The organism is Priestia endophytica DSM 13796 (genome assembly GCF_900115845.1).
In the GTDB taxonomy this organism is placed as follows: domain Bacteria; phylum Bacillota; class Bacilli; order Bacillales; family Bacillaceae_H; genus Bacillus_I; species Bacillus_I endophytica.
This window is the reverse complement of record NZ_FOXX01000009.1, coordinates 1-191,634: the sequence shown is the minus strand read 5'-3', so window position 1 is coordinate 191,634 and position 191,634 is coordinate 1. Positions and strand designations below refer to the sequence as shown.

Below are 191,634 nucleotides of genomic sequence, written 5' to 3'. Positions count from 1 at the left end.
CCGGTAGCACCCGTAGGTCCAGTCGGTCCAAGGTCGCCAGTAGCACCCGTAGGTCCAGTCGGTCCGGCATCGCCGGTAGCACCCGTAGGTCCAGTTGGTCCAAGGTCGCCGGTAGTACCTGTAGGTCCAGTTGGTCCAGTTGGTCCAGTCGGTCCAATCAGTCCGCCTGATGTAGCTAATAAAGCAACATCATCGACTAAAATATCGGCTGTTCCTAATTGAGGTCCAGTAATAATTAAAACAAAGGCTTGTGTGGCACCTGGGGGGGCTGGGGTTGTAGTTTGATAGATTTCAAGCCATGTATTAAGATTAACTAGAGGGATTCGGTTTACCGGAATATTTATGAAGAGGCCGTTTCCAAGCGAATTAAAAAAATTATCTAAATAAATAACTTGTATCTGTAGAGGAGCACTCGTGGTCCCTCCTGCTCTGGCCAAGGAAACGAGTAATTCAAAGGTTTCTCCTGGATTCACGGGAACAAGTTGCCCAATATAGGAATCAGTGAGTCCACTCTGTAATCTTGCTGAATGAAAATTGGAATGTGAAAATTGATTGGTCACCGTTGCATTGGAAAAAAACCATGGAGAAAGTGTTCCTGTTTCGAAACCTCCATTAACAATTAAATTCTGAATACTCATGTTGTCTATTATTCCTCCATTCTATTAAAAAGTAGCATTACTATTAAAGTAACACCGTTTATCCTATGTCTCTTCCTTAGAAATAGTGCGGGCACTTATCCTTTTTGATGTTTTTTTTACACATGAAGGGGAATGAGTAAAGTTCAATGACGGAGAGAAATTTTGAAAGACGCGATTTTCTCTTCATTTTTCTCATGTCTGAGTAGGGGAAAAGTTTGTTAAATCAGTCATGGACAAAATGGAAATTGACCTAGAGGACAAAAAACAGAAGACGCAGGTTCCTTGTTATTTAAGGGTTCCGCGCCTTCGTTATTTCTTTGAACATGTTTTATATCAGCTAGAATTGTATAAAAATTATTAATTAGATATAGAGTTATAGGAATATGCAAAATCTGATTTAATTAAAAGATTTAGTAGTCTAAAAACAATTAATTCGTTAGTGTTACTCCATTTAGAACATGATCCCATGTTGAATCGCTGTTAGGATCATTAGGAACGTTAACTACACATGTTCTGTCTAATCCCCAGTCCACTTCGGTAATTTCCTCTAAGTCCTCTGCTGGATTAAGGATAAGAACATTAAAACGCCCTTTTACCATGTGAGATAAAATAGATTGTAATTCGACTGCTTCATCATAGTTAGCTACCCATCTAACAAATAGAACAGATTCACTATTTATTACTTTCTTTAGAAATCTATATATTCGATAGTTTAGTGTTTTTTTAAAAGAAGGGTATGTTACAAGCCAACTCTGATCACCAATAATAGGGAAATCGTGAGCTGAAAAAATATTATAAACAGTATCTTGTATTACATAGGATTTTGTTGGTATTTGAATTTCTTTATCTGGAACAACAGGGGCTCCATCATGAGCATATACATAATCTCCTTTATCATTTACTACACGCATATTTTTAAGTTCCATAAATCCCTTAAAATTATTTTTGAACAATCTATTTACATCTGAAAGGAATGGAGAGTAACTCCAATCTAGTGGGCTTGATGTAAACCTTTTTAAATTAAGGCGTTGGAATTGAAGAGCTGGATTACAAGCACTTCCTAAACTAAATACAGCATCATAAGAGCCTTTAATATCCTGTAAGTTCAAGTTAATCATCCTCCTATTATTTTTTAAAAGGTCTTTTAATATAAAATGCTTAGTTGGTTGGAATTGTTTGGACAATTTATTTTAAAGTCTATATGAGGATTAGTACCCTATAGAAGCCATATCTTTATAAAAAAACTACAAAATATAAAAAGGATAAACAATGAAGTTTATCCTTAATGTGATGTTAGGATTCTTTTTAGAGAAAAGCCGATTATTAAACCAGGGATAACCCCCAACATTGGAAGCCATACGGGTCCTAATAAGAAACCAAACACTTTTAGTTTTGTTGAATACATAATCCCAACTGTAACGAAAAATCCCGAGAAAACAAACGGAAGATAGGAGAAGTGGCTCTTTCCACCACCTAAACTTTTAAAGGCATCCCACATTGAAAAAAAGTATAAACAAGGATAAAACATAAGCCATTGAAAATTTGTTTGAACAATTGCTGCATCTATTTGTCCCATAAAACTTAATCGAATGATTTCATTGAAATTTGCATTAACGTTTATTACCATCTCAAGGACAAGAAATAAAATTCCTTTAAAGAGCCTTCCATTTCATATTTGAGAAAAATCAGGTAAAGCTATACTCCACAATATACTCTCAACTATCTGTTCCTTTTTTTCATTCTTACTAAAATCCTTTATTTTTTGCCAAATCGTCATGATCTGTCGCTAGGGGAGGTTGCTCCATCCATTCATTTTCTATCAGTAAATTTACGCCGTCTTCTGCTAACACTGCAATATCGGTAATCATTTTCGCATAATTAGTTGCCAAATCCCTCCGTTGACATAATGACATAGCTTCACCATAATATCCAATAGCTGAAGAGAGCAGGCTAGATATTAAAAACATCATGAGTTTATCAGAAAAGGGAGGAACGGTTGAATCTGTTACCTCGGAATCAAACGTTCTAGGAATGTGCAAATCATCATCTGTTAACATTGAAGCTAGGATTTTGAAGTGTTCTTGGCAAACTGATCTAGCTCTTTTCATATATTTCCGAACATCTTTTGACTGAGCAACCTGGCTAAACCCCAACTCTAGAACTAGTTTTGTCAGTGTCTTTTGCATATTAAGGTAAGTACCACTAACTTCAACCGCACTGATCGGTCTACGTTTTCCAAGCCACCCTGTTAGATAACTTTGTTTTTTTACAAACTCAACTTTCTGATGATTGTTAAAAATAGGGGGTTTACTAATAATTCCTTTACTTACAAGCACACCAGTAGCTAAATCATACAATTCCACTGACTCAGAAATAACTTGTTTAAAGTATTTTCTTTGGTCCTCTCTAATTGCACAGCCAATAGCTCCTGTATATCTAGTCATACCATGGACAGACATGATTTGCATAAAAACAATAATATATGTATCTGTAAATAGAGCTGGTGCCTCTAGTGTGACATCCTCATCAGTAAATCCCTTTGGAATTGGGTAGTTTTCCTTTGTTAAAAATTCTTTTATCTTTTGAAGGTGGGTTTCCGATAACTTGAGGGCAAATTGAAGGACGTCACCTATTTCTTTATCCTCTACAGTATTAATGAAATAACGAATAATGCAATGTGATAAGCTATCATTGAGGTATTGTGACCAAAGGTTTGCAAGTTCCGAGGAACTCATCTTACCACTATGAGTAATGTTCTCCATTTTATTAACCTCCTGCAAATTTGTCTACGCTAGTATATCCCAATGGAGTTATATTATAATTTAGAACAAACTTCAGGAGTGGGCTCTACGTTTCATCATAATCTCATACGTAAGCATTTTTAGTTATTCATAATATTATGGATGTAGTAATAGCCTTTGTTGCTTATTGGTTTACTAAGTTCTTTTTGAAAGTAAGCAATAGAAGGTGAAGATTGCCTTATCTATAAAGAACAATGAAAGATTATTCGATATAACGAGTAATATGATGAGATTGGATTGTAAATTAATAAAGAAATATTACTTATTTTAGAATTTCGGTTTCTCCACAGTGACCACAGAAACTTCTCAAGTATCTATAATGAGAAAGAGACATAAATACTACAAAAAGCGATTGTAATATATAATATAGCTAGGTATGAATTTATCTGTAAGTGGAGGAGAGCTTTATGGAATGGCATCATTTTGAGTATTTTCAAATGCTTGCACGCACAGAACATATGACACAATCAGCGAAGCTATTATCAATATCACAGCCTGCGTTAAGTCGCTCCATTTCTCGGTTAGAGGAGGAAGTTGGTGTTCCGCTATTTGATAGGCAAGGTCGCTCTATTTCGTTAAATAAATACGGTCATCTGTTCTTAAAACGAGTCGAACGGATTATGAAAGAGTTCGAAGAAGGAAAGCGAGAGATACAAGCCCTTTTGGATCCTGAAGAAGGAGAGATTTCCCTCGGGTTTCTACATACACTAGGACCAAGTTATATCCCACGCCTTATTAGCTCTTTTAGAGAAGTGTATCCAAAAACAAAGTTTCGTCTTTATCAAAATAATTCTTACACTCTTCTTCGCCAGCTAGAAGAAGGGGAAATTGATATTTGTCTGCTTTCAAATATGGAAATTAAGCATCCCATTCACTGGCGAATTTTAAGGAAAGAAGAGCTCTTTCTCAGTGTTCCAACTTGTCACCGTTTTTCCCATTACGAAAGCATTTTATTAGAGGAAGTACGAGAGGAGAAATTTGTTCTTTTAAAAAAAGGATATTCGCTGCGCTCCATTACAGATCAGCTATTTGAGAAAGTTGGAATTATCCCAAACATTACCTTTGAGGGAGAAGAAGTTCCAACAATTGCGGGGCTGATTTCAGCTGGATTTGGAATTTCATTATTGCCTCGTTTACATAAACCGGAGGAAAGCAACGTTATCCAAATTCCTGTTCGTTCTCCAAAGTGTGAACGATTAATAGGGCTTGCCTGGAACGAAAAAACATACATGTCTGCTCCCACATTGAACTTAAAGAATTTTGTTTTAGAGTGTAAAAATGAGCTTTAAAATATAAAGCATTAACACTTTGTAATGAGTAAACTACATAAAGTATGAAAAGAGGTAGGCATGAGACAAAAAGGAGTTGTCCCGTCGGTGTTTTCAGGACGGCTAACATGCAAAAAGACCTTATCTACATAGATAAGGTCTTTTTGCATGTTCTTTTTTTATTTTTTATAAGCACAATATGGACGGAGTTTCACACCGATAATGCTTCCGATAAAGGCAGCAACAAACCAAAGCCAGCCATGCATGCTAAAGGAAGCAATTCCATCGAAATAGGCTCCAATGTTACATCCGAATGAAATACGAGCTCCATATCCCATCATTAATCCACCAACTAATGAACCAATTGTCATGCGAGTCGGCAGTTTAAATTGGACAGGCTTGCTGAAACGACCCGCAAAAGCAGCAGCAAGAAGTGCTCCAGCCATAAGGCTAATATCCATAACGGTTGTGACGTCCATATATAATGGACTTTCTAGTGAAGCAGCCTTTGCAGGATCCTGCCAGTATGACCATGTCTCAGGATTTGCCCCAAAAGCTTGGGTGATTTTTGAACCCCAAAGAGCAAAAGCAGATGTAATTCCCCAAGGCTTTCCTTGAATCATTAAGATAAGAGCGTTTAGAACGGCTAGCGCAACTCCACCTAAAATAAGTGGCCAAGGACCTTTAAAAATGACTTTCCATCCGTTCGTGTTTTCTCGTTTTTGAGGAATAAGTTTGCCGTGTTTACGTTTTTCAATCAAGATTGTCGCAAAGTAAACAATAGCAAGCATAATAAACTGCACCAGAAAACCTGTTATAACATTAAAATGTTCAATAAGAGAAATTGGCTGAAACTGCGGTGTATTCATCCACCAATTAAAATGAGTAGCAGCAATAACAGAGCCTGCAATAAATCCGATTAATGTTACAACCCCGTTCATATCACCGCCACCAATATGATACAGCGTACCTGATGCGCATCCATCCCCCATTTGCATTCCAATTCCGAAAATAAAGGCTCCAACTAATACAGACATTCCTACTGGAGACACATATCCGGAAATAGAATGACCAAACATGCTTCCTTTCAAAAGAAGCGGTAAAAATAACGCGTTTGCTACAAGCATCATAATCATTTGAGCACGAATACCTTCACCACGGCGGTGTAAAATAAATTGACGCCATGCAGATGTAAAACCAAAGCGGGCTTGATATAAGATAAAGCCTCCGACTCCGCCTAATACATATAAAAGCGATTGATTAAAAGATACTTTTGTATATAAGAAAATAGTACCGCCAATCAGGATGAGAAGTGATAAAACACTTAACCATGTATTCCGATTATTTGGGGTTTTCATTATTGTCTGAGTTGACGATACAGATTGATTATTAGCCATTGTTGCCAATGTAACCCCTCCTTTTTGTATTATAGTACAATAATTCCTATCGGGTTTCTAGTATTTAGAGTTAATTTATAGAATGTTAGTTAGTGGAAAAAGGATAGAATGATCAGGGAGATTTTATAACCTAATGTATACTTCAAATAGGAAAGCGTTATCAATATTTTGTACATTATTTGATAGGGGAGGTATAATAGCTTAAGAGCATGTGAAAGGGGAAAAGCGATGAAAACAAAGATTGGAGATGTAGCAAAGCTAGCTGGAGTTTCTCCCACAACGGTTTCTCGTGTACTGAATAACCGTGGATACATCAGTAAAGAAACAAGAGAAAATGTACATAAAGCCATGAGGGAATTGAACTACTTTCCAAATGATTTAGCACGATCATTATTTAATAAACGAACCAACTTAATTGGCGTTATCTTCCCAACAACAAGCAATCCTTTTTACGGAGAGCTTATTTTTCATCTAGAAAATATTTGTGCTGAACAAGGCTATAAAGTATTGCTGTGCAATAGCTTAAATAGTATAGAAAAAGAAGAAAAGTATGTGGAAATGCTTCTGCGCAATCAAGTGGACGGTATAATTGTTGGCACCCATAATCATGGAATTATTGATTATCATAAGCAAAATCTAGCTGTTGTTGCTGTTGACAGATATTTATCCGAGACGATTCCAATTGTAAGCTGTGATAATTATGACGGAGGAAGAAAAGCAACAGAACTACTCGTATCAAAACAGTGCGAATACATTATACATATTAACGGTCCGTCTGATATAGAAACTCCAGCGCAACAGCTTAGAAGAAAGGCATATGAGGACGTATTACACGAATGCGATAAAAAGCCCATTACATATGAAGTCCCTCAAACATTTGATCCAAAAAGTCAGGATGAGATCATTCAGCGAATTTTAGATGAACACCCACATGTAGACGGAGTTTTTGCAAGTAATGATTTGTTTGCGGCTTCTTTTATTCGTGAAGCAAAACGAAGAGGAAAGAAAATCCCGGGGGATGTTAAAGTTGTCGGATATGATGGAACCGAAACAGCGCGAACTTTATTACCTGAATTAACAACCATTCAACAGCCAATCTACTCTATTGCTCAAACAACTGTTGACATGTTGTTAAAAGGGATCAGCGGAGAGTTTCACAATATCAAAAGTGAAACAAAGCTACCTGTGACGCTTATCGAAGGTGAAACAACATAGGACATTGCCTAGAGGCAGTGTCCTATGTTGTTTTTTGAATAGTTAAATTAAAAATTTATGAAACCGGTTGACATATGAAACCGGTTGACATAGAATTATCTATGAAAGTGCTTTCAATAACAAACCATTCGTTTTTCATTCCTAATCAAAGGGGTTATCCAAATGAAAAGTTCAAAAATGTTGTATTGGAAGTTAAGTGCGTATTTCTTTTTCTTTTTCTTTACATGGTCTGCTAGCTATTCTCTCTTTTCCATTTGGCTTGGTCAAGAGATTAAATTGAGTGGGTCAGCAACTGGTTTAATTTTTTCTGTAAACGCTATCTTTGCTTTATGTATGCAGCCGATATATGGATATATATCAGACAAAATTGGCTTGAAGAAAAATATTTTGTTCTTTATTAGCCTTTTACTCGTATTTGTCGGACCATTCTATATTTTCATTTATGGGCCATTGCTTCAGTATAATGTTTTGCTTGGTGCAATTGTAGGAGGGATGTACTTAGGTGTTTCATTTTTAGCTGGAATAGGAGCCATCGAATCGTATATTGAAAAGATCAGCCGAAAATATGAGTTTGAATATGGCAAATCAAGAATGTGGGGATCATTAGGATGGGCTTCAGCTACATTTTTTGCAGGTCAGTTATTTAACATTAATCCTAATATTAATTTCTGGATTGCTTCTGGGTCGGCAATTATTCTTGTCTTCATTATTTTGTCTATAAGAATAGAAATGACAACGTCCGAAGTCGAGAAAGCCCAATCTGTTTCTCTGAAAGACGCAGGTCAACTCTTTCTTTTAAAAGATTTTTGGTTTTTAATGCTTTATGTAGTAGGTGTAACTTGTGTATATAGCGTATATGATCAACAATTTCCAATCTACTATGCGTCTGTTTTTCCAAGTGAGGCATTAGGGAACCAAGTATTTGGATATCTTAATTCTGTTCAGGTATTTTTAGAAGCGGGAATGCTGTTTTTAGCTCCGTTTATGGTAAATAAACTTGGCGCAAAAAACAGCTTACTATTAGCAGGATTTCTAATGGCCTTTCGAATTATTGGCTCAGGGCTTGTGATGGGGCCAATCGGGATTTCTTCGATGAAGCTTATTCACGCTTTAGAGCTACCAATTATGTTGATTGCCATTTTTAAATATTTAGCAATTAATTTTGATACTCGTTTATCATCCATTTTATACCTTGTTGGCTTTCAATTTGCGTCACAAGTAGGGGCGGCTATTTTATCGCCTATTTCAGGGATATTGTATGATTCCATTGGTTTCCGATACTCTTATCTTGTAATGGGAACAATGGTGTTAGGTTTTACGATTATATCCATCTTCACATTGCTAGGTTCTAAGCATACTAGAGGAATACCTCAAGGTAGGAAAAATATAAAAAGAGTAGTATAGGAGGAAGCAATATGGTAATAGATCACAAACTTCAAAAAGCTGAAGAAGCCATCAAAAAAACAACACAAAACATAAATCCTCGGTACCGGTTAGGTTATCATATTATGGGGGAAGGGAACTGGATCAACGACCCAAACGGTTTGGTTCAATACAAAGGAGAGTATCACGTTTTTTATCAGCATCATCCATATGATGAAAACTGGGGTCCTATGCACTGGGGACATGTAAAAAGTAAAGATTTAGTGAACTGGGAATATGATCCGATTGCGTTAGCACCTGGTGATGAATATGATAGGGACGGCTGCTTTTCAGGAAGTGCTGTTAACAATGAAGGAGAGCTAACCCTTATTTATACAGGTCACAATTATATTAATCAAGAGGAAGACACTTTTTATCAAACTCAAAATATTGCGGTCAGTACAGATGGAGTAGTGTTTGAGAAAGTAGGTCAAAATCCTGTTATTGCTCATCCTCCTGAAGACAGCGCTCATCATTTCCGCGACCCGAAAGTATGGAAGCATAATAATCAATGGTATATGATTGTTGGAAACTCAACAAAGGATCAAACAGGAAGAGTTATTTTATATAGATCTCAAGATTTAAGAAAATGGGAGTATGTTGGGGTTCTTGCTCAAAGTGATGGCACACTAGGATATATGTGGGAGTGTCCAGACTTTTTCGAGCTACAGGGAAAGCATATCCTGTTAATTTCTCCACAAGGAATAGAATCTAAAGGAGACGATTATAACAATCTCTTTCAAACAGGTTATTTTGTTGGCGAATATAACTACGAAAAAAATAAGTACGTAAAAGGTGAGTTTCTAGAATTAGATCACGGCCACGATTTTTATGCCGCTCAAACGCTAGTAGATGAGAAAGGCCGTCGCATTGTGATTGGTTGGATGGATATGTGGGAAAGCGAGATGCCCACAAAACAAGACGGATGGTGTGGAGCATTAACCATTCCTCGAGAGCTAACCATTGGAGAAAACGATACTGTTTTTATGAATCCGGTAGAAGAGATGATAGAATTGCGTCAAACGAAAAGAGTAGAACTTGAAAACGCAAGCCTTTCAGATTATCATTTAGCAAAGGAAAACAGTAGTTTGCTAGAGATAAAAGCAGAGTTCGATTTAACAGATTGTAAGGCAGAATCAGTTGGGTTAACTGTTAAAGGTGTTGAAGAAGAGGAAGTTGTCATTACCTATCATATTCGAGACGAAAAGCTTTCTCTAGACTGCTCTAAAATGGGCAAGAAGGAAGATGGAGTGAGAACAACAGAGCTTGTGAATGATGGGAAGCTTACCCTACGTATTTTCCTTGATCGATCCTCAATCGAACTGTTTGCAAACGATGGGGTGAAAACAATGACGAGTCGTATATACCCAAAGGAAGAAAGATTAGGCGTGATGTGCTTTGCAAACAAAGGTGAGGTAAAAGTTAAAGAATTTATGTATTGGAAATTGAAAGATATTTGGAAGTAGAATAAGCGTGAGCAAGCGCAAGCTTGCTCACAAAATTGAGGTGTACATAATGAGCAAAATTTTCTGTATTGGTGAAACATTAATTGATTTTATTCCGGTTCAAAAAGAAAAGAGTTTAAAAGAAGTAGTTGGTTTTGAACGCGTAGCAGGCGGAGCACCAATGAATGTCGCGATTGCAGCGGCAAAGTACGGCTGTGAAGCTGTTATGCTAACAAAAATGGCAAATGATCATTTTGGGGATCATATTATGGATGTTTTACAAAAAGCAAATGTTGATACGTCTTATGTTGTTCGGTCGGATGAAGGGGAGACAGGTCTTGCTTTTGTTTCGGTAGACGGATTTGGCGAGAGAACGTTCAACTTTTATCGGCAAAACGCAGCTGACCTTCTTTTCTCAGAAGAGGAGATCGATGGCGAATGGTTTAGTGGAGAAGACTTTCTTCATTTTTGCTCTGTGGACTTAGTTGACAGTCCAATGAAAATCGCGCACAAAAAAGCCATTAAGGAAATGAAAGAAAAGGGCGGAATTATTAGCTTCGATCCAAACGTGCGCCTTCCATTATGGCCTAATGCAGAAAGCTGCCGTAAAGCAATTTTAGAATTTTTACCGCTCTCTCATATTGTTAAAATATCGGATGAAGAGCTTTCGTTTATTACGGGCATAGAAGATGAAGAAGCGGGCATTAAGGCGCTTTTCACAGGCGATGTAAAAGTTGTTGTCTATACAAAAGGTAGACACGGTGCTTCCATTCATTTTGAAAATGGTGAAACGTATGAAGGACAAGGATTTAAAGTAACGGTTGCTGATACAACAGGTGCTGGAGATGCTTTTATTGGCGGCTTTTTATCAGAGCTTTCACAGCATGGAATTACAAGTGAGAACTTGGTTGAACAAGTAAGAGCACATCATGAAGAGCTTCTTACTTTTGCAAATGCAAGTGGGGCGCTAACGGCATCTGTCAAAGGAGCGATTCAATCTGCTCCAGGAAAAGAGCATGTATTAAGATTTATTGAAACACGAAAAACAGAAGTATAGGAAAATAATATCCCCGTCTCTTTGTAGAAAGAGGCGGGGGTTATTATGTAAAGTCTACTCTACGTCTGGTGCATCCTTAAAGACAGTACCATTTGTATCCTCAATCACAACGTCGGATTGAACTCTATCTAAGCCAATAGCGATAAAAGAATTCTTTTCGTCTGAGCGATTGTAGAACGTTTTGACCTTAATTACGGTAGTATTTCCTTCTTCTTCTACGTCTGGAACCTCTATATTATCTCCCGCTATTTCTTCCCCTAAAGACAAGACAACGACTTGTTTAAATGCTTTATAGCCTTGGATTGTTGGATCATTTTGGAGAAGTTGCAGATATGACTCTTCTTCGGTTTTCTATTTTCTTTACAAAAACGTAAGTTAATAAATATAGTGCTAATCCCACTACTAATCCAAACAAAAACATAATAAAAAACAAGTGTTTTCTCCTCCCTCACTTTTCGACAAAAGTCGAATGCACCTTTAAATGGACCATAACTTCGTCAAAATTGGCAAACTCAAACGGGAACAACACGCCTTTAAGATGCTGATCTAGGAGTATTTTAGCTAAAGAAGCTGTTACAATAGCTGTTGTTTTATAATCTGACGAAGCAGAAAGGGAGAAAGTTTGGGTAGAGGGTTTCCCATTATATTTTTCATAGTATTCCTCTAAGTAAGTTATTAGAGTAATAGAGATGTGAAAAGGAATACAGCAATGAAAGACGAACCCGTTTTAATTAGTATCAATCCTGTAGTAAAGAAATAATATCGCTATCACCCGATCGTCACTAAGATAAACTTCTAATCAACAAACCTAATTTCTTAATCCCAACCTCTAAGTCTTGCATTGAAGCATAGGCATAAGAGAGTCGTATATAACGACTGGATTGTTCATGATAAATATGACCAGGATTTAGTAATATCCCTTGTGTACGAGCGCGTGCATAAAGGCTTTTCATAGAAATTGGGGCAAGAATATGAATCCAAACAAAAAAGCCTCCTTGAGGTTTTTCCCATATTGCAAGTCCTTCTAAATGCTGTTTAATAAGCTTTAAAGCTACATTTTTTCTCTCTAAAAGATTCTCCCTTACTTTTTTAACATGTTCCTCATATAACCCACTTTGCAGCCATTCGGCCGCAACTCGTTGAGAAAGAGAGCTAGAACCATAGTCAATTTGCATCTTAATATCTGCAAGTCGGTTAATAACAGGTTCTGGTGCTGCTATCCAACCAATTCGTAAACCAGGTGTTAATGTTTTCGATAAACTGCCAACATATAAAACATGCCCTGTTTGATCTAAAGATTTTAATGGTAAAGGAGGGGCTTCTTCAAACCATAGTTCTCTATAAATATCATCTTCAATAATAGGAATTTGATGTTTTGTACACGTTTCAATAATATTTTTGCGTCGTTTCTCAGACATTAATGTTCCAGTTGGATTATGAAAACAAGGATTTGTATATAGAACAGCTTCTTTCCTTTTCTTTTTAACATGCTCTAGATGCTGGACGAGAAGTCCTTCTTGATCTAAAGGAATTCCAGTCAGATTTATCCCAGCTGACTGAAAAATGCGAAGAGAGTAAAGGTAAGAAGGTTTTTCTAGTAAAACTGTCGATCCTTTGTGTAAAAGTCCAATGGAGACAAGTTGAAGAGCTTGAAGGGCTCCTGAGACAATTAAGATGGAAGAGGGAGAGACATTAACATTCATTTTATGTAAATAAGCGCTCACTGCTTTTCGTAATGGTAAATATCCTTTTGGTTCTTCATAGCCAAAAGGAGTTATATGATTAGAAACTTTATTTATAATCTCTTTCATTTTCTGAAGGGGAAACATGTCACTTGAAAGCTCACCCTTACTCAGTTGGATAAACTGCTGTTGTGACTCTGAGTTGTTGATTTCTTGGACCGTTGATCTGCTTTGTTTCAGCATTCCCGCTTCTACATGTGTATTCCAATTAAGAGAGGAGGATAAAAGGTTCCATGTATTGTTTGTTACAATGGTTCCTACGCCCATTTGTGCTTCGAGTAGACCATCCGCGATTAACTCTTCTAATGCTGTAATAACTGTACTCCTATTCACATTAAATTCTTTCGCTAACTGACGTTGACTAGGGATTTTACTTCCAATAGGCCATTCACCATTTGAAATTTTTTCTTTCATATACCTCATGATTTTTTCATATTTAGGAATGCTTGATTTACTTAACATAAGAAGTTTCTCCTTTGAAGTGGTTGGTTTTCAAAAAATTAACTGGTTGGAGACATTTTACCAAATATTATCTAGGATAGGAACTACCTGTTAGATTTCTAGACTAACTGGTTGGATTTTATTTGATAAGGAGAGAGTAAATTGAGGAATTGGACAGTATTTTTACTTGTTTCATATGTATCTATCATCTTTTTTTGGGGGTCTTCTTTTCCAGCTATTCGTTTTGCCCTACATTCTTATACGCCTGAAAGTCTAGCTCTTTTTCGATTACTTATTGCTTCAAGCTCTCTACTACTTATAGCCATTATACTGCGCATAGGTCTACCAAATATGAGAGATGTCCCTATATTAGTTCTTTTAGGATGCTTAGGATTTTCAGCTTATCATCTTTTTTTAAATAAGGGAGAAATAACCGTAGGTGGAGGGATTGCTAGTTTACTTGTAACTACTACACCAATATTTTCACTTATGCTTGAACAATTATTTTTGAGAAGAAAAGGGACGGTTAGAAAATGGTTAGGAGCTCTTATTAGTTTCTTCGGAATTGCTTTTATCTCATTTAGCTATGATTCACTTTCCTATTCTATCACTGGAATCATATTTATCCTTCTCGCTGCCTTTTCAGAAAGCTTATATTTTGTTTTCCAAACTCGTTACTTACAAAAGTATAGAATGTTAGCTTTTATGACTTATTCGATATGGGGAGGAACAGCTGGGATGCTTTGTTTTCTTCCACGGCTGTTAACAGAGATAGAAGAAGCTTCTTTTTCATCTACTTTAGCTGTGACGTATTTAGGAATTTTTCCTTCTGTTCTACCTTATTTCGCTTTAGCTTATATAACCTTAAAAGTAGGGGCGTCAGAAGCTACAGCTTCTCTTTATCTTGTACCAATTGTAGCTGTCATTTTATCAGGAATATGGCTTGACGAAAAGATTAATTTACTTGGTGTAGGAGGTGGAGTGATTACATTTTTAGGACTTTTTCTGATCCATGAAAAGCAACAGAGGTCACGAGCGAAAGGTGATATGAATTTTTAATAATAAAATATCCAAGGATACGATTCAGAAAGATAATTACATTGGTAATAACGTTTGACTAGAACAATGAGTATTCTTTTTTTCTCCTAGTAATAACTAAGAGTCAGTAAGAAAATATAAAAAAATCTGAAAAAAAATATTGAAAGAAATAATAATTTCTTATAATATGTAATTAAGTTAGTTTGTAAGGATAACAAACTAACTTAAATCTTATTAGTTTGGTCAATAAAATATAACTTATCTTTAATGATGAATCATTTTAATTTGAATGTTTAAAGTTTATCGTATCTAAACTAAGGGGGAAATAATATGGCTCAATCTTATACTAATGTAGGGAATTATTTTGAAAGCGCAAACAAAGTGTTTTATGAAGGGAAAGATTCTAACAATCCTCTAGCATTCAAGTACTACAATCCAGAGGAAATGATAGGGAATAAAACCATGAAAGAACACTTAAGATTTTCGGTAGCTTACTGGCATACATTTACGGCTGATGGAACAGATCCTTTTGGTGCTGCAACAATGCAACGACCATGGGACAAGTATCAAGGAATGGACTTAGCTAAGGCAAGGGTAGAAGCCGCATTTGAACTTTTTGAAAAATTAGGGGTGCCTTTCTTTGCTTTCCATGATCGGGATATTGCCCCAGAAGGAAATACGTTAAAAGAGACAAATAAAAATTTAAATATAATCATTACTCTGATAAAAGAGTATATGAAAACAAGTAATGTGAAATTATTATGGAATACAGCTAATATGTTTACTCATCCTCGTTTTGTTCATGGAGCAGCTACTTCGTGTAATGCAGATGTATTTGCATATGCAGCAGCTCAAGTGAAGAAAGGATTAGAAACAGCGAAAGAGCTTGGAGCTGAAAACTATGTATTTTGGGGAGGGCGTGAAGGCTACGAAACATTATTAAACACAGATTTAAAATTAGAGTTGGATAATCTAGCTCGATTCATGCATATGGCGGTTGACTATGCAAAAGAAATTGGATTTACAGGACAATTTTTGATTGAACCAAAACCAAAGGAACCAACTACACATCAATACGATACAGATGCAGCTACAACAATTGCTTTTCTAAAACAGTATAATCTAGACAAATATTTTAAGTTGAATCTTGAAGCTAATCATGCGACTTTAGCTGGCCATACGTTTGATCATGAGTTAAGAGTAGCTCGAGTCCACGGTCTGTTAGGTTCTGTTGATGCTAATCAGGGAGATCCTCTTTTGGGGTGGGATACAGACGAGTTTCCAACCGATTTATATTCTACAACATTATCCATGTATGAAATTTTGCAAAATGGAGGATTAGGTTGTGGAGGCTTGAACTTTGATGCCAAAGTACGAAGAGGATCTTTTGAATTAGAGGACTTAGTATACTCCCATATTGCTGGAATGGACGCATTTGCAAGAGGATTAAAAGTAGCTCATAAATTAATTGAAGACCGTGTATTTGATAATGTTATTGCAGAACGTTATCGTAGCTTCACGGAAGGGATTGGACTAGATATTGTGGAAGGAAGAGCAAACTTCCATACCCTTGAGCAATACGCTCTAAATAATAACTCAATTCACAACAAATCTGGAAGACAAGAACGATTAAAAGCTATCTTAAATCAATATATTTTAGAAGTTTAAATTGAAAAGGGAGTAACAAGAAATCTATCGACTATATTGTTTCTCGAAAAGACCCGTCAATGAATCTTTTATATTTCTAAGTTTTCATGACGGGTTCTTTCTCTAAAAACATACAAACAGTGTGAATTAGTACCTTTGGGCAAATAGAGGAGAAAAAGTGTAAGAAATGCTTTAAGTTTTGGTGATTATTTCTGTAAGCAAAAAGTTTTTAAGAGAATTTACTACTTTAAAATAGGAGGGAGTTTAGGGGAGAATTTTAAAAATCAATCTATAAATAACTAAGTGATGGGAAACAGTTCCTTAACTATATTATTTTGTAAGCGCTTTAAAAGAAGGGCTTAATAGTAGGAGAGGATTGTTAATCATTCAGTTACATATCGTAGATTAATTTCTTTGAGTTATTAGAATTTATCCCTGAAAAACTATGAAACAAAAGCGAAACTCACTTTATATTTTTTCAATTACGATTGTAGCTGCTATCGGTGGTTTGCTTTTCGGTTATGATACTGCTGTAATATCTGGAACAGAAAAGTCAATAGAAGCCTATTTAATAGAACCTCTAGGTTTAGGATCGTTAGCACATGGCGCAACAATTTCTAGTGCATTAATTGGTTGTATCATTGGCGGGATAATATCCGGTTATTTTGCATCAAACTTTGGCCGTAAATATTCACTGATTTTTGCTGCTGTCCTTTTTCTTCTCTCAGCTTTAGGGTCTGCATATCCTGAGTTCTTATTTTTTACAATGGGAGAACCATCCATTTCTTTATTACTTATGTTCAATTTATATCGAATTATAGGAGGAGTCGGTGTCGGCTTAGCTTCAGCAATTGTTCCTATGTACATAGGAGAGATTGCACCTGCAGATATTCGTGGCCGATTAGTATCATTCAACCAATTTATGATTATTTTTGGGATGCTAGTCGTTTATTTTGTTAACTGGGGGATTGCTAATGGAAAACCGTTAGAATGGATAAATGACATAGGCTGGAGATATATGTTTGCTTCAGGAGTAATTCCAGCTTTATTATTTGGTATATGTTTATTCTTTGTACCAGAAACACCTCGATACCTAGCCATCAAAAATCAAGACGATAAAGCATTAAATATTCTTACTAAAATTAACGGCTCTTTAGAAGCGGAAGTGATTTTAAGGGAAATTAAACAAACCGTAAAGGTAAACGTTACTTCTGAAAAGCTATTTGCTTACGGGAAATTAGTGATTGTGGTAGGAATCATGCTCTCGGTATTTCAGCAGTTTGTCGGTATAAACGTTGCTTTGTATTACGCTCCGCGCATTTTTGAAAGCATGGGAGCTGCAAAAGATGCTTCGATGTTACAGACCATCGTTATGGGATTAGTCAATGTTATCTTTACAATCGTTGCTATTTTAACAGTTGATAAGTGGGGACGTAAACCATTACTAACAATAGGATCCATTGGTATGGCGATTGGAATGTTTGGTGTGGCAGGAATGGCTTTTCTAAATATTATTGGAGTTAGTACTTTAATCTTCATTATTATATACACAGCCGCTTTTATGTTGTCGTGGGGGCCAATATGTTGGGTGTTAATTTCTGAGATTTTCCCTAATAGAATTCGTGGTCAGGCTGTTGCCATTGCCGTAGCTGCTCAATGGGCTGCTAACTATCTAATCTCATCTACTTATCCAATGATGATGGAATATAGCAGCGGCTTAACCTATGGTTTCTACGGGTTAATGAGCATATTTTCCGCTCTATTTGTTTGGAAGTTTGTCCCTGAAACAAAAGGAAAGACACTTGAACAAATGGAGAATGAATGGAAAAAAAATAAAGTTGATCATCATGAAGTAGTATGAAGTTATTCTTGATGTTTTAACATTATATAGACACGGGTATCCCTCTTTGAAATTGAAAAAGTAACTTTTATGGAAAATTTAAAGGTATATAGTTTTTATTTAATGGGGTTACGAAGGAGGAAAGAAGATGTCTAGTGAAAATCTATCGAGAATTCCTATATTTGAAAAAGTCGGCTATGCTTCTGGAGATTTCGCTTGTAATTTGATTTACAATACAGTTTCTACGTACCTTTTATTTTTCTATACCGATGTATTTGGGTTATCAGCAGCAGCTGCCGGTACAATGTTTTTAGTTGTTAGAATAATTGATGCCCTTGCTGACCCTTTTATTGGAACAATAGTAGATAGAACAAATAGTCGATTTGGACGTTTTAGACCGTACCTGTTATTTGGAGCATTTCCATTTTCAATACTCGCAATACTGTGTTTTACAACCCCTGATTTTTCAGATATGGGTAAATTAATATATGCCTATATTACGTATGTAGGTTTATCACTTACATACACAACTATAAATGTTCCATACGGTGCATTAACTTCTGCGATGACAAGAAACAATCAAGAAGTTGTTAGTATCACATCTGTGCGTATGTTCTTTGCTAACCTTGGTGGATTGATAGTAGCATTTTTTGTTCCTCTATTATCCAATAACTTACGTGATACTACAGATAGTTCAGTTCTTGCTTGGCAGCTAACTATGAGTATTTTGGGGATTATTGGAGCATGTCTATTAATATTCTGTTTTAAGAGTACGAAAGAACGTGTAAGTCTTCAAAAATCTAAGGAGAAAATTAGATTATCAGATATATTTGAACAGTTTCAGGTTAACCGACCATTAGTCGTTTTAAGTATCTTCTTTATTATTATTTTTGGCGTTAACTCAATAAGCAATTCTGTTGGAATCTATTATATTACCTACAATGTCGGTAGGGAAGATTTGGTGAAATGGTATGGTTTATTGGGGAGCTTACCAGCTTTAATTATCCTCCCATTTATACCTAAGATTAATAGATGGATAGGAAAGAAGAAACTATTAACTTTTGCATTATTATTAAATATTGTTGGTCTTTTAGGTCTGCTTATTGTCCCACCTAGTCATATTTTACTTGTACTTCTCTTTCGCCTGATTGCTGCTGCAGGAAGTGTTACAGCTGGAGGCTATATGTGGGCTCTTATTCCAGAAACAATTGAATATGGAGAATACAAGACCGGAAAACGGATGGGGGGATTAATTTACTCTGTTATTGGCTTCTTTTTTAAGTTTGGCATGGCCATTGGCGGCATCATACCAGGGTTTGTTTTAGATAAATTCGGTTATATTGCGAACCAGGTACAAACCCCTGAAGCATTGACAGGAATTTTAATTACAACAACAATCATCCCTGTTGTGTTCTTGATATTAGCTATAATTAACATTTATTTCTATAACTTAGATGAAGAAGAATATGCAAAGATTGTACGTGAACTAGAGAATAGAGATAAAGTATATTTGGATCATATTGATGAATTTAAAAAATAAATAGAAATGAAACTTTATGTTAGAAATTTATTAAGTAAGAATATATGAGGAGGAGTTAAAATGAAGATTATTAATCCAGTCCTTAAAGGTTTTAATCCTGATCCAAGTATATGCAGAGTAGGAGAAGACTATTATATTGCTGTATCTACATTTGAATGGTTTCCAGGTGTGCAGATCCATCATTCAAAAGATTTAGTAAATTGGCGCTTGGTTACACATCCATTACAGAGAGTTTCACAGTTAGATATGAAAGGAAATCCTAATTCGGGAGGAGTATGGGCACCTTGTTTAAGTTATAATGACGGGAAATTTTGGCTTATATACACAGATGTAAAGGTTGTGGATGGTGCTTGGAAAGATTGTCATAACTATTTAGTGACTTCAGACACAATTGATGGAGATTGGGGAGAACCTATTAAATTAAATAGTTCAGGATTTGACGCTTCTCTATTTCACGATTTTGATGGCAGGAAATACTTATTAAATATGTTATGGGATTATCGAATCAATCATCATTCATTCGGTGGTATTGTAATGCAGGAATATTCACCTAAGGAACAGAAATTAATAAATAAGCCAAAGGTCATTTTTAAAGGAACGGACATAAAACTAACAGAAGCACCTCATCTTTATCATATTGGGGATTATTACTATTTACTCACAGCAGAAGGGGGAACGCGGTTTGAACATGCTTCTACAATTGCTCGCTCAACAGATATTGAAGGTCCATATGAACTTCATCCAGATAATCCAATTTTAACGTCTTGGCATGAACCTCGAAATCCATTACAAAAATGTGGACATGCCTCAATTGTTCAAACTCATACAAATGAGTGGTATCTAGCTCATTTGACAGGCCGTCCAATTCATCCTTCCGATGATTCAGTTGTTCAGCAAAGGGGCTATTGTCCACTAGGTCGAGAAACAGCTATTCAAAAATTAGAGTGGAAAGATGGGTGGCCTTATGTAGTTGGTGGAAAAGAAGGTAGCTTAGAGGTGGAGGCACCGAGTATTGCCGAAACTAGGTTTGAAGCAACATATCCAGATATCGATCAATTTGAAAGTGAAAAGTTAAATATTAACTTTCAGACATTACGAATCCCTTTTACAGATGAATTGGGATCATTAACTGAAAGACCTAACCATTTACGTCTATTTGGACATGAATCATTAACATCTTTATTCACTCAAGCATTTGTAGCAAGACGTTGGCAAAGCCTTCACTTTAAGGTAGAAACAGCGGTTGAATTCTATCCGGAGAACTTTCAACAAGCGGCAGGACTAGTTAATTATTATAATACGGAAAATTGGACAGCTCTTCAAGTAACGTACGATGAAGCCCTTGGACGTATTTTAGATCTAACAATATGTGATAACTTCTCTTTTTCGCAACCGTTAAAAGATAAAATTATTATCCCTCATGAAATAAAATATGTTCATCTAAAAGTAGAGGTTGAACATGACAAATATTATTACTCTTATTCTTTCGACAAAGAAGAATGGACTAAAATTGAAGTTATGTTAGAGTCTAAAAAAGTATCAGATGATTATGTTCAAGGAGGAGGATTCTTTACAGGCGCTTTTGTAGGAATGCAATGTCAAGATACGAGCGGTCAAAATATTCAGGCTGACTTTAAATACTTTAGTTATAAGGAAAAATAATATAAATCAAAAGGAGACTTTTATTTTTGACAAAGTCTCCTTTTGATTTATCCGTTTCTATAATAATATAGCGTTTTTCTTAAATTTAAAATTTAGAGTTTTAATTATTATAAATCTGTTCTTTAGAGAAATATAAACTTTTAATGCCAAGGAAATGTTGAATATTTAAATAAGTTGCTCCAATTAAAATTGCTCGATTTCCTAGGGAAGAAGAGGCTACTTCTATATCGTTAATCATAAAGCATGTTAATTCTTCTTTTATTGTTTCTAACAATGAAGGTATTGTGCGGATCAATTCACTATTAAGGAAAATAACATCAGGATTATATGTATTATTAACATTATTAATAGCAATTGAAATATATTTAGCTGTCTCTTTTAACAACTTAATTGTTTCTTCATTATTTTGTTCAACAGCTTGAGCTATTTGATGAAAGGAGGATTGTTGTTCTTTCCGGTTTAGTAAGCTGAAACGTTCTAAGATAGCTTTTTCGGAATAATATTGCTCAAGGCACCCTCTGTTTCCGCATGGACATGCTTTTCCACCTGGAAAGAGAATAGTATGGCCAATTTCTCCAGCATAACCATTTTTCCCATAGTGTAATTCTTTATCTAGTATGATACCTGCGCCAATTCCGGAATGGATACTAATGCTAACTAAATTTATGAAATTTGAATGGTAGGCTAATTCAGCAATTGCTGAGAGGTTTGCTTCATTCTCAATAAGGACTGGGATATCTGCTTCTTTTTCAATGATCTCTACTAGATTAAGTTTATTCAAATCATAGTAAGGAGTGAAAATAATTTCATTGTTCAAGGTTACACCATGGATTGCGATTGCTATTCCAATTATACCGTATTCAGTAGGGGGAGCTTGTTCTTTGCAAAGGTGATATATATCTAGGATAGATTTACAAACGTTATGTCTATCTATTTTAATATTTTCTTGATAATGCTCTTTTATAATAGAACCATCAAGGTAAGTAAGCATGAAAGCAATATAATTATAGCTAACGTCAATACTAATGGATAGTCCAGCCTTCGCAATAAATTGAAGAATAATGGGTCTTCTTCCTCCAGCTTGTGTACTTGTTCCAATCCCTGTTTCCGTAACAAGTTTCCGATCAATTAAGGTTTTTACAATCTCCGAAACAGTCGCCTTATTTAAACCACATATTTTTGCTAATTCTGCACGTGAGAGGGGGCCACTTTTAATGATTTCTTCGAGAATAACTAGTTCATTTTGTTTTCGTATCATATATTTATCTGTTGTTTCCATACATGTACCTCATTTCCTCATCTCTAGATTAATGATATTAGTTTATCGTTTAAAAATTTATTTGTCTAACCGATGTAAGCGGTTGACAATAGAGTTATATATAATTATTATAATGTTATTAGTTAGTTTAACGTACTAACATACTGGAGGTCAAATAGGTTAGTTATAGAACTAGGATTTCATAGCGTTTTTTGCATAGAAATGCAGTTTGCGAATTGATTAGAGATTTACAGAATAGTCTTTTTTGTATAGATAAAGGAGTGAAAATAATGAAATATGTAATTGGAATCGATTTGGGAACGAGCGCTGTCAAAGCGATTTTGGTTAATGAAAATGGAGAAGTTTGTGGAGAAGTTTCTAAAAGTTATCCACTTATTCAAGAGAAGGCAGGATATAATGAGCAAAATCCGGAAGACTGGGTGCGACAAACGATTCAGGCCTTGGCTGAGCTTGTTTCTACATGTCAAGTTCAAGTTAATGATATTGAAGGGATTAGTTATTCCGGACAAATGCATGGATTAGTGTTGCTTGATCAAAATCAGTGTGTGTTACGTAATGCTATATTATGGAATGATACAAGAACAACTTCTCAATGCATGAAGATAGAAGAGGAGTTTGGCGAACAGATGCTTGAGATTACAAAGAACCGTGTTCTAGAAGGTTTTACATTGCCTAAAATCTTATGGGTGAAGGAACATGAACCGGAAACGTTTGAAAAAGCAGCTCTTTTTCTACTTCCTAAAGACTATGTAAGATTTAGGATGACAGGCACCATTAATAGTGAGTTTTCAGATGCAGCGGGAACTTTACTTTTACATGTAACACGTAAGAAATGGAATTATGATATCTGTAAACGATTTGATATTCCTACAGAGATCTGTCCACCGCTTGTTGAATCACATGATTGTGTAGGAGCGCTGCTTCCTAATATTGCAGAGGAGACAGGATTGTCTAAAAAAACGAAAGTATTTGCAGGTGGATCTGACAATGCATGTGGAGCTATTGGCGCTGGTATTCTCTCTTCAGGCAAAACATTATGTAGCATCGGTACATCTGGGGTCATCCTTTCATATGAGGAAGATAAAGAACGAGATTTTAAAGGAAAAGTTCACTTTTTCAATCATGGGAGGAAGGATGCGTTTTATACAATGGGGGTTACGCTTGCTGCAGGTTACAGTTTGAACTGGTTTAAAGAAACGTTCTCTCCAAATGAAACATTTGAGCAGGTGTTGCATGGGGTAGAATCTGTTCCAATTGGATCCAATGGACTGTTATTTACCCCGTATCTAGTGGGGGAAAGGACGCCACATGCTGATTCTCTTATTCGGGGAAGCTTTATTGGAATGGATGGATCTCATAAAAAAGAAAATTTTGTGAGAGCAGTTATGGAAGGGGTTACATTCTCTCTTCATGAGTCTATCAAGCTGTTCCGGAAAGAAGGAAAATCAGTTGATACGATTATCTCGATTGGTGGGGGAGCTAAGAACAACACATGGCTTCAAATGCAAGCTGATATTTTTAAGGCCAAAGTAATTAAGCTAGAAAGCGAACAAGGTCCGGCAATGGGAGCAGCCATGCTAGCTGCTTTTGGCAGTAGATGGTTTGATTCACTTGAACAATGTGCAGAAGAATTTATTCGAGAGGCATCAACATTTTATCCTAAAGAATCGAATGTAGAGAGATATGAAGCTCTATTTAATATTTATGAAGAGGTTTATTTTAAAACAAAAGATTTGAATGCTGCATTAACTACATTTAGAGACCGATAACAAGTTTTACAAGACATGAAAAATGATGATTAAATAGAATATTAAATTCAAAGAGTTAGAGAACAATTCATCAAGAACACAGTAAAAATATACGAAGGAAACCCTAACTTTTCTCCAAAGCCAAAATTATAATGGAGAAGTTTGTATTAAAATTAGAAACAATTTGTAGGAGAAATGAGGTTCCTACTATTTATGTAACTGTCTACCTACCTCTTCCTTATCTAGCACTAGTTTATGGAACTTTAAAAATAGTGATCTTAGGAGACCCTTTTTCTTTATTCTGTTGAATTTTCAGCTTTTATAAGAGAAATGACTACTTTATAGGGGGAATTTCTTATTTGAGGAAAAAGGATACCGAGTTTCCCTGTAAAAAGAAGAGGGACTTTTCCCTAATCAAATCCGTTTTATAACTTTCGAAAAATAGGATAAAATAACTAAAAAAGTGTAAAGTCCCGCTTCCACGTGTTTATGAACAATGCTAAAAAGGGAATGAAAAAGTTACATATTAAGATAAGGTGGAATAGACAGTGAAAAAAGACTATACAATTTGGTGACTACTTACTAGACCGACTAGCTGAAATTGGAGTTCACCACGTTTTTGGCGTTCCTGGTGATTATAATTTAATGTTTTTAGATGAAGTTCTAAAACATAAAGAGTTAGAATGGATTGGCAACTGCAATGAGCTTAATGCTGCATATGCTGCTGATGGATACGCAAGGTTAAACGGCATTGGAGCTGTTATGACTACATTTGGGGTTGGCGAGTTAAGTGCTGTAAACGGAATTGCTGGTTCATATGCTGAACATGTTCCAATTGTCAAAGTCACAGGGGCTCCAACAACAAAAGTGATGAAAGAAGGCTCTTACGTTCATCATACATTAGGAGATGGAAACTTCCATCGTTTTTCAACAATGTTCAGAGAAGTGACGTGTGCTCAAACCATATTAACGGTTGAAAATGCGAGCCAAGAGATTGATCGGGTGCTTCTTGCTTGTTTAACAGAAAAAAAGCCTGTTCATATTGTGCTTCCTATTGATATATATAATAAACCTGCTAATAAGCCTAATAAAAAACTTTTAGATGAAGAAGTGAAGAGCAATGAAAAAGCAATGGACGAGATGCTGACCAATTTATTAATGAAAATAAACAAAGCGAAAAAGCCTGTAATTTTAGCAGACTATGAAGTGTATCGCTACAAAGTGGAAAAAGAGTTAATGCACTTTGCTGAAAAGAGCGGCTTTCCCATTGCAACGCTAAGTATGGGAAAAGGAGTTTTTGATGAAACACATCCTCAATTTATTGGTGTTTATAATGGAGACTTAAGTGATTCTTATATTAAACAAAGAATAGATGAGTCTGATTGTATTATAAGCGTAGGAGTGAAGCTAACAGATTCTATCACAGGCGGGTTTTCACAAGGATTTTCTGAAGAAAAGGTGATTCATCTTCACCCTTTATCTGTTGAGGGGGAAGGAGAAAAATATGCACCTCTGACAATGAAAGATACGTTGAATACATTAGCTCATCACATCAAGAAACGAGATAGAGAAGAAATGAACATTATTTCAATTGCTTCTCGGGAACAACAACCATTTGAAGCAACAGACGAAAAACTTACGCAAACGCGGTTCTTTGAGCGTCTTTCTCATTTTATAAAAGAAGATGATGTACTCCTTGCTGATCAAGGAACTTCCTTTTTTGGTACAGCAACAATGCCTTTAAAAAAAGGAGGGACATTTATTGGTCAGCCATTATGGGGATCTATTGGCTATACGCTTCCTGCGATACTTGGAAGTCAGCTTGCGGACAAAGAACGTCGCAACATTCTTTTAATTGGAGATGGTTCTTTTCAGCTTACAGCTCAAGAACTTTCAACAATCATTTATCAAAAAATTAAGCCTATCATTTTCTTAATCAACAATGATGGCTATACAGTAGAACGTGCTATTCACGGTGAAAACAAGTCTTACAATGATATTGTTATGTGGGATTATGAAAAACTTCCAAGCATTTTTGGCCCAAAAGAAGCAAGCGAAACGTTTAAAGTACAAACAGAGCAGGAGCTTGATGATATGTTAAACAAGATAGAACATCATGATAAGCTTATTTTTGCTGAAATCAAAATGAATAGAGAGGATAAACCGGAATTATTAACAGAGCTCTCTAAACGATTTTCGAGTCAAAATTCATAGGTGAATCCTCCACTCTACATAGGGTGGAGGTTTTTTATTTGATAAATTATGAAAAGTAGGTCTATTTTCCTTTTTTAAGTTACTAACATAAAAAATAAACTAAATATTTAAAAAATTATTGCAAATCTCAACTCATTCTATATAATAAATTTTAGACTCACAGAAAGAGAGGCGAAGTGATTGAAATTTAGTGAAAAAAAAAGAAAAGTAATCATTTATTCTGCCACAGTGTTGACGATGATGGGAGGGGTATTGCCTAATACGATTTGTGCACACGATAACATTAATAAAACCTTAAAGAATGTGAGCTTAAATGAAAACGCACATGTAAAAGATGTTGTGAGCAGCGGAGATCTTGCAAAACTGTATATGCTCGGCATTTTATCAAGTGAAGGTGTTTCAGAAAGGAAAATGCCAAGCAGTGAGATGAAGATAGATAAGGCGGAACTTGTAAGAAACGATCTTATTGCGGTTACATTTAGTACAGTTCTAAAAAGGATAGATAAAAATGACATCGCTTTCAAAGGAGGGGAGAACGTTATTTCAATCCAAAACATGACTCAAAGTGTAAACAAAAAAGGGCAAACCGTTGTTCTTTTCCAAATCTCTACAAAAATTAGAGGTAACGTATATGCTGAAGTAGTGAGAAAAGAAGCCACTCATTCTTTAACACAGGATAAACGCCAAAAACTTCAGGATATAAGGGAAAGATTCGATAAAATCGGGAAAGTAGTAACAGTCTCAAAAGATGACAAGGGAGACTATCGTACAGTTCAAGAAGCTATTAATGCAATCCCTTCTGGAAACAAAGAGAAAGTTACCGTCTTTATTTTTAACGGGGTATATAAAGAAGTTGTCACAGTAGCTGAAGATAAAGATTTTGTTTCGCTTATCGGTGAAAACGTTAACAAAACAAAACTTACGTATGACAACTATTCAGGGAAGGAGAAACGTGGAGGAGGAACGTACGGGACATCAGGAAGCGCAAGTGTTTATATATATGGCGATGATTTTACGGCTGAAAATCTCACATTTGAAAATTCTTTTGATGAAAAAAGTGTTGATGTAAAAGATGAGCAAGCTGTTGCCGTATATACGAAAGGTGAACGACAAGTTTTTAAGAATACGAGGTTTATTGGGAACCAAGATACATTGTACACGAAAGAAGGAACGCAATATTTTTACAAATGCTACATTGAAGGAGATGTTGATTTTATCTTTGGGGGTTCTCAAGCCGTATTTGAAAAGTGCGATATTATGTCTCTAACGAGAGGTTCTTCAACTGTAAATGGGTATGTCACAGCGCCAAGCACTCAAATAACAGAGGAATACGGCTATTTATTTATTAAAAGCAGGCTTTTAAGTAATGCAGAGGATGGAACGGTCTATCTTGGCAGACCGTGGCACCCAGGTGGCGACCCTAATGCAATTGGAAGCGTTGTGTTTAGAGAAAGTTATCTCGGGTCGCATATTAATAAACAAGGATGGACAGACATGTCAGGCTTTTCTTATCGTCATGCACGGTTTTATGAATATAAAAACCATGGTCCAGGAGTTGCTTTTAATGACTCACGAGAACAATTAACAAGAGAAGAAGCAAATCAGTATACCATTCAAAATGTGTTAAATGGCTGGAATCCAAAAGAAAAAGCAGAATCTAAAAGATAGGTGAAGAAGATGAAAAAGAAAATTCATTTTATATGTTTTCTACTTCTCCTATTGAGTTTAAGTGTTGGGGGAATAAGAGTGCAAGCGACAAGTTTTGTTTCACAGTCACATAAAAGTAAAATAACGGTCTACCTTGTGGGGGATTCAACTGTTTCAACTTATGATTCTTCCGTTGCGCCGAGGGCGGGATGGGGGCAAGTTTTTGAGGAAGAGTTTCGTCATAAAGTGACGGTCAGAAATGAAGCGCAATCTGGTCGAAGCTCAAAAAGTTTTATTGACGAAGGAAGACTAGACGCCGTCCTAAGCGAAATTCAAAAAGGAGACTATCTTTTTATTCAATTTGGACATAATGACGAAAAAATAGAAGATCCGAGTCGCTATACAGAGCCTTCTACTACGTATAAAAGCTACTTGAAACAATATATTGATGGAGCTCGTGCTAAAAAAGCAACACCTGTTTTAATTACACCTGTTGAACGTAGGCGTTTTACAGAAGAAGGTATTGCTTATGATTCTCACGGGACATATCCCCAAGCAGTGAAAGAGTTAGGAAAAGAAAAGAATGTTCCTGTTCTTGATTTAACAGAGAAAAGTAAAGCATTGTACCAAGAACTTGGCATTGAAAAAACAAAAGACGTCTTTCTTTGGCTTGAAAAAGGAGAACATCCTAACTATCCAGAGGGAGTAATTGATAATACGCATTTTCAAGAAAATGGGGCAAGAGAAATTTCACATCTTGTAGCAGAGGGTGTAAAAGAATTAAAGATTGTACCGTTAAAGAACTATCTTAACAAAGAATAAGATTGTTTTCATTCATCAAAATGTTAACGTTAACATTTTGATTTAAAGGAGGGATTTAGGATGAAAAAAGTAGTGAAGGGGCTTGTGTTAGCATCCTTTCTCATTGCAGGTAGTACTTCAACAGCATCAGCAGCTTCTAGCAATCTCGGAAAAGAGAGTCTTGCTTCAAATGACGGTTGGGCTTCTTATGGAAAAGGAACAACAGGTGGCTCAGGAGCAGACAGTCGTCATACGTTTACAGTGAAAAATAGAAGTGAGTTTGTTCGTGCTCTTTCAGAGAGCGGAAATACGCCGAAAATCGTTTATGTTGAAGGATCAATTGATTTTAATGTTGATGAAAACAATCAGCCTGCAACAGCTGAGCACTATGCAAAAAAGTGTGGCTATGATTTTAATGCTTACCTTAAAGCTTACAGCCCAGAGAAGTGGGGTTATGATAAGGAAGTGAGCGGACCGCTTGAAGATGCACGAGTATGTGCTCAAAAGGAACAGAAAAAGCAGGTTGTTGTGAATGTTCCTTCTAATACGTCTATTATCGGAGTAGGTAAAGATGCTAAAATTTGGGGAGGAAGTCTTAATATTAGTGGAGTAGAAAATGTTATCGTTCGAAATCTTGCATTTGAGGCGCCAAGAGATTTCTTTCCACAATGGGATCCAACTGATGGAGATCAAGGAGAGTGGAACTCTGAATATGACAATATTGTAGTCACAAATGGGGCAGAACATGTCTGGGTAGATCACAATACATTTAGCGATGGTCGCTATCATGACAAAGGGTTTGGTGAGTATTTTGGGCGCAAATTTCAACAGCATGATGGACTATTAGATGTAACAAACACAGCAAGCTACGTTACCGCCTCTTACAACGTTTTTCAAGACCATGATAAAGTCTCTATTATCGGATCAAGTGATAGTAAGACAAGTGATCGAGGGCGTTTAAAAGTAACCCTTCATCACAACTACTATAAAAATTTAACGCAGCGCTTACCTCGTGTTCGCTATGGTGAAGTTCATGTGTACAACAACTACTATGAATTCGCAAAAAGTACAGATTACTCATTTCAATATGCATTAGGAGTTGGAATAGAATCTAAGATTTATGCACAAAACAACTACTTCTCGTTTGATTATAATGTACCTCTAGGGAATATTATTAAAGATTGGAAAGGAACATCTATTTATGAAGAAGGTTCGTATGTAAAGAGCTCAGCAGGAGAGCGTCAAGTTCATTTACTTCAAGAAACAAATAAAGAAAATGGCACAAAATTAGATGAAAAGGTAGGCTGGAAACCTTCTTTATATAAAAAAATGAATCCAACCCAATCTGTTCCAGGAACTGTAAAAGCACAAGCAGGCGCAGGGAAACTGTAAAAAGAAAAATCCTTTGTAGATATCTACAAAGGATTTTCCTATTTTACTCCTATACTTCCTTTAATAAGATTAGGAGGGGTTTCTCCTTTTAATCCAGCTACTAGATTTTCGGCTCCAAGCATTGCCATTTTAAGGCGTGTTTCAGCTGTAGCAGAGCCGATATGTGGCAACGTCACAACGTTTTTCATAGAAAGAAGGGGATTGGCTGGGCTCACTGGTTCTTGTGCAAATACATCAAGTCCAGCCCCTAAAATTTCTTCTGCTCTTAAAGCATTTATAAGGGCTTCTTCATCAACGGTTTTTCCTCTCGAGCCGTTAATAAAGATAGCGCTCTGTTTCATAAGCTCAAACTCACGTTTTCCCATTAGTCCTTCTGTTTGAGGAGTAAGAGGTGTCATTAAGCAAACAAAATCAGACTTTTGTAGCAGCTCTTCTAAAGAACAATATGTTGCATTGTATGTTTGTTCTTCTTCTTCTTTTCGAGAGCGTCCATGATACAAGATATCCATATCAAAACCAAAACGCGCTCTCTTGGCGATAGCAGAGCCAACCCCTCCCATACCAATGATTCCTAATGTTTTATGATGAACATCAACACCAAAATGCTCTTCTTTCAACGTTTCTTTCCATTCGCCATTTTTGACAAACTGATCTAATTCAGGCATTCTGCGTGCTGTTGCAAGCAAAAGACCAAAAATCGTATCTGCAACCGTATCATTTAACACATCAGGCGTATTTGTAGCGATAATATTTCGTTTTGATAACTCACTCATATCGAGATTGTCATAGCCAACAGATGTGTTACACACTATTTTTAGATGTGGAGCACGATCTAGTAAGTCTCCATCTACTTTCAAACCAGATCCTAGCAGAGCATCCGCATCTTTTAATTCTTCTAAAAATATTGGATAAACATCTGAATGTAGCTTCTCAAAGTAAATGACCTCACACGTTTCTCTTATAAATTCCAAAACCTTTTCATCCATTTTTTTATATACGATAACTTTTGATTTCATGAAGTTTCCTCTTTTCTTTTAATTGTCACTTCTAAAACTTCCACTTTATATCCTTAAACTCCTTTTTTAAAAGAATCCTATTGCGAGTTGGACAGAAGACCAAAGAGCTAAGGCTGTTGCAAGAAATAGGCATAAGTTTTCAAACCAGTTGTTGCGATATTTTCCCATAAGACTTTTGTTATTAGATAAGACAAGCATACCAATTGCAATAACAGGGAAGCCAACGACGTTTAAAGCATTCACTAAAATTGTAAGCGTAATAAAACCAGGCATACCAGGGATAGACCAAATGATTGGCGTAACGAGCACAAAAAGCATAATCCATTTGAATAAAGGGTCGTTATTATATTTTCCGTTATATTTTTCTTTTCGTTTCTTATTAATTACATAGTAGGCATCTGTAATAAGTCTTGGATATCCTGTCGATTTTCCAACAATGCTTGCAAATAAAACGCCAAAAACCCCAAGGTAAAAAATAAGCCAACCTGTTTGTCCTAGCTGCATTTGCAAGGCTGTTCCAAGATCATCAATCGTTTCAACTTCAATGCCCTTTGGTTTTAAAATTTCGGCTCCAATAATCCAAATGGCCAAATTAATCACAATACAAACCCCAATCGCAAAAAGTAAATCATTACGCTGAATTTTCAAGTGTTTCGGCTTTGTCCAGCCTTTTTCTTTTAAAAAGTACGGATGCACAAAGTTAGAAATAGATCCAGCTACAGCTCCAACTATTGAAACCGCTAACAAAAAAGCGCCATGTAAGCCTGTATCACTTGGAATGCTAAAACCCACTGTACCTTTTACGATTTCTCCAAAGTCAGGAGATGACTGAACTGCCAAAATAAGAAAGGCTACTGTCATCAGCCCTAAAATAATCTTCATCACATTCTCAATCGTATTATAAATGTTTCGACCGATTAACAGTAAGATAAGTACAACAACAATAACAGATCCTAAAAATGGCTGGTTAATATGAAGGAGCGTTGATAGCACTTCACCTGCTCCTTTGATCATATATGAATTAAAAAGATGACCCATGATGAGGGCATATATTAAAAGAAAATAAGCAAAAAAAGGATGAATTCGTCCGTAACCTTCTAAGAGAGATAAATTCTCGTTATTGCAAAGCTGAAAACGTGCAATAACATTTACAATGAGAAATCTGAGAAGAAGAGAGATAGCTAAGATCCACATTAAGCTGTATCCATAGGAAGCTCCGGCAACAGAAGAAGTCACTAAATCTCCTGCACCAAGCCATGTTAAAACTGCTAAAATACCTGGACCAAACGTTTTAGCAAACTTTGTTAGAAAAGACTGTCTTTTTTCAACTACAGTTCCTGCGTTTTGTAAGTTAGACTCGTTTTTCATTTAAATCCCCCTTATACACTTTTTGGATGCGCTTTCATTTCAGAAATTAAGTGGTTTTGACAAGATGAAAAAATACAGAGGATGTCAACGCAAAGTAGAGCAATCAAGAGAAGAGTCGTTAGTGTGACTTAAAGTAGATATTGTAGAAATAACGATAATAGAGAAACAATAAGTTAGGAATTATTAGATTTAAAAAAAGAGCAAAATAAACCTTAAAGTAGATCCCTCCCTAAAAAATTCTGAATAATCAAATTTATTGTAAGACAAATAAAAATGTAAGTCAATAAAATATTAGAATAGTAAACTCGAAAAAAGATAAGAAGAACGATAAAGGAGCTTAACTATGGATAAAAACGGGAATGAAATCTTTGATTGAAGCGTTGAACCAGGGGGATATTTATCAACCCTTGAAAAAAAGCGGCTTCTTCTTTTAGCCGTTTATGAGAAAAAGAGAGGGGGATTTATATTTTTTACAGCCAAGTAATAAGGAACTGGGTAAGAAAATAAAATGATTAAGAAGAGCTAAAAAAGGATTAAATCCTAGCAATCATGAATGAAAATTAAAAGCTGATTACCTTAATTTTAACTTAATTTATGCTGAACCTCTTTCGCTCTTTAATAAAAACTATTAAAATGTAATTAAGGAATAAATTGGTTTTTGTGGGAGCTTTATTTCTTTAATATATGAGAAATATGAATTTATCATCTAAAAAGACTAAGGAGGAAGAACATGAGTAGAGTTGTAGAAATTGTGTTTTCGGTAATTGGAATTGTGCTTTTTTTAGTTGTTTCGTTAGGAAGCGGTTTTGTGCTTGCTCTTCCACAAGACAATCAAGACGTAATAAATGGTTTTCAACAAGCTCTAGATGAAAGCAATATTACAAACATTAGTGCAAGTGAGATGGCGTCTACTATTAATGATGGAGCTCTTTATATTCTTATTGTGACGCTTATTTGCGCTATATTAGGAATTGTTTCTATCATTTATCTAAAAGGAAACAAGAAACCTAAGTTAGCAGGAGGAATTTTAATTGTTACAGCTATTCTTGGAACAGTTGCAACATTTATTTTAGGTATATTTGGTGGGATTGCTTATTTAATCGCTGGAATTATTGCACTTGTTCGTAAATCAAAAAAAGTAGAAACTAGTAGAACATATTAGAGGAGCTTAAGATTTTGTTGGCTATTAGATTAAGGGGAAAATAAGAGTCAGTTAAGAAAGCAACATCACTATAAGTGAAAATATTATACATAATGAAACCTTTACAGAACTCACTTTGAGAGAAAAAATGATTATTCCAAAAATAAACAGAGTTTTCTTAGAGTATAATATTGATGTTTTTCGAATTGAAGTTGATCAAGCTGCTCTTAAAGAAATCTTTGTAAATATGAAATAGCATCAAAAAAGCGGCTTCACTATTGGGTGAAGCCGCTTTTTTAGTTTGTCATTGACCAAATGAGCAGATATGAGCTATTTTGTTGTGATTTAAAACCATTCATAACATACTTAGTGTAGAAGATAAGGAGGAAATGTTATGAAGAAGATAAATACATTATTACGAGAGCGGATTGGCATGTCACAAGGAGAAGAAATAGAATTTGATAATTTACATGTAATCCTTCCTCAATTAGCAAAAGAACTTCCTTTTGAAAATTTATGTATTATTGAAAATAGAACAAGTGAACTTACAGAAGAAAATTTAGCACATAAATTTTTTACGCGAAATGAAGGAGGAGTATGCTATGAGCTGAATTCTCTCCTCTATTTATTTCTTGTTGAAAACAACTTCGATGTAAAGCTTGTACGAGGCGTTATTTATGAAAACGAAAATAACAAATGGAACGACATTGGGAAAACGCACGTCGCTATCCTTGTTAACTATAAAGAGAAAACATATTTAATTGATACAGGGTTTGGTGGGAATTTACCATTAAAACCTGTTCCATTAACAGGGGAAGAAGTTCAGTCTAGTAACGGAGATTTTAGAGTAAGCAAGATAAAAACAGAGCATGGTAACTATATCTTTGAAATGAAAGTAAGAAATAAAGATAGGGACTGGAAATGGGGCTATGCTTTTGATGCATGGGAGTCTATTCGAGAAATTGGAAAACTAAACGAAGTTCAAGACATTATTGTGAATCACCCACAGTCTCCTTTTAATAAAAAACCGCTTATAACGCGCTTAACTGATGAAGGAAATGTAACAGCAACTGAACAATCTTTTACAGAGTGGAAAGATGGAAAGATGACGAAAAAAGAAATGAATAGGAAAGAATTCGAGAAGTTGATTCAAAACTATTTTGGATTGAAAAAAGTGTAAATTTAGCATGAAAGCTTGAAACTATAGGAAAGTGGAGCTCGTCTAAAGGGAGTATCAAAAAGTAAAGAACGGATTTTTGTATAAAAAAGGAGCTTAAACACATGTCGAAAACGTTTACTGTCTTATCATATGTTCTATTTTTTACTCCCTTTATTCTTATTTGTAACTTCTTATTTAACATTGTTCCACTTGAAAGAATTCAAGGAATGCCTGTTTTTCTTCCCCTCCTATTTTGTCCAATAGGAATTTTCTTTGCTTTACGAGCTTATAAAACGAGGAAAAGAGCAATTTCCTTTATTGGAGCTATAGTAAATGTCCTTTTATTTCTCTTTCCTATTATGTATATGATCATTGGAACAGCCTTGTTTGGAGTTTAAAATAGAATGTAAGTTAGAAAGGACCCAAAGCTTAATTCATAGCTTAGGGCCTTTTTTTTGTGTGTGAAAAAATAAATAATCAGAAAATAGAGAATATATTATTGACATAAACAAAACAAAGTAAATATAATAATAAATAATAACAGAAATAAACAAAAGTATATAAAGGTTTATTTGTTGTTTTTGTGTTGAAAGGTAATATTTTTTAAAAACGTTTGCTTTATAGGGAGGGGAGAAGAATGGATAGAAAAGAACTTGAACAAACCATTAGCTTGTTGATCGACAACTTAGTGAATTTAGATGATCCAGAAGGAAAATATGCAATTCTGCTTAAAGACGGACGAAAGATTGATAACAAAAATTTTAATTATTGGTAATGGATCGCTGGAATTGGGCTATATGGAATGATGAAATATTATCAATTAACAAAAACTGAGAACGTATTAAATATGATTATAAAGTGGTTTGATCAGCAGTTTGAACAACCGCCAGTCGAAAAAAATGTAAATACAATGGTTCAAATGTTAACGCTCACATATCTCTACGAAGAAACAAAAAACCCAACCTATTTGCCTTATTTAGAAACATGGGGAGATTGGTTGTATCACGATATGCCTTGTACAAAAGATGGAGGATTTCAGCATATTGTATTTGGATCCCAAAACAACCAGCAGCTTTAGGATGACACATTAATAATGAGTATGTTGCCACTTGCTAAAATCGGTTTGCTGTTTAATAAACGAGAATACATTGAAGAAGCTAAAAAGCAGTTTCTTATTCATATCAAATACCTATGTGACAATAAAACAGGTTTATGGTTTCACGGATGGACTTTTGAAGGAAATCATAACTTTGCTGAAGCAATATGAGGAAGAGGAAATGCTTGGATTACGATTGCCATTCCAGAGTTTCTTGATTTAGTAGAGATGCCAGCAAATGATCCTGTTCGTCAAATGTTGATCAATACGTTGAATCGTCAGTTAGAAGCATTGGAAGAATGTCAGCATGAAAATGGATTATGGCCCACATTGTTACTAGATTCCTCTTCATATGTTGAAGCATCTTGTACAGCAGGCTTTGCTTTTGGAATATTGAAAGCTGTTCGTCATCGCTATGTTGATAAAAAATATTTACAGATGGGCTTAAAGGCTGTTGAAGCTGTAATACACAATATTGATGAAAAAGGAGAGCTGCAAAACGTCTCTGCTGGAACAGCAATGGGAATGACAAAAGATTTTTATAAAAAGATTCCTATAACAGGCATGCCTTATGGACAATCTATGGCCATTCTTTGTTTAGTAGAATACTTATATTTTAACATTTAGAACATAGTCGATAGAAAATAGCATGAATTCCTACTAAAAAATAAGCTTATTTCATTCTCTTTTTAATCTACTTTCTCAAGCACTAATGATGTTTCACATTGCTATTTGTCTATAAGCTTCTTTTTAAAAGCTGGAGAAAACGGAGGAAATAGGATGAGTAAACCTCAACGACAAATTAAATTTGTAAACTATCTTTCTTATGGATTAGGAGATTTTGTAGGAGCGGGAGCATTTGCCCTCACTGCTGCATGGTTAATGTACTTTTATACGACATTTTGTGGATTAACAGCAACGCAAGCTGGCTCCATCTTTGCAGTTGCAAGGGTTGTGGATGCTGTTGCAGCTCCTGCAATGGGCTATATTACCGACAATTTTCATAAAACAAAGCTTGGTCGAAGATTTGGCAGAAGAAAATTTTTCATTTTAGCAGCTATTCCACTTATGCTTATATATGCGCTAATATGGGTAGATGGATTTAACTATTGGTACTATATGTTAACCTACATCATTTTTGAAATCGCTTACTCAATGATTTTAATTCCCTATGACACCCTAGCAGCAGAAATGACAGATGACTATAAAAAGCGCTCAAAGCTTACTGGCGCAAGAATGTTTGTAGCGCAAATTTCAGCTGTTTTCGCTTCCTTTATTCCTGGTCGACTTATTGAATCGCTAGGGAAAGATGATCCGCTAAGCTTTCTTTATTCAGGATTAATTTTTACAGCCATTTTTGTTGTTGTGTTAGTTGTTCTCTATAAAAATACGTGGGAGCGTCCACTATCGGAAATTCCGCTTGAAAAAGAGATTGATAAGAAAACGCTGCTTCAAAAAATTGAAAAAGTGTACGTTGATTTATTTTCAACTCTTCGTGTTAAAACATTTAGACATCATTTAGGAATGTATTTAGGAGGCTATTTAAGTCAAGACGTATTTAATGCTGTATTTACGTACTTTATTGTTTTTGCTCTCATGCATGATGCTATTATTGCTTCTAACCTCTTAACCGTTATGTACATTCTCCAGATTGTAGGAGTATGGATTGCGATGACGTTGACGATTAAATTGAATCCAGCGCCTGCTTATCGGACAGCAATTGCCTTTTTTATGGTTGGCATTTTAGGATTTGCCGCATTGAGAATCACAAACGTTGAAAACAGTTTACTTCTTATGTTTATTATGATTGGCATTGCTGGATTAGGGCGCGGAGGCCTTAACTATATTCCATGGAACAACTATGCCTTTATTCCTGATATTGATGAAGCTCTAACAGGACAGCGCCGCGAAGGAGTCTTTGCTGGTGTGATGAGTTTAATTAGAAAAGCTTCTCAAGCTCTGGCCGTTTTCTTAGTTGGTGTTGGACTAGACTTATCAGGCTTTGTTTCTGGGCAAGATGTTCAATCTTCGTCCGTTATTCAGACAATTACAAGTATCTTGCTTTTCGGAACGCTTCTCTTTCTTATTGGCGGTTTACTTATTTCTTATCGTTATAAATTAACAAAAGAAAATCATGTTGTATTGTTAGCTGAAATTCAGCGGCTGAAAAAGGGCGGTCTTAAAAAAGAAGCGTCTTCTGAAGCTCGTGAAGTAGTTGAAAAATTAACAGGATGGGACTATGAAAAAACATGGGGAAACAATCCTGTTGGATATGAAAACTATGTGGCTTATAAAAAGAATCGAAAAGAAGGACCTGACATCAAAACAACGCTATAGCTTCTTTTATATTCGTTCTATAAGGAAAATTTACTTGTTCATTATCTAAAGCTTCAATTCTATTCTGATCGAACGTTACGATTAAAAGGGAGTTGAAGTTCTTTTTTTGTAAGCGTTTTAAGGAGGAGAAAAGATGAAGAGAAAGAAACCATCACTTTTAAATCGAATGATCATAATACTGTTTATACCCCTATTATGTATGACAACGCCTGTTTGGGCAGAGGCGAAAGGGAACACAATGAATGGAGGAGAAAAGCTTGATCGTGGATTAGTAGCCGTCTCCACCTCAGAAGGAGTTTATCTTAGCTGGCGTTTTTTGTCTCAGGAAGCAACAGGCTATTCAAAAACAGGGTTAACAGGTGCGAACTTTAACGTATATCGAAACGGAAAGAAAATTGCGGTTGTAAAAGACAGTACAAATTTTTTAGACAGAGAGGGGAATTCAGAGTCTACCTATTATGTTTCCTCTTCTAAAAATGAAAAAGGGACAGGGAAAAGTGCTGTTATTACGCCAATGAACGAAGCATATTACGATTTAAAGCTAAAGAAACCAAAGGATGGAAGAACACCTGATGGGCAATCTTATATGTATGAAGCGAATGACACGAGCGTTGGGGATGTGGACGGCGATGGACAGTACGAGTTTTTTGTAAAGTGGGATCCATCAAATTCAAAAGATGTTTCACAAGTAGGGTATACAGGCAATGTGTATATAGATTGCTACAAACTTGATGGGACTCTTTTGTACCGAATTGATTTAGGTGTAAATATTAGAGCTGGTGCTCACTATACACAATTTTTAGTATACGATTTTGATCAAGATGGAAAAGCAGAGATGATGCTCAAAACAGCTCCAGGGACAAAAACAATTCAGCTTGATAAGCGTGAAAATGTAGAACGGGAGAAGTTTATCACAATGCCTAAAGGAGATATAAAAGCAGGCTATCGTCATAGCGATGATTACCGAATGAGCAGTGAAGATTACTATAATCATGTTGTGAAGATGTTTATGAATTGGCACAATCATGAAGAAGTTCAAAAAGGAAATTGGCCAAAAACACTTGAAGAATGTTTTGGAATCGCTAAAAAGTATCGCTATCCCTTATCACGGGAGGATGCAAAAAGTTTAGCTGACTACTTTATGGATGAATATGCACCAAAGAGAAGTGAACGAAATAAACTGCGTGACTTCCAAGGGTTTATTTTAGAAGGACCCGAATATTTAACCGTATTTGAAGGTGCAACAGGTAAAGAGCTCGAAACGATAAACTATGAACCTCAGCGCTATGATGATGGATTGATGTGGGGCGACTATGCAACGCCAAGAATTGAACCAGGTAACAGAGTTGATCGGTTTCTCTCAGGTGTTGCTTACCTTGAAAGGGATCAACCATACGCTATTTTTGCAAGAGGATATTATACAAGAGCAAATCTTGTTTCATATCGTTGGGATGGAAAAGAACTTAAAAAATATTGGGCTGTTGATAGTGGATGGACATCGATGAGTAACCCGTTTAACAGCAATCCACATGAAAAAGATGGAAAGAATAAAAAATATAGTACTCTTACAAACCAAGGCGCTCATTATCTTACAACAAGTGATGTTGACAATGATGGAAAACAAGAAATAGTGTATGGAGGCGCAACAATTGATCATAATGGTAAGTTGCTATATAGCTCATACGGTAAGATGCCGACTGAAAGTGAAAAGAGTGGTGAAGGGGTAAAGCTTGGTCACGGGGATACACTGCATGTTGCGGACATTAATCCGAAAAGAAGCGGACTAGAAATTTTTATGGTGCATGAAAATGGTACAAAAGCACCTTATGGCTATAGTTTACGCGATGCGAAAACAGGAGAAGTGATTGTTGGAGAATATACAGGTAAAGATACAGGTCGCGGGATTGTAGGAGATATTGATCCTGCTCATGAAGGATTAGAAATGTGGGCTACAAGTCTATTAAGCGCTGATAGCCAAAAAATAGACCAGAAGTTTCCAGGAACAAATATGAGCATTAGATGGGGAACTGATATGACCACCCAACTCATTAATGGAACCTTTGCGGAGTCGCCAACAATTGATGATTGGAAAAGGGGACGATTACTAACAGCTACAAATACGAGTACAAACAACGGTACAAAAGGGAACCCAAGCTTAGTTGCTGACGTATTTGGAGACTGGAGAGAAGAACTTATTGTGAAGAAAGCGGACAGTTCAGCGCTTCGCATATATATGAGCACAGAAAAGACAAATCATAAGTTATATACCTTGATGCACGATAAGCAGTACAGAACAGGAATTGCCAACCAAAATACGGGTTATAATCAACCTGCATATCCGAGCTTCTATTTTGCTTCTGATATGAATTGGCGTGACGTTCCTCTTTTGAAAAAACATCACTAAGTTAAGGAAAAAGTCAGAGCTTTAAAGAGCTCCGGCTTTTTCTATTTATATTCTTTTGAAAACAGAACTAAAACAATATATAAAATTTGTCTTAGTTCCCGTGAAATGCAAAAAAACAAACTTATCGTAAAATAAGTTTGTTTAAGAAGCAGGTTTATCAACAAAGTCAACGGGTGTAACAATGATGTTTTTTTCTTTTAATTTCTCTTGAGAATGGGGAGGGAGTTTTATATCCACGATCATTTCATCAACATGATCTAGAGTAGAGATATGTGAAAACTCTCGGTAACCAAACTTGCTAGAGTCGACCATCAAGAACGTTTTATTGGATCTTTCAATCATTTTTCTTTTTAAGAGAGCTTGCCATTCGTTTGAGTCACTTAATCCACTATTTAAATCAATACCTTTACAGGAAAGAAAGGCTTTATCAACATGATAATTCTCAAGAGATCGTTCCGCTAACGGTCCTACATAAGACAATGATTTTGGAAGCAGGATCCCACCAGTTGAAATTACTTCAATTCGGTCTTTTTTGCTAAGTTCAATCGCAACCTTAATGGAGTTTGTAATGACAGTGAGCGGAATGTTAGGGAGTATTTTGGCCATATACCATGCTGTTGTACTTGCATCAAGAATAATCCGGTCACCGTTTTCTACTCTTTTTACAGCTTCATGAGCGATCACTTTCTTTTCCAATACATTTGTAATTTCTCGTTCTGAGAAATCTATTTCGCTTTCTTTTTCTTGAACACTCACTGCGCCACCGTGACTTCTTCGTAATTTGTTTTCTTTTTCAAGTTTTTCAAGATCACGTCTAATGGTTTCTTCTGTAACAGAAAAAATCTCACTAAGCTCAGAAACTCGAATGCTTGATCGTAAATTAACTAGATCCACAATTTTTTGTTGTCTTTCGGCTACTAGCATTCATAACGTCCTTTCCTATATTATCTGTAAAATAAATTACAGATAAATATGTTGTTTTCTTTTTATTTTGTCTCATCATATCACACTTTTTAATATAAATTCACTCTGTATTTAACGCTTTCTTAGAAGAACGCGTTCTTTTAAAAACGTTCAAAGGTTAAGAGAGGAGAAAAAACATAAATAATAAGAGTGGAACGAATATAAATAAAAGTAAAAAAACATTAAAAGTTTGTTTTCGTTGAATTGTTTTTTGAATCCAAGTACGATAATAATATAATTGTTTTATTATAGAGGTTTTTTATGTAAGTATTTATTGCAAAACATGTCACTTTTAAAACTGAAAATTTCTTATCCTTTTTAAATGCTACTTTATAGAAGGAGTGGAATCTGGTAAGATTTATCATGTAAAGGTCAACATGACCATATTAAAAAACAATTTACAATACATATTATAGGTTACTATCATTTTTAAAAAAAGGGAGGAGAAGAGGGCATAATATAGTATAAGATAGAACCCTAGCTTGCTTAAGTTTGTTTCTAACTGTAATACATAACATATGTAGTAGAGACAACAGATAAAAGCAACTCACATCATTCACTAACAACGGATTACTACAAATGTGGAGGAAAAATATTGAGAGTTCCAGTTGTAAAGGAAGAGAAAACAAAAAACATGGTTGATGAGGCAGCATTCATAGAATGTTTAGATTACCCAAATCCAAAAGTGCAAGTGACGGTTCTTATCCAAATTGTAAAGGGTAACATATCCAATGCAGAAGTCGTTTTTAAACTTATTGAGCTAAGCAAGTGTAGAAATGAAGAGATTCATAAAGTATTTGGAAAAGATACAATTGGTCACTATAGTATTGCGGCACTTCAAGTATTAAATACATATGAATCAACTAGAGCTTTTGAAGACATAATGAGTGAACTAGAAGAGGGAGAACAAAACATCATTAAAAGAATTGTTCGAAACTTCAACATGTAAGACCGTTTATATCAATGTATGAGATGAAGTAAAAAAAGCAGTGAGAAGCTTTGTGTTTCTCACTGCTTTTTTAGGTCGGTTTTAGCTAATCCCTTGCCATAAATAGAGAATAATAGAGCTTGAGAGAAGAAGAAAGCCAGATAGTGGCATACCCTGTGCTTCTTGTTTAAGTGCCTTTTTTAGATGATGTGCCTGTTCTGCTTGGTGCTCTTTGTAGGAAAGAATAAGAGTGTTTAACGGTTTAGTGATAACCGTAATATTAGGATTTTTTCTTTCTATAATTTCTTGTGATTTAGAGAAATTAACATTAAACATAATATAGCAGTTTTGAACAAATAAGCTTGTTTTTAAAGGAGTATAAATGAGGTAAGCGAGAGCTAATATGGCACAGATGATAATAAGTCCTTCAATGATTGAAAGCTGCTTTTGAATCATAGCCAGAGCAGTAAATAAACTGCAAAATGTCCCGACGGCATTGCACGCAATATAAGGAGAGCTAAAGGTCTTACAGCAAATAATGAGAAGTCCTGCTAAAGCAAGTAAAATGATGACAAGATTCATATTCATAAATGACTGCCTCCTATTCATTTTCCTTTATGTGTATCATTACCCTAAATGAGGGCTTTCTCTACATTATATGAAGGGAAATTTTCTATTTTTAAAAAGAGAAAATACGACAGAAGAGAAGAACTGCTTGTGATAGAAGGAAGAATAAAATGAGAGAATTTCTATCAAACCTTCTTCTTATTACAGGCTGGCTTGTTTAAGGTAGAGAAAAAGAGAGCAGCGGATGTGTTGCTCTCTCGGATAAACTCACAGTTGTTACACGGATTGAACACTGTTGTTTGCTTTTTTAGCTTTGAGCCGGACAAAAATAAACATTGAAAGAAGAAATAGAAAGAGTACAACGCCAACAATCTCAAAGTCTATTTCCGCCCATGGATTAAAGAATGTAAAAGCAAGATAGAAAGAGACGCTGTAGGCTAGTACAACGATGACCCAGCCCATAAGGCGTGAAGCAGCTTGACCAAATTTGCTTGAGTCCTTGACCATTTTGTGCACAACAAAAGAATCAATTGTATCCGTAATCATCATGCCAACCATAAATACAAGACCTAATAATAAGGGAGTGTATGAGCTTGAATTGCCAGCAGCTAACGTCCATACAGCTGTTTGACTCACTGTTTCGGCTGCTAGGGCAAAGAGAGCACCAACAAGAATAATAAGAAGCGGATTTGTTGTTCCTTTTGCAATTTTCGGAATGAATTTCCCTTTTAAACCACTAAGCTGAAACTCTTCCTTACTACTTCTTGTTCGAATTAAATTGTACGTATTTAATGTACCAATCAAAAATAAAGATAAAATAGATACCCAAGAAGCAAAAGTGTCAAAGTATGATGGGAACGTAAAGTTACTCATCACCATTCCTAAAACTCCAGCAGTTAATGCGACAACACCCCCATGTCCGAACGAAAATAAGGTACCAACCCATCTTGAGAAAGGACTTCCCATACGCCAGTTGTACCTTGTTTGACCATCAATAAAAGCTAAATGATCTGCATCAAGGCCGTGTCTTAATCCTAAAACAAATACAAATGCAAAAAGTGATAAACCTTCCAATTTTATAACCTCCCTTAATAAAAATAAAAAATCCCCAACCATTTCTAGAGTTGAGGGAAATATGTATAACAAATAAGCAGCACAAATAAACAATGCTGAATATGTATACACTACTCTCTTTCCTAGAAGATCCTAGCGTACAGATTAGGTAGGTATCCTGGCTCTGAAATCATCACTTTTCACCGCCTTCCCTAATAGTTGTTAAGTGGCATCTGGCGAAAAACTCCTTCATCACAGTGGCTGGACCGCCCAAGTTTTTCACTTGGTTCCCTGTTACCTCCTACTTTAAAAAAGGAAGAGACCCTAAACTGCGAATTAATTATTATGTTCATATGCTTTTTTGGGTAGTATACCATATTTTTGAAAAAGTTAAATCCTACAAATGAATCTTTTTCTTTTTAAAGGTCTAGCCTACTTATAAACTACCAATATGATGTATAAAAAGGAAGAAAGGATGATAATTGATAAAAAACATCCTCATTATTCAAGGGAATTCAGATCCAAATTCTTAGTGTAGAGCTCTTGCCAAACAGTATCAAGAAGGAACATTGAAAAGGGGAATACGAGTAGGATTAAGAGCGGGACATGTTTTAATGAAAAAGATCATTCTTGAATTTTGCTGACTAAAACCTGTTTATATTACAACCATTAGTACTCTTAAGCCATTACATAGTTAGAAAACGTCATCACCTTGGTTAATAAGGAATATGAACAGAATGGAAATCTAATTTACAACCCTCTTCCTTTTTTACATCATTCCTTTTAATATGAATATAGCAGGATGAGAAAAGGGATGGGATGAGAGTGTCGATTGAATTAGAAAATAAAGTAGAAGTTCAAAAAGCATTGAGTTCAGACTGTACAAGCTGTTTTGGTTTATGCTGTGTTGCATTGCCATACGCAAAGTCAGCTGATTTTGCTTTTGATAAAGATGGCGGAACACCTTGCCAGAATTTACAAGATCATTACTTGTGCGGCATTCATGATAACTTAATTCAGGAAGGGTTTCGCGGTTGTGTCGCTTATGAATGTTTTGGAGCAGGTCAAAAAGTATCTAGAATCATATACAAAGGGAAAGAGTGGAAAGGAAATAAACAATATGCTGAACAAATGTTTAGCGTCTATCCGATTGTTCAGCAGCTTCATGAAATGCTTTCCTACTTATATGAAGCAATGAGCTACGAGGAAACAAAATCTATTCATACTGAGCTAAGGGAGATGTTCAGAGAAACAGAAAAGATGACAGAACAATCTCCAGAAGAAATTTTACATATAGATATTGCTGGGCATAGAGCAAAAGTAAATACGCTGCTTTTACAAACAAGTGAATTAGCTCGTCCGCAAATCACTCATAAGAAAAAACGAAAGTATAGTAGTGACTATATAGGGGCTAAGCTTAGGAAAGCAAAACTTAAAGGAGAGAATCTAAGAGGAGCTCTTCTTATTGCGGCAGACCTTAGAGAAGCAGACCTTCGTTTTACAGATTTAATTGGAGCAGACTTTAGGGATGCAGATCTTAGCGGGGCAGATTTGACGGGAAGTCTTTTTCTTACTCAAGCACAAGTAAACGCAGCAAAGGGAAATAGTCATACAAAGTTGCCACCATCATTAAAAGTGCCAGATCATTGGAAAAAAGCGTAATAACTTTTAAAAGTTATTACGCTTTTTTATTTTAATGGCTTGTAGAGAAAGGAAGGGCTTGTTATCTTCAGGCTTATTCAAAATCTCTTTTTCATCTATATAAAAAGTGTGACAAGTATTAAGAAAAATTCATAGAGTATAGAAGCTAGAATAGAAAAGAGGCATGCTATGGAAAGACGAAATGTTTTTATTGAAATGTTTTTAATCGTTATTACAGCGTGGTGGTCTATGGTTCTAGTAGTAAATGATGAGCTGTTTCATAATCGTCCTGAATTTTTTTATACGTTTCAGGAAATTGGCAATGAAGCAGAGTGGGCAAGTATTTTTATTTTAAGTTTGATTTCCCTTATTCTTGGACTTGTATGGGGGAAAGCGTGGATGCGTAAGATGTCACTGCTTTCATCAACGTTTTTGTATGGAATGATGGCAGCAGGATTTATTCTAGCAAAGCAACCCTTGAACACGGGAGTAGGCGTTTATTTTGCGATAGCTCTCCTTGCTTTATGGGGAACAAGAGATGTGAAAGAGGATGAATAAGATTGAGTCATTAACAGAAAGTGTTGCAAAACTCGAAAATCGAATGAGTGAAAAAGATAAAGAGATTACGGCGCTTACGATTCAGAAAGAGACCATTTTATACAAGCTTGAGATCATTCAAAAGCAGCTTGATACAATTGAAAGCTCTGTGAAAAAAGGAGTTGGCTGGCACAGCTTTTTTGTGGATTTTCTAAAAGTGGCCGCCCAAGTTGCTGCTCTTGTTGCAGCAGGAAAATTTTTTCTTTAGTTCTAAAACTTTATAAAATGTTTATAATTCCCTCCTATACTGACGTTAGGAGGGATTTTCTTATGAAAAATACAATTTTAAATGTCCAAAACGTATCTAAAAAAATGAAAAAACGCTCGTTATTAAAGGGAGTGTCGTTCAGTGTTAAAGGTGGAGGCATCTGCGGGTTATTAGGGCCAAATGGATCTGGGAAGACAACGCTCATCCGTATGCTAACAGGCTTAATTAAACCAACAGGGGGTCGAATTTTATTAAATGGAAAAAACATTATGACAGATCGTAAAGAAGCGTTAAAGGAAGTAGGAGCAATTGTTGAGTCGCCCATTTTCTTTCCGTATATGACAGGAGGAGAAAATCTTCATAATCTAGCGCGTCTTCACATTAGTTCTAAAAGTGAACGTGAAAAAAGAGTATGTGAAGTGCTCGAAATTGTTGGATTAACAGGGCGGGAAGATGATAAAGTTCGCACTTACTCGCTTGGAATGAAGCAGCGACTAGGGATTGCGCAAGCTCTTTTAGGAAATCCTGAACTTCTGATATTAGACGAACCAGCAAATGGACTTGATCCCATTGGAGTAAGAGAACTACGCGAGCTTTTATTCAAGCTAAAAGAGGAGTATGGAAAAACAATTTTAATTTCGAGTCACTTGCTTGATGAATTACAGCGCGTTTGCGACCAGATTGTTGTGATTAGAGAAGGAGAACTGATGTGGAACGGAGATTTAAATGAATTTGCATCTGAAAATCAAAATTTAGAAGATGCGTTTGTGGAGTTGGTGTCACGATGAAGGCCTTAATTTTAGCGGAATGGGAGCGACTTTTTAAACGGAAATTAACGTGGATTGTGTTGGCGATGGCGCCTGCTGGACTACTTGTTGCTGCTTCGTATTTGCAAAAGCAAAACGGGCAGCTAAGTCCAGACTTACCGGAATATACGTTCACAGGGAACTTTGCTGTACTTGGGTTATCTGAGATGTTATTTACCGTCTTTAATGCGCTTTTACTTGTTTTTATTACGTTGATGATTACAGAAGAATACCGAACAGGACAGTTGCGCATGGTGATGATTCGAGCTCGTTCGCTTGGTGAGCTTGTCACAGCTAAAGTGCTTGTTATACTGGGCTTCTTGTTTCTCTTTTTTATCATCTATTTTTTGAGTAGTTATTTAATAGGATTCTTTTTCTTTGATAATCAGGCAAACTATGCTGTTTTCTATCATAACGAGTTGTTTAGCTTTAAAGAAGGCTTAATTTATAATCTTGAGTTCTATGGATTGTCATATATAACGACCGTTGCAATTGGGGCTGTACTCGTATTTATTGCCGTTGTGAGTAAAACAACGACAGCAGCCATTGGAGGAGGAGTGGGTTTCTTACTTTTTTCATTCTCTTATCCTTATATGTTAAAAGTATTTAGTGGATTTATTGATCAAGTAACGTTTGCAAAATTCTTTTTTACTTCAATTCCAATGATTCAACATGAAGGTATTACAACGATGATTGCTGAAAAACCACAGTTTGTTTTATGGAATCTAGGAGTGATGGGGTTTTATATTTTGTTTTTTAGCATGCTTACATTTTTAACACTTCGAAAAAAAGAAACATTTTTATAAAAGGAGAGAGCAGAAATGAAACAATTAATTTGGAGTGAACTAGAAAGAACTTTCAAACGAAAAAAGACTATTATTATGCTTATTGTTTATCTGTTATTGCTTGGATTTGAATGTTTGTTTTTATTTGCAATGGGAGGAACCACTTTCTTTGATCCGGAACATGATGTAAAGATGGATTCGCTAAATTCTTCTACCCTTTATTTACGAGATTTAGCCTTCTTTCTTACATTTATTCTCATTCCAATGCTTGTTGTAGATAGTTTTAACGGAGAATATGCGTCAGGGGCACTGCGCCTTGTATTAATTCGTCCTCAGTCACGTTTACAGCTGTTTTTAGCGAAGTGGTTTATTCAATGTTTTCTGTTTTTCGGTGTGTTAGTTATTACAGGTGTAACCGGGTTTTTGTTTGGGAAAATTGTGATGCCGAATGTAGAATATACGGTATTTTTAGGTGGGCATGATGTAGATGCGATGGGAGCATTTCTCTATACGCTTAAATTTTACGGCATTGCGTTTGCTATTTTTCTCACAATTATTACACTTGCTAGCTTAGTGAGCGTTCTTATGCCAAATGCCATTCTTTCATATGTTGGATTAATCGCTATATTAATTGGGAGTGTCTATGCGTCAGATCAGCTTCTTTTCTTCTTTTCAATGACCGATTCGATTTTTTATCAACTAAGCGGTAAAAGCTCTGAAAATTTCTTATTCCTTCTATTTCCAATATTGGGACTTAGCATTATAATAAATATAACCGTATGGAAGAAAAAAGAATGGATAGGATGAAGATAAAATGCAAGAAAAAATTCTGCTTGTGGATGATGAGAAAGAAATTATCTCGTTTATGAGAGATGCTTTAGAAGATGAAGGATATGATGTGCTATGTGCCTATGATGGAAAAGAGGCGCTCACTAAACTAAAAGAACGACCAGATCTTATTCTTTTAGATGTGATGATGCCTGAAATGGACGGATTTGAGCTTTGTGAACTTATCCGTAAAAATGTCTCTTGTCCGATTTTGTTTTTAAGTGCAAAACAAACCGAGCAAGATCGGATCAAAGGTCTTTTAGTTGGAGGAGATGACTATTTAATAAAGCCATTTAGCATGAAGGAGCTAAAAATGAGAATTTATGCTCATTTGAGGCGAGAGAAGCGGACGGAAAGCACAGCATATAATCGACTTCATTTTGGCTATTTAACAATTGACTTAGACGGCTATCAAATTTTATATAACAATGAAAAACTTCCATTTACATCAAGAGAGTTTGAGCTTCTGCACTTTCTAGCGCTTCATCCAGGACAAGTGTTCACACGAGAGCAGCTGTATGAAAAAATTTGGGGATATGATGCGGAAGGAGACTCTTCAACAGTGACAGAACATATTAAAAAAATTCGCGCTAAACTTTCTAAATACAAAGGATGCAGAGACTACATTTCAACAGTGTGGGGCATTGGATACAAATGGGTAAGTTGAAGAAATGGAAAAAGAGCGCAAGTCTAAGAACCCAGCTTGTTACGTCTTTTCATCTTGTCCTCTTATTTAGTATACTTGCGACCATTATTACTGCAGGAGCTATTGTGCTATGCGCCATTATATTCCTTATTCCGAACGGGCTGAATCCTGCTAACTACTATGAGAAAAAAATCCCTGATGTGCTCGCATTTGTTCAAAAACATGAAAGCGATGTTACATCCCGAAGTTTTCAAAGCAGACTTGAAAAAGAGATTCCAACAGAAGGAATTGGCTATCAAATTCTGAATAAAGAAGGGGATGTTGTATACGGTTCGATTGAAAAAACGTATATCAGAAGTAAACGAGACCTTTATTCTAAGCTGAACAGTGATATCCATGATGGTACATATTTTGTTAAACTCTATCCACTGTTTAATAGAGAAAAAGAAGTAAATGGCGCTGTTTTGTTGCGCTACAAATTAACGCTTGCTTCTTCTAATCCAAAGGACCGTTTGTTTATTGTGGGAGCGACGTTTTTATTGTTTAGTAGTCCGTTTCTTTATTTCTATCTTTTCTCTTATCTGTTTGGACGTCGCTTTAGCCGGAAAATTGAGAAACCGTTCAACGAGCTTATTGATGCATCTCATAAAATTCAGCGTAACGACTTGGAGTTTTCGCTACCGAAAGTTCAAGAATCGAGAGAATTAGATCAGCTTGTTCATGCATTTGAAGACATGAGAGTTGCTCTTAAAGAGTCACTAACACGTCAATGGAAGCTTGAAGAAGACCGAAAAGAAATGACAGCAGCGATTGCTCATGATTTAAGAACCCCGCTTACAATCATTCATGGTCATACAGAAGGACTTCTTGAAGGAAGTAAAAACAATCTGAAGCGACTTGATGATTATTTACAAACCATTTTTAGAAATACGGTTCGTTCCATTCGCTTACTTGATCAACTTCGTGATGTTTCCGTCTTAGAGAATGTTACGTTTTCTGTAAAAAAAGAACCGATTAATATTAGAGAATTTGTTGAATCAAAAGGGAGCGAATTTGAGCTTTTAAGCCAAAAAAAAGACGTTTATTTCTCTTATATGGTCCATGGTGAACAGGAATTCTTCCATATTGATCCACATCTTATTGCCCAAGCTTTTGATAATGTGATCACAAACTGTATTCGCTACACTCCTCGGGGTGGAAAGATTACGTGGAATATTACAACCCAGAATGAGACCGTTTTATTTGAAGTGAAAGATAGCGGACCTGGGTTTGCGCAAAATCATAACAAAAAGCTGTTTGAGAAGTTTTACCGAGAAGATCAATCAAGAGGAAGTACAGAAGGAAACGCAGGGCTTGGCCTCTATATTGCGCACTCTATTGTCCAAAATCACGGTGGAGAAATTGAGGCTTATAATCAAAAAGAAGGGGGAGCATATATTAAAATAGAGCTTCCGCTTACATAACCGTTTTTCTAACTGCGTTTGAATTTCTCTCACTAAGGTTAAAGAAGAAGTATAACTATCTACGAAAATGCGAAAGAAAATATAATAGAATACTTCAAAAAGGGAGGAAGAAAAAATGGCGAAAACGAGACATAATGATTATAAAGAAGAAGAACGTATAAAGAATGAACCTTCAAAAGAATCCGAAGTAAAAGACCGAACAGAGTTAGACAAATTTGAAAGTCAACAAAACGTCGATCATATTCCACTGGAAGAGGTTGAACTGGATCAGAAAGACGAAAAAAGAAAGCATCGTACAAAGGATTCTTCTTCGACAGAAAAAAAGCATAAATAAAAGAAGCGGTTGCTACATTAGCAACCGCTTCTTTATTGTATTAACGTTTGGTTTTTCCATCAATATCACATATGATAAAAACAACAGGACGTCAAGAGGTGATGGGATGAATGCAAAAGAAAAAGCGCTAGCATTTGCAACTAAAATGCATGGAGAACAAAAAAGAAAAGGAAGTTCCCTTCCGTATATTGTTCACCCTATCGAGGTGAGTGAAATATTAGAAGAAGCAAACTTGCCAGAAAGTGTTGTAATCTCAGGTCTTCTTCACGATACGGTTGAAGATACAGAGGTTACCCTAGAAGACATTAAGGCTCTTTTTGGAGAAGAAGTCGCATCTCTTGTTGGAGCTCATACGGAAGATAAATCTAAAAGCTGGGAAGAGCGGAAAGTTCATGCAATTGCTGTTGCAAAAAGCGGGTCATTACTTGTAAAAGCTCTTATTGCAGCTGATAAATTATCAAATTTACATTCTCTACAAAAAGACTACAAAGAGCAAGGAGAGGAAGTGTGGAAACATTTTAAACGGGGATATGAAAAGCAAAAGTGGTACTATTTGAACGTTGTCCATAACCTTTTTATTGGTTTAGAGGAAGAGGAAGTACCTCTATTTTTTTATAAGTTTAAAGAAAAAGCAGAGAGTTTTTTTAAGAAATAAAAGGCAATAAGAAAAGTACGAAAATGCACCTTAGAGGAGTTAAATTATATTTTTGAATACCCACTACTTCAAACAACTCATAAGAGAGTGAAGTAGTGGGTATTTCAATTCGCAAAATATAAACGAAATGCAAATAAATGACTAAAAAAGCACGGGATATGATACGATAAAAAAACATCCAGAAAATCTAAAATGAAAGCGTTTTATATAAAAGGAAAAGGAGAGGTTGCAGTGAAGTCACATCCAATATTTAAAGGGATTATCCCCCCAATTCCAACTATTTTATATGAAGATGGACGCATCGATGAAAAAGGAATGAAAAACCTAATTGATTTCTTAATTGAATCAAATGTTGATGGACTTTTCTTTTTAGGTTCTGGAGGGGAATTTAGCCAAATGTCAGCAGGGCTAAGAAGAGAAGTAGCGGAGTTTGTTATTCCTTATGTAAACGGTCGTGTTCCCGTTCTCATTGGTACAGGCACGTCAAGCACAATGGAGACAATTTCCTTGAGCGTTCATGCGCAAGAAAAGGGAGCTGACGGTATCGTTGTCATTAATCCTTATTATTGGCCCTTAACCGAAGAAGGTCTTTTTCAGCATTATACTGAAATTGCGCAAAATGTAGATCTCCCCATCATGCTATATAACTTTCCCTCATTAACAGGAACAGATCTATCTCCTGATTTAGTGTTGAAGCTAGCTAAAGAACATCCAAATATCGTCGGAATTAAAGATACAGTTGACGCTGTAGGTCATACAAGAGAACTCATTTTAAAAGTGAAAAAAGAGAAACCTCATTTTGTCGTTTTTTCAGGGTATGATGATCACCTATTTAATACGCTAGCTTTAGGAGGAGATGGTTCAATTCCGCTCTCAGCAAGTTTTGCTCCAGAACTATCTGTTGGAATTTATAGAGCCTTTCAAAAAGGGGACTACGAAAAAGCGATCGAGCTTCATCGTCAACTTGCTCCCCTACCGCTTTTATATAAACTAGACTCGCCCTTTATGAATGTTGCCAAAGAAGCCATTCGTTTAAGAGGGATAGAAGTGTCAACAGATGTATTAGCTCCAACCCGCAAGCTTAGTGAAGAGAAGAAAAAAGAGTTGAAATCATTCTTAACAACGTTTCTCGGTGATTCTATTGCGTTATCTTAAGTTTTTTAAATAGAGTAACAACAAAGACTCAGAGCTTTTAGCTTTGAGTCTTTGTTGTTTAGGGTTTTAATTTTAGAATTCGATATTTAAAGAGAATAGTTATGACAAAATTAAGGAAAAAATGGGCGATGATTGGTGCTAAAATATTACTTGTTTTCACATATACCCAGCCAAATGCAAGACTTGGTAATAGAATATTAAAAAGCATGAGCGGCTTTTTAAAATATTGAACATGAAGAGCTAAAAATAGAAGAGAAGTAATGAAAATTCCTGTCCAGCTTTCTTCTATATAAAGAAGAAGTAAATTTTGAACAATTCCTCTAAATAAAAGCTCTTCAAACAATGATCCAAAAAGAAAAAGAGAAAATAGTGCTGATATAGAAGATGTTTGGTATTGCTTATTCTGATTATCAATATAATTAGAAGGAATCAAAATCGTTAAAAGAATACCAAATAAGATAAGTCCTATCGTTGTTGTAACCGTCATGGTCATAAGTGTAGCGGGGTTATGAAATGATAAAAATTGATCTAGCGTCAAAACATCAAAAATAATTAACAATGTGATCGCTGCTATGCCCATTAAAGTAAAAGAGGCAAAAACAAAAACAGCGTCTTTTAAATTTAGCTCTTCCTTTTCAATCTTTGAATGATTTTGTGCTGTGCTCATATATGACCTGCTTTCTTGATGAATTTTATATATAGTAAAACCTATATCTTCATATTCTAACAGAAAAAGGATGATAAGAGGGTCAAAAGTTTAAGATAGTAAGGATAGATTACAAGATTTTTGTTCAGTCTATTTTAGAGGGGACTAGTCTGCAAAGCATAGGTTTCTATACCTTTTCTTAGGCATCTATACATTTCCCTCCGTAAATTACTTCTTCCAAAAGAGAAACTTCTTCGCCTTCTTCTTCGACTCTTATTAGGAGGCCATACCTTAGATAAGCTTAAGAGCATGATAAGGAATTAATTAACAAAAGTTAAGTTAACTTAACTATAAGAGAGATATTCTTTACTGTCAACTCATTTTTTTAATATCATTTGAAGTTGGAGAACAATAAGTGAAAAGGAAAAACTGTATAAAAAATGTATATAAATTTCCATAAACTAAGCACAAGGTCTTTTTATATGGTATGCTGATATGCGGACCTGAAAAATTTGACATTACAATCGAACTACTTTTATAATTGATTAAGTTAACTTAACTAATTACAGGAGAGATTGCTTCTCTAGCATTTTTCTAAAAGATAATGAAAATAGTGTTATAAAAGGAGCGTAAAAAAGTGTTGTCGGAGTATCAAAAGATTATTAAACAAATGAACGATGCCTTTGAAGAGTTTGGCATATTAATTGCTAATGAGACGAAAAAAATTGATCAGTTTGACTTAACAATGCAGCAGGACCTCATCTTAGCTTATATAGCTAAGCATCTAAACGTAACAGCAAATGAAATTGCTCATTCGTTCGGTATTACAAAAAGTGCTGTAAGTCAAGTTCTCTCAAAACTTGAACAAAATAAAATGATCGCCCGAGCGGTCAACCCACAAAATAAGCGGGAATCTTTTATATCATTAGGAGAAAATGGAGAAAAGTATGTCTCTTTGCTCCAAGATTTGGACATAAAGCTTATTAAGAACTATTATTCAAAAGTAGACTTAGAAGATTTAACACATATGACACGAACAATGGAAAAAATTAATGAAGTTATTAAAGCAAAAAATAAAACAACTTAAAAAGGTACATTACATAGAGAATAGTACTGGAGGTTTAACTACACTTTGATTTATATACCCAACATGATTACAATCGGAAACTTTATTTGTGGGATTTTGGCTATTCACTCTTTATTATTTCACCACGTTCATTCAGCTGTTATGCTGATTTTTACAGGAATGTTTTTTGATCTTTTTGATGGTTTCGCTGCCCGCAAGCTTAATGTTGTTTCAGAAATCGGCAAAGAGCTGGATTCTTTAGCTGATCTTGTTACATTTAGCGTTGCGCCATCAATGCTTGCCTACAGTGTATCATTATATGAACTGCCGCTTATCGGTCTTTTATGTGCACTTGCTTTCAGTGTTTGTGGAATGCTTCGTCTTGCCCGTTTTAATGCTGAGCAAAGCAAACTATCAACATTTATTGGAATGCCTGCTCCATTCGCTGCGATTTGTCTTGTTGTGCTGAGTTTTGTACATAACCCAGTGATTCTAGCCATTGGGACGTGTATTCTTGCTTATCTCATGGTAAGCCGAGTTAAATTCCCACATTTCAAGAGCCAAGCCCCTGAAAACGTGGAGACGCAGGGATGGAACTAGTCGAGCATCTTATTACCCACTATGGCTATATTGCTGTTTTTTTAATGCTTACGCTCGGAATTGTTGGTTTACCCATTCCTGATGAAGTATTAATGACGCTTATTGGGTACTTTACACATGTTGGTACGCTCAACTATGAGCTTGCTATTGTCATTAGTTTTACAGGTGCTCTATTAGGAATGATGATTAGCTACCTTATTGGAAGGAAAGCAGGTCGTCCTTTTATTGATAAGTATGGAAAGTGGGTTGGTTTGAAAGAAAAACGAATGCGTAAAGTAGAAACATGGATGAAGAAATATGGGCCATATTCGCTTATCCTTGGCTACTTCATTCCAGGTGTGCGCCATGTAACATGCTACTTTTCAGGCATTACTCGGATGAACTTAAAAACATATCTCTTATTTGTGGCCATTGGTGCTTTCTTATGGTGCTTTGTTTTTATTACAATTGGAAGAATTGCCGGTGTTATTCGATTTTAAGATGGTTACGGAGTGAAGCGTTCTAAGTTAAAAAACTTAGGACGCTTTTTTTGTAGATTGTTTGAAGATGTTAACAATATTTTTCTATCAATAGCATGGAGTCTTTAATAATATTAAATTTTTAGTAGGGGATATTACCCTTTTTTTGAAAAAATATATTAACAAAATTAAGGGTATTGTATATAATTATCTTTGTTACATAATTTTAGGAGGTTAGTATATGAAAAAGGTCATTATGGCAGCAGTCCTATCTTTTGCACTCTTTCTATCTTTTATTGGTGTTCAACCATCAAGTGCTAAAGCTGAGTCTGCTCACAATCCAGTTGTATTTGTACACGGTATTGGAGGAGCTTCTTATAATTTCTTCAGTATTGAAAACTATTTAAGATCGCAAGGATGGGATAGAAGTCAGTTCTATGCAATTGATTTCTATAACAAAGCAGGCTCTAACTCAACAAACGGACCACAGCTTGCAACGTACATTGATCGAGTCCTAAGCGAAACAGGCGCAGACAAAGTTGATATTGTGGCTCATAGCATGGGAGGAGCAAATACGCTTTATTACATCAAGTATCTTGGTGGCGGAGACAAAATTGAAAATGTTGTTACTCTAGGTGGAGCTAACGGTCTATCTTCTTCAGTAGCCTTACCAGGTACAGATCCTAACCAAAAAATCTTATATACTTCAATCTACAGCATAAACGATGGAATTGTTCTTCCTAGTCTTTCTCGATTACAAGGAGCAAGAAACATCCAACTTTACGGCATCACTCATATCGGTTTATTGGCAAATAGCCAAGTAAACGGATATATTAAAGAAGGGTTAAATGGCGGAGGCTTGAACACAAATTAAGCTAATGTAACTATAAAAAACCGCTTCTACTAGATTAGTAGAGCGGTTTTTTGTTGTAGAAAAGTGTTATTTTGTAATTTTCCGATACTGAACATATGAATAGAGAGTTGGAATAAGAACAACAGCAAGAATAATAGAGATGATAAGAGGAAATAACAGTTGTTCCGGAACAAACGGAGTTACGAAGAATAAGATACCTCCTAGGATAAACAGTTTTGAACCAAGTCTGTGTGTTTTTCGCCACACTTGCTCATTGCTGAGCGTCCAAGCAGTTCTAATCCCAATAAAAAAGTTAGGTTTTACAGTTTGCATATAGTTTCCTAGAATAATAAATAAAATACCAACAAGGATAGGAGTAATGGTTGTGACATTTAAGTTGTATCCAAGACTTGCAAGAAGAACGGAAATGTTAAGAAGAAACAAAACCAACATAATAGCAAGAGTGATGATTCGATACGATCGTGAAAATTTCGGGTAGTTTTGTTTCCGAGGATCCATTTTAGGGGAAAGCACTAAAACCGCATACAAGAACAGCAAGATTCCATTGTGAGTAAACGCTGCTTGTAGTTTAGGGGCATAAGAGTTCACAGTCCCATCAACTCCCCACTGCATCGGGATTTGAGAAGGTAGCTTATTATAGAGTATCACCCAACATAAGATAGAAAGTGACATAATGATAAGAGGGAAGACGTGTTTTTTCATTTCTTTTCATCTCCTTTTTCCACAAAATCAAGGGCCCAGCTCACAAGTTCTTGGAAAACAGTCGCATTTAAAGAATACACAACATACTGACCTTTCTTTTCATCTGAAACAAGGTCGGCATTTTTCAAGATTTTTAAGTGCTGAGAAATGCTAGGCTTTGACATATTAAACTGTTCTGCAATTTCCCCAGCTGTCATATCTCTTTCTTTTAAGAGAGACAAAATTTTGCGACGAGTGATATCAGCGAGAGCTTTAAATGCGTTATTCATAAGGTGAGTCCTTTCTTTAGTATTTAGTTAATTAAGTATTTACTTAAATAATAAAGTAAAAGGAATTCTTTGTCAATAGGCGAAAACCGGTGTTCTTCTATCAAGAATACCGGTTTTAGTGAAACATTATTCTTCTTTTAATAGCGTGCTGCTTGATACTCGTTCATCAACGTTTTTCGAAACGTTTGTTTTATATTCTAAATTGCGATCATAGTCCATTTTAAAAAGGCACGAATATAAAATATCTAAGATAAGATGAATCGAGTTATTTGTAGAATATGTAGCGATTTTTGAATAAAGCTTTTCACGCGTTGAAATGGACAGAGCGCAATCTGAGAGCTTTCTTAAGCTGTTTTCTCCAATACTTGTTAGAGAAATAATAGGAGTGCGGTTTCTTTTTAAAATGTTCGCGATTTTTAAGACGCCTTCTGTTTCACCAGAATATGAAATTAAAATGGCCACATGCTGAGGTGTGGAGTTTGATGCTACAAATGGCTGCTCTTCAGGGACGTTCATAATGTCAACATACTTGTTAATGCGAAGCATTTTATGTTTGAAATCATACGCCATAATAAGTGAGTTGCTAATCCCGTAGATGCTAATATGCTGTGATTTGTGAAGAAGTTCAACAGCTTTTTGAAGCTCTGTATGTTTTAAAAGTGAAAGCGTATCTTCGATTGATTCTGAGGCAAGGTGTCCAATTTTTGCAGCCACATTTATAAACGTATCGTTTGTGTTAAATGGATAGTTTGGATCAATGTTAGAAAAGTGCTGATTTAAATAGTGAAGCTCTTCAAGATACTTTTCTTTTAATTCATTCCAGCCGCTAAAGCCTAATTTTTTAGACAAGCGCACAGCTGTTGAAGGGGAGGTATAGGTAGCTTTTGCTAAGTCTTTTGTTGAGAGACTTTCGATATTTTCTTTCTCCCGGAGAATAAATTTCGCTAATATTTCTTCTGATTTTGATAAAGAGTCCATTGATTCAAGTTTATTCGAAATAATCATTGTGCAACATTCCTTCTATCATATGAAAGTTAATCGTTTTCAAAACGGCATTTCAAAAATATATGCTTATTGTTCATTAAAATTAAAACGGCATTTCAAAGTCATTGTAAGCCATTTCATTAAAAGTGACGTTGTTCTATTATTAAAGTATAACATTTCACTATTAAAAAAACGGAATCACTTAGAAAAGGATTCGTTTTGTTTTTATAAAGGGAGGAAAACAACATGGCATTTAAAGAAAACTTCTTATGGGGTGGAGCTGTTGCTGCTCACCAAATTGAAGGCGGTTGGAATAAAGGCGGAAAAGGGCCAAGCGTTGCTGATGTAATGACGGCAGGTGCGCACGGTGTCCCACGTGAAATTACGGACGGTATTGTAGAAGGAAAATATTATCCAAACCATGAAGGCATCAACTTTTACGAGAATTATAAAGAAGATATTGCCCTATTTGCGGAGATGGGTTTTAAATGTTTCCGTACAAGTATTGCATGGTCACGTATTTTCCCTAAAGGTGACGAGCTGGAGCCAAATGAAGACGGGTTAAAGTTTTATGACGATTTATTTGACGAACTATTAAAGCACGGAATCGAACCTGTTGTCACATTAAGCCACTTTGAAATGCCGTATCATCTTGCAAAAGAATATGGCGGCTGGCGCAGCCGTGACGTAATCGGTTTCTTCGTACATTATGCAACAACAGTAATGGAGCGTTACAAAGATAAAGTAAAGTATTGGATGACGTTCAATGAAATCAATAACCAAAAGAACACAACAAACCCAATTTTCTTATGGACGTGCTCTGGGGTTAAATGTGAAGAAGGCGAAAATCCTGAAGAAGTGATGTACCAAGCTGTTCACCATGAGCTTGTGGCAAGCGCGCTTGCTGTGAAAGCAGCTCGCAACATTAGCCCTGATCTTCAAGTAGGATGCATGGTAGCAATGGTGCCAATTTATCCGTACTCTTGTAATCCAGATGATATGATGCTGCAAGTTGAATCTATGCATGACCGCTGGCTCTTTGCTGATGTGCATTGTCGGGGCCATTACGGGGCTTATGCGCTAAAAGAGTGGGAGAGAAAAGGCTACAATATTAAAATGGAGCCTGGTGACGCGGAAATTCTTGCAGAAGGAACAGTAGACTATATCGGTTTTAGCTACTATATGTCAGACGCTGTGAAAACCGGGGTAAATGAAATTGATCCAACAAACATAGCAGGATCAAGCGCTAGCGTAAAGAACCCTCATGTAAAAGCATCTGACTGGGGCTGGCAGATTGACCCTGTTGGTTTACGCTATTCATTGAATATGCTATATGAAAGATATGAGCTTCCATTATTCATCGTTGAAAACGGATTTGGTGCCATTGATGTGAAGAACGAAGATGGCACTTGCGATGATGACTATCGCATTGATTATTTAGGCGCACACATTAAAGAAATGAAAAAAGCAGTTGAGCTTGATGGCGTTGACTTAATGGGCTATACTCCATGGGGATGTATTGACTTAGTTTCTTTCACAACAGGAGAAATGAAAAAACGCTACGGCTTCATCTACGTTGATCGTGATAACGAAGGAAACGGCACGTTAGAACGTTCAAAGAAAAAGTCGTTTGATTGGTACAAACAGGTGATTGCGACAAATGGAGAAGAAGTATAAGAATGAAGTAGAAAAAAATATAGAAGTGGATGAAGGACTAGGCTTCATCCACTTTTTTTGTAGGTTGCTTCAAATCTTCTGTCTTTGTATAATAACCGCATGAGATACTTTCTACAAAAGATCTCATGAACGTTCCTAAAGTAAATGATGGAGTGAAAAATATGAAGAAATCAGAGAAATTAGCCTCCTAAAATTAAAGATTATATTTTAGGAGGAAGAGTCATGAACTTTCATCAAATTGATATTGAACATTGGAATAGAAAAGAACATTTCCATCACTATATGAGTGGAGCAAAATGTTCTTTCAATATGACAGCGAATGTAGACGTAACAGAGTTACTAGTAGCATTAAAAGATAAGGATATTAAATTTTATCCTGCGTTTATTTATATGGTGACGCGAATTGTTAACAAGCATAGAGAATTTAGAACCACCTTTAATGAAAAAGGAATTCTTGGATATTGGAATGAAGTTGTCCCGAATTATACGGTTTTTCATAGAGATGCTCGGACTTTTTCGGCGCTCTGGACCGATTATTCTTCGGACTTCTCCACTTTTTATAAAGATTATGAGTCTGATTTGAACGTATTCGGTCATCAAAAAGGACTATGGGTAAAAGAAAATGTCCCACCCCATACGTTCTCAATCTCTTCAATCCCATGGGTGAACTTTTCATCTTTTGAATTAAACTTATTTAACGGGGAAGATTATCTTCTTCCTATTATTACATGTGGAAAATATGCTTCTAACGGTGAGCAAACATTATTGCCTATCTCAATACGAGTTCATCATGCTGTATGTGATGGTTACCATGTAGGCCTTTTTCTACATGATTTACAGCAACTTATTGATAATTACCCCCATTGGTTAACCTAGAAAAGGCAAGGTAAAAAAGCATCCATTACATAATGGATGCTTTTTTAAGAACGCCACACTTCCTGCAGCGTATTTTTAAACACAACATTCAGTTTAGGTGTAGGATCCTCAACTTTCAAATCTAAGCTTTTCGCATATGTTTCTAAACGCTCTAATTCATGAGCTAGAAAATCATTAATAACATGAATTTTAGGCTCTAAATCAAGCTCATCTCCAGCCATCTTCCGCTGAAGAAGAACGGTAATTTCATCTTTAATTTCACCATCTGGCACTACTCCCTGTAACAACTCTTGAAATTCTAACGGAGGAAACTCGTTAAATTGTTCAATCCAGCGTGATGCAAGAATGGGGCGAAGGACGTAAAAGTATTTTTTGATTTTTACTGTATCTCCTTGTAGAAACTCTCTAAAATTCTTTCTTGCCATATTTAAATAATGATAGATCGCTGACGTTGGAAGAAAAATCTCGTCTACTAGATCACGAATTTGATTCATTGTGGAGAACTTCTCATAATAGACAATTCCTGAGTTTATCCATTCTAAAAGAGGTGGATTTCCTTTTCGGAATAGCTTGAGCGCTTTTGTAAGCTCCCAGCCGACAACGTCTAATTTATCATTAATAGGAAGCTCAATAACATCTCGTCTCTTGCCAACGCCCATTGGATCAATCACTAAATAATCATGGGGCGTATGAACATAAATAAACCTGACGTCAAAGTCGCTATCTTTAGAAGGAAAGCCCCATGCTCTGCTGCCAGATTCACAAGCATAGAGCACTTGTACATTGTAATCTTTTTCAATTTCTTTAAGTGTTTCAATAATTGTTGCTTCAACGGTCATTTTTGTAAGCTCCATTCTATCCTTAAACTACCTCCATTATATACCAAGTAACGGAGTTTTCGCTAAGGGGAATTGCTTATTTCTGCTATACTAGGGTATGATTAAATATCACATGACATTTTGCAGTAGGAGTGGTTTTTATCGATATTTTAGGCTGGATTGTTGTTAGTCTTGTATTTATAGTCGCATATGTAGGGTTAATTTATCCGATTATCCCAAGCGTCTTGTTTATTATAGCTGGGTATCTTTTATATGGACTGTTTTTTAGTTTTGAACAGTTTTCAATTCTATTTTGGGTTATTCAAGCGATGTTCGTTATCTTGCTTTTTGTTGCCGACTACTTTTCCAACTTAGTTGGAGTTAAGCGGTATGGCGGTTCAAAAGCAGGGATATGGGGAAGTACGATTGGTCTTCTTGTTGGACCATTTGTTATTCCTGTTGTCGGCATTGTTGTTGGACCATTTTTAGGAGCGGTCATTGCAGAACTTTTAGTCCATAGAAAAAGCATAGGAGATGCAATGAAAGTAGGATATGGCTCACTTATCGGATTTTTAAGTAGCATTGTTGTGAAAGGTGCTCTCCAGACGATTATGATTGTGTATTTTATCTTTCAAGTACAGTAAAGACAACTCGAAAAAGAGTTGTCTTTTTATTTGTGCTAGAAAAGGGAAGAAGGATTGTATTACAATAGAGATAGAGAACCTTGCATCTTAGATTGTAAAAACTTCCTTACTACAATAAAGCGAACATGCAAGGAGGATAAAAATGAAAACGTATTCAAAGTTTAGCATGCCAGAGTCCGTTTTTTATGGAAGAGACGCTTTAAAGCAGCTTGGAGATGAAGTTGCTACATATGGGAAGAAGGCGCTTTTAATTAGTGATCGGATTATGGAGAAAATCGGTCATGTCAGAAAATGCACGGATTTATTAGAAAGAGCAAACGTTACGTATTCTTCTTACTTAGACGTAAATTCAGAGCCAACAGACTCTCATGTGAAAGAAGCCCTTGATATTTGTGTGAAAGAAAAATGCGGTGTTGTAATCGCCATTGGCGGAGGAAGCTGCATTGACGCTGCTAAAGCCGTTGCTGTTCTTGCCACAAACGGGGGAGGAATTAACGACTATCTTCACAGCACCTCTGCTCTTACAAAAGAACCACTCCCACTTATCACCATTCCAACAACAGCTGGCACAGGTTCAGAAGTTACAAACGTAACGGTTATTACGAATACAAAAGAAGATATTAAAATGATGATTAAACATCCTGCCTTTCTTCCAAAAGTCGCAATTGTCGATCCAGTCTTAACATTATCTACGCCGTCTTCTGTTACGGCTGCAACAGGCATTGACGCCCTTTGTCATGCAATAGAAGCGTATCTCTCTAAGCAATCACAGCCACTGACCGACAACTTAGCTCTTTCAGCCATCGAAGATATTTTAACGTATATTAAAAGAGCCTATGACAATGGAGAAGACATGGAAGCGCGCGAGAAAATGGCAACAGCGTCAATGAAAGCAGGGCTTGCTTTTACAAATGCCTCTGTAACGCTTGTTCACGGCATGTCTCGTCCTATTGGTGCCTTGTTTCATGTTCCACATGGGATTTCAAATGCGATGCTGCTTCCCGCTGTATTAGAATTTACAAAAGAAGAGGCAACAGAGAAACTAGCGGTGATTGGACGTCTTCTTTATCCAGAATCAAAAGCATTTAACGATGAGAGACTGGCAGATTTAGTGATTCATAAAATCAAATTACTTTGCTCTGAGCTCAACATTCAGAATATGGAGAAATGGGGCATTGATAAAGACAAGTTCCAACAAGTTGTAGCTAAAATGGCGACGGATGCATTAGCGAGTGGAAGTCCAGGGAATAATCCGAAAGTGCCGTCACATGAGGAGATTGTGGAGCTTTATTATACGTGCTATGAGTATGATTTTTCAGTGAGTGAAGAGATGTTGAAGTCTTGAGTATAAAAAAGCAAGGGGGGATATCCTTCCTTGCTTTTTATTTTGCCCGTTACGGAACTATACACCGCGTTAACCGTATGATTATATAAAGGCTTTGCTGGAGGATGATATATTGGCTGGCGTTATTCTGAGCTTTATCCTGTTTATCCCTGTGTATGCTGTTCTTATTTGGAGCTACTTCAATCCAGAAGAAAGCTTATTATTCGGGAAGAGGTGGATGTATCAAGAAGATCCTGAGCCATCACCTGCTGCTATTCGCTATATTAAAGTAATGTCGTTAATAGGCATAGTAGGCTTGACATTCGTATTTATTATCCTATTTATCAAATTTATCTAAAAAGATAACCATATTTTTAGTAAACTAGAAAGATGGACTGATTTACATGAAAGGAGTCAAACTCAATGCCTCATAAAAAAGAAGATGAAATAAATTTACTCAACCTAATCCGTATTGCAACAAACGCTGGAACTGAAATTTTAGGTGTATACGATTCAGAAGATATTGCACTAGAAACAAAAGCTGACGACTCACCGCTTACCCTAGCCGACAAAAAATCACACGAAGTGATCGCAGCTTCTCTTCAAAAAGAGTATCCAACTATTCCATTATTAAGTGAAGAAGGTACACATCTTCCTTATCATGAGCGAAAAGAGTGGGACTATTTTTGGGTAGTGGACCCACTAGACGGAACGAAAGAATTTGTTAAACGAAACGGAGAGTTTACCGTTAATATTGCGCTTGTACATAAAAATGTTCCGCTCATTGGGGTCATTTACGTGCCGGTTTGGGATACGGTTTATTTTGTGAAGAAAGGGCTTGGAGCTTATAAGTTAGAAAACTGTAAAGAAGTGCTCGCAAAAGAAGCAGGATCATTCCAAGAAAAAGCGGAGAAGTTACCGTTAGCACAAGAGCGAAAAGGCTTAAATGTAGTTGCTAGCCGCTCACATATGTCAGAAGATACAAAACAGTTTGTGAAAGAATTAGAAAAAGAAGCGGAAGAAGTGAACATTGTTTCTGCCGGAAGTTCCTTAAAATTCTGCTTAGTTGCCGAAGGAAAAGCAGATGTTTATCCACGCTTTGCTCCAACTATGGAATGGGATACAGCTGCAGGCCATGCAATTGTCGAAGAAGCAGGAGGAAAGGTTACAAAACAAGATGGAACGCCGCTCTTGTACAATAAAGAGGAGTTAGTTAATCCTTGGTTTGTTGTGGAGAGAACAAAGGAGAAGGTTGTTGTTAAATAGGTAGATATAAGAGGAGAAACCAGATGAAAACTTGTGGTTTCTCCTTGTTTTTTTATATTAGTACGTACACTAGAAGACTTCTTTAGAAACGTCACCAATTTTGCCGATCTTTACAAAGCGGAACAACAAATCTGTTTCAGTTTGCCCCTATGTAATATTGATGAACTTCAAGTTTATAATCATCAGTTAAGCGTAGTGTTGCTAAAGAAAGTTGCTTGAATTATGATAGAGTTACAAAAAAGCAGTGATTCCGGTCCTGCTTCTTTCTTCTCCGTTGAAGGACTTACTTGGCGAATAAGATAAATAAGAAACGAAGAGAAGGAAACTTTAAAAGGAACTAAAGGTGATAAAATGTTAGATTTACAAAATTATTTTAGTGTATTTGATAAATATGCTCACGACTTTTTAGGAATGGATGAAGAGAATCAACTTCAATTTGAATTGATTTTATCTAGTGAATATATGACAAATCAGTCTGCTGAATTTAATCCTAAGTTAAAACCAGTAGAAGTTGTTATTCTATACATAGTAGATAGCGGGTATAGATATATTCTGCAGGAATCCTATAGCCTGATGTATATTGATGATGAAGAAAAGGAGAAGCCTACTTCCTGTCCAATTTGTTCATGTGAAGCTCATCTGATGACAAAAGTAGAAGAAGAGGATGAGGAAGCGGTCATCTATGCTCATCGCTGTGATTTTTCTCCTGAATCTATCATGAATGTAATCCAAGAAGTGAAAGAAGATGAAGTCTTACAAGAAAGTGAAGACGATCTTCAAGGCTTGCAATTAGAATATAACGAACAAGGACAAGTTGGATTCAGTTTCAAAGGTACTCAGTATGTAGCCGTCGAAGAAGGGGTATTTCATTACCACTTTTCTGCTGAGGAAATCTATTGTTATTTCTGCAGTAAAGGGGAACCTGTTGAAGAGATTGAAGGAGGGCAAGGGGTTATACAACTCTGTCCTCTTTTAACTAAACATCGAGATAAAATTCTTAATATGTTGAATGTCTAAATCATAAAATTAGAAAAAAGAGTACTTTAGGTGAAGTACCAAAAGCTAAAGAGATTTGAGCTTTATTTGAAAAGCATCTCCAAATAATCCAATTTAAAGATGATAAACAAGAGAGCCAGAGACTAGAACACTATTTCATCTCTGGTTCTTTTATTTTGAAGTAGGGTGTTAACAATACAGGAACAAAATCAAGTGCATTTTTAGAGTGTTGTTTCGATTGTTGAAAACTTTATAGTATTCATTGCAATTTTTAAAGTTACAGGAGAGTTACTATGTCAAGATATACATATACCTTTAAAGAGAAATTTGAACGCATCATTATCGACTTATCTCAAAGTCATTTAGAAAACAGCTTCCTTATTGAAAATTCATTAGGGTCAGATATTTTAGCAGAATTTGATGAAATCCAGGAAGAATTCAACCGTTATTTAACGGTCTTAACGGGAGAAGAAGAGATGTACAAAGGAGGAGGTAATACAAGTATAATTCGAGCATATGAGAATTTTACTTTATTCGAGAGCCTATTTCCTGATGGGGCAGAGGAAGTTATCTGTGCAATAGAAACGATAGAGTTTATGAAGATACTATTAGATTGGGCTCAGGAAGTTTTTAAGTGTGATAGAAAGTATGAAAGGATAAGTGAGGAACAGTTAAAAGAGCAGATGCTATGGTTAAGAGAAGCATGGACAGAGATTAACAAATATGGAGAAAACGCGGAGGGAATTAAGTATTAATTATGAAGCTTTATTATATCGACGAATACATAGGAAAAATCACAAACATAGAAGGTGAAGGATTTTGGATGAGTGGAAGAATTCATCCTACCAAAAACATAGTGAAGTTTACAGATTTGTTTGTAGCCTTAACTGATGAAGATAATGAATTCCGTCCAGAACAATATGAAGAAGCATGGCTGGATGATACTAATTGGTTTGTTGTTGATGAAAAAGAGAATAAGCGTGGGATTGATTTACCCGCTGTTTATTTTTTAAGAGATATTTGGTGGAAGTGGAGATAAGTATGTATTAATTGATATTAAAGCATACACAGCTCTAATAGATGATAAAAAAGCGAGGTTCCTATCCTAAACTCGCTCTTCCTATAAATAGAGAGGAGAAGCAGAAATAACAAAGTGAAAGAAGTTTAGAAAGGGAATGGAAATGTTTATTCAATATGATGAGTATGAATTACTTGAACTTTTTCAAGGTGAACCAGTAAGTGTAGGGGATGATGTACGTGCTGGCATTCTTATGTATGTATATGAAGACAACAATAATTTTAAATTGATGTTCACGCTAGATGTTTATCGAAAGGTGTGTACTATTAGTATTACATATAAAGATTATTCGGTTTTTGACGGAGAGTTCCTCAATATTACAGAAATACGCAAAAGAGAGCGAGATTTGATTATTCGTATAAAAGGAATGGAGAAAGTAAAGATAAAGTTTTTTAAGCAACTGGGAGTCGAGTTGTTATAAACGGGAAGAGATGTTCAAAATGAATTTAAAATTAATAGAATGTGAGCAACAACCAGAAATAACTTAGGTGAAAATTAACGAAGTAACACGTTAACAAACTCTTTAGAACAGGAGTGTATTTTCATGGAGAAACAAGGAAGCGTTTCAATATGGCTAGGAAATCTTAAGGGAGAAGAAGACTTAGATGAATATGTTGCTTTAAAGTATGATGAGGATGGAGATTCCCTGCCTTCCCTATTTTTTAGAGATTTTCATATTAATCATTATGAAACAGACGAAGATTTTTTTGAGGTAGAATGGTTAGAAGAGAGCAACAAAAATATTTCTAAGTTGTTAGAAGGCATATCATACGAAGAAATCATTATCCCTAAAGTTAAGCAATATAGCGAACTTAATAAAACATATAACTCTATTATTCTCATTTATAACTTTGCCTATAGCGGTGAAGTACATAGTTCAGGGAAGTTTGATTTTATTGGATGTACTAACTACAACTAAACGATGGAGGAAGGTTTATGGAAAATTGGGAGTACGATGAATTATTCCATACGATCAAAGAATTCTATGAAGAATTTTTAGAAGAAAATAGAGGATATCGTTATGCTGCGGCAAGATTAGCATATGAATTTCACAATTTAGGTAAAGTAGAAGATGTTATTGTTGATACAGCTATTGGCGAGATTGTTATCAAACATGAAAAAGTGTTTGTTAGAACCGTTGGAGGAATTACAAAGCGGCTAAGCTCGTTTCCGTTAGAAGAAGCCATTGGAGAGTTATCGTTAGGTGAAGTTAATGATTTATCTTAAAGAATTGAGCGTGTCTTAAAAGGATTAAGGGAAGTAACGGTGGATTATAATCTGCGTGCTGAGTAATACATAAGTGATAAGGGTTTTGGATCATGCAACGTGAAAATCATAAGGTAGTTAAGGCGGAAGTTGCTTATATAGAAAGGAATGTATATTAAATTGAGTAAAGCAAGCGAGATTAGTAGATTCCAAAGTAGATTCTCAGAAGAAGTCATTGAAATAGTTGCTGTGACAGGAGCATTAGGAACTAGTGCGGGAAGAGCAGGAAATGATGAGTTGTGGACAGCATCCATTGAGTTAATTGCGTGGAAAACCTTACATAATAATGAACCCGTTAAAAAAGAAGAGGTACGGCTTCAATGGTTAGTAGATGATAAGGAATGGCAAGAAACAAGAAACATGATAGACGCTTATACAATTGTAAAATTGCAAGTGCGCAGAGGGGAAAGTGCAATGATGCTTGTCGACCTCTTAGACCCAGCATATAAGGATAATGAGTTAGAACGTATATTGGACGAAGCAAAAAAGCCTGTTTATTATCATGATGAAATATTAGGAGAGTTTACCCTTGAGAAAGGTGTTAAACTTTTTGAAAAGCGCACCTCTTGGAATGGCGAAGAGTGCTATCTTTGTTTTGATTGGAATGAAGATTCGCCTATAATGAAGTCTGCTTTGGAAACAGCTCATACCCTTTTCAACGAACAGAATGAATGGGATCGAAAGGTTAGAACATATGCTGCCGAAGAGTTGGTTGAACTCGCAAATGACTGGCTGCAAGAAGACGATGAAGCAGAGGTAGATGAAATTACAAAAGAAATGTTTATAAATTCTATAAAAGTCACAAGCATATCTGTTGATCCTGACGGTGAGTTTACGATCTATTTTTCTGATGGAGATATGTTTGGCGGTCATTGTATTATTGTGGATGGGAATATTAGTGGAGTTTTTAACGGGGCTGAAATTGCAGGGTAAATACAGTAAATAAATAGGGATTGATGTTTAAGAATAGCTAAACAAAAGAGGAGTTTAAATAATGGGAAGATATCCTGAAATTGAAATTATTAAAGAGAAAGAGAACAATCAAGAAGCCATTTATAACTTTGGAATTAACCAAACTACCATTGACAATTATCCTCAGCTTTATGAAGGAGCACGGTGGCATTTAAAAGTGTTGAAAGAAGGGATAGACCCTAACTGTCCAGATGATGCTTTTATTATCTTAGAAAATATTCCAAAGAAATATTCTGCCATTCGCCCCCTTGCTATAGCACTAATCTATAGAGAGATTCATAAGCAAGGGGGTTTTACAAAAATCAAAGATATACAACTTCCTTCGTGCTTATATTATTGCTCTTAAAGAAGTTTAATTGTTAAAAAATAATGATGACGAGCAGGGAGGAATCACACTCATTAGATATGATTATGCTTTAGAAAAGTCAAATAATGATCGTATTTAATATAATGATCTAACTTTTTTGTGAAGTAAAGTTATTCATTATAATACGGTGGTTCCTCCCCTGAAATAGAATAAAGCGTTAACGAATTTCTTGTAATCTCATAAGAAATTCTATGTTCTCCTTTTTCGCCATCTTTATGCCACTTTTCTATAAATTTAACCGAGTATGTATTTCTTTTAATTTTCTTAGCTCTTGTTTCTCTTGTAATATGGTAGCCTTTCTCTTCGGAGTCCACTGTGCCAATTTTATGAGGGAATTTGCTTGTAATAGAATGATCATCTATTGCTGATGCTATCGCATCCTTTTCTGTAAATGGAGGTAGGGGTTCTGAAATGCTTGCAAAGTAAATAGCAGAACAGAGAATAGGCAATATAGAAACGAGCAAAATGTATTTTATAGAACGGCTCTCATCCTCTTGAGTCATTTGCCAATAGTCAATAAACGCATACAGTATGGCTATGCCAGCAATACATAGAGCAACAAGTGCACTTTTTGAAACCACGCCACCTGTTAAAGCTCCTACTAATCCATGCAGTATAATGTAAGTGAATGAGTTCAGGTTAAATTTATTTCGTAGAAGTTCAATAAGAAGGGAAACAAGATTAGCATAAATTAAAATAACGGTACCTGCATAAAGAGCATAAACGAGTACCCATAATATAAACCCTTGTGCTAGTTTGTAGTCATTAACACTCGTTTCAACTGAGCGAATCATATATAGAAAAGATAATAAGCATGACACTAATAATGTTACAGCAACGGTGTTAAATAATTTTCTTGTTAGTGTTGATTTGTTCAAGAAATTTCACCTCCTTGCAAGCTGAGTTTAACATAGGTATCTTTTCCTTTGTATAGGTAAAGAGGTAGAAGTTGTTTTAAAAGTAATACTTTGTAAATAAATGAAACCTCTATTTTTTAGGTTAGGAAGTTAGCCTCTAAAACATAGGGAACCCCAATTTTAAATAATTTATAGAAAATAGCACAAAATCAACCACTACTTTCCTATCAAAAGGGTTAGTTTATGCTAAAATAAGGCATAGGAACAATATTTAAAGGAGATTTGGCATTGAAGGACAATAATACAATTAGCGGTTTTCATATTAAACATAAGACAGAAAATACAATAAAGGTACATCCTAAAAAATATAATTGGCACATTCCGAAAGCATTGCGCCATTTAGATATTCAACCAGGAGATATTGTACGAGCATGTGCAGGACCTGAGAACAGGGTATGTACAATTCTTGTTATGGAATCTTTTCGAGAAGATATCGAAGTGGCGGGGAAAACATATAAGCCTGTTGTAAGATTGGTTGAGAAAGCTCCACAGTAAGATGGTGGAGTAGAAAGAAGAGATATGTGAATCCTTGATCACATGTCGAGTGATATATGTTTTTTTAAAGAAGCTATAGATGTTTAACTTTCAAAATATCAAAATATAAGAATTAGTTTTTATACATAATTTCTTCCCTTGTAGTTCTAAAGGTATGTTATTTTTTTTATGATGTCGACGTAATAGAAACTTTTGAACTAGTAAACTTTATTCTTTTTTTATGAAATTCCTGTTTTGGTCCCTATTTCCATTTATGTTTATGTAAAATGTTATAGTATGGTAAAAATGGAAAAAGGAGTTCTGTTATGGGTGCAATTCAAGCAGCCTTAAATGAGCTTAAAAATTTTGAACAAAAAACCAAAAATGCGAAAGCAAAAATAGATGCAATTCCAGGGCAACTTAGTTTTTCTTTGTCAGGAGCCCTTTCTGAACTAAGTGGAGTATGGAATGGGGAACTGGAGGGCTTGCAACAGGAATTGGAGAAGAGCATTCGGGAGTATAGTGAAGAGTTAGGTAGAGCGGAGCAAGTTGTTTCAAAGACGTATCAGGAATTAAAAGCAGCGGATGAAGCTCTTCTTCAGGCACTAGGGTTAGATAGTGAGATTGCTCCTCAAAAAACCTCCAAAGGAAAGGCAGAAGGAGCAAATAAGAAGAAAAAGAGAAAGAAGAAGGAAATGCTTTTACACAATCGTTAAAAGGAATAGGTGATGGAGCAGGAGATGCCCTTTCAGATACATGGGATGGGATTGTTTCTTTTGCGAAACATCCTGTAGACAGCACCGTTGACACAGCCAAAGGAGTCTATGAAGCAGGAAAGCATCCCATTCGTACTTATAACACAGTGAAGGATGGGGTAGTTACTGCGGTAGATGAGAAACTTATTCACGGTGACGCCTATAGCCGCAGTCACTTTTTCTCTTATGCGGGGACAGAGATCGGACTTGCGGCTATTGGAGATAAAGGGGAAGGTTTAGCTGTTAAAGGTGCAGGAGCCGTATCCAAAACAGCTAAGGGAATGAAAGAAGTTCACAAAGCAACTGTAAATCAAAAGGTGCCTGCCTTACAACCTGCGTTTGCAGGAGGAAGACCACCTGTAAATACTTTAGCGACGGGATATCTAGGACGCTATTTACAGAATGCTAAGGATATGTATTGGAGTTTTTCTAAAAAAGGCGTAGGAGAAAATAAATATAATTTGAAAACTATAAAACATATTTACCATGGGGAAATTAATTGGCGAGGCGAGGCGGTTGGTTATCATCATGAAAGTATGATGGGAGGAAAAATAATTCCTGGTACAGAAAAGAAACCGGATAGCAATGGAGTATATGAAGCTAAAGTAGAGGTTGAGGGGAAGGAAAAAACTTTTAAATCTTCTTTCTTTCCTAAAGAATGGGATAGAGTTCAAGTACTACAAGCGATAAATGAAGCCTTTGAAAATAAAAAATATATTAAAGGCAATAGGTACTCTGGGGTAAGTGCATCTGGAATTCCAATTATAATTTGTTTAAATAAAAAAGGTACAATTATTACTGCTTTTCCAGTTTATAAGGGAGGTTAAGAATGAACTATTCTTATAGTTTTTATAGAGATCACCTTAACATGTTAAGGATAAAGTTACCGAAAAATATAGAGTTATTTTCTGACTTTGTGGAAGATATTTCTACTGAAGAGGATATAGACGAATATATTACATATGTTGATAATGTAATGAATGAAGTATATGAAAACTATGAGATACAATTAAATATTACAAGTGTATCTATAAATAAAGAAAGTACAATTGTAAAGGATTTGTTTCCAATTGAAGAAAATCATACAAATACAATAGAAACAGAGCAGTTTAGACAGCTTTTGTTAATATGGAAAAATAAAATTCCAGAAAGATTTAAGGAATAGATTTAGATAACATATGAAGTCAATAAAAGAGAAAACAGAATAGATAAGAGAATGTAGACTAGGACAGTACAAAGCCCACTTTGATAGAAATCAAGGTGGGCTTTATATTGTCCTTCGTTCATCATAAACAATTATTAGAAGGGAGTGTTATATTGAAGTATAGGGTAGCGAGAGATTCAGAAGTACGAGACATTGCTTAAATCTACTAAATAAGTATTCCAAGAATATATGAATGAATCTATGTAACCTCTACAATAAATTTTCCATATATTAAAACATTTGTAGTCTTCTTCACACCTAAAAATGAGTGAAGAAGGCTATTTCAGATCACTCCTAGTCCCTAAATCTTCAGTCCCTTTTCTTTATTGCTTTACCCTCATCTATAAAGTAGGAATTATATTATTATAATGAAAAGAGCTTATCTAATTTAGATGGCTTTTTCTAAAAAACAGCTTAATTAATGGGGTTTAACTGTAAAAAAATGAATCTTAAGGAAAAAGTAAGAATTGTTTAAGAGAAAAGAGAGCTTTGTTTTATATAATAAGAATATAAGTTGAAAGGAGAGAGTAAATGACATACATCTTAAAAACGAACCAACTTACAAAATCATTTAAAGGAAAAGAAGTTGTTTCTGGAGTTAATATGCATGTGAAAAAAGGGGAGATTTACGGATTTTTAGGCCCCAATGGCGCTGGTAAAACAACCATTATGAAAATGATTACTAATTTAATTAAACCAACAAGTGGGGAAATTGAGATTTTCGGTGAGAAACTAACAGAAACGTCATTTGTAGTTCTCAAGCGAATGGGAACCATTATTGAATATCCAATTTTCTATGACAACCTTACTGCTAAAGAAAATCTGTACTTCCATTGTGAATATATGGGATATTACGATAAGAAATCTATTGACCACGCTATCGAGCTTGTGAAACTCCATAATATCGAAAATAAAAAAGTTAAAGAGTTTTCATTAGGGATGAAACAAAGGTTAGGAATCGCTCGAGCTATTTCAACGAAACCAGAACTTCTAGTTTTAGATGAGCCAATCAACGGACTAGATCCTATAGGTATAAAAGAACTAAGAGACCTTTTTAAATTACTTTGTAGAGAGTATGGAATCACACTATTAGTTTCTAGCCATATTCTAGCCGAGATGGAACAGATGTCAGATACGGTTGGTATTATACAAAACGGCAAGTTAATCAAAGAAGTCTCTATGAAGAGTATTAACGGAAAGCAAACAGAGTATATAGAAGTGAAAGTTCAAAATATAAAGAAAGCCGTGTATATTTTAGAGCAAAAGTTAGGAATAAGAAACTTTAAAATTATTGGTGAACAGATCATCCGTATTTATGAAACCGTTTTGCCTCAGCAAGAAATCTCTAAAGTATTTGTTATGAATGATATTGGTATAGAAAGTATTAATAAAAAACATAGTTCATTAGAAGAGTATTTTTTAAGTTCAATGAATGGGGAAGGAATAAGCGTTTAATTCAATCAGGTTACCTTATACTAATTTTTTTGAAAAGTACAAATAATTAAATTTTATATAAGTGTTTTTACTAGGGGTCATCTTTTTAAACTTAAGAAGCCTTAGATAGAGCATCTTAAATTCCACTACTGGAGGCTATTTAAAATGTTGAAACTTATGAAATTAGAGTATCAGAAACATCACTTGTCACAGTATTTTAAAATAGTAGCAATTTGGATTTTAGTTATCTTTGGATTGGTTGCTCTTATGGGCTGGGGATCTAGAAAGGAAATAGAGCCTATGTTTCCTACTTACACAGATTTTATGACTTTAACTAATATCTTTATTAGAATTGTATTTATCACTTTCTCTGCTGTACTTCTATCTCGTTTAGTCATTGATGAATATAAAAATAAAACCATTCATTTGCTATTTACTTATCCTTTACAAAGAAAAAAGTTAATGCAAGCTAAATTACTTATTGTATTAATATTCTGTTTTGTAAGTATTGTTATGGCTACTTTTATTATTAGTTTGCTAATTTTCTTCGTCAGTCCACATTTATATTTAGTTGAGAATCCTGTTAAGATGAATGAAATTATTTCTACCATACCCTCAACTCTTATTAACGCTGTTATGATGGCTGGTATAAGTCTAATTCCTTTATTTTTTGGGATGAGAAAGAAATCAACTGCTGCTACAATTACGTGGGCTGTCATAATTGGTCTCTTGATTAACTCGACGGTTTCCACTGGGGGAGAGGAATTCAGTTTAAGTCAGTTCATCGTCATTCCTACTACACTATGTTTATTTGGACTTTTAACTGGCTACCTCTCTTATTGCAAAGTGGATAAAATTGATGTGCTATAAATAAGAACATAATGATTTTTACCATGTAGTCAGGGGGAAGAGAATTGAAAAAAGTTATAGGAACTGTTGCAGCACTCGCTGTTGTTGGAGTGGTTGCTTTTGGTGTCTATACATATAGTGCAGAGGCGAAAAGTTTTAAAAAAAGTAAATCTTATAATGCAGAGAAGATTGAAACACTAGAAGTATATAGTGATTCATGGGATGTAAGGTTTCAAGAGAGTAGTTCAAACAAAGTAACGGTTTCTGCTAAAGGTAAACAAAAAGAGGTTAATCCTGTTACATTCAAAAAAGATGGAGCAGCGCTAGTCATTAAACAAAAAGATCAAGGAAACGCTGGCTTTTTGGGAGGTTTTACTTTTGGTAAGAAAGGCACCGTTTATATTAATCTCCCCAAAGTAGGCGTAAACAATATTGAATTAACTAATAAAGATGGCAATATAGAAATGAGGGGAATTTCAACTAATAATATTGTAGTTAAAAACAATGCAGGGGATGGGAAAATTAAAGGTGTTTCGGCCACTACAGGGAAGTTTGTATCTGAGGATGGAGCATTAAGGGTTGAAGATAGTTCTGTTGAAAAGTTAAACATAACTTCTACAAGCGGTGATAACTATCTGAAAGATGTAAGTAGTTCTATGCTAAAGGTTACCTCAAAAGATGGCGTAGTTTCAATTAAGGATATAAATGAAGGGAAATCCTTAGGGGTAGATACTGAAGCAGGTGATATTGAAGTTTCTTATAAAAAGGCTCCAACTTCCCTAACAGTTGCTGCTAAGAGTAAATCTGATATAACGATTAATCTAGATGGACTTAAGAAAAGTCAGAATACCAAGGAACTGAAAAAAGGTGAAATTGGAGAGGGAACTAATAAGTTGAGTCTATCAAGTGAGGATGGAGCGATAAATGTAGCAAACTAACTATTAAGAAGCTTATGAAGAAATTGACGAATTAAATATTGACATGAAAGAGTTTGTTAATCCTTTTTTGAGATAAAGAGAACAACACTAGGCAACCAATTTTCGCTATTGCAGTGAAAATTGGTTGCTTTGTTTATTTGGATTTTAAATAACATATTATGAAAAATATAATAATTTTGGATAAAAAAGGTTTATAATGGGAGTGAAATACTTGTTAAAAAATTGGTGTTTATGGTGAAACAAGAATATTAATCTATATAAAAGATTTGAGGAGTGGAAAACTTTGAGTCACAGAATATTAATTGTAGAAGACGATCAGTTTATAAGCGATATGGTTAATGAAAGTTTAACAAAGGAAGGGTTTGAAGTTACAGCGGCTTTTGATGGGGAAGAAGCTTTAGAGTTATTGAACACCCAAACATTTGACGTTATATTACTTGATCTTATGCTGCCGAAAATAGATGGTATGGAATGTCTAAGAATGATTCGTTCTAAAAGTATGGTTCCCGTTCTTATTATGTCTGCAAAAGATGAAGATGTAGATAAAGCACTTGGCCTTGGCCTTGGAGCTGATGATTATATTTCCAAACCTTTTTCTATGCTCGAAGTATTAGCTAGAATTAAGGCAACGATTAGAAGGGAGAGATACTATAAGAGTTCCCAAGCACCAAAGGCAGAAAAGGAAGAAAGAAAAAACAAGACTGTGAGAATAGGAGATTTGAGTATTGATATAGAGGGGTTTTCTGTGAAAAAACTCGATAAAAAGATTAATCTTACGGCAAAAGAATTTAATATCTTAAAACTACTTGTTTCCAATCCTTCGCAGGTATATACCAAGTCTCAACTTTATAAAACTGTATGGGAAGATGATTATCACGGAGATGAGAATGTAATTAATGTTCATATTAGACGACTTAGGGAGAAAATTGAGGACAATCCATCTCATCCAAATTACATAACGACGTTGTGGGGGATTGGTTATAAGTTAGGGGATTTATAAAATGTTTTATCTAGTGATCATCTTATTAATATGCTCTGTAGGTATAAATATAATTCTTTTCCGAAGTCGAGTAAATCAAAGGGCTGAAGTTAAATACATAAGAAATAAACTTGAAAAAATTGTTAGTGAAGAAACAGGCGAGAGGTTATTGCTTTACACGAACGATAAATATATAAAATCCTTGTTAATACAAATAAATCGTCTTTTAGACCACAATCAAAAGGTCATAGGGAATTATAACAGTATAGAGCTTTCAATGAGGAAAATGCTATCAAATATTTCCCACGATTTAAAGACGCCTCTAACCGTTATTCTAGGTTATATTGAAATTATAAATAATGATAAAAACTTAACTCAAGAAAAGATTATGAATTTATTAAAAACCGTTAATTTAAAAACTGTAGAAGTCTTAGATTTAATAAACCGCTTTTTTGAACTTGTAAAACTAGAGTCCGGAGATAAAAAATTAAGCTCTTCAAGAATTGATATATGCGAGATTAGCCGAAAAATCATATTGGACTATTACGAAATTCTAATAAATAAGGAATTCGAGGTCGTTATTGATATACCAGAAGAACCTGTCTTTGTTAGCGGAGATGAAGGTGCTATTGAGAGGGTTCTAAATAATTTAATTTCTAATGCTGTTCAATATGGAGCCCATGGTAAAATGATTGGTTTAAAGATTAGCATAATGGAAAAGGATGTTTGTGTAGGAGTGTCAGACAAAGGAAAAGGGATAAATGAATCACATAAAGATCGAGTCTTTGAACGAATGTATACTTTGGAGGACTCAAGGAATACCCATTACCAAGGAAGTGGATTAGGACTAACCATTACTAAAAGGTTAGTAGAGCAAATGGGAGGAAGTATATTTTTAAATAGTATACCCTTTGAAAAGACAACTTTTACGGTATGTCTAAAACGCCTTAAGTTTTAGTAATAGAAAATTATGAGGAGCCTTTATCAAATACAACTTATTTTTTAGTATTAATTACACTCTATATGAGGAAAGAGCTTCTCGTTAATATGGATAAAGGATAAAATAGCGAACAAGTAAAAAAGACAAGTTATTAGACTTGTCCTTTTATGTTTATGAAGCAACAGAATATCGGTTTTTAGAAGTTCCTCTTCCTCTTAATCCATCATCATTTGTTAATCGATAAGTATATTTAGAGGCTCCAACATATTTGGAAAAGTATTGCTACTATTAGTATATGATACTTAACAGGTTTTTCATGAATTTTAGATACTGTTTCATAAGGAAAGAGGCTAGTTTGAAAGATAAGGTAATAGGAAACGAGAGAAAGTAAATAAGTATCTCTGTATCTAAAAGGGGGTAATAGGGTTTGAATCCAAAAGCTATAGAAAAGCTTATATTTGCTCTAGTAGGGATTCTTCTTGCCTTATTTCTTTTTGTTTGGGGTCCTATGGAACTATCCCGTTCAACTAGTAGATGGATTATAGCGGGTTATATAGTTTTGTATGTTATTTATCGCTTTATAGTAGATATTAATAAATTAAAAAAGGGAGGAACAGATTAAATTGTTCCTCCTTTTATGTTATTATATGTTTGTGGTATATTTTAACATTGATTATAATACTTTCCTTAGTGTTAGTTAGTACATATACCAAGTATCATCAAATTATATTTAGGATGGTGATGAAATTGGGTATTAGCTCGATTTTTTTACTAGGCATGATTGGAATTATGCTTTTATTAGTCTTTAGACGAAAAGTTCTTTCTTTGGTAAAACAAGAAAGTAAATTGGTAAAGAGTCTACAACAAAAATCTTGGTTTCATAATCCATATTCAAGCGGCATTGTATTGTTTCTATGGAATACTCTGATGACAGCTATTGTGGCTCTTTTGATCTTTACACTTATGATTACAGAAATCTATATTCCTTATCTTCATATTGTGATTTTTGGATTAGGGACACTATCATGCATCTTGGCATGGGCAACATTTAGTGCAGCTTGGGTTGGTTCTAAGAAAAGTCGACTCACAATGGCTAGTATCGGAAGTAGCTTCTATGTCCTATTAGGTATGTATGGGTTATATGAATACATCACTTTAAAACCTTCTTATCCTGGAGAAGATGTATTTATGGCTGCTTTAGGCTTTATGGGTGTTATGATTGTTGCTGCGGTAGCATTGATGACTTGCTTCTTATTTATTGGATTTCAAAAGAAGGAAGCAACACATTAATAAAATAAAGAGAAAAAGGGACTCTAATTTTAGAGTCCCTTTTCTCTTTAAGACTCAAAACATTTCTACATAAGTCAACGAGAATAAAGCTAAATGAAATCCCTCACTAGTCAAAAGACAACCAGTGAGGGATTTCATTTAGTTTTTTAAGCTATCTTACAGCTTAGCCGCCATCTCTTCCAACTTCCGATAATCCGCCTTCCCGCTCCCAAGCAGCGGTACTGAATCAATCGTATGAATTTGACTCGGTATATATAGAGAAGAGACTTTCTTACTTTTAATAAACTTTCGCAGCTCCTTACTGTCAACATCCTGAACTGTAGTATAGAGAATAATTTTTTCTCCTTTTCGCTTATCCTGAACGCTGACCGCATAGAAATTAGAGTCGCCAAAACATTGGAAGGCTAGATCCTCAACTCCGTTGAGCGATACCATTTCACCAGCGATTTTGGAGAAACGTTTTAAGCGAGAGAGGATATGAAGATAACCTTCCTCATCAATTTTCGCAATATCGCCTGTATTGTACCATTCGCTGCTCGGAATAAAGCCTTCATTATGAATCATATAGCCTTTCATAACGTTAGGCCCTTTCACAAGCAAGTTTCCGCCTTCTGTAATGCCTTCAACTTTCTCAATTTTGGCATCCATTAACGGAAGAATCTTTCCAACACTGCCGAATTTATTATATGTTGGCGTGTTTAGCGCAATAATTGGAGACGTTTCGGTTGCTCCATAGCCTTGCAGAATTTCAATTGAGAACTTCTTTTTATACGTTTCAAACACGTCTTCTTTGAGCTTTTCACCACCAGCGACCACATACTTCAATGAGGCAAAATCGTCCGGCTCCGCATATTTCGCATACTGATCAAAAAACGTATTGGTCGCAATCGTAATCGTGCTCTTATGTTTCTTAATCATTTTCGGAATTTCTTTATAATGAAGCGGTGACGGATAAAGAAACGCTTTTACATTGAAAATAAGCGGTAAAATAATGCACACCGTCATCCCGAAAGAATGAAAGAGTGGAAGGGGATTGAAAATCTTATCGTCTTCCGTAATGTCAATCACTTCGAGCGCTTGCTTGATGTTCGCGTATACATTTCGATGTGACAAAACAACACCTTTTGGCTTGTTTTCAGTCCCTGATGTAAACAGAATCACTTCTTCTTTGGAAGCTTTTACAGGGCAAGATATTTTCGTTTCGAGAAACCCTTTGATTTTATGTGAAAGCGCAAGATTGTCTTTTAAATCTTCCACGTAAATAATATGTACTTTCTTTTCCATTTCTTCAATAACCATACTAAGTCCAGCCACTTTGATAAATGTTTTTGAGGTAATTACCGTTTTCAAAGAAGTTGTCTCAATACAATCCAACAAGCTTTGCGCACCCATTGAAAAATTCAAGATACACGGAACTTGCCCGTTTTTAAACAGGGAAAAGAGCGCAATGGCTTGCCCTGTAACGTTCGGTAGGAAAAGACCAACCCTTTCTTCTCCATTTGTTGCTTGTAAAATCTTCTGGCTTAAAACATTTACGCTTAATAAAACTTTCTTATATGTTAAAGCACCGTTTAAATCCTCTAAAATGACTTTCTTCGGATTTTTCTTTGCCTGTGTCCTCAGCTCTTTGTACAAATTAATTCTCTCTGGTATCTCTAAAACCACAATAAACCCCTCCACAATAACTGCTTTTCTTATATCATATGTATTTACTCCAGGCTCTATCATACCTGTTTCTTACGTTCTCAACAAGGTTTGGATTGTGAAGCGAGAGAAAGGTCATAGGAATGCGGGGGAAAATGCGAAAAAAGTATCTTGGTTACAAGTTTTATAATAAAGAAAGTTAGTTTTACCTCCTCGGAGAAAGAAGAGAAATGAAAACCCAAGCAAAACTTTATGAAATTAAAGAGAGGCTGTAAATAGCCCTTTTCCTTTTAAATGGGAAATATTAGAATGTAGAAGAGATACGATATACATATATTTTGATAAGGGGGAATGATGAGTGAATATAAATAAAAACTTTGATTTTGATCGGGCAATGGGGAACGTAAAAGCAAATTTTGCAGTGGAAGGCTTGGAGTTTACAGATGAAAAAGTTGAACTCATTCATCGGAGATTTACGGGGGAAATTACAGAGGAAGAATTTAAAAAAATGGTGATGGAGATGCACGGGGAAAATCTTGATATAGGATAGAGAGGAGAGCAGGGCATAATAATTACTCCTATAAAAGAACATAAAAAACAAGGGAGCGGCGCTTCCTTGTTTTTTATAGTTTTTTAATGACTATAGGAGCTAAAAAAAGATTAATGAATAGGACGATAAAAGCAAAAAAAGTAATATAATCTATTGGAATAGCGCTTTGGCCTGTGAATTTTATGAGCATTGAACCAATTAACAGGATACCATTAGAAATAATAAAAAGAAAACCTGTAAACTTAAAGTGCATCTTTTCCGTTCTCTCATCACTATCAGGTTCTTTTGATTTGGAGCTTGGTTTTTTAATGCTTAGAAATAAAAAAACAAGAGCACTATAAGCAATCATAACGCCAAAAGACCAAAGAAGTAGATCTATAAAATCACTCTTGTTCCACGTATATCCGTTCATTTCGAAGTAAGTAAATATTTGAGTACAAATAAATATTGCTGCAAAAGTTCCGATTAAGTTGAATGCTTTCTTCATTATTTATCCTCCTCCACATCAACTAACTCAAAAAGATCTTCTACTTTACAATCAAAGAATTTACAAAGCCTTAAAGCAAGTTCCAAACTCGGATTAAATTTCTGTTTCTCAATCGCAATTAGAGATTGACGAGTGATTAAAACAGCTGCAGCTAACTCTCTTTGTGTAATATCGCGTACTACTCGATATTCTCTCACTCTATTTATTAACACAGGCAGGCCTCCTGCTTTTTTCTTATAAATGAATTATACCATTTTGTTACAATTAGTAAACATATATTTACATAAAGTAAAGTTAACTTTACCTATGGAAGATAAAAAAGAGACCGAAGTCTCTTTTGTGAAGAAGTTATGTAGTTTGCTCAGACTCTTTCTGTTTCTGTTGTTTTACAGCTAATACAAGAGCAGTAGCATTCAATGTCGCTCCAATAAAAACAGTAGCTGCTTCAACAACATCATTTCTAGCAAAACGTAAAGTTCCTAATAAAGTCATTTTCTCAATTACAAGGCAAGGCATTACGCCAACTCCTTTTTTATGCTTAAAAAAGGGAGGAATTGTTTGTAATAAAAAGTGCAGGAGGTTAATTGTAAAGACTATAACTATATTACTGAAGGGTAAAATTTACTTTTATGGTATTATATATACAAAAGTTTGTTTAGCTAGGGAAAATGAGTATTGAATAAGGTAATATAACGAAAGGAAGTTTTTATGGCAAGAAGATACAATTTATGGTCTTTTTATTTATGTTTAATATGTTTAATATTTTCATTGAGCTTAGTTTTTTCAGATTGGTCAGTAGCTCCGCCTGTTTATATTCTTTGGATATTTACCTTGGTAGCCTTAATTTTAGGGCTGTTCGGATTTGAAGATGAAACGAATAAACGATCAAGATTAAGAAGTTTATTTACTTTTATTTTCTCATCATTACTTCTTCTCATTCTTTTTCTTGTGGCACTTCGTGTGTTTTTTGTCTCAGAGGACTTGTTTAAAACAACCCATTCCCCTAATAACAACTACAAAATAGAATTTTATCTTACCAATGGCGGAGCCACAACATCGTTTGGTGTCCTAGGTAAATTAGATGGTCCACTATGGTTTGAGAAAACAGTTTACGACGATTATAGAATGGATCATGCTGATGTGAAGTGGATAAATAATCATACGTTCTCGATAAACAATCATATTTTGGACTTAAAAAAAGGAGAAACATATTCTGAGTGATTAGAAGTTTTGAAGTGAATGGGCTAATATATGCTTTCACCTTCGTTAATTATTGGGGAGAATGGAATAACAAAAACAGCCTTTTCTCGATAGAGTGGCTGTTTTTATATTTTTTATAAGAACGTTACCTTAATTAGAAGATTTGCTGGCAAGAAATATAGAAGGGGAAACTTGGATAGCAAGTTAATGTATAAAATTCTAGATAAGTTTGAAGGGAGAGTACGACTTGAAAAAGAAACGATGGATTTTTGCATTGGTTATAGTAATAGCTGCTGTTGGTTTCTATAGCTTTATAAAGTTTAATCCGCCTATAGAAATAAATACACTTGGTATGAGTCAAAGTCAAAAATCTGTTGTTGTCGGAATTGGCAACACAGGGTTTAGCAAAATGAAGATATTAAATGTCTCGGTCAACAATAATGAAAAACCTGTAGAAGCTAAGGTGCAGGTTAGTAACGATTTCAAAGGATTGGTCATAACTGAAGATTTCCATAGTAAAGAAGCAAGAGAGTTTGGATTCACAAATATAAAGAATGTAACTATTCCAACTAAAACATCTTTCTCTGAGCGAGAGAAGGATGTGGATAACAAAAATTATGAGATTTATGGAATTAGTGCCCTGCATAATAAAGCAATCCATACAGTTTATATAAAGTACCGTTATCTTGGGATATCGTTTGAAGAAAAGGTTTCCATTGGTTCTTAATAAGATTATAGTGGTATTCTAAAATAGCGAATACATAGTAAAGAATATGCAAACCATTTTCTTAAAAAGTGGGAGTGATAATATGGAGTTTTATGGAATGGTTTCCGTGTGGTTTGGAGTTTCTGAATCATTTCAAAATCTTGAGGAATATGTTGATATAGGATATACAAAAGATGGAGATGCAATAGACTCGAAGTTTGGTACGAACTTTGAATTTGGCTATTATGATGAAGATAACATTGAAATTTGTTTTAACGAAGATCCTCAAAATAATATAGAAGATATTTTAAGTGATTTTTCTTATAGTGAACAATTTATCCCTAGAATAAAAGAATTAATAAATAGCGAGAGTTTATCACACGATATTAATTCTGTTATTGTGCTTTATAATTTTAAATATAGTGAAGTAAAAAGTGAAGACAAATCTAAAAATATAGAGATGAAATTTATTGGTACTGTACCGTATGAATAACTCTTACAATTTGTAACTTCCAGAATGAGGTGGCTAGTCTATGAATAATAAAATTTTACAAATGATAAGTGGATACGAGGAAGATAAAGATTTTTTTGGAGAAGCTTCTGAAGAGGCCCTAATAGAGGAAGAAATTGGGTTAGAAGTGAATTTTCCACCACAATATAGAGAATACGTTAAAAAATATGGTTCTGGAGGCATTTGTGGAGTTGATATACTTGGTGTTGAGGGAGAAGCAGATGGCTCATCTGTTATTGAACAAACAGAGCGGCGTAGAAAACAGAGTTTACCTAAAAAATATATTGTAATAGAAAATGTTGATGAGTTTGTCTACTGCCTAAGCACAGTAGAGGAATATAAAGTTATTCGATGGAGTGGTATAACCAAAGAGGAAATAGAAAGATATACAACTTTTAATGAATATTTACAAGACAGCTTCCAAGAAGTAATTAACAACTGGGAAAAAATGATAAATTATAAGAAATTAATTAAGTTATTCACTAATAATGAAAAAAGAGATCTAGAATCATAAAATTACTTCTAAATCCCTTTATAGATCCAATTGTCCCCAATGTGTCCCCAGAAAATCTGTACCACTAAAAAACAAATAGCATATTATATAGAAAAAAGCTTGATTTATCAAGGTTTTAGCTGCTACTGTTTATAGAAATATAAGGGGATTAACCCCCTGACTTCTACGCTGCCAGCGTAGAGATTAAAATTTTCTATAGTTTTATGCTATAAATACATTTTTTAAAAATATTGAATTATAAAGAGTACAAAAATTTTATTTTGTAAGATATGATAAATGAGGATAATAAATAGATTATTAAAAATTAAAACGATAAAATAGCTTTAGTTTGCGAGTTTCTGACCGGGGGATTACACATGAGTTACACATTCGAATCAATTGCACAACTTGAACACTCAACGGAATTTGCAAATTTACATAAGAAGTTTCATCAATTTAACCCTCTAAAGGTACTAAGGGTGAGCCAGTTTGAAATTCGCCACTCAAATGTTTTAGGGTGGTTAATAGATCCAGATGAAAATCATCAGTTTGGGAGTTTTTTTATAAAAAAACTATTATCGCGTTTAATTACAAGAAGTGAGAATGAAGAAAAGTTAGAAACTATAGATTACTTACCATTTCTCTATTCTTCTTTAACAGATGCAGTAGTTTATCGTGAAGTAAAAACATCTACAGGGCGCTTTATTGATCTGTTAGTAGAACTTCCTGCACTCAAAGTAGTTCTTATTATAGAAAATAAGTTCCACGCTTCAGAGTCAGAGAATCAGCTAAAGGATTACTTGGACTACGTAAAAACTCAGTATAGTGATTACACGATAGTACCTGTATACCTTACAATAGCAAGTGATGCACCTTCACATCCTGATTATTGGTCTTTAGATTACTATGATGTAATGGATATTATCACTCAGCATTTAGAGTTAAATCATGAAGTAATAGCGGATAATATCTATGATTTCCTTAGCTACTATACAGCTATCTTACGTGAAGAACTAGTTGAAGATAATGAATCAATAGAAATGGCACTTAAAGTGTATCAAATGAATCAAAAAGCTATTGATCTTTTATTTGTAAGCCAACATCAGGAGCTTCGTAAACAACCACGGTTTAAAGAATTATACAATGGGATTAATGATTTATCAGTGAATGAACAATCTGCTTTAAAACGCATTTATGAAAAAAAGAAAAAGACAATAGATTATATTTTCACTATTGGAAGTAATGTTTTACGTCAAGCATTTCTAAAATTTGCTCATATAGAAGAACTCCCTGAAGAAGTTTATAATGCCCATATAAGAGTTCCTAACTTCATTCTTCCAGAGTGGCTAGATTTTGAGGATATAGTAGGGAAACCGGAAGCAGAGTATTGGCTAGGATCTGGTTTAATCATTTGGTTTGAGCGAACTTGGAATGATTACTTAAAGATTAATGTAGAGGTAGGTCCAGTTCCTTATGAAAATCGTCTGCAGTTGTTAAATGTTCTTGAAGATCAAGGCGTGTTTTTCCGTACTTCTGCAAAATTAGAAGGGAAAAAGTATACTAAAATTTACACTGAATTAACATCTATAGATGATTGGGCTAATAAACAAAAGATTGTAGAGGGAATGGAAAAGTTATATAACAATGACAGTTTTAATGAGTTATTAGCACAAATTGCAGCTACTATAGAAAACTTAAAGGAGAAAGAGCAAGATTGTTACGAAGTTGACTTTATAGAAGAAAGCATTCTAGATACTAGGTCAAAACAACGAATGATCCCAAGGGATGCTTTTATTAAATTTGTGCTGAATCGAGGGATTTCTGAAGAATATTATAAAATACAGAATTATAACTCTTCATTTCTTGTTCCAGTCTTTAGAGACCTTGAGAAAGTATATGGTCCAACACGCATGAAATGGTGGTGGCATGACAGTACTTTCACTTACTGGTTTGAACGATTAAAGGATGGCCGCCTAAAATTAATTTTAGAATTAGGACCTTTAGTTGTAGAGAAACGGTTGTTAATTGTGAAGCAGCTCGAGGAAATGGGAGTAAGTTTTTCTGTGAAATCAAAACAGCCTACAGCTAGATATACGCGTGTTTTTTCAGACAGCACAGTCATAAATAATTGGGAAGATGTAGAGGAAGTGTATCAAGCAATGGAGGGGTTATTTGGACAGGTTGAGAACCGAAATCTTTTAACGATAATTAAAAGTTTGGGGTAGACGATGTTGAAATCGTGACGGATTTGTAATTGCAGCTGCCTAATTAAAAAATGCTCTTGCTAGTTAAAATAAACATTTGCCATTTTGATCCTGATTTCGTTAAAAAGTACTTTTGCGATTTCGGGTTCTTTTTATTGTTTAACCCTTGTCAATCCAGTGTTCTTCCAATTTTCTTTTCCGTATTTTTAGCAAAACTTTATTTTAACTCGAACAGTGAAATGCTAGTTGATGGGGTGAATTTTAGCAGGAGATATTTTAGTTTTACAAAGATTGCGAAGTTAAAATAAACATTTCCTATCCAAACCCCGACTTTGTTAAGATAAACAGTTCAATCAGATTGATAAAAAGTGATTAAATATGGTATAAGTGTAAAAGAAGCAAGGACATCTTGCTTTTTAATTTTAGGATAGCGGGTTGGCCCCGTATCCCGTAGTGAGAGGATTGGAATTGAAATATGAAAGACAATTTTTGGCGTGATTTGCCACGACCTTTCTTTATACTAGCACCAATGGAAGAGGTGACGGATGTTGTTTTTCGTCATGTAGTGAGTGAGGCAGCTAGACCTGATGTGTTTTTTACAGAGTTTACAAACACGGAGAGTTATTGTCACCCAGATGGGATGCAAAGTGTGCGTGGACGTTTGACTTTTACAGAAGATGAACAACCAATTGTAGCCCATATATGGGGGGACAAGCCTGAATATTTTCGCCAAATGAGTATTGGTATGGCGGAGCTAGGCTATAAGGGTATAGATATCAATATGGGCTGTCCTGTACCTAACGTAACAAAGAACGGGAAGGGAAGTGGCCTTATCCTTCGTCCGGAAGTTGCGGCAGATTTAATACAAGCAGCAAAAGCAGGAGGATTGCCCGTAAGTGTCAAAACAAGGCTTGGGTACACAGATGTAGACGAATGGCGCGACTGGCTAACACACATCTTGAAACAAGACATTGTCAATCTTTCCATTCATCTGCGTACAAGACAGGAAATGAGCAAAGTAGATGCTCATTGGGAGCTAATCCCAGAGATTAAGAAACTTCGTGACGAGGTGGCACCAGATACACTGTTGACAATCAATGGGGATATCCCTGACCGTCAAACTGGCTTAAAGCTCGCTCAACAATATGGTATTGATGGAGTGATGATTGGGCGTGGTATTTTCAGCAATCCATTTGCCTTTGAAAAGGAGCCGAAAGATCATAGTAGTAAGGAATTGCTTGATCTCTTAAGGTTGCATCTGGATCTCCATGATAAATATTCAAGCTTAGGGCTACGTCCGTTTAAGGCGCTTCATCGCTTTTTTAAGATATATGTTCGTGGATTCAGAGGGGCAAGTGAATTAAGAAATCAATTAATGAGCACAGAGTCAACAGATGAAGTGCGTGCATTGCTTGATCACTTTGAGTCAAAGAATCTTGATGTAATAGGAGAACAGTAGAAGTGTCCCCATTCAAAGTAAAAGCGAAGTAGGACGTTCACCTCCTTGCTAAAGAACAAGTTTGCAAAAAATGATTTGTAAAAGTAATAAAAATAAAAGCGGGAAACCTTGAATGATCAATGGTTTCCCGCTTTTTCTCATTTTATATTTGAGTTACATATAATCATAAACAGAATCATCAAAATAGAGCCAGTGATAATATTCAATTTGTGGATCTGTCATATTAGAAATTTCTCTCTCATTAAATTTTTGTTGCTCAATTAATTTCTGTGCTTTTGAATTTCTTTCAGCTTGGCTCATTTTAAATCCTCCTTATAGTATGAAAAGTAACAAAGTGTTTAAGTTTTGAAAGCGTTTTCTTTTTCTTGTTTTTATTATACATCTCAAATTGAGATTAAACCAATATCAATTTGAGATGATTCTTCAGAAAATGATATAGAAATTAGAAGTGTTACTGATCTACGCCCTTTGAAGAGGTTAAAGAGGCAAGATCGAATGGCAAAAGCCTATGTTTTGTTAAGGGTTATGGATTCGATTCAATAAGTTGGATACAAAAAAGTGAGGATTATGCTGCTTTTCGAGGTTGACCAGCGAAAGTTTAGGGAGTCAGCGCAAGTAGGGGGAGGGAAATTCTAGCTGAGAGAGGGGACTAAAAGGAGTTTTTCAGGAAGTAGTCTGTGACAATTTAGTCTCTATTTGGAAAATTTCTCATTATTTTGTAGTGGACAATTGCGGAAACCAATCGTCCATAGGGAAAGTTCTTGAGCCGTACAGGCTTTTCTTATAGCAAAAACGTAGATTTTCCAGGTTGTTTTTTACCTAAGAGTTAGCTAGCTTTATTTAAAGCGAACAGTTATAAAATAAACTATTTAAACTAACCATGCAGCTGAAATTCAGGGATCACAAATTCATTTACACTAAATTCTTATATTAACTATTATAAAGGTACATAAATGATTTTTACTTTGCTTATAATATTATCCTTTTAGAAAACTCTACACAAAAAGTAGAATTTCAAGGGTTGGAGGCTATTAAAGGAGAAGGTTGATGTTTCATTTAATAAATAATACATAAAATATCCTCTTGCTATTATAAAGAGAAGCTCAAGAAAGAATGATTTTATTGAATTGCCTATAGAAAAACACTAAATAGTAAAAAAATTAGGTATTACAAGGATACTATGCTATACTGAGTTTACCATTTGCTTTACCAATTACTATTCTTGTTTCGATATTCCCTATTCATTCGTGAATAGGGTTTTTATTATGTTTTTAAATTTTGAGGAAAATAAAAAACAGACTCTACGAGTAGAATCTGTTTGTATGTTTGGGTTAATTACGCTTTTTGAACGTTAGTAGCTTGAGGTCCGCGTTGACCTTGTTCTACTTCAAAAGTTACAGCTTGACCTTCGTCTAAAGATTTGAAGCCTTCGCCTTGGATTGCTGAGAAATGTACGAATACATCGTCTCCATTTTCACGTTCGATAAATCCAAAACCTTTGTCTGCGTTAAACCACTTTACTTTACCTTGTTCCATTATTGTTGCCTCCTCGTGTGCTATGCACACATTGTGTTACTATTCCTGCTCAAATCTTCAGACGAAAGTTGTTAACTTATCAATCTTCGCCGAACAAAAATAATTCTTCTTAAATGTAACAGAAACAATCAGGGATTGCAAGTAAAGATGAAAATTAAGTAATAAGCGCTAAATATTTTCAAAAATAAAAGAAGATTTTTATCAAGTGGATCTTGAACAGTTTACTATTTAATATGCGTAAGGGCCTCGAAAAACATATCTGCAAAGATGTGAGTTGTGGGGGGATTTGAATCTTCTCAATTGCGGTTATCAAAATGTTCAAAAACCACATAAACACAGTGTTGTTAACTTGCTTTACAATTTATAAACCTTAATCTTCCCATCGCTTATTGTTGATTTTCTCAATAATCCCATGCAAATCATCCGGCTTATGAAACTCAATTGGAGAAGCGCCTTTTTCAAACAAAATGGATTCGGCTTCCACAATCGCTACATAACGGCCATTCACTTTCGCTAAATGAATATTCTCCCCGAAATCAGCCAGCAATCCCTTAATCTCTGTCTCTCCAAGCTTCATTTTTAACTCCGCTTCAGGCGTATGCTCCACAATATGAGCGGCCGCTTCCATGACCTGATGGGTATCTAATCGTTCTTGCAGCTCCCGCTTTTCACTAGTTGCCCACAGCTCCATATCTGATTCAAACTGCTGATGTTCTTCACTTTCAGCTTCAAACGTCTCACTGACGTGTTCACGCACCATATCCATTACTTGCGTTTTCATCACTTCAGGCATTGGCTCGTTGTAGTCGATGAACTTTAAGAAGTCTTCAAAATAGCGGGCATGTGAAGCTTGGTGGATAACAAGCTCACCTTCTTCGACCATACCTTCTTCAGGCATATATGGATATTGAATCGACTTCATATTTTTTGTCGTAATCGCCATTTCAACATGACGAATAAGAGTAGATTCATCTGAAATGGAAGCTACTTTCGGCTCGAAGTCACACTTTAAAATAAAAACAAAAGCATGATCAAAATATTTTCTTGGAACAGCAGATACAACTAGAAATGCTCCTCCGCGAACGGCAGCTGTATCAAGATATGCATTAATAAACTGTTCGGTGTTTTCTTCAAATTCCTCTTTCGTAGTAGCAAAACGAGTGCGGTGAAATAAATTATAATTTGGATTTGAATCAAGATCATGTCCTGGCTCAACAATAAAATAGCCGAGCTTTGTTGGGACTTGTTCAGCTTTTGGGTGTCGATCTACTTTGCGTTTTACAATTTTCTTGAACTCGCCGTCTAAAAAATCTTTAATTGGGCTTTCCTCATATTCTTCCGTATCAAGTGTTTGAAAATGCTTGTACTGTTTAGATGCTTGTTCTTCTTTTTCTTCTACTTGTATTACGTAAAATGATAAAAAGTTAATTTTAAAATCCATCTGGGTCACCTTGTTTCTTTTTAATCGGTTACTTCAGTATAAAGAAAGAGGGGAGCGGGCGTCAACGCTTGAAAAATGACGAGATCGCTTTCTGTCACCATTTCTTCTTCAGGCATATAAGAGTTAATAAAACTATTCTATAATCACCTCTTTTTGAACAAAGGGATAGTACATAAGAGGTGTAGAACATTTGATTTAACAAATTAAAACTATACCTAGAATACTTGAAAGAGCTGGTTCAATTAATCCTGTGCTTAAGAAAAGGAATGAGTGGGCCAAGGCCTTAATTACCTTATATATATCAGTTATCTTCATAATTTTTAGAACTTCTCCGCTTTTTTTCCTTTAAGTCTTCTTGCTGTACTTATAATGTGGCTCCATAAGGAAACTCTATAGAAAAAGTGGAATTTCACCCTTTGGAGGCTATTAAATGAAAGTTTTATCAATGATTCAACCTTGGGCAAATCTTTTTGTCCTAAGAGAAGCTACATATGAGACAAGATCATGGAAAACAAATTACCGTGGACCCCTAGCCATTCACACAAGTAAGAAAATAAATAAGGAAGCCTGTAACCGTATAGCCATCAGTTCACTTCTGGATACACAAGGCTACACAACAAAAAATCTTCCGACTGGAATGATTATTGCGGTATGCGAGCTTAAAAACTGTTTGAAGGTTGTTGAAGATAACGAAACGTGGGCCATTTTAGAAGACGGAAGAATTGTATCAGAAGACGACTATTTCTTAGGCGATTTTGAAGTTGGATATTATGCTTGGGAAGTGGAAGGGATGAAAATGTTGGACAACTTTATTCCAGCGAAAGGTCGGCTTGGGTTATGGGAATATGATTTATAAATAATATTCATAGTACTTATAAGATAATCATGGACTTTATAAAAAACACATCTAAAACCTTAATAATAAGGGGAATAAAGGTTGTTAGATAAGTAATAGGGATAAAGATTTAGAGAGTTGCATCAAATAATAGTTATAGTGAATACATTTTCACCCTTTTTTTAAACCTTTAAATAGTTTATAATTATCAGATAACGGTGGATATTTTAACCTGTTAATTACTATAATAAAATATGGGGAAGTTTTCATCGAGACAAGAAAGATGTATTCCGAGGTCGCGCTTGGGTTTTGTGATTCCTGGGTGGGAGTCACTGCATCTTTTTTGCAAATACAAGGGGATAAGGAAGGGTATTATGAATAACAGACAGGAACAAACAGACGTTATTTTAATCGGTGCTGGTATCATGAGTGCAACATTGGGGTCAATACTAAAAGAGTTAGCGCCAGGTTGGAATATTAAAGTATTTGAAAAGCTCGCAAAAACAGGGGAAGAAAGTTCTAATGAATGGAATAATGCTGGAACAGGACATGCGGCACTTTGTGAGCTTAATTACACATCCGAAAAACCGGATGGTTCAATAGATATTAGTAAAGCAATTCGTATTAATGAACAATTTCAAATTTCAAGACAGTTTTGGTCTTATCTTGTGAAAAAAAGTTTAATTAAAAATCCACAGGAATTTATCATGCCATTACCTCATATGAGCCTTGTGCAAGGAGGAAGAAACGTGGAATTCTTAAAGAAACGTTTCGACGCTATGACGAAAAATCCTCTATTTGAAGGGATGGAATTTTCTGATAATCCTGAAGAGCTCGAAAAGTGGATTCCGTTAATTATGGAAGGCCGCACATCAACAGAACCAATTGCAGCGACAAAGATTGATTCTGGAACAGATGTAAACTTTGGAGCATTAACACGCATTCTATTCGACCATTTAAAAAATCAAAACGTTCATGTGAAGTATAAACATGGTGTAGAAGATATTAATCGTAAAAAAGATGGTTCATGGGAAGTAAAAGTTCAAAATATGGAAAGCGGTAAAACAGAACGCCATAACGCTAAATTTGTCTTTATCGGCGGTGGTGGAGGAAGTCTTCACTTACTCCAAAAATCAGGTATCCCTGAAGGGAAAGGCATCGGGGGATTCCCTGTAAGCGGACTATTTATGGTCTGTAACAATCCGGAAGTTGTGGAAAAGCATCATGCGAAAGTGTACGGAAAAGCTCCAGTTGGCGCGCCTCCAATGTCTGTTCCACATCTTGATACACGTTATATCAACAACAAAAAGTCATTGCTGTTTGGACCATTTGCTGGGTTCTCACCAAAGTTCTTAAAAAATGGCTCAATGTTTGATTTGATTACTTCTGTGAAACCAAATAATGTGTTAACAATGTTAGCAGCAGGTGTAAAAGAAATGTCGCTCACAAAATATTTAATTGGGCAAGTTATGTTATCAAAAGAAAAACGCATGGAATCACTACGCGAGTTTATTCCAGAGGCGAAAAGCGAAGACTGGGAACTAGTTGTAGCAGGTCAGCGCGTTCAAGTGATTAAAGACACTGAAGCAGGTGGCAAAGGAACTCTTCAGTTTGGTACGGAAGTTGTTAGTGCTGCGGACGGCTCAATTGCGGCATTGCTTGGTGCTTCACCAGGAGCCTCTACCGCTGTTCATGTTATGCTTGAGGTTATTAAAAGATGCTTCCCAGATGAAATAAATGCTTGGGAACCAAAGATTAAGGAAATGGTTCCGTCATATGGCTTATCATTAGCAGAGAATCCAAAGCTTTTCAAAGAGATTCATACTTCAACGGCGAAGGCGCTTGGATTGAGTGAAAGAGGACCTGTTTATAGTTGATAGGAGTTTTCTCTAGTATGTTAGAGAATAATTGTCTTTATGGTATAGGAATTCATAGTTACATAGATAATAGAGTACGGAGAGAATGAGAACCTTTGGTTTTTAATCAAAGGTTCTTCTTTTTATCTTCAATAACCGATAAAATAGGAGCTTCTGTTCCGTAAGCTCCTCTAATCGTTTTTCTAGCTTCTATTGGCGTTCTAGCCGTTACTGACTTCGTTTGTTTTTCTCCTCCGACTTCTATTTCAACAATGAAACATTTTGATCCGCATCTCATGCCCTTTCCTCATTTCTTGAGTTTCTTTTTTTATTGTAAAGGAAGAGTGCTTTGAGAGGAATTAAATTGATTTAGGAATAAAAACATAGTTAACAGAGATCTAAAGGGTTTTCGTAACCACTAATTATATTGTTATATTCTAAGCGATTTGTTAACAATTCAATTATGGAGAAAGGCTTCTTTTTGTATGCATAATCTAGTGGAAATAGGTATTGATTAAATGGAAAATATATCATATATTAATATTGAAAAAGGCAAAAGAACTAGATCAACTGAAAAGGTGACACCATTGACAAAATACGATTTCCTAAAAATAGCCATCACACTAACCATCATTGCTTACCTTGCTATATTCCAACTCCCTGATTTTGTACACGGGTTTATTGATGGAATGCATAGCGGTAGTTGGCACAGTCGAGGGTTTTAATACATAATTTTGTATATAAAGGGTAAAAGTCGAGGTCTATAGATATCTCGACTTTTATTATGATAATATGGATCACAGGAGAGAAATTAATGGTGTATAACTAAAATAACATTTTTCATTAGCATTCCCGTTCAAAACGCGACCTTCTTAACACACCTAAGAAAAGTCAAAAATACTTATTTTTCAACAAATAAATTGAAACTAATAGGAGCGTTCATTCGTAATATGTCTAGGAATTAATTTCGCTATCCAAGGGAGAAGGTTTCCCTTGGTGAATTGGTGAAGGGAGAGAAAAATAAAATGTTTGTAAGTTGGATGAGACCACTGGACAAAGTGTTACTGTGGCTTGGGTTACCGTATGTTCTTACGCTAGCTGCAGCCTTCTTTATGAATAGAGATAATCCAATCAATGAAACAGCTTGGTTTTTTGTCGGATATATGGTGTTAATGGTTATGATATCAGGAGAAAAAAAGAAACGGAGAGTAAAAAGAGAGTACCTTAGCCGTAATAGTGCAATTTGGCTATTGCTTGGCTTTGGGATAGGATACTTTCTTTTAGGCATCTTATTAGGTGTAATTGTAGGTTTAGCGTTTGGTTTTGTAGCTCATAAGTATAAATTAAATTCTACTTATCCAACAGCCATTTTGACTATTGGATGGTGTTTAAATATTAAAGAAAGTTTCCAAACAAAGCCTTCATTGGTAGATAAATTGTTTTCAATTTATTCAACAACTATATGGAGAGAAACTTCCCTTTTACTTCTCCTTGTTGCTTTGTTTCTGTTAATTGTGGGGGGGCTAATGAGCTTATTCTTGAAAAAAGGGGAAAAGGACTCTCAAAGCCATTCTTCTTACGATCGTCCTCGAGAAAGTTATGGAGCAAAAGGTCAAGGATGGGGAGAGAAACTGAAACTATTCAAGAATCCTTTGAGAAGTTTGAGAAGAGAAGCTGCTGTTTCAAAGGAACCATACCCTGCTTATGATAAGGGAAGAAGAGCAGAGGAATCATACCTTGCTTATGGTGAGAGAAGAAGAACAGACGAACGATACATGGATTATGATGAGAGAAGAAGAACAGACGAACAATACGTGGATTATGATGAGAGAAGAAGAGCAGAGGAACGATATATGGATTATGATGAGAGAAGAAGAGCAGAGGAACGATATATGGATTATGATGAAGAAAGAAGAGCGAATAAATATGACAGAGAAGAAGAAGCGCCCGGAGAACGAAGCCGCCGGAAAAATATAGAAGGTGGTCGATATCAGCGTCGCCACGGTGGATAACAAGGAAAGATGGACACTGTAGCTGAGACTGAAACAATCTCTATAGGTATGATAAAGAATATTTTAAGAGTCATGTTGTTTTCAACATGGCTCTTTTTTGCTGTTTCATTTTTTCAACAACTACCTTGCAAATGTTTGGTACATGCAACAGGCTTCAACAGTGCTATTATAAGAATAACCAATCCGGATTGGGGTTGATCAAAGTGAGTGAGTTAGTTTCTCGTCAAAAAATGCTGTTGAAGAAATTGATTGTAAGCAAGAAGTATCGATCTGTTGGATCGTTTGCTAAGGAGCTCGAAGTTTCGAGCCGTACGCTTCATAATGATTTGAAAGCTATTGATCGATTTCTAGAAGCTTTTTCTTCAAAAGTGACGAAAAAATCAGGCGTTGGGATTAAACTTGTTGGAGAAGATAATGAAAAATTGCTTTATGACTTAGAGAATGAAGAGACTAGAAAAGAATCTATTGAAGGAAGACGACAAGAAATCCTTCTTTCTCTACTTTATAATGAAACCGCTACCAGCTATAGAAAGCTAGCAGAGAAATATTTTGTAAGTATAAGCTCAATTACCAATGATCTTGTATGTATTAAAGAGTGGTTAGCACCATTTAATTTATCTCTTGTCAAATCGAATGTTGGGACAGAAATTAAAGGGAATGAAGAAGATATTCGCACAGCTCTTTGTTCCTTATTTAAAGACGGCATAATGGAACATAATGATGAAACAGCCGTAGAGGTTCTAGATATGAAAGAATCACAGTGTATCATTCAGTACATTGAAGAAGAACTTGGCTACAAATTTAACGAAGAATATTATGAGCATTTAACAAGGATTGTTGCAGTTATGCTAAGCCGCATCTCAAATGGTTTTACAGTCGCATCTTCAGAAGACTTGAGGTTAGAAGAATTTCATGCTCTGCGTACGTATGGAGTTGTGCAGAAAGCTCTTCATCTTTTTAGTTCATTATCCATCACAGAAATTCCTCAGTCAGAAATTCAATATTTAAATACCAGTATTTTAGGAGCTCGCTTAAGTCATGTTGGAATAAATGTTGAACTTTACTATCAAGATATTTTAAAGAAGCTTGTAGCAGAATTGTGCACGATGGCAAATGAAGCATTTGAAACTAACATTCATGATGAAACATTATACAATGGGCTTCTTATTCACCTGAAACCGATGTTATACAGATTAAAACACGGGTTAATTGTACAAAATCCACTTTTGGATGATATTAAAGAAAACTATTCAGCGATGTTTGGATTTACATGGTTTTTAGGATCCTTTATTGAAAAAGAAACGGGGTTAAAGCTGAATGATCACGAAGTCAGTTTTCTCATGATTCACTTTCAAGCTGCCCTTGAACGAAACGTTAGCATTAAAAAGGTGATTGTCGTATGTCCTGGTGGAGTTGGGACGTCACAGCTGATTGCTAACCGGATTAAACGAATGGTTCCCCAAATTTATGTAACCGCTATCTATTCCTATAGAGAGCTTTTAGATGTAAATGTAGAAGCATTGGATATTGATTTCATCATCTCCACAATACCTCTTCAAGATATAAATAAGAAAGTTGTGTTAGTTTCTCCGATGATGGATGTTAACGATGCTAAAAAGCTTAATAGTTTTTATCTTGATTATATTTTTCAAAACGAAAACCAAATTAGACATCAACATGAAAAGCTCCTTCACGCTATTGACCGCAACTTGATTTTTACCAACCTAGACATGACAAGTAAAGATGAAGTAATTGAATTTGTCTCAGCAAGTCTACAAAAAAGAGGCTACGTGACAGATCAATTCTATGAATCTGTGAAAAATCGGGAGCAGAAGGCTTCAACAGATTTAGGAAACAAAGTGGCCATTCCTCACGGAGAAAATCAGTTTGTACAAAAGTCTTGTATTTCCGTTGTCATCCTCAAAGAGCCAATTAGGTGGGGGAGAAGTGAAGTTTCCATTGTGTTTTTTATCGTCTTGAAAGTAGAAAACAAGCAAAGTATGAGACCAATCCTACGAGAGCTTTATCAAGTGTTGGATTCTAAAAGAATATTACAAATGATGGAACGTGCGAGCTGTGAAGACGATATTTTGCACATTTTAGGAGGAAAAGAGGATGATTGAAAAAGAGCTGCTTGTTGTAGATGAAGCATTTAAAAATAAAGAAGAGCTAATTTATTCTCTGTCTCAAAAAGCTAATGAATTAGGGAAAGTAAGCCAGGTTTCTCACTATATGCAGTCTGTTTTAAAAAGGGAGGAAGAATGTTCAACAGCGATTGGCTTTTCGGTCGCTATCCCTCATGGCAAATCAGAAAGTGTGAAAATACCTTTTGTTGCTTTTGCTCGTCCACAGCCGTTCATTCAGTGGGATAACAATGAAGAGGAAATAAAGTTAGTCTTCCTTATAGGTGTTCCAAAAGAGCAGGAAGGAACCGTTCATTTAAAAATCTTAGCAAACATTAGCCGAAAGTTAATTGATGAAGAATTCCGTTTAAGCTTGCTGAAAGCCTCTTCTAAAGAAGAGCTATACGGCTTACTAACGGAAGCTGTTCAAAGCTAAAGAGATACTAAGAGCAATGGGGGCAGATGATTATGGTGGAGTTAATGAAAAATATGAAAAAACACCTTTTGACAGGTGTTTCTTATATGATTCCGTTTACGGTTGCAGGAGGTGTACTGTTAGCCATTTCTGTAATGCTTTCAGGGCAAGCCTCTGTACCTGAGAAAGGGTTTTTAGGAGCACTCGCCCAAGTTGGTACAGCAGGTTTGTCCCTTTATGTGGCCATATTAGGTGGGTTCATTGCGTACTCAATGGTAGACAGAGCAGGGTTAGGCCCTGGGATTATTTCTGCGTATCTTGCGTATGAGCTAGGAGGCGGCTTTCTCGGTGGAATGGTCGCGGGGATTGTGGCAGGAATTGTTGTTTACTATTTAAAGAAAATTAAAGGACCCAAAACAGTTGCAACTGTTATACCGATCTTTATTATTCCTCTCTTAGGAACGTTTATCTCAGGGATGATTGTAGTCCTGTTTATTGGTCAACCTGTTGCAAACTTGATGGAAGCTTTGAGCGAATGGCTACTCGGCATGCAAGACAGCTCCAAAATTATGCTAGGGATTATTTTAGGAGCAATGATGGCATTTGATATGGGAGGTCCTTTTAATAAAACGGCTTTCTTTTTCGCCGTAGCCGTAATGGATACGTATCCACAGCTCCTAGCAGCTGTAGCCGTTGCCGGGTGTACGCCACCGCTTGGATTAGCTCTTGCTTCTACTTTATTTAAAAACAAATTTAACGTCGAAGAACGTGAAGCAGGAAAAGCAGCTTATATTATGGGCGCCATTGGTATTACAGAAGGAGCCATTCCATTTGCCGCAGCTGATCCTTTAAGAGTGATTTCCTCCATTATGGTAGGAGGAGCAGCAGGAGCTGTCACTTCTTTGCTTCTTGGGGCATCTAATTTCGCTCCATGGGGTGGACTTATTGTCTTACCTGTAGTTGAAGGACGATTAAGCTATATTATCGCCATTATTGTAGGAACAGCTGTTACAACTTGTATGGTTGGGCTCTTGAAACAAAGCGTCGAAAGTACAACAAAGCAATCTGTATATAAAGAAGATGATGATTTTGAATTAGAGTTTGATTAATAAAAAGGAGTGATTAAGAAATGAAAATTGTTGCTGTTACATCTTGTCCAACGGGAGTTGCTCACACGTATCTTGCTGCTGAAGCGTTAGAAAAAGCATTTAAAGAAGGGGGGCACACCATTTCTGTTGAAACACAAGGTTCTGTAGGAATCGAAGGTGAAATCGCACAAACAGATATTGAAGGAGCAGACTTTGTGATTCTTACCAAAGATGTTTCGATTAAAGGAGAAGAACGATTTAGCGGAAAACAAATTGTGCGCGTTACAGCAGGAAATGCGATTAGAAAAGCAGACCTTATCGTTAAAAAGTTAGAACAAAAGCTTCAGGAACAATAATAAATAGGGGAGTGTAAAAGATGACTAAATTACCAATTAAAAAAGCGGTAGATATTTTGCTAGACTTACAAGAAGAAGGAAAAGGGTCTACATTGTTAGGTATTGGGCCAATGTCAGGTCGTTTGCTTCGCGCAAGTTTTGAACTTGCTAAAGAAAAAGATTTTCCCCTTTTATTTATTGCAAGCCGAAACCAAGTAGACGCCGAGGAGCTTGGAGGAGGATATGTGAACGGATGGAATCAACAAACGTTTATGAAAGCTATCCGTTCAACAGCTGAACAAGTTGGCTTTAACGGTCTGTATTATGTATGCCGAGATCATGGTGGTCCATGGCAGCGAGATAAAGAAAGAAACGATCATTTAGATGAAGAAACAGCAATGGAACTTGGGAAGAAATCGTATGTAGCAGATATTGAAGCTGGTTTTGATTTACTTCACATTGATCCTACGAAAGATCCTTTTGAAATGGGAAAAGTTATTCCACTCGAGACGGTTTTGAAACGAACGGTTGAGCTTATTGAATATTGTGAGCAAGAAAGGAAAAAAAGGAACCTCCCTGAAATTGGCTACGAAGTTGGAACAGAAGAAACAAACGGCGGGTTAACATCTACTGAAACATATGAATCTTTTATCATGGAACTTACAAATGAATTAGAGCGAAAAGGATTGCCAAAGCCAACGTTTATTGTGGGGCAGACAGGTACGCTTGTAAAGAAAACGGAAAACGTTGGAACGTTTAACTTTTCAAATGCAAAAGATTTAGCTGGAGTGGCTAAAAAGTACGGAGTTGGTTTGAAGGAACATAATGGAGACTACATTGAGGATGATGTTCTCCTAGCACACCTACCAGCTCAAATCACAGCAACAAACGTTGCTCCTCAATATGGAACAGAAGAAACGAGAGCTTACTTGTCGTTAAGTAAAGTGGAGGAAAAGTTAAAAGAAGAAGGACTTATTAAAGAAACATCTAATATCCGAAACATCCTGTTAGAACATGCGATTAAAAGTGAACGATGGAGAAAATGGATGGTTGGTGAACAAAAGGATGCAACAGTAGACGAGATTTTTAAAGATGAAAACCTTGCTGAGGAAATTTTAGATATTGCAGGGCACTATACATTTAATAATGAAGAAGTGAAAGAAGGAATACAACAACTCTTTTATAACTTGAAGGAAAACAATATTGATGGTGATCGATTTGTAGTAGATCGAATTAAGCGGTCTTTAAATACGTATATTGAATGCTATAACCTTGAAGGGTCGACAACGCGTATTAAAGAGATGGAAGCTGTGAAGCAATAGAGGGAAAATAAGGTTTAAAGAAACGGAGACTTAAAAATTAGTCTCTGTTTCTTTTCTATAGATAGAAGAAGCATGCGTATTTTAAAATTCATGGTTTTAGGAAATCCTTTTGTGAGATGTGAAATGGGTTTACTTTTTTTATTCGTATAATATTAATTTCTTATAGAAAATCCATAATAGATCCTGTCAGTATGTACCTCTATTCCTACAGCATATATATTGAAATCAGGAATTGTCTTATACCATTTGCTCATTACTATGTACACTTGAACTGATGCTCCTTGGTAAAGTTAATCCTCTTAAAAGATAGTATTCCTCAAAAAGCCTTATTGAAAAATATGTTATAATTGGAAGGGGAAATAGCTAAGAAGATGACATATATGACAAAATATAATACGCTTAAAACTACAATTGTAATCACTCTACTTGCGTATCTTGCTATCTTTGAAGTCCCTAACTTTATCAGCGGATTTATCCAAGGATTAAAAGCTGATTGGGGATGGTAAAAACCTGTACTCTTAATACATAACACCAGTGAAGTCGAGATGATAAAAGAAATCTCGGCTTCTATATTTTACAAGGAGGAACCACTACATGCTAAAAATCAGAAACGCTGCTCTATCAGATCTCCCAAGACTCATTGAAATTGAAAATTTCTGTTTCTCCAAAGAAGAAGCCGCAACTCCAGATGCAACAAAACAGCGTTTGCAACATATCCGTGATAGTTTCTTTGTTGCTGAAGAAGCCGGAACAATTGCAGGATTAGTGAATGGACCTGTAACACGACAAGAGTTCATTACGGACGATTTATTTGAAAACATTATTGCAAACCTTCCATTTGGTGGTCATCAAACAATTCTAGGATTAGCCGTCCATCCAGACTTCCAAAGTAGAGGAATCTCGGCAAAGCTGTTAGTTCATTTGGAAAAGGAAGCACGTAAACGGAACCGTGAAACCGTTACGCTTACGTGTAAGGAAGATTTAATTCCTTTCTATGAAAAACACGGCTACATCAACATGGGTGTATCAGATTCTGCTCACGGTGGAGCGATTTGGTACAACATGAGTAAAAGATTGAAATAGCAGGGGGAGTGTAATGTATCCAATAAGAGTGAGAGGAAGCGCATTGATTATTGAAAATGAAGCCGTTCTCCTAGTGGAGTTTCATGACGAACATGGTCTTCATTACAATTTACCTGGCGGAGGCGTAGAACAGGGTGAGTCGCTCTTACAAACAGTGAAACGAGAAGCGAGGGAAGAAGCTTCTGTAGATATTGAAGTTGGGGAAGTCGCTTTTCTTTACGAGTATGCTCCACATTTAAATTATGATAAATACGGTTCTGTTCATTCGTTAACAACCATTTTTGACTGCTCATTACGAGAGGGAGAAAATCCTAAAGTACCGGAGGAGCGGGATCAAAATCAAACAGGCGTGAAATGGGTTCTACTGGATGAGCTTCATACGATTGTTTTATACCCAAACCTTAGAGAAGAAATTTCAGCTTACTATAAGAAAAAGCATAGCATTCCATTGTTAGAAGAACAATTTCTAAAATCATACTAAAAAGGAACGAACGCTTCTATACGCATTCGTTCCTTTTTCTTTAAGCTCTTTCTTCTTTCACACGCTTATTGCTTTTATATACAAAGTATAAAGCAAGCAGCATAAACGCTAAAGCAGCCAAACGTTTGCCATCAATATGAATTTCAAGACCACCGAACCATCCAAAGTGGTCAATAATCATACCTGTGATAAGCTGACCAATAATGGTTCCAATATTTGTTGCGATAACGCCAATTCGAGGTACTGCAATGACAGTTAATAAAAGATAAGCAACACCTAAAAAGACGGCACTTAACTGCCATTTTGGCGCTTCCATAATCGCTAAAATGTTTCCTTGACCAAAGAATAAAATAATAAGAGCAAGAAAGAGAGTACCTGTAATAAACGTAAATAGAGTTGTTTCAATTGTTCCAGCTTTTCGACTAAGTGTTCCGTTCACAGAGGATTGAGCACTTAGAACGATTCCGCCGATTAACGTAAAAATAACCATTGCAATTGCCATAGCTTAAACCTCCTAGTAAATTAAAATAAGGGCAATAACCATCGAAATAAGAGCGAAAACTTTTTCTTTGTTGACCGCTATTTTTTGGCTTCCAAGCCATCCAAAGTGTTCAATAAACATACTCATGACCATTTGACCAATAACAATCGATACCATTGTAATGCCAACTCCAACAAATGGAACGCTAATCACAATCGAAGTTAAATATATAATGCCAAAAAGCCCGCCAACGAGTGTCCATTTCGGCGCCTCTCTTGTATATGAAAGTTTTCCTTTTCCAAAGAAAATCCATAATAGTCCCATAATAATAGAACCACCAGCAAAGTTATAAAAGCTGCTTTCTAGCTCTCCAATCACTTTGCCAAGCTCTCCATAAATGGCTCCTTCAAGACTTAGTGAAGCGCCAGCTAGTAAAGCAATGATGTAGATGACATAGCGCATAATAATACTCCTTTCCAATAACTAAATAATTATATATCTAGAATTATCGAAATTAAAGACGGAGAAAAAAACTTTTATAGTTTCTCTCTCACATATTTCTCTAATTCTTTGATTGTTTCTTCATTACGACGATAATACGTCCATTTTCCATGACGCTCTGATTGTAATAATTTTGCCTTCTGCATCATCGATAAATAATGAGATATTGTCGATTGAGATAAATTAGCTTTTTCTTGAATATCTCCAACACATACGCCTCCTTTTTCTTCGACGTACGCAGAAGACGTATTAAAGTGTTTCTCAGGATCCTTTAACCACGTCAAGATGTCTAGACGTATCTCATTTGAAAGTGCTTTGAAAATATCGATTGAATTCATGTCTTTTATACTAATCGTTGTATACCGATATGTCAATGTTTAAAAACTAGAGTGTCTCCTTGTCGCCGTTCTTAAATGTTTTTCGGTAAACCATTCATATACATTTCTCTACCATCGCTGTGTTCTTTTAAAACGTTCATCGTCTTCTCATGAGGATTCACATAAATTGTTGTATAATCCTGTTCATCTAAATGGGGACGAACAGGGAAGGCGAGCTTTTCTTCATCAAGGGAAAATTGCGCGTTCACTCCAGTCTTGTTTCCACGTGAATCAAGGCGGATCCATTTGTTTTCAGAATCAATATATACGGCATTTAAAGCATGAATACAATAGCTATCTTCAGGGGTATTAAATAATGTAAGTCTTTGATAGCAAAAGCCTGTTGGAATCCCTTTTATACGAAGAAGAGCAGCGAGTAAGTTAGACTTTGCATAGCAAATTCCTTCTTCATACTCCAATACTTCAGAAGCGGTTCTTGTCACACGGTGACTTCCAATATCCCATGAGTGAGCGATGTGATCTCTTACAAATTCATAAGCTTCTTTAGCATATTGGAGCTTATTCATGGAATTTGCATAAATTTCATCTGCTTTTTTGATAAGAGAAGGATGAGTAAAATTCACTTCAAAGGTAGAAATTAAGTAATCATGCGGATTAGTAGATTGAAGAACTAAACGCATATAAACAGCTCCTTTATGAATTATTATACATTTGATTATATATTAATTCATAAGGGGTGAATAGATATTTCTTGATTTAATTGTATTTTTTTACAATTTAAGCAGACATAAAGAGGAAAATAATTCTATAATAGGGGTATATCGTTTTTGGGGAAGAAAGCTGTCGTTAGGTCACTTTGTTATGAATAAGGATTTCAGAATATGGGTTGAGAAAAGTTAGAACATCTTTCATTTGTTCATCTTATAGAAATTTTGCTCCTCATTAAGCTAATGATAATGGTTATGAGGAGGATGTTATCATCGGCAAAAAATCCCCTATTCAGGGGGAATAGAGGATTTTTTCTCTTCTTTACTGGTTAAGAAAGAAGGGAAATGTCGAACCTTGGAGGGAGATTGGAAGCGTAAAGAATGTATTATTGGTTTTGTTGATTCGTTTGTTGACCCGTTTGTTGTCCCATCATTTGATTGCTTCCTTGAGAGTTCATGTTTAACATGTGTGGCATCACATTTTGAAGTTGTCCAGCGCGTCCTGTCATCATACTGTAAGCAGCTGCTCCAATACCAACAGAAGCAATGATAGGTAACATTTGAATGTTGTTTTTCATTATTTCGCATCTCCTTTCTTATCATGTATTAAAAAGTCTCCCTTATTCTCTGTTTCTTTCTCCTTTTTATTCGAGTAAATCATATTTGAAATAACAAATAATTACATGAAAGTGAAGAGAAATATGGAAGTTTAAGCTTAAATAGGATATACAAAGATGAGAGTCTGCCTGATAATATTCTGTTATAAATACTAAAGAGGAGGTCCATGCTTTGAAAGGAACAATTATCGCATACATACAAATTTCTTTAGCGATGATGATTGTCGGAAGCTCTGTTGTGGCAGGAAAACTGATTATCTCAAGCTTTCCTGTTTTTCTAGCATCAGAGCTTCGCTTTATCGTTGCGTCGCTTATTTTAGTTCCTTTACTACTATGGAAAGAGAAGCGTTTTCCAAGGATAGAGCGTTCTGTTTTTGGTATTCTCTTTTTACAAGCGTTAACAGGCGTATTTTTGTTTAATATTTTTATGCTTTACGGATTAAAGTTCACAACGGCTGTTGAAGCAGGGATTATTACAAGCACGCTTCCTGCTGTTATTGGGGTTATTGCCGTTTTATTTTTAAAAGAAAAATTATCAAGAACAAAAGTGATAGGAATCGTTCTGGCGGTTATCGGAGTGTCGCTCATGAACATCATGAGCGGGGGAGGAGGTAATGTTTCTTCTCTATTTGGCAACTCTTTGATCGTTGGTTCTGTTCTAACAGAAGCTTTATTTATTACCTTAGGAAAGGCGATATCTCATAAAGTGACACCACTTACAATTTCAACAATAATGAGCGTTTTTGGGTTAATTTTATTTTTGCCGTTTTCCATTTATGAGGGAATGAGCTTCTCGTTTTCGACCGTAGATATGATGGATTGGATGAACATTCTTTATTTTGGAGTTGTAGTTACAGTACTTGCATTTTTGTTAATGTATCAAGGATTAATAAAAGTGTCAGCAAGTTCAGCAGGAGTTCTAACAAGTGTATTGCCGTTAAGTACAGTTGTGCTTTCGTTTCTTATCCTAAAAGAAGAGATTTTGATTTCTCATCTTCTCGGAATGCTGTTTGTAATTGCCGCTATCTTCATTCTTTCAAAAGATATGTCAGGAGAAGCGAAACCGGAGAAGGCGATTACATATTAAAAAAAGTCCTCTTATACGAGAGAGGACTTTTCTTTTTAAGCGAATAAAAACAAATACAGCCCATAATCTGTAGGCACTGAAGCGTGCCCCATTTGATGTAGCATCGCTGAAATATTTCCTCTGTGATATGTACCATGATTCACAACGTGAGGTACGAGATCACCTACCGTTGTTTCCATTACTCCACCGGCAGGGTGTTGGATTGTAAGTTGTTTTGGTAAGTTTTCTTCTTTGCTTAGGAAAGTTTTGTAGCGCTCTGATAAATCCGCAAAAAGCTGTTCCATCTCTACTAAGCTTTTTGCTTCAATTTCTTCTTTACGCTCCCTGGCTAAGCTCATTGCATGCTGCAAATCTTTCCCTGAAACCACATCAAACCATCCAAGATCAGAGAGATAAACATGTGCTAGTACGTGAGAAAGAGACGGGAAGATGCTTTGAACTTCTTGTCGGTAAGTCTCTTCTGGAAGCTCTTTTAAACGCTTAAAAATTTGCTCGTTCGCCCAAGTATTGAACTGATAAAACTGCAGTGAGAAGTTTGTCATTGGATTCTCCTTTTCTAATTCCATTGTTAAGCCGTAAAAATATAATATTAGACTGTTTCTCCCAAAAAACCTTTAAATTACTTATAATTTGTTAGGGATACATAAAACTTACCTTATATGAGTTAAGATATGTTGATAAAGATAATAAGCATCTTTTCCGACTCCTTCAAGCAATGAAGAGCCTCTTCGATATTGCCAAGGTAAGCCGAGGAAAAATACCCCCTTTTGCTGAGTAATGCCTCGTTTATGAATAATGTTTCCTTGTTTATCAACTAAGTTGGGAAGATTCAGCCAATCGTAATTAGGCCTAAAACCTGTTGCCCAAATAATATTATCCACTTTTAATGTAGAAGCATCAGCAAAAATCACTTCATTTTCACTAGCGGTTTTAGTACGTTCTCTTAAGTGAACAAGACCAGCTTTCATTTTCGTTTTTAATTGTGTTCCAAAGATAGGGTCACCATATAGCTGAAGCTTTCGGCCGATGAAAGAGTCCCTTGTGGCTTTTAAGATTCCGATTTTGTCAAACCACCAAAAAATATTTTTATTCATGATGAAAAGCGGGAGAAATCGAAGCTTTCCGCTAGTAGAAAGATACGTTTTGTGAGTGTTCGCTAATTCTACTGCAATTTGAGCTCCGGAGTTTCCAGCTCCAACAACTAAAACATTTCCATCTTTCAGTTGTGAAGGATTTTTGTAAGAAGAAGAATGAAGTTGAACAATATCTTTTGAAAGCTTTTTAGAGAATGAAGGAATTCTAGGTGTATGAAAAGGACCTGTCGCAACAACAAGATTTCGAGCTTCAACTACCCCTTTATTTGTTTCAAGCGAAAAGAAATCATCAATTTTTGAGACATTTTTTACATGAATGCCAAGTTGAACAGGCAAAGAAAATGTTTTAGCATAGTTCTCAAGATAGTCGGCAATGTCGTCTTTCGTTGGCATACAGTTCCGCTCTTTTTTTAGCCTTAATCCAGGTAAAGAGCTATAGAGAGGAGGAGTAAACAAAGTGAGTGAATCATACCGATTTCTCCATGTATCGCCAATGCGGGTGTTTTGATCAATAATGACCAAGGAGAGAGCGGTTTTCTTTAAATAATAGCCCATTGATAATCCAGCTTGACCTGAACCAATAATAATAACATCATACATAAGCATCACCTCTTTATTCAATACATGATTATATATTCATACTAACATATAAGTTCTTTGTTTGATTACCCAATTATAATTTCTTTATAGAATATGTTTTAGATAAGGAAATTGCTAAATAGGGAAGGGAATGGGAGAGAAGTACATAGTACATAATAGAACCTTTTCAAAGTTCTACTATGTACATTCACGACCGAATTCTGCTCATTGCAATGCTGTTATAATAACGACCATTTATTACTTTGTCATTTCGTAAAATCCCTTCAATTTCAAAGCCTAACTTTTTGTAAGGGTGGAGTGCTCTATTGTTTTTTCTAAAACGTGGAGCGTTATTTTTTTAATGTCCTTTTGATCAGCCCAAGTGATACATTCGTTTAAAAGGTTCTTACCAATTCCTTGTCCCTAATCGTTTTTTTACACACAAACATCAAACTCTCCTTTATGTAAAAACGTTTTAGGGGACTTCCTTCACATTTTGAAAACCCAACAATTTGATCACTTGTTCAAAGTCTTTTTCGTCAAGGAAGTCTTCGCCTTTTTCTTGGTCTAAAAACTCTGTTTCTCCGTCAATTTGCACTCATAAGGTCCTCTATCTTCAATAATGGCAGAACGGAACGTATTTGGTGAGTAAAAAAGTCTTTTTGTTCACTCTTCATGGACACTTCCTATACCTAACACATCCCAAGTGTTTCCCCATTCTTTCATTGCTTCAAAAATAGGGCGCAAGGTTTCTCCTTTGTATGTAAGGGAGTATTCTACATGTGGAGGAATCTCTGCGTATATTTTTCGTGAAATAATTCCTTCGTGCTCCAATTCTTTTAATCTTAGTGAGAGAGTGCGTGGACTCACATTTTTTAACGTTTTTTGGAGTTCGCCAAAACGCTTCGGTTCAGTGAAAAGTTCTCTTAAAATTAAAAAGGTCCACTTTCCGCCAATAACGCTCATGGTCTTCTCAATTGGACATGATGAATTTGTAGCTATATTCATTGATATCCTCCATTTCTATACTTTAAGATACTTGCTATAAAAAATATCAGTACTATGAAAAAGAAAGTACTTTCATTAGTATAATAAGTGAATTTTAACCAGTAAATGGTTTTTTGTGAAAAATATATAAAGGAATGATAAAAATGAAAGCTATTGTGTTTGGAAGTACAGGATTTATTGGAAGTCATACTGTTGAGCAATTAATATTAAAAGGTCATAAAGTGACAGCTGTTGTGCGTTCACATAGTAACGTTGCTTTTTTACAGTCTTTAGATGTTAGGATTGTTGAAATAGACTACTCGGATACTGCCTCCATCAAAGAAGAAATCGAAGGGCATGAAGTTGTTTACAACTGTATAGGGAGTGTTGGTTTACGTTCAAAAATTGATTTAGAGAATGCAGTAGAAATTGACCTTACAAAAAAGTTAGTGAGAGCAGCTTCTTTAAGTGGGGCGAACCGATTCATTCAGCTAAGTTCTATCGTTGTATACGATTTTCATAGCAGTGAGCCGTTAGATGAGTCATATTGCATAAAACCACAATATCTCATTCAACAATTGCTCTTGAAACGAGAAGAAGTAGTAAGGAAAATAGGGGAAGAAACAGGCATAACAACAATTATACTACGTCCAGCAAGTGCGATTGGTCGTCGGGATTATATGTCCTTCTTCTCACGCTTATTTCAACAGCATATGAATGATCAGTTTCCACTCCTTAAAAATGGTGAAACGAAAGTATCTCTTGTTGATACAAGAGATGTCGGTCGAGCAATGGAGTGGCTCGGGAACTATCCATTTCCTAAAGGGAGCATGAACTTATTTTTATTAAAAGGATTTGATACAACATGGAAAAGTTTAAAAGAAGAGATAGATTATGAAAGAGGAATAGAAGTGACTATTTGTGATTTATCCAACATTGTCGAAGATCCGGTGTCTTATACTTTAAATACGTTTCGTACACATCGCGTATGGAACGATGAAAAAATAAGAAAGCTTGGATTTACAACGAAATATTCTCAAAGAGAAAGCGTAAAAGATGCAGTTCAAGATTTTCGAGATAGAGAAAGGATTTGAAAATATAAAAGGGCCCCGTGAATTTATTGATGTACTGTCGTGAGAAAAACGAATGGGGGCAATGGCTATCCAAACGGTTGGAAGTAAGAATATGATGGTTTAGTTTTCTGTATTGTGGGGTGAAGATAGCATCCATTCTCTATACAAAGAATGGATGCTTTTTGAGGTAGGGATTAGGTTAAAGGGAAGATTTTTTAGTGTGATTGTGATGAGATTGCACAAAGTAATCATCAAATGTTTCGATTTTTTCAACTTCAAGCGATTGTCCGGCGCTTTTTAAGCAGAAGTAAGCAGAAAGATAGATAACAAAACAGAGAATAACAATAGAAAGCATATTAAATCTCTCCTCACTCTCGATATTTGCTTCAAGTGTAGAGTATGAAACGCTTTGCAGGTCAAATAGAAAATGAGTGAAGGATGAGAATATAAAAAATAACGGAGGAAACTCGCTAAAAAGTAACGAGCTTCCTCCGTTATTCATGTGTGCTATAACGTGGATGATTAGCTAACGATAAAATAAATGGCTACAGCGACCAAGTTTGGCACAGCGACTGAAAGCAATCGCTTTGATTTTTTCCAACTCTTCATGTTACGGTCTTTCTTTTCGAAAGAAAATTTATTTTTATCTTTTAATGTGATACTGTGAACGAAGTAATCGGCTGAAAATAGGAAAGAAACCCAGCCTACGCCACCTGAAATAAAGTAAAGATATGACCCGTTCCCTGTAAAATAAAAGGCGGCCAATGACACCAACAATATAATAATGCCAATCATAAATCCTTTTTTAATCAAATTGATTCCTCGATTCCTTGATGGATTATTAATTCTATTTTAACATATTTCTGCAAGGAAGTGTTAGATAACGCTAAATACGATCATTAATGTTGTTTGTAAAAGCAATAATCCTATCATATATAAGCCGAAATTTCTAGTGTCCGCTTGCCCTTTTTTTCGATTGAAAGTAAAGAAATAGAGCGCGATTAAAGCAATTGTAAGTACAATATTGATGATGAGTAGTGGTGACATAGCAGAGCTCCTTTATATCCTTTATTTACCTATTATTTATTTTACAATAGGAAGATAAAAATTGGAAATAAGAAGATTGATGTCCAGAGTATTGAAAAAAATGCATAATAACAAAATAGAGGTGATCCATTGAAAATTAGAAAAGCAAGTGAAAGAGATATAAAAGAGATTGCCAGAATCTATGTTGATAGCTGGCGAACAACATATGATGGTTTAGTACCTAGGGCATTTCTAAAACAGTTATCATACAAGACGTCACAGCATAAATGGCAGTCATTTTACGATGATCAAGTAAATGAAACGTTTGTGTATGTAGCGGTGGATGATATGGAGAAAGTTGTAGGGTTTGCAGCAGCTCGGTGTATGCTCCATAACAAGCGTGAAGGTGAACTGTATGCTCTATACCTTTTAGATCAGTGTCAAGGGCAAGGTGTAGGACGGTCTCTCGTTAAAGCGATCGCAGATCATTTTATACAAAATGACGTTTCTTCCATGTTTGTATGGGTGATGAAAAACAATCGTGCTGGTCGGGGATTTTATCAATCTTTAAAAGGTACATATACAAAAGGGCGTCAAAGCGAATTTGGGGGATATGTTGTTGAAGATGAGGCCTATAAATGGAGTGATCTTTCCCTTTTAACATAAGATTTTAAAAAGAGACCTTGTAGTAGGTCTCTTTTTTTGATTATATTACATATTTTTATAATATTGTAATATAATCCTTATTTTCATTAAATGTATAGTGAAATACTTTATAATATAAATGTAGTGAAATAAAAAGCTTATATTTAAACATTTTATTGTGTATTTAATTATTTTTTGATTTTTTTATATAATTTTATTGACGTATATAATACTTTTTTAATAAAATAATAAAAGATTATATTCATTACAGTATGTATATTCTGATTTTTTTGTTGATTCACACAAATGAAAGATGGTATCAGGCTGTGAGATTTTTTAGGGGGATTCATCATGGAAGCAGCTGTAAAGAAAGAAACACAGCAGCCGGCGGAATTAAAAAAGAAACATCCGCCTGGACTCTACTTATTATTTGCCACAGAGGCATGGGAACGATTTAGTTATTACGGAATGAGAGCTATTCTTGTTTTGTATTTAACAGCTACTGTCGCAAGCGGCGGGCTTGGTGTTGATAAAGCAACAGCATTAAGCTTATACGGCACATTTACAAGTGCGGTTTATATTACGCCAATGATTGGTGGCTATTTAACAGACCGCTTTCTTGGTCGAAGATTAGCGATTACGCTTGGCGGTATCATAATGGCGGTCGGGAACTTCTCTATTTTCCTTCATCAAAGTACAACCGCTTTATACATTGGACTTGCCTTACTTATTATCGGGAATGGATTTTTCAAACCGAACATTTCAACGCTTGTTGGAGACTTATACGAAGAAAACGATCCTCGACGTGACGGAGCGTTTACAATCTTCTACATGGGAATTAACGTTGGAGCATTCTTCGCACCGCTTGTTGTTGGATTAATGAGTTATAAATATGGTTTCCTAACAGCCGCAATCGGAATGATTGTTGGTCAAATTTTGTTTAATACACTAGCAAAACGCTACTTAGGTGATCTTGGTCTTAAACCAACAAGACAAATTCAGCAAGAAAAAACAAATACAACAAAAGCACCACTAACAAAACGAGAAAAAATGAGAACACTTGCGATTGTTATTTTAGCTTTCGTAACGATTGCTTTCTGGACAGCATTCGAACAAGCAGGAAGCTCGCTAACTCTATACACGCAAGAACACATTGATCGTCATATTGGAAGCTTCACGGTTCCAACAGCGTGGTTCCAATCATTAAATGCAATGTTTATCGTTCTGTTAGCGCCAATTATGTCTATTGTTTGGTACAAGCTTGGGAAATCAAAACGCGGTGACTTTAAAACACCAACAAAAATGGGGATGGGATTAATCACCGTTGGTTTAGGGTTCTTAGTATTGGTATCTGCAGTAGTACAAACAGGAAACAGCTCAGAACTAAAAGTAAACTTATTGTTTATGGTTTTCACTTATTTCCTACACACGCTAGCTGAACTGATGATTTCACCAGTTGGATTATCAATGGTAAGTAGACTTGCTCCACTGAAACTTGCTTCTCTTCTAATGGGAGTATGGATGGCAAGTTCTGCGGTAGCAAACAAGCTAGCAGGGGTATTAGCAACATATACGCAATCATTTGGATATTTGGAAATCTTCGGTGTAATTAGTGCCGTAACAATTGTTCTTGGAATTATCGTCTTATTCCTTTCAAAACCAATTTCAAAATTAATGGATTAATGAAAAGCTGCCTTTTTAGAAGGCGGCTTTTTTTAGTATAGTCACTTTAAAAAAGGAAAACGTTTTCCTTATCTTTGTTATAAAGCTTTTTCAAAAGTGTTAAGAAACAGGGTAGTAGTGGTAGAGTAGCGATTAATAAGACTCTATATAGTAATTATGTCTTGTTTTTATATGTAAATAAAGTTGTTGACTTCAAGCTGAAGACGAGTATATAATCAGAAACATAAAGAAAACGTTTTCTTAATTTTGTCAGTAAAAGACTGAATATTCGATATTGTATTTGTTGTCTTTTTTACTCATTTGCGATAAAACAGTAAGCGCTTACTTAAAAGAGTGAGGAGCACCATACTAAGGGAAGAGGTAGGAATCCATCATGAAAAAAGTGAAAGTTGGAATCGTTGGACTTGGTCGTTTAGGAAGACAGCATGCAGAGAACTTAGCGTTTCGTATCCCAAACTGTGAACTTACTGCTGTATGCAGCATTATTGAAGAAGAAGCGAAAAAAGCACAAGAAGAGTGGGATGTAAAATACGCTTATACAAACTATGATGAAATGATGAAAAATGAAGAATTAGATGCTGTTTTAATTGCGTCTCCATCTGGTTTTCATTGTGAGCAAATTGAAAAAGCGCTGGGGGCAAATCTTCACGTTTTTAGCGAAAAACCGCTTGGCCTTTATTTAGAAGAAGCAGTGCGCGTTGAGGAAGCAGTTAAGAAGCATGAGGACAAAGTATTTATGCTTGGTTTTATGAGAAGATATGATAAATCATACGCATATGCCAAGAAAAAAGTAGAAAAAGGAGCGATCGGAGAACCTGTATTGATTCGCTGCTACGGACTTGACCCAAGTAAAGCAATAGGTGGCTTTATGAATTTTGCGAAAAACAACTATAGCGGTGGTTTATTTTTAGATATGGCCATTCATGATCTAGATCTAGCACGTTGGTATCTTAATTCAGAAGCAAAACAAGTATGGGCAATTGGCGGTGCTTACGGATATCCAGAAATCGGACAACTAAATGATGCTGAAACAGGGGCTGCCTTAGTAAAATTTGAAAACGGAACAATGGGTGTTTTTGTAGCAGGTCGGAATTGTTCACATGGCTATCATATTGAAACTGAAATCATCGGAACAGAAGGAACGCTAAGAATTGGTACAACACCAGAGCGAAATATGGTCACAGTGTTCAATGAAACAGGAGCTGTAAAAGAGTGTTCAGAAGGATTTTTAGAAAGATTTGAACAAGCATACTTAAGTGAAGTAGAAGAGTTTATTAATTGTATAAGAGAAGAAAGAAAACCAGCCGTAACAGTAGAAGATGGCGTTCTATCAACTGCTTTAGGATATGCGTGCAAAGAATCATTTGAAACGGGAGAGCTTGTTACCGTTCAATCTCCACATAACGTGACTCGTTCTACAACATAACAGTTGTTCCATCGTGACATTGTTTGCTTGCTATGAAAGAGAGAAAATAAGTTATATTTAAAAGCGTTATCAATTGGGAGTTTCATAGTTTATGAGAACGGGAGGAACACGAGGTGGGAGAGAATACAGCAAAACAAAGGGAGCCAGCAAAGAAAATAAAAGTAATTGCGTTTATTTCAACGTTTGGCGGTTTGCTTTTTGGTTATGATACAGGGGTAATTAACGGAGCGTTGCCTTATATGTCAAGGCCTGATCAGCTCAACCTTACTCCATTTACAGAAGGACTTGTTGCAAGCTCCCTTTTGTTAGGGGCTGCGTTTGGGGCCTTGTTTGGAGGACAACTTTCAGATCGTCATGGCCGCCGCAGAAATATTATGTTTCTAGCTCTATTATTCTTTGGCGCAACGCTTGGATGTACACTAGCGTCAGACACAACGCTAATGGTTGTTTTTAGATTTTTACTCGGTCTAGCTGTTGGAGGAGCTTCTGTTACGGTACCTACATTTTTAGCTGAAATGGCACCAGCTGAAAAAAGAGGGCAGATTGTGACTCAAAACGAATTCATGATTGTGACAGGTCAGTTTTTAGCTTTTACATTCAACGCTATTTTGGGCAATACATTAGGAGAAGTTGGCCATGTTTGGCGCTATATGTTAGTGATTGCTTCTCTTCCTGCTGTAATTCTATGGTTTGGAATGCTTATTGTGCCAGAAAGTCCGCGCTGGCTTGCTTCAAAGGGCAGAATAGGTGAGGCATTAAAAGTTCTAAAGCAAATTCGAAAAGAAAAGCAAGCAAATGAAGAGTTAACGGAAATTAAAATGTCGATAGCTAAAGAATCTAAAATGAAAAAAGCTACAATAAAAGATTTATCAACGCCATGGATACGACGTATATTGTTCTTAGGAATCGGGATTGCTGTTGTGAACCAAATTAATGGTGTAAATGCCATTATGTATTACGGAACAGAAATTTTAAAAGATGCTGGGTTAGGAATTAAAGCTGCCCTAATCGGAAACGTAGCAAATGGAATCATTTCGATGGGCGCCATGCTCGTTGGGATTTGGCTGCTTGGAAAAGTAAACCGTCGTCCAATGCTTATTATTGGGCTTTGTGGAACAACGACTTCTCTTTTCCTAATCGGACTTTTCTCAATGCTTTTAGAAGGATCTCCCGCTCTTCCTTATGTTGTTCTGTCGCTCACTGTTCTCTTCCTTGCTTTTATGCAAGGGACAATTGGTCCTGTAACATGGCTTACGCTTGCTGAAATATTCCCTCTAGGAATGAGAGGATTAGGGATGGGCTTTAGCGTATTTTGGATGTGGATCGTTAACTTTTCAATCAGCTTAACGTTCCCCATGTTACTTGCTTCAATTGGGTTAGCTATGACGTTCTTTATTTTCGCCATTCTTGGTGTATTTGCCATTGCTTTTGTTTACAAATATTTGCCTGAAACAAGAGGATATTCACTTGAAGAAATTGAACAGCATTTTCGTTCTTATGATGATAACGGAGTCCAATCAGAACTGCAAAGTCAAGTGAAACAGTAATAAGAAAAAGACAGCTTAAATGAAGCTGTCTTTTTCTTTTAGGTGTAGTGTTGATAGAAGAGGAGGATTTTTTAATAAGAAGATTCATCAATTTACCATAATGTGTTAAAAATTTATTGTAAACGATGAAGACAAGTTTTATGGAAAGAGGATGAAAGAATATAGGTCAGAATGATAGAAAATGGGGGTGTAATAATGAGTAAAAGCAAAGAAACACCTGAAAGAAGAAGAGAAAGACTAAGAGGAGAAGAATTAAAAAGAAACCCTACTGGAAATATGAACGATGCGTTTCATAGGGCTGAAACGGGAAACCTTGCTGATTTAGTAGGTAGCTTAGGTTGGAAAGGTATTGGGATACTCCTTCTTGTCATCATAATAGGTTTTATAGTCGCCTCACTATTTTGAAGTGAGGCGACTATAAAACCTATTTAAATCGCATTATATCAACCTCTACATTGTATAATTAAAATTTATACAAAAACAGCCGTTAATAAAGTTAGAAGGACTCGTTTAAATTTTTATCTACCTTAATGTCTGGATTGGCTTCTTTTAATAAAGAGATAAATTTCCGTTTGTTTTTAGGAGACACGAGCAGGATTCCGTTATGAGAATGAGACGTGATTTCGATTCTGTCTAGTAAAAGAGCAGGGGATGCTAATGGATTTTTCGTTCGTTTTATCTTTTCAATATCTTTGATTGAAACTTTCTTTGTTAGTAGACCATTGTGGATGATGAGCGTTTTTTCGTCTACCTTATATCCTGTTTTAAAAAAGCCTAGAAGGAGAAAGATGGCTAATGGAAGAGTGAAAAAAAGGGTTTCATAGTCTCTTTTCATAATAAGAGGTGTGAAACAAGCGAAAATAACAATCCAATTTACAATAATAACCCATATATCTTTTTTTGATGGAAAATATATAACTCTTTATTTCCTTTCTTTTTAAGAATAAGGTTTAAAGTCTAGGAGTAGAGTGACTGTACTGTAGAAAAAAGTTCTAGCTTCCATTATGCTATAATAAATAAGTTCATTTACGTTCATTATTACATAAATACATACTCATTACCGGAGAGAAAGGAGGAAAAAATGAAAATCACGATTCGTAGCGTTGCCGAAGAGGCCGGCGTTTCTATTGGAACGGTTTCAAAAGTAATCAATGATAGCGGGAAAATTAGTGAGAAAACGCGAAAAAAAGTGTTTCAAGCCATGCAAAAATTAAACTACAAGCCTGATGCAGCAGCAGCTTCTTTAAGAGGAAAACGAACAAAATTAATCGGACTTCTTGTGCCTGATATATCGAACCCTTTTTATGCAGGAATTGCAAGAAGCATTGAAGATCGCAGTCATGAAGTAGGATTAAATGTAATGCTGTGCAGTACAGATAATAATACAGAAAAAGAAAAAAATTACTTAGCTCTTTTAACGAGTCAACGAGTAGACGGACTTGTTGTTGCTTCTGCATTTAGAAGCACGGTTTTGCTGCAAGAAACAATTGAACAAGGAATTCCAAGTGTTTTAATTGCTTCCGAAATTCCTCAGCTTTCGATTAACACAGTCACGGTTGATGATTATAAAGGGGGCTATTTAGCAACATCACACTTGCTAGATTTAGGACATAAAGACATTGCGATTATTTATGAAAACGTTCGCAGTAATGAACCTCGTTTAGCAGCATACAGAGACTCTTTGAGAGAAGCGGGCATAGATGTGAATCCAGAATATATCATGAAAACAGAAGCGACAATTCTAAAAGGATATGAATGTGCTAAAAAGCTTCTCTTGTTGGAGGAGAAACCAACCGCTATTTTTGCATGTAACGATTTGCTAGCAGCAGGCGTAATTCAAGCAGCTAAAGAGCTTGAACTTGACTTACCACGTGAGCTTTCTGTTGTTGGGTTTGACAATACAGTTTTATCAACAACAACAGCTCCCATGCTGACAACCGTTTCTCAGCCGATAAAACAAATGGGCGCAAAAGTTGTTAATTTATTACTGCAAGAAATGGAAGAGTCAAAAGGATATAAGGAGCGTTTGCTTATGGCTCCTGAACTTATTGTACGACAGTCTACAGCAAGTGTCTAAAGTATTGAGGAGGGGTGTTGTGAGAAAAACGGAACTATGTTCTTGGACAGAACAGTGGGAGGCTCTATATGAAGAGGAGGAAGAGCTGCTTCATAAGATATTAAAAGATAATGTCATCCATATGTTTCATATTGGCAGCACCTCTGTTCACACTATCCAATATGCAAAGCCCATTATCGATATTTTAGTTGTAGTGTCTAATATTGAGAGAATCGCTTCTTATGAAAAAGAAATGATTCAAGCGGGCTACAGTGCTAAAGGAGAGAATGGTATTGCGGGGAGGCGCTACTTTGTAAAAGGAAAGAGAAGAGAACACATCATGTTCATATTTTCCAAAGCGGCCATGCGCATATCGAACAACTTTTAGACTTTAAAGAGTATTTGCTCCACCATCCTCTAGAAGCAAAAGCTTATGGAGAACTAAAGAGAAAGCTAGCGCGAGAATTTCCAGATTTTCATTATAAGTATCAAGAAGGAAAGAGGGAGTTTGTAACAGCACTAGCTCATAAAGCATCTTTTTGGGGAGAAGAACGACGAAGGAGAGAGGGAAAGTGAATCTCATTATGGTTGTGGGTATTTCTCCAGGAGTTGGAAAGTCGACGTTTGCACGGAGACTCGGAGAAGCATTGCATATTGAGGTTCATCATTTAGATGCATTGTTTTGGACACCAAATTGGGTAGAAGCATCGTTAGAAGAGTTTTCAAAATCTCAGCAAGACATGATTCCTCGTGATCAGTGGATTATAGAAGGAAACTACAAAAACACTTTTCAAATTCGCTTACAAAGAGCAGATACGATTATTTACTTGTTGGACTAGTTGGCGTAACAATTGACGCTCATCAAAAGTTCGCGTTGAAATATGCCATTATTGCCGTTATCGTTATGACAGCCGTTGCGGTGGCGGTTGGAGCGATTTCGTTATTTTAATAACCATTTTAGACTTCAAAGTAAAAAAGCGATTCACCTTCAACTCTTTAGTTGAAGGTGAATCGCTTTTTTACGTTTTCTAATCATTATAAAAACGTGTATAAGACTTTGAGTTACGTAGAGCAGAAATAGCATTTTTTCTTGGAGAAATTAGCTAAAATCACTGTAAAATATAAATTAATATTTAAATAAATCATGTTCTAAAAGACAAGTTGGTTCTTTTATTAGAAAATCAATATTTTTGCTTTTCAAATCCCAAAAAGAGTATTCTGTTTCTAGAGGTGATAGAATGGGAAACCGTAAAAAAGTTGTTGCTATTTCAGGAAGTATAAGAGAGTGTTCAACAAATACGAATATATTAGAAAATCTAGCTTCTTTTTTTAAGGATGATATCGACTATTCTATTTACGATAAGATTGGAGAGTTTCCACATTTTAATCCGGATTTAGATGATGAAGAAGGACCAAAAGTTATAGAGGAGTTCAGACAGGAATTAAACGAAGCTGATGCCCTTATTTTGTGTACGCCAGAGTATGCTCGTGGCATACCAGGAGTACTGAAAAATGCAATTGACTGGCTTGTTTCATCAGGTCAGCTTTTAAATAAGACTGTAGCTGTTATTACCGCTTCTCCTATGGTCGCGGGAGGAGAAAAAGCACAGGCGTCTTTTCTACAAACATTAGAAATGCTGAATGCTAACGTTGTAAAAAATGGAACACTTGTCATTTCATCTGTTGGAACAAAATTGAATTCAAAAGGTGAAGCAACAGATAAAGATACGAGACTTGCTTTAGAGTTATTAGTAGAAAGCATTATTACTGAGATAAAAAAGAAGAAAGCACCTCTTACGTAACTAAAAAGGAACTTCTACAGGAGAAGTTCCTTTTTAGTTCATTTGTAGATGACGCTCAAAAAGGAGATTAGTCATTATATAAATGACCACCGAGCAATATCAACGTTCAAAAAACAACTAAAGAAGAAGAGAATCCAGCGAAAAACGAACTAGAATGGTTAACGAAATAAAATGTATGCAAGATGTAATACTAAAAAACGTAAAATAACCCAGAAAACAGGAACGAAATAAGGCTCCAATTTTCTGGATTGGGAGAAAAAATATTGAGTTACACTTTCTCAAACTGATTTCGTAAAGAAACGTAATGAGCGGCAAGGTAAATAATAACGAGAATCGGAAAAGAGTAGATATACTCCCATTTTATTGGTTTATAAATATCAAGCCATGTTAGGAGAGGGAGACCAATAAAGGAAGAGAAGCCTGCATAAATAATACCTTTTATAAAGGGATTCATGTTGGGCTTAATTTGTAAGATAATCATAATTGAAATAGGCACGAGAAAAAGATCCCAAGGAAAATAATTGTGTGTTAAAGGAAAAACTTCATATCGATACTCCCACAATCCGAGAAAAACGCCAATCATATCAAGAAAAGAGGCTAAAATAGCGATGAAAAGCCCTGTATACAATAATCTATCTGTGCTTTCTTTTTTTCTGAATTTCAGCCATATTACGGTTAAACAAACCATTATAAGGATGCCTAACCACCATCTCCAGCTAAAAACGGTATAATCAAACCAAATATGTAGCTTTTCATGATTCAAATCATTTTGTTTTTCGAAATAGTTGTTATAGATGGAGGTTTTGTTAGCCATATTTTTTCCTTTCTAATAATGTTCTTTCATGATCTAATCTTCATAATAGAAAAAGCTTAACAAAGAAGAGATTTTGGAAGGGGAGATTTAATATGAAAAATATCTTTTATAGTGTGCACGAGCGATGAAGAGTTATTCTTTTTAACCGAAAGAACAAAATATTATTTAAATAAACTATGTTCTAAAAGAAAATATAAAATAAAAAACGGTATTTTAAAACACAACAGGAATGAAAAATACAGATTATAATCACCCCCTTTTCCTTATACTTTAAATAAAGCAGAAACATAAAAAAGCTGTTTTTTTACGTTTTTTGCTTTTAAAAAGAAGGGGGATATCACAATGACAAGAGGACAGTCAAGAAACAATAAACATAAAAACAAAGCAAAATTATCTCAAACACCTAGCAGTGAAAAACTTGTAAACGGGGAATTTGCAGACGAGATTACAGAACGCACAAAAATGCGTTTTAAGCGTAAATAAAGAATTTATAAAAGCCCTCAATCACTTTATTGATTGAGGGCTTTTGTCGTTACATAGCAACAGTCACATTCATAGACAAGAAAGGGGTATAAAAAATCAAATTCAGGAAAAATTATCAATTAATGATAGAAGAAAACATCGAGCTCTTCATTCGGTGACACTTGGAGGGGCATAAGATATGAACAGTGCATGGAAACGGCTAACAAAAAAACAAAAAAAGTCAAAAAAAGAGGCTCCTTACTATGAAGAAACAGAGGTTGCTTCAAATGAGGAGGCGCTTAAGTCTTCTTTAGAAGAGAATCTAAAAAAGATAAAGGAAGCTTTGGGAAACAGTGAGGATGTAGTGGTTAGGAACTTTACGATGGGAAAGCCTTTTGTTCGTAAAGTGGCTTCTATTTATATAAACGGCTTAACAGATAAGGAAATCTTGGGAAGAGGTATTATTAAACAGCTCATGAGTAACGCAAACCTAGCTGAAGAAGAAGATTTCTCTTCACCAAACCAAGTAGGAGCATACATAAAAGAACACATGCTAACCATCACAAATGTAAAAGATGTAGTGGACTGGAATAAACTATTTTTTTCTTTATTATCAGGAGAAACGATTGTTTTAATTGATGGGTGGAATCAGGGGTTTACTTGCGCTGCACAAGGAGGCGATCTCCGCGCTATTTCAGAACCTGTTGCTGAATCTTCAGTAAGAGGACCTAGAGACAGCTTTACGGAGTCACTCATTAGTAATACAGCAATGGTCCGTCGTCGAATTAAGAGTCCTAATCTATGGTTAGAGACAATGGAATTAGGGGAGATTACCCAAACAACAATTGGAATTATGTATGTAAAAGGAATTGTGAATGATAAATTGCTTACGGAAGTCAAAGAAAGACTCCACAAAATTAAAGTTGATGAAGTACAAAGTTCCAATACGATTGAAGAATGGATTTCAGATGAAACATGGACACCATGGCCAACCATTTTTGTTACAGAACGGCCAGATGTAGTCGCAGGTAATTTACTAGAAGGACGAATTGTCATCTTTGTTAATGAAACACCAATTCCTCTTATCGTACCTGCGACTTGGAATCAATTCTTTCAAACAGCAGAAGACTATTATTTACGATGGACAATGGCTAGTTTTTTACGATTGCTGAGAATCACTTCTTTTTTAATTACTCTTTTAGGTCCATCTTTGTTTGTTGCATTCCTTTCCTTTCATCCTGAATTGATTCCAACTCCTTTGTTAGTTAATTTAGCTGCACAGCGCCAAAACATTCCTTTTCCGATCATTATAGAAGCACTATTAATGGAATTTACTTTTGAAGTATTACGGGAAGCAGGAATTCGGATGCCTCGTCCTGTAGGTCAGGCTGTTTCTATCGTAGGAGCGCTTGTATTAGGGGAGGCAGCGGTTTCAGCTGGTATTGTTTCAAGTGCAATGGTTATCGTTGTAGCTGCAACGGCTATCGCCAGTTTTACAATTCCTCATTATGGGATGACAGATGCGACAAGGATGCTTCGCTTTGGGATGATGATTATGGCAAGTTTTTTTGGACTATATGGCATTGGATTAGGGGTCATTGTGTTAGTTGCTCACACGTGCAGTTTGCGTTCATTTGGTATTCCTTACTTAACTCCTTTTGCTCCTATTGTGCTAGCGGATCAAAAAGATTCCATTATCCGATGGCCTTTACCGTTTTTATCTAAACGTCCCCGTCTAATTAGTCAAGTCAAAACCAAAAGAGTAGATCATAATCAAGATCGGGGCCCTTCAAAGAGAGAAGGAAATATGAAAAATCAAGAATCAAAGAGGGATTCTAATGAGACATAAGCTAGTAAGGTTTCTTCTACTTTTCGTTTGTTTATCCTTATTATCGGGCTGCTGGGATCGTGAAGAACTACAGAAATTGAGTATTGTATCAGGAATGGCAATTGATAAAGGTAGTGACAAAACAAAGAACAGATACCAAGTTACTGTCCAAATAACCAATCCTTCTCAAGTTGCAGGTGGACAACAAGGAGGAAAAGTACAAGCTTCTCCTGTCACTACATTTACCGAAAAAGGGAGTACTCTTTCAGAAACGCTTCGGAAAATTTCCATAAAAGCGCCTGGAGAGCTCTTTTTTCCTCATCTTCAAGTTATGGTTATTAATGAAAAAGTAGCGAAAGATGGGATTAAAGAGTTATTTGATGTAATCGAACGAGATGCCCAGTTTCGCGTTCTTTTTCCTGTCCTAATTACACGAGGGAATGTGACAGCCAAAAGAACGTTAGAAATAGCAACGCCATTAGAAAATATCCCTTCTACTAAGATTGCAGATACCTTGAAATACTCCGAAAAAGAGTGGGGTGTCTATAAAAGTACACGTGCTGACCAAGTCATTCAAGGCTTAGAACAAGGGAGTTTAAGTGTTACAGGAATACAAGTTGAAGGAAAAGCTAGCAAGGGAAATGAGATGACAAATATGCAACAGATTGACCCAAGCGCAAGAATTGAAATAAAAGGTCTTGCTCTTTTTAAAGATGGGAAATTAAAAAAATGGCTTGAGGGTGACGATGCCCGTGGAGTGACATGGGTGATGAATGAAATGAAGACTACCGTTTTAAACCTTGACTGTGGAAAAGAGAAAGATGCGATTGCCATTGAAATCTCCCGGGCGAAGTCAAATGTTCATGTGAAATTTAAACATCAAAAACCCATTATCTATGTTGATGTTCATGCAGAAGGAATAGTGCTAGAAAATAATTGTGCTAAAGATCTTGGTAATTCAAAAGTACTAGCAAAGCTAGATGAAGAAGTAGAGGAAGAAATAAAGAAAGAAATTCTTTTAACAGTCGAAAAAGCTCAAAAACAAAAAAGTGATATTTTTAATTTTGGTGAACAAATTAATATTGCAAATAAACACGTATGGAAAAATATAGAGTCCTCATGGCAAAAGGAGATTTTCCCGCACACAGAAGTTCATGTGAATGTGCAGGCTATTATTCGTCGAACAGGTCTGATTACTAGATCCTAATATAAGTAAGTGCGAAATCGGGCAAAGAAGGGAGTGATAGAAATGGAGAGGGCAAAAATAAGTGTTATTCAGCTCTTTTCTCTCATGCTTATCTTTAATATGGGAACAGCGGTAGTAATCAGTTATGGTGCTAAGGCTGGGAAAGATGCATGGGTGGCTATTCTTCTAGCCATGTGTGGAGGAGTAGCTTTATTCTTCATTCACTATTACTCCTTTCGGCAATATCCTCATTTGTTGTTTATTGAATATATTAGGAAGATATTTGGTAAATATTTAGGCTGGGTGCTTGGCCTGATATACTGTCTCTTTTTTCTATATATTTGTGGAAGAAATGTACGTGAATTTGGGGATTTAATTATTTCATCCACTTTGACAGAAACGCCGTTATTAGTCATTAATCTCACGTTTATCCTTGTTATTTGTTATGTCATTCATTTAGGAATAGAAGTATTAGGAAGATCAGCAGAAGTATTTATTGTCATACTGGTCGTGCTCGGAGCATCAGGGAACTTCTTAGTGCTTGTATCAGGAGATGTAGATTTCGAGCGAATACGGCCTGTGCTTGAACATGGATGGAAGCCGATTTTGAGTACAACTTTTCCAACTCTTATTTCTTTTCCATTTGGCGAGATGCTCGCTTTTACGATGCTTCTGCCGTATTTAAATCGCCCACAATTAGTGAAAAGAGTATGGATATCAGCAGTTATTTTAAGTGGTTTGATTTTAAGTTGGACTGTCATACTAAATATATCTGTTCTTGGTTTAGGGCCCATGAAAAGATCAAATTTTCCATTATTAATGGCGGTAGGAAAGGTCCATTTGCTTGAGTTTATTGAAAGGATGGACGTAATTGTCGTTTTTACTTTATTAATTACCGTGTTTTTTAAAGCCTCTGTTTATTTATATGGAGGGGTTATTGGAATAGCAAATTTATTCAAAGTAGATAATTATAATCACATTCTTTTACCAATTGGAACGATTGTCATCTTCTTATCTCTGGCAATGTCTTCGAGCTTTTCAGAACAGACAGAAGAAGTTTTGGTTACTATGTATGGTATAGTTGTATTGTTTATCGCTATTCCCTTGATTATGCTGTTTGTTTTAATTATTCGTGAATATGTAAAAAAGAAAATACAATAAGACAGGCGCTGACTAATAATTACGAGTGAGATCATTAAGAATTAAAAAAATGCATAACTAGCACTGTAGGGAAAGGAAGGTCCTGAAAAATGGAGAAAGCAAAAATAAGCGTTATTCAACTCTTTGCTTTAATGTTTATTTTTAACTTAGGTACTGCTTTAATTGTTAGTTATGGAATTACAGCAAAGAAAGACGCTTGGCTCTCTATTCTTTTAGGAATGGGTGGAGGAATCCTCGTATTCTTCATTTATTATCTATTATTTCGTCAATATCCTAACCTTCCCTTTACGGCATGTATCAGAAAAATCGTAGGAAAATACATTGGTTGGGGATTAGGTCTGATATATTGCTTATTTTTCTTGTACATAGCGGCTAGAAACATACGTGATTTCGGTGATTTACTTCTTTCCTCAACTTTGCCAAACACACCGCTACTAGCAATCAACCTCACCCTTGTTTTAGTGATCTGTTATATCATTCATTTAGGGATTGAAGTTATAGGGAGAACAGGAGAAGTATTTATTGTTATTTTACTTTTATTTGGAATTGCAGCAAACTTCTTTGTACTTGTATCAGGGGATATTGATTTTCAACAAGTACGGCCTTTTTTAGAACATGGTTGGAAGCCTGTTTTAACGACAACTGTCTCTTTCACAATGATTTTTCCATTTGGCGAAATGTTGGTGTTTACGATGTTATTACCATATTTAAATCGACCCGACTTAGTAAAAAGAGTATGGGTGTTTTCTATCATCTCAAGTGGTCTTGTTTTAAGTTGGACAGCTGTTTTGAATATGTCTGTACTTGGTATAAGTGCAATGGAAAGATCGACGTTTCCTACACTAAATACGATCGGAAAGGTCAATCTGCTGGAGTTTATTGAAAGACTAGATGCTCTTGTGGTCTTTACTTTGCTAATGACCGTTTTCTTTAAAGCCTCGGTTCTTGTGTACGGTACAATGATAGGACTTGTTGACTTATTTAAATTAGAGAGTCACAAACCCATTATTCTTCCTATAGGGATTGTGGTCATTTTTTTATCAATGACAATAGCTTCTAGTTTTTCTGAGCACATAGAAGAAGGCCTGGATATAGTGCTTAAATATCTCTCCATACCGCTTTTAATTATCCTCCCTTTAGTGTTATTTCTTATTTCTATGATACGAAATATTTTAAAAAGAAAAGCTAATTAGATTCATCTTGTTTATTCGCTCTTTTTTTCACGATTGTATAGATTTGCTGTCCAATAACAAGTAAAAAAAGTCCTGCTAGCATAACGTACTCTGCGCTGCTTATGACCCAAAATGGATTGAGAAGATGTAATACAGACTCGGAAAAATCAAAACCTAATAGAAAATCCATAAATAAAAGGTTTAAAATAGATAATAGAAAAACGATCAGTGTGATTGCCAATACTTTCATCATTGTTCCCTCATTTGCGATTAAATGGTTATAGGATATTTCACGAAGATAGTTCCTCCCGAAATGCGATCAAGAGAAGGGGTATTGCTTACATCAGTTCTTTATAGTATGAGTATGTAGTGTTCTGATATACTTCCTGAAATCATAAAGAATAAAAATTTTAATGGGAGAAAAGGCAATTTTATTTAGTATTAAGAATAAAGGTTAGGGAAGAGAAATAAAGAAAATATGTTGAGGTTTTTGTGTATCACCTTTAATAAATTTTCATCTTGAAAAACGTTTAGAGAATACATATATTTAAAAAGGAATCTTTTTCAACCATGTATAGAAAGGAGGTAAATAAGACTGTTTGAAAATTTATTAAAGGGATGTAAGTATTTACTGCGCGTTGTTATCTTCATTTTTTATTTTCCTTTTTATGTACTCTTTCAAGTAGGGAAATATATAATCATTTACCCTTGCCTTTGGCTTTGGCAAACGATTATCGGACCTTTAGGACAGTTTATTTGGATACATATTTTAAAACCGGTTTTCCTGTGGGTTATTTTATATCCATTAGAAAAACTTTGGCAATTTCTTATCTTGCCCATATTACACTTCTTATGGAAAAGGGTGATAGTCAGTCTGTGGCAATACATGCTATATCCTTTTTTTTATTACATTTTATATCTTCCTTTTTATCTATTTTCCGTTCATATTTTACGCCCATTTTATCATGAAATAATTGTTCCAGTATTACGTTTTTCAAAGGTAGTTTTAAGGTGGATATGGAAAAGAATTTGTTGGATTTGGTTACACTTAGTGTGGTTCCCTGTTCAGTGGATATGGCAGATGCTCATTTGGATACCGTGTAGATGGGTTTATTATGAACTTATTAGGCCTTGTATCAAAACAATACGCCGATTCCTTTCGTGATGAGAAAAGTTATTTAAGAAGTAACAGGTTAATAAAAATACGTTTTGCTTTCATCATTAAGATTTACTTATTTTACAATGCTGCCCTCTATTAATCTATGAGTCTCACATGTTCCTTTCATAGAAAAGCGGATAGAGATAGAATCAATTCATGCAAAAAGGATTTATGGCTAAAATAAGCTTATCAATATCCGCTCATTACATAAAAATAAAAGTTCTTGTGAAAAACAAATAAGAGTATGAATCGTCTATGTAAGCAAAATAATAGTAATGAATTCAGGCTAATTATATAATTTTCTTATATTCTTAGAAATAGGAAGGTTGTTTATAAATGCAATTACAATTAAAAGACAAACTTGTATTAGTCACAGGATCAACAGCAGGAATTGGAAAAGCAACAGCAAAAGCTTTTTTAGAAGAAGGAGCTCATGTGATTGTTAACGGAAGATCTCAAGAGAAAGTAGAAGCCGTTGTGGAAGAATTATCTTCCCTTGGAACTGTTCACGGCCTTCACGCTGATTTATCAAAAGCGGAAGAAAGTAAAGAACTTATCGAAAAAGTAAACAAAATGGGTGCGCTTGACGTACTTGTTAACAATTTAGGATTCTTTGAAGTAAAAGAGTTTGAAGATGTGACAGATGAAGAATGGACAGAGTACTTTGATGTAAACGTAATGAGCGCTATTCGTCTTTGTCGTGCTTTTTTACCTGGGATGTTAGAGCGAAACGGCGGACGTATTTTGAATCTTTCAAGTGAAGCAGGAATCAAACCTCTTCCACAAATGATTCCATATTCTTTAACAAAAACAGCATTAATTAGCTTATCAAGAGGGTTAGCTGAACGAACAAAAGGAACGAACGTTACCGTTAACTCTGTGCTCCCTGGTCCAACATGGACAGAAGGTGTTGCAAACTATATGAAGGGAGCAGCAGAAGCTGCAGGACAAGACCTTGATACGTTTGTAAAAGACTATTTTAAAGTCAATGAGCCAACATCCCTTACACAGCGTTATGCAACACCAGAAGAAGTAGCAAGTGTTATTGTGTTTCTCTCTTCAGAAAAAGCGGCAGCTATTAATGGAGCAGCACAGCGAGTTGAAGGCGGAATTATTCGTTCATTATAAGGGGAGAGACAGTGAGGTACTATGTGATGGAAGAAGATGAATTTGATTCTCTTTCATCCGAAGAAATGATTTATGTATTTGAGCACGAAAGAAAAAACACAGGGGGAGAAATTCGGTCTCTAGAAGACTTTACGGGAAAGTGTTTGTTTATTGAATTAAGAAATCATTATATGTATCAAAAAGATGCTGTAGAAGATATAGATGTATTTGAACTAGAAGAAAAGCTGAAAGAAGAGTTATTACCATTACAGGAAGTCACCGATGATGAATTGTTACAATTAAAAGAGGAGTTTTCAGAACAAATTAAACCATTTATTTTCCCGAATAATATCATAAGACGTGCTTATGCATATGAACCAGATTGGAATGATCGTTTCTTTGTAGCGGAGACAGAGGAAAAGTACTTTGGGCTATATTGGTGTACAACGGCTTGAACCATAAAAGTGATACCTTATATAAAGACTGTTCGTAAAGTTTGCACGAAAACTTACGAGCAGTCTTTTCTTTGTTTTTTCAGAAAATAATAAAAATAGATTGTTTTCTTTTTTTAGCTATGCTAGTATTTAAATTGTAAAAATCATATATAAAATTAGGAATCACATATGTGATTTAAAGGAGCGTTTTATGTCAGTTAAGTCAGCAGAACGTGTATTAAGGGTTTTTGAACTATTAGCTCGTCATCCAGAAGGGCTAACAGTAAAAGAAATTAGTAGCTCACTAGCTTTTCCGCAGAGTAGTACATTTAACCTCGTTACAACGCTGCATGAGGAAGGCTATGTAAATCAAGATCAGCTAAAAAGATATAAGCTTGGGCCAAAGCTAATTCAAATTGGGACTGCGGCCATGGATTCTTTAGATATTTCCGCTGAAGGAAAACCATATTTAAAGAAGCTTATGGAAGATGTACAGGAAACGGTGTTTATGGCTTTATTGTCGGATGGAGAGCTCATCTATGTAGTGAAAATCGATAACAATCGCTCTATTCGTACAACTGCTCAGCTTGGAAAGAGAAAACCACTATACTGTACAGGGTTAGGAAAAGCATTTCTAGCATTTTTACCGTTAGAACGAAGAAAAGAGCTGCTTCAAGGAATGGAGCTTGTTCCGATTACGGAATCTACGATTACAACCAAAGAAATGTTAGAGCAAAACTTAGATTCTTTTATAGAAAGCGGTTACTCCATTGATGATGAAGAAAATGAAGAAGGTCTATTTTGTCTAGCAGCTCCTGTTTACGGAGCAAGTGGCATAATGGAAGCGGCCATTAGTGTCGCAGGACCAAAAGAAAGAATGCTAAAACATAAGAACATGATTGTAGAGAAACTTCTTTCCACATCAAAGAAAATATCGGGGATCGCTGGATATACAGGAGAGAAAGAATAAAAAGGAGGGGTATGATGGATGTGATTAGTTTGGGGGAGACAATGGTATTGTTCAACCCCCATTCAACGGGGAAAATGAGGTACTGCCAAGATTTTTCCACAAAAGTAGCGGGAGCAGAAAGCAACACATTAATCGGTCTTTCTAAGCTTGGTTACCAAACCGGCTGGATTAGTCGAGTTGGAAAAGATGAGCTAGGAGCTCGAATTTTATCTACTCTTAGGGGGGAAGGAGTAGATGTAAGTTTTGTCATACGTGATGAAGATGCTTCCACAGGTTTGTTTCTCAAAGAAAAAACAAATGAGAGACATACAAAAGTATTTTATTACCGAAAAGGCTCTGCTGCGAGTTTTATGAGTAAAGGAGACATTAATGAGGAATACCTTGCTAGCGCAAAATACTTGTATATTACAGGGATTACACCTGCTTTAAGTTCATCCTGTTATGAGAGCATTTTCCATTCTATTAAAATAGCCAAAAAGCATGGATTAAAAGTCGTATTTGATCCAAACTTGCGCAAAACGCTCTGGGGAGAACATGAGGCACGAGAAACATTGATTGATGTTGCCAAAGAAGTTGATATTATCCTACCTGGTATTAGTGAAGGAGAATTTCTATTTGGGGAACAGACTCCAGAAAAAATTTGTTCTCAATTTCATCAACTCGGAGTTGAAACAGTAGTTGTAAAACTAGGAGAAAAAGGAGCTTATTATTCTAATAAAGGGGAGACTTCTTATATAGAAGGTTATCCGGTTCATAAAGTAGTAGATCCAATTGGAGCTGGTGATGGATTTGCGGCAGGTTTTCTATCAGGACTCCTTGATCATGTTTCTCTCCAAGAAGCTGTTAAGAGAGGATGTGCCGTTGGGTCTATTGTAGTAACTGTTGAAGGAGACATTGAAGGGTTACCAGATAAAGAGGAACTATATCATTTTATGAATGCGATTACAAGTGAAGATGTTACAAGATAAAAAGGAGTGTAGAGGATGAATTTATTTTCCCATATTTTAGAACATAAAATTGTTGCGATTGTTCGTGGTGCCGAGTCAAAAGATGTTGTCCAAATTGCTTCAGCTTTACACGAAGGCGGAATAAAAAACATTGAAATTACGCTTAACAGCCCCAACGCACTTGAAGCCATTGAGAAAGTAGCAAAAGAGTTTAAAGGAGAAATGCTTGTGGGAGCAGGAACTGTACTAGATCCAGAGACAGCTAGATCAGCTATCTTAGCTGGAGCTCAGTTCATATTGGCTCCTACCGTAAATATTGAAACGATTAAAATGACAAAAAGATATGGAGCAATAAGCATTCCAGGAGCATTTTCACCAACGGAAATATTAACCGCTTATGAAAATGGAGCTGATATTGTAAAGGTATTCCCAGCAAGCATAGGAGCTCAATATATTAAAGATATCCGGGGGCCGCTTCCACATATTCCACTGCTTCCTACTGGAGGTGTTAACTTAGATAATATTCGGGAGTTTGATGCGGCAGGTGCAGTAGGGTTTGGGATTGGTAGTTCCCTTGTAAATACAAAAAGAGAAATAAACGCTAGTTATTTAAAAGAGCTAACAATAAAAGCTCGTCAATATGTAGAAGCTATACACTCAAAACAAAAGGAGAATGTTTAATATGAAAATTAAAAGTTATGAACTCTTTCAAGTACCACCACGCTGGTTATTTTTAAAAATTGAAACAGACGAAGGAATTGTTGGTTGGGGAGAACCGGTTATTGAAGGGAAAGCAGCGACAGTTGGAGCAGCTGTACACGAATTAATGGAGTACCTGATTGGCAAAGATCCATTAAATATTGAAGATCATTGGAATGTTATGTATCGAGGTGGATTTTACAGAGGTGGTCCCATTTTAATGAGCGCCATCGCAGGAATTGACCAAGCATTATGGGATATTAAAGGGAAATATTATAATGCCCCTGTTTATGAGTTACTAGGTGGTAAGGCGAGAGAATCAATTAAAGTATATTCATGGATTGGAGGAGATCGTCCATCAGATGTGGGAGAAGCCGCTAAACATGTCGTCGAAAAAGGATTTACAGCCGTGAAAATGAATGGGACAGAAGAACTTCAGTATGTTGATTCATATGAAAAAATTGATGCTGTAGTAGAGAGAATTGCAGCTGTAAGAGAAGCTGTTGGCCCTTATGTTGGAATCGGCATTGATTTCCATGGACGTGTTCACAAACCAATGGCGAAAATATTAGCAAAAGAGCTTGAGGTTTATCGCCCAATGTTCATTGAGGAACCTGTTTTACCTGAAAATAACGAAGCGTTGCGGGAAATTGCACATTCTACAGCTATTCCAATTGCCACAGGTGAAAGAATGTTTTCGAAATGGGATTTTAAAAAGCTTCTTACAGACGGATATGTTGATATTATTCAACCTGATCTTTCTCATGCAGGAGGAATTACGGAAGGTAAAAAGATTTTATCAATGGCAGAAGCATTTGATGTTGCGGCAGCTCCTCATTGTCCATTAGGCCCTATTGCATTAGCCTCTTGTCTCCAAGTAGATGCGACGTGTCATAACGCATTTATTCAAGAACAAAGTTTAGGCATTCACTATAATCAAGGAAGTGACTTATTAGACTACATCGTTGATAACAAAGTATTCAAATATGAAGAAGGCTATGTGAAAATTCCAGATGGTCCTGGTTTAGGAATTGAAATTAATGAAGAACATGTACGAAATATGGCAAGCGTTGGGCACAATTGGAGAAATCCAGTATGGAGACATAGGGATGGTTCTGTTGCAGAATGGTAAAAACTAGCGACTAGCTAGTTCCGTAACGAAATTTGCAATAAGGGGATGACGGTGTGAAGGGGTACAGTGAGAAACCAACTCGGGTAAGATTTAAAGTTTTAGTCTTTATTTTCGTAAGCGTTGTCATAAATTATATGGATCGAAGCAACATCTCTGTAGCTGCAACGGCCATCGGAAAAGATTTAGAATTAACATCTGTTCAGCTTGGTCTTATCTTTTCTGCTTTTGGATGGGCATATGCCGCTCTTCAAATTCCAGGAGGTGTAATGGTTGACCGGTTTGGTGCTCGGCTTACATATGCATTTAGTCTTATTACATGGTCACTTGTTACATTACTCCAAGGGTTTACAAAAGGATTTGTTGGACTCTTTGGTTTGCGTCTTGCAACAGGGGCATTTGAAGCTCCTGCTTTTCCGACAAATAATAAAGTTGTGACAAGCTGGTTTCCAAATCAGGAAAGAGCATCTGCTATTGCGTTTTATACATCTGGTCAGTTTGCAGGGCTTGCCTTTTTAACTCCTGCTCTTGTTACGATTCAGCACTTTTTAGGATGGAGAGGGCTATTTATTACAACAGGAGCCATCGGTATCTTATGGGGGATTATTTGGTATATTTTCTACCGCGATCCAACGCAGCATAAAAAAGCAAATAAAGCGGAGCTAGAGTATATTAAAGAAGGCGGAGGACTTGTTACACCAGCTAATGAGAAGGGAGAAAAAGCAAAGTTTGAGTGGGGAAATTTAAAAGAAGTCTTTATTCATCGTAAACTGTGGGGGATTTATTTAGGTCAGTTTGCTGTAAACTCTACGTTATGGTTTTTCTTAACGTGGTTTCCAACATACCTTGTTGAGTACCGAGGATTAGACTTCTTAAAATCAGGGTTCTTAGCTTCTGCTCCGTTTTTAGCCGCTTTTGTCGGAGTTTTATTATCTGGTTTTCTTTCTGACTTTTTAGTGAAAAAAGGAGTTTCCCTAGGCATCGCCCGAAAAACGCCCATTATTGTTGGCTTGCTTTTATCAACTTCCATTGTAGGCGCCAACTATGTAGATAATACTTCTCTTATTATTATGTTTATGGCTATTGCCTTTTTTGGAAACGGTTTAGCCTCTATTACGTGGGTATTTGTATCAACACTTGCTCCTAAACATCTTGTCGGATTAACAGGAGGCGTGTTTAACTTTATTGGCGGATTAGCCTCTATTGTTGTTCCAATTGTAATTGGATTTCTAGCCCAAGGTGGCAGTTTTGCTCCTGCGCTCGTCTTTATAGCTATTGTAGCTTTACTTGGTGCTTTATCGTATATTTTCCTCGTTGGGAAAGTGGAAAGAATTAAAGTGGCTCAAAAACCCGACTCAAATCTTCCGATGTAGAAAACAAGCAGTAATAAAGGATAAACCCTATAGCTTTCGAGTTAATAAAAGATATAGGGTTTTATGGTATAATAAGGATGAAATAACAGTCTTCGCATTGTGAACGAGAATGAAAGGAAGTGATTTCACATGCGCGACTTCATTACTTCTAAAAAATTTTTACCCGTCTATTTTATCACTAGTTTTTTATCAGCGCTGTTGTTTAAAAGTTTAGGATGCTCACCCCTACAAATTGCGCTTCAAAGCTTTCCTTGTTTTTTCATCGGCGTTTTATTTTCTCTTCAGCATTTTGTCTGGAAAGATCCTAACTTTTTTGATAAAGGCTCCAAATGATGAAGACCAAACGGTTCTATCGTATTTTTCTTGCTGCTCTGTTTCGCATAGAAAAACAAAGCGCTCTCGCTTATCAAGCTAAATCTTACAATAGAAAAACCTCTAGATGATAGAGGTTTTTTCTATTATATAAGGTTAGCTTTCTTATAAGAAAAGAGGGGGACAAGTGAAGAAACCTTGGTACTTAAAAACCGGATGGGTTTTTGTCTTCTGTACATTAACACCGCCGATTGGCTATCTAACCATTCTCACAAATCTTAAGAAATTTAATAATAAAGATAAAGAACAGTTTGAGCAGAAAATTTTTTATTTAGCGATTGCAACGAGTGCGATGGCTTTTTGGGTACTTAAATTTACACCACCTATCGTTCGAAAGGTTGTATTATGCGGGTTGCTTGCTATTTTTATTGGTCGAAAACTAAAACGAATGTTTAAAAAATAAGAAAAACCTATCTTCTTTTTTAGAATGTAGGTTTTTTTGGCGGACGTATGGAGTTTCGCTACTTGCATTTCTCCTTTTTCTATATACAATATGGGCACCTTTATGTAAAATAAAAACAGGTCTATTATACTGTTATTTTTGTTTATTATAACAGACAAAAGAAAAGGGGAATGGTTATGCCATTAGTATCTTTTTTGCTGTATATTTTTGTTACGAGCTTTACCCCAGGTCCGAACAATATTATGGCGATGGCTTTTGCAAACAAGTATGGATTAAAAAGAACGCTCAAATTCTGTTTTGGAGTGAGTGCGGGTTTCCTGATTATTATGCTTTTATCAAGTTACTTTAATTTGATGCTCAAAAGCGTTGTACCAAAAATTGAACTGATTATGACAATTGTAGGCGCTTTGTACATGATCTATCTTGCAATTAAAATTATGAAAAGCAAAGATAGTGTTAATAATGGAGGGAACGAGAAGGAAAATAGCTTTTTTATGGGGATGGTTTTGCAATTTATTAACCCAAAAGGAATACTTTATGGAATTACGGCTATTGCTACCTTTATTCTTCCGTATCATTCCTCGCATGGGAGTTTAATTTTTTACTCGATCGCTTTAGCATTTGTTGGTTTTTTAAGTACGTTTTGCTGGAGTTTATGCGGAAGTATTTTTCAGAAGTTTCTATCAAAATATCATCGTCAGTTTAATATTGTAATGGGATTATTATTGATTTATAGTGCGGTATCTATTGTAGTACACTAAGAGTTATACATATCTTAGATAAGCTCTAAACGATGGTTTTAAGTTTATTTACTATAAAAATATTATGTTAACTAAAAGAACTGCAAAAACAAGAGCAAGGAGCGGTACAATGGAAAAAGAAAAGATATTTTATGAACGAGGAACAGAAGAGTTACAAAAGAAAAACATGCGGGCGCACAAGCTTGTTCAGCAGTTTAATCGTGCTGATGTTGAAGATGGGAAACAAAGAGAAGAAGCGATTCGCGAGCTATTTGGAAGTGCAGGGGAAAATGTTAGTATAGAGCATAATTTTCATTGTGATTTAGGCTACAATATCCATGTTGGAGATCATTTTTATGCGGGATACAACTGTACGATTTTAGATATGGCAGAAGTCATCGTTGGTGACAACTGTATGATCGGACCTGATGTTGGAATTTACACCGCTGGACACAACATTGCACCAAAAGGCCGAAATAAAACAGGATATGCAATGCCAATTAGGATTGGGAATGATGTATGGATTGGAGGAAGCTGCGTTATTTTAGGAGGAGTAACAATTGGTGATCATTCTATTGTTGCTGCTGGTTCTGTTGTAACAAAAGATGTTCCTCCTAATGTAATTGTAGGTGGAAATCCCGCAAAAGTTATAAAAACAATCGAAGAGGAAGAGTAAAGGCTGTAGAGCCTTCTATTCCGTATTGCTCATAAAAGCAGGCTGACTAAAGGTCAGCCTGCTTTTTTTGTAGGATAGGACATATGGACAACGTACTTTGTTAACCGCTATTTCTCAACTTTAACAGAATCTAATTGAAATAATTTTTTCGCATTTTCACTTCCAATTTTAAGACGGTCATTCTCACTAATAGGACAAGAATCAAACCATAAAGAGATTTCTTCCATTGATTCGTACGGATAATCAACAGAGAATAGAATACGGTCTGCGCCAACTTCTAAAAGCGTATCTAGCAATGCTTGTGTTCTAAAAACACCGCTTGTTGTGAGATAGAAATTATTGCGTAAGTATTCCATTGGCGCTTTTTGGTGATTGCCATGTGTTTCAGCGCGTTGATGACGTAGTCTGTGCTCGACACGAGGCAATGTAAATGGAAGACCTTCGCCAAGATGACCAAGTATAATCGTCAAGTTTGGATAGCGGTCAAAAAGTCCGCTTAAAATAAGACGGATGGCGTGCATAGCTGTTTCCACCCCAAACCCCCATGCGGAACCTAGCAATCCTTCGTATCCTTCATAAATACGCTGTTGGTTTGGGAGTGGAATACGAGGATGTAAGTATACGGGAACACCAAGTTTTTCAACACGTTCCCAAAATGGCCATACTTGTGGTTCGTCAAGATACTGAGCTGTATTTTCATCCCCAATGTTGCTGTAGCCGTTAATTAAAGCACCAGAGAACCCAAGTTCATTTACTGCACGTTCTAACTCATCCCCGGCAGCTTTTGGATCTTGCAATGGAAGTGCTGCAAAAGCTTTGAACCGATGAGGGTACTTAGACAGAGCATGTTCTGCAATGTAATCGTTCATTTGTTTTGCAAGCTTAATCGCTCGTTCAGGATCTGTAATTCCTTCAATTCCAGGCTGTGTTAACGATAAAATGGACGTTTCAATTCCGTTTTTGTTTATATCTTGGATTCGTTTGTCAAACTCTTGCAGTCTTTTTTGCACCGCTTCGAAATACTGTGCATCTGTAAAGTCATGACTTCCTGTTGCTGAAAAATCAGGAGATTCCCAATGTTCCTCTAACGCAATTTTTCCTTCCATTATAAAAGACTCCTCTCATAAATTTGCATTTGATTTATACCTATTTACCACTAGTTTAGCCTAGCTTCACATTGACAAAAGTATTTTTTATCCTGTACATTAATAGACATGATGTTTAGTAATGTACATCGTGTATAAATCATGCTTTAATGGTACAGCACAATTTGAATAGAGGTCAATAAACAGAAAAAGCGGAACCGTTCATAACAATACATAGAAAAATGTTTTGTCTACAAAGTGCTGGAAGTTATACAAGGAGGTAGAAAATGTCTAAAAAACCAAAAGTAGATCCGCGTATAAGACGCACAAGTAAATATTTGCGAAAAGCGCTTGTCGAGCTTTTAAAGGAGAAAGATGTAGGGGCTATTACGATTCAAGAAATTACAGAAAGAGCAGATTTGACCCGTGGAACCTTTTATCTTCATTATCAAGATAAACAGGATTTTTTGTTTCAAAGCATGCATGAAATGTTGGAAAATCTTATAGAAGAAGTAAAGGCTCCAAAAGAAGAGAACCAGCAAATCTCTTTCGTCCGGCTTTTTGAATTTATTCATGAGCATGCGGACTATTTTAAGGTAATGCTGAGTGACCGGGGGATTCCACAGTTTCGAAGCTATATGACGAAGATTGTTCAAGATAAAGTGTATGGAGAATTAATTTCTTCTATTGGTGAAGCAGAGGAAGAGCTTGAAATTCCAAAAGACATTTTAATTAGCTATATTGCTTCTGCTCATATTGGCGTTATTAGTTCTTGGTTAGAAAACGATATGAAATTCAGCCCGCTATATATGGCAAATCAATTAACTCGTTTAACGCTTCTTGGACCAATCAGAGTTGCCGGATTAGAGGATAAAATAAAGCTTCCACACTGAAGCTTTATTTTCGTTCCCTATATTTGTGAACAAATGAACAAATAATAAACATAGAAAGGAAATGTGTAATGAAAATAGAAAGACACTGGGGTATCTCACTATTAGCTATTTTAGCAGTTGGCCCTGGTCTTATGTTAAACAGTGCGCTTACTCCACTTCAAGGGTTGCTTCAAAAAACGTTGGACTCTTCTTCTTATCCATCGATTATACCTATACTGACAGGAACAATTGCTTTTGCATTGTTTGTTCCTTTAGGCCCTTTTTTACGCCATAAGTGGGGAGATAAAACAACGTATATAACATCAGCCTGTATTTCGCTGTTAGGTGTATTATTAAGCTTAGTTTCAACAAAATTTATAGTATTTGAAGCAGGGAGAGTGTTACAGGGGATGGGAGCAGGTATGGCTCTCATGATGATGCTACCTATTCTTGTTCTTTCTTTTCCTATTAGTCGCCGTAATTTGGCCCTACTCATTCTTATCGGCGGGTTTTATGGTTCAAGTATGATCGGTGTTTGTTTCGGAACGCTTGTTAGTCATACAGGGCATTGGAAAGAAATCTTTTATGTAGCTGTAGCCTGTTCTATCCTCGCTATCTTGTTAGGATATACGCTTCTTTCAAATGAAGGGACTCGACATGTAAAAGAGAAAGCACATTTTGACTGGCTGGGTTTTGTTTGGGCAGGAATTTTTGCTTTATTAACAGCTTTTACAGTTCTTAGTTTACAAAAATGGGGTGGATCATCGCTTTACGTATGGATCGGCCTAGGTGGCAGTGTTCTCTCTTTTATTTTTCTATTTATTACAGAATATAGCATTACAAAGCCGCTTCTTTCATTTAGACTCATTTTACACAAGAAACCGCTCCTAGCCATCTTAGTAGTTATAACAGGATATATAGCAATGACGTTAAGCTTAGTTTCACTACAAGGCATCTTAAAAACCGTCAATGCGCTTCCAAATAAAGAGATGGTCATTGTTTATCTATGCCTGCTTGTTGGAGTAGCCGTTGCTGCCATTTTAAGCTGTTTACTTTATGATAAGTTAGGTCCTGGAATTCTAGGAATGATAGGGGCTCTCCTTATTATTGGTGTAAACTTAACGTGGATGTATGCCGGGAATCATGAACCGTATGCGTTCTTTGCCATCAGCTTCTTTGTACTGATTTTAGGCGTTGGCTTTACGATTGCTTCAGGTCTTATGGGGGCTGCTTTAGGCGGACCATTGCCAGATTTAGTGCCGCGTATGGCAACTGTTCAATTTTTACGCATGATTGCATATGCCGCGATTCCAGTTATAAGTAGTTATATATTAAACAGATTCTCTGAACATCACTTAACAAATGGAAGTTCACAAGATGTAAGTGAACAAAGCGTTGAAAAATCACAATTATTAGCTTATCATGACTTATTCTTTTCTTCTTTTAGTGCAAGTTTAGTATTGTTATGTTTTTCGTTTCTTATGGCATTAACAGGGAAAGGACATAAGTTAGCACATAAGCCACATCATCAGCTAAATGAAGAGCATAAAGAGAATTCAAATGAAGAGGTTGTGCAACCCCCTCAACCCCCTCCACTTTATACAAAAGATGTTGTAATTCCTGATCATGATTACCGAAAAGCACTTCAGAAATTTAAACAGCTTAAACCGTCCCAAACAAATGATGATGTTTTTAGAGAAGCATTGAAAAAGTTTAAAGAAAAGTAGAATGATATACGGAAAATGAACAAACGCAAATTTGTTTATTTTCCGGTTTTGATATACAAGAGAAAATGTAAGGATAACACCTTTTATCTGGAATAAAAGATTTTAAAGATGAATACATATATATCAATAAAATGAAAGCGTTTTATATAAGAGGGTGCAAATGAATAATACGATTCTTAATCAAACAGTGATTCCATCTGTACGAGAATTAAAACATTTAGATTTAGCTTTAAAATCACCTTCTCCTTTTATCCTGTTATCTGAGGCACATATCGGCAACCTACAGTTACTAACAAAAAGATGTCATGCAGTGAATAAAAAAGTGCTTGTTCACCTTGACTTAATAGGGGGGTTAAGTAAAGACCAAATAGGATTAAAAATGCTTCGTGACTTATACAAAATAGACGGAGTAATTTCACCAAACGCTAATTTGTTAAAGCGGGTAAAGGATTTAGGGCTTATTAGTATTCAGCGTCTTTTTCTTCTTGATTCTCGTTCGCTTGAATCAGGCTTAAAGTCAATGGAAGAACGCCATTTAGATGCCCTTGAACTTTTGCCAGGTCCTTTTTCTCTTTATGTAATAGAGAAAGTGAGGAAGACTACATCATTACCGCTTCTAGCAGGTGGGTTTATTTCTGAAGATCGGATGGTGAAAAAACTGTTTGAAGGAGGCATCAAAGGAATCACAACAAGCGAGAAACATTTATGGAAAACAAAATAGCATGTGAAGGGGAGGCGATAATGAGAAACCCTACAAAGCTCTAGTATTAGCTAGAGCTTTGTAGGGTTTCTTTTTTTGATAAGGTGGGACAACATCTTCTAAGTTTTACTCTCATGATAAAGGAGGAAGATAAAATGAGTTTTATTAATGGAATTATTGAGTTAGGTCCAACGGTGATGATGCCCATTATTTTCTTTATTCTTTCATTGATTTTTAGAGTGAAGATTGCCCAAGGCTTCAAAGCTGCCATGCTTGTGGGAATTGGATTTGTCGGGATTAATCTTGTGATTGGGCTTTTGCTTGATACATTAGGGCCTGCAGCAGAAGCGATGGTGCAGCGGTTTAATTTAAATTTAACTGTTGTTGATCCAGGATGGCCCGTTGGAGCAACAATTGGATGGGGGACGCCTATTGTTCCATTTGTCGTATTTGGAGCCATTATTTTAAATGTTGTTCTTCTTTTATTAAAACTTACAAAAACCGTAAATATCGATATTTTTAATTATTGGCATTTCATGTTAACAGGTGGCGTTGTGTATGCTGTGACAAATAGTATCGTGATCTCTGTTGTTAGTGCATTACTTCATTTTTTAATTGCCATCATTATAGCGGATTTAACAGCAAAAAGAATTCAAGAACAATATGATTTAAAAGGGGTTTCTTTTGCACATGCAACATCTGCGATTTATGTACCAATCGGAATTGTGATGAACTGGATAATAGAACGCATTCCTGGATTAAACAAAGTAAAAGCTTCCCCAGAAGAAATTACAAAGAGATATGGGGTAATGGGGGAACCGCTAACACTTGGGACAATACTAGGCATTTTATTAGGGCTTCTTGCAGGTCTTCCACTTGCAGATGTTGTGACACTCGGCATTAAAGTTGCGGCAGTTATGGTTCTACTTCCCGCAATGATTAATATACTTGTCCAAGGGCTTGAAATTGTTCGAGAAGCAGCAGAAGTATTGTTGAAAAAGAAATTTCCAGATCGGGAGTTTTACATTGGACTTGATACCGCATTACTTGTTGGAAATCCAGCTGTTTTAGCAACAGGGCTTTTACTTATTCCAGGTGCTCTTCTTTTAGCCATTATTTTACCAGGAAATAAAGTTCTTCCATTTGTTGATCTAGCCTCACTCGTCTTTCTTTTACCAATGGCAGCTCCTTTTTTAAAGAGAAACCTCGTCCGACTTTTCTTAACAGGAATGGTGATTGTGACGTTTGTTCTTTATGCAGGAACGTCAATTTCTTCTTATTATACGAAAGCTGCTGAAATGGTAAATGTAACGCTTCCCGAGAACGTTCAGTCAGCAACAGGCTTATCGAACTTAGTTGGTGGAGCGACAACACCTCTTGGTTGGCTCATCATTGAAATTTCAAAGCTATTTTAACGAGAAGGGGGATACAGAGATGGGGAAGTATGTGCTAGGTATTGATAATGGGGGAACCGTGACAAAAGCAAGTCTTTTCTCACTTGATGGAAAAGAGATTGCTGTTGCTAGTCGAAAAACAGAGATGTATATGCCATATCCAGGACATACAGAAAGAGACTGTAAAGAATTATGGAAAGCAAATGTAGCTGTTATTCAAGAAATACTTCAAAAATCTAAAATAGATGCAAAAGAGATTATAAGTGTTGCAGCAACAGGACATGGAAATGGATTATATGTTGTGGATGAAAAAGGAGAGTCTGTTCGGAAGGGAATTATTTCAACAGACTCGCGTGCAAAAGAGATTGTTGAAGTTTGGAAACAGCAGGGAATAGAAGAGAGAATCTTGCCGAAAACAATGCAGTCATTATGGCCAGGTCAACCAGCAGCTCTTTTAGCTTGGATTCAAAAATATGAACCTACTACTCTTCATAAAACAAAATGGATTTTTATGTGCAAAGACTATATTCGCTATCTTCTAACAGGTGAAGTCTATGCCGAGATTACCGACATTTCTGGAACTAGTTTATTAAATAGCAGAGAGAAAAAGTATGATGAAAATCTTCTAAAAGAGCTTGGGATTGAAAGCATATACGAAAAGCTGCCTCCTATTCTTTATTCCGGAGAAATTGGTGGATATATTACAAAAGAAGTGGCGCAATTAACAGGCTTAAAAGAAGGCACCCCTGTTGCAGGTGGATTATTTGATATTGATGCAGCTGCTATTGCGACAGGTACAACAGATGAAGAAAAACTATGTATTGTAGCAGGAACGTGGAGTATTAATGAGTTTATTACGAAAAAACCAATTGTTGATAAAGATCTATTTATGACCTCGCTTTTTTGCATACCAGGATATTGGCTCACATTAGAAGGAAGTCCAACATCAGCAAGTAACTTAGAGTGGTACGTAAAAGAGTATTTCAATTCAGAACATGAAGAAGCAAAGCGAAAAGGAATTTCTGTTTATGATCTTTGTAACGAAATGGTAGAGAATATTGAACCCCCTGAATCGAACATTCTCTTTTTTCCGTTTCTCTTTGGATCAAATGTTCATAGGGATGCAAAAGCATGCTTCTTTGGGTTTAATGGCTGGCATACAAAAGCCCACATGCTTAGAGCTCTATATGAAGGGGTTGTTTTTGGGCATAAAATTCATGTTGATAAGCTTATGGAATATAGGGAAAAGCCAAACGTTATCCGGATTGCTGGAGGAGCAACAAAGTCTGAGGTATGGATGCAAATGTTTGCCGATATTCTACAAACACCTGTTGAAGTTGTTGTAGGGACAGAACAAGGAACACTTGGAGCAGCCATTTGTGCAGCGGTAGCAGTAGGGGCATATCCTTCCTTTGAAGAAGGAGCAAAAGCAATGGTTCAAAAGGGGAGAACATATGAACCAAATAAAGCACTAAAAGGAATCTATGAGGAAAAATATAGCTATTTCACTTCAGTATTAGCTGCATTAGAACCGGTTTGGAAGCCTTAAAAGGAGGGTCAATATGGATCTTTGTTTAAAAGGAAAAACGGCCGTTATAACGGGAAGTTCAAGAGGTGTCGGCAGAGAGATTGCGCTCACCCTTGCTAAAGAAGGAGCAAATATCGTGCTTCATTATAATCGAAATGCTGAAAATGCAATCGAAATTGCTGATCTTATTAATCAAAATTACAGCAAATGTGTTGCTGTTCAGGCTGACTTAGCTCATGAAGAAGGATGCAAAAAAATCATTCAAAAAGGAAAAGAAGCTTTTGGAGAGCTTCATATTTTAGTAAACAATGCGGGAATATGGCCTAAAAGCTGGGTGAAAGATATGCCTCTTGATGAGTGGGAAAACACGATGAAAGTGAATCTTACCGCTGTTTTCTTGACGTGCCAAAGCTTTGTAAATCATTTACTTGAAGAAGAGCGAAACGGGACCATTTTAAATTTAACGTCACAAGCAGCATTTCATGGTTCAACGACAGGGCATGCTCATTATGCAGCAAGTAAAGCAGGAGTTGTTTCTTTTACGGTTTCATTAGCACGGGAAGTCGCGAAAAATGGAATTAACGTAAATGCCCTCGCATTAGGAATTGTGGAAACAGATATGATTGGGGACGCACTACAAGAAAACAGAGACTATTATGTAAACCGGATTCCCATTGGAAGAGTAGCACAACCAAAGGAAATAGCTGAAATTGCGGCGTTTCTCGTTTCAAGAAAAGCCCGCTATATGACGGGAGCAACAGTTGATGCAACAGGCGGAATGTTAATGAGGTAAGGAGTGAAACTATGCTTGTTTCGTTAAAAGAAGTAGTAGAGGATGCAAGAGCCAAGCAGTATGCAGTGCCTGCTTTTGATTGTATAAATGATGTTATGGTTCGGACCATTCTTGACAAAGCTGAACAACAGCGCTCACCCGTTATTCTAATGTGTCTTGAGCACAACTTAAAAGAACCAAAAGGATTTGTCTATTTAGCCGAATATATTAAAGCTGTTGCGCCTTTTTATGATATACCAGTTGTGCTTCATCTTGATCATGCGATGGACGTAGAGTTAGTGGAAGAAGCGATAAAATTCGGTTTTTCTTCTGTTATGATTGATGGCTCAAGCCTTCCTTTTCAAGATAATATTGCCCTAACCAAAAGAGTGACAGATCTTGCTCATCCTAGAGGAATCAGTGTAGAAGCAGAGCTTGGGCATGTTGGAGGAGCAGAGCTTGGTGGGGGTTATGGAAGCGACTCTAAACTAACAGAGCCTTCGCAAGTGGAAGCATTTATTGAGAAAACAAATGTGGATGCTCTTGCTGTTTCTATTGGAACTTTTCACGGAGTGTATCAGGCAGAACCTTTTTTAAATATAGAAAGAACAAAAGAAATTAACAAAGTAAGCAAAGTACCACTTGTTCTTCACGGTGGTTCTGGTACACCTCCTGATCAGGTTCAAAAAGCGATTGAAAATGGGATTAGTAAAGTAAACTTGTATGCAGATTGCCGCATTGCGATGACAAAAGGATTAAAAGAATCGGCAAAACAAATTAGGAGAATGGATCCTTTACCAGAAGCTTTATTTGCCCCTGTGAAAGAGCATCTTGCTCATGTTGTTGAAGAAAAAATAAGATTGCTTCGTTCAAACAACCGAGTATAAAAGGAGTGAGAAAAATTGAAACTGCTTGCAATTGGAGACGCTCTTATTCCAGCAGACGTGATGGAAGAAGGCTTATCCTCCTTATCTCTTCATGGGATAGAAGTGGAAGTACGCGAGTGGAAACACGATTCTGTTGAGGCTCTTCAAAAAGACAACTTACTTGTTGAAGGAAAAGGCCCAGAAGCTATTACTGTAGAAAAAGAACTTTTTGATGGAATTGAAACATTTGACGCTATTGTGGTCCAGTTTACACCCCTATCAAAAGAGATTCTTCAAAGAGGGAGGAAGTTGAAACTTATTGGGGTATTAAGAGGGGGAACCGAGAATGTCGCCCATAGTGAAGCAAAAGCACTCGGTATTTCGGTCCTCAATACACCTGGCCGAAATGCTAGAGCAGTAGCGGAATTTACGTTAGGGATGATTCTATCTGAAGTGAGAAACATTGCCCGCTCCCACGAAGCTTTAAAAAAGGGGAAATGGGAAAAAGATTTTCCAAATGGTGAGGGAATTCCTGAACTTAACGAAAAGAAAATTGGCATTGTTGGCTACGGCAATATTGGAAAATTGCTTGGATCATACTTACATGCGCTTGGATGTGAACTATTAATCTATGATGAATATACAGATGATATTCCTTACTACGGTAAAAAAGTATCGTTAGATGAACTTCTCGAGCAGGCAGATGTTGTATCTCTTCACCTCCGTCTCACAGAAGAAACATACCATTTTATTGGAAAAAGAGAGATTGAGAAAATGAAAGAAACAGCGGTTTTAATTAACACAGCTCGTTCAGGACTTATCGATGAGGAAGCTCTTGTTCAAAGTTTAAAAGAAAAAAAGATTATGGGAGCCGCATTAGACGTATTCGACCACGAACCACTTCCTCACGACGATAAACTTCTAAGTCTTCGGAATGTTACGATTACACCACACCTTGCAGGGAGTACAATTGATGCGTTTAGGCAAAGCCCAAAGAAAATGGCGGAATATATAGTAGAGTGGATGAAGCAAAGATAAAAAAGACAGGGAGGCAGTAAGAGCCATCCCTGTCTTTTTTATGGTTATTGGTGGAAGACTTTCTACGAGAAGAAGGATTCACCAATAAAATATTTAATCTTTCCTCTGCTTGCAGAAATAAACATATTGAAGAGGGAAAGTATTTCTTACATATTTTTTTCAGGCTAACCTCATATAGAATAAAAAAATCTTATTCATGTTTTAAAGGATCACCATCAAAAGGTTCATAACTCACTTTTATGGATTGGGTAGGACAGCCGTCAGCTGCATCTTCCAAATCATCATAGAAATCTTCATCAACAGAAGAAATTCCTTGATTGTCATCAAGTAAGACATAAGAAATACCTTCATCATCGTATGCAAATAAATCGGGACAACTTGCCCCACAAGCTCCACAAGCTATGCAAGTTTCTTTATCTACAATTGTATATTTAATCATATCTCATCCTCCTGACTTTGTAAGATTTATCCCTAGAAGTTCAAGTTTTTAAGTATATTAATCTCTGTTTTCTTCTTACATCCCGTTCTCTATTTAAGAATGAACTATTTTTTCCATTATACTTGTACTATGAAGAGGTTGAACTTTGGCAGTAGGATCAATATATACTTTGGCATTGCTTACAGCTGTAGGGGCTTCGCCAAAACCACTGGCAATGAGTTTTACTTTTCCTGTGTAAGTGCAAATATCTCCAGCTGCATAGATCCCTTCAATATTTGTTTCCATTTTTGAGTTTACGACAATGGAGTTCTTCTCAAGTCCTAATCCCCAGTTTTTAATCGGTCCAAGGGAAGACAAGAATCCATAATTAACGATAACCTCATCTACATCAATGATTTCTTTACGTTCTCCTTTTACCTCTTCTAATAGAAGTTGTTCAATTTTTTTATCACCTATCAGTTCTACTGGCACAAAAGGAGTAAGAACGTTCACCTTAGAATTATTCAAAGTTTTAACACTGTGTTCATGTGCACGGAATTTATCTCGGCGGTGGACTAGAGTTACTTTTTCAGCAATAGGTTCTAGCATTAGTGCCCAATCAACAGCTGAATCGCCACCACCAAAAATAACGACTTGTTTACCAGCGAACTTATTTAAATCATCAACAAAGTAATGAAGATTACTTTGCGCATATTTTTCTTCTCCAGGCAGTTCTAATTTTCTTGGTTGAAAGGCACCGTTTCCGGCAGTAATAATAATTGCCCTTGAATAATGAGTTTGAGTGTTTGTCGTTAACTTAAAAACACCATCAGGTTCTTTTTCGAGTTTATTGACAGCTTGGTCAAGGCATATAGTAGGGTTAAATTCGCTCATCTGTTCTTTTAAATTATGAATAAGTTCTTGAGCACGTATTCTAGGGAAACCAGCAATATCATAAATATATTTTTCAGGATATAGGGCTGATAATTGCCCTCCTAATTGAGGGAGACTTTCAATGATTTTTACCGATGCTTGTCTCATACCAGCATAAAAGGCTGTAAATAAACCTACTGGACCTCCACCAATAATTGTGAGGTCAAATACTTTATCATCTTGGAACATGAACTTCAATCCTCCTAAGATTATGGATATAAAACCATTCATAAAACCATTTTATAGTTATAACGTTTTAGAAACGGTTTAGGTGATAATAGTTATGTTGAAAGCTATATATTTATCCATACATACATTTTATAAACTAAATCGTGAAAAGGGATTTTCTTTTATCTAAGATACGAATTGCTTTTCCTTCAGATCTAGGAATACTTTTAGGGGCGAGCGCTTTGATCTTCATGCTTACTAAACAATTGTTTTTCATGGAATGTTGAACTTTTTTTACCACTGACTGAATATGTTCATGAGTCATATTTCCATTTACTCTTTGGTAAATTTCTTCATTAATTTCGACATGTAATTCTACTATATCCAATGTACCATCACAGTCTAAGTGAACTTGGTAATGTGGCGCTAATTCTTGAATTTGAATTAAATAATGTTCAATTTCAGATGGAAATACGTTAACTCCCCGTATAATGAGCATATCATCAATACGACCTTTTACACGTGACATTCTTGTTGTGGTCCTACCACACCTACAAGGTTCTCTAGTGATAGAAGCAATATCGCCTGTACGATAACGGATAACAGGGAAAGCCTCTTTTGTTAAGCTAGTGAATACTAGCTCACCTTCCTCACCGTCGGGTACTTGTTCAAGAGTGTCTGGATTGATAACTTCTACGAGAAAATGATCTTCAGCTATATGTAAGCCATTTTGAGTTTCATGACATTCCACGGCAACGCCAGGCCCCATTACTTCACTAAGACCGTAGATATCACAGGCTTTGAGATCGAACTTCTCCTCTAAAACTTTCCGCATTTCCTCAGACCATGGTTCTGCCCCAAAGATGCCAAATTTGATTGAACTTTCTCTAGGATTTAAGCCTATTGCTTCCATTTCTTCAGCTATCTTTAAAATATAGGAAGGAGTTCCTGCGATTACAGTAGGTTTAAAATCTTTAATAAGAGAAATTTGACGGTCTGTATTTCCTCCAGAGATAGGGACTGTTGCCATTCCGAGTCTTTCTCCTCCGTAATGAAGACCTAATCCACCTGTAAATAACCCATACCCATACGCATTATGAAATATCCCAGATGGTTCTCCACCTGCAATAGCGATTGCTCTTGCAACAATATCAGACCAGTTTGAAATATCATTTTTCGTGTAACCTACTACTGTAGGTTTCCCACTTGTACCAGAGGAGGCATGGAGACGGACAAGTTCTTTCATATCAACAGCAAATAAATTAAAAGGGTAATTTTCACGTAGATCCGATTTTTTAGTAAACGGTAATTTGTTTATATCTTCTAACGTATGTATATCTTCAGGTGAGATAGCAAGCTCCTTAAATTTTTCTTGATAAAAAGGTACTTTATCATAGACTCTTATTAAGGTCTCCTTCAAACGATTTAATTGTAGCGCTTTCATTTCTTTCCGAGAATACATTTCAACGTCATGAATAATCACAAATTTTATCCCCTTTCGTATCCCTTTTAATTAAAACGCTTACAAAAAACATAACATTTTAAAAACTATAACTAAAAAAAAGTTATATAACACATTCAAAAATTATCATAAAATGAACGAATTGTAAATATTTTTTGATATTTCTACCTCTTTTATTTTAAAAATATTAGAAAAAATACTGAGTCCTAATTAGGGACCATATCTTTAGATTCGTTTTTATTCCGTAATAAAAAGATGAGGAACAAGAGTCTCTTCATCAAGGAAGTTTAATTTGCGAAGATAAAAAGGAGAACTTCTTCATATGTTTATCAATAATCAAGATAGCATAAAACAAAGCGGAGATTATATGTAACAAAATTATAATTTAATAACATATTGATGTTATATTCGTCATTTTTATTACTTTGTACTTTATTTAAAAAGTAATGATACGTGAATGAATAGAAAGCGGAGAAAGGTTATTATATAATCCATATTTAAAGGGAATGGTGAACGAGTAGGAATGAAGGGTATAGCCATTAGAGAAAGAGAGCTAATTATATTTTAGTTACAAACAGGGAGGATATGCAATCTGTCCTTTATCATGTGGTAAGATTTCAATAGATAATAGATAAGAAACAATCTAAGAAAGATATACGTCTAGATTAATCCATTTTTCTTTATTAAAAAAGATGGATTAATCTATTATTGAAGATGCTCATATTTTAAGTATTAAAAAATTAATCAAGAAATTTCAGAAAATATATACAAATAAAAAAAAACGTGTTATATTATATCCATCGATATAACAAATAAATAAAAAAATAATATTTTTTGTTATGTTATAATCCGATGTGGAATTCATATCCCCTGTAATTTTAACCGTTTATAAATCTTCATAAGCAAATGAATGGTTAGTGTGATAAAAGGAATGAACTTACATAAAGGATGCAATAGGAGAGGGATAAAGAACACTCTTTATTTATAAAAATATTTAGAAATGATTATGCATTACGATGTAACCAAAAAAGGTAATAACACTAAAAAATAGTTATGTGAGTCGTGGGGAGGGATAAAGAATGAGTACAATTAAAATTACAGAAGAAGAAAAACTTGCAAATTTTATCCAACGAATTGAATCAGGTGAAAAAATTGAGGCAGAAGACTGGATGCCAAAAGAATATCGAGTAACATTGATTAAATTAATCTCCATGCATGGAATTAGCGAAATAATGGGAGCGCTTCCTGAAAAAGAGTGGGTCCCTAAAGCTCCTTCTCTTCATCGTAAGCTGGGAATTATGGCTAAAGTACAAGATGAAATGGGACATGGACAATTATTATTACGCGTTGCAGAAGATTTATTAAAGCCTTATGGAAAGAACCGGGGTGACTTAATGCAAGATCTCTTTAATGGAGACCTTAAGTTTCATAATGTATTTCATATGCCGGCTAAAACTTGGGGAGATGCTGGGCTAATTGGTTGGTTAGTAGATGGTGCAGCCATTATCACCCAAACCAATATGTTAGGTGCTTCATATGGCCCTTATGCACGTGCTCTTCAACGAATCTGTGCAGAAGAGGTCTTTCATGCTCAACACGGAGAGGCTATTATTATGGCCCTAGCAGAAGGAACAGAAGTACAAAAAGCAATGATTCAAGAAGCATTAAATCGCTGGTGGGATTCTCTGCTCATGTTCTTTGGTCCAGCGACAAGTAATACAACGGGTACTTCTAAACAAGACGTAACCGTAAAATATAAAATTCGCACAAAAACAAATGAAGAATTGAGACAGGATTTTCTTACTAAATACATTCCTCGTATTTTATCGCTAGGGTTAACGATTCCAGATCCATCGCTTCACTATGATGAAGAACAAAAAAAATGGGTCTATCAACAACCAGATTGGAATGAATTTAAGAAAATCATTAAAAACCAAGGGCCTCGTTCTCAGGCGCGACTTAACCTTCGTCGAACTTCTTACGAAAGTAACGCATGGGTACGTGAAGCACTAAGCGCAGCTATTAGCTAGGAAAGGAGTATAGACGGATGGAAACTAATAAAAAAACATTCTATCAAGAGTATGAGGTTTTTAGTAAACGTACACCTAATTCTTCATTTCAACATCAATTTAGTCTACTTGCACCAAACGCTGACATGGCTTTAGTAATGGCACAAGAGAACTTTATGCGTCGTGAACCAGTGACTGATATTTGGGTAGTTAATCGTACTGATATTCGCGGAATAAATCCTGAAGAAAAACAAATCCTAGCACGCTTAGACAATAAAGAATATCGGACAACAAAGGGGTATGGCTATTTAAAGAAGAAATGGCGTCATTATGAACAACAAATGCTGGATGAAAAAGAAATTTTGTCATGGGGAGGAACGAAAAAATGAGTGCAACAGCCAACCTTACGAATCCAGCTTATACAAAAGCTCTGACAGAATTACTATTTCAGATTGCAGATGATGACTTTCTCTTCTCTTATCGCGGTTCAGAGTGGTTAGGATTAGCTCCGCATATCGAAGAAGATGTGGCCTCTTCCTCGATCAGTCAAGATAGTATGGGGCATGCTGTTTTATATTATCGCCTATTAGAAGAACTAGGGCATGGAAGCGCGGATGAATTAGCTCACGCTAGATCGGCCTCCGAACGAAAAAATAGTATTCTAGTTGAACGAGTCAATGGTCCTGGTCATTATATGGAAGATCCTCAGTATGATTGGGCTTATGCAGTAGTGAGAAATTACTTCTATACACTAGCAAAAAAGGTGAAAATTGATTCCTTAAAACAAAGTAGTTATCCGTCTCTTGCTGATATTGCTGTGAAAATTAACATGGAATTGTACTATCATCTTCTTCATTGGAAAACATGGTTTGTCCAATTATTAAGCACGACAGATGAAGCAAAAAAACGGATGAATGAGGCCATTGAGAAAGTAATGAAAGACTTTAATGATGTTTTCTCCTTTGGAGATCAGGGGGAATCTATCCCACAGTTTAAATTGATTGAAGAAGAAAATGTATTAAAGGAAAGGTGGATAGCAGCTCTTAGTTCTGTATTAGAATCAGTTGGAGCAGAGCTTCCTAGAGAGATAGAAGTTCACAATAAAAACGGACGAAATGGTGAGCATACAGATGAGTTAGAAGAAGCCCTGCTAACATTAGGGGAAGTATACCGCATAGATCCAGCAGTCCCTTGGTAAGCACATAAAGAAAGAGGTGAAAAAATTGGTTGCACGCTTAAGCGTTACTATTCAAGATGTGCTGGATACATTGAAACAAGTAAAAGATCCGGAAATCGATACGGTAAGTATTCTCGATTTAGGAATGGTAGAAGAGATTATAGTCCAGGAAGATAGCATTTATATTCAGGTTCTTCCTACTTTTTCCGGCTGTCCAGCTCTTGAAATTATTAAAAGTAATATCATACAGGCGATGAAAAATGCACACTCCATTGAACATGTACAGGTAGAATTTATTACATCACCTCCTTGGACATCTGACCGTATTACCGAAAAAGGACGCCAAAATCTAAAAAAATTTGGGATATCTCCTCCTAGCCATATGAAAGAAGATGGATCGTGGCATATTGATTGTCCATATTGTGGATCAACGTATGTAACAATGGAGAATATTTTTGGCCCTACTGCCTGTCGAAGTATTTTATATTGTAAAAGTTGTAAAAATCCATTTGAGGCAATGAAACCAATGTCAACTTTATTATAATTAAAAGGAGAGGAATAAAATGGTAAAATTAATCGCGTTATACAAGCATCCTGAAAACAAAGAGGCATTTGATGAGCATTACTTTAATGTACACGGACCAATTACAGAAAAAATCCCAGGTTTGCGCAAGATGGAAGTAACAAAAATTGTAGGGTCTCCTATGGGCGGAGAAGGTAAATATTATCTACTATGTGAAATGTACTATGATGATCATGAAGCTCTAAAACAAGGATTAAAATCAGCTGAAGGCAAAGCATCTGGAAAAGATTTGATGGGATTTGCAGCTGAGCTTGTTACCTTAATGATCGGTGAGGAAGTAAAGTGAACACTTTCGAATTTATTGAAACCTCGATTAGAGATCAAGTAGGAATCATTGAACTTAATCGGCCTAAACAGTACAACGCATTGAATCGTACAATGGTAAGAGAAATCGTTGAATCGATGGAAATATTCGATAGGAACAATGAAGTAGTCACAATCCTATTAACAGGAAAAGGGCGGGCTTTCTCAGCTGGTGCTGATATTGAAGAAATGGCTAATGATGGGCCTATTCATTTAGAGTTGTTAAATCAATTTGCTGATTGGGATCGTCTTTCATTGATAAAAAAACCGATTATTGGAGCCGTAAAAGGATTTGTATTTGGCGGAGGGTTTGAGTTAGCGCTTTGCTGTGATCTTTTAATTGCAGCAAGCGGCACTGAATTTTCATTTCCAGAAGTAAATATTGGTGTGATGCCAGGAGCAGGTGGAACACAACGTCTTACAAAGGTTGTGGGAAGAGCAAAAGCATTGGAATGGCTTTGGACAGGAGACAGAATTCCTGTAGAAGAGGCTTTAAAGCATGGATTGGTTAACAAAATTGTTGCTCGTGAGCTATTAATGGAAGAAACATTCAAACTCGCTAAAAAGTTATCTAAACAACCTCCTTTATCTTTGCGTCTCATTAAAGATTCTGTAAACAAAGCAGTAGATTATCCCTTATATGAAGGGATGCAATATGAGAGGAAGAACTTCTATCTATTGTTTTCTTCAGAAGATCAAAAAGAAGGAATGAAAGCGTTTTCTGAGAAAAGAAAGCCAGAATTTAAAGGAAAATAAGGAGATTAGAAAGTATGTTTGAAACCATTCAATATAATGTCCATGATGGAGTAGCTTGGCTGACTTTAAATAGACCTCGGAAGCTCAATGCATTTATTGCTCAAATGAATCATGAGATTAAATCAGCTATCAAAGATGCTTCCTTAGATGTAAATGTCCGTTGCATTGTTATTACTGGTGAAGGACGTGCCTTTTGTTCTGGTCAAGATTTAGCAGAAGTTGATGAGCATATGGATCACGGCCAGGTTTTACGGGAGCATTACGCTCCAATGATCAAGCAAATTATGCAGTGTGAAAAGCCTATTATAGCTGCAGTAAATGGTATTGCAGCAGGAGCCGGGTTTAGTTTGGCTCTTGCATGTGACTTTAGATTAGTATCAGAAAAAGCGAGTTTTGTGAATGCGTTTATTCACGTTGGACTAATTCCAGATTCGGGGAATTTGTACTTTCTTTCAAAGTTAATTGGTCAGGCGAAAGCTACAGAATTAGCTATTTTAGGAGAAAAGATCTCAGCTCTTGAAGCTGAACATCTAGGATTAGCAACAAAGGTCATTTCATTAGATACATGGGAAAAAGAAGTGAAAGAATTTGCTGTACATTTAGCAACTATGCCAACAAAGGCAATCGGTTTAATTAAACGATATTTAAAATTAGCTAATGACCTACCTCTTAATGAATATCTAGAAAAAGAAGCAGAAGGTCAACGAATAGCTGGAACAACAGAAGATCATCGACATGGTGTTCAAGCATTTTTAGAAAAACAAAAACCTATTTTTATCGGAAATTAAAAGGAGTGGATTATATGTCAACAGTTCAAGAAACAAAAGTAGAAAAACCGGAAATGAAGCGAAAATTTTATCATCTTATCATCAATGGAGAAAAACTAGAAAGTAGCAATGGTACCACATTTAAAACGTATAATCCTGCAACAGGTGAAGTCATCGCTGAAGTAGCAAAAGCCTCTAAAGAAGATACAGAAAAGGCCATTCAGGCAGCGCGTCAAGCATTTGACTATGGAAAATGGAAGAAGTACCCCGTTAATAAACGCTCGCGTACTATAAATAAAATTGCCTCAATTATGCGTGCTAGATTCAATGAATTAGTAGAGTTAGAGATTTTGGATACAGGAAAATCTCTTCATGCAGCACAAGGGCAAGTCATGCAGGCAATTGAGGATTTTGAATTTTATGCTTCGGCTATTGTTGGTCATCGTGGTGCCGTTAATAGCGTACCAGGACCATTTCAAAATTATACGGAAAAAGAACCTGTTGGGGTTTGTGCTCAAATTATTCCTTGGAACTACCCATTAATGATGACAGCATGGAAGATCGCTCCTGCTCTAGCTGTAGGATGTTCTGTGATTGTCAAACCAGCTTCTCTAACCCCATTAACAGCCATCATTCTAGGAGAAATTTGTCTTGAAGCTGGTGTGCCAGAAGGGGTAGTAAATATCATTCCAGGTTCTGGATCGGAAGTTGGAAATTACTTAGTTGAACATAAACAAGTAGACAAAGTTGCCTTTACTGGTTCGACTCCAATCGGAAAAAACATTATGGAAAGAGCGTCACAAACGTTGAAACGCGTAACATTAGAGTTAGGAGGGAAATCTCCAAACATTGTGTTTGATGATGCAGATCTAGAGGCAGCCGTTGATGGATCATTATTTGGAATCTTCTATAATACAGGACAATCATGTGAAGCTCGTTCTCGTTTATATGTACATGAAAGTATTTTTGATGAGTTTGTTCATAAGTTTGTTGAAAAAACAAAAAAATTAACATTAGGAGATCCGTTTGACAAAGGTACACACATTGGGGCGGTCATTGATCAAAATCAACTAGATGTTATTGATGGCTATGTAAAATCTGCAATAGAAGATGGAGCGGATATTTTAACTGGTGGTAAGGTTGCTCAAGTAAAAGGGTTTGAAAATGGCTTTTGGTATGAACCTACTGTTATTGCAAATGTTAATCATAAAATGAAAGTAGTGAATGAAGAAATCTTTGGTCCTGTTGTTGTGATTATGAAATTCTCAGATGAAAAAGAAGCGATTAAACTTGCAAATGACACAGAATTTGGCTTAGGTTCAGCTCTTTGGACAAAAGATGGAGCACGTGCTACACGTGTAGCAAATCAAATCCAAGCTGGTATTGTAATGGTCAATTGCCCATTCTCTGCATTCCCAGGCACACCATTTGGTGGATATAAACAGTCAGGCTTTGGCCGTGAGTTATGCATTGAAACGCTTGATTTATATACAGAAACAAAAAGTATCATTTCTTACTATGGAAGCCGTCCTTTGAATCCATTTGGCTTGTAAGTCTAGAATACGTACGGATAAAGCTCTATAAGAGTTTTATCCGTACTCTTTTAAGAAGACATAAGGGGGGAGCGGAACAATGATAAGTAATATTGTTGTAGTAGGTTCTGGTGTAATGGGGAGAGGTATTGCTTACGTATCAGCTGTAGGGGGATATTCGGTTACATTAATAGACCTGGATGAATCAGCTTTACAAAATGCTAAAAAAGAGATTATTAGTTTATTTGAAAAAAGCTTGAATCGTGGCCATATTTCTAATGAATTAGTTTTACAAGCTAAAAGAAATCTTTCCTATTCTACAGATTTAAAAAGGGCAGGAAGTCAAGCAGACTTAATCATTGAGGCTGTTCCTGAAAAAACAGAAATTAAAAGAGGAGTGTTTCATAATCTAGAAGAATATGCGTCTGATTCCTGTATTTTTGCTACCAATACTTCAACAATGAGTCCGACAGAAATTGCTTCATATGCTAAACGCCCTGAAAAAACAATTGCCATGCACTTTTTTAATCCAGTACATAAGATGCCGCTTGTTGAAATCGTCCGCGGCTTAGAAACTAGTGACGAAACAGTACAACTCATTAAAGAAGTAGCAGAGCAAATGGGGAAAAAAAGCGTTGTGATTAATGAGTTTCCTGGATTTGTAACGAGTCGAATCAGTGCGTTAGTAGGGAATGAGGCTTTCTATATGTTACAAGAAGGATTAGGTACGCCTGAGGAAATTGATAAAGCTATTAAACTAGGATTAAATTATCCAATGGGTCCATTTGAACTTGTCGATTTAGTAGGATTAGATGCGCGTTTAAATAATTTAAAGTATTTACATGAAAAGTTAGGTGAAAAATACCGACCAGCTCCGTTACTGGAGCAATACGTGAAAGCTGGGCGTCTAGGCCGTAAATCAGGTAAAGGTGTATACGATTATACAAATAAGCCAAAAGAGGAGGTCAAAAAATGAGGGAAGTTGTTGTGGTAGATGCAGTGCGAACTCCTATCGGAAGATATAAAGGAGCTTTAAAAAATATACGTCCAGACGATTTAGGGGCGATAGTCATTAAGGCCCTCATTGAACGTAACCCAAACCTCCCGCCCCATCAAATTGAAGAAGTGATATTGGGGAATGCCAACCAAGCTGGGGAAGATAATCGTAATGTGGCTAGAATGTCAGCTTTACTAGCAGGACTCCCAACAAGTGTAGGGGGGACTACTGTCAATCGTCTATGTGGATCAGGTCTTGATGCTGTAATCTATGCAGCAAGAGCTATTGCAATCGGCGAAGGAGATATTTATATTGCTGGGGGTACAGAAAGCATGACTCGTGCACCTTTAGTGATGGCTAAACCCCATAAAGAATTTCCTAGAGGCAGTATGGAGTTACAGGATACAACAATTGGCTGGCGTTTTACAAATAAAAAATTAGAAGAAATGTACGGAGCAGAAACGATGCCTAAAACGGCTGAAAATGTAGCCCAACAATTTCATATTTCACGTAGTGAACAAGATCAGTTTGCATTGGAAAGTCAACAGAAAGCAAAAAAGGCAATGGAAGAAAATCGGTTCTCTGAAGAAATTGTACCCGTTATGTATCGAGATCGAAAAGGCAACGAAGTTGTTATTGATAGGGATGAACATCCTCGTCCTGATACAACGTTAGAAACGTTAGAAAAATTAAGACCCCTTTTTGAAGGAGGAACGGTTACGGCAGGAAATGCCTCAGGTGTTAATGACGGAGCCTCAGCCCTTCTAATAATGAGTGCTGACAAAGCAAAGGAATTAGGGTTAAGACCGCTTGTAAAGTATGTGGTTGGAGCAACAGCGGGATTAGAACCTAGCATCATGGGGTTAGGACCAATTTTGGCTACTAGAAAAGCTTTGTCGCGTGCCAACTTAACGATACAAGACATTGGGCTAGTTGAATTAAATGAAGCTTTTGCTTCTCAATCTTTAGAATGCATTCGTCAACTAGAGCTAAATAAAGAGAAAGTTAACGTAAATGGAGGAGCTATTGCATTTGGACATCCGCTAGGAGCAAGTGGAGCAAGAATATTAACAACTCTTATTTACGAAATGAAAAAACAAGATATCCAATATGGTCTTAGCACAATGTGTGTGGGTGTTGGACAAGGAATTGCAACAATTGTAGAAAATGTAAATGATTAAAATAGAGGATTCCCTTATTTAGCCCTGTGCTAGATAAGGGTTCTTTCATAAAAAGGAGTGGAGAAATCATGTCTCTTGTTTTATATAGAGTTGAAAATAAGATTGGGTATGTTACAATTAACCGCCCAGAGGTGTTAAATTGCTTTGACTATGAATCATTAAAACAACTACAGGAGATTGTAAATGCCATTCAGCTAGATGCACCTGTAAACATTGTCATCTTTACAGGTGCAGGTGAAAAGGCTTTTAGTGCAGGTGCGGATTTAAAGGAACGCAAAACATTATCAGAGATGCAGGTGAAACGAAATGTAAAGGCGATCCGAGATGTCTTCAATAGTATTGCAAATCTACCACAGCCTACTATTGCTGCAGTAAATGGATATGCGTTTGGTGGTGGATTTGAATTAATGCTAGCATGTGATTTTTCTATTGCTGTAGAAGAGGCGAAGGTTGGACTGACAGAGACGAGTTGGGCGATTATCCCAGGAGCTGGAGGTACGCAACGATTGCCGCGTTTAATTGGAGAGACAAAAGCTAAAGAACTGATTTTTACAGCAAGGAAAATTTCAGCTCAAGAAGCATATGAACTTGGCATACTTACAAAAGTTGTCGAAAAGAACATGCTAATGACATCTTGCGAAGCTTTTGCAGCAGAAATGATGAAAAATGGCCCAGTTGCTTTAAAGCAAGCTAAATATGCTATTAGTCAAGGAATGAATGTTGATTTGCAGACAGGATTAGCGATTGAATCAAAAGCTTATGAATTAACGATACCTACAGAAGATCGATTAGAAGCTTTGAATGCGTTTAGTGAAAAAAGAATGCCGAAATTTAAAGGGAAATAGCCGTTGCCGTAATAAAAAGATAAAATATAATCATGACTTTTAAATGAAAAACGAGGGAAATATTCATACTTGTAGAAGAAAACCATTATTTTTAAGAAATTCATAATGGATATGAAGGAAAATAATAGTTGCCATGATTAACAGACATTCGATATGATATTGTTAGATAAATCAAAATAATTGCTCGTGCATTAGAAGGAAGGCTTAAGGAGTAATAACTTTTAGTAGTTAAACACTCTAATAACTCTTAATTATAATGGATATGAAGGGGTATTAGAGAATATATTTAAGAACTTTTTAGTACTCCGCTGTATAACATAAAACAGGGTGAGCGAGTAGAAAGAGTGAGGTATTAATGAGTACTAACACACAATCTATGATTTTTACGATTTATGGTGATTATATTCGCCATTATGGTAATAAAATTTGGATCGGCAGTTTAATACGTTTATTAAAGGAGTTTGGACATAACGAACAAGCTGTACGTGTCACGTGTTCACGTATGGTTAAACAAGGATGGCTACAATCCCAAAGAGAAGGAAATAAGAGCTATTATTTTCTAACTCCTCGAGGCGTTAATCGGATTGAAGAAGCGGCGCGGAGAATTTATAAACTAAACCCTCATGAGTGGGATGGGAAGTGGAGAATTCTCATGTATACGATTCCAGAGGAAAAAAGACAAATCCGCGATGAGTTTAGAAAAGAATTAATATGGAGCGGATTTGGAAGTTTTTCAAATGGTTGCTGGTTATCACCTAATAATTTAGAAAAAGAAGTTGAACTTTTAATTGATAAATATAAGATTGAGCAATATGTTGATTTCTTTGTATCTGATTATAAGGGACCTCACACAAATCAATCATTAGTAGAAAAGAGCTGGCCATTAGAAGAGATTGAACAAAAATATGAACAGTTTATTGATACTTATAGTAAAACATATATTATACATCAAAGTGTTATTCAGCGAGGCCAGATGACTGATGCGGAATGTTTCGTAGAGAGAACAAACCTCATCCATGAGTATCGAAAATTTCTATTTGTTGATCCTGGCCTTCCAAAAGAACTATTACCAGCGCGTTGGATTGGCAATCATGCAGCCTTATTATTCAGTCAGTACTATAAAATGCTAGCCGATCCTGCTAATCAGTTTTTTGAAGATATTTTTCAAAAAGATAATGATTTAAGCCATAAAAGTAAATCATACGATTCTACAGATCATCCTCTAATTAGTGAACAAATTAGAAATTCCTAAGAGATAACTCTTAGGAATTTTTATTTGCTTAAAATTTTCTTGAACTCATATCCTTTCTGGACATAAGAATCAATAGACAATTGAATAACTTCTAAATCCTTTTCATTTATTTCACGAACAATTTTTACAGGAGACCCCATAACAAGAGAACGAGGTGGAATGACCTTTCCAGAAGGAATAAGTGAATTAGCTCCAATAATACATTCTTCACCAATTTGAGCTCCATCTAATATGGTAGCACCCATTCCGATAATAGAGCGTCTTCCAATTGTACATCCATGAAGAATAACATTGTGTCCAATTGTTACTTCATCTTCAACAGTGACTGGACAGCCAGCATATAGATGAATCGTTGAATTGTCTTGAATACTACATTTCTTTCCAATCTTGATAGCGCCTTCATCACCGCGTAAAACAGCGTTAAACCAAATCGTCGTTTCTTCCCCAACTTCTACATCTCCTATTACATAAGCCCCTGGCGCTATAAATGCTGTTTTATCAATATTCGGTTCTTTTTCATTATAAGAAATAATCATACTAGATCCCCCTTATATAGAATTTATAATTGTTTTTCCTTCATCCATAGTATAACATTATTATGAGGGGAGTGGTGAAAATGTTACATTTGATAGAGCAATTAAATATTAAATACCCTATTATTCAAGGGGGGATGGGGAATATTAGCAACGCAATTCTCACTGCTGCTGTATCAGAGGCAGGAGGATTAGGTACAATTGGATGCGGTACTATGACACCAGATCAAGTGGAAGAAATGATTCAAGAAACAAAGAGGAGAACAGATAAACCCTTTGCTGTAAACATTCCTATTACTGTTACACCTTTTTTAGAGGATATCATAAATGTAGTTATAGATAATCATATTCCAGTTGTCTCATTATCAGCAGGGAATCCTACTTCGATTATTCCAAAACTTCATTCGTACGGTATAAAGGTAATCGTAGTAGTCGCTTCTGTCAAACATGCTAGAAAAGCAGAGAGAGCAGGAGCGGATTTATTAGTAGCAGAGGGGTTTGAAGCGGCCGGAATTAATTCGAATCTTGAACTCACAACATTTACGCTTATTCCACAACTTACTCAATGTGTGGATATCCCTGTAATTGCTGCAGGTGGAATTGGAGATGGGAAAGGTTTGGCAGCAGCTTTAATGTTGGGAGCAAGTGGAGTTCAAATTGGTACACGTCTGATTGCTACGCAAGAAGCACCATTTCACATGAGCTATAAGCAAAAATTAATTCAAGCAAGTGATACAGATACAATTGTTGTAGGACGTTCGGTAGGGCAGGTAAGAAGAATATTAAATACTCCATATGCAAATAGAATTGTTGAAAAAGAAAACGAAGGAATGATTTTAGAAGAATACAATAAAATGACTTCTGAAAATCTCCATGTTATAGGAGCTCTAAAAGGAGACTTTGTAAATGGATTTATTAATAGTGGCCAAGTAGCAGGTTTACTTTCGAATATTCCTAGTGTAAAAGAGTTATTGGAAAACATGATGGAAGAAGCTTCATCACAAATTCAACAATCCTTCTCAGTTTTTGAAACGTTCACATCTTAAATTATAATCGGGACCTTGGTCTTTATTTTATAGAAGAATTAGATTTGTTTTTTTGATTCTTATCAACAATTAAGATTTCTATTTATACAAGTTTCCGGTTGTCTTTTCTTGAAAGCGCTTTAAGTGCAGAAACCCTACTAGAGTATGCCACCTATCTTTGATTTTTGATATAGGTGCTATTGAAGAACCTTTTAAGAGGTAGAGCTCTTAGAAAATCAATCTTACAGGAAGTCATTATCCTAGTGTTTTAGATTTATATGTAGAAATATAAAATGGTCTTTTTCTCCACCTTATTTAATTTAAATTGGAACCATTTCCTATGTGGCAGGTGTTTTACTAGTCCTAAAAAGCGGAGGAATCAATAATGAAAAAGAATATAACGGAACAAGAAATTCATCAAAAATACTATAATGAAATCTTTTCTCTTATGGAACAAGAACCCTTTGCACAATTTCTAGGCATGAAATTAATTCATATGGGAGAAGGTACAGCAACCGCAGAATTGGATATAAAAGATCATATGTTGAATGCACATGGGACAGTCCATGGAGCAATTATCTTTTCTTTAGCAGATTATGTTTTTGCAGCAGCTAGTAATTCTTATGGAAAGACATCTGTTGGGCTATCAACAAATGTTAATTTTATGGCCCCCGGAAAGATGGGATCGCGTTTAATAGCAAAAGCTGTAGAAGAGAAACGAAATAACCGTACAGGTTGGTATAAAATTAGAGTAGAAAGTGCCGGAGAACTTTTGGCTACGATGGACGCCCTAGTTTATCGTAAAAATCATTATTTTGTTCCTGTTGAATAGATAAGAAGAATTAAAGCGATCATTCGAGGGATAGAAATCTTGAATCTTTTGAGGATGTGTGAGAAAGGGAATTATAATGTGTCTTGAATGTAATTTCCTAATCATACATAACTACGCAGCTAATCATTCATTATAACAGCTTAAAAACAAGGATATGATAAAACATATCCTTGTTTTTTATTGGGATTGATATTTGTAATTTATAGAATATAAATGTTTTAAATTGGAATATATGGTAATATAGGTTTACGTTTTGTTCTTCCTCATTTAAGATGAACAGATGGTGGTGAATAACATTGATACATAGACATATTAAGGCATTAATGATGATAGCTATTTTACTTATCATAACGGGATTATTCTGCATGTTCTCGGATGTGTCATTAGACTATCACACAAGTCTTATTGTAACAGGAGCTATTACATTTGGAGGTGGCTTGTTCTTAGTTCTCTTCGTTCTTATCTATTATTGTATTGTTGGGGTAAAAGCAGAGTATAACCAAAAGAGTAGAAACACTTGAAACTTTAAAACTTCTATAAGAGAACCCCCACTCTAATCTAAAGATTAGAGTGGGGGTTCTCTGTTTTTGTATGCAAAATTTGTAGCAATAACCTGAACTTTATGTTTTATCTACATAAAAGTAGTGTTCTTTAAACTTATAGAGAGAGCTTATCTTTGTCTCAAAAATCAAACATAGCCTTTTAGTTATGAAATTGACAGAATTGTGTAAAGGAGTTAACATCTATATATGTTAACCTAAACTTATATTTAGTTAACATATATAGACTAGTAAACATTTTATTATTGAGGTTCAGTTTTAGAATGAAAGCAGGGACAAGAGAATGAGAGAGTTACCATATTATAGTGTCAGAATGAGAGCTTCCAAGAGTAAACCACACGAGGAAGGAGGGAAACATATATCAGGTGGGGAACAACTTGTTTTATTTGATGAAATTAGAGGGGCAGTAGATAAGCTGCTTCTTAAAAGTTTAACCCATTCAAGAGGAACACCAGACTTTGCTCAAATTCAGTTTGAAATAGTAGATGAGCCTATTCAAGTCATTAGTCCTCTAACAATTACTACACATATTACACATTCAGTTGATGAGGGACAGTTGTTAGCTCAAAACCTATTAATGAAATGTGGAGTTCCTTTTCATATTATTCAAAAAGCTTACCTACTAATGGAAGATCATGCTGAACTCAGCGGTGCCATTCTTATCGATAGTAAGACAGGACGACGATTAGATGAAAGTCATGGGAATGGAAAAGGGATTCGTGTATCTAGAATGGATTGGCGAGATGAAAACTTTAAGAAATGGAATAGAGAGATTGCAGCAAATCAAAATGATCGATTGAAAGAAGCTATAACCCTTGCCTCAAAAGTAAGCATGCACCAAGCCACAGTTGCAGAACTATGTTGGTCTGATGATCCGGATTACACGACAGGATATGTGGCTAGTAAAAAATTTGGATATCAGCGGATTACAAGTCTAAAAGAATACGGGGATGAGCAAGGTTGCCGTATCTTCTTTGTTAATAGCTCCGAAGATATAACGAAATACATAGATTACTTAAAAAAGAACCCTGTTCTTATTCAATGGGAGGTAAATCATGACTAGTGAATTAATTGAAAAAAGTAAAAAACATCTTTGGTTACCGTTTACACAAATGAAAGATTATGATGAAAATCCGCTCATCATTGAAAGTGGAGAGGGAATAAAGGTTAAAGATGTTTATGGGAAAGAATATTACGATGGTTTCTCTTCGGTATGGCTAAATGTACACGGACATCGTAAACAGGAACTTGACGATGCTATAAAACGGCAGTTAGAAAAAATTGCTCATTCCACTTTGCTTGGTATGACAAATGTTCCAGCGACTGAGCTTGCGGAGAAACTTGTTAACATAAGTCCTAAGAACTTAACCCGTGTTTTTTATTCAGACAGTGGTGCAGAGGCAGTAGAAATTGCTTTGAAAATGGCTTTTCAATATTGGAAAAATGTTGGAAAACCAGAAAAGCAAAAATTCATATCTATGAAAAACGGTTATCACGGAGACACAATTGGAGCCGTTAGCATTGGGTCTATCGATTTATTTCATCATGTATATGGTCCATTAATGTTTGAAAGTTTTAAAGCTCCTATTCCCTATGTATATCGTTCAGAGAGTCAAGACCCTTGTGTATGCCGTGATGAATGTCTACAGGCACTTGAACAATTGTTAGAAGAGCACCATCAAACAATTGCTGCTTTATCTATCGAATCTATTGTCCAAGGAGCTTCAGGGATTATTGTGATGCCAGAAGGATTTTTGTCAGGCGTACGTGAGCTTTGTACAAAATATGAAGTGTTATTAATTGTTGATGAAGTAGCAACAGGATTTGGTCGTACAGGGAAAATGTTTGCATGTGAGCATGAAAATGTGCAACCAGATTTAATGGCTGCTGGAAAAGGAATTACAGGGGGATATTTACCTATCGCAGTAACATTTGCAACAGAACGGATTTATGAAGCATTTTATGATGACTATTCAAATATGAAAACCTTTTTTCATGGCCATTCCTATACAGGGAATCAACTTGGCTGTGCTGTCGCTCTCGAAAATTTAAGATTATTTGAAGTGGAAGATATAGTAGAAAGAGTGGCCGAGAAGAGTGAAAGCCTTAAACAACTGCTTAACACACTATACGAACTCCCTCATGTTGGGGATGTTCGCCAACTTGGCTTTATGTGTGGCATTGAACTTGTCCAATCTAAAGAAACAAGACAACCTTTTCTGCCAGATAAGAGAATAGGTTACAAAGTATCTTTAAAGATGAGGGAGCTTGGAATGCTAACTCGTCCGCTTGGAGATGTCATCGTTCTGATGCCGCCACTTGCAAGTACATTAGAAGATTTAAAAGAAATGATTGGGATTATAAAGCAAGCGATTACGGAGGTAACGAGTCGTGTCCTTCAATGATGAGCTTGAAAATCGACTTTCACAAATGAAGGAAAAAGGATTATATAGAACATTAAAAATAATGCAAAGCGCTCCGGAAACAGAGGTAGAGATTGATGGAAGAAAACAGATTGTTTGTTCTTCTAATAATTATCTAGGTCTTTCTAATGATAGACGTTTAATCAGAGCGGCTCAGGATGCGGTAGAAACGTTTGGGATAGGAAGTAGCGGAGCTCGTTTAACGACTGGTAATACATTATTGCACGAACAGTTAGAAAAAAAGTTAGCATTATTTAAAAAAACGGAATCTGCTTTATTGTTTTCAAGCGGCTATCTTGCAAACATTGGGGTATTATCTTCTATTCCAGGAAAAAGTGATGTCATTTTAAGTGACCAACTCAATCATGCTAGCATTATTGATGGCTGTCGATTGTCAAGAGCACATACAGTCATTTATGCGCATGTTAATATGGTTGAGCTTAAAAAGAAGTTAGAAGCCACAGGGCAATATGAGCGGCGTTTTATTGTAACAGACGGTGTTTTTAGTATGGATGGAACTCTCGCGCCTTTACCTGAAATCATGAAACTAGCAGAGAAGTATAAGGCGTATGTAATTGTAGATGATGCTCATGCAACAGGTGTGCTAGGAAAAACAGGGGGCGGAACAAGTGAACATTTTCATGTTCATCCAGACATTATTATTGGAACGTTAAGCAAAGCAGTAGGAACAGAAGGTGGATTTGTAACAGGTTCTCGCATACTTATTGATTTTCTACGAAATCATGCCCGTACCTTTATTTTTCAGACCGCTATGTCACCGGCTATCTGTGCTGCTTCATATACTGCTCTTGAAATTATTGAAAAAAGTGATGAAAAACGGAGTCGCTTATTTGCAGTTGTTGGAGAAATAACAAAAAGATTAAAGGATATGGGATTTAATGTAAAAGGAGGTGTGACACCGGTTGTAGCTGTTTTGATCGGCAGCTCTACAAAGGCTGTTTCCTTTTCGCAAAGATTACAAAGCAAAGGAATTTATACTTCTGCCATTCGCCCCCCTACTGTTGCAGAAGGGCAAAGTAGAATACGGATAACGATAACATCGGAATACAAGGATAACGAGATAGAGAGGATATTAGACAGTTTCTATATAACAGGAAAGGAGATGAAAGTGATTTGAATTTTGGATTCTTTGTAACAGGAACAGATACAGAAGTAGGGAAGACCGTTGTTTCTTGTGCTTTCGCCCTACTGTTAAAAAAGCATAAAGGAAATGTTGGCGTGTTTAAGCCATTTTTAAGTGGAATAAGTCGAAATGATGTTAACAGTGATACAAGTTTATTGAAAGTTATGTCAGGAACTAAGCTCTCGCATGAAGAAATTACTCCTTTTGCATTTAAAGAACCTCTTTCTCCTTATACAGCAGGGAAGTTAGAGGGAAAAGAAGTAGGGCTTAATGAAGTGATGACAAGATGGAATGATATAAAACCTATACATAGCTTTTTCATTGTGGAAGGAGCAGGAGGAATTTCCGTCCAGCTCGGTAAACACTTTTTAGTTAGTGATTTGATTAAATCTATCAACCTTCCCATTATTATTGTAGCTCGTCCTAACCTTGGGACGCTGAACCATACTTTCCTAACGGTTCATTATGCTAAAAGTCAAGGGATAAAGATTGCTGGCATTATCATCAATGGAATGAATGATAACCCAGGGTTAGATGAACAAACAAACCCTAAATCCATAGAAGAGATGTGCGGTGTCCCTATTTTAGGAATTGTCCCAAAACTTAAGGAGATAACAAAAGAAAATATCGAGATGGTAGTGAATCAACATCTTGATACAAAACTTATTATAAATAGGATGGAACAGCAATACGAATAAGTACTTTATTTTTAAAAGATGAATTTTTAAAGGGAAAAGAATTATAAAAGAAAAAGCTTCGTCTTTATTAAACTATTTACGAAGAGATTTTAGTACAGGGAAAGTAGAAGCGAGCAGTCGAGTGAATTTCGGCTGCTTATTTACTTTAAAATAACCCAGGAGGATAACATGAAAACGAATACTACAAATATACAGTCATTTTCTTTCAATATTTCAGAGTTTTTTCAAAACCCATATCCATTTTATGAAGAGATGCGATCCATTAATCCTATTTATAAAAGTACATTATTAAAATATCAAGGCTGGTACATAACAGGGTATGAAGAAACGGTAAAAATCCTCAAAGATTCACGATTTCACAGCCGTCCTCCTATTCCAGCTTTTTCTCGCAACTACGCAAATGTTAGACGGATTCAAGAGAATATGATGTTATTTACTAATCCACAGCATCATAGACAATTACGCTCTCTTGTTACTAAATTCTTTACACCAAATATCATAAACGAATGCCGCCCCTTTATAGAGAAAACAGTAGATGAGCTAATAGATCAAGTTATTTGTAGAGGAACTATGGATGTTGTATCTGACTTTGCTTTCCCTTTAGCAAGTTCTGTTATTGCTAAAATATTAGGAGTGCCAGCAAAGGATTATCCCTTATTTAAACAATGGACAGCTACTTTTATTCAATCCATTGATTTTACGAGATCTCCGAAAACGTTAGGGAATAGTCGCAAAGTAACGGAAGAAATAATAGCATATTTCAAAAAAATAATTAGAGCGAGAGAACAAGAACCAAAAGAAGACTTGATTAGTAAATTAATTGGGGAAAAACAGAGAGAAGAAAAATTAAGTTATGATGAACTCATAGCAACATGCGTTTTACTCTTAATCGCTGGGCATGAAACGACGGTTAATCTTATTAGTAGTTCTATCTTTTTACTCATTCAGAACCCAAGGCAATTAGAGAATTTACAGGATAACCCAGAATTCATAACAACAGCTATAGAAGAATTTTTGAGATTTGAAAGTCCTGCACAGCTCATCGCTCGTACTGCTTCAGAAGATATTACAGTAAATGAGACTGTTATCCAAAAAGGAGAACAAGTCTATTTATTTTTAGGAGCTGCTAATCGAGATTCTAGAAAGTTCCAGAATCCTCATCAGCTTGATATTGCAAGAAATCCAAATCCCCATCTTGCTTTTGGACACAGTAGTCACTTCTGCTTGGGATCTTCCTTAGCACGTTTAGAAGCCAAAATTGCTATCCAACGACTTTTACAAAAAGTACGAAATTTACAAGCGGTAGATTTCAATGGACATTACCGAAAAATCATTGGCTTCAAATCTTTAGTAGAACTGAACGTGACATTTGATTAGTATCCATATGAGAATTTTGTGTGAGCGTTAGATTTATTGAATTGTCTTGTATATACAAGTATAGTTGTAGTGAAGCGATGACATTAAGAGGAAGGAAGAAAGAGATGAAATCTGAAAAAGAGAAAATGTTAGCTGGGGAATTGTATCAGTCAGATGATATGGAGTTAGGAGAAGATCGAAAGAAAGCACGAAAACTACTAAAAATATATAATGATAACATTGAAATGAGTGATGAAGAAAAAGGAGAGATTTTAGGAGAGCTGTTTGGTTCAGGAGGTGAGCATGCTAATATTGAGCCACCTTTTCGCTGTGATTATGGGTACAACATACATACAGGGAAAAACTTTTTTATGAATTTTGAATGTGTCCTCCTCGATGTATGCGAGATTCGAATTGGAGATAACTGTTTTATCGCTCCAGGCGTACACATTTATACAGCTACACATCCATTAGATCCTCACGAACGAAATACAGCAGGAGAGTACGGAATACCTGTTACAATTGGAAATAACGTTTGGATTGGCGGGAGAGCGATTATTAATCCTGGGGTAAACGTTGGTCATAACGTTGTTATTGCTTCTGGAGCAGTTGTGACGAAAGATGTACCTGACAATGTAGTAGTTGGAGGAAATCCAGCCCGAATTATTAAAAATCTTGAAGTTTCTCCACTATAAACAATGACTATATGAGAAAAAGCTAAAAAAAGAGAAACCTTTTAAAGGTTTTCTTTTTTTTTGCTTTTTGGACAAAGAAAGAGGTTACCTTATACAGGATTAAATTTACTATGTTACCATTAAAGGGAAAGGGGAGGTTAAAATGCTAGGTCTGATTGGTTTTGTTATTGTCCTTGTAACGATTTTGTCTCTAGATACGCAGATGAGGAAAATCGTAAAGCAAAATGAGAGAATCATCGAAATTCTTGAAGAAAAGAGGGAGAAATAATGGATTTTCAAGCTCAAATTTTTTAGAAAGTGAAGGTGAAAAGATGTTGGGAATTAACATTATAAATCAATAAATGTTTAGAAGTGCATAATAAAAGAGCTCGCAGAAAGGTCTTCGCATTGTTTAATTTGAAACTATAACTTGGTTTTAGTCCTATTTTTAATTAAAAATAAAATCCACCAAACTAATAAAAACAAATAGCCTATAATTGTAAAAATAGACCACATAGCGCCTTGTTGCAATTGGCTGAATAAATGTTCAAGTTCATTTATTCCTTCTGTTCTTCCAATGCTATTTATCAGACTAATCATAGGAACTGACACAGTGAATCCAATGGCTAAAATAGCCAAACTTTTCATTTTCTTCTTTACAACACTAAATATTGCAGTTCCCAATGTTGTTAATAAAAATATGTAATATATTACCCAACACCAATTAGGTAAAGCCTCCCAGTACACTGTTTACCCCCTTAATTAAAAGTTTTATAGATTCTATTTTTTTACAATAACATAACATATTTTGACGAAAAAACTAATACAAACTTATATAAAAAAAATAAAATCTTTATGGAAACAGTATTAAAAAAAGAGCAAGTCCTTCATAGAAAAGGCCTGCTCTTTTTTTAATACTCTCTTTTCTTTCCTTTTTTTACAGCTTCCCAGTCTCCTTCAATATTCTTTCTTATCCGTTGAACAAGCTGAAAAACTTCCTTTCGTTCTTGTTCCGAGAACCCTGTTAAAGCCACTTTCTCAGAATGATCTCCTTCTCGTCTTAAAAACGGATAAACTTCTTTTCCTTTCTCTGTTGGAAATAGCTTCTTAATTTTCTTATTGTGATGATCATCTTTCTTTTCGATAAATCCTTCCGTTTCAAGCTTTTTTATAGACCGAGCAGCAGTTGTGCGGTCTACTTTGATCATTTCCGCTAACTTTTCTTGAATAATGCCAGGATGTTCACAAATGCGTACGAGATATAAGTATTGTCCTTTTGTTAAGTTATGTTCTTTAAATTCGATATTGCTAATCGAATCAAGTGCTCTTGCAATCATTCCAATTTCTCTTAAAACATCATCCACAAAAAAACCTCCGTTTTACATTTTGTTGCATTTACAACAAAACCATTTTCTTGTATACTTTGTAAAGATAATACATTCATTATGAAGGATGTTCATTGATAAATCTAGAAAAGGCGGGGTTAAAATGATAGCAAAGAAAATTACAACAAAAGATGAGTTAGAGACTGCGTTCTATATTAGAAAAGAGGTATTTGTGAGTGAACAAGGAGTATCACTAGAAGACGAGTTTGATCAATATGATCAACCGAATAATGGTTGTGATCATATTCTCGTGTATTATAACGGAGAACCTGTTGGTACAGGACGTGTACGCGTTGTAGAAGGGGTTGGGAAACTAGAACGAATTTGCATCTTAAAACAATATCGGAAATATGGCCTTGGAAAAGTCATTATAGAAGCTCTTGAAAGAATCGTAGAAAAACGTGGCGTTTCTTCTGTAAAACTGCACGGCCAAGTGCAAGCGCAAGGGTTTTATCATAAATTAGACTATGATGCTTCTTCAGATGTTTTTATGGAAGATGGCATTCCCCACGTTTTAATGGTTAAAGAGTTCGTTCACTCATGATAAGAAGGAAAGTAAATGCTTTTACACTTGTTTTTTATAGTATAGGCATTCTTCTCTTAACTTTAGGAATTTCTCTTACAATAGAAGCAAACCTTGGAACGTCACCTTTTGATGCCTTTTTAGTTGGACTATCACATAACATTGGCTTAACAGTTGGAAGTTGGGAAGTTGTGATCGCCTTCGTTCTTATCTTCACAAATGCATGTTTAAAAAAGCAAAAGCCAAAATTTTTAGGATTAGTGACCGCTTTTATGACAGGAGTTTGCATCGATTTTTGGCTTTTTTTAATCAAAATACTTGAAAACCCCTCTACATTAACTAGCCAATTTCTTGTTTTCACGGTAGGCTTAATTATTATAGGGATTGGAACAGCTATCTATCTTCATACAAACTTTGCTCCAATTCCGCTTGATCATCTGATGCTTATTATAACTGAACGAACAGGAATAAGTATTAGGCTATCTAAAACTGTTTTGTATGTTATCTTTTTACTTCTTGCATTTTTACTACATGGTCCAATCGGAATCGGAACGCTCCTAACAGTAGGGCTTGGCGGACCTCTTCTACAGTTTTTTATGCCGTTAACAAAAAAATGGATTTTCAAAAAAACGGAGGGGATTCTCCTTTCACCTTTAGAAGAAAAAGAATAGCTTGTATGAAAACAGGTAGAGCGAGTAGGGGGAAATAGAGTGAAAGAAGAGTACTTAAAAATATTTGATGAAAACCAAGTGCACATTGGTGAGGAAACAAGAGATGAGGTTCATAAAAAAGGATACTGGCACGAAACCTTTCACTGTTGGTTTGTTAGTGAACATGAAGGAGAGAGTTATCTTTATTTTCAAATTCGAAGCAAAGAGAAAAAAGATTATCCGAATTTGTTAGATATTACAGCAGCAGGTCACCTATTAGCACATGAAACGGTTATGGATGGCATCAGGGAAGTGGAAGAGGAGCTTGGCGTTGAAGTAGAGTTCAACAACCTTCTCTCGCTTGGTGTTATTCCATATAGCGTAACCCTTCCGCACTTTATTGATAAAGAGCTAGCACATGTTTTCGTGTATAAAACTCAGCACTCACTTAAAGGGTATACCCTTCAACAAGAAGAGGTTTCAGGTCTTGTAAGAGCAAAACTTGCTTCTGTTGTTGAGCTTTGGTTAGGTCAAACGGATTATATTGATGTGGAAGGATTTCAAACAAATCAAAAAGGCGAGAAAATACCGATCAATAAAGCTTTTTATTGGGAAGACTTTGTTCAACATAAGCCATTTTACTATAAAAAAATCATTCATGAACTGCATAAAACATTTCATTTCTAGCTTGAATAATCAGCTTAATTCCTTCTGAGAAGGAATTAAGCTAAATTTTTACCGTAAGAAAAATGTTAACCGAACCATATCTTGACAGCGGATACCGTTTTCAAATAATGGTTCTTTATAATGTTTTAAAAAGAAGTTGCGTTCGATGCCTGTCATGCGAAAGCCGCACTTTTGATAAAAAGCAAGCTGATCTATACTTGAATTTCCTGTTCCAACTTCGATGGTTTCGTAGCCTTGTTCTTTTATACTTTGAAGAACATGTTGAATTAATTTTTTGCCAATTCCTTTTCCATGAAGATGTTCTTTCACTGCAATATTCACAAGCTCAATACTCGTTTTATTTTTTTCTTCTAAAATGTAAACTCCGATTATTTCCTTATTTTCTTCTGCTACAAAACAAATGCCTTTTTCTAGATGTTCATTCACTTTTTCTTTAGAAGGATCTGCAAGCAAGAGCAAAGAAAAAGGAGGGGATTCCTCTCTATGTAATCTTCTTATTATCACAACAACACTTCCTTTTACACTTTGTATTTTTCATCCAATCTTATTGAAGGAAATGGAATGAAGGGGTAAAATTTACAGTATACAACTATTTTACATCATGTAAGGAGTTTTGAACTTGCTAAAAAACAAAAGAGTAATTGTAACTGGAGCAGGAGCAGGCATTGGAAAAGAGATTGTGAGACTTTGCTTAGAGGAAGGGGATTCAATTATTGCTTGTGACGTGAATGAAGAAGCTTTAGTAGAGCTAGAAAGATCAATGAAAAACACCAACTTATCTACATATACAGTAGACGTTAGTTCTTATAAAGAAGTTGTTCGCTTTTTTGAATGGATTGATGAAAAAGGCGAGGAAGTACATGCCCTAGTAAATAATGCAGGGATTTATCTTGCACAAAATATATTAGATTACACTGAAGAAAGCATTGATTCTGTATTAAATATTAACGTCAAAGGAGCCGTCTATTTTTCGCAGCTTTTTGCGAAGAAACTGATGGGGGATAATGAAAAAGGAACAATTGTTAATATGTCCTCAGTATCAGGAATGGAAGGAAGCTCTGACGCCATTTATGGGCTGTCAAAATCCGCTATATTAGGATTAACAAAAAGCTGTGCTATAAACTTCTCTCCACATATTAGAGTAAATGCTGTTGCGCCCACAATGGTTGATACAACGATGATGAAAAGTATTCCAGAGTGGCGAAAGCAAGAATATTGGAACAGTCAGCTCATTCAAACACCTGTTACAGCTAGGGATGTAGCTGAAACGGTTCTTTTTCTCTTATCTGATAAATCTAAGCACTATACAGGAGCAACCTTTGATCTCAATAATGGAGGATATCTAAGATAAAATTCACAATAAAAAGAAGAAACCTATATTTTAATCAATTGTTGAAATATATGGAAGATAGTTTTATAATGATAGCTGTTAGAACTTTCTAACATTGAGCAGAGTTTAGTAGAGTAGAGGAGAGATAGTAAAGATGAGTAAAAATGCATTTTATGAACAAGTTGGCGTTGCGATGACGTGCAGATCTTACGAAGAGTATGAAAAGATGTTCGACTTGAATCTGGAACAATTTAAAGGTGAAAAAGTGCTAGACGTTGCTGCAGGAGCTTCTTCTTTCACAACAAGTGCTTATCATAAGGGATATGACGCTTACGCAGTAGATCCTTTGTACAATCTATCTGTAGAAGAGATGAGAAAACACGGCGAAGAAGAAATTCAAGAAGCTAGCCGTAAGCTTAAAAAAGGGGCTCGTACTCTTTTATGGGATTCCTATAAGACGCTAGAAGAACATGATAAAATTCGAAGAGACTCGTTTTCCTTATTTATGGAGCAATATACGCAAAACGAAAAAGAGCAACGCTTTTTTCACGGAGCGCTCCCGCATTTGCCTTTTTCAGATCACACTTTTTCTCTCTTGTTGTGCAATCACTTCCTTTTTTTATATGAAGAACAATTTAATTTCCAATTTCATGTAAAAGCAATGAAAGAAATGATTAGGGTTACAAAAAAAGGTGGAGAAATTCGAATTTATCCGCTTGTTGGATTTAATCATGAGATTTATCCATATTTAAATAACCTAATAGAAACACTAGAAAACGATTACGTAGAAATAAAATTACTTCCAACAACATTTCGATTTATGCCAAAAGCAACCGAAATGCTCGTTATCTATAAAAAATAGAAGAAAAAGGCTCCCCATTTTAAAATGGGGAGCCTTTTCATTTAATAAAAGACTATTTTCGTATAAATTATCGCTTATTTGACTACTTACTGTGTCTCTGAGTTATTTCGTTCTTTTACTGAAGCAAATGAAGAGTAAATGAGAAAGACTATTTCTACGCAAAGGGTATATATCATTGAATGATCAATAACATTTCTAATTCCTAATCCAGAGCGGCTTTTTTATTTTTTTCAATCATTCCACCAAAAACGTTCATTAAAGTATATATATTAGAGAACGTCCGCAATTGATTGTAGACTTAAACAGACATTGAAAAGAATGTATTTCTCTTAAAACACATCTATCCGTAGAAGTACACCTTTATGGACGTTCACTTTGCGAACTATCTGTTTGTGTTCACTTTTTATGGAATGGAAAGGTAATTAATGGTTATGTAAATTTTATGCTTGTTCATAATAGAAAGGCTTTGTTAAAGAATATGGTGTAGCGACTAAATATCTAGACCATTATTTGAGCTGGTTCCAATTCTTAGACGCTATCAAACATATAAAAGATAACTTTACGATAATCAAAATGGTTTTAGACAGTTGTTCTTTCTCAGTTAACACAACTTATGATAAACTAAGGTTATCAGAATTTTCAAAATAATGGAACGTTCATTGTTCCGTTAAAGGGCCAGTTTAAAGGGATTAAATTGGAGGGAATAAAAAATGGATGTAAAGACACTTTTGTTACAGCAATGGGCAAGCTGCTTAGATGAAGAAGACTGGTTTCCACCACTTGAAAAAGTGCTAGAGGATATTACTTTTGAACAGGCAATTTGGAAACCAGCTGATGGAGCAATGAATTCCATTTGGGAATTAGTTTGTCATTTACTTTTCTATGAAAAGAGATTTCTGATGCGATTTCTTGGTGAAACAGCGAATGAACCACAGGCAGAAAATAATGAATCTACATTTCGATTACCAACTGAGACGTTAGAAAATTGGGAGGAAACAAAACAAGAATACTTTTATGTTCATCGTGAACTTGGAAAAATACTAGCAAAATCAGAACATGAAGATTTGTATAGACAGATCCCAGGAGAAGATAATTCATTAGTGCTTGAACTGAAGAGTTTAGCAATGCACGACGCATATCATATTGGGCAAATTGTATTCCTTAGTAAAATGCAAGGAGCTTGGCCAGAGAAACGCAGCTTTTAAAAAAGCTTCATTAGCTTTACAGTTATTCCATTATAGGGTGCTTTAATGGAATAAGAACGGGAACGTCCAAATCGGACGTTCCCATATTTTATACCTAAAAAACAACAATACTACTTAACAAAGCCTAATAAATAGTGGTAGTAAAATAAAAGCATATAGGAAAGGAAAAGTGATTAATGGTGAAGCTAAAAGATAAAGTAACTATTGTAACAGGCGGCGCAAGTGGAATTGGTAAAGCTACAGTTAAATTGTTTGTAGAGCAAGGGGCTAAAACAGTCATTGCTGACTTTTCTGAGAAGGGTCAAAAGTTATCAGATGAATTAAACAGAGAAGGTTTTGATACTTCTTTTGTTAAAACCGACGTAACAAAAGAAGAAGATACAAAACATATGATTACATCAACTGTAAAGAAATATGGAAAAGTAGATATTCTTTTTGCAAATGCCGGAATTGCCCATGATGGATCAGCACATGAGTTAACATACGAAGATTGGAAAAGAACGATTGATATTAATTTATCAGGTGTTTTTTTAAGTAATAAATATGCGATTGAACAAATGAAAAAACAAGGTAGTGGAGTTATTGTCAACTGTGGATCTATACATAGCCATGCAGGGAAAGCTGGAGTTACAGCTTATGCATCTGCAAAAGGCGGCGTTAAACTCCTTACTCAAAGTCTTGCCCTTGATTATGCAAAAGAAGGCATTCGTGTAAATGCCGTTTGTCCCGGTTATATTGACACACCTCTTATAAAAGGAAGAAATGAAGCAATTACGCAACATTTAGTTAGTCTACATCCAATGGGAAGACTAGGAAAAGCAGAAGAAGTAGCCAAAGCCGTTTTATTTTTAGCTAGTGAAGATTCTTCCTTTATTACAGGTTCTACTTTAATGGTAGATGGAGGATACACAGCACAATAACATTTTAGTTAAGGGAAAGAGCACGTTTTATTTGTTTAGAGTAGCTTGATTATGGTGATGTTATTTTAACGAACAAGCAATTATTCGGAGTATTTCGGAAAAAGAATCCTTGGTGGAAGGAAGCCTAATGTCCCCAGGGTTCTTTTTTTGTGTGTTGGGTTCCTTTTTATGATTATGTAAACCTTGGATGTATATGCTCTACAAGTTTCCTTAGTTCAACTAACGACTAACGGGACAACATAACTAAATTAAAAATTTATGGTAAACCTAAATAAGACAAAAGTTTAAAGGAGAGGATTTATATAAAAAAGTACAAACCGTTGATAATCAACAGGTTTGTGCTTTTTTTTACTTCTGCGAACATGTTTTATGTTAACTAAAGATGAATAGCGTATAAAGTGAAAAAAATAGAAAAACCTACTGATTGGGGTGCAGTTCATAACTTGGGTGATCTTTTTTCTTACATTTAAAGCATTGCTTTCTTTTTTAGACTTTTGTGTTATGATGAGTCAGCATGTATTGGATGGTGGAGATCTTGATAATAAAATCAGTGGCCGATGTGACAACTGCCATTTGTCTTACTTCAAAAGTTCTGTAAAAGGTGGCATATTCTTACGTAAATGCCAAGAAGAAGAGTATTTAAGTATGGATGATTATATAGTAAAAAGAGAAGGTTTTTACCCTTCTCTTTTTTTAATTTAATCGTGTTTTCACTTTTTTTATTCGTAGAACCTTAAAATTATAATATTTTATGTTATAGGTTCTTATCATTTATTTTATGTAAACTAGGAATGAATGTCTTATACATAGTGTTTTATAATACAATTATTGTTAAAATTGAATTAAAAGGATAAATGAAGGGGGATTTTTTATGTTTCAAAGTTTAGATAGTTTTTTTAAATCTTGGGAATATGAAGCGAATGCTACTCAGAGACTTCTAAACAATTTAACTGATGGGTCGCTTAAACAGGAAATTACTTCACAGAATTGGACTCTGGGACGTATTGCTTGGCATACAGTAGCTGCCATTCACATCATTGCTTCAAATACTAACTTAACGTTTGAAGCACCTTCTGAAGATTGGCCTGTTCCTACTTCGGCTCAGTTTATATCAGACAGCTATCATCAAGCAAGTGACGCATTTGTACAAGCATTAAAAACTCAATGGATCGACAAAACGTTAGAAGAAAGAATAAACTTTTTGGGTCAGAAAATACCAAATGGGTCACTTTTAATGTTTTTAATACAACATCAAAACCACCATCGAGGACAAATGACAGTTCTTATGAGACAAGCAGGATTAACTGTTCCAGGTATTTACGGACCATCAAAAGAAGAATGGGCGAATTTTGGTATGGAAGCCCCAAAAATGTAACATTAAATATATAAGAGTAAACAAGTGAAAGCCCTTAATAAAAGGGCTTTTTGTATGTGATTTCCGATAATAACGATTATGTTAACTAAAAGTATATAACATATACATGTTGACAAATATTATTTTATAGTAATGTTTTTTATATGGAGGTGGAGAATTTGAAAACAATCGGATTATTAGGTGGAATGAGTTGGGAATCATCAAGTGAATACTACAGAATTATTAATCAAGCTGTAAATAGAAAGTTAGGTGGGCATCATTCTGCTAAATGTGTGATGTATTCCATGAATTTTGAGGAAATAAAAAGATTACAACATAGTAATCGATGGGACGAAGCTACAGAATTAATGATTAAAGGAGCTCAACATATTGAAAAAGGTGGAGCTGACTTTTTAATTATCTGTACAAATACAATGCATAAGATGGCAAGTGAGATTCAACAACATATTACGATTCCTCTCTTACATATAGCAGATGCTACAGCTAGGAGAATTAAAGATCAGGGAATTAATAGAATAGGATTGCTTGGAACAAAGTTTACAATGGAAGAGGATTTTTATAAAGGTACACTGATAGCTAATTATAATCTTAAAGTTAATATTCCGACTCAAGAAAAGCGTCAAGTTGTGCATGATATTATTTACAAAGAATTATGTTTAGGGAAAATCAAAGAAAGTTCCAAAAAGGAGTATCAAAAAATTATAAATGATTTAATGAACAATGGAATAGAGGGAGTAATATTAGGGTGTACTGAAATTTCCTTATTAATTAATCAGAATGATATCTCAATACCTATATTCGATACAACAGAAATACATGCACAAACAGCAGTTGATTATGCGTTAGGGATACTTTAGAAAAATAAACAGGATTCATATGCTTCAAAATAAAGGTTTCCAATAACACTCATTATGTTAATTTTAATTATCTAAATGTACATACACAGCTTACTGATTATAGTCGAAGTAAATATTAAATTAACCCAGAATTACCTTCAATTCTAGTAAGGTAATCTTTAATTTTTTCAATATCCTGTTCAGGATCAGCCAATGCTACATAGCCATCGGGTCTAATTAGGAGCATAGATCTTAAGCTAATTCTAGTTTCCTTCAGGGATGTTGTCCATGGAAATTCATAAGGTTAGCACCTATTAATTTTGCCTTCGCTGCTATCTTATTTAGTATACTAGTTCATTGGAAATTACCTCCTTGGGTTATCGTTATCCCTAGGGCTATTGGAGATTCACTTATTACACTCTTTTAATTACATGTATTACAATATAAAGAAATCGAGGTACTTACCTTTATGAACTTAAAAGTTCAGTTCACAGTGGTTTTCATTTTAAGTGCTATATCGATTATTGGTTTTGGATTCTTGGCTATTTTGGTGAGCCAGGATCGAATTGTTCATTTTGACAGTACAGTTATCTCTTTCGTGCAGGGTTTTGAATCTCCAATATTAACGTCTATAATGAAGTTTTTTACTTTTATTGGGTCTTTGCCTGCAATCATTGTACTTTCTGTTCTAATTATGTTTTTTCTCTATACAGTACTAAAACATCGGTCAGAACTTATCTTATTTGTGGCTGCTATTCTAGGTTCTAGCATTCTGTTTCGCATATTAAAGCAGATTTTTCAAAGAGAACGTCCTAATTTGCACCGACTTATTGAAATAAGTAGTTACAGCTTTCCTAGTGGTCATGCAACAACTGCCTTTGCTTTTTATGGAGTTTTAGCCTTCTTGCTTTGGCGACATCTTCCTACACAATGGGGACGTACAATTTTAATTCTTCTTAGCGTCATCATGATTCTTGCTATTGGAACTAGCCGCATTTATTTAGGGGTACATTATCCTAGTGATGTGCTAGCTGGTTATTTGGTGAGTATTTTCTGGCTTACAATTATTATTTGGCTCTATCAGCGATACAGGGAAAAAGTTTATAACCGAAAACACCTGAATGACAATCAATGATGAAATGGGTATTTTTCCAACAGGTACGCAATGAAGTCAGTAAACGTATTCAATATTTTGTAGAACCAAATAAATAACTAAATTATAAAGCAGCCTAGATATTAATAGGCTGCTTTATGTCTTCCTAGAACATGTTTTAGGTTAACTAAAAGTAAAACAGGAATAGTAAAATAACGTGTAACAATAGAATTTTGCTAACTATATTTATGAAACGTTTAAGAGATAAACTTCCAAAGCCTCCATTGCCACCTGTTCATCACACCCATCTACCAGTAGTGTGATTTCATCCCCTTCTTTGACGACTAAATCCATAATCCTCATGATATCTTTTCCACCTGCAGTTTTTCCATCTTTAGAAAGAATGATTTTACTCTCAAACGCAGTCACTTTGCGTACAAATAAAGCTGTATGTCTCGCTTGAAGTCCCCGAGGTAATTTAACTATAAGCTTCTTCATCAACATAATCTCTCATCCTATTCTATCTACTTGTTCTTATCTCTTCACTTCATATAATTGGTAATATAGCTAACTTTGTATTAGATGTTTCTTTAAATACTTATTCTTTAAAAAGATATAGCGATACTTTAAATGTTAGAGGTGGGTCAGCCGAGATACATGTAAAAGTGGTCCATAGACTTACTCTTTTGACTTTATTAATGGATTAAAGTTAAATTAGCATAATATTCACTTGTTTTTAGGTTGGCAACGCCTTAATCCTCCTGCAATTTCAAAAATTCGTGATATATAAGCCATCATATAAATTCCTTTGTTATTTATTCTAGCGTACTTTTTTTATATAGCTAATGCTTATATCTTATATCTAGATATGCTTCACAGTCATTTCTAAGTCGTATATACTAAAACAATAATAAGGAGGAGTCATTTATGGAATTAAGAGTGTTGCGTTATTTTCTTACAGTTGCAAGGGAAGGAAACATCACCAAGGCTGCTGATTTTCTGCATGTTACCCAGCCAACGTTATCAAGACAATTAAAAGAGCTGGAACAAAAGTTAGGGAAAAAACTATTCATTCGTAGTAGTCACAGTATCATTCTTACCGATGAAGGCATGCTTCTGCGAAAGAGAGCTGAAGAAATCGTTCATATGGTCGATAAAGTAGAGGCAGAATTTAGTTCCATGGAAGAAACAATAAGTGGCGATGTTTACATAGGTGGTGGGGAAACAGATGCCATGAGACAGATTGCAAGAGTAGTAAAAGACTTACAGTTAAGTTACCCCAATATACGGTATCACCTTTACAGTGGAAACGAAGAAGACGTGACTGATCGACTTGACAGGGGATTGCTTGACTTTGGCATTTTAATTCAACCTGCAGATTTATCGAAGTACAATTATATTAATATCCCAGCCAAAGATGTTTGGGGAGTTGTAATGAGGAAGGACAGTCCTCTTGCCGTCAAAAATACCATTCAAGCAATGGATCTATTAAATGTTCCACTAATCTGTTCACGACAGGCTATGCAACAAACATATTCCAAAAATGAATTCGCGGATTGGTTTGAGGAAAATTTTGATAAATTAAATGTTGTCACTACATATAATCTTGCCTATAATGCTGCCCTTATGGTTGATGAGGGTATTGGTTATGCTATAACTCTTGATAAAATAGTAAATACGTCTAGTGATAGTAACCTTTGTTTTAAACCTCTAGAGCCAAGACTTGAATCTGGCTTAAATATTGTTTGGAAAAAGCATCAGGTTTTTTCCATTGCTGCTGATATGTTTTTAAAAAAAACGAAGGCGAGATTTTCAAATACTTTATCAGATGTATAGGAAAATCTCCTGAGCATATTAGGAGTTATTTATTATAATGTATTCCTCTTATTTTATAATCTCAATGAATCTAAACATCATAACGTTTATCTTATTAAGAAAGGCATTTATATTCCTTTCTGTAGAAATAAAACATAATAAGAGTTTGTACAAGATAAATGAAAAATACGTAACAGAAAATATGCTTAATTGAAATCAGTCCATAAAGATAAATCTAAAGGAAAAGAAAAAGCACAAACTCATTGAATAAAAGCTATGGAGGAAGTTGGTTTTAAAAAACAATATATGAAATTCTTCTATGTTAGTACTTTAAAATCTATATAAATTACTGAAAAGAAATAAAAAGGCTGTCGAGAAGACCTCGACAGCCTAAACTTTAGAAAATGAATAGATTTTAGTTTTATCTTCTCTTGTAATTATTACTAAGGTTGACTTGTTGGTCCAATTGTAAACTCATTAACGTTCGTATCTTCTGGTTGATCAATCACGAATGCCACAACATTGGCAACTCGATCAGATGTAATACCGTATTGTTCGTACAACGCAGTCATACCTTCTGAAGTATTCTTATCCGTAATCGTATCCAACAATTCCGTGTTAATCGCAGCTGGATAAATAGTTGCTGTGCGGATGTTAGTACCTTCCTGTGCAGATTCCATGCGCAACACTTCCATTAAATCACGAACAGCCCACTTTGTTGCGCCATAAACTGCACCGCCTGGATAAGCTTTAAGCCCAGCTACGGATGAAGTAGTGATGATATGTCCAGACTTTTGCGATGTAAAGGTTGGCAATACGGCGGCGATACCATTCAATACACCTTTAATATTAACGTCAACCATACTGTTCCACTCGTCAGTTTTTAATTCGGAAAGTGATGAATTAGGCATGATTCCAGCGTTCAAGAAGATGACATCGACACCACCAAAAGTGTCTTTAGCTAGTTGAATAAGCTGCTGGCTATCATCTGGATTAACAACATCTGTGACACGATAAGTAGCTTCTCCCCCAGCTTTTTGAATTTCCTCAGTCAATGCTTTTAATTTGTCTTCGCGACGAGCGCACAAAACAATTTTAGCCCCTTTATTGGCCAATAATTTTGCAGTTGCTTTACCAATTCCAGATGAAGCTCCAGTAATTATAACTACTTTGTTTTCAATTGCCATCTTTGTTCCTCCTTTGCATATATGGTGAGTTTATCCCATAGAGTTAACTCTAACGCAAGAGAGAATTTTAATCATGTTAGAGACTAGCCAACTAGCTTCATAATTTTCAAAGTTCCAATTTATCCTATTTGTTGCATTTAGGGAAGCATAAGCTATAAAGAAATAATAAAGAAAGAGCCATCTGTATTTATTCATCTAAAATACAGGCGGCTCTTTCTATTAGTTAATAATAGGGATTTCTATTTTATTGTTTTATGAATTTCTTCGGTTCCGTTATTTAATACGTCTTGTAATACCAGCAGTTATGCTTAATGACTTCTATTGTTTTTTTGTTTCTTCCATCTGGACCTCTATATTAGTGTTTCTTTCTATAAACATGTCATATCTTTGTTGTAACGTAAAATCCCCATCAGAACATCAATCAATAAAATATTTAATTTCCTTAATAGGCATGTCAATGGCTTTCAGGTATTCAATTATTTTTAAGGCGTTGATATCGGATTCTTTAAACAATCGTGTTATGTTGGTCCTCCGTTCTACAAAAGGCGTAAGTCCCTCCTTGTTGTAATAACGCAAGGTATATGATGGAAGATTCAATTTTTTTGCAACAACAAGAAAGTAATGTCAAACTCTTAATTACATATACAAGTTCTCCTTTATAATGTTATAGTATATGCGCTTAAGAAATGCCTAATAGACATATCTTGATATGAGATATAAGTATTTGATATATGTAAAGAGCACGCTAGAATAAATAGCAAAGCAGTTAATAATTTTCGTGTGAATGAGTCTACTATCTCATCTTTCTATTTTGATCAAAGTATTCAGAAGATTTAAACCGAGATTATTTAGCACAAATTATTAAAGCTTTACAATGAAAAAAATAAGAAAGGAGTTATTTTAAAATGAAAAAAAAACCTATTATCAAGTGTGTACTCACAGTGATAACATTGGGCCTGCTTTTATTCCTGACCATCGTTGGCATTACATCCAAAACCAAGGCTGATGCTACATCCAAGGCTGGCGTTGAAGTTGCATCCACGACCGACGTTGCATACAAACCGGACATGTCCAATGGAGCAGACAACTTTTACAAGAGCAACAAGGTAAACAAGAAGAAGGTTTCGTTTAAAAATCAATACAACATGGAAGTTGTAGGGAATCTTTTTATTCCCAAAGGGTTGAAGAAGAACACCAAAAATCCCGCAATCATTGTCGGTCACCCTATGGGCGCAGTAAAAGAACAAAGTGCGAACCTGTATGCCCAGAAAATGGCTGAAAAGGGATTCGTTACGTTGTCCTTGGATTTGTCTTTCTGGGGAGCGAGTGAGGGTCAGCCTCGCAACGCTGTTTCGCCGGATATTTATGCCGAAGATTTCAGTGCTGCGGTGGATTTCCTAGGCACCCGGTCGTTTGTTGACAAGGATCGGATTGGTGTTCTTGGGATTTGTGGCAGTGGGAGCTTTGCCGTCAGCGCAGCTAAGATCGACCCGCGCATGAAAGCCATTGCGACGGTCAGTATGTATGACATGGGTGCTGCCAACCGTAACGGGCTTAAACACTCGCAGACTCTCGAGCAAAGAAAGAAGATTCTCGAAGAGGCAGCAGAGCAACGCTATGTCGAGTTCACAGGCGGTGAAACCAAATACACCAGTGGGACCGTACATGAACTAAATGAAAACTCTACTGCCATTGAGCGTGAGTTTTATGACTTCTACCGCACTTCAAGAGGTGAATACACGCCTAAAGGTTCGTCGCCAGAACTTACAACGCACCCGACGCTTACCAGCAATGTCAAGTTCATGAATTTTTACCCATTCGAAGACATAGAAACGATTTCTCCTCGTCCGATGCTTTTTATCGCGGGTGAAAACGCTCATTCTAGAGAGTTTAGTGAAGACGCCTACAAGCTAGCAAGCGAACCGAAGGAACTCTACATTGTTCCAGGTGCAGGTCATGCGGATCTGTACGACCGGGTGAAGTTAATCCCCTTTGACAAGCTCGAGTCCTTCTTCAAAGAAAATCTGAAGAAAAAATAAGGCTTGTATTGAAGGTCGTAGAATACTTTGCGTGAAACTACTGTGTGAATCCCGAATATTTTGTCGGGATTCACTTTTTTCGTCTAATAGAATAAAACTCCTTAGATGGAATTTATTTATCAATTCTAAGCTGAAATTTTCTATGCCTTGCGAACGGAATAAATCAAGCAGGAGAGAAGAGCGATGTGGAAGGTACCAGAATAACAATTGGTGATTGGGAATTAGTTTCAGTAATGGAAGACAATCCAACTACTCGATTATTTCTTAGTAAGCTCCCGACAACTGTGAATTTTTGCGATTTGGCAGGAGGAGAGAAAGTCGGTGATGCTCTACAGGCTCTATCATGTTTTAGTATATCCATTTTAGAAATGCCCAATGAGCATACTTTGATATTAGATATAGGTATTTGTTATATACAAAAGGCACAGCTAGAATAATTAACAAAGGGTGAATACAACAGTAAGAAAGGATGTTTCTAATAATGTCTACTATTCAAAATAAAATTGTTGTCATTATGGGTGCGTCAAGTGGTATTGGTGAGGCAACCACCAAGAGACTGGCAGAAGAAGGAGCCAAATTAGTCATTGCGGCACGTCGTGAAGATCGTTTGAAAGCTCTCGTTGAATCATTACCAAATGCTGATATTTCATATGCTGTTGTAGATGTTACGAATAAAGACGATGTTCAAGCAGTTATCGATTTGGCAGTCGAAAAATATGGTCGTGTAGATGTACTCTTCAATAATGCTGAAGTCATGCCACATTCACCACTTTCAGAAACACGCTTTGATGAATGGCGTCAAATGTTAGACGTCAATATCATGGGTGTTTTAAATGGAATAGCTGCGGTGTTACCGATCATGAAAAAACAACAATCTGGTCAGATTGTTACAACTGACTCCGTAGCCGGACATGTTGTTTTTCAGCAAGGTGCTGTTTATTGTGGGACTAAGTTTGCTGTTCGAGCCATCATGGAAGGCTTACGCCAAGAGGAACGTGAAAATAATATCCGCAGCACGCTTATCTCTCCAGGAACGGTAGACACTGAGCTTCATACAACCATTAATAATCCAAAAAGACGTGAATGGGTGGAAGATCTTCAGCGTACGATTGGTTTACAATCCAGTGATATAGCGGATGCAATAGCTTATGCGATTAGCACACCTGAAACAGTTGCGGTAAGCGAAATAATCATTCGCCCAACTAAACAAGTTGACTAATAGATGTTGCGAATAAAGGAACCTTTATTAAAGGAAAATTAAAATTAAAAAATGAATCTAAGAGGAAATAAATATGGAGGATGCATAAGCTGTCAGACGAAAGTTAACGGAATTCTTTGGAATGAACCTTTAAAATTAATTGTCCCCAAAAAGCTATGGAGCAATTAATTATTTATTGAAGAAAGGAATTGTTTTTTTGGCTAAACGAAATAATTTGCTTATCTATATATTAACCATAGGTGTTTTCGGAATTATAAACACTGAAATGGGTATTATTGGGATATTACCTACCATTGCTGATCACTTTCACGTCAGTGTATCTAAAGCCGGATTGCTAGTGAGTCTGTTCGCTCTGGGCGTTGCAATAGCCGGTCCTACTATGCCTTTATTATTTTCGGGTATAGATCGGAAGAAAGTCATGTTACTTGTACTTGGAATTTTTATTATTGGTAACATTGTTTCTATTATTGCATCGAACTTTACAACTGTATTAATCGCTCGTGTAGTCCCTGCATTTTTTCACCCGGTTTATTGTTCTTTAGCATTTACAGTAGCTGCTGACTCTGTTAGCAAGGCAGAAGCTCCAAAAGAAGTTGCCAAAGTGCTTATCGGTGTATCTGCAGGTATGGTACTTGGTGTACCTGTCGCAAGCTTTATTGCGAGTACAGTTTCGCTTAAAATGGCGATGGCATTCTTTGCCGTTGTGAATATTCTCGTATTCATTGCCACATTATTATTTATACCATCTATACCTGTTAAGGAAAGACTTTCTTACGGAGAACAATTATCTGTCTTAAAAAAGTTTATTCCTTGGGTGTCTATTGTGGCTGTTATTTTATTAAATTCATCCATATTTGGAGTTTATAGCTATCTTGCTGAGTATCTGAAAACGGTTACGAATATGTCATCAAATATCATTAGTTTCATGTTAGTCCTATACGGAGGGGCCAATATGGTGGGAAACGTGGTGGCAGGGAAATTACTTACTAATAATGCTATCAAATCTGTAGTAGCATATCCTGTTGTCTTAGGAGTTGTTTACATTATTTTATTCTTTTTTGGACAGTTTAACATACCTATGGCCATTATCACTTTAATTTGGGGAATTCTAGGTGGCATAGGGGCTAATATTAATCAATATTGGATTATGTCTTCAGCTCCTGAATCTCCTGATTTTGCTAATGGGTTATTTTTAACATCTGCGAACTTAGGGACAACCATTGGCACAGCTGTAGGTGGCTTATTTATATCACAATTAGGTACACCATACGTCGTATTAGTGGGATTGCTATCGTTGATATTAGGGTTGGTATTTATTTTAATAAGAAACTATATGGGTAGTCCTATAAAACAACCTTCTAAATAAGGAACTAATTCGACTATTCCCTAAGATCATCTACTCTACTATTGTTTAAAATTAATTTTAAAAAAAGATTGAATACCGCTATAAGAAAAGAGAAGGATATACCCTTCTCTTTTCTTATAGCCTATTATTAAACAAGTTCAGAGGGAAACCACATTACAAGTTATCACGTAATAAAAATATATAACAAAAAAACCTAATTAACTTATTATATGATGTAGAGAATGTGTCTAGATTAAAACCCGTCCGTAAAAGCATACTTTTACGGACGGGTTAATTTTACTTTTGTTCAGTATTTTTGATATAGAAAGGATTGATATTTTCTATTGGAGGGTTTTAAAATCTATAATTTCACAAAATTACCGATTTGAACACTTTTTCCAATAGTTGTATTATCTAATATAGAGAAAATAATTATAGGAGACCGTATAATGTTTAAATATTTTTACAAAGGTAAGTTTATTTTGCTTATTTTATCATCTTTGTTAGTTGCTTTTCTGTTTGGTTGTGGAACAGTTGATAAAATGGAGTTTTACGGTGATACAAAAAGTACAGAGTTGCCAGAGGAAGTAAATGGTATATATTTAGGCGCAACAGAAGATAAAGTTGAAGAGGTACTAGGAAAACCTGACTTTATTGAAAAGTCAGAGGATAAGACGTTTAATAATCTTATCTATGGACGAGATAAGGAAAACCCAGAAATAGAGTTACAAGTTTCTGACGGAAAGGTCAATAGATATTTCTTCTTTAGTAACAAATATAGTTCAATAAAAGGTATAACAAAGGGTAATTCTAAAGAAGATATTCTAAAGAAGTATGGTGAAAAATACTATCAGAGAGATGAAACAGGCTTGAAAATAATGGGGTACTTTGATAAAAAGAGCAAAGTAAATATAGAATTTTCTCTTGCTGATCATGTAGAAGGAATTATGGTATCAAAGATTGATTAAGATTTTCATACTATATTCGTGGATCTATTAAAGTCCTGTTCATAAAGAAGTAAGTTGCTTAAAAATGAAAGAAGATTCTATAAATGAAATGGATAGCTCCCATTCTTGTTATTATCATCAATATTGCCCTTTTCCCCATAGCTGTTCTTATAGGAGCTTTTGGCGGTAATATACTGGGTTTTTGTTTAGGAATAGCCTATATTTTAGGTCCTCCCAATTTAATTTTTCTTATTATATATTTAGGGATTAAACGGGCAGATAAAGAAAATAAGTCTGTACCTAATCATAAATGAAAATAAACTTCACACGTATGGTGAACAGGAAAGGCAGCTAAATAATATATTTAGCTACTTCTTTATCTCTTATTAATAATTTAGTTAAGTCGGGTAAGCGAGGGGCATCGCTGCCCCTAACTCCCCTAAGAACCGTACGTGAGCCTTTCAACTCATACGGCTCAAGCCTCCCATTGCAGGTCC

The 191,634-nt window shown here is 35.7% G+C and carries 206 protein-coding genes, 7 pseudogenes and 1 riboswitch; of the genes and pseudogenes, 159 read left to right on the top strand and 54 right to left on the bottom strand.

Annotated elements, in window-relative coordinates:
- From BM012_RS17385 to BM012_RS17370, 4 genes and pseudogenes are all read right to left on the bottom strand, one after another.
- On the bottom strand, positions 1 to 638 hold a 638-nt coding region (locus tag BM012_RS17385), incomplete at its 3' end, for an NTTRR-F1 domain (RefSeq protein ID WP_139210370.1).
- Positions 639 to 1,066: 428 nt separating this feature from the next.
- Positions 1,067 to 1,756 carry a DUF1796 family putative cysteine peptidase gene (locus BM012_RS17380; RefSeq protein ID WP_074842855.1) on the bottom strand — a complete coding sequence of 230 codons (690 nt, stop codon included), beginning with the start codon at positions 1,754 to 1,756 and terminating at the stop codon, positions 1,067 to 1,069.
- A 164-nt stretch (positions 1,757 to 1,920) separates the two neighbouring features.
- A pseudogene (locus BM012_RS17375) lies at positions 1,921 to 2,415 on the bottom strand (hypothetical protein).
- Entirely contained in the window at positions 2,384 to 3,400 is a 1,017-nt protein-coding gene (locus BM012_RS17370; RefSeq protein ID WP_061805900.1) for a DUF3231 family protein, read from the bottom strand. Before BM012_RS17370 ends, BM012_RS17375 begins: the two are co-directional and overlap by 32 nt.
- A 446-nt stretch (positions 3,401 to 3,846) precedes the next feature.
- Here BM012_RS17370 and BM012_RS17365 point away from each other — a divergent pair, with 446 nt between their 5' ends.
- Complete coding sequence (locus BM012_RS17365) at positions 3,847 to 4,728, top strand: LysR family transcriptional regulator (RefSeq protein WP_061805899.1); 882 nt, start codon at positions 3,847 to 3,849, stop codon at positions 4,726 to 4,728.
- A gap of 158 nt (positions 4,729 to 4,886) precedes the next feature.
- Here the strand turns inward: BM012_RS17365 and BM012_RS17360 are convergent, their stop codons facing one another.
- Positions 4,887 to 6,065, bottom strand: coding sequence for a YeeE/YedE family protein (locus tag BM012_RS17360; protein WP_113714356.1), 1,179 nt, complete (start codon positions 6,063 to 6,065; stop codon positions 4,887 to 4,889).
- Positions 6,066 to 6,332: 267 nt separating this feature from the next.
- On the opposite strand from BM012_RS17360, the gene BM012_RS17355 reads away from it, so the two are divergent.
- The 4 genes from BM012_RS17355 (at position 6,333) to BM012_RS17340 (ending at position 11,243) form a co-directional block, all read left to right on the top strand.
- Positions 6,333 to 7,319 carry a LacI family DNA-binding transcriptional regulator gene (locus BM012_RS17355; protein ID WP_061805898.1) on the top strand — a complete coding sequence of 329 codons (987 nt, stop codon included), beginning with the start codon at positions 6,333 to 6,335 and terminating at the stop codon, positions 7,317 to 7,319.
- Positions 7,320 to 7,481: 162 nt separating this feature from the next.
- Entirely contained in the window at positions 7,482 to 8,723 is a 1,242-nt protein-coding gene (locus BM012_RS17350; RefSeq protein ID WP_061805897.1) for an MFS transporter, read from the top strand.
- Positions 8,724 to 8,734: 11 nt separating this feature from the next.
- Positions 8,735 to 10,207, top strand: coding sequence for a glycoside hydrolase family 32 protein (locus BM012_RS17345; RefSeq protein WP_061805896.1), 1,473 nt, complete (start codon positions 8,735 to 8,737; stop codon positions 10,205 to 10,207).
- A 49-nt stretch (positions 10,208 to 10,256) separates the two neighbouring features.
- Positions 10,257 to 11,243: a carbohydrate kinase family protein gene (locus BM012_RS17340; RefSeq protein WP_061805943.1), complete on the top strand. Its 987-nt coding sequence runs from the start codon at positions 10,257 to 10,259 to the stop codon at positions 11,241 to 11,243.
- Positions 11,244 to 11,297: 54 nt separating this feature from the next.
- On the opposite strand, the gene BM012_RS17335 is transcribed toward BM012_RS17340, so the two are convergent.
- Entirely contained in the window at positions 11,298 to 11,510 is a 213-nt protein-coding gene (locus BM012_RS17335) for a hypothetical protein (RefSeq protein WP_061805895.1), read from the bottom strand.
- Between the two features lie 515 nt (positions 11,511 to 12,025).
- Positions 12,026 to 13,447 (bottom strand): MocR-like pyridoxine biosynthesis transcription factor PdxR, encoded by a 1,422-nt coding sequence (gene pdxR / locus BM012_RS17330; protein ID WP_061805894.1) that lies wholly within the window; start codon positions 13,445 to 13,447, stop codon positions 12,026 to 12,028.
- 141 nt (positions 13,448 to 13,588) lie between these two features.
- Here pdxR and BM012_RS17325 point away from each other — a divergent pair, with 141 nt between their 5' ends.
- The 5 genes from BM012_RS17325 (at position 13,589) to xynB (ending at position 21,153) form a co-directional block, all read left to right on the top strand.
- On the top strand, positions 13,589 to 14,485 hold the full coding sequence (locus BM012_RS17325; protein WP_061805893.1) for a DMT family transporter: 897 nt from the start codon (positions 13,589 to 13,591) through the stop codon (positions 14,483 to 14,485).
- Positions 14,486 to 14,794: 309 nt separating this feature from the next.
- On the top strand, positions 14,795 to 16,132 hold the full coding sequence (xylA, locus tag BM012_RS17320; protein ID WP_061805892.1) for a xylose isomerase: 1,338 nt from the start codon (positions 14,795 to 14,797) through the stop codon (positions 16,130 to 16,132).
- Positions 16,133 to 16,556: 424 nt separating this feature from the next.
- Positions 16,557 to 17,972, top strand: a complete 1,416-nt coding sequence (xylE, locus tag BM012_RS17315; protein WP_061805891.1) for a D-xylose transporter XylE — start codon at positions 16,557 to 16,559, stop codon at positions 17,970 to 17,972.
- A 127-nt stretch (positions 17,973 to 18,099) separates the two neighbouring features.
- The gene (locus BM012_RS17310) at positions 18,100 to 19,491 is read left to right on the top strand and encodes an MFS transporter (RefSeq protein WP_061805890.1); all 1,392 of its coding nucleotides are present in this window, start codon (positions 18,100 to 18,102) and stop codon (positions 19,489 to 19,491) included.
- Positions 19,492 to 19,551: 60 nt separating this feature from the next.
- Positions 19,552 to 21,153 (top strand): xylan 1,4-beta-xylosidase, encoded by a 1,602-nt coding sequence (gene xynB, locus BM012_RS17305; RefSeq protein WP_061805889.1) that lies wholly within the window; start codon positions 19,552 to 19,554, stop codon positions 21,151 to 21,153.
- Positions 21,154 to 21,253: 100 nt separating this feature from the next.
- Here the strand turns inward: xynB and BM012_RS17300 are convergent, their stop codons facing one another.
- The gene (locus tag BM012_RS17300; protein WP_061805888.1) at positions 21,254 to 22,432 is read right to left on the bottom strand and encodes an ROK family transcriptional regulator; all 1,179 of its coding nucleotides are present in this window, start codon (positions 22,430 to 22,432) and stop codon (positions 21,254 to 21,256) included.
- Between the two features lie 269 nt (positions 22,433 to 22,701).
- On the opposite strand from BM012_RS17300, the gene xylB reads away from it, so the two are divergent.
- The 5 genes and pseudogenes from xylB to BM012_RS17275 all read left to right on the top strand — a co-directional run bounded on the left by xylB (position 22,702) and on the right by BM012_RS17275 (position 30,234).
- A complete protein-coding gene (gene xylB, locus BM012_RS17295; protein ID WP_061805887.1) occupies positions 22,702 to 24,201 on the top strand; it encodes a xylulokinase in 1,500 nt (499 codons plus the stop codon).
- Positions 24,202 to 24,728: 527 nt separating this feature from the next.
- A pseudogene (locus BM012_RS17290) lies at positions 24,729 to 26,394 on the top strand (alpha-keto acid decarboxylase family protein).
- Positions 26,395 to 26,574: 180 nt separating this feature from the next.
- Entirely contained in the window at positions 26,575 to 28,062 is a 1,488-nt protein-coding gene (locus tag BM012_RS17285; RefSeq protein ID WP_235606204.1) for a pectinesterase family protein, read from the top strand.
- Positions 28,063 to 28,140: 78 nt separating this feature from the next.
- Positions 28,141 to 28,863, top strand: coding sequence for a rhamnogalacturonan acetylesterase (locus tag BM012_RS17280; RefSeq protein ID WP_082802645.1), 723 nt, complete (start codon positions 28,141 to 28,143; stop codon positions 28,861 to 28,863).
- Between the two features lie 60 nt (positions 28,864 to 28,923).
- Positions 28,924 to 30,234, top strand: a complete 1,311-nt coding sequence (locus BM012_RS17275; protein WP_064505043.1) for a pectate lyase family protein — start codon at positions 28,924 to 28,926, stop codon at positions 30,232 to 30,234.
- A gap of 38 nt (positions 30,235 to 30,272) precedes the next feature.
- Here BM012_RS17275 and BM012_RS17270 read toward each other — a convergent pair whose 3' ends face one another.
- Both BM012_RS17270 and BM012_RS17265 read right to left on the bottom strand, forming a co-directional pair.
- Entirely contained in the window at positions 30,273 to 31,250 is a 978-nt protein-coding gene (locus tag BM012_RS17270) for a 2-hydroxyacid dehydrogenase (RefSeq protein ID WP_061805884.1), read from the bottom strand.
- Positions 31,251 to 31,316: 66 nt separating this feature from the next.
- Positions 31,317 to 32,618 carry an Nramp family divalent metal transporter gene (locus BM012_RS17265; protein WP_061805883.1) on the bottom strand — a complete coding sequence of 434 codons (1,302 nt, stop codon included), beginning with the start codon at positions 32,616 to 32,618 and terminating at the stop codon, positions 31,317 to 31,319.
- Between the two features lie 730 nt (positions 32,619 to 33,348).
- On the opposite strand from BM012_RS17265, the gene BM012_RS17260 reads away from it, so the two are divergent.
- From BM012_RS17260 to BM012_RS17235, 7 genes and pseudogenes are all read left to right on the top strand, one after another.
- Positions 33,349 to 33,780 (top strand): DUF4064 domain-containing protein, encoded by a 432-nt coding sequence (locus BM012_RS17260; protein ID WP_061805882.1) that lies wholly within the window; start codon positions 33,349 to 33,351, stop codon positions 33,778 to 33,780.
- A 373-nt stretch (positions 33,781 to 34,153) separates the two neighbouring features.
- Complete coding sequence (locus BM012_RS17255) at positions 34,154 to 34,939, top strand: arylamine N-acetyltransferase family protein (RefSeq protein ID WP_061805881.1); 786 nt, start codon at positions 34,154 to 34,156, stop codon at positions 34,937 to 34,939.
- Positions 34,940 to 35,040: 101 nt separating this feature from the next.
- Complete coding sequence (locus BM012_RS17250; RefSeq protein ID WP_061805880.1) at positions 35,041 to 35,316, top strand: hypothetical protein; 276 nt, start codon at positions 35,041 to 35,043, stop codon at positions 35,314 to 35,316.
- Positions 35,317 to 35,555: 239 nt separating this feature from the next.
- Positions 35,556 to 35,693 (top strand): hypothetical protein, encoded by a 138-nt coding sequence (locus BM012_RS26915; protein WP_235606203.1) that lies wholly within the window; start codon positions 35,556 to 35,558, stop codon positions 35,691 to 35,693.
- A 3-nt stretch (positions 35,694 to 35,696) separates the two neighbouring features.
- Positions 35,697 to 36,641, top strand: a pseudogene (gene bglB, locus BM012_RS17245) (beta-galactosidase BglB).
- Positions 36,642 to 36,794: 153 nt separating this feature from the next.
- Positions 36,795 to 38,351: an MFS transporter gene (locus BM012_RS17240; protein ID WP_061805879.1), complete on the top strand. Its 1,557-nt coding sequence runs from the start codon at positions 36,795 to 36,797 to the stop codon at positions 38,349 to 38,351.
- 199 nt (positions 38,352 to 38,550) lie between these two features.
- Positions 38,551 to 40,755: a rhamnogalacturonan lyase gene (locus tag BM012_RS17235; protein WP_456238389.1), complete on the top strand. Its 2,205-nt coding sequence runs from the start codon at positions 38,551 to 38,553 to the stop codon at positions 40,753 to 40,755.
- 141 nt (positions 40,756 to 40,896) lie between these two features.
- Here the strand turns inward: BM012_RS17235 and BM012_RS17230 are convergent, their stop codons facing one another.
- Positions 40,897 to 41,679 carry a DeoR/GlpR family DNA-binding transcription regulator gene (locus tag BM012_RS17230; RefSeq protein WP_061805877.1) on the bottom strand — a complete coding sequence of 261 codons (783 nt, stop codon included), beginning with the start codon at positions 41,677 to 41,679 and terminating at the stop codon, positions 40,897 to 40,899.
- 634 nt (positions 41,680 to 42,313) lie between these two features.
- Here BM012_RS17230 and BM012_RS17225 point away from each other — a divergent pair.
- Positions 42,314 to 42,667 (top strand): hypothetical protein, encoded by a 354-nt coding sequence (locus tag BM012_RS17225; protein WP_061805876.1) that lies wholly within the window; start codon positions 42,314 to 42,316, stop codon positions 42,665 to 42,667.
- Positions 42,668 to 42,748: 81 nt separating this feature from the next.
- Here BM012_RS17225 and BM012_RS17220 read toward each other — a convergent pair whose 3' ends face one another.
- A complete protein-coding gene (locus BM012_RS17220; protein ID WP_061805875.1) occupies positions 42,749 to 43,234 on the bottom strand; it encodes a hypothetical protein in 486 nt (161 codons plus the stop codon).
- A gap of 255 nt (positions 43,235 to 43,489) precedes the next feature.
- Entirely contained in the window at positions 43,490 to 44,287 is a 798-nt protein-coding gene (locus BM012_RS17215) for a HoxN/HupN/NixA family nickel/cobalt transporter (RefSeq protein ID WP_061805874.1), read from the bottom strand.
- 130 nt (positions 44,288 to 44,417) lie between these two features.
- A riboswitch (cobalamin riboswitch) is annotated at positions 44,418 to 44,609 on the bottom strand.
- A 482-nt stretch (positions 44,610 to 45,091) separates the two neighbouring features.
- Between BM012_RS17215 and BM012_RS17210 the strand changes: the two genes are divergently transcribed.
- From BM012_RS17210 to BM012_RS17160, 11 genes are all read left to right on the top strand, one after another.
- Positions 45,092 to 45,928, top strand: a complete 837-nt coding sequence (locus BM012_RS17210) for a pentapeptide repeat-containing protein (RefSeq protein ID WP_235606202.1) — start codon at positions 45,092 to 45,094, stop codon at positions 45,926 to 45,928.
- 168 nt (positions 45,929 to 46,096) lie between these two features.
- Positions 46,097 to 46,465, top strand: coding sequence for a hypothetical protein (locus BM012_RS17205; RefSeq protein WP_061805872.1), 369 nt, complete (start codon positions 46,097 to 46,099; stop codon positions 46,463 to 46,465).
- Positions 46,458 to 46,712 (top strand): hypothetical protein, encoded by a 255-nt coding sequence (locus BM012_RS17200; protein WP_019394615.1) that lies wholly within the window; start codon positions 46,458 to 46,460, stop codon positions 46,710 to 46,712. The genes BM012_RS17205 and BM012_RS17200 overlap by 8 nt, the downstream gene beginning before the upstream one ends.
- Before the next feature lie 62 nt (positions 46,713 to 46,774).
- The gene (locus tag BM012_RS17195; RefSeq protein ID WP_061805871.1) at positions 46,775 to 47,500 is read left to right on the top strand and encodes an ABC transporter ATP-binding protein; all 726 of its coding nucleotides are present in this window, start codon (positions 46,775 to 46,777) and stop codon (positions 47,498 to 47,500) included.
- Positions 47,497 to 48,324: an ABC transporter permease gene (locus BM012_RS17190; protein ID WP_061805870.1), complete on the top strand. Its 828-nt coding sequence runs from the start codon at positions 47,497 to 47,499 to the stop codon at positions 48,322 to 48,324. Before BM012_RS17195 ends, BM012_RS17190 begins: the two co-directional genes overlap by 4 nt.
- Before the next feature lie 15 nt (positions 48,325 to 48,339).
- Positions 48,340 to 49,110 (top strand): ABC transporter permease, encoded by a 771-nt coding sequence (locus tag BM012_RS17185; protein WP_061805869.1) that lies wholly within the window; start codon positions 48,340 to 48,342, stop codon positions 49,108 to 49,110.
- A 7-nt stretch (positions 49,111 to 49,117) separates the two neighbouring features.
- Positions 49,118 to 49,798 (top strand): response regulator transcription factor, encoded by a 681-nt coding sequence (locus BM012_RS17180; RefSeq protein ID WP_061805868.1) that lies wholly within the window; start codon positions 49,118 to 49,120, stop codon positions 49,796 to 49,798.
- Complete coding sequence (locus BM012_RS17175; protein WP_061805867.1) at positions 49,786 to 51,240, top strand: sensor histidine kinase; 1,455 nt, start codon at positions 49,786 to 49,788, stop codon at positions 51,238 to 51,240. Before BM012_RS17180 ends, BM012_RS17175 begins: the two co-directional genes overlap by 13 nt.
- Before the next feature lie 115 nt (positions 51,241 to 51,355).
- Positions 51,356 to 51,574 (top strand): hypothetical protein, encoded by a 219-nt coding sequence (locus BM012_RS17170; RefSeq protein ID WP_061805866.1) that lies wholly within the window; start codon positions 51,356 to 51,358, stop codon positions 51,572 to 51,574.
- 106 nt (positions 51,575 to 51,680) lie between these two features.
- On the top strand, positions 51,681 to 52,229 hold the full coding sequence (locus BM012_RS17165) for an HD domain-containing protein (protein ID WP_061805865.1): 549 nt from the start codon (positions 51,681 to 51,683) through the stop codon (positions 52,227 to 52,229).
- 231 nt (positions 52,230 to 52,460) lie between these two features.
- Positions 52,461 to 53,384 (top strand): dihydrodipicolinate synthase family protein, encoded by a 924-nt coding sequence (locus BM012_RS17160; RefSeq protein ID WP_235606201.1) that lies wholly within the window; start codon positions 52,461 to 52,463, stop codon positions 53,382 to 53,384.
- A 58-nt stretch (positions 53,385 to 53,442) separates the two neighbouring features.
- On the opposite strand, the gene BM012_RS17155 is transcribed toward BM012_RS17160, so the two are convergent.
- Complete coding sequence (locus BM012_RS17155) at positions 53,443 to 54,051, bottom strand: CPBP family intramembrane glutamic endopeptidase (protein ID WP_061805863.1); 609 nt, start codon at positions 54,049 to 54,051, stop codon at positions 53,443 to 53,445.
- Between the two features lie 616 nt (positions 54,052 to 54,667).
- Between BM012_RS17155 and BM012_RS17150 the strand changes: the two genes are divergently transcribed.
- From BM012_RS17150 to BM012_RS17135, 4 genes are all read left to right on the top strand, one after another.
- A complete protein-coding gene (locus tag BM012_RS17150) occupies positions 54,668 to 55,117 on the top strand; it encodes a MarR family winged helix-turn-helix transcriptional regulator (protein ID WP_061805862.1) in 450 nt (149 codons plus the stop codon).
- A 45-nt stretch (positions 55,118 to 55,162) separates the two neighbouring features.
- On the top strand, positions 55,163 to 55,696 hold the full coding sequence (pssA, locus tag BM012_RS17145) for a CDP-diacylglycerol--serine O-phosphatidyltransferase (RefSeq protein ID WP_061805861.1): 534 nt from the start codon (positions 55,163 to 55,165) through the stop codon (positions 55,694 to 55,696).
- Positions 55,687 to 56,175: a DedA family protein gene (locus BM012_RS17140; RefSeq protein ID WP_061805860.1), complete on the top strand. Its 489-nt coding sequence runs from the start codon at positions 55,687 to 55,689 to the stop codon at positions 56,173 to 56,175. The genes pssA and BM012_RS17140 overlap by 10 nt, the downstream gene beginning before the upstream one ends.
- A 220-nt stretch (positions 56,176 to 56,395) precedes the next feature.
- Entirely contained in the window at positions 56,396 to 57,028 is a 633-nt protein-coding gene (locus BM012_RS17135) for an esterase/lipase family protein (protein WP_061805859.1), read from the top strand.
- A 66-nt stretch (positions 57,029 to 57,094) separates the two neighbouring features.
- Here BM012_RS17135 and BM012_RS17130 read toward each other — a convergent pair whose 3' ends face one another.
- From BM012_RS17130 to BM012_RS17120, 3 genes are all read right to left on the bottom strand, one after another.
- Positions 57,095 to 57,730: an SdpI family protein gene (locus BM012_RS17130; protein ID WP_061805858.1), complete on the bottom strand. Its 636-nt coding sequence runs from the start codon at positions 57,728 to 57,730 to the stop codon at positions 57,095 to 57,097.
- Entirely contained in the window at positions 57,727 to 57,999 is a 273-nt protein-coding gene (locus BM012_RS17125; RefSeq protein ID WP_061805857.1) for an autorepressor SdpR family transcription factor, read from the bottom strand. Before BM012_RS17125 ends, BM012_RS17130 begins: the two co-directional genes overlap by 4 nt.
- A 126-nt stretch (positions 58,000 to 58,125) precedes the next feature.
- Entirely contained in the window at positions 58,126 to 59,004 is an 879-nt protein-coding gene (locus BM012_RS17120) for a MurR/RpiR family transcriptional regulator (protein WP_061805856.1), read from the bottom strand.
- Between the two features lie 225 nt (positions 59,005 to 59,229).
- Here BM012_RS17120 and BM012_RS17115 point away from each other — a divergent pair, with 225 nt between their 5' ends.
- On the top strand, positions 59,230 to 60,660 hold the full coding sequence (locus tag BM012_RS17115; protein WP_061805855.1) for a 6-phospho-beta-glucosidase: 1,431 nt from the start codon (positions 59,230 to 59,232) through the stop codon (positions 60,658 to 60,660).
- 222 nt (positions 60,661 to 60,882) lie between these two features.
- Positions 60,883 to 61,536, top strand: coding sequence for a type A chloramphenicol O-acetyltransferase (gene catA / locus BM012_RS17110; RefSeq protein ID WP_061805854.1), 654 nt, complete (start codon positions 60,883 to 60,885; stop codon positions 61,534 to 61,536).
- Positions 61,537 to 61,580: 44 nt separating this feature from the next.
- Here the strand turns inward: catA and BM012_RS17105 are convergent, their stop codons facing one another.
- Positions 61,581 to 62,375 carry a nucleotidyltransferase domain-containing protein gene (locus BM012_RS17105; protein ID WP_061805940.1) on the bottom strand — a complete coding sequence of 265 codons (795 nt, stop codon included), beginning with the start codon at positions 62,373 to 62,375 and terminating at the stop codon, positions 61,581 to 61,583.
- Between the two features lie 140 nt (positions 62,376 to 62,515).
- Between BM012_RS17105 and BM012_RS17100 the strand changes: the two genes are divergently transcribed.
- The 12 genes and pseudogenes from BM012_RS17100 to BM012_RS17040 all read left to right on the top strand — a co-directional run bounded on the left by BM012_RS17100 (position 62,516) and on the right by BM012_RS17040 (position 70,246).
- Positions 62,516 to 62,998, top strand: a complete 483-nt coding sequence (locus BM012_RS17100) for a DUF456 domain-containing protein (protein WP_061805939.1) — start codon at positions 62,516 to 62,518, stop codon at positions 62,996 to 62,998.
- Positions 62,999 to 63,140: 142 nt separating this feature from the next.
- Positions 63,141 to 64,343 carry an iron-containing alcohol dehydrogenase gene (locus BM012_RS17095; protein ID WP_061805853.1) on the top strand — a complete coding sequence of 401 codons (1,203 nt, stop codon included), beginning with the start codon at positions 63,141 to 63,143 and terminating at the stop codon, positions 64,341 to 64,343.
- Positions 64,344 to 64,455: 112 nt separating this feature from the next.
- Entirely contained in the window at positions 64,456 to 64,680 is a 225-nt protein-coding gene (locus BM012_RS17090; protein WP_061805852.1) for a DUF6199 family natural product biosynthesis protein, read from the top strand.
- A 65-nt stretch (positions 64,681 to 64,745) separates the two neighbouring features.
- Positions 64,746 to 65,588, top strand: coding sequence for a 3'(2'),5'-bisphosphate nucleotidase CysQ (gene cysQ, locus BM012_RS17085; RefSeq protein ID WP_061805851.1), 843 nt, complete (start codon positions 64,746 to 64,748; stop codon positions 65,586 to 65,588).
- 351 nt (positions 65,589 to 65,939) lie between these two features.
- The gene (locus BM012_RS17075; RefSeq protein WP_061805850.1) at positions 65,940 to 66,605 is read left to right on the top strand and encodes a hypothetical protein; all 666 of its coding nucleotides are present in this window, start codon (positions 65,940 to 65,942) and stop codon (positions 66,603 to 66,605) included.
- Between the two features lie 272 nt (positions 66,606 to 66,877).
- On the top strand, positions 66,878 to 67,339 hold the full coding sequence (locus tag BM012_RS17070; RefSeq protein ID WP_061805849.1) for a hypothetical protein: 462 nt from the start codon (positions 66,878 to 66,880) through the stop codon (positions 67,337 to 67,339).
- A gap of 68 nt (positions 67,340 to 67,407) precedes the next feature.
- On the top strand, positions 67,408 to 67,623 hold the full coding sequence (locus BM012_RS17065) for a hypothetical protein (RefSeq protein WP_235606200.1): 216 nt from the start codon (positions 67,408 to 67,410) through the stop codon (positions 67,621 to 67,623).
- A gap of 142 nt (positions 67,624 to 67,765) precedes the next feature.
- The gene (locus BM012_RS17060; protein ID WP_061805847.1) at positions 67,766 to 68,083 is read left to right on the top strand and encodes a hypothetical protein; all 318 of its coding nucleotides are present in this window, start codon (positions 67,766 to 67,768) and stop codon (positions 68,081 to 68,083) included.
- A gap of 123 nt (positions 68,084 to 68,206) precedes the next feature.
- The gene (locus BM012_RS17055; protein WP_061805846.1) at positions 68,207 to 68,581 is read left to right on the top strand and encodes an immunity 22 family protein; all 375 of its coding nucleotides are present in this window, start codon (positions 68,207 to 68,209) and stop codon (positions 68,579 to 68,581) included.
- A gap of 17 nt (positions 68,582 to 68,598) precedes the next feature.
- Positions 68,599 to 68,955: pseudogene (locus BM012_RS17050) on the top strand (Imm3 family immunity protein).
- Between the two features lie 81 nt (positions 68,956 to 69,036).
- Positions 69,037 to 69,861 (top strand): DUF2262 domain-containing protein, encoded by an 825-nt coding sequence (locus BM012_RS17045; protein WP_061805845.1) that lies wholly within the window; start codon positions 69,037 to 69,039, stop codon positions 69,859 to 69,861.
- Between the two features lie 61 nt (positions 69,862 to 69,922).
- Entirely contained in the window at positions 69,923 to 70,246 is a 324-nt protein-coding gene (locus BM012_RS17040; RefSeq protein ID WP_061805844.1) for a hypothetical protein, read from the top strand.
- A 131-nt stretch (positions 70,247 to 70,377) separates the two neighbouring features.
- Here the strand turns inward: BM012_RS17040 and BM012_RS17035 are convergent, their stop codons facing one another.
- The gene (locus BM012_RS17035; protein WP_061805843.1) at positions 70,378 to 71,145 is read right to left on the bottom strand and encodes a hypothetical protein; all 768 of its coding nucleotides are present in this window, start codon (positions 71,143 to 71,145) and stop codon (positions 70,378 to 70,380) included.
- Between the two features lie 267 nt (positions 71,146 to 71,412).
- On the opposite strand from BM012_RS17035, the gene BM012_RS17030 reads away from it, so the two are divergent.
- From BM012_RS17030 to BM012_RS16980, 11 genes are all read left to right on the top strand, one after another.
- Positions 71,413 to 71,679 carry a DUF5839 family protein gene (locus BM012_RS17030; protein ID WP_061805842.1) on the top strand — a complete coding sequence of 89 codons (267 nt, stop codon included), beginning with the start codon at positions 71,413 to 71,415 and terminating at the stop codon, positions 71,677 to 71,679.
- Between the two features lie 305 nt (positions 71,680 to 71,984).
- Positions 71,985 to 72,374 carry a hypothetical protein gene (locus BM012_RS17025; protein WP_061805841.1) on the top strand — a complete coding sequence of 130 codons (390 nt, stop codon included), beginning with the start codon at positions 71,985 to 71,987 and terminating at the stop codon, positions 72,372 to 72,374.
- Between the two features lie 320 nt (positions 72,375 to 72,694).
- Positions 72,695 to 73,240, top strand: a complete 546-nt coding sequence (locus BM012_RS17020; protein ID WP_235606199.1) for an EndoU domain-containing protein — start codon at positions 72,695 to 72,697, stop codon at positions 73,238 to 73,240.
- 2 nt (positions 73,241 to 73,242) lie between these two features.
- On the top strand, positions 73,243 to 73,578 hold the full coding sequence (locus BM012_RS17015; RefSeq protein ID WP_061805839.1) for a hypothetical protein: 336 nt from the start codon (positions 73,243 to 73,245) through the stop codon (positions 73,576 to 73,578).
- Between the two features lie 570 nt (positions 73,579 to 74,148).
- A complete protein-coding gene (locus BM012_RS17010) occupies positions 74,149 to 75,072 on the top strand; it encodes an ABC transporter ATP-binding protein (RefSeq protein ID WP_061805838.1) in 924 nt (307 codons plus the stop codon).
- Positions 75,073 to 75,216: 144 nt separating this feature from the next.
- Positions 75,217 to 75,921, top strand: a complete 705-nt coding sequence (locus tag BM012_RS17005; RefSeq protein WP_061805837.1) for an ABC transporter permease — start codon at positions 75,217 to 75,219, stop codon at positions 75,919 to 75,921.
- Positions 75,922 to 75,965: 44 nt separating this feature from the next.
- A complete protein-coding gene (locus tag BM012_RS17000; protein WP_061805836.1) occupies positions 75,966 to 76,838 on the top strand; it encodes a DUF4097 family beta strand repeat-containing protein in 873 nt (290 codons plus the stop codon).
- Between the two features lie 283 nt (positions 76,839 to 77,121).
- Entirely contained in the window at positions 77,122 to 77,838 is a 717-nt protein-coding gene (locus BM012_RS16995; RefSeq protein ID WP_061805835.1) for a response regulator transcription factor, read from the top strand.
- 1 nt (position 77,839) lies between these two features.
- A complete protein-coding gene (locus BM012_RS16990; protein ID WP_061805834.1) occupies positions 77,840 to 78,775 on the top strand; it encodes a sensor histidine kinase in 936 nt (311 codons plus the stop codon).
- A gap of 409 nt (positions 78,776 to 79,184) precedes the next feature.
- Entirely contained in the window at positions 79,185 to 79,379 is a 195-nt protein-coding gene (locus BM012_RS16985; protein ID WP_061805833.1) for a hypothetical protein, read from the top strand.
- A gap of 125 nt (positions 79,380 to 79,504) precedes the next feature.
- Positions 79,505 to 80,047 carry a hypothetical protein gene (locus BM012_RS16980; protein ID WP_061805832.1) on the top strand — a complete coding sequence of 181 codons (543 nt, stop codon included), beginning with the start codon at positions 79,505 to 79,507 and terminating at the stop codon, positions 80,045 to 80,047.
- A gap of 156 nt (positions 80,048 to 80,203) precedes the next feature.
- Here the strand turns inward: BM012_RS16980 and BM012_RS16975 are convergent, their stop codons facing one another.
- Positions 80,204 to 81,712: an AMP-binding protein gene (locus BM012_RS16975; RefSeq protein WP_061805938.1), complete on the bottom strand. Its 1,509-nt coding sequence runs from the start codon at positions 81,710 to 81,712 to the stop codon at positions 80,204 to 80,206.
- Positions 81,713 to 82,049: 337 nt separating this feature from the next.
- On the opposite strand from BM012_RS16975, the gene BM012_RS16970 reads away from it, so the two are divergent.
- A complete protein-coding gene (locus BM012_RS16970; protein ID WP_061805831.1) occupies positions 82,050 to 82,241 on the top strand; it encodes an antitoxin VbhA family protein in 192 nt (63 codons plus the stop codon).
- Positions 82,242 to 82,314: 73 nt separating this feature from the next.
- On the opposite strand, the gene BM012_RS16965 is transcribed toward BM012_RS16970, so the two are convergent.
- The 3 genes from BM012_RS16965 to BM012_RS26505 all read right to left on the bottom strand — a co-directional run bounded on the left by BM012_RS16965 (position 82,315) and on the right by BM012_RS26505 (position 83,244).
- Positions 82,315 to 82,728 (bottom strand): hypothetical protein, encoded by a 414-nt coding sequence (locus BM012_RS16965; protein ID WP_061805830.1) that lies wholly within the window; start codon positions 82,726 to 82,728, stop codon positions 82,315 to 82,317.
- On the bottom strand, positions 82,728 to 82,940 hold the full coding sequence (locus BM012_RS16960) for a helix-turn-helix transcriptional regulator (protein ID WP_061805829.1): 213 nt from the start codon (positions 82,938 to 82,940) through the stop codon (positions 82,728 to 82,730). The genes BM012_RS16965 and BM012_RS16960 overlap by 1 nt, the downstream gene beginning before the upstream one ends.
- 136 nt (positions 82,941 to 83,076) lie before the next feature.
- Positions 83,077 to 83,244, bottom strand: a complete 168-nt coding sequence (locus tag BM012_RS26505) for a hypothetical protein (RefSeq protein WP_161939331.1) — start codon at positions 83,242 to 83,244, stop codon at positions 83,077 to 83,079.
- A 315-nt stretch (positions 83,245 to 83,559) separates the two neighbouring features.
- On the opposite strand from BM012_RS26505, the gene BM012_RS26500 reads away from it, so the two are divergent.
- The 6 genes from BM012_RS26500 (at position 83,560) to BM012_RS16930 (ending at position 89,301) form a co-directional block, all read left to right on the top strand.
- The gene (locus tag BM012_RS26500; protein WP_235606198.1) at positions 83,560 to 83,949 is read left to right on the top strand and encodes a DUF5412 family protein; all 390 of its coding nucleotides are present in this window, start codon (positions 83,560 to 83,562) and stop codon (positions 83,947 to 83,949) included.
- 226 nt (positions 83,950 to 84,175) lie between these two features.
- A complete protein-coding gene (locus tag BM012_RS16950; RefSeq protein WP_061805828.1) occupies positions 84,176 to 84,655 on the top strand; it encodes a hypothetical protein in 480 nt (159 codons plus the stop codon).
- An 82-nt stretch (positions 84,656 to 84,737) separates the two neighbouring features.
- Positions 84,738 to 85,127, top strand: coding sequence for an immunity 22 family protein (locus BM012_RS16945; protein WP_061805827.1), 390 nt, complete (start codon positions 84,738 to 84,740; stop codon positions 85,125 to 85,127).
- A gap of 40 nt (positions 85,128 to 85,167) precedes the next feature.
- Complete coding sequence (locus BM012_RS16940; protein WP_082802644.1) at positions 85,168 to 85,659, top strand: SMI1/KNR4 family protein; 492 nt, start codon at positions 85,168 to 85,170, stop codon at positions 85,657 to 85,659.
- 356 nt (positions 85,660 to 86,015) lie between these two features.
- Positions 86,016 to 87,863: a PDDEXK-like family protein gene (locus tag BM012_RS16935; protein WP_061805826.1), complete on the top strand. Its 1,848-nt coding sequence runs from the start codon at positions 86,016 to 86,018 to the stop codon at positions 87,861 to 87,863.
- 454 nt (positions 87,864 to 88,317) lie between these two features.
- Positions 88,318 to 89,301, top strand: a complete 984-nt coding sequence (locus BM012_RS16930; RefSeq protein WP_061805825.1) for a tRNA dihydrouridine synthase — start codon at positions 88,318 to 88,320, stop codon at positions 89,299 to 89,301.
- 153 nt (positions 89,302 to 89,454) lie between these two features.
- On the opposite strand, the gene BM012_RS26140 is transcribed toward BM012_RS16930, so the two are convergent.
- The 3 genes from BM012_RS26140 to BM012_RS16920 all read right to left on the bottom strand — a co-directional run bounded on the left by BM012_RS26140 (position 89,455) and on the right by BM012_RS16920 (position 92,278).
- Positions 89,455 to 89,601, bottom strand: coding sequence for a BH0509 family protein (locus tag BM012_RS26140; RefSeq protein ID WP_139210367.1), 147 nt, complete (start codon positions 89,599 to 89,601; stop codon positions 89,455 to 89,457).
- A 1,035-nt stretch (positions 89,602 to 90,636) separates the two neighbouring features.
- Complete coding sequence (locus BM012_RS16925; protein WP_019394549.1) at positions 90,637 to 90,837, bottom strand: cold-shock protein; 201 nt, start codon at positions 90,835 to 90,837, stop codon at positions 90,637 to 90,639.
- Positions 90,838 to 91,207: 370 nt separating this feature from the next.
- Positions 91,208 to 92,278, bottom strand: coding sequence for a DUF3900 domain-containing protein (locus tag BM012_RS16920; RefSeq protein WP_061805824.1), 1,071 nt, complete (start codon positions 92,276 to 92,278; stop codon positions 91,208 to 91,210).
- A gap of 430 nt (positions 92,279 to 92,708) precedes the next feature.
- On the opposite strand from BM012_RS16920, the gene BM012_RS16915 reads away from it, so the two are divergent.
- Positions 92,709 to 93,134, top strand: a complete 426-nt coding sequence (locus BM012_RS16915; RefSeq protein WP_061805823.1) for an ASCH domain-containing protein — start codon at positions 92,709 to 92,711, stop codon at positions 93,132 to 93,134.
- A gap of 353 nt (positions 93,135 to 93,487) precedes the next feature.
- Positions 93,488 to 94,990 carry a malate:quinone oxidoreductase gene (locus BM012_RS16910; protein WP_061805822.1) on the top strand — a complete coding sequence of 501 codons (1,503 nt, stop codon included), beginning with the start codon at positions 93,488 to 93,490 and terminating at the stop codon, positions 94,988 to 94,990.
- Positions 94,991 to 95,096: 106 nt separating this feature from the next.
- Here BM012_RS16910 and BM012_RS26495 read toward each other — a convergent pair whose 3' ends face one another.
- Positions 95,097 to 95,267: a hypothetical protein gene (locus tag BM012_RS26495; protein WP_167360150.1), complete on the bottom strand. Its 171-nt coding sequence runs from the start codon at positions 95,265 to 95,267 to the stop codon at positions 95,097 to 95,099.
- A 220-nt stretch (positions 95,268 to 95,487) separates the two neighbouring features.
- Here BM012_RS26495 and BM012_RS16905 point away from each other — a divergent pair, with 220 nt between their 5' ends.
- The 10 genes from BM012_RS16905 to BM012_RS16860 all read left to right on the top strand — a co-directional run bounded on the left by BM012_RS16905 (position 95,488) and on the right by BM012_RS16860 (position 103,828).
- A complete protein-coding gene (locus BM012_RS16905; protein ID WP_061805821.1) occupies positions 95,488 to 95,694 on the top strand; it encodes a hypothetical protein in 207 nt (68 codons plus the stop codon).
- A 300-nt stretch (positions 95,695 to 95,994) separates the two neighbouring features.
- The gene (locus BM012_RS16900) at positions 95,995 to 96,981 is read left to right on the top strand and encodes an ABC transporter permease (protein ID WP_061805820.1); all 987 of its coding nucleotides are present in this window, start codon (positions 95,995 to 95,997) and stop codon (positions 96,979 to 96,981) included.
- Positions 96,982 to 97,184: 203 nt separating this feature from the next.
- Positions 97,185 to 99,104, top strand: coding sequence for a BglG family transcription antiterminator (locus tag BM012_RS16890; RefSeq protein ID WP_061805818.1), 1,920 nt, complete (start codon positions 97,185 to 97,187; stop codon positions 99,102 to 99,104).
- Positions 99,097 to 99,540: a PTS sugar transporter subunit IIA gene (locus BM012_RS16885; protein ID WP_061805817.1), complete on the top strand. Its 444-nt coding sequence runs from the start codon at positions 99,097 to 99,099 to the stop codon at positions 99,538 to 99,540. The genes BM012_RS16890 and BM012_RS16885 overlap by 8 nt, the downstream gene beginning before the upstream one ends.
- A 32-nt stretch (positions 99,541 to 99,572) precedes the next feature.
- Positions 99,573 to 100,628, top strand: a complete 1,056-nt coding sequence (locus tag BM012_RS16880) for a PTS fructose transporter subunit EIIC (protein ID WP_061805816.1) — start codon at positions 99,573 to 99,575, stop codon at positions 100,626 to 100,628.
- 20 nt (positions 100,629 to 100,648) lie between these two features.
- Positions 100,649 to 100,963: a PTS fructose-like transporter subunit IIB gene (locus tag BM012_RS16875; RefSeq protein ID WP_061805815.1), complete on the top strand. Its 315-nt coding sequence runs from the start codon at positions 100,649 to 100,651 to the stop codon at positions 100,961 to 100,963.
- A gap of 20 nt (positions 100,964 to 100,983) precedes the next feature.
- Positions 100,984 to 102,264, top strand: a complete 1,281-nt coding sequence (locus BM012_RS16870; protein ID WP_061805814.1) for a class II D-tagatose-bisphosphate aldolase non-catalytic subunit — start codon at positions 100,984 to 100,986, stop codon at positions 102,262 to 102,264.
- Between the two features lie 380 nt (positions 102,265 to 102,644).
- Positions 102,645 to 102,770 (top strand): hypothetical protein, encoded by a 126-nt coding sequence (locus BM012_RS27095; protein WP_268801494.1) that lies wholly within the window; start codon positions 102,645 to 102,647, stop codon positions 102,768 to 102,770.
- A gap of 88 nt (positions 102,771 to 102,858) precedes the next feature.
- Positions 102,859 to 103,347 (top strand): GNAT family N-acetyltransferase, encoded by a 489-nt coding sequence (locus tag BM012_RS16865; protein ID WP_061805813.1) that lies wholly within the window; start codon positions 102,859 to 102,861, stop codon positions 103,345 to 103,347.
- Positions 103,348 to 103,360: 13 nt separating this feature from the next.
- A complete protein-coding gene (locus BM012_RS16860; RefSeq protein ID WP_061805812.1) occupies positions 103,361 to 103,828 on the top strand; it encodes an NUDIX domain-containing protein in 468 nt (155 codons plus the stop codon).
- 40 nt (positions 103,829 to 103,868) lie between these two features.
- Here the strand turns inward: BM012_RS16860 and BM012_RS16855 are convergent, their stop codons facing one another.
- The 5 genes from BM012_RS16855 to BM012_RS16835 all read right to left on the bottom strand — a co-directional run bounded on the left by BM012_RS16855 (position 103,869) and on the right by BM012_RS16835 (position 106,433).
- Entirely contained in the window at positions 103,869 to 104,330 is a 462-nt protein-coding gene (locus tag BM012_RS16855) for a DMT family transporter (RefSeq protein WP_061805811.1), read from the bottom strand.
- Positions 104,331 to 104,342: 12 nt separating this feature from the next.
- Positions 104,343 to 104,771, bottom strand: a complete 429-nt coding sequence (locus BM012_RS16850; RefSeq protein ID WP_061805810.1) for a DMT family transporter — start codon at positions 104,769 to 104,771, stop codon at positions 104,343 to 104,345.
- 74 nt (positions 104,772 to 104,845) lie between these two features.
- Positions 104,846 to 105,148: an ArsR/SmtB family transcription factor gene (locus BM012_RS16845; protein WP_026009720.1), complete on the bottom strand. Its 303-nt coding sequence runs from the start codon at positions 105,146 to 105,148 to the stop codon at positions 104,846 to 104,848.
- A gap of 71 nt (positions 105,149 to 105,219) precedes the next feature.
- Positions 105,220 to 105,828 (bottom strand): transglutaminase-like domain-containing protein, encoded by a 609-nt coding sequence (locus BM012_RS16840; RefSeq protein ID WP_061805809.1) that lies wholly within the window; start codon positions 105,826 to 105,828, stop codon positions 105,220 to 105,222.
- Positions 105,829 to 106,241: 413 nt separating this feature from the next.
- Entirely contained in the window at positions 106,242 to 106,433 is a 192-nt protein-coding gene (locus BM012_RS16835; RefSeq protein WP_061805808.1) for a hypothetical protein, read from the bottom strand.
- A 211-nt stretch (positions 106,434 to 106,644) separates the two neighbouring features.
- On the opposite strand from BM012_RS16835, the gene BM012_RS16830 reads away from it, so the two are divergent.
- Positions 106,645 to 107,559: a DMT family transporter gene (locus BM012_RS16830; RefSeq protein WP_074842852.1), complete on the top strand. Its 915-nt coding sequence runs from the start codon at positions 106,645 to 106,647 to the stop codon at positions 107,557 to 107,559.
- A 35-nt stretch (positions 107,560 to 107,594) separates the two neighbouring features.
- Here the strand turns inward: BM012_RS16830 and BM012_RS16825 are convergent, their stop codons facing one another.
- The 5 genes from BM012_RS16825 to BM012_RS16810 all read right to left on the bottom strand — a co-directional run bounded on the left by BM012_RS16825 (position 107,595) and on the right by BM012_RS16810 (position 110,240).
- Complete coding sequence (locus BM012_RS16825) at positions 107,595 to 108,101, bottom strand: DinB family protein (protein ID WP_061805807.1); 507 nt, start codon at positions 108,099 to 108,101, stop codon at positions 107,595 to 107,597.
- Between the two features lie 108 nt (positions 108,102 to 108,209).
- A complete protein-coding gene (locus tag BM012_RS16820; protein ID WP_061805806.1) occupies positions 108,210 to 109,253 on the bottom strand; it encodes a flavin-containing monooxygenase in 1,044 nt (347 codons plus the stop codon).
- Positions 109,254 to 109,529: 276 nt separating this feature from the next.
- Entirely contained in the window at positions 109,530 to 109,619 is a 90-nt protein-coding gene (locus BM012_RS27255; RefSeq protein WP_372439982.1) for a hypothetical protein, read from the bottom strand.
- Between the two features lie 88 nt (positions 109,620 to 109,707).
- On the bottom strand, positions 109,708 to 109,830 hold the full coding sequence (locus BM012_RS27250) for a hypothetical protein (protein ID WP_372491573.1): 123 nt from the start codon (positions 109,828 to 109,830) through the stop codon (positions 109,708 to 109,710).
- Positions 109,831 to 109,898: 68 nt separating this feature from the next.
- Positions 109,899 to 110,240, bottom strand: coding sequence for a winged helix-turn-helix transcriptional regulator (locus BM012_RS16810; protein ID WP_061805805.1), 342 nt, complete (start codon positions 110,238 to 110,240; stop codon positions 109,899 to 109,901).
- A 143-nt stretch (positions 110,241 to 110,383) separates the two neighbouring features.
- On the opposite strand from BM012_RS16810, the gene BM012_RS16805 reads away from it, so the two are divergent.
- A complete protein-coding gene (locus tag BM012_RS16805; protein WP_061805804.1) occupies positions 110,384 to 111,313 on the top strand; it encodes an NAD-dependent epimerase/dehydratase family protein in 930 nt (309 codons plus the stop codon).
- Positions 111,314 to 111,491: 178 nt separating this feature from the next.
- Here the strand turns inward: BM012_RS16805 and BM012_RS26490 are convergent, their stop codons facing one another.
- From BM012_RS26490 to BM012_RS26485, 3 genes are all read right to left on the bottom strand, one after another.
- Entirely contained in the window at positions 111,492 to 111,647 is a 156-nt protein-coding gene (locus tag BM012_RS26490; protein ID WP_167360149.1) for a hypothetical protein, read from the bottom strand.
- 167 nt (positions 111,648 to 111,814) lie between these two features.
- Positions 111,815 to 112,105, bottom strand: coding sequence for a DUF5316 family protein (locus BM012_RS16800; protein WP_061805803.1), 291 nt, complete (start codon positions 112,103 to 112,105; stop codon positions 111,815 to 111,817).
- Between the two features lie 63 nt (positions 112,106 to 112,168).
- Positions 112,169 to 112,339, bottom strand: coding sequence for a hypothetical protein (locus BM012_RS26485; protein WP_161939329.1), 171 nt, complete (start codon positions 112,337 to 112,339; stop codon positions 112,169 to 112,171).
- Positions 112,340 to 112,468: 129 nt separating this feature from the next.
- Here BM012_RS26485 and BM012_RS16795 point away from each other — a divergent pair, with 129 nt between their 5' ends.
- From BM012_RS16795 to BM012_RS16775, 5 genes are all read left to right on the top strand, one after another.
- Positions 112,469 to 112,984 carry a GNAT family N-acetyltransferase gene (locus BM012_RS16795; protein WP_061805802.1) on the top strand — a complete coding sequence of 172 codons (516 nt, stop codon included), beginning with the start codon at positions 112,469 to 112,471 and terminating at the stop codon, positions 112,982 to 112,984.
- A gap of 330 nt (positions 112,985 to 113,314) precedes the next feature.
- Positions 113,315 to 114,646, top strand: a complete 1,332-nt coding sequence (locus tag BM012_RS16790) for a peptide MFS transporter (RefSeq protein WP_061805801.1) — start codon at positions 113,315 to 113,317, stop codon at positions 114,644 to 114,646.
- Positions 114,647 to 115,019: 373 nt separating this feature from the next.
- On the top strand, positions 115,020 to 116,072 hold the full coding sequence (locus tag BM012_RS16785; RefSeq protein WP_061805800.1) for a Gfo/Idh/MocA family oxidoreductase: 1,053 nt from the start codon (positions 115,020 to 115,022) through the stop codon (positions 116,070 to 116,072).
- Between the two features lie 113 nt (positions 116,073 to 116,185).
- Positions 116,186 to 117,619, top strand: coding sequence for a sugar porter family MFS transporter (locus BM012_RS16780; protein ID WP_082802641.1), 1,434 nt, complete (start codon positions 116,186 to 116,188; stop codon positions 117,617 to 117,619).
- Positions 117,620 to 117,814: 195 nt separating this feature from the next.
- Positions 117,815 to 118,024, top strand: a complete 210-nt coding sequence (locus BM012_RS16775) for a DUF6366 family protein (protein ID WP_061805799.1) — start codon at positions 117,815 to 117,817, stop codon at positions 118,022 to 118,024.
- Between the two features lie 91 nt (positions 118,025 to 118,115).
- On the opposite strand, the gene BM012_RS16770 is transcribed toward BM012_RS16775, so the two are convergent.
- Positions 118,116 to 118,454 carry a PH domain-containing protein gene (locus BM012_RS16770; RefSeq protein WP_235606197.1) on the bottom strand — a complete coding sequence of 113 codons (339 nt, stop codon included), beginning with the start codon at positions 118,452 to 118,454 and terminating at the stop codon, positions 118,116 to 118,118.
- A 246-nt stretch (positions 118,455 to 118,700) separates the two neighbouring features.
- On the opposite strand from BM012_RS16770, the gene BM012_RS16765 reads away from it, so the two are divergent.
- The 6 genes and pseudogenes from BM012_RS16765 to BM012_RS16745 all read left to right on the top strand — a co-directional run bounded on the left by BM012_RS16765 (position 118,701) and on the right by BM012_RS16745 (position 121,477).
- Positions 118,701 to 119,696, top strand: a complete 996-nt coding sequence (locus BM012_RS16765; protein WP_061805797.1) for a LacI family DNA-binding transcriptional regulator — start codon at positions 118,701 to 118,703, stop codon at positions 119,694 to 119,696.
- A gap of 19 nt (positions 119,697 to 119,715) precedes the next feature.
- Positions 119,716 to 120,063 carry a GrpB family protein gene (locus tag BM012_RS26910; protein WP_235606196.1) on the top strand — a complete coding sequence of 116 codons (348 nt, stop codon included), beginning with the start codon at positions 119,716 to 119,718 and terminating at the stop codon, positions 120,061 to 120,063.
- A gap of 14 nt (positions 120,064 to 120,077) precedes the next feature.
- Positions 120,078 to 120,251, top strand: a complete 174-nt coding sequence (locus BM012_RS26905; protein ID WP_407719650.1) for a GrpB family protein — start codon at positions 120,078 to 120,080, stop codon at positions 120,249 to 120,251.
- Entirely contained in the window at positions 120,248 to 120,514 is a 267-nt protein-coding gene (locus tag BM012_RS16755; protein ID WP_201030253.1) for a P-loop NTPase family protein, read from the top strand. The genes BM012_RS26905 and BM012_RS16755 overlap by 4 nt, the downstream gene beginning before the upstream one ends.
- Positions 120,496 to 120,624, top strand: a pseudogene (locus BM012_RS26900) (hypothetical protein); the annotation flags it as partial. The gene BM012_RS16755 and the pseudogene BM012_RS26900, both read left to right, overlap by 19 nt.
- A 289-nt stretch (positions 120,625 to 120,913) precedes the next feature.
- Positions 120,914 to 121,477, top strand: a complete 564-nt coding sequence (locus BM012_RS16745) for an NADPH-dependent FMN reductase (protein WP_061805796.1) — start codon at positions 120,914 to 120,916, stop codon at positions 121,475 to 121,477.
- Between the two features lie 268 nt (positions 121,478 to 121,745).
- Here the strand turns inward: BM012_RS16745 and BM012_RS16740 are convergent, their stop codons facing one another.
- Positions 121,746 to 122,291 (bottom strand): CBO0543 family protein, encoded by a 546-nt coding sequence (locus BM012_RS16740; RefSeq protein ID WP_061805795.1) that lies wholly within the window; start codon positions 122,289 to 122,291, stop codon positions 121,746 to 121,748.
- A 342-nt stretch (positions 122,292 to 122,633) separates the two neighbouring features.
- On the opposite strand from BM012_RS16740, the gene BM012_RS26135 reads away from it, so the two are divergent.
- The 5 genes from BM012_RS26135 (at position 122,634) to BM012_RS16720 (ending at position 128,121) form a co-directional block, all read left to right on the top strand.
- Positions 122,634 to 122,774 carry a YfhD family protein gene (locus BM012_RS26135; RefSeq protein WP_113715035.1) on the top strand — a complete coding sequence of 47 codons (141 nt, stop codon included), beginning with the start codon at positions 122,634 to 122,636 and terminating at the stop codon, positions 122,772 to 122,774.
- Between the two features lie 178 nt (positions 122,775 to 122,952).
- Positions 122,953 to 124,602, top strand: a complete 1,650-nt coding sequence (locus BM012_RS16735) for a spore germination protein (protein WP_061805794.1) — start codon at positions 122,953 to 122,955, stop codon at positions 124,600 to 124,602.
- Entirely contained in the window at positions 124,592 to 125,788 is a 1,197-nt protein-coding gene (locus BM012_RS16730) for a Ger(x)C family spore germination protein (protein ID WP_061805793.1), read from the top strand. Before BM012_RS16735 ends, BM012_RS16730 begins: the two co-directional genes overlap by 11 nt.
- A 42-nt stretch (positions 125,789 to 125,830) precedes the next feature.
- Entirely contained in the window at positions 125,831 to 126,928 is a 1,098-nt protein-coding gene (locus tag BM012_RS16725) for a GerAB/ArcD/ProY family transporter (RefSeq protein ID WP_061805792.1), read from the top strand.
- A gap of 89 nt (positions 126,929 to 127,017) precedes the next feature.
- Complete coding sequence (locus BM012_RS16720; protein ID WP_061805791.1) at positions 127,018 to 128,121, top strand: GerAB/ArcD/ProY family transporter; 1,104 nt, start codon at positions 127,018 to 127,020, stop codon at positions 128,119 to 128,121.
- On the opposite strand, the gene BM012_RS16715 is transcribed toward BM012_RS16720, so the two are convergent.
- On the bottom strand, positions 128,114 to 128,353 hold the full coding sequence (locus BM012_RS16715) for a YczF family membrane protein (protein WP_139210365.1): 240 nt from the start codon (positions 128,351 to 128,353) through the stop codon (positions 128,114 to 128,116). The two genes, BM012_RS16720 and BM012_RS16715, sit on opposite strands and share 8 nt — an antisense overlap.
- Before the next feature lie 1,242 nt (positions 128,354 to 129,595).
- On the opposite strand from BM012_RS16715, the gene BM012_RS16710 reads away from it, so the two are divergent.
- From BM012_RS16710 to BM012_RS16660, 10 genes are all read left to right on the top strand, one after another.
- Complete coding sequence (locus tag BM012_RS16710; protein WP_061805789.1) at positions 129,596 to 130,387, top strand: SDR family NAD(P)-dependent oxidoreductase; 792 nt, start codon at positions 129,596 to 129,598, stop codon at positions 130,385 to 130,387.
- Positions 130,388 to 130,398: 11 nt separating this feature from the next.
- A complete protein-coding gene (locus tag BM012_RS16705; protein WP_061805788.1) occupies positions 130,399 to 130,821 on the top strand; it encodes a hypothetical protein in 423 nt (140 codons plus the stop codon).
- A gap of 190 nt (positions 130,822 to 131,011) precedes the next feature.
- Positions 131,012 to 131,770 (top strand): IclR family transcriptional regulator, encoded by a 759-nt coding sequence (locus BM012_RS16700; RefSeq protein ID WP_061805787.1) that lies wholly within the window; start codon positions 131,012 to 131,014, stop codon positions 131,768 to 131,770.
- 14 nt (positions 131,771 to 131,784) lie between these two features.
- A complete protein-coding gene (locus BM012_RS16695; RefSeq protein WP_061805786.1) occupies positions 131,785 to 132,738 on the top strand; it encodes a sugar kinase in 954 nt (317 codons plus the stop codon).
- A gap of 15 nt (positions 132,739 to 132,753) precedes the next feature.
- Positions 132,754 to 133,398 (top strand): bifunctional 4-hydroxy-2-oxoglutarate aldolase/2-dehydro-3-deoxy-phosphogluconate aldolase, encoded by a 645-nt coding sequence (locus BM012_RS16690; RefSeq protein WP_061805785.1) that lies wholly within the window; start codon positions 132,754 to 132,756, stop codon positions 133,396 to 133,398.
- A 1-nt stretch (position 133,399) separates the two neighbouring features.
- Positions 133,400 to 134,548, top strand: coding sequence for a galactonate dehydratase (gene dgoD / locus BM012_RS16685; RefSeq protein WP_061805784.1), 1,149 nt, complete (start codon positions 133,400 to 133,402; stop codon positions 134,546 to 134,548).
- 53 nt (positions 134,549 to 134,601) lie between these two features.
- Positions 134,602 to 135,918: an MFS transporter gene (locus tag BM012_RS16680; protein WP_061805783.1), complete on the top strand. Its 1,317-nt coding sequence runs from the start codon at positions 134,602 to 134,604 to the stop codon at positions 135,916 to 135,918.
- Between the two features lie 499 nt (positions 135,919 to 136,417).
- On the top strand, positions 136,418 to 136,693 hold the full coding sequence (locus tag BM012_RS16670) for a hypothetical protein (protein WP_061805781.1): 276 nt from the start codon (positions 136,418 to 136,420) through the stop codon (positions 136,691 to 136,693).
- Between the two features lie 176 nt (positions 136,694 to 136,869).
- Positions 136,870 to 137,454: a LysE family transporter gene (locus BM012_RS16665; RefSeq protein WP_061805780.1), complete on the top strand. Its 585-nt coding sequence runs from the start codon at positions 136,870 to 136,872 to the stop codon at positions 137,452 to 137,454.
- 109 nt (positions 137,455 to 137,563) lie between these two features.
- A complete protein-coding gene (locus tag BM012_RS16660) occupies positions 137,564 to 138,109 on the top strand; it encodes a sugar O-acetyltransferase (RefSeq protein WP_061805779.1) in 546 nt (181 codons plus the stop codon).
- A 107-nt stretch (positions 138,110 to 138,216) separates the two neighbouring features.
- On the opposite strand, the gene BM012_RS16655 is transcribed toward BM012_RS16660, so the two are convergent.
- Positions 138,217 to 139,215 carry an amidohydrolase family protein gene (locus BM012_RS16655; protein WP_061805778.1) on the bottom strand — a complete coding sequence of 333 codons (999 nt, stop codon included), beginning with the start codon at positions 139,213 to 139,215 and terminating at the stop codon, positions 138,217 to 138,219.
- Positions 139,216 to 139,481: 266 nt separating this feature from the next.
- On the opposite strand from BM012_RS16655, the gene BM012_RS16650 reads away from it, so the two are divergent.
- The 8 genes from BM012_RS16650 (at position 139,482) to BM012_RS16615 (ending at position 148,091) form a co-directional block, all read left to right on the top strand.
- Entirely contained in the window at positions 139,482 to 140,087 is a 606-nt protein-coding gene (locus BM012_RS16650) for a TetR/AcrR family transcriptional regulator (RefSeq protein ID WP_061805777.1), read from the top strand.
- A gap of 68 nt (positions 140,088 to 140,155) precedes the next feature.
- Positions 140,156 to 141,793, top strand: a complete 1,638-nt coding sequence (locus tag BM012_RS16645; RefSeq protein ID WP_061805776.1) for an MFS transporter — start codon at positions 140,156 to 140,158, stop codon at positions 141,791 to 141,793.
- A gap of 160 nt (positions 141,794 to 141,953) precedes the next feature.
- Positions 141,954 to 142,514: a glycerol-3-phosphate responsive antiterminator gene (locus BM012_RS16640; protein ID WP_061805775.1), complete on the top strand. Its 561-nt coding sequence runs from the start codon at positions 141,954 to 141,956 to the stop codon at positions 142,512 to 142,514.
- Between the two features lie 134 nt (positions 142,515 to 142,648).
- Complete coding sequence (locus BM012_RS16635; protein WP_061805774.1) at positions 142,649 to 143,908, top strand: PTS transporter subunit IIC; 1,260 nt, start codon at positions 142,649 to 142,651, stop codon at positions 143,906 to 143,908.
- A 19-nt stretch (positions 143,909 to 143,927) separates the two neighbouring features.
- Positions 143,928 to 145,436, top strand: coding sequence for an FGGY-family carbohydrate kinase (locus BM012_RS16630; RefSeq protein WP_061805773.1), 1,509 nt, complete (start codon positions 143,928 to 143,930; stop codon positions 145,434 to 145,436).
- 13 nt (positions 145,437 to 145,449) lie between these two features.
- Positions 145,450 to 146,208: an SDR family NAD(P)-dependent oxidoreductase gene (locus tag BM012_RS16625; protein WP_061805772.1), complete on the top strand. Its 759-nt coding sequence runs from the start codon at positions 145,450 to 145,452 to the stop codon at positions 146,206 to 146,208.
- Between the two features lie 11 nt (positions 146,209 to 146,219).
- The gene (locus BM012_RS16620) at positions 146,220 to 147,074 is read left to right on the top strand and encodes a class II fructose-bisphosphate aldolase (RefSeq protein WP_061805771.1); all 855 of its coding nucleotides are present in this window, start codon (positions 146,220 to 146,222) and stop codon (positions 147,072 to 147,074) included.
- 15 nt (positions 147,075 to 147,089) lie between these two features.
- Positions 147,090 to 148,091, top strand: coding sequence for a 2-hydroxyacid dehydrogenase (locus BM012_RS16615; protein WP_061805770.1), 1,002 nt, complete (start codon positions 147,090 to 147,092; stop codon positions 148,089 to 148,091).
- Between the two features lie 190 nt (positions 148,092 to 148,281).
- Here the strand turns inward: BM012_RS16615 and BM012_RS16610 are convergent, their stop codons facing one another.
- The 3 genes from BM012_RS16610 to paaK all read right to left on the bottom strand — a co-directional run bounded on the left by BM012_RS16610 (position 148,282) and on the right by paaK (position 151,093).
- Entirely contained in the window at positions 148,282 to 148,530 is a 249-nt protein-coding gene (locus BM012_RS16610) for a ferredoxin (RefSeq protein WP_061805769.1), read from the bottom strand.
- Positions 148,531 to 148,623: 93 nt separating this feature from the next.
- Positions 148,624 to 149,631: an NAD(P)/FAD-dependent oxidoreductase gene (locus tag BM012_RS16605; protein WP_061805768.1), complete on the bottom strand. Its 1,008-nt coding sequence runs from the start codon at positions 149,629 to 149,631 to the stop codon at positions 148,624 to 148,626.
- A gap of 136 nt (positions 149,632 to 149,767) precedes the next feature.
- On the bottom strand, positions 149,768 to 151,093 hold the full coding sequence (paaK, locus tag BM012_RS16600; protein WP_061805767.1) for a phenylacetate--CoA ligase PaaK: 1,326 nt from the start codon (positions 151,091 to 151,093) through the stop codon (positions 149,768 to 149,770).
- A gap of 1,058 nt (positions 151,094 to 152,151) precedes the next feature.
- On the opposite strand from paaK, the gene paaA reads away from it, so the two are divergent.
- The 12 genes from paaA (at position 152,152) to paaX (ending at position 162,474) form a co-directional block, all read left to right on the top strand.
- Positions 152,152 to 153,102 (top strand): 1,2-phenylacetyl-CoA epoxidase subunit PaaA, encoded by a 951-nt coding sequence (gene paaA, locus BM012_RS16595; RefSeq protein ID WP_061805766.1) that lies wholly within the window; start codon positions 152,152 to 152,154, stop codon positions 153,100 to 153,102.
- A 17-nt stretch (positions 153,103 to 153,119) separates the two neighbouring features.
- Positions 153,120 to 153,470, top strand: coding sequence for a 1,2-phenylacetyl-CoA epoxidase subunit PaaB (gene paaB, locus BM012_RS16590; RefSeq protein WP_061805765.1), 351 nt, complete (start codon positions 153,120 to 153,122; stop codon positions 153,468 to 153,470).
- The gene (gene paaC / locus BM012_RS16585) at positions 153,467 to 154,279 is read left to right on the top strand and encodes a 1,2-phenylacetyl-CoA epoxidase subunit PaaC (protein WP_061805764.1); all 813 of its coding nucleotides are present in this window, start codon (positions 153,467 to 153,469) and stop codon (positions 154,277 to 154,279) included. The genes paaB and paaC overlap by 4 nt, the downstream gene beginning before the upstream one ends.
- Before the next feature lie 25 nt (positions 154,280 to 154,304).
- Positions 154,305 to 154,802 (top strand): 1,2-phenylacetyl-CoA epoxidase subunit PaaD, encoded by a 498-nt coding sequence (gene paaD, locus BM012_RS16580; protein ID WP_061805763.1) that lies wholly within the window; start codon positions 154,305 to 154,307, stop codon positions 154,800 to 154,802.
- A gap of 19 nt (positions 154,803 to 154,821) precedes the next feature.
- Positions 154,822 to 155,127 (top strand): EthD family reductase, encoded by a 306-nt coding sequence (locus tag BM012_RS16575; protein WP_061805762.1) that lies wholly within the window; start codon positions 154,822 to 154,824, stop codon positions 155,125 to 155,127.
- Positions 155,124 to 155,900: an enoyl-CoA hydratase/isomerase family protein gene (locus BM012_RS16570; protein WP_061805761.1), complete on the top strand. Its 777-nt coding sequence runs from the start codon at positions 155,124 to 155,126 to the stop codon at positions 155,898 to 155,900. The genes BM012_RS16575 and BM012_RS16570 overlap by 4 nt, the downstream gene beginning before the upstream one ends.
- Before the next feature lie 14 nt (positions 155,901 to 155,914).
- A complete protein-coding gene (locus BM012_RS16565) occupies positions 155,915 to 156,688 on the top strand; it encodes an enoyl-CoA hydratase-related protein (protein ID WP_061805760.1) in 774 nt (257 codons plus the stop codon).
- A 14-nt stretch (positions 156,689 to 156,702) separates the two neighbouring features.
- Positions 156,703 to 158,220 carry an aldehyde dehydrogenase family protein gene (locus BM012_RS16560; RefSeq protein WP_061805759.1) on the top strand — a complete coding sequence of 506 codons (1,518 nt, stop codon included), beginning with the start codon at positions 156,703 to 156,705 and terminating at the stop codon, positions 158,218 to 158,220.
- 79 nt (positions 158,221 to 158,299) lie between these two features.
- Entirely contained in the window at positions 158,300 to 159,175 is an 876-nt protein-coding gene (locus BM012_RS16555) for a 3-hydroxyacyl-CoA dehydrogenase (RefSeq protein WP_061805758.1), read from the top strand.
- Positions 159,172 to 160,377 (top strand): acetyl-CoA C-acyltransferase, encoded by a 1,206-nt coding sequence (locus BM012_RS16550; RefSeq protein ID WP_061805757.1) that lies wholly within the window; start codon positions 159,172 to 159,174, stop codon positions 160,375 to 160,377. The genes BM012_RS16555 and BM012_RS16550 overlap by 4 nt, the downstream gene beginning before the upstream one ends.
- Before the next feature lie 68 nt (positions 160,378 to 160,445).
- Positions 160,446 to 161,222 (top strand): enoyl-CoA hydratase-related protein, encoded by a 777-nt coding sequence (locus BM012_RS16545; RefSeq protein ID WP_061805756.1) that lies wholly within the window; start codon positions 160,446 to 160,448, stop codon positions 161,220 to 161,222.
- A gap of 355 nt (positions 161,223 to 161,577) precedes the next feature.
- The gene (paaX, locus tag BM012_RS16540; RefSeq protein WP_061805755.1) at positions 161,578 to 162,474 is read left to right on the top strand and encodes a phenylacetic acid degradation operon negative regulatory protein PaaX; all 897 of its coding nucleotides are present in this window, start codon (positions 161,578 to 161,580) and stop codon (positions 162,472 to 162,474) included.
- Positions 162,475 to 162,494: 20 nt separating this feature from the next.
- On the opposite strand, the gene BM012_RS16535 is transcribed toward paaX, so the two are convergent.
- Positions 162,495 to 163,010, bottom strand: coding sequence for a gamma carbonic anhydrase family protein (locus BM012_RS16535; RefSeq protein WP_061805754.1), 516 nt, complete (start codon positions 163,008 to 163,010; stop codon positions 162,495 to 162,497).
- A gap of 80 nt (positions 163,011 to 163,090) precedes the next feature.
- Here BM012_RS16535 and BM012_RS16530 point away from each other — a divergent pair, with 80 nt between their 5' ends.
- From BM012_RS16530 to BM012_RS27090, 10 genes are all read left to right on the top strand, one after another.
- Entirely contained in the window at positions 163,091 to 164,053 is a 963-nt protein-coding gene (locus tag BM012_RS16530) for an NAD(P)H-dependent flavin oxidoreductase (protein WP_061805753.1), read from the top strand.
- Positions 164,054 to 164,417: 364 nt separating this feature from the next.
- The gene (locus tag BM012_RS16525; RefSeq protein ID WP_061805752.1) at positions 164,418 to 164,864 is read left to right on the top strand and encodes a PaaI family thioesterase; all 447 of its coding nucleotides are present in this window, start codon (positions 164,418 to 164,420) and stop codon (positions 164,862 to 164,864) included.
- A 296-nt stretch (positions 164,865 to 165,160) separates the two neighbouring features.
- Positions 165,161 to 165,385 (top strand): hypothetical protein, encoded by a 225-nt coding sequence (locus tag BM012_RS26130; protein ID WP_139210361.1) that lies wholly within the window; start codon positions 165,161 to 165,163, stop codon positions 165,383 to 165,385.
- A 322-nt stretch (positions 165,386 to 165,707) separates the two neighbouring features.
- Entirely contained in the window at positions 165,708 to 166,487 is a 780-nt protein-coding gene (locus tag BM012_RS16520) for a 6-carboxyhexanoate--CoA ligase (protein WP_061805751.1), read from the top strand.
- Positions 166,480 to 167,829 carry an adenosylmethionine--8-amino-7-oxononanoate transaminase gene (bioA, locus tag BM012_RS16515; protein WP_061805750.1) on the top strand — a complete coding sequence of 450 codons (1,350 nt, stop codon included), beginning with the start codon at positions 166,480 to 166,482 and terminating at the stop codon, positions 167,827 to 167,829. The genes BM012_RS16520 and bioA overlap by 8 nt, the downstream gene beginning before the upstream one ends.
- Positions 167,816 to 168,985: an 8-amino-7-oxononanoate synthase gene (gene bioF / locus BM012_RS16510; protein ID WP_407719649.1), complete on the top strand. Its 1,170-nt coding sequence runs from the start codon at positions 167,816 to 167,818 to the stop codon at positions 168,983 to 168,985. Before bioA ends, bioF begins: the two co-directional genes overlap by 14 nt.
- The gene (gene bioD, locus BM012_RS16505; protein WP_061805749.1) at positions 168,982 to 169,689 is read left to right on the top strand and encodes a dethiobiotin synthase; all 708 of its coding nucleotides are present in this window, start codon (positions 168,982 to 168,984) and stop codon (positions 169,687 to 169,689) included. Before bioF ends, bioD begins: the two co-directional genes overlap by 4 nt.
- A gap of 168 nt (positions 169,690 to 169,857) precedes the next feature.
- Entirely contained in the window at positions 169,858 to 171,066 is a 1,209-nt protein-coding gene (locus BM012_RS16500; RefSeq protein ID WP_061805748.1) for a cytochrome P450, read from the top strand.
- A gap of 104 nt (positions 171,067 to 171,170) precedes the next feature.
- A complete protein-coding gene (locus tag BM012_RS16495) occupies positions 171,171 to 171,740 on the top strand; it encodes a maltose acetyltransferase domain-containing protein (protein WP_061805747.1) in 570 nt (189 codons plus the stop codon).
- A gap of 142 nt (positions 171,741 to 171,882) precedes the next feature.
- Entirely contained in the window at positions 171,883 to 172,008 is a 126-nt protein-coding gene (locus BM012_RS27090; protein ID WP_268801493.1) for a hypothetical protein, read from the top strand.
- Between the two features lie 134 nt (positions 172,009 to 172,142).
- Here the strand turns inward: BM012_RS27090 and BM012_RS16490 are convergent, their stop codons facing one another.
- Both BM012_RS16490 and BM012_RS16485 read right to left on the bottom strand, forming a co-directional pair.
- Positions 172,143 to 172,466 carry a hypothetical protein gene (locus BM012_RS16490; RefSeq protein ID WP_061805746.1) on the bottom strand — a complete coding sequence of 108 codons (324 nt, stop codon included), beginning with the start codon at positions 172,464 to 172,466 and terminating at the stop codon, positions 172,143 to 172,145.
- A 164-nt stretch (positions 172,467 to 172,630) separates the two neighbouring features.
- Positions 172,631 to 173,083, bottom strand: a complete 453-nt coding sequence (locus BM012_RS16485) for a MarR family winged helix-turn-helix transcriptional regulator (protein ID WP_061805745.1) — start codon at positions 173,081 to 173,083, stop codon at positions 172,631 to 172,633.
- Between the two features lie 124 nt (positions 173,084 to 173,207).
- On the opposite strand from BM012_RS16485, the gene BM012_RS16480 reads away from it, so the two are divergent.
- Genes BM012_RS16480 through BM012_RS16470 form a run of 3 tightly spaced genes read left to right on the top strand, consistent with a single transcriptional unit; the run spans position 173,208 to position 174,964 of the window.
- Entirely contained in the window at positions 173,208 to 173,648 is a 441-nt protein-coding gene (locus BM012_RS16480) for a GNAT family N-acetyltransferase (RefSeq protein WP_061805744.1), read from the top strand.
- Positions 173,645 to 174,298, top strand: coding sequence for a YczE/YyaS/YitT family protein (locus BM012_RS16475; RefSeq protein WP_061805743.1), 654 nt, complete (start codon positions 173,645 to 173,647; stop codon positions 174,296 to 174,298). Before BM012_RS16480 ends, BM012_RS16475 begins: the two co-directional genes overlap by 4 nt.
- Before the next feature lie 39 nt (positions 174,299 to 174,337).
- Positions 174,338 to 174,964 (top strand): NUDIX hydrolase, encoded by a 627-nt coding sequence (locus BM012_RS16470; RefSeq protein WP_061805742.1) that lies wholly within the window; start codon positions 174,338 to 174,340, stop codon positions 174,962 to 174,964.
- A 48-nt stretch (positions 174,965 to 175,012) separates the two neighbouring features.
- Here the strand turns inward: BM012_RS16470 and BM012_RS16465 are convergent, their stop codons facing one another.
- Entirely contained in the window at positions 175,013 to 175,468 is a 456-nt protein-coding gene (locus BM012_RS16465) for a GNAT family N-acetyltransferase (RefSeq protein WP_061805741.1), read from the bottom strand.
- Between the two features lie 115 nt (positions 175,469 to 175,583).
- Here BM012_RS16465 and BM012_RS16460 point away from each other — a divergent pair, with 115 nt between their 5' ends.
- From BM012_RS16460 to BM012_RS16425, 9 genes and pseudogenes are all read left to right on the top strand, one after another.
- Positions 175,584 to 176,315, top strand: coding sequence for an SDR family NAD(P)-dependent oxidoreductase (locus tag BM012_RS16460; protein WP_061805740.1), 732 nt, complete (start codon positions 175,584 to 175,586; stop codon positions 176,313 to 176,315).
- A gap of 133 nt (positions 176,316 to 176,448) precedes the next feature.
- A complete protein-coding gene (locus BM012_RS16455; protein WP_061805739.1) occupies positions 176,449 to 177,156 on the top strand; it encodes a class I SAM-dependent methyltransferase in 708 nt (235 codons plus the stop codon).
- A 480-nt stretch (positions 177,157 to 177,636) separates the two neighbouring features.
- Positions 177,637 to 177,804: pseudogene (locus tag BM012_RS26895) on the top strand (IS1595 family transposase); the annotation flags it as partial.
- A 62-nt stretch (positions 177,805 to 177,866) separates the two neighbouring features.
- On the top strand, positions 177,867 to 178,361 hold the full coding sequence (locus BM012_RS16450; RefSeq protein ID WP_061805738.1) for a DinB family protein: 495 nt from the start codon (positions 177,867 to 177,869) through the stop codon (positions 178,359 to 178,361).
- Between the two features lie 179 nt (positions 178,362 to 178,540).
- Complete coding sequence (locus BM012_RS16445; RefSeq protein WP_061805933.1) at positions 178,541 to 179,281, top strand: SDR family NAD(P)-dependent oxidoreductase; 741 nt, start codon at positions 178,541 to 178,543, stop codon at positions 179,279 to 179,281.
- A gap of 519 nt (positions 179,282 to 179,800) precedes the next feature.
- Complete coding sequence (locus BM012_RS16440; RefSeq protein WP_167360148.1) at positions 179,801 to 179,983, top strand: DUF8096 family protein; 183 nt, start codon at positions 179,801 to 179,803, stop codon at positions 179,981 to 179,983.
- Positions 179,984 to 180,152: 169 nt separating this feature from the next.
- Entirely contained in the window at positions 180,153 to 180,656 is a 504-nt protein-coding gene (locus BM012_RS16435; protein ID WP_061805736.1) for a DinB family protein, read from the top strand.
- A gap of 158 nt (positions 180,657 to 180,814) precedes the next feature.
- Entirely contained in the window at positions 180,815 to 181,513 is a 699-nt protein-coding gene (locus BM012_RS16430) for an aspartate/glutamate racemase family protein (RefSeq protein WP_061805735.1), read from the top strand.
- A 517-nt stretch (positions 181,514 to 182,030) separates the two neighbouring features.
- Positions 182,031 to 182,627: a phosphatase PAP2 family protein gene (locus BM012_RS16425; RefSeq protein WP_307843888.1), complete on the top strand. Its 597-nt coding sequence runs from the start codon at positions 182,031 to 182,033 to the stop codon at positions 182,625 to 182,627.
- 204 nt (positions 182,628 to 182,831) lie between these two features.
- Here the strand turns inward: BM012_RS16425 and BM012_RS16420 are convergent, their stop codons facing one another.
- Positions 182,832 to 183,089 carry an HPr family phosphocarrier protein gene (locus BM012_RS16420; RefSeq protein WP_061805733.1) on the bottom strand — a complete coding sequence of 86 codons (258 nt, stop codon included), beginning with the start codon at positions 183,087 to 183,089 and terminating at the stop codon, positions 182,832 to 182,834.
- 423 nt (positions 183,090 to 183,512) lie between these two features.
- Between BM012_RS16420 and BM012_RS16415 the strand changes: the two genes are divergently transcribed.
- Positions 183,513 to 184,421 carry a LysR family transcriptional regulator gene (locus BM012_RS16415; RefSeq protein WP_061805732.1) on the top strand — a complete coding sequence of 303 codons (909 nt, stop codon included), beginning with the start codon at positions 183,513 to 183,515 and terminating at the stop codon, positions 184,419 to 184,421.
- Between the two features lie 422 nt (positions 184,422 to 184,843).
- On the opposite strand, the gene BM012_RS16410 is transcribed toward BM012_RS16415, so the two are convergent.
- Together BM012_RS16410 and BM012_RS16405 are read right to left on the bottom strand one after the other, a co-directional pair.
- Positions 184,844 to 185,587: an SDR family oxidoreductase gene (locus BM012_RS16410; protein ID WP_061805731.1), complete on the bottom strand. Its 744-nt coding sequence runs from the start codon at positions 185,585 to 185,587 to the stop codon at positions 184,844 to 184,846.
- Between the two features lie 239 nt (positions 185,588 to 185,826).
- Positions 185,827 to 186,184 (bottom strand): annotated as a pseudogene (locus BM012_RS16405) (MerR family transcriptional regulator).
- A 308-nt stretch (positions 186,185 to 186,492) separates the two neighbouring features.
- Here BM012_RS16405 and BM012_RS16400 point away from each other — a divergent pair.
- From BM012_RS16400 to BM012_RS16375, 6 genes are all read left to right on the top strand, one after another.
- Complete coding sequence (locus BM012_RS16400; protein ID WP_061805730.1) at positions 186,493 to 187,626, top strand: alpha/beta hydrolase; 1,134 nt, start codon at positions 186,493 to 186,495, stop codon at positions 187,624 to 187,626.
- A 185-nt stretch (positions 187,627 to 187,811) separates the two neighbouring features.
- The gene (locus BM012_RS16395) at positions 187,812 to 188,063 is read left to right on the top strand and encodes a cyclophilin-like fold protein (RefSeq protein ID WP_061805729.1); all 252 of its coding nucleotides are present in this window, start codon (positions 187,812 to 187,814) and stop codon (positions 188,061 to 188,063) included.
- A 44-nt stretch (positions 188,064 to 188,107) separates the two neighbouring features.
- On the top strand, positions 188,108 to 188,845 hold the full coding sequence (locus tag BM012_RS16390) for an SDR family oxidoreductase (RefSeq protein ID WP_061805728.1): 738 nt from the start codon (positions 188,108 to 188,110) through the stop codon (positions 188,843 to 188,845).
- Between the two features lie 196 nt (positions 188,846 to 189,041).
- Positions 189,042 to 190,211 (top strand): MFS transporter, encoded by a 1,170-nt coding sequence (locus BM012_RS16385; RefSeq protein ID WP_061805932.1) that lies wholly within the window; start codon positions 189,042 to 189,044, stop codon positions 190,209 to 190,211.
- Between the two features lie 428 nt (positions 190,212 to 190,639).
- Positions 190,640 to 191,158: a hypothetical protein gene (locus tag BM012_RS16380; RefSeq protein ID WP_061805727.1), complete on the top strand. Its 519-nt coding sequence runs from the start codon at positions 190,640 to 190,642 to the stop codon at positions 191,156 to 191,158.
- An 83-nt stretch (positions 191,159 to 191,241) separates the two neighbouring features.
- Entirely contained in the window at positions 191,242 to 191,451 is a 210-nt protein-coding gene (locus tag BM012_RS16375) for a hypothetical protein (RefSeq protein ID WP_061805726.1), read from the top strand.
- The last annotated feature ends 183 nt before the right edge of the window (positions 191,452 to 191,634 follow it).

Excerpts from the sequence above, each read along its gene's own strand:
- BM012_RS17380 (WP_074842855.1), bottom strand. The coding sequence starts at position 1,756 with ATGATTAACTTGAACTTACAGGATATTAAAGGCTCTTATGATGCTGTA.
- BM012_RS17370 (WP_061805900.1), bottom strand. The coding sequence starts at position 3,400 with ATGGAGAACATTACTCATAGTGGTAAGATGAGTTCCTCGGAACTTGCA.
- BM012_RS17365 (WP_061805899.1), top strand. The coding sequence starts at position 3,847 with ATGGAATGGCATCATTTTGAGTATTTTCAAATGCTTGCACGCACAGAA.
- BM012_RS17360 (WP_113714356.1), bottom strand. The coding sequence starts at position 6,065 with ATGAAAACCCCAAATAATCGGAATACATGGTTAAGTGTTTTATCACTT.
- BM012_RS17355 (WP_061805898.1), top strand. The coding sequence starts at position 6,333 with ATGAAAACAAAGATTGGAGATGTAGCAAAGCTAGCTGGAGTTTCTCCC.
- BM012_RS17350 (WP_061805897.1), top strand. The coding sequence starts at position 7,482 with ATGAAAAGTTCAAAAATGTTGTATTGGAAGTTAAGTGCGTATTTCTTT.
- BM012_RS17345 (WP_061805896.1), top strand. The coding sequence starts at position 8,735 with ATGGTAATAGATCACAAACTTCAAAAAGCTGAAGAAGCCATCAAAAAA.
- BM012_RS17340 (WP_061805943.1), top strand. The coding sequence starts at position 10,257 with ATGAGCAAAATTTTCTGTATTGGTGAAACATTAATTGATTTTATTCCG.
- pdxR (WP_061805894.1), bottom strand. The coding sequence starts at position 13,447 with ATGTTAAGTAAATCAAGCATTCCTAAATATGAAAAAATCATGAGGTAT.
- xylA (WP_061805892.1), top strand. The coding sequence starts at position 14,795 with ATGGCTCAATCTTATACTAATGTAGGGAATTATTTTGAAAGCGCAAAC.
- xylE (WP_061805891.1), top strand. The coding sequence starts at position 16,557 with ATGAAACAAAAGCGAAACTCACTTTATATTTTTTCAATTACGATTGTA.
- BM012_RS17310 (WP_061805890.1), top strand. The coding sequence starts at position 18,100 with ATGTCTAGTGAAAATCTATCGAGAATTCCTATATTTGAAAAAGTCGGC.
- xynB (WP_061805889.1), top strand. The coding sequence starts at position 19,552 with ATGAAGATTATTAATCCAGTCCTTAAAGGTTTTAATCCTGATCCAAGT.
- BM012_RS17300 (WP_061805888.1), bottom strand. The coding sequence starts at position 22,432 with ATGGAAACAACAGATAAATATATGATACGAAAACAAAATGAACTAGTT.
- xylB (WP_061805887.1), top strand. The coding sequence starts at position 22,702 with ATGAAATATGTAATTGGAATCGATTTGGGAACGAGCGCTGTCAAAGCG.
- BM012_RS17275 (WP_064505043.1), top strand. The coding sequence starts at position 28,924 with ATGAAAAAAGTAGTGAAGGGGCTTGTGTTAGCATCCTTTCTCATTGCA.
- BM012_RS17270 (WP_061805884.1), bottom strand. The coding sequence starts at position 31,250 with ATGAAATCAAAAGTTATCGTATATAAAAAAATGGATGAAAAGGTTTTG.
- BM012_RS17265 (WP_061805883.1), bottom strand. The coding sequence starts at position 32,618 with ATGAAAAACGAGTCTAACTTACAAAACGCAGGAACTGTAGTTGAAAAA.
- BM012_RS17260 (WP_061805882.1), top strand. The coding sequence starts at position 33,349 with ATGAGTAGAGTTGTAGAAATTGTGTTTTCGGTAATTGGAATTGTGCTT.
- BM012_RS17255 (WP_061805881.1), top strand. The coding sequence starts at position 34,154 with ATGAAGAAGATAAATACATTATTACGAGAGCGGATTGGCATGTCACAA.
- BM012_RS17250 (WP_061805880.1), top strand. The coding sequence starts at position 35,041 with ATGTCGAAAACGTTTACTGTCTTATCATATGTTCTATTTTTTACTCCC.
- BM012_RS26915 (WP_235606203.1), top strand. The coding sequence starts at position 35,556 with ATGGATAGAAAAGAACTTGAACAAACCATTAGCTTGTTGATCGACAAC.
- BM012_RS17240 (WP_061805879.1), top strand. The coding sequence starts at position 36,795 with ATGAGTAAACCTCAACGACAAATTAAATTTGTAAACTATCTTTCTTAT.
- BM012_RS17235 (WP_456238389.1), top strand. The coding sequence starts at position 38,551 with ATGACAACGCCTGTTTGGGCAGAGGCGAAAGGGAACACAATGAATGGA.
- BM012_RS17230 (WP_061805877.1), bottom strand. The coding sequence starts at position 41,679 with ATGCTAGTAGCCGAAAGACAACAAAAAATTGTGGATCTAGTTAATTTA.
- BM012_RS17220 (WP_061805875.1), bottom strand. The coding sequence starts at position 43,234 with ATGAATATGAATCTTGTCATCATTTTACTTGCTTTAGCAGGACTTCTC.
- BM012_RS17205 (WP_061805872.1), top strand. The coding sequence starts at position 46,097 with ATGGAAAGACGAAATGTTTTTATTGAAATGTTTTTAATCGTTATTACA.
- BM012_RS17200 (WP_019394615.1), top strand. The coding sequence starts at position 46,458 with ATGAATAAGATTGAGTCATTAACAGAAAGTGTTGCAAAACTCGAAAAT.
- BM012_RS17195 (WP_061805871.1), top strand. The coding sequence starts at position 46,775 with ATGAAAAATACAATTTTAAATGTCCAAAACGTATCTAAAAAAATGAAA.
- BM012_RS17190 (WP_061805870.1), top strand. The coding sequence starts at position 47,497 with ATGAAGGCCTTAATTTTAGCGGAATGGGAGCGACTTTTTAAACGGAAA.
- BM012_RS17185 (WP_061805869.1), top strand. The coding sequence starts at position 48,340 with ATGAAACAATTAATTTGGAGTGAACTAGAAAGAACTTTCAAACGAAAA.
- BM012_RS17180 (WP_061805868.1), top strand. The coding sequence starts at position 49,118 with ATGCAAGAAAAAATTCTGCTTGTGGATGATGAGAAAGAAATTATCTCG.
- BM012_RS17175 (WP_061805867.1), top strand. The coding sequence starts at position 49,786 with ATGGGTAAGTTGAAGAAATGGAAAAAGAGCGCAAGTCTAAGAACCCAG.
- BM012_RS17170 (WP_061805866.1), top strand. The coding sequence starts at position 51,356 with ATGGCGAAAACGAGACATAATGATTATAAAGAAGAAGAACGTATAAAG.
- BM012_RS17165 (WP_061805865.1), top strand. The coding sequence starts at position 51,681 with ATGAATGCAAAAGAAAAAGCGCTAGCATTTGCAACTAAAATGCATGGA.
- BM012_RS17155 (WP_061805863.1), bottom strand. The coding sequence starts at position 54,051 with ATGAGCACAGCACAAAATCATTCAAAGATTGAAAAGGAAGAGCTAAAT.
- BM012_RS17140 (WP_061805860.1), top strand. The coding sequence starts at position 55,687 with ATGGAACTAGTCGAGCATCTTATTACCCACTATGGCTATATTGCTGTT.
- BM012_RS17135 (WP_061805859.1), top strand. The coding sequence starts at position 56,396 with ATGAAAAAGGTCATTATGGCAGCAGTCCTATCTTTTGCACTCTTTCTA.
- BM012_RS17130 (WP_061805858.1), bottom strand. The coding sequence starts at position 57,730 with ATGAAAAAACACGTCTTCCCTCTTATCATTATGTCACTTTCTATCTTA.
- BM012_RS17125 (WP_061805857.1), bottom strand. The coding sequence starts at position 57,999 with ATGAATAACGCATTTAAAGCTCTCGCTGATATCACTCGTCGCAAAATT.
- BM012_RS17120 (WP_061805856.1), bottom strand. The coding sequence starts at position 59,004 with ATGATTATTTCGAATAAACTTGAATCAATGGACTCTTTATCAAAATCA.
- BM012_RS17115 (WP_061805855.1), top strand. The coding sequence starts at position 59,230 with ATGGCATTTAAAGAAAACTTCTTATGGGGTGGAGCTGTTGCTGCTCAC.
- catA (WP_061805854.1), top strand. The coding sequence starts at position 60,883 with ATGAACTTTCATCAAATTGATATTGAACATTGGAATAGAAAAGAACAT.
- BM012_RS17105 (WP_061805940.1), bottom strand. The coding sequence starts at position 62,375 with ATGACCGTTGAAGCAACAATTATTGAAACACTTAAAGAAATTGAAAAA.
- BM012_RS17095 (WP_061805853.1), top strand. The coding sequence starts at position 63,141 with ATGAAAACGTATTCAAAGTTTAGCATGCCAGAGTCCGTTTTTTATGGA.
- cysQ (WP_061805851.1), top strand. The coding sequence starts at position 64,746 with ATGCCTCATAAAAAAGAAGATGAAATAAATTTACTCAACCTAATCCGT.
- BM012_RS17075 (WP_061805850.1), top strand. The coding sequence starts at position 65,940 with ATGTTAGATTTACAAAATTATTTTAGTGTATTTGATAAATATGCTCAC.
- BM012_RS17070 (WP_061805849.1), top strand. The coding sequence starts at position 66,878 with ATGTCAAGATATACATATACCTTTAAAGAGAAATTTGAACGCATCATT.
- BM012_RS17065 (WP_235606200.1), top strand. The coding sequence starts at position 67,408 with ATGAGTGGAAGAATTCATCCTACCAAAAACATAGTGAAGTTTACAGAT.
- BM012_RS17060 (WP_061805847.1), top strand. The coding sequence starts at position 67,766 with ATGTTTATTCAATATGATGAGTATGAATTACTTGAACTTTTTCAAGGT.
- BM012_RS17055 (WP_061805846.1), top strand. The coding sequence starts at position 68,207 with ATGGAGAAACAAGGAAGCGTTTCAATATGGCTAGGAAATCTTAAGGGA.
- BM012_RS17045 (WP_061805845.1), top strand. The coding sequence starts at position 69,037 with ATGTATATTAAATTGAGTAAAGCAAGCGAGATTAGTAGATTCCAAAGT.
- BM012_RS17040 (WP_061805844.1), top strand. The coding sequence starts at position 69,923 with ATGGGAAGATATCCTGAAATTGAAATTATTAAAGAGAAAGAGAACAAT.
- BM012_RS17025 (WP_061805841.1), top strand. The coding sequence starts at position 71,985 with ATGGGTGCAATTCAAGCAGCCTTAAATGAGCTTAAAAATTTTGAACAA.
- BM012_RS17020 (WP_235606199.1), top strand. The coding sequence starts at position 72,695 with ATGAAAGAAGTTCACAAAGCAACTGTAAATCAAAAGGTGCCTGCCTTA.
- BM012_RS17015 (WP_061805839.1), top strand. The coding sequence starts at position 73,243 with ATGAACTATTCTTATAGTTTTTATAGAGATCACCTTAACATGTTAAGG.
- BM012_RS17010 (WP_061805838.1), top strand. The coding sequence starts at position 74,149 with ATGACATACATCTTAAAAACGAACCAACTTACAAAATCATTTAAAGGA.
- BM012_RS17005 (WP_061805837.1), top strand. The coding sequence starts at position 75,217 with ATGTTGAAACTTATGAAATTAGAGTATCAGAAACATCACTTGTCACAG.
- BM012_RS16990 (WP_061805834.1), top strand. The coding sequence starts at position 77,840 with ATGTTTTATCTAGTGATCATCTTATTAATATGCTCTGTAGGTATAAAT.
- BM012_RS16965 (WP_061805830.1), bottom strand. The coding sequence starts at position 82,728 with ATGAAGAAAGCATTCAACTTAATCGGAACTTTTGCAGCAATATTTATT.
- BM012_RS26505 (WP_161939331.1), bottom strand. The coding sequence starts at position 83,244 with ATGCCTTGCCTTGTAATTGAGAAAATGACTTTATTAGGAACTTTACGT.
- BM012_RS16945 (WP_061805827.1), top strand. The coding sequence starts at position 84,738 with ATGGAGTTTTATGGAATGGTTTCCGTGTGGTTTGGAGTTTCTGAATCA.
- BM012_RS16940 (WP_082802644.1), top strand. The coding sequence starts at position 85,168 with ATGAATAATAAAATTTTACAAATGATAAGTGGATACGAGGAAGATAAA.
- BM012_RS16935 (WP_061805826.1), top strand. The coding sequence starts at position 86,016 with ATGAGTTACACATTCGAATCAATTGCACAACTTGAACACTCAACGGAA.
- BM012_RS16930 (WP_061805825.1), top strand. The coding sequence starts at position 88,318 with ATGAAAGACAATTTTTGGCGTGATTTGCCACGACCTTTCTTTATACTA.
- BM012_RS26140 (WP_139210367.1), bottom strand. The coding sequence starts at position 89,601 with ATGAGCCAAGCTGAAAGAAATTCAAAAGCACAGAAATTAATTGAGCAA.
- BM012_RS16925 (WP_019394549.1), bottom strand. The coding sequence starts at position 90,837 with ATGGAACAAGGTAAAGTAAAGTGGTTTAACGCAGACAAAGGTTTTGGA.
- BM012_RS16920 (WP_061805824.1), bottom strand. The coding sequence starts at position 92,278 with ATGGATTTTAAAATTAACTTTTTATCATTTTACGTAATACAAGTAGAA.
- BM012_RS16915 (WP_061805823.1), top strand. The coding sequence starts at position 92,709 with ATGAAAGTTTTATCAATGATTCAACCTTGGGCAAATCTTTTTGTCCTA.
- BM012_RS16910 (WP_061805822.1), top strand. The coding sequence starts at position 93,488 with ATGAATAACAGACAGGAACAAACAGACGTTATTTTAATCGGTGCTGGT.
- BM012_RS26495 (WP_167360150.1), bottom strand. The coding sequence starts at position 95,267 with ATGAGATGCGGATCAAAATGTTTCATTGTTGAAATAGAAGTCGGAGGA.
- BM012_RS16905 (WP_061805821.1), top strand. The coding sequence starts at position 95,488 with ATGGAAAATATATCATATATTAATATTGAAAAAGGCAAAAGAACTAGA.
- BM012_RS16900 (WP_061805820.1), top strand. The coding sequence starts at position 95,995 with ATGTTTGTAAGTTGGATGAGACCACTGGACAAAGTGTTACTGTGGCTT.
- BM012_RS16885 (WP_061805817.1), top strand. The coding sequence starts at position 99,097 with ATGATTGAAAAAGAGCTGCTTGTTGTAGATGAAGCATTTAAAAATAAA.
- BM012_RS16880 (WP_061805816.1), top strand. The coding sequence starts at position 99,573 with ATGGTGGAGTTAATGAAAAATATGAAAAAACACCTTTTGACAGGTGTT.
- BM012_RS16875 (WP_061805815.1), top strand. The coding sequence starts at position 100,649 with ATGAAAATTGTTGCTGTTACATCTTGTCCAACGGGAGTTGCTCACACG.
- BM012_RS16870 (WP_061805814.1), top strand. The coding sequence starts at position 100,984 with ATGACTAAATTACCAATTAAAAAAGCGGTAGATATTTTGCTAGACTTA.
- BM012_RS27095 (WP_268801494.1), top strand. The coding sequence starts at position 102,645 with ATGACAAAATATAATACGCTTAAAACTACAATTGTAATCACTCTACTT.
- BM012_RS16865 (WP_061805813.1), top strand. The coding sequence starts at position 102,859 with ATGCTAAAAATCAGAAACGCTGCTCTATCAGATCTCCCAAGACTCATT.
- BM012_RS16860 (WP_061805812.1), top strand. The coding sequence starts at position 103,361 with ATGTATCCAATAAGAGTGAGAGGAAGCGCATTGATTATTGAAAATGAA.
- BM012_RS16855 (WP_061805811.1), bottom strand. The coding sequence starts at position 104,330 with ATGGCAATTGCAATGGTTATTTTTACGTTAATCGGCGGAATCGTTCTA.
- BM012_RS16850 (WP_061805810.1), bottom strand. The coding sequence starts at position 104,771 with ATGCGCTATGTCATCTACATCATTGCTTTACTAGCTGGCGCTTCACTA.
- BM012_RS16845 (WP_026009720.1), bottom strand. The coding sequence starts at position 105,148 with ATGAATTCAATCGATATTTTCAAAGCACTTTCAAATGAGATACGTCTA.
- BM012_RS16840 (WP_061805809.1), bottom strand. The coding sequence starts at position 105,828 with ATGCGTTTAGTTCTTCAATCTACTAATCCGCATGATTACTTAATTTCT.
- BM012_RS16835 (WP_061805808.1), bottom strand. The coding sequence starts at position 106,433 with ATGAAAAACAACATTCAAATGTTACCTATCATTGCTTCTGTTGGTATT.
- BM012_RS16825 (WP_061805807.1), bottom strand. The coding sequence starts at position 108,101 with ATGACAAACTTCTCACTGCAGTTTTATCAGTTCAATACTTGGGCGAAC.
- BM012_RS16820 (WP_061805806.1), bottom strand. The coding sequence starts at position 109,253 with ATGTATGATGTTATTATTATTGGTTCAGGTCAAGCTGGATTATCAATG.
- BM012_RS16810 (WP_061805805.1), bottom strand. The coding sequence starts at position 110,240 with ATGAATATAGCTACAAATTCATCATGTCCAATTGAGAAGACCATGAGC.
- BM012_RS16805 (WP_061805804.1), top strand. The coding sequence starts at position 110,384 with ATGAAAGCTATTGTGTTTGGAAGTACAGGATTTATTGGAAGTCATACT.
- BM012_RS26490 (WP_167360149.1), bottom strand. The coding sequence starts at position 111,647 with ATGCTTTCTATTGTTATTCTCTGTTTTGTTATCTATCTTTCTGCTTAC.
- BM012_RS26485 (WP_161939329.1), bottom strand. The coding sequence starts at position 112,339 with ATGTCACCACTACTCATCATCAATATTGTACTTACAATTGCTTTAATC.
- BM012_RS16790 (WP_061805801.1), top strand. The coding sequence starts at position 113,315 with ATGGAAGCAGCTGTAAAGAAAGAAACACAGCAGCCGGCGGAATTAAAA.
- BM012_RS16785 (WP_061805800.1), top strand. The coding sequence starts at position 115,020 with ATGAAAAAAGTGAAAGTTGGAATCGTTGGACTTGGTCGTTTAGGAAGA.
- BM012_RS16775 (WP_061805799.1), top strand. The coding sequence starts at position 117,815 with ATGAGTAAAAGCAAAGAAACACCTGAAAGAAGAAGAGAAAGACTAAGA.
- BM012_RS16770 (WP_235606197.1), bottom strand. The coding sequence starts at position 118,454 with ATGAAAAGAGACTATGAAACCCTTTTTTTCACTCTTCCATTAGCCATC.
- BM012_RS16765 (WP_061805797.1), top strand. The coding sequence starts at position 118,701 with ATGAAAATCACGATTCGTAGCGTTGCCGAAGAGGCCGGCGTTTCTATT.
- BM012_RS16745 (WP_061805796.1), top strand. The coding sequence starts at position 120,914 with ATGGGAAACCGTAAAAAAGTTGTTGCTATTTCAGGAAGTATAAGAGAG.
- BM012_RS16740 (WP_061805795.1), bottom strand. The coding sequence starts at position 122,291 with ATGGCTAACAAAACCTCCATCTATAACAACTATTTCGAAAAACAAAAT.
- BM012_RS26135 (WP_113715035.1), top strand. The coding sequence starts at position 122,634 with ATGACAAGAGGACAGTCAAGAAACAATAAACATAAAAACAAAGCAAAA.
- BM012_RS16735 (WP_061805794.1), top strand. The coding sequence starts at position 122,953 with ATGAACAGTGCATGGAAACGGCTAACAAAAAAACAAAAAAAGTCAAAA.
- BM012_RS16730 (WP_061805793.1), top strand. The coding sequence starts at position 124,592 with ATGAGACATAAGCTAGTAAGGTTTCTTCTACTTTTCGTTTGTTTATCC.
- BM012_RS16725 (WP_061805792.1), top strand. The coding sequence starts at position 125,831 with ATGGAGAGGGCAAAAATAAGTGTTATTCAGCTCTTTTCTCTCATGCTT.
- BM012_RS16720 (WP_061805791.1), top strand. The coding sequence starts at position 127,018 with ATGGAGAAAGCAAAAATAAGCGTTATTCAACTCTTTGCTTTAATGTTT.
- BM012_RS16715 (WP_139210365.1), bottom strand. The coding sequence starts at position 128,353 with ATGATGAAAGTATTGGCAATCACACTGATCGTTTTTCTATTATCTATT.
- BM012_RS16710 (WP_061805789.1), top strand. The coding sequence starts at position 129,596 with ATGCAATTACAATTAAAAGACAAACTTGTATTAGTCACAGGATCAACA.
- BM012_RS16700 (WP_061805787.1), top strand. The coding sequence starts at position 131,012 with ATGTCAGTTAAGTCAGCAGAACGTGTATTAAGGGTTTTTGAACTATTA.
- BM012_RS16695 (WP_061805786.1), top strand. The coding sequence starts at position 131,785 with ATGGATGTGATTAGTTTGGGGGAGACAATGGTATTGTTCAACCCCCAT.
- BM012_RS16690 (WP_061805785.1), top strand. The coding sequence starts at position 132,754 with ATGAATTTATTTTCCCATATTTTAGAACATAAAATTGTTGCGATTGTT.
- dgoD (WP_061805784.1), top strand. The coding sequence starts at position 133,400 with ATGAAAATTAAAAGTTATGAACTCTTTCAAGTACCACCACGCTGGTTA.
- BM012_RS16665 (WP_061805780.1), top strand. The coding sequence starts at position 136,870 with ATGCCATTAGTATCTTTTTTGCTGTATATTTTTGTTACGAGCTTTACC.
- BM012_RS16660 (WP_061805779.1), top strand. The coding sequence starts at position 137,564 with ATGGAAAAAGAAAAGATATTTTATGAACGAGGAACAGAAGAGTTACAA.
- BM012_RS16655 (WP_061805778.1), bottom strand. The coding sequence starts at position 139,215 with ATGGAAGGAAAAATTGCGTTAGAGGAACATTGGGAATCTCCTGATTTT.
- BM012_RS16650 (WP_061805777.1), top strand. The coding sequence starts at position 139,482 with ATGTCTAAAAAACCAAAAGTAGATCCGCGTATAAGACGCACAAGTAAA.
- BM012_RS16645 (WP_061805776.1), top strand. The coding sequence starts at position 140,156 with ATGAAAATAGAAAGACACTGGGGTATCTCACTATTAGCTATTTTAGCA.
- BM012_RS16640 (WP_061805775.1), top strand. The coding sequence starts at position 141,954 with ATGAATAATACGATTCTTAATCAAACAGTGATTCCATCTGTACGAGAA.
- BM012_RS16635 (WP_061805774.1), top strand. The coding sequence starts at position 142,649 with ATGAGTTTTATTAATGGAATTATTGAGTTAGGTCCAACGGTGATGATG.
- BM012_RS16630 (WP_061805773.1), top strand. The coding sequence starts at position 143,928 with ATGGGGAAGTATGTGCTAGGTATTGATAATGGGGGAACCGTGACAAAA.
- BM012_RS16625 (WP_061805772.1), top strand. The coding sequence starts at position 145,450 with ATGGATCTTTGTTTAAAAGGAAAAACGGCCGTTATAACGGGAAGTTCA.
- BM012_RS16620 (WP_061805771.1), top strand. The coding sequence starts at position 146,220 with ATGCTTGTTTCGTTAAAAGAAGTAGTAGAGGATGCAAGAGCCAAGCAG.
- BM012_RS16610 (WP_061805769.1), bottom strand. The coding sequence starts at position 148,530 with ATGATTAAATATACAATTGTAGATAAAGAAACTTGCATAGCTTGTGGA.
- BM012_RS16605 (WP_061805768.1), bottom strand. The coding sequence starts at position 149,631 with ATGTTCCAAGATGATAAAGTATTTGACCTCACAATTATTGGTGGAGGT.
- paaA (WP_061805766.1), top strand. The coding sequence starts at position 152,152 with ATGAGTACAATTAAAATTACAGAAGAAGAAAAACTTGCAAATTTTATC.
- paaB (WP_061805765.1), top strand. The coding sequence starts at position 153,120 with ATGGAAACTAATAAAAAAACATTCTATCAAGAGTATGAGGTTTTTAGT.
- paaC (WP_061805764.1), top strand. The coding sequence starts at position 153,467 with ATGAGTGCAACAGCCAACCTTACGAATCCAGCTTATACAAAAGCTCTG.
- BM012_RS16575 (WP_061805762.1), top strand. The coding sequence starts at position 154,822 with ATGGTAAAATTAATCGCGTTATACAAGCATCCTGAAAACAAAGAGGCA.
- BM012_RS16565 (WP_061805760.1), top strand. The coding sequence starts at position 155,915 with ATGTTTGAAACCATTCAATATAATGTCCATGATGGAGTAGCTTGGCTG.
- BM012_RS16560 (WP_061805759.1), top strand. The coding sequence starts at position 156,703 with ATGTCAACAGTTCAAGAAACAAAAGTAGAAAAACCGGAAATGAAGCGA.
- BM012_RS16555 (WP_061805758.1), top strand. The coding sequence starts at position 158,300 with ATGATAAGTAATATTGTTGTAGTAGGTTCTGGTGTAATGGGGAGAGGT.
- BM012_RS16550 (WP_061805757.1), top strand. The coding sequence starts at position 159,172 with ATGAGGGAAGTTGTTGTGGTAGATGCAGTGCGAACTCCTATCGGAAGA.
- BM012_RS16545 (WP_061805756.1), top strand. The coding sequence starts at position 160,446 with ATGTCTCTTGTTTTATATAGAGTTGAAAATAAGATTGGGTATGTTACA.
- paaX (WP_061805755.1), top strand. The coding sequence starts at position 161,578 with ATGAGTACTAACACACAATCTATGATTTTTACGATTTATGGTGATTAT.
- BM012_RS16535 (WP_061805754.1), bottom strand. The coding sequence starts at position 163,010 with ATGATTATTTCTTATAATGAAAAAGAACCGAATATTGATAAAACAGCA.
- BM012_RS16530 (WP_061805753.1), top strand. The coding sequence starts at position 163,091 with ATGTTACATTTGATAGAGCAATTAAATATTAAATACCCTATTATTCAA.
- BM012_RS16525 (WP_061805752.1), top strand. The coding sequence starts at position 164,418 with ATGAAAAAGAATATAACGGAACAAGAAATTCATCAAAAATACTATAAT.
- BM012_RS16520 (WP_061805751.1), top strand. The coding sequence starts at position 165,708 with ATGAGAGAGTTACCATATTATAGTGTCAGAATGAGAGCTTCCAAGAGT.
- bioA (WP_061805750.1), top strand. The coding sequence starts at position 166,480 with ATGACTAGTGAATTAATTGAAAAAAGTAAAAAACATCTTTGGTTACCG.
- BM012_RS16500 (WP_061805748.1), top strand. The coding sequence starts at position 169,858 with ATGAAAACGAATACTACAAATATACAGTCATTTTCTTTCAATATTTCA.
- BM012_RS16495 (WP_061805747.1), top strand. The coding sequence starts at position 171,171 with ATGAAATCTGAAAAAGAGAAAATGTTAGCTGGGGAATTGTATCAGTCA.
- BM012_RS27090 (WP_268801493.1), top strand. The coding sequence starts at position 171,883 with ATGCTAGGTCTGATTGGTTTTGTTATTGTCCTTGTAACGATTTTGTCT.
- BM012_RS16480 (WP_061805744.1), top strand. The coding sequence starts at position 173,208 with ATGATAGCAAAGAAAATTACAACAAAAGATGAGTTAGAGACTGCGTTC.
- BM012_RS16475 (WP_061805743.1), top strand. The coding sequence starts at position 173,645 with ATGATAAGAAGGAAAGTAAATGCTTTTACACTTGTTTTTTATAGTATA.
- BM012_RS16455 (WP_061805739.1), top strand. The coding sequence starts at position 176,449 with ATGAGTAAAAATGCATTTTATGAACAAGTTGGCGTTGCGATGACGTGC.
- BM012_RS16450 (WP_061805738.1), top strand. The coding sequence starts at position 177,867 with ATGGATGTAAAGACACTTTTGTTACAGCAATGGGCAAGCTGCTTAGAT.
- BM012_RS16435 (WP_061805736.1), top strand. The coding sequence starts at position 180,153 with ATGTTTCAAAGTTTAGATAGTTTTTTTAAATCTTGGGAATATGAAGCG.
- BM012_RS16420 (WP_061805733.1), bottom strand. The coding sequence starts at position 183,089 with ATGTTGATGAAGAAGCTTATAGTTAAATTACCTCGGGGACTTCAAGCG.
- BM012_RS16415 (WP_061805732.1), top strand. The coding sequence starts at position 183,513 with ATGGAATTAAGAGTGTTGCGTTATTTTCTTACAGTTGCAAGGGAAGGA.
- BM012_RS16410 (WP_061805731.1), bottom strand. The coding sequence starts at position 185,587 with ATGGCAATTGAAAACAAAGTAGTTATAATTACTGGAGCTTCATCTGGA.
- BM012_RS16400 (WP_061805730.1), top strand. The coding sequence starts at position 186,493 with ATGAAAAAAAAACCTATTATCAAGTGTGTACTCACAGTGATAACATTG.
- BM012_RS16390 (WP_061805728.1), top strand. The coding sequence starts at position 188,108 with ATGTCTACTATTCAAAATAAAATTGTTGTCATTATGGGTGCGTCAAGT.
- BM012_RS16380 (WP_061805727.1), top strand. The coding sequence starts at position 190,640 with ATGTTTAAATATTTTTACAAAGGTAAGTTTATTTTGCTTATTTTATCA.
- BM012_RS16375 (WP_061805726.1), top strand. The coding sequence starts at position 191,242 with ATGAAATGGATAGCTCCCATTCTTGTTATTATCATCAATATTGCCCTT.